The organism is Rhizobium sp. BK379 (assembly GCF_014193955.1).
In the GTDB taxonomy this organism is placed as follows: domain Bacteria; phylum Pseudomonadota; class Alphaproteobacteria; order Rhizobiales; family Rhizobiaceae; genus Rhizobium.
This window is the reverse complement of sequence record NZ_JACIAD010000002.1, coordinates 114,826-339,576: the sequence shown is the minus strand read 5'-3', so window position 1 is coordinate 339,576 and position 224,751 is coordinate 114,826. Positions and strand designations below refer to the sequence as shown.

Below are 224,751 nucleotides of genomic sequence, written 5' to 3'. Positions count from 1 at the left end.
GCGACCTTCGACGGCCTTTCCATCGCCTGGGCGGCTGTCGAGCATCTGCACGAAGCCAATCGCTGCCGCGGGCTTTTCGCCACGCATTTCCATGAACTGACAGTACTTTCAGAAAAGCTTGCCCGGCTATCGAATGCGACGATGCGCGTGAAGGAATGGGACGGCGATGTCATCTTCCTGCACGAGGTCGGTCCAGGTGCGGCCGACCGCTCCTATGGTATTCAGGTCGCGCGGCTCGCCGGTCTGCCCGCCTCTGTCGTGGCCCGCGCGCGCGATGTGCTGACCAGGCTTGAAGATGCCGATCGCAAGAACCCGGCGAGCCAGCTGATCGATGACCTACCGCTTTTCCAGGTCGCAGTGCGCCGCGAGGAAACATCGCGCGGGCCTTCCAAGGTGGAAGAAGCCCTCAAGGCAATGAGCCTCGACGACATGACGCCGCGCGAGGCGCTCGATGCGCTTTACGACCTTAAAAAGAAGATGAAATAGGAGCAGCACCCCGTGTTCATGGAAAAACTGCTTCAGGAAACCCAGCGACTCTCCGTCATCGTTTCGATGCTCGAAGTCATGAAGCAATCTGATGGTAATCTGGAGGCGCGCGGCTGGAACACGCCGATCGGCATGGCGAAGATCACCGGTTCCTGCCTGAAGATCGGCGAACTCAGCGGCGCGATCGTCGATGCCGGCTACCGCGAATGTGACAAGGCGACGCTTAACGGCATCATGAGCGAGACGCGGCAGGTTCTCGATACGCTGCTGACGCAGGCATCAGCCTGAGGGCTTGCGGCAAAGCGTCCGTCACCTGCGGCTTGCCAACACCATTTCGCCAAATTTAAAGGTTCATGGAATATGAAGACCCGTGTCAATCCGCGGGCAAAGAGGCTATAGCGCATGCAGATCAAACAAGAGGCGCGCCATGAGCAAGCGGCTCGGACCGAAGAGACAACCGCCCGGCCGATGGTGACGCACGACATCGATTTTTCCGAAATCCTCGATGTGGAACTGCTGCAGGGGCAATGTAACGCCATTGCCGAAGCCAACCGCAACCGTCCGGACGTGCTGCGGAACGATCTTCTTGCCGTTCTGAAGAAAGCCAGCGTCGAAGGGCGCAGGAAGGCGCGCGAACTGCTCGATGCCCAAGGTGGCGGACTTGATTGCGCCCACCGCATTTCCTGGCTGCAGGACCAGATCATCGCCGTTCTCTATAATTTCGCCACCGAGCATGTTTTCCCGAAGCAGAAGGACAAGTTTTCGGTGACCGCCGTCGGCGGCTATGGCCGTGACACGCTCGCGCCAGGCTCCGATATCGACCTGCTCTTCCTCTTCCTGCCGAAGCCGGCGGAAGAGACGCATAAAGCCGTCGAGTTCATGCTCTACATGCTCTGGGACATGGGCTTCAAGGTCGGGCACGCGACGCGTACCGTCGAGGAATGCATCGCGCTTTCCAAATCCGACATGACCATCCGCACCGCCATTCTCGAGATGCGCTACATTTGCGGCCTGAAGTCGCTGGAGGCGGATCTGGAAGGCCGCTTCGACAAGGAAATCGTCACCGGCACGGGGCCGGAATTCATCGCCGCCAAACTTGCCGAACGTGACGAACGCCACCGCAAGGCCGGCGATACGCGCTACCTCGTCGAACCCAACGTGAAGGAAGGCAAGGGCGGCCTTCGCGACCTGCATACGCTCTTCTGGATTTCGAAATATTACTACCACGTCCGCGACCCGGCCGATCTGGTGCCGCTCGGCGTGCTGTCGAAGCAGGAGTACCGGCTTCTCAAAAAGGCCGACGATTTTCTGTGGGCCGTGCGCTGCCACATGCATTTCCTGACAGGCAAAGCGGAGGAGCGTCTTTCCTTCGACATCCAGCGCGAGATCGCCGAGGCGCTCGGCTATCATTCCCGCCCCGGCCTCTCGGCCGTCGAGCGTTTCATGAAGCACTATTTCCTGGTCGCGAAAGATGTGGGCGATCTCACTCGCATCCTCTGCGCGGCACTCGAAGACCAGCAGGCGAAATCGATCCCGGGACTGACGGGGGTCATCAGCCGCTTTACCCACCGCAATCGCAAGATCCCCGGCAGCGTCGAGTTCGTGGAGGACCGCGGCCGCATCACACTCGCCAACCCCGATGTCTTCAAGCGCGATCCGGTCAGCATCATCCGTCTGTTCCATGTGGCCGATATCAACGGACTGGAATTTCATCCCGATGCGCTGAAGCGCGTCACCCGTTCGCTCGCCCTCATCAACAACGACCTGCGTGAGAATGACGAGGCGAACCGGCTTTTCCTGTCGATCCTGACGTCCAAGCGCGATCCGGCGCTGATCCTGCGGCGCATGAACGAGGCTGGCGTGCTCGGCCGCTTCATTCCCGAATTCGGCAAGATCGTCGCGATGATGCAGTTCAATATGTATCATCACTATACGGTCGACGAGCATCTGATCCGCGCGATCGATGTTCTCTCCGAGATCGACAAGGGCAAGGCGGAGGAATTGCATCCTCTCGCCAACAAGCTCATGCCGCATATCGAAGACCGCGAGGCTCTCTATGTCGCCGTGTTGCTGCACGATATCGCCAAGGGCCGGCAGGAAGACCATTCGATTGCCGGCGCACGCGTCGCCCGCAAGCTCTGCGCCCGCTTTGGCCTGTCACAGAAGCAGACCGAGATCGTCGTCTGGCTGATCGAGGAACATCTGACCATGTCGATGGTCGCGCAGACGCGCGATCTGACGGACCGCAAGACGATCACCGATTTCGCTGATCGCGTTCAGTCTCTCGACCGCCTGAAAATGCTGATCATCCTGACGATCTGCGACATCCGCGCTGTCGGACCAGGTGTCTGGAACGGCTGGAAAGGCCAGCTTCTGCGCACGCTCTATTACGAGACGGAACTGCTGCTTGCCGGCGGCTTCTCGGAAGTGTCGCGCAAAGAGCGCGCGCAGGCCGCGGCCGAAGCGCTCTACGCCGCGCTTTCCGACTGGAGCCAGAAGGACCGCCGCACCTATGCCAAGCTGCATTACCAGCCCTACCTGCTCTCCGTGCCGTTGGAAGACCAGATCCGCCATGCGCATTTTATCCGCCAGGCAGACAAGGCGGGGCAGGCCTTGGCGACGTCAGTGCGCACGGACAGTTTCCATGCCATCACTGAAATCACCGTTCTCTCCCCCGACCACCCTCGCCTGCTCGCCGTCATTGCCGGCGCTTGCGCTGCGGCCGGGGCCAATATCGTCGATGCGCAGATCTTCACCACCTCCGACGGACGGGCACTCGACACGATCCATGTCAGCCGGGAGTTTCCGAACGATGAGGACGAGCTTCGACGCGCTGGCACCATCGGCCGCATGATCGAGGACGTGCTTTCCGGCCGCAAACGCCTGCCCGAGGTGATCGCGACCCGCACGAAGAACCGGAAGAAGAGCAAGGCCTTCGTCATTCCACCGTCGGTGACCATCACCAACAGCCTGTCTAACAAGTTCACCGTCATCGAGGTGGAATGCCTCGACCGGCCGGGCCTGCTGTCGGAAATGACAGCCGTTCTCTCCGATCTGTCGCTTGACATCCAGTCGGCGCGCATCACCACCTTCGGTGAGAAGGTCATCGATACCTTCTACGTCACCGATCTCGTCGGCCAGAAGATCTCCGGCGACAGCAAGCGTTCCAATATCACTGCCCGCATGAAAGCGGTCATGGCCGAGGAGCAGGACGAACTGCGCGAACGCATGCCGTCAGGCATCATCGCCCCTGCCGCTACTGCCGCCGAAAAGAAAGCCGGTTCCCCCGTATGAGCCTCGTCAAGAAATTCGCCACGGTCGGCGGCGCCACGCTCGGAAGCCGCATCTTCGGTTTTGCCCGCGAAACGCTGATGGCAGCGGCGCTCGGCACCGGACCGATGGCCGACGTCTTCTATGCCGCCTTCCGTTTCCCGAACCTGTTCCGCCGGCTGTTTGCCGAGGGCGCGTTCAATGCGGCCTTCGTGCCGCTCTTTGCCAAGGAGATCGAGGCGAACGGCATCGATGGCGCAAAGCGCTTTTCGGAAGAAGTCTTCGGCGTTCTGTTCTCCGTGCTGCTGCTCATCACCATCGTGATGGAGCTTTGCATGCCATTGCTGGTGCGCTTCGTGATCGCACCGGGCTTTGCAGACGATCCGGAGAAGTTCGACATTACTATCCGCATGGCGGCGGTGATGTTCCCCTATCTCATGTGCATGTCGCTCACGGCGATGATGAGCGGCATGCTGAATTCGCTGCATCATTTCTTCGCGGCAGCGGTGGCGCCCGTCTTCCTCAACGTGGTGATGATCGGCGCGCTCTTTTACGCGCTCTATACCGGCGCCGAACCGCTCGCGACCGCCTGGTATCTGTCATGGGGCGTGCTGGCAGCGGGCGTCCTGCAACTCGCCGTCGTCTATCTCGGCGTGCTGCATGCCGGCATCAGCATCAGCTTCCGCTTTCCGAAGATGACGCCCAACGTCAAGCGGCTGCTGATCCTTGCCGTTCCGGCGGCCGTGACCGGCGGCATTACGCAGATCAACCAGCTGATCGGCCAGGCGATCGCCTCCTCGCGCGAGGGCGCCATCGCCGCCCTGCAATATGCCGACCGTATCTACCAGCTTCCGCTCGGCGTCGTCGGCGTCGCCGTCGGTGTGGTTCTGCTGCCCGAGCTTGCCCGCGCGCTGAAGGGCGGCGCGTTACGCGAGGCCGCCTTCCTGCAGAACAGATCGATCGAATTCGTGATGTTCCTGACGATCCCCGCCGGTTTCGCGCTGTGGATTCTGTCGGACGAAATCATCCGCGTGCTCTATGAGCGCGGCGCCTTCCATGAGCAAAACACCCTGATCGTCGGCTCGATCCTTGCGATCTACGGCATCGGGCTGCCGGCCTTCGTGCTCATCAAGGCGCTGCAGCCGGGCTTCTATGCCCGCGAGGATACCAAGACGCCGATGCGGTTTTCGGCAATCGCGGTCGCCACCAACTGTGCGACCGCGTTGACGCTCTTTCCCTATATGGGCGCACCCGGCATTGCAGTGGCGGAAGCGACAGCAGGCTGGATCAGCACCGTGCTGCTCTTCACCACGCTTCTGCGCCGCGGCCACTTGACATGGGAATGGGCGCTTGCCAAGCGCACCGCGCTGCTGATCGTCGCCTCTGCCGTGATGGGCGTTGCGATCATATATCTCAAACATTACTGGGCGCCTTCGCTCGCCTCGGGCGCGCCGCTTCTGACCAAGGTCAGCACGCTTGGCCTGCTGATTGCGATTTCGATAGTCATCTATTTCGCGACCGCCTTCCTGATCGGCGGCGCGGACCTCGGCATGATACGGCGCAATCTCAATCGCAAACCGGCACCCGCGAAGGACGTATAAGGCTCTCTTTACGCGATTACTGACGCAAGCTGCCGCGCGCCTTCGCTGGAATTGCTTCAGCAATCCACCCATCGTCGCTGCGGGCCGACATCGACATGGACGATGCCATTGCAATAGGTGCCGATCCCACCGATGCCGGGAGCGCTTTTCGCGGCGGCGATGATCGTTCGTTCCGGCACACCGGGGATCCGGATATCCGCCGCCAGGCATTTTCCATGCATGGACCCATGGCGACGGGGGTGCGGGCGAAAGCCCGAGGTTATCATCGGCCGTCGCCCGGTCTTTGCCGCGATATACGACAAGACCGCTCGCAATCGCTCAGGGAAACAGCTGGCACGAACGCTGACGGTCTGAACCGTATAGGCAACGCGCAGTTCGTGCTTTGGAAGATTGTTGGTCTGCCGTCGGCCATCTTGACCGACAGCGGTGGTTGCTGATTGTAGGGCAAAGAGGCCTGCCACAGCGAGCAAACTGGCGTTTTGCATAGTCCCTCCGATCGGTTACACAGACGGCTCAATGCGGCCGTCACGCCAGTCGAGGGATTTTCAGTTCAAAAAAAGCTTTTCTGTGAAATTTTATACTCAATTTTAGCTAAGTCTTCTGATCAATTTGGCGTAAAACAGGACGTTTAGCAGCACCAAAAGAGAACAAATTCCCAAAAATCGGAGATCTTATGGCCCAATCCCTGTTCCTCGTCACCCTCGTCATCGATGACTATGATCGCGCCAAAGCCTTCTATTGTGAGGCGCTTGGCTTTGAATGCCTGCAAGACGAAGTGCAGCCGGAAGGCAAGCGCTGGGTGGTCGTGAAGCCAAAAGGCGGAGATGGGGCGGCCTTTCTGCTCGCGCAAGCGGCCAGCGAAAGCCAGCGAGCCGCCATCGGCAACCAGACCGGCGGGCGCGTCGGCTTTTTCCTCAGGACCGACGATTTCGCACGAGATCATGCGGCGATGCGTGCCGGCGGCGTGCGCTTTCTGGAGGAGCCTCGCCATGAGGTTTACGGCACTGTGGCCGTCTTTTCGGATCCTTACGGCAACACCTTCGATCTCATTCAACATGCCGCGCCCGAGGCCTCTTGATTGCGACCGGGAGCCCGTGCATAAGCGCCCGCGTTAGCAACATGGGCCTTTGGCCCTGGGGCCCTCCACCAGCCTAATCGAGGACAGCATCATGGGTGAATTCAAGAAGCTCGTATTCTCCGGCGTTCAGCCGACGGGCAACCTGCATCTCGGCAATTATCTCGGCGCGATCCGCCGCTTCGTGCAGCTTCAGGACGGCAACGATTGCATTTATTGCGTCGTCGACCTGCATGCACTGACCGCGCAGCTCGTCCACGAGGACATGCTGTCGCAGACGCGCTCCATCGCAGCCGCCTTCATCGCTTCCGGCATCGACGCTGAAAAGCATATCGTCTTCAACCAGTCCGCCGTACCGCAGCACGCCGAGCTCGCCTGGATCTTCAATTGCGTCGCCCGCATCGGCTGGATGAACCGCATGACGCAGTTCAAGGACAAGGCCGGCAAGGACCGTGAGCAAGCCTCGCTCGGTCTCTACGCCTATCCGAGCCTGATGGCTGCCGACATTCTCGTCTACCGCGCCACGCATGTGCCTGTCGGCGAGGACCAGAAGCAGCACCTCGAGCTGACGCGCGACATCGCGATGAAGTTCAACCTCGATTACGCCTCGCATATCCGCAAGACGAACTACGGGATCGACATCGCCGTCGGCGACGAGCCGGTGCATGCCTATTTCCCGATGGTCGAACCGCTGATCGGCGGACCGGCGCCGCGCGTCATGTCGCTGCGGGACGGCACGAAGAAGATGTCGAAGTCCGATCCGTCGGATCTTTCGCGCATCAACCTGATGGACGACGAGGATGCGATCTCCAAGAAGATCCGCAAGGCCAAAACCGATCCGGATGGATTGCCGAGCGAAATCGCAGGTCTCGAAAATCGGCCCGAAGCTGAAAACCTCGTCTCGATCTATGCCGCACTCGCCGACAAGACGAGAGAACAGGTGCTCGCCGAATTTGGCGGCCAGCAGTTTTCCGTCTTCAAGCCAGCACTGATCGATCTCGCCGTTCAGGTCCTGTCGCCGATAACTGGCGAAATGCGCCGCCTGATGAACGATACGAGCCACATCGATGCGATCCTGCGCGACGGGAATGAGCGCGCAAGGGCGCGCGCCGACGTGACGATGCGCGAACTTCGGGAAATCATCGGCTTCCTCTACTAGTCGATCGCCATGCAGAGCCCCCGTGCAAAACGGGGGCTTGCAAATTTTCGGTCACAGGTGTCAGAGTTCGCGCCATGGTATCAAAGCGACTCTCACGGCTCGAAGGTCATCGCCGCAAGTTCATGGCGGTGATAGACGGGACACCCGAATGCCAACGCGCCGTCCATTATGCCGGGCGGCGCGCCAAGAATTCCAATGGCGGTCTCATTCTTCTTTATGTGATCCCGGAAGGCGATTTCCAGCAATGGCTTGGCGTCGAGGAGATCATGCGGGCGGAAGCTCGCGAGGAGGCGGAAGCCACAGTTGCCAAGGCTGCGCAGATCGTGCGCGAGACGATAGGCATCGAGCCTGAGATCGTCATCCGTGAAGGCAATTCGGCCGAGCAGATCAACGCCGTGATCGAGGAGGACCGGGACGTTGCCATCCTCGTGCTTGCGGCAAGCTCGGCCAAGGAAGGACCGGGGCCGCTGGTTTCTTCCGTTGCAGGACGCGGAGCGGCCTTTCCGATTCCAGTTACCGTGCTTCCCGACACGCTGACCAACGAGGAAATAGACGCCCTCTGCTAAGGCATTTCTTGAGTATCAGTCTCTTGAATCAGCCGGACAATAGGCTTATTTTCTTTTGAAGAATTCTAAAGACGGTAGAGGCTGAAGCCCGCCGCATGGAGAGCGAGATGTTCATTCAGACCGAAGCCACGCCGAACCCCGCCACGCAGAAGTTCCTTCCCGGCAAGGTCGTGATGGAAAACGGTACGGCCGAATTCCGCAATGCCGATGAAGCCCAGGCTTCGCCGCTCGCTGCCCGCCTCTTCGAGATTCCGGGCGTGACCGGCGTCTATTTCGGCTACGACTTCATTTCCGTTTCCAAAGACAATGCCGAATGGCAGCATCTGAAGCCAGCCATTCTCGGCTCGATCATGGAGCATTTCATGTCCGGCAAGCCGGTCATGGGTGACGCCTCGATCCTGTCGGAAGATGTCGATGCCGGCGATGAATTCTTCGATGAAGGCGACGAATCGATCGTGCTGACCATCAAGGAACTGCTGGAGACCCGCGTGCGTCCGGCCGTTGCCCAGGATGGCGGCGACATCACCTTCCGTGGGTTCAAGGACGGCAAGGTTTACCTGAACATGAAGGGTTCCTGCTCCGGTTGCCCGTCTTCGACGGCAACGCTGAAGCACGGCGTCCAGAACCTGTTGCGCCATTTCGTTCCGGAAGTGCAGGAAGTGATTGCCGCTTAAAAAAGCCGGATACGCCGGGCCGTTCATCCGAGGTTCGGCCCGACGGATTTATGGATAGGCGACAATAGTTTATTCGGATATTGATGGCATGATCGTTCTGGCGCTCGACACGGCAGGTGTGGATTGCGCTGCCGCTATTTATGACAGCGGCAGGAATACGATGCTGGGGGAGGCATCGGACATGATCGGCAAGGGGCATGCTGAACATCTGATGGGTATCGTCGACCGCGCGCTGGATCAGGCGGGCGTCGCACTTTCGGATATCGACCGCCTTGCCGTCACCATCGGCCCCGGCTCCTTTACCGGTATCCGTGTCGGCGTTGCAGCAGCCCGCGGCTTTGCGCTTTCCCTCGATATTCCCGCCGTCGGCATAACCACGCTCGAAGTCATGGCAGCCGCCCAGCGTGAAAAGACGCCTGGCCGCGCAGTGCTCGCTGCGATGGATGCCAAGAGGGAAGAAATCTATCTTCAGTCTTTTGCGGCCGACGGCGCCGCGCTCGACGAGGCACGCGCGGTCAGCATCGCCGAGGCTCAGGCTTTCGCTGCCGATTTCGACGGCGAGATCACCGGTTCGGCGACCCCGATCCTGAAACCGGATGCAACGGGCGAATACGCCAACTCCTTCCCGATCTCCATCGTGGCGCGTCTCGGTGCTGCCGCGAACCCGAATACCGGAAAGCCGAAGCCACTTTATCTGCGCGGACCCGATGCCAAACCGCAGGCCGGATACGCGATTGCAAGAGTATGACGATGCTGGAAGCCTATCTGACGCTGAAACCGGAATTCGAAATCGTCACCATGCAGCCGGAGGATTGCCTCGACGTTTCCGTCCTGCACGGCGAGCGCTTTGCCCGCCCCTGGGGTGACGGCGAATTCCACAGCCTCTTGTCACAGAACACTGTGTTCGGCTTCGTCGCCCGCCAGACCAATGCGATCCTGAAAAAGACCCTGCCGGGCTTCATCCTTGCGCGCCAGGTGGCGGGCGAGGCGGAAATCCTGACGGTTGCCGTACAGGCAAAGGTCGCGCGTTCCGGCCTCGGGTGGCGGCTGATGCAGGCCGCCATACGCGAAGCACGGCTCCGTGGCGGCGAAAGCATGTTCCTGGAAGTCGACAACGGCAATACCGCCGCCCTCGGCCTTTACCGCAAGCTTGGCTTCGAGCAGGCCGGTGAGCGCAAGGGCTATTATAAGGATGCCAACGGGGCTACCTCCACGGCGCTTGTCATGAAGCGCGTTCTTCGGTAGTTCCCTTCTCGGCAGGAATAGCGAGAAGGCAGCCATGACTGAGGTAGCCAAAACCCTTGAGGAGCTTTGCGCTGAACGCGGCATGCGCATGACCGAGCAGCGCCGGGTAATCGCGCGCATCCTCGAGGACTCAGAAGATCATCCGGATGTCGAGGAGCTCTACCGCCGCTCCGTGAAGGTCGACGCCAAGATTTCGATTTCGACGGTCTATCGTACGGTCAAGCTTTTTGAGGATGCGGGAATCATCGCCCGGCACGATTTCCGCGACGGCCGCTCGCGCTACGAGACGGTGCCCGAGGAACATCATGACCATCTGATCGACCTGAAGAGCGGCGTCGTCATCGAGTTCCGCTCGCCGGAAATCGAGGCGCTGCAGGAGCGGATCGCGCGCGAGCATGGCTTCAAGCTCGTCGATCACCGGCTGGAACTCTACGGCATCCCGCTGAAGAAAGACGAACTCTGACATCATGGCAGTCCGGGAGCGCCACATTTGATCGTCCGGCTGCGCATTTTCTTCGCGCTTACCACCATCATTGTCGTCAGCATCCTTCTCATGCCGCTGCAGATCCTGGCGCTGCATTTCGACTGGAAACTCCGGCGTACCCTGCCCCGCCGCTGGCACCGTATCGTCTGCTATTGTCTCGGCATCCGCATCCGCGTGCGCGGCGAACTCGAGGGCCGCCGGCCGCTGATGCTCTGCTCCAACCATTCCTCGTGGATGGATATCATGGTCATGTCGGCGGTAGCCGACGTTGCCTTCATCGCCAAGATCGAGGTTCGCGACTGGCCGATCTTCGGGATGCTCGCCAAGCTGCAGAAGAGTGTCTTCGTGGTGCGGGAAGAAAAACGCCGCACGGGCGATCAGGCGAGCGAGATCGCAGGCCGCATGGCCGACGGTGAAATCGTCGTGCTGTTTCCCGAGGGAACGACGTCGGACGGTAACCGCCTGCTGGAGGTCAAGTCGTCGCTCTTCGGTGCAGCCGCCATGGCCGTGCCCCATTCCCCGACCGGCGCGGTGATGGTCCAGCCGGTGGCGATTGCCTATACTCAAGTGCATGGCATCGCTATGGGCCGCTACCATCGTCCACTTGCAGCCTGGCCCGGCGATATAGAGCTTCTGCCGCATCTGAGCGACATCCTGAAATGCGGTGCGATCGATGTCGAAGTCTCGTTTGGCGAGGCGGTCGAATATGGCGAGAAGACCAATCGCAAGACAGTCAGCACCACGATCTCCGCCCGCATCCGCAACCTGCTGAACAGCAGCTTGCGCGGCCGTAATATCGACTGAACCGAGAGTCCCTTTTCTCGCGCGGTAAAAACCACTAAATAGCCGCCATGACCCAGGACAACGCCCTTCTTCAGGCCCCGGAGACTTCTCTTCGCGATGGCTCCAACAGCCGCAAGGTTTTCATCAAGACCTATGGCTGTCAGATGAACGTCTACGACTCGACCCGCATGAGCGATGCTCTTGCCCGCGACGGCTATGAGCCGACCGAGGACATGGAAGAGGCCGACCTCGTCCTGCTCAATACCTGCCATATCCGCGAGAAGGCGGCCGAGAAGGTCTATTCCGCGCTTGGGCGCCTTCGGGAGATGAAAAAGCGCAAGGCTGCCGACGGCCGCGAGATGATGATTGGTGTCGCCGGCTGCGTCGCGCAGGCCGAAGGCGAAGAGATCCTTCGGCGTGCGCCGGCGGTCGATGTCGTCATTGGCCCGCAGACCTATCATCGCCTGCCGGAAGCGCTCCGCCGCGCCAAGGAAGGCCACCGCGTCGTCGATACGGAATATGCGATCGAAGACAAGTTCGAGCATCTGCCGATCGCCGAGGCACCGAAAATCCGCGCCCGCGGCGTAACAGCCTTCCTGACGGTTCAGGAAGGCTGCGACAAGTTCTGCACCTTCTGCGTCGTGCCTTATACGCGCGGCTCGGAAGTGTCGCGGCCGGTGTCGCAGATCGTCGAGGAGGCGATGAAGCTTGTCGAAGCCGGCGTGCGCGAAATCACCCTGCTCGGCCAGAACGTCAATGCCTGGCACGGCGTCGGCCCCAAGGGCGAAGAGTGGAGCCTCGGCGACCTGCTCTATCGGCTTGCCGATATCCCCGGCCTTGCGCGGCTTCGCTACACAACGAGCCACCCGCGGGACATGGACGATCGGCTGATCGAGGCGCATCGCGACCTTCGGACGCTGATGCCCTATCTGCACCTTCCGGTTCAGGCCGGATCGGACCGAATTCTGAAAGCCATGAACCGTCGCCACACGGCAGCGGAATATCTTTCGCTCATCGAGCGCATCCGCAAGGCCCGCCCTGACATTGCGCTTTCAGGCGACTTCATAACCGGCTTTCCGGGGGAGACAGACCGGGAATTTGAGGATACACTAAAACTCGTTGAGGAGGTTCGTTATGCACAGGCCTTCTCGTTCAAATATTCGACGCGGCCGGGTACGCCCGGTGCGGAATTGAAGGACCAGGTGCCGGAAGATATCAAGGCAGAACGGCTGGAACGCCTGCAGGCGCTGCTTCTCAAGCAGACGCAGGAATTCAACGAATCCTGCATCGGCAAGGAAATCGATCTTCTCCTGGAAAAGCCGGGCCGCATGCCTGGTCAGCTTATCGGCAGATCGCCGTGGCTGCAGTCCGTGAATGTTGATGCAAAAGCATCGCAAATCGGTGACATTATTAAAGTGCGAATCACAGGAACCGGAACCAACAGCCTGTTTGCCGAACGCGCAGAGGCTGAGGTTTAACCCAGGGAGCTCGACCGCTTGAACGGACAGGAATTGGTTTCTTCTTCACCGCGCCACCCACGCATTGCGAGCGACGCCAATCACTTCGTCCTGACGTTCGAGAACAACCGGTTCGCCAGCGAACTCTTCGGACAGTTCGATCAGAACCTGAAGCTTCTGGAACAGCGGCTCAATATCGATGCGCGAGCGCGAGGCAACTCCGTCGTGATCACCGGCGATGTGCTGGCCACCAATCAGGCGCGACGCACACTCGATTACCTCTATGAAAAACTCCAGAAAGGCGGCAGTGTGGAGCGTTCAGACGTTGAAGGGGCAATTCGCATGGCGGTTGCCGCCGACGACCAGCTCACGCTGCCGACGATGGAGAAAAAAGCCAAATTGACGATGGCGCAGATTTCGACGCGCAAAAAGACGATCATCGCGCGCACGCCGACACAGGATGCCTATATGCGGGCGCTCGAGCGCTCGGAGATGGTGTTCGGCGTCGGCCCAGCCGGTACCGGCAAAACCTATCTCGCCGTCGCCCAGGCCGCCCAGCTTCTGGAACGCGGCGCGGTCGAAAAGATCATCCTTTCGAGACCGGCCGTCGAAGCCGGTGAACGTCTGGGCTTCCTGCCTGGCGATATGAAGGAAAAGGTCGATCCCTATCTGCGCCCGCTTTATGACGCACTCTACGACATGATCCCGGGTGACAAGGTCGAGCGGGCGATCACTGCCGGCGTCATCGAAATCGCGCCGCTCGCCTTCATGCGTGGCCGAACGCTTGCCAATGCCGCCATCATCCTCGACGAGGCACAGAATACCACCTCGATGCAGATGAAGATGTTCCTGACGCGTCTCGGCGAAAACTCCCGCATGATCATCACCGGCGACCCGAGCCAGATCGACCTGCCGCGCGGCGTCAAATCCGGCCTCGTGGAAGCCCTTCATCTGTTGAACGATGTCGAGGGTATCTCGATCACGCGGTTCAAGGATGTCGACGTCGTTCGCCATCCGCTCGTCGGTCGCATCGTCAAGGCCTATGACGCGACCTATACTGCGGCAAACGAAGAGGCCAGCCGGCAGGACTGATGGCCGAGCTCGACATACAGATCAGCATCGAGGACACGGGCTGGCCCGCCGAAGATGTATTGCATGCCCTTGCCGAACGCGTGTTGGGCGCGGCTGTCACTTATCTGAGGGAAGAGGAAAAACAACCCTTCCCGAAGATGCCGCCGGAAGTTTCGCTCGTCTTCACCGACGATGCCTCCATCCAGGACATCAATGCGGAATGGCGCGGCAAGGACAAGCCGACCAACGTGCTGTCGTTTCCGGCTTTCCCGGTCAAACCCGGCAAAATGCCGGGCCCGATGCTCGGCGATATCATCATCGCCCTGGAAACGGTGGAGCGCGAAGCGCAAGAGCTCGAAAAGAGCTTTGACGATCATCTGACCCACCTTATGGTGCATGGTTTCTTGCATCTGCTCGGCTACGACCATATGAATAATGACGAAGCCGAAATTATGGAGGGGCTGGAGACTCGCATTTTGGCAGTACTCGGCCTATCTGACCCCTACGAGGGTCAAGACCTTAAAATGGAACCATGAGCGACTTTTCAACGAAGCCGGCGTCAGACGCCAAGGACTCCGACCAATCCTCCTCTTCCGACGAGGGTGGAAGTAGTCGACACCGACCGCAATCCTTCTGGTCACGCGCCGCGCGCATCTTGAGACCACAACAGGGCTCGCGTCTGCGCGAAGATATTGCCGACGCGCTGATGACCGACCCGGCTGCAGCGGACGCGTTTTCGCCCGACGAACGGGCAATGCTCCACAATATCCTGCGCTTCCGTGAGGTGCGCGTTGCCGACGTCATGGTGCCGCGTGCCGATATCGAGGCGGTCGACCAGAACATCACGATCGGCGAACTGATGATCCTCTTCGAGGAAAGCGGCCGCTCGCGCATGCCGGTTTATGCCGAAACGCTCGATGACCCGCGCGGCATGGTGCATATCCGCGACCTTCTTTCCTATGTCGCCAAGCAGGCGCGTAACAAGCGCCGCGGCGGCACGAAGCCGGCGGCGGGCGCGCCGACGATCGAAGTCTCTCTGGAGAACCTCCAGAAGGTGGCGCGCTCGGCCAAGCCGAATTTCGATCTCGGACGCGTCGACCTGCAGAAGACGCTCGCCGAAACGGGCATTATCAGACAGATCCTTTTCGTGCCGCCTTCCATGCTGGCATCCGATCTCCTGCGTCGCATGCAGGTGAACCGCACACAGATGGCGCTGGTCATCGACGAATATGGCGGCACGGACGGCCTTGCCTCGCATGAAGACATCGTCGAGATGGTGATCGGCGATATCGATGACGAGCATGACGATGAAGAAGTCATGTTCAAACGTGTTTCGGAAGACATGTTCGTTGCCGATGCCCGCGTCGAGCTCGAGGAGATTGCCGAGGCCATCGGGCCGGATTTCGACATCAGCGAGCAGATTGATGAAGTCGATACGCTGGGCGGCCTGATCTTCTCCGCACTGGGGCGCATCCCCGTGCGTGGAGAAGTCGTCCAGGCCTTGCCGGATTTCGAATTCCACATCCTCGACGCGGATCCGCGGCGCATCAAGCGGGTGCGCATCACCCGCAAGCGCCAGGCAATCCGCCGTCGCGCCAAGGCAGATGGTGACGGACCGTCCATCGGCGAGGGCAACGACGACCGGCCTGCGGAATCGACTGCAAACTGACGTTTTCCAAGAGCGTAGCGTCAGGCCTTCCGAAAGCGGATTCCGATTTTCAGTCCGATCCTGCAAGACGACAAGCGCGCGCTTTTTTGAAAGACTGCGATTGGATTGATTCGCGGCTTTGATGGGAGTGCGCATGGAGCGGCTTGCGGACAGGATTATCCTCGTCTGGGGGTTCAAACGGTCATTGCTTGCGATCGCCGCCGGCGCCTTCGGTGTCCTGGCGCTGCCTCCGATCGGCTTCTTCGCCGCGATGTTCGTCTCCTTCACGCTGCTCGTCTGGCTGATCGACGGGGCGGCCGCCTCTCCCGAAAGCAGACTTGCCGGCAGGCTCTGGCCGGCATTCGCCACGGGCTGGCTGTTCGGCTTCGGCTATTTCGTTGCCGGGCTCTGGTGGCTCGGGCATGCCCTGCTGATCGATTCAGATGAATTTGCCTGGGCGTTGCCGCTCGCGATACTCGGGCTTCCGGCCTGTCTTGCCGTCTTCTACGGCTTGGCCGCGGCTCTTGCGCGTATCTTCTGGTCCGACGGCATGGGGCGGATTGCAGCACTTGCTGCCAGCTTCGGCTTGCTTGAGTGGGTGCGCAGCTTCATCTTCACAGGTTTTCCGTGGAACGCCATCGGATATGCCATGATGCCGATGCCTATCATGATGCAGTCGGCGCATGTGATCGGCACCATGGGGGTCACCGCTCTCTCGGTCTTCGTCTTTGCTGCCCCTGCCCTCATCGGAACCCGACAGGGAGCGAAACTCGGCGTCAGCCTCGCGGCGATCCTCTTTGCAGTGCATCTCGGTTATGGCGCCTACATTCTCTATCTCGCGCCGAAACCCGAAGCATTACCCGAGGACAAACGGCCCGTGGTGCGCCTCGTGCAGCCGGCAATCGACCAGACGGCCAAGATGGACAGCGATGCGGATCGCGAGGCTATCTTCGAGACCCATCTCAAGCTCTCAAGTGAGCCTCCCAAGGACGGTGGCAAGAAGCCCGACATCATCGTCTGGCCGGAAACTTCGATCCCCTTCATCCTCACGGACAACCAGGATGCATTGACCCGGATTGCCGACACGCTCGATGACGACCAGATCCTGATCGCGGGCGCTGTCCGCGCTGAAGAACTCGGCCCCGGCTATCCTACCCGCTACTATAATTCGATCTATGTGATCGACGGGCGGGGGCAGATCGTCGCCGCCTCCGACAAGGTGCATCTCGTTCCTTTCGGTGAATATCTTCCCTTCGAAGAGATGCTCAACGAACTCGGCATCCAGAATGTGGTGGAGATGCCGGGCGGCTTTTCGGCAGCCGCCAGCCGTCATCTGCTCGAACTTCCGAGCGGGCTGAAATTCTATCCGCTCGTCTGCTACGAGATCATCTTCCCGGACGAAATGACCGGCGACATCGGTCAAGCGAACGCTATTCTCAACATCACGAACGACAGCTGGTTCGGCTCGACGCCGGGTCCTTACCAGCATTTTCAGCAGGCACGCGTACGGGCGGTCGAGACCGGTCTGCCGCTGATTCGCGATGCGAATAGCGGAATTTCGGCGGTTGTAGACGCACGCGGCGAAATCGTTGCAGGTCTTAAATTGGACGAGATGGGCTTTATTGATGCAACTCTCGATGGATTGCAAAAAAACACTGGAAGCCCATATCCCCGCCAAACGTACTTCTGGTTGACTGAAACGTTACTGATGGCCATTGCGCTAATTTCACGCAGGGGTTTTATTTCCAGGTTGAATTGACCAAAAACCCCTAAAATTGCATAGTGGTCGCAATCGGCGTTAGTAACGTATGCTTCAAGGTGGGTTATCGCGACTTGCAACGTGGCGTTACGGAATGAGGTCAGGGCATGCCGGTTAGAACAGGGTTGAATTTTTCTTTGCTAGGGCACGACCATGATTGAAAATAAGAAGAAGCCGAATCCTATCGACATCCATGTCGGTAGCCGCATTCGACTTCGCCGTACCATGTTAGGCATGAGCCAGGAGAAGCTCGGCGAAAGCCTCGGCATCACCTTTCAGCAAATCCAGAAATACGAGAAGGGCACCAACCGCGTTGGCGCCAGCCGCCTGCAGAACATTTCGAGCATCCTCAACGTTCCGGTTTCCTTCTTCTTCGAAGACGCTCCCGGTGAACATTCCGGTGCCTTGACCGGTATGGCGGAAACCTCGAGCTCGAACTATGTCGTGGATTTCCTCTCCTCTTCGGAAGGACTCCAGCTCAACCGCGCATTTGTGAAGATCACCGATCCCAAGGTTCGTCGCAAAGTCGTCGAACTGGTGAAGGCACTTGCGGCGGAAGCCGATTCCGACTGAGCGTCTCCACGCTCGGAAAGCTTAAGGCGGCTCAAAAGGCCGCCTTTTTGCGTTTTTGGGGCAAAATTTGTCATTTCGCCGCAGATATAAAGATATATTTATGTCCTTCTGTGCTTGTCATCAGAGCACGAAGTGAGTACCTACTAGACCGCTTTTATTCTTTGAGGGGAATCCCGGAATGCGCGCGAACTATTTCTTTACCAGCGAATCTGTTGCCGAAGGTCACCCGGACAAGGTGTGTGACCGCATCTCCGACGAGATCGTCGATCTGGTCTACCGCGAAGCGGCAAAGACCGGCATCAATCCGTGGGGCGTGCGCATTGCCTGTGAAACTCTGGCGACCACCAACCGCGTCGTTATCGCCGGTGAAGTTCGCCTGCCGCCGAGCCTGATGAAGAAGGACAAGGACGGCAACGACGTCATCAATCCGTCGAAGTTCAAGGCTGCGGCCCGTCGCGCCATCAAGGACATCGGCTACGAGCAGGACGGCTTCCACTGGAAGAAGGCCAAGATCGACGTGCTCCTGCATTCGCAGTCGGCCGACATTGCCCAGGGCGTGGACAGCGCCGCCGACCAGCAGGGCGATGAAGGTGCCGGCGACCAGGGCATCATGTTCGGCTACGCCTGCAAGGAAACGCCTGACCTCATGCCGGCGCCGATCTACTATTCCCACAAGATCCTGCAGCTGCTTGCTGCCGCGCGCAAGAAGGGCGAAGGCGAAGTTGCCAAGCTCGGCCCCGATGCCAAGAGCCAGGTGACCGTGCGCTATGTCGACGGCAAGCCGGCAGAAGCCACTTCGATCGTTCTTTCCACCCAGCATCTCGATGACAGCTGGGACTCGCAGAAGGTTCGCAGCGTCGTCGAGCCCTATATCCGCGAAGCCCTCGGCGACCTGAAGATCGCCGACGATTGCAAGTGGTACATCAACCCCACCGGCAAGTTCGTCATCGGCGGCCCTGACGGTGACGCCGGCCTCACCGGCCGCAAGATCATCGTCGACACCTACGGCGGTGCGGCTCCCCACGGCGGTGGCGCATTCTCCGGCAAGGACACGACCAAGGTCGACCGTTCGGCTGCCTATGCAGCCCGCTATCTCGCCAAGAACGTCGTTGCCGCCGGTCTCGCCGACCGCTGCACGATACAGCTCTCCTACGCCATCGGCGTCGCGCAGCCGCTGTCGATCTATGTCGACCTGCATGGCACCGGCAAGGGCGTTTCCGAGGATCAGGTCGAAGCGGCGATCCGCCAGAACATGGACCTGTCGCCGTCGGGCATCCGCCGTCACCTTGACCTCAACAAGCCGATCTATGCGAAGACGTCGGCTTACGGTCACTTCGGCCGCAAGGCCGGTCGCGACGGCTCGTTCTCCTGGGAGCGCACGGACCTCGTGAAGGCGCTCAAGGAAGCCGTCAAGACCAAGGCTGCTGCATGACGGACATGGAACGCCGGGGTCGGGCGACCGAAGCCTTTTTCGGTCGCCGCAAGGGAAAGGCTCTGCGCGAGCAGCAGGCCGAAAGGCTCTCTACCCTGCTCCCGGCATTCATCGTCGATCTCTCGGCGGCTCCACCGGAGCCGCTGAAAGCGCTTTTCCCCGATGGGGTCGAAAGATTGCGGCTGGAGATCGGCTTCGGCGGTGGCGAACATTTGATCCACCGCGCGCTGGAAACGCCTTCGACGGGCTTTATCGGCGTCGAGCCCTTCATCAATTCCATGCAGAAGCTGCTTGCACGCGTCGATGAGACCGGTGCCCGCAACGTGCGCGTCTACAACGACGACGCCACACAGCTCCTCGACTGGCTTCCCGATCATTGCCTCGACCAGATCGACCTGCTCTATCCGGACCCCTGGCCGAAACGGAAACACTGGAAGCGGCGCTTCGTCTCCAAGACCAATCTCGACCGTTTTCATCGCGTGCTGAAGCCGGGCGGGCTGTTCTGCTTCGCGTCCGACATTGACACCTATGTGAACTGGACGCTCCTGAAATGCCGCGACCATGGCGGCTTCGAATGGATGGCGCAGAATGCGGCTGACTGGCTGACGCCCTATGAGGGCTGGCCGAGCACCCGCTATGAAGCCAAGGCCCGTCGTGAGGGCCGCTCTTCGGCCTATCTCACCTTCAAGCGCGTCTAACCCGACTAGACGGATCAATTTCGACGGCGTTGCCGCTGAGTGGAATTTTTCGAGAATAGGGAAATGCTGCAAAGCAGCTAGCGTGTGGGCAAGGGACTGACGTCAGTCCCTTGCATCGCCCATTACGATCTTCACACATGCATTCGTCGGCCAGCCGTGCTCGGCGGGCCGGTTTCGATCAATGCAGGCTGACCGTTTTCAGTTCGTCTTCAGCTGCCTTGAAGAAGGTGCTGGAGCGATTATCGGTCAGCAGGATCGGCGTACCATCGGCGCCAAACAATGCCCAGAGATCAACGCTCGGATCGATATCCGGAGCCTCGGGGAAGCATTTGGAGACCTCTTCATTGCGAATTTTGCGGATATAGGCGACCTCGCCATTGCCGATACCGGCAAGTTCAGACTTGGTCAGACGCGACGTGGCTTCTTTCATCAACATTCCTGTTCCTCCGAGAGAAGGGACCAACGGTTCAACAAACCGTTGTGCTACTGTGAAACCGAAATGTTAATTTTCTTGACCATACGCGCCGGTTCCGGGCGAATTAGATCAACCGAAAGCAGGCCGTTCTTAAGGATTGCGCCCAAGACCTGCATGCCATCGGCGAGAACGAAGGTGCGCTGGAACTGTCTGGCGGCAATGCCGCGATAGAGGTAATCGCGCTCGCCCTGATCGACCTGGCGGCCGCGGATCAGAAGCTGGTTTTCCTCAATTGACACATCAAGCTCTTCTTCGCTGAAACCGGCGACTGCAAGCGTGATGCGAAGCCGCTCGGGCGCGTCGTGACCGGCGGCGATGCGTTCGATATTATAGGGCGGATAACCGTCGCTGGCCTTGGAAATCCGCTCGAGCGTCTTTTCCATGGCATCGAAGCCCAAAAGCAGCGGGCTGGCGAAAGGGGTAATGCGGCTCATCTTCCAAAGTCCTTGATGCAAGCGACCTTCCCGGACCTCACATGCAGCATCCGGGTACCGCTAATATGGGGACGACGCTTGCCTGCTGCAAGGCATGATGGCCGCCGGCCGGGCCTCCCGCATTTTGATCGCTTCCTTGACAAAGGGCGCAGCGCCCCGCATCAAAACATGCCCCGGCGCGCTGTGTTGATTTGCGACGGGAGCGTAAAGACAATGAAAAGGTGCATGCCAGGCGTCGCGCACCAGAGGATGGAACGATTCGGATGGCAGAACCGAGAAAAATCATTATCGACACCGACCCCGGCCAGGACGATGCCGCCGCGATCATGCTGGCCTTCGGCAGCCGGGAAGAGCTTGAGGTGTTGGGCATCACCACCGTCGCCGGCAATGTGCCGTTGTCGTTCACCAGCCGCAATGCGCGTATCATCTGCGAATTGTGCGAGCGGACCGATATCAAGGTCTTTGCCGGCGCCGACCGACCGATCGCCCGCAAGCTCGTCACCGCCGAGCACGTGCATGGCAAGACAGGCCTCGATGGCCCGACGCTTCCAGAGCCCACGATGCCGCTGCAGGCGCAGCATTCGGTCGACTTCATCATCGAAACGCTGCGACGCGAGCCGGAAGGCACCGTCACGCTCTGTACGCTCGGTCCGCTGACCAATATCGGCCTGGCCTTCCAGAAGGCGCCGGATATCGTCCCGCGCATCCGCGAACTCGTCATGATGGGCGGCGGCTTCTTCGAAGGCGGCAACATCACGCCGGCTGCTGAATTCAACATCTATGTCGATCCGGAAGCCGCCGATATCGTGTTCCGCTCGGGCGTGCCGGTCGTCATGATGCCGCTCGATGTGACGCACCAGTTGCTGACCCGCAAGGACCGGGTGAAGCGCATGGCCGATATCGGCACCGCGCCTGCCAAGGCGATGGTCGAGATGCTGGAATTCTTCGAGCGCTTCGACATCGAAAAATACGGCTCGGACGGCGGTCCGCTGCATGATCCGACGACCGTCGCCTATCTGCTGAAACCGGACCTCTTCAAGGGCAGGGACTGCAATGTCGAGATCGAAGTCACATCCGAACTGACGGTCGGCATGACCGTCGTCGACTGGTGGCATGTGACCGACCGAAAGCGTAATGCAAAGGTCATGCGCTACGTGGATTCCGACGGTTTCTTCGATCTGCTGATCGAGCGTTTCGGGCGCATCTAGTTCGCAAGGGTGATACAAAAACCAAAAAGGCCGCTGACGCGGCCTTTTTCAATTGTCAGGCATTCTTGCTGTCTCAGGCGTCCTTCTCGTCCAGCACCGAGTTGGCCTCGGCTTCGACGAGTTTCGGACCACCCTTGGCGACGCCGACCATGGCCGGGCGCAAGACGCGTTCACCAATGCTGAAACCGGCCTGTACGACCTGTACCACCGTATTGTTCGGCACTTCGGTATTCGGCACTTCGAACATCGCCTGATGGAAGTTCGGGTCGAACTTCTGGCCGACCGGCTCCAGCTTGCGAACGCCGTGGCGCTCGAGAGCCGACAGCATGGAGCGCTCGGTCATCTCGACACCTTCGATCAATGTCATCAGGCCAGCGTCGGCGGCAGCCCTGGCTTCCGGCGGAATGGCATCGATCGCACGGCGCAGATTGTCCGAGACGGCCAGCATGTCGCGGGCGAAGCCTGCGACGGAATAGGACTTGGCGTCCTTAACCTCGCGCTCCGTGCGGCGGCGCAGATTATCCATTTCGGCAGCGAGCCGCAGGTAGCGGTCGCGCAGTTCCGTATTCTCGGCCTTCAGAAGCTCAAGCGCATCTGGTTCGCCTGCGGCTGCTTCCTTCACGGCTTCATTCTCGACGTTTGCGGCGGCGTCGGCTGTGGCTTCCGCCGCAGCCGCGTCAGGTCCGTTCTTCGTCGTTTCATCAGTCATGACGGTCTCCGGTTCGTGTATTCTCAGATGCGCCCGATATCGATGTTTGGCCGGAAAAAATCAAGTCTGCGTTACGAAGAAGCTAAAATTCCGCCTGTTTTGCGCAAGGGATCAGAGAGATCCGCGCGAAAGGCGCGACACGAGCTGCGCCGTATAGTCCACCATCGGCACGATGCGGGAATAATTGAGCCGCGTGGGACCGATCACTCCTACCGCGCCAACGATGCGGTCGTCGTCATCGCGATAGGGCGCCACAATGAGCGAGGAGCCGGAAAGTGAGAAAAGCTTGTTTTCCGAACCGATGAAGATGCGTACGCCCGGCCCGCTTTCGGCAAGGTTCAGGAGCTCGATCAAGCTGTCCTTCTTCTCCAGATCATCGAAGAGCAGGCGCAGCCGGTCGAGGTCTTCCGCGCCGCCTACGCCTTCCAGCAGGTTTGCTCGGCCGCGGATGATGAGCTGTGCCGGCTTGGTCTCGTCCGAGTTGCCGGCCCACACGGCGACGCCGCGCTCCACGAGGTCGCGCGACAGTGCGTCGAGCTCATGGCGAACTTCATCTTTCAGCCGGCTCAATTGCAAGCGCAATTCCGGCAGCGTCTGCCCGGTCATGTGTGCATTGAGGAAATTGGCAGCCTCGGTGAGCTGCGACGAGGTAACACCTGCGGGCAGTTCTATAATGCGGTTTTCGACCTGATCGTGATCACCGACAAGAACAGCCAGCGCCTTGGTAGGTTCCAGGCGGATGAACTCGACATGTTTCAGAACCGGGTCGCTCTTTGAGGTGATGACAAGGCCGGCGCCGCGCGAAATGCCCGAGAGCATGCGACTCGCCTCATTCATCATCGATTCCACCGGATTGTCGCGGCTTCCGGCCCGCACCTGGCGGTCGATGCTGGCACGTTCTTCTGCCGAGAGGTCACCGACCTGCATGAAGGCATCGACAAAGAAGCGCAGCCCGATCTGGGTCGGCAGGCGCCCGGCGCTGACATGCGGCGAATAGATCAGACCAAGCTCTTCCAGATCGCTCATGACATTGCGAACGGAGGCAGGCGACAGAGACATCGGCAGAAGACGCGAAAGATTGCGGGAGCCGAGCGGCTCGCCGTGCTCCAGATAGCCTTCGACGATGCGCCGGAAGATTTCCTTCGATCGTTCATCCAGCGCAGCCACGGCATCCGAAATTGATGTCGACCTGTAGCTCATGAACTTTTCGCACCCGCACTGAATGATATCAGGGAAATATAGCCAATCTGCCCCCCGTGGCAAAAGGGAATTTGCAAATGCACGCAGCCAATCGTAGAAGCGGGCGACGATACAATGCATGCACAGACATTGCCTGAAAGCGCTCACGTTTTCGGCATCATGTTTCAGGAGAAGAGAATGCGGCCTTCAGGCAGAAAAACCGACCAGATGCGCAAGGTCTCCTTCGAGCGCAATTTTTCCAAGCATGCGGAAGGCTCCTGCCTGGTGAAGTTCGGCGATACGCACGTACTCTGTACGGCGAGCCTGGAAGACAAGACGCCGCCGTGGCTGCGCAACACCGGCAAGGGCTGGGTCACAGCCGAGTATGGCATGCTGCCGCGCGCGACAGGCGAGCGAATGAAGCGCGAAGCCGCAGCCGGCAAACAGGGCGGCCGCACGCAGGAAATCCAGCGCCTGATCGGCCGCTCGCTGCGTGCCGTGGTCGATCTTACTGCCCTCGGCGAGCGGCAGATCACGCTCGACTGCGACGTCATCCAGGCCGACGGCGGCACGCGCACGGCCTCGATCACCGGCGGCTGGATTGCGCTTTACGATTGCCTGCGCTGGATGGAAACCCGCAACATGATCAAGGCCGACCGCGTGCTGAAGGACCATGTCGCGGCGATCTCCTGCGGCATCTTCGCCAACCAGCCGGTCATCGACCTAGACTATCTCGAGGATTCCTCGGCCGAGACCGACGCCAATTTCGTCATGACGGGCGCCGGCGGCATCGTCGAGATCCAAGGCACGGCGGAAGGCACGCCTTTCAGCGAAGAGGAGTTCTCCTCGCTGATGGGTCTCGCCAAGGCGGGCATTGCCGGGCTGGTGGACCTGCAGAAGCAAGCCATCGCCTGAGGCTATCATTCAAGCCTCGCCAGTGAATTTCCTCGTCCCTGCTTACGGGGGCAAGGCCTCAAAAGGGGCGGGCAATGGCACAACCCATCGAAGGCGTTCTTGAAACTGCGCTCTACGCAACCGATCTCGATGCGACAGAAGCCTTTTACGAGGATGTGCTGGGCCTTGAGAAGATCGCACGGTCTGGCAACCGTCATGTGTTCTTCCGCTGCGGACCGGGCGTGCTCCTGATCTTCAACCCGGAGGAAACGGTGAAGCCGCCTGCACCGGACAGCCTGCAGGTTCCGCCGCATGGCACTATCGGAAGGGGCCATGCCTGCTTCACGGTTTCGGGAGACAATCTCGATGCGATGGTGCAAAAGCTGAAAGCTGCCGGCATCGGCATCGAATCCGAGGTTCAATGGCCGCAGGGCGGCCGATCGATTTATTTCCGCGACCCTTCAGGCAATAGCCTGGAATGCGCGGAGGCCAAAATCTGGGGCATGGGGTAAGGATATTTTATGCGTAAGCTCGAAACCAAAACTATTGTCGTCGCCAGCCACAACCAGGGCAAGATCCGCGAGATCCAGGATCTGATCGGGCCGCTCGGCTTCACCGCCAAATCGGCCGCCGAACTCAATTTCATCGAACCCGAGGAAACCGGGACGACCTTCGAGGAAAATGCCACGATCAAGGCACTTGCCTCGGCTCAAGCCTCCGGAATGCCGGCGCTTTCCGACGATTCCGGCCTCGTCGTCGATGCGCTTGGCGGCGATCCCGGCGTCTACACCGCCGACTGGGCGGAGACCGGCAACGGCACCCGCGATTTCTTCATGGCCATGGAGAAGGTCGAGAAGGCATTGGAAAAGGCCGGCGCCACCAAGCCCGAGCAGCGCTCTGCCCGTTTTGTCAGCGTGCTCTGCCTTGCATGGCCGGATGGTCACACGGAGCTTTTCCGCGGCGAAGTGGAAGGCAAAGTCGTCTGGCCCCCGCGCGGGACGCAAGGTTTCGGCTATGATCCGATCTTCCAGCCCGAGGACTACGATGTGACCTTCGGCGAGATGAGCGCGGAAGAAAAACACGGCTGGAACATCGGCAAGCCGCAGGCTCTCTCGCATCGCGCCCGCGCCTTCAAGCTCTTCGTCGAAACCTGCCTGGAAGCATAGGCCGAGCCTTGAACATGATCGAACCGTCTGCGCTGACGCGCGATGCAAAGCTTCTGCCCGATACCGGCGAGCCCGGTTTCGGGGTCTATGTGCATTGGCCTTTCTGCGCGGCGAAGTGCCCCTATTGCGATTTCAACAGCCATGTCCGGCATCAGCCGGTCGATCAGGAGCGCTATGTCGCCGCTTTCCTGAAAGAGATCACCAATGCCCGCCTGATGAGCGGGCCGAAGACGGTAACCAGCATCTTCCTCGGAGGCGGCACGCCGTCGCTGATGAAGCCGGAAACAGTCGATGCGATCCTCGACGGCATTGCGCGGCACTGGAATGTGCCTGACGGTATCGAGATCACGATGGAGGCCAATCCTTCCAGCGTCGAAGCAGACCGTTTCCGTGGCTACCGCGCCGCCGGTGTGAACCGCGTCTCGCTCGGTGTACAGGCCCTGAATGATCGCGACCTCAAATTCCTTGGGCGGCTGCATGACGTCGCTGATGCGCTGAAGGCGATCAGGCTCGCGCGTGACATCTTCCCGCGCATGTCTTTCGACCTGATCTATGCGCGGCCGAACCAGACGGTCGAGGAGTGGGATCGCGAGCTCAAGGAAGCCATTTCCTATGCCGTGGACCATCTCTCGCTGTATCAGCTCACGATCGAGGAAGGCACGCCCTTCTACGGGCTGCATAAGGCTGGAAAGCTGATCGTGCCGGATGGGGACCAGTCCGCTGCTCTCTATGAAGCCACGCAGGAGATCACCGAGCGCGAAGGATTGCCGGCCTATGAAGTATCCAATCATGCCCGGCCGGGTGCGGAGAGCCGCCATAACCTCACCTACTGGCGCTATGGCGACTATGCCGGCATCGGCCCTGGCGCGCATGGTCGCCTGTCGCGGGGCGGAGAGAAGGTCGCAACCGCTACGGAGCGCAAGCCTGAAGCCTGGCTGGACCTCGTCGAACGCGACGGCCATGGTATCACCGAGCACGAGCGCCTCGGTTTCGATGAGCAGGCCGATGAATTGCTGCTGATGGGACTGCGCCTGAAGGAAGGTGTCGATCTTGCCCGCTGGCAGCAGCTTTCCGGCCGCGATCCCGATCCGAAACGGGAGGAATTTTTACTGGAACACGGCTTCATTGAGCGGATCGGCAATTCCCGCCTGCGCTGCACGCCGGCAGGCATGCTGATCCTTGATTCCGTCGTGGCGGACCTCGCCTGCTAGAGCATTCCCCTTGTTCTTCGAAACAAGGCTAAGCTCTATCTCCCTTGCTTCACTCAGTTCCGGGCGCAAACCTGCCGCTCACACTTTTTCCTGAACCGCTTCAGGTCCGCCTCAAGCAGCCCGTCTCCTTGCAAAATTGACGAGCCTTCCATCGATTGCGGCAAGGCCGAGCGCGATCAAAGCCATGCCCACCAGATGTTTGAGCTGCAACTGCTCACCGAGTGCTGCGGCGCCAAGCAGGATCGCGCTGACGGGGATCAGGAAGGTCACCAGCATCAGATTGGTGGCACCTGCCGTTGCCAGTATGCGGAAGAACAGCACATAGGCCACGGCCGTCGAGAGGATCGCAAGACCTGATAGCGCCAGCCAGGTCTCGACGGAGGGCATGGCGAGCGTCCAGGGCTGGTCCACAATCAGCGCGATCGGCAGCATCAGAACGGTGGATGCCGTCACCTGCCCGGCGGCCGGAATAAGCGGCGCAAGGCCCATCCGGCGGAATCGCCGTCCCCAGATGCCGGCCAGCGAATAGGAGAAGGCAGCACCGAGAACTGCGAGTTGGGCAAGCACGTTCGAGCCGAGATCCTTCAACGCGTCAAAGCCGATCATGTAAGCAACGCCTGCAAAGCCGACGATCACGCCGAACAGACGGTTTGCCGTCAGCTTTTCATCCGCCGTCAGGACATGAGCAACGAGTACGGCAAAGAGTGGTGTCGTGGCGTTGAGGATTGAGGCAAGACCGCTCGCAATATGTGTCTGGCCCCAGACGATGAGACAGAAGGGAATCATATTGTTGAGAAGCCCCATGCCGAAAAAGGCGATCCAGCTCTGCCTGTCACGCGGCATGGTATGACCCATGGCGCGCACGATCAGATTAAGCGCGATGGCGGCAAGCAGGACACGACCGGTCACGATTGTGAACGGCGGCAGCGCCTTGACGAGAATGCCGTTAAAGAAGAAGGAGCCACCCCAGAGAAGCGACAGCACGATCAGCATGGCCCATTCTGCGGCTCCCATGGTCTTCTGGATGGACATGACAATCTCCTCGCCGAGTTCTGCTAAAGTGTTTCCTCCGGCTCACCTGCGTGGATTTGCCAGATCTACCGGTTTTTATTAGTATTCCTTATCGCCTGACAAACGAGCATTTCTGCTCGCATGATTGAGCTGAGCTAAAGCATGACAGATCCTTTGCCGTCATTGTCGGCCCTGCGCGCCTTTGAGGCCACGGCGCGTCATCTGAGCATGACGCAGGCGGCGCGCGAGCTGCACGTCACGCCTGGCGCTGTCAGCCTGCAGGTCCGCGATCTCGAAGCCTCGCTTGGCGTATCGCTGTTCGAGCGGCGTACACGGCAGATTCTGTTGACGCCGGAAGGCCGGGACTATTTCGCGACATTGCGCACGGCCTTCCAGCTCGTGCGGGAAGCGACGGCATCACTGACGGCACGGCGGCGGGGCAATGCGCTGGCGCTGACCTGTACGGCAGGTTTTGCAACACATTGGCTTTTGCCGCGCCTGCAGCGCTTCGAGGACATGCATCCTGATATCGATGTCCGCATCAGTGCGTCCCATCGCATGTTCGATTTCGAGCGCGATGGGATCGATCTCGCCATCCGCCACGGGCTTGGCGGTTATGAGGGATTGATCAGCGAGCGGCTGGTGGATGACGAACTGGTGCCGGTCTGCACGCCGGCGATCGCTGCAATCCTCGGCGAAAATCCCTCGCCCGATCAGCTTTCGGCATACCAGCTCATCCACGACGTCTACCGCCGCGACTGGCAGCTCTGGCTGGCCGCGGCGGGCGCCACCAAGGTAGATGCCTCCCGCGGCCCGATCTTCAGCGACGGCAATGGCGCCTTCGATGCGATGAAATCAGGCTTCGGCGTGGCGCTGATGCGCCGCTCCTTCATTGAGAAGGAACTTGCCGAGGGAAGGCTCATCGCGCCGTTTCCACTGGGGCTGACAAGCAAACTTGCCTACCATCTCGTCTATCCAGGCACAGCGCTGGAACGGCCGGCGGTTGCGGCGTTCCGGCGCTGGTTGCTTTCAGAAGCGAAAACCTAATCGCGGCTGGTAGCACCTGCCTTGAAAAGGCTGCCGGTCGGCGTCTTCAGGAACATCTCGAGCGGAATATGCTCCTGATGCAGGAAGCCGCTCGCCGGCAGCAGACCGTCGCGGACCATTTCGATGACGGCAACCACCGAGGCCGACGTCGTCCAGGCGATCGCGGTACGCCGGGCTCCTGCAATCTCGATCGGATAATAGGCGCGGACAAATTCCTTCCGACGCAAGGAGCCGTTGATCGTGCCTTCGGCCGCGACATGGACGTAGACGACGTCGTCATCGACAGGCGGCTTGGCGTTGGTCAAGATTTCGCCGGCGAGCTGGCGCTTCTCACGCATCAGAAGCTCATGGAAGAAGAAGTTCATCAGCTCCATATGGCCGGGATAACGCATCGTCTTGTAATCGAGGTTATCGACCTTGCCGAGCATGGTATCGCACATGGTCCCGAGGCCGCCCGAGGTGGTGAAAGCCTCCAGCTTGACGCCGCCGACATAGATCGTTTCGTGCCATTCCATCGGCGAGACGAGCTTGCGCACCCCGCCCTCGATGACTTCGCAATCGTTCAGGTATTCATTGACCACGCCTTCCGGCGACCAGTTGAAGGCATAGCCCAGAAGTCCGATCGGGTGCTGCGGCAGGGCGCCGACACGCATGCGGATCGAGCGGCAGCGATCAAAGCCATCGGCAAGGCTTGAGCCGACGATACCGACGAAGCCCGGCGCCAGACCGCATTGCGGCGCCATCAGGCCGCGGGCGGTCTTGGATAGTTCGATAATGAAATTGGTGGTCGGCACATCCTCGGTCAGATCGAAGTAGTGGATGCCGGCGAGATGGGCCGCCCGTGCCAGCTCGATGTTCAGATGATACGGCAGGCAGGACAGCACCGCCTCGACGCTCGACAGCAGTTCTCCGATGACGGAGACGTCGGTGATATCGCCAGCCCGGCATTGGAAGGGCAATTCGCCCGTGGGCAGTTGTGCATCGACACCGACAACCTCAAAGCCACCCTCATGCAAAAGCGTTGCCGCCAGCCGCCCGACCTTGCCAAGGCCGATCACGGCAATCCGTTCAAAACTCATTGATGTCCTCCCGAATGCCGACGTTCGTCACCGGCGCATTTTTCTCACTTGCGGGTGTATAGAATAAAATGCTCATAAAAGAAAACAGCCGGGATTGCTCCCGGCTGTTGAAACGTGGTGGCTGTGCACCGCTTATTCGTTGATGAGACGCTTCAAAAGCTCGATCTCATGCGACAGCTTCGTATCTCCCGAGATCAGTTCCTCGATCTTGCGCACGGCGTGCAAAACCGTCGTGTGATCGCGTCCGCCGAAGCGGCGACCGATCTCCGGGAAAGAGCGTGGCGTCAGCGTCTTCGACAGATACATGGCGATCTGGCGCGGTTTGACGATGACACGCGTGCGGCGGTTCGAGACCAGTTCCTGGCGCGAGACGTTGTAGTGACGTGCGACGATGCGCTGGATATCCTCGATACGCACACGACGCGGCTCGCCGGAACCGACGAGATGGGCCAGCAGCTCATCCACGCGCTCGATCGACAGGTTCGGCTCGAAGGAGCGACGGAAGATCAACTGGTTGAAGGCGCCTTCCAGTTCGCGGCCGCTCGCTGTGATGTTGCGGGCAACGTGCTGCAACAGATCGGTCGGGATCTCCAGTGACGGATCCTCCAGACGGGCCGCCGCGAGACGACGATTCAGGATTTCGAGACGCATCTCGTAGTCGGGACCATCAAGTTCGATCGCAACGCCGCCCTGCAGTCGCGAACGGACGCGCGGATCGAGCGATTCCAGTTCCCACGGCGCTCGGTCGGCTGCGACGACGACCTGCTTGGCGCTGTCGAGCAGCATGTTCAGCAGGTGGCAGAACTCATGTTGGATCATCTTGCCCTGCAGGAACTGCATGTCGTCGATGATCAGAAGGTCGATGTTGCGCAGCGAATCCTTCAACGTCAGCGCGTCATTGTCACGGATCGCCGTCGCGAAACGCCACATGAAGTATTCGGCCGTCAGATAGACGACGCGCAGGCCACGTGGGTTCTGCACCGCAGCATTGGCGATCGCCTGCAGCAGATGGGTCTTGCCGAGACCGACGGTCGCATGGACGAAGAGCGGGTTGAAGCGCACAGCGCCCTGACCTGCTTCCGCAATGGTTTTCGCGGCGGCAAGCGCCACGCGGTTGGAGCTGCCCTCAACGAAGGTGTCGAAGGTGAAGCGAGAATCCAGCGGCGAGCCAAAGAGCGGCGAACCGACACTTGCCGGGCGCGCCGCAGCGGCGGCCGAAACGGCCTGCTGGACGATATGCCCCGCCGGCTGGGCAGATGCCGGACGACGAAGCTGGGTGGGCTGGGCAGCCGGCTCGATAGCGACCGCCTCGTCGACCGCCTTCACGCCGGTGCGCGTTGCCGTGCGCACAAGGATCTCGACCTTCAGGATTTCAGGATCTTCGGCCTGAAACAGCCCCACAATGAGATCGAGATACCGGTTGTTGATCCACGACTTCAGAAAGGTCGTGGGAACGGTGAGACGGACGACACTCTTGGAAACCGAATGAAGCTTGAGCCGTGCAAACCAGCTTGCATAGACGTCAGGACCAACTTGTGCCTTCAGACGCGCGCTGACGCGGTCGAAGAGAACGCCATGCTTCATCTCGCCCTTTTCTTCCGTTGCACTCAGGTGAATGGAACCGAAAGACTGCGGTGCAGCTTCCCCGTTATCCAGCGCACCCGTCGTCATCGAATTCATCTGCATAATGCCGCCTTTCATTTCCTCGGGCGGTCATTCGTTGACAGCCGCCCGATCATTCCCCGCTCTGGCAAAACCAGCGACATCCTCATGAGCCGCCTGCATGCCGGTTCACTCAAACACTGCCCCTTTCGGGACTGACACAGAGACCCTGCGGTGGTCGCGATCATGCGACAACCGTCTCAACGGCTCTGTGTCAGGCTGGCGGCCGATCCTCGTTTTTCGCCCGCAAGCCCGCACGCAATGTTACACTTTCCCCTGCCCTTTTCCGGGCCTCGCGCAAAGCGTGTGGCCGCGGAGCGCACAAAACGTCCCCGTCCCGTGACAGCCACGTCACGGTACAATGCCGTCGAGTGCGTGAGAAAACGGAAGCTGTCCGCTCCGTTGCAAGCGACACAGAGCCATCATCCTGCCGACGTGGCAGTTTGGACTGACTTCTGCAGGTGATGTCCGCGCCCTTTGCTGGACGCCATTTAGGCAGGATCAAATGGCAAGATCAACGATGAATTTTACGCAAAATTAAGATGCGGCCATTGACTCCCGCTGCCCTTTTAGGGCGTCACACCACCGTCAAAAAAGAATCGCTTTTGAATCAAGGAGATTCCCCGAGTGGGCTATTTTGGACACGCATAAAAAGAAAAAAGAAAAAATGTTCTTGACTCATTTGGTGCCCCGGGCTGGGTGACCAGAGTCGCAAGTCTTAAAAAGATCCTTGCGTAAGTTATTGTTTTAAAACAATTTTTCCTGTCATGCCTCTGACACGAAATCGTCGTTAGATTAACCATAGCCGGAGCGGGCGACGGAATCGAAAAAGCCCGGTAAAATTACCGGGCTAATCATAACGAGCAATTCGTTAATGAGATATTTACGCTGTCGCAGAAGCCGACAGGGCCTTCACACGAGCGGCAAGGCGCGAGACCTTGCGGGATGCTGTGTTGGCGTGCAGGACGCCCTTGCTTGCGGCACGCGCCAGCTCGGGTTCAGCTGCGATGAAGGCTTCCTTTGCCTTGGCGGCATCACCAGCGGCGAGTGCCTCTTCGACCTGGCGAACGTAAGTGCGAACGCGCGAACGGCGAGCCTTGTTGACTGCGGTACGGCGAGCGATCTTGCGGGTCGCCTTTTTCGCCGAAGTTGTATTGGCCATGGATGCCTCTCTCAAGAATTCGAACAAACTCCGCCATTGCCGCGCTGGCCCTGCGGCCACTCAATTCAGCAATACGGGAGCATTAGCGGAAAACCTGAGCGGCTTTCCGAACCGTGGGCGGGCATATAACGCTAAAGCTCACCCGCGTCAACGCGCATTTTCAAGGAAAAGCGCCTTTCCCGGCAGCATCCGCTCACCTGTTCTTGAAGGCAGGTTTGCGCTTTTCGATGAAGGCGGCCATGCCCTCTTTCTGATCCTCGGTCGCAAAGAGGCTCTGAAAGAGGCGGCGTTCGAAACGCAAGCCCTCCTCCAACGTCGTCTCGAAGGCGCGGCTGACCGCCTCCTTTGCCATCAGAACCGACGGCCGAGACAATGATGCGATCCTGGTTGCCGCCTCCAGCGCTTCATCCAGCAGCCTTTCCGGTGCCACCACACGCGAAACGAGTCCCGCGCGCTCGGCTTCGGCTGCGTCCATCATCCGGCCGGTCAGGATCAGATCCATCGCCTTGGCCTTTCCGACCGCGCGCGTCACGCGCTGCGAGCCGCCAATGCCCGGAATGACGCCCAGCGTGATCTCCGGCTGGCCGAACTTTGCCGTCTCCGAGGCGATGATGAAATCGCAAAGCATGGCAAGCTCGCATCCGCCGCCGAGCGCAAAGCCGCTGACGGCGGCGATGATCGGCTTACGGGCCTTGGCGATCTCGTCCCAGCCACTGATGAAATCGCTCTTGTAGACTTCGGCGAAATCGAGCGGCTGCATTTCCTTGATGTCGGCACCGGCGGCGAATGCGCGTTCCGAGCCGGTCAACACGATCGCGCCTATGGTCTCATCGGCATGAAAGGCCGCATAGGCTTGCTTCAGTTCCTTGAGCACGGTCGAATTCAGCGCGTTCAGCGCCTGCGGCCGGTTCAGCGTAATGAGGCCGACATTGCCGCGGGTTTCAACAAGAAGTGTTTCATAGACCATGGCGCTCTCCTATTTCTGGCAGGTGGCGCAATAGAAGGTGGACCGGCCAGCCTGCACGATGCGCGAGACCGTACCGCCACAGCCCGGCGTGCGGCAAGTTAGACCTTCGCGATCATAGACGGAAAAGGAATGCTGGAAGTAGCCGAGCGAGCCATCCGTCTGGATATGGTCGCGCAGCGACGATCCGCCCGCAGCGATCGCATCGGCGATGACATCGCGAATAGAGCTGACCAGCAGATTCAGCGCTTCCTTCGGCTTACCCGCCTTGGTCACCAGCGTGCCGGCTGCGCGCGTCGGCAACAGATGCGCCCGCCAGAGCGCCTCGCAGACATAGATATTGCCGAGCCCGGCGATGTTCTTCTGATCGAGCAACGCGCTCTTCAGCGGCTGTGCCTTGCGTTGGAAGCGTTCGGCCAGATAGGCGGCCGACAGCTCGTTGCCCGTCGGTTCCGGCCCCAGACCGAACAGAAAGGGGTTGGCGTCGAGTTCAGAGCGGTCCGCAATGTCCATGAAACCGAAGCGGCGCGGATCATTGTAGATGACGCGGCGCGGTCCGCCCTCGCCATCCAGATGAAAGATGGCGTGATCATGCTTCACATCCTTGGAACGCTCGTGATGGAAGTCGCCGGGGGTATCGCTGACGGCGCCCTGTTCGATCCGGAAGGAGCCGGACATGCCGAGATGGGAAATGATTGTCTTGCCGCTGTCGAGGTCGATCAGCAGGTACTTGGCCCGCCGTCCAAGGCCGATGATCTTGCGGCCGGACACCTGTTGCTCGAAGCCCTGAGGAAAGGGAAACCGCAGATCGCCGCGGCGCAATTCCAGTCTCTCGATGCGCCCGCCCTCCATTGCCGGCGTCAGACCGCGCTTCACCGTTTCGACTTCTGGCAATTCCGGCATCTTAACCCATCTATATCTAACGTGTTTCAACCGCCCGCGATGTGCGCTATAGCGCCAACGTGCCGCGGGCGGACCGTGGCCCACAGATAGCGCCGCTCCCTCGCTTTCGCTATGGTCGCCGCGCCGAATTCTTGATGTGAACGGAGTAGCTTGATGTCAGACAGCCGGACCTCCGCCGATGGCGGCATGGAAACGTCCTACGGCTTCCGTGAGGTGCCGACCGGTGAAAAGCAAGGCCTCGTCAACGAGGTCTTCCACAAGGTCGCCAAGCGCTACGACATCATGAACGACGTCATGTCGATGGGCATGCACAGGGCCTGGAAGGACGCGATGATCGCGGCGCTCAACCCGCGCAAGGAGCCGGGCTACAAGGTGCTCGATGTTGCCGGCGGCACGGGCGACATCGCCTTCCGCATCGTCGAAGCTTCCAACCGCCAGGCGCATGCGACCGTGCTCGACATCAACGGTTCGATGCTGGGCGTCGGCGCCGAGCGGGCGGAAAAGAAAAAGATTTCCGACAATCTGACCTTTGTCGAGGCCAATGCCGAAGACCTTCCCTTCGAGGCAAACAGCTTCGATGCCTATACCATCGCTTTCGGCATCCGCAACGTGCCGCGGATCGAGGTAGCACTCTCGGAAGCCTATCGCGTCCTGAAGCGCGGCGGGCGGCTGCTGGTGCTGGAATTTTCCGAAGTGGACTTGCCGCTGCTCGACAAGGTCTACGATGCCTGGTCCTTCAACGCCATTCCGAAATTCGGCAAGGCGATCACCGGTGATGCCGAGCCTTACCAGTATCTTGTTGAATCGATCCGCAAGTTCCCGAACCAGGAGAATTTCGCGGCGATGATCCGCACGGCCGGCTTCTCGCGCGTGACCTATACCAATTATACCGGCGGCATCGCAGCGCTGCATTCCGGCTGGAAGCTCTGATCCGCATGAGTGCTTTCGGGGCATATTTCAGGCTCGCAAGAGTCGGCTGGATTCTGGTGCGTGAGGGCGTCATCTCGGCGCTGCCTTCGGAAGGCCTGCCGCCATCGGTCAGCCTGGCGAAATCCTTTGTCGGCATGTTTGCGCGCAAGCGCAGCAAATATCAGAAGCGCAGCGACCGGCTGGCACAGGCTGTCGAGCGGCTAGGGCCATCCTATGTGAAGATCGGCCAGTTCCTTGCAACGCGTCCTGACGTCGTTGGCGTCGAGTTTGCCGACGATCTGTCCCAACTCCAGGACCGGATGGCCTTTTTCCCGGCGGCTGCCGCCAAGGCCAATATCGAGGGTTCGCTCGGGCGGCCGATCACGGATCTCTATGCAAGCTTCGGCGATCCGATTGCCGCAGCCTCCATCGCGCAGGTGCATGCGGCAGAGGTCGGCACACCTGATGGACCCAAGAAGGTTGCGGTCAAGGTCGTGCGGCCCGGCGTGAGAGCGCGGTTTGCCCATGATATCGAGGCGATGTATATCGTTGCCCATATGCAGGAACGCTTCATGCCGGCCAGCCGGCGCCTGCGGCCGGTCGAGGTGACGAAGACGCTGGAGCAGACCACCAAGGTGGAGATGGACCTGCGCCTCGAGGCGGCTGCGCTTTCCGAGATTGCCGAGAATACCGAAAGGGATCCGGGCTTCCGCGTGCCGAAGGTGGACTGGGAGCGCACCGGCCGCGACGTCATCACCATGGAGTGGATCGACGGCGTCAAGATGTCCGATGTGGAGGGGCTGCGGGCTGCCGGCCACGACCTCAACGTGCTTGCCGACACCCTGATCCAGTCATTCCTGCGCCATACGCTGCGCGACGGTTTCTTCCATGCCGACATGCACCCGGGCAACCTCTTTGTCGATTCCGATGGCATGATCGTTGCCGTCGACATGGGCATCGTCGGGCGTCTCGGGAAGAAGGAGCGTCGCTTCCTCGCCGAAATCCTCTACGGTTTCATCACACGCGATTATATCCGGGTGGCGGAAGTGCATTTCGAGGCGGGCTATGTACCCGGCCACCACAATGTCGAGAGTTTTGCCCAGGCGATCCGGGCGATCGGCGAGCCGATCCACGGACAGCCGGCCGAGACGATCTCGATGGGCAAGCTCTTGACGCTGCTTTTCGAAGTCACCGAACTTTTCGACATGCAGACGCGTCCCGAGCTCGTCATGCTGCAGAAGACGATGGTCGTCGTCGAAGGCGTCTCGCGCATGCTCAATCCGCGCTTCAACATGTGGAAGGCGTCCGAGCCTGTCGTCGGCGACTGGATCAAGAACAATCTCGGCCCCAAACGCATCGTCACCGATCTCAAGGACGGGCTGAAGGCCGCCGTGAAGCTTGCCGAAGCCGCGCCGGAGATCGCCGCCCAGACCGAGAAATTCCACCATCAGCTTCTGCATATGAGCGAACACGGATTGCGCTTCGACGAGCAGACAGCAGAAGCCATCGGCAAGGCGGAAGCCCGTCATCACCGTTCGGCAAAAGTGGCCCTCTGGATCATTGCGCTCACGCTTCTCTATATTGCCTGGATGGTGAGCTGATCGGAAAGCAACAAAAGCATGATGTGTTCGGCATTTGGGATATCCCGCCAGACGTGAGGCTCGCTTAGTCTCGCCTCCATGGAGATGAGCACATGAAGCATGAACGCCCCGGAATCGAACTGAGCGGCCAGCCCTTCAGCTTTGCCGAAATGGTGAGGATCGGCTCCGGCAGGGTTACGCTTTCGGCCTCGGAGATCGGTATGCAGCGCGTGAGGATCGCGCGTTCGATCGTCGAGGATGCCATCGAATCCGGCATGCCGGTTTATGGCGCGACCACGGGTGTAGGCGCCATGAAGGATGTCGAATGGTCGCCCGAAGATCTCGACGCCTTCAATCTCGGTCTGGTACGCGCCCACCATTTCGGCACCGGCACGCCTTTTTCCTGCAATGTCGTGCGCAATGCCATGGCGATGCGCGTCAACACGGCACTGACCGGCCAGGTCGGCTGTACGCCCGATCTCATCGACGCCTATATGCGCATGCTGAGGGCAGACCTCATTCCGGTCGTGCGCCGCACCGGCTCGATCGGTTGCGCTGATATCGGCCTGATGGGCCAGATCGGCGCGGTGCTGACCGGCGTTGGCGAAGCGATTTATCGCGGTGAGCGCATGCAGGCTGCCGACGCCTTCCAGGCGGCCGGCATGGAGCCGGTGAAGATGGCGCCGCGCGACAGCCTCGCCTCGCTCAGCGTCAATGCCGTCAGCTTTGCCGCCGCAGCCGAAACGACTCGCAATGCCGCCGCCTCGATCCGCGTGCTGTTGGCCACCGGCATGATGGCCTCAGGTGCGCTCGGCGGGTCGCGCGATCCCTGGCGGGCTGTGCGCCATGTCGGCACCGCACGGGAAGCGCTGATCGGCGCCTGGCTGTGCAATGCCTCCGACGAATGGGAATGGCCGGTCGCGACCCATGTGCAGGATGCGCTCAGCCTGCGCATGATCGCCCAGGTCTTTGGTGCCGTTATCGAAAACCTGCTTTCGACGGGCCACAAGATTCTCGCCGCCACCGGGCGTTCCGATGACAATCCCGTCGTCGTCGAGGGACGGGTGATGACATCGGGCGGCTCCCTGCCGCTCGACGTGACCATTCTGCTGGAATCGGCAGCGCTTTGCATGGCGCATGCAGCGCGCAACGCCTTCAACCGCTGTGTCCTGCTCGGCAACGGCCAGCGGCGCGGCCTGCCGGTCAATCTCGTGCCTCCCGGCCGCATCGCGACCGGTTTCGGCCCGATCATCAAGCTTGCAGGCGAAATCTTTTCGCGCGTACTCTCCATGTCGAACCCTGTTTCGGCGCAATCGCTCGTCGTAGCGGCGGGGCTTGAGGACGAGGCAGCCTTCCTGCCGCTCGTTATCGAGCGTTTCGACCGGCAGATGCGGGCGCTGAAGCGTCTCGCCGCACTGGAAGCCCTGCTTTCAGCACAGGCGATCGATATTATCGGCGACACGCCGAAGGGTGTTGCGGGTATGCTCTATGAGGTCGTGCGCAAACATGCGGCCTTCTACACGGTGGACCGGCCGCTTTCGGCCGAGGTCGAGGCAATCGAGGAGGAACTCGGCTCGGATGCATTCCTCTCCAGGCTGATCGAGCAGGTGCCGATCGCCTCCTTCGACGATTTCTTTGCACTCGGTTCGCTCGAGCGCATCGAGGAACGGCTGACGCGGGAACCGGCTATCATCTGAATTTCGACCTATCGAGGGAGACGCGGCATGGATTTCGATCTCGTTCTGCAGGGCACGGTGGTGCTGCCGGAGCGCATTGTCGAGGGCGGCTATGTCGCCGTTCACGATGGAAAGATCGCCGAAGTCGGTATCGGCGTGCCGCCGGCAGCCAAAGAACGGCATCTGCTTGGCAAGGCACTGATCCTGCCGGGTGCGATCGACGCGCAGGTCCATTCGCTTTCGCAGAAGGACCAGGAGGACTTCGTCTGGTCGACGCGCTCGGCGGCGGCCGGTGGTGTCACAACCATCGTCGACATGCCCTATGACGAAGGCAATCTCGTCTGCTCGGCGGCAGCCGTGAACAAGAAGGTCGATCATGCCGGTCCGCAGGCCCGCGTCGATTTTGCGCTCTATGGTACGGTCGATCCCGAGGAAGGCGCGACACGCATCGCGGAAATGGTGGAAGCAGGTGTTGCCGCCTTCAAATTCTCCACCTTCGGCACCGATCCCAAACGCTTCCCGCGCATTCCACCGGCCCTGCTCGACGCCTGTTTTGCCGCGATTGCGCCGACCGGGCTGACGGCCGGCGTGCACAACGAGGATGACGAGGCGGTCCGCACCTATATGGAACAGGTGAAGGCAAGCGGCATCACCGACTGGCGAGCGCATGGCCTGTCACGCCCGCCGATAACCGAACTGCTTGCCATGCACACGATCTTCGAAACCGGCGCCAATACCGGCTGTCCGTCGCATGTCGTGCATTGCTCGCTCGGTCGCGGTTACGACATCGCGCGGGCCTATCGCCGCGACGGTTTCGAGGCGACGGCGGAATGCTGCATTCACTACCTGACGCTCGACGAGGAAAACGATGTGAAGCGGCTCGGCGGCAAGGCGAAGATCAACCCGCCAGTGCGGCCGCGCGCCGAAGTCGAGACGCTGTGGCGTAAGGTTGCCGAAGGCAACGTCTGGCTGGTGTCGACGGACCATGTGAGCTGGTCCGAAAACCGCAAGACCAATCCCGACATGCTGGCGAATGCGTCGGGTGTTCCAGGTCTGGAAGTGATGGTGCCGCTTTTCGTCAAGGGCGCGCTGGAACGCGGCGTACCGCTGACCTGGGCGGCGAAGCTGATGGCCGAAAACCCGGCCCGGCATTTCCGCCTCGACCATATCAAGGGAGCGCTCACACCGGGCAAGGATGCCGATATCGTCGTGCTGGAGCCGAAGGAAATGGTCTACGACGCTTCGTCCAGCGGCAACAATGTCGTCGGCTGGAGCCCTTATAACGGCATCCGCCTGCCGTGGACGGTTTCAGCCGCATGGCTGCGCGGAGAGAAGATCACCGAGGGGTCGAAGGTTCTGGCCGAACCCGGTACCGGCCGCTTCGTGCGACCGCTTGCCAGACAGGTGCTGGCATGAGCCGCAACCTGCCCGTCAATCCTGGCCGGATATCCGCTGACATCGAAGCTCTCTCCAATATTACCGAGCCTGGGCATCCGTGGACACGGCGGGCTTTTTCGCCGCTTTTCCTTGAGGGCCGCGCCTATCTGGAGGCGCGGATGCAGGCGATCGGCCTGGATACCCGTATCGACGCGTCCGGCAATCTGATCGGCCGGCGTGAAGGCGCAAAACCCGGTTCAGGCATCATCATGCTGGGCTCGCATTCCGACACAGTACCCGATGGCGGGCGCTTCGACGGCATTGCCGGGGTTGCCGCAGCTCTGGAGGTTGCGCGGGCGTTGCGGGAACAGGAGATTCACCTCGATCATGATCTGGAGATTGTCGACTTCCTGGCCGAGGAGGTCAGCATTTTCGGCGTTTCCTGCATCGGCAGCCGCGGCATGACGGGGCAATTGCCGCAGGCATGGCTTTCCCGCGCGGTCGACGGCCGCGATCTTGGCGAAGCGATTGCCGAGGTCGGTGGATCGCCGGGGGTTCTGACCCACGAGAACAAGCCCGATATTGCCGGCTTTCTGGAACTGCATATCGAACAAGGCCCCATCCTTCAAAACGAGCGCAAGGATATCGGCATCGTCACCGCGATTTCAGGCATTACCCGCATCGAGATCACTGTCGAAGGCCGCGCCGACCATGCCGGGACCACGCCGATGGATCTGCGCTCCGATGCGCTGGTTGCCGCTTCGCAGCTGGTGCTCGATATTCGCAATGCCGCGAGCGAACTTGCCAAGACACCCGGTCATTTTGCGGCCACCGTCGGCGAATTCCGCATCGAGCCGAATGCCGCCAATGTCGTGCCGTCGCGGGTCGTGCTGCTGATCGATGGACGGGCCGAAATCCGGGCCGACATGGAAGCGTTCTGCCGCTGGCTGGATGGCCATGCTGAAAAGCTCGCTCTGGCATTCGGCGTGACGATTGCTTCTCCGAACCGCATTTCCGACAATTTCCCGACACCGAGCGACAAAGGCCTGCTCTCGACCCTGGAACGGGCCTGCGAGACAGTCGGCGCCAAACACCGCTTCATGGCGTCGGGCGCCGGCCACGATACGGCCTGGATTGCCCGCGTCGCGCCGGCTGCGATGATCTTCGTGCCTTGCAAGGAGGGCCGAAGCCATTCCCCGGATGAATGGGCCGAAAATGATGACATAGCGCTCGGCGCCGCCGTGCTTTTCGAGGCAGTGCGCGAGATGGACAGGACACTTACGACGGAGAAGGATAATGGGACGCATACTGGTTGAGAAGGACGTGGAAGCCGCCGTCAAGGGCGGTTCCGTCTATGCCGCCGGCGGCGGTGGCTGGGCCGATCATGGCCGCATGCTCGGTTATGCCGCCGTCAACGTCGGCAAGCCTGAACTCGTCTCCATCGAGGAACTCGGCGATAACGACTGGGTCGCGACGGCGGCGGCGATCGGGGCGCCTGCCTCCACCACGCCCTGGGAGATGCAGGGCATCGATTATGTGAAAGCCGTGCAGCTGCTGCAGGAGTCGCTCGGCGAAAAGCTCTCCGGTCTCATCATCGGCCAGAACGGCAAGTCCTCGACGCTGAACGGCTGGCTGCCTTCAGCGATCCTCGGCACCAAGGTCGTCGATGCCGTCGGCGATATACGCGCACATCCGACCGGCGACATGGGCTCGATCGGCATGGCAGGATCGCCGGAACAGATGATCCAGACGGCTGTCGGCGGCAACCGGGCCGAAAACCGCTATATCGAGCTGGTCGTGAAGGGTGCTACGGCGAAGATCTCGCCGGTGCTGCGGGTGGCCGCCGACCAGTCCGGTGGCTTCATCGCCAGCTGCCGCAACCCGCTGCGCGCCTCCTATGTCCGCAAGAATGCCGCGCTTGGCGGGATCTCGATGGCACTGAAGCTCGGCGAAGCCATAATCGAGGCGGAAAAACGCGGCGGATCGGCGATCATCGATGCGATCTGCAAGACGACGGGTGGCCATATCCTGGCCGAAGGTACGATTACCAGGAAGGACGTCGTCTATACGAAGGAAGCCTTCGACATCGGAACGATCACCGTCGGCGCCGGCGAAAAAGCCGTCACCCTGCATGTGATGAACGAATATATGGCAGTCGAAGATGCCGGCGGCACGCGCCTAGCGACCTTCCCGGCCGTCATCACCACGCTTTCCGAGGAGGGCGAGCCGCTTTCGGTCGGCCAGCTAAAGGGTGGCATGCATGTCTTCATCCTGCATGTACCGAAGGAGATCATACCGCTATCCGCCAGCGTGCTCGATCCAACCGTCTATCCGTTCGTCGAAAAGGCGATGGGCATCGAGATAGCACGCTATGCACTGGAGACGAGGGCCTGAGCCATGGCGCGCGATCCCGGCCTGGAAGAACTGATGCGCGAAGAACTCGGCGACCGGACGGGCCTGAGCGAAAAATCCATGTTCGGCGGCTGGGCCTTCATGCTCAATGGTAACCTGCTCTGCTGCGCACGCCATGACGGCATGTTGCTGCGCTTGGGCAAGGGCAATGATGGCTGGGCGCTGGCGCAGCCCGGCGTGATCCAGATGCTGTCAGGCGAGCGGATCATGTATGGCTGGGTGCGGGCCAATGCCGATGTCTATGGCGACGACACCATGCGCCGTCGCCTCATCGACGCCGCGCTTGCGTATGTGGAACCGCTGCCTGCCAAGTGAATGAACCGGTGCTGCATGTGCCGACGACGAAAGACGAGGAACCCAAGATGCCGAAGGCCAATCCACGCCATCCGAAATTTCCGATTCCCGGCGGACCGGAGCTACGTGCCAGGGGCTGGCGGCAAGAGGCGTTGCTGCGGCTTCTGGAAAACGTACTTTCGGTTGGCGAAGACCCTGATAATCTCGTTGTCTACGCTGCGCTCGGCAAAGCGGCGCGCAACTGGGCGGCGCACCGAGGCATCGTCAAGGCGCTGACCGAAATGGGCGAGGATCAGACGCTGCTCATCCAGTCCGGCAAGCCGATTGGTCTCGTGAAGACCCATGCCAAGGCGCCGCTCGTCATCATGGCAAATTGCAACATCGTCGGCCAGTGGGCGAAGGCCGAGGTCTTTTACGAGCTGCAGCGCAAGGGGCTGATCTGCTGGGGTGGGCTGACGGCCGGTGCCTGGCAATATATCGGCAGCCAGGGGGTCATTCAGGGCACCTACGAGATTTTCATGCGCATCGCCGAACGGCGCTTCGGCGGCGATCTCCATGGGCGCTTCGTGCTGACGGCGGGGCTTGGCGGCATGGGTGGGGCGCAGCCGCTGGCGGGCCGCATGGCCGGGGCTGCAATCCTCTGCGTCGACATCGATCCGGAACGCGCCCGCAAGCGCCAGCAGATCGGTTATCTGCAGGAGATCGCGCCCGATCTCGACAGCGCGCTGGCGATGATCGATGCCGCCGTCAAGGAAAAGCGGGCGCTCTCCGTCGGGCTCGTTGGCAACGCCGCTGAGATCTATCCGGAAATTGCCCGGCGCGGCATCGTGCCCGATGTCGTCACCGACCAGACCTCAGCGCATGACCTTGTCTATGGCTATGTGCCGAAGGGCATGAGCATCGATCAGGTGAAGGGCCTGCGCGACGATGGCCAGGGCCAGCTGATGGCTGCCAGCCGTGCCTCGATCGTCGAGCACGTCACCGCAATGCTGGAATTCCAGAAGCGCGGCGCTGAAGTCTTCGACAATGGCAATCTCATCCGCACGCAGGCCCGCGAGGGTGGCGTTGCCAATGCTTTCGATATCCCGATCTTTACCGAAGCCTATCTGCGCCCGCTCTTTGCCCGCGCCATCGGCCCGTTCCGTTGGATGGCACTATCAGGCGAGGAGAGCGATATCGCCCGCATCGACGATCTGCTGCTCGAGATGTTTCCCGACAACAAGATCATCACCAACTGGATCCGCCTAGCGCGCGAGCATATTCCCTTCGAGGGGCTGCCGGCGCGTATTGCCTGGCTCGGCCATGGCGAGCGCACGGCGCTGGCGCGCCGCGTCAACGAACTGGTCGCCAATGGCGAACTCAAGGGACCGGTCGCCTTCTCGCGCGACCATCTCGATGCCGGCGCCATGGCGCATCCGAACATCATGACGGAGCGCATGAAGGATGGCTCCGATGCCATTTCAGACTGGCCGCTCATCGATGCGATGATGCTCTGCTCCTCGATGGCCGATCTCGTCGTCATCCATTCCGGTGGCGGCGGTTATGCCGGTTACATGACGAGCTGCGGCGTCACCGTCGTTGCCGACGGCTCTGATGCCGCCGACGAACGGCTCGACCATGCGCTGACCAACGATACGGCACTCGGCGTCATGCGTTATGCCGACGCCGGTTATGAAGAGGCGCTCGACGAGGTAGCGAAGAAGGACGTGCCCTATATCCGGCTTGGATGACGGCCGCCGTCAAAGATGCCGCGTTTCGGCAGGTGCTGCGTCATAACGATCATGCATGCCGTCGAAATAGGCGATCGGGGCGGCGGCAAGCTCTTCAGCGCTGGCGTCGTCAAGGCAGCTGACGGCGACGGCGATGAAGGGGCCGATCGTCTCATTGTCATTGCGTGCAAAGGAAGCCACGCCGCAATTTTCGCAGAAGAGATGCTGGATCGAGCCGGAAGCGAACTGATATTTGCGCAGCCGGTCACCGCCCGAAACCAGCCGGAAGTCATCGGTCTGCACAACAGCCAGCCAGCTGCGCTTCTTGCGGCAGATCGAACAATTGCACTTGAAAGTGCCCGCTGAAAGATCGAGCCCGGCTTCATAGGCAACGGCGCCGCAATGGCAGCTTCCACGATAGATTTTCTTCAAGGTGGTCCTCCGACTTGTATTTAACCTTTCAGTTAAATTAATCGTCGCAGGCCAGATGTCAAGGGAGGAGACGGGCGAGACGGCGCGCGGTCAGCGCGGACAGAAACGCGAGCGCCATCATCGTCAGCGTGAAAATCACGATCGCAGACCATCCCTCCACCGCCCAGAACCATCCGCCGGCAGAGCCCATGACGCTCGAGCCGATGTAATAGGCGAGCATGTAGAGCGAGGAGGCATGACCCTTGGTGCCGGCAGCAAGTTTGCCCACCAGACCGCTTGCCACCGAATGCGTCATGAAGAAGCCGCTGGTCAGTACGATGATGCCGGTGATGATCAGCGGCAGCGAGGCCGAAAGCGTCAGAGCACAGCCTGCTGCAGTGATGACGATGCCCGCCAGGAGCACGGTAAAATGGCCGAGCCTGTCGCCGAGGATGCCGCCGACCGAGGACGCGCCGATACCGAAGAGGTAAACCGTGAAGATCAAGCCGAGTTCGGTCTGGTTGAGATCATAGGGAGGTGCCACGAGGCGGAAGCCGGCATAGTTGTAGATCGTTACGAAGGAACCCATCGCGAAAAAGGCGATCATGAAGATGAAGGGTAGCGCCGGGTTGCTGAGGTGTCCGGACCACGCCTTCAGATGAAATTGCGGATCGAAGCCGGCGCGGCGCACGAAATTGCGCGAGGGCGGCAGTAGCGCAATGAAGCCGATCGCGGCGGCCAGGCCGATGGCGCCGATCAGGAACAGGGCCGGTCGCCAGGAAAGATATTCGGCGAAGATACCCGTCAGCACCCGGCCCGACATGCCGCCGAAGGCCGTGCCGCCGACATAGAGACCCATGGTGGCGCCGAGACCGCGCGGGTCGATCTCCTCCGCGAGATAGGCCATGGCAACGGCCGGAACCCCGCCCAGAACGAAGCCCTGCAGCGCGCGGATAATCAGCATCAGATGCCAGTTCGGTGCAAAGGCGGTGGCGATTGTCAGCACGGCGGCGCCGACCAGCGAAATCGACATGAGGCTGCGCCTGCCGAGCCCTTCAGAGACGGCAGCGGCGCAGACGATGGCGATCGCCAGGAAGCCGGTGGAGAGGGACAGCGACAGCGAACTTTCAGCCGGGCTGACGGCAAATTCCTGCGAGAAGATCGGCAGGAGCGGCTGCACGCAGTAGAGCAGCGAGAAGGTGGCGAAACCCGAGAGGAAGAGTGCCAGGCTGGCGCGGCGATAAGCGCCGGTGCCACGCGTGAGATAGTGTTTCCGGTGGTTTTCTTCGGTCGTTTCAAGGCCGGCGACGTCTTGGATTGCAGAGTCGGACATTATCATTCCTTCCTGCCTCCCGATCTAGTCAGATCGCCTCCATTTGTCCAATATATGAGACAGGCGTTCTTGATAGCTTTTGGAGATAGCAATGGAGCTGCGGCATCTCAGGTATTTTCTGGCGGTGGCGGAAGAGGGCAATTTCACGAGGGCGGCTGCGCGCCTCGGCATCGGCCAGCCGCCGCTCAGCCAGCAGATCCGGGATCTTGAAACCGAAATCGGCGCCATGCTCTTCCATCGCGTGCCGCACGGGGCGGAATTGACCGCAGCCGGCGCCGCCTTTCTGCCGGAAGCGAAAGCGTCGCTCGCGGCAGCCGAGAAAGCACGGCTGGCGGCGCAAAGCGCCAATCGCGGCGAGACTGGCCGGTTGTCGCTCGGCTTCACCGCCTCCTCCGCCTTTAACCCCGTGGTCAGCACGACGATCCGCCGCTTTCAGGCCCGCTGGCCGGATGTGCAGTTGTCACTGACGGAAATGAACACGCTAGGCCTGATGCAGAAGCTGCAACATGGCGAACTGGATGCGACCTTCTTCCGCCCCGGCCGCGACGATCCCGATGGCATCAGGCTGAAGCGCCTGCCGGATGAACCAATGGTCGTCGCCCTGCCGGCAAGCCACGCGCTGGCAAAACGAAAGACGTTACCGCTCGCTCTGCTGGCGAAGGAGCCTTTTATTCTTTTCCCGCGTCTCGTTGGCCTCAGCCTATATGATGACGTGGTGCGGGCCTGCCGCGAGGCGGGATTTGAGTTGAAGGTCGCTCAGGAGGCGCCGCAAATTTCCTCGGTCGTCAACCTCGTTGCAGCCGATCTCGGTGTCTCGATCGTTCCAACATCGATTTCACAGATCAAACTTGCCGGTGTTGCGTACCGGCCGATCGAAGGCCCGCCCGCCGTAGCGCGGCTGGCGCTTGCGGTGCTGCGCAGCCAGCGTTCTCCCGTGACCGAAAACCTGATGAGCCTTCTGAACTAGCAATCCGGATCCCAATAGGGCGGATCACCAAACGTCTTTTTCAGATGATCGGCGATGGCGCGCAGCTTGGCGGAAGGATTTCGGCCCTCGGGATGGGCCATGTAGATGAATTCCGGTTCGGGCTTGGCGCCGACATCGATTTCCATGAGTCGTCCCTCGCGTATGGCGGGACCAGCGATGAAGGTCGGCAGCAGCGCGATACCTAGACCCTCGATCGCAGCATCATGCAGCATATCGCCATTGTTGATGCCGAGACCGAGCATCGCGCGGATGACGACGGTGCCCTCCTCTGTCTGGAAGCGCCAATCCGCAGCGCCGCGATTGGTATAGAAAATACCGCGATGGCCGTTGAGATCGGACAAGGAAGCCGGCGTTCCGTGGTGTTCGACATAGTCGGGTGAGGCGACAAGCAGCCGGCGGCTGCGGGCAAGCTTCCAGGCGACCAGTCGTGAATCGGCGATGGCACCGTGGCGGATGATGGCGTCATAACCGTCCGAGGCGGGATCGACGCGCCTGTCGTCCATATCGAGCGTCAGAGCGATCCGCGGATGCGCCTTCAAAAACGGGTAAAGCGCAGGACCGAGATGCAGGCGGCCGAAACTGACGGGCGCTGCGATGCGCAGCGGACCGGAGAGTGTGCCGCGGCGTTCGGCCATATCTGCCTCGGCATCCTCCATCTCGCGGACGATGCGCCCAGCGCGCTCCAGAAAGGCTGCCCCATCCTCGGTCACGGTGAGCTTGCGCGTGGTGCGGTGGACGAGCATGGCGCCCAGCGTCTTTTCCAGCTCGGCCAGCCGTTCGCTGACAACCGACTTCGACAGGCGCAGCCGCCGCGCGGCTTCGCTGACAGAACCTGCCTCCACTACGGCGACGAAAGCCGCTATCCCCTCAATCTTCATCATCGTTTGGCTCTATCATCGTTCGGCTTTTCCGAATTCGAACTCCGTGATCGGGAGACTAATCCGAACGAAAGAAGAATGCCATCTTCCAGTCATCGAAACGGGACGGCGTCGCCGATCCAACCCAGACTCAGGAGATGGAACTATGAATCGTCTGATCAACAAAGTGGCAATCGTTACCGGCGCAAGCTCGGGTATCGGTCGCGTGACCGCCAAGCTTTTTGCCGCCGAAGGCGCCAAGGTCGTCGTCGGTGCCCGCCGCCAGGCCGAGCTTGAAAGCCTGGTTGCAGAAATCAAGGCTGCCGGTGGTGACGCTGTTGCCGTGGCCGGCGACGTCCGCTCGGAAGACTATCACAAGGCGCTGGTCGCAGCCGCCGTCCAGAACTACGGCAAGCTCGATATCGCCTTCAACAATGCCGGCACGCTCGGCGAAGCAGGCCCGAGCACCGAAGTCTCCGAAGCGGGCTTCAGCGATGCGCTGGCGATCAACCTGACGGCTTCGTTCCTTGCTGCCAAGCACCAGATCGCCGAAATGGTCAAGCACGGTGGCGGCTCGGTCGTCTTCACTTCGACCTTCGTCGGCTACAGCTTCGCTTTTCCCGGCGTTGCGGCCTATGCCGCCAGCAAGTCCGGCCTCATCGGCCTCACACAGGCGCTCGCCGCCGAATACGGCCCGCAGAACATTCGCGTCAACGCGATCCTGCCGGGTGCCGTCGATACGGACATGTATCGCGAGATGAACGATACGTCGGACAAGCAGGCCTTCATCACCAACCTGCATGCGCTGAAACGCGTTGCAGCGCCGGAAGAGCTGGCCCGGTCGGTGCTGTATCTCGCATCCGACGATGCAAGTTTCGTCACCGGCACTGCGACGCTGGTCGATGGCGGCGCCTCGATCACCCGCACCTGACGGCTAGGGCGCGATTATCCGCTGCAGGTTAATGATTTCTGCCGAAAACAGCGGGTTATCGCGCCGGCCTTCCTCCCGCATGATCCCATCATCATCCCAGATATCCAGGGGAATAGGACAATGACTCGCCTTGCAAATAAAACAGCCCTGATAACCGGCGGCACCAGCGGTATCGGCCTTGAAACCGCCCGCCAGTTCATCGCCGAAGGCGCTCGCGTCGCCATCACCGGCAGCAGCGCCAAAAGCGTCGACGCCGCCCGCGCGGAATTCGGCGACAAGGTTCTCGTCATCCAGGCCGATGCCGGCAATGTCGGAGGTCAGGCTGGGGTTGCCGAAACGGTAAAGAACGCTTTCGGCACGCTCGATATCCTCTTCGTCAATGCCGGTATCGCGGAATTCGGCCCGGTCGAGAGCTGGAGCGAAGCGGCTTTCGACAAGTCCTTCGCGATCAATGTCAAAGGCCCCTACTTCCTGATCCAGGCTCTGCTGCCGATTTTCTCGAAGAAGGCCTCGATCGTGCTCAACACCTCGATCAACGCCCATATCGGCATGCCGAATTCGAGTGTCTACTCGCTGACAAAGGGTGCGCTGCTGACGCTGGCCAAGACGCTGTCAGGTGAATTGATCGGTCGCGGCATCCGCGTCAACGCCATCAGCCCCGGCCCGATCTCTACACCGCTCTATGACAAGCTCGGCATGTCGGAGGCCGATTCCAAGGCGATGGCTTCCCATATCCAGTCGCAGATCCCGGCCGGCCGCTTCGGCGATGTCAGCGAAGTCGCCAAGACCATCGTGTTCTTCGCCTCTGATGAGGCTGCCTATATCGTCGGCAGCGAACTCATCATCGACGGCGGCATGAGTAACCTCTGAGATTTCTCCTGCACATCAGAGGTATCGAGCAAAGGCCGCGGCGCTGTCGCCGCGGCCTTTGTATTCATGCACCGGTGACGAGACGGCGGATCGCCGTTTCGATCGTTGTCGTGCCCTTCAGCGATTTCTCGCGGCCGCCCTCGAAATCGATCCAGCCCTCGTTGAAACCATCGAGCATGCGCATCCGTGGCTCTGGGTTCTTCATGCCCTGGGTCCGGAACAGTTCCTCCCAGCTCTCACGCGGCACGATTTGCGCGGATACCGGTTTGCCAAGTGCCTTGGCAAAGGCAATTGCTATCATGGCCGGGCTGACACGCTCCCGGGCTTCCAGCTCTTCAACGCGTACGCCCTGCCAGTCTTCACGCAGCATCTTCGCACCGAGCGCGCCGATATCATCAACGGCAATCATCGGCACGGTGCGGTCGAGAGGCTGAAGGAAGCTCGGAATGATGCCGCTTTCGCGGGCTGGCGCCACATCCCAGGCAGCGTTTTCCATGAACCAGGCAGCGCGCAGGAAAGCGACCGGGATGGAGAGCGTCGAAAGCTCCTTCTCCACGATGCCCAGCTGGCTCAGCAGGTTCGGCTGCTTCGTCTGTGCGCCGACGGTCGACAAGCAGACAAGCTTTTCTGGCCGCGCCGCCTCGAGCGCGGTCTTCAAGGTTGCCAGCATGCCTTTCACCTCCGGAAAACCCGGTGTAGGATCGAAAAGCGGTGGGATGACGAGAAAGACGCCTTCGGCGCCTCTGAACGCCGATGTCAGAGATATCGCGTCATTCATGTCGGCGACAGCAATATCGCAGTCCCGTTCCTTCCAGCCGACCGCCTTTTCGGGGTTTCTTGCGACCGCGCGAACCTCGGCGCCATCTTTCATCAGATGATCGGCAACAGCGGCGCCGACCTGACCTGTCATTCCTGTTACAGCAAACATGGGGCAACTCCTTTACTCGGGTTGGCCCACTATGTCGATGCGCCATCTTTGACTGAAGTGCGCTTACGTCAAATGATTAGTGACACCAACGCAGCAATTGGCGATCTGCGTTCCGACTATCGTACGGATGTCGCAGACAGGCCTTGTTTCGACGCCCGATAGGGCATATCGGCTAGGAACATCCTTCCGCGTGACCGCTCCCTATCCCTTTCCTGTCGGAGCCTCGCCTCGTCTCTTCGGAGTTTTACATGCTGATCGGCATCCTGTGCGGTCTTGCCACCTGTGCGCTATGGGGGCTCAGCTTCGTTGCCCCGCGCGTCGTCGCACCCTATACGGCGATCGACCTGACGGTGGCGCGCTACGGGCTCTTTGCCGTCGTCAGCCTTATCCTGATGATCAATCCGCGCTTTCGCCCAGCGGGCTTGCGACGCTCGCTTGTTCTGACCGGCATCGCGCTCGGTAGCGTCGGCTATGTCGGTTACTTCATGAGTATTTCCTATGCCGTGCGTTACGCGGGCACTGCCATCCCACCGCTCGTCATCGGCACCATGCCCGTACTACTCGCCATCATCGCCAATCTCAGGGATCAGGTCATCGGCTGGAGAGCGCTGGCAATACCGCTGATCCTGATAGCGATCGGCATCGGCTGGGTGAATGTCTCGATCTTTGCCACGACATCTGCCGGCGATCAGACCGAAATCCTGTTCGGCATCGTCGCCGCTCTGATCGGACTGGCGCTCTGGGTCACCTATGGCATGATGAGCGCTGCCGTCATGCAGTCGCAGGATGCGCCAAGCGCCATGCATTGGACCGCTCTGCAGGGGATCGGCGCCGGCATCGGCTCAGTCGTCCTCCTGCCCTTCACCTCGCTCGGGGAGGCAATCAGCTTCACCGGCGCGCAGACCTTTCACTTCGTGCTCTGGGCGGCCGTCATGGGCATTGCCGGATCGTGGCTTGCCACGCTGTGCTGGATGATTGCCTCGCGTATTCTGCCGCTGGCACTCGCCGCCCAGCTTATCGTTGCGGAGACGGTCTTCGGCCTGTTCTATGGCTTCCTGTTCGAGCAGCGCATGCCGACAGTGCCCGAAGCCGGCGGCGCGATCCTCCAGCTGATCGGCGTCGGAATGGCGATTGCGATCTTTACCCCGAAGCGGCCCAAGCAGGCCTGAGCATCGGCGATTGCATGTTTTCCGCCAAAGGCTTAGGGTTTTTCCCAATCACAGAAGCGGCGGGAAAAAACCATGGCTCTCAGCGGCAAACGCATCCTTCTCATCATCTCGGGCGGCATCGCGGCCTACAAGAGCCTTGATCTCATCCGCCGCCTGCGGGAACGCGGTGCTTCCGTGCGTCCGATCATGACGAAGGGTGCGCAGGAGTTCGTGACCTCGCTTGCCGTCGGTGCGCTTGCGGCAGACCATGTCTTCACCGATCTCTTTTCCAGGCAGGATGAGCAGGATGTCGGGCATATCCGGCTGGCTCGCGATTGCGATCTAGTGCTGATCGCGCCCGCCACCGCCGACCTGATGGCCAAGATGGCGCATGGGCTTGCCGATGATCTCGCTTCCACGGTACTGCTCGCCACCGATAGGCCGGTGCTTGCCGCACCCGCGATGAACCCGAAAATGTGGACGCATCCGGCGACGAAACGCAATATCGAGACCCTGCGGCGCGACGGTATCCGCTTTATCGGCCCTGTCGCCGGCGAGATGGCGGAGAGCCGCGAGGCCGGCACAGGCCGGATGGCGGAGCCGCTGGAGATCGTTGCGGCTGTCGAAGCACTGCTCGACGACGGGCCGAAGCCGCTCGCCGGCAGGAAGGCGATCGTCACCTCAGGCCCGACGCATGAGCCAATCGATCCGGTGCGGTACATCGCCAACCGTTCCTCCGGTCGGCAGGGTCATGCCATTGCCGCAGCCCTGGCGCGACTCGGCGCGGATGTGACGCTGGTGTCCGGCCCGGTGACGATCCCCGATCCGGCCGGTGTCAGGATGGTGCATGTCGAGCGCGCTGAAGAGATGCGCGACGCCGTGCTTGCCGCCCTTCCCGCCGATGTCGCCGTCATGGTGGCAGCCGTCGCCGACTGGCGGGTGGCTTCGGCCGCCGACCAGAAGCTCAAGAAGCATCCCGGTGAATCCATTCCGACACTGGCGTTGACCGAGAACCCGGATATCCTCAAGACCGTCGGCCATCACACGACGCGACCGAAACTCGTGATCGGCTTTGCAGCAGAAACACAGGATGTCGAGGCCAATGCCAAGCTGAAACTGGATCGCAAGGGCGCGGATCTGATTGTCGCCAACGACGTCTCGCCATCCACCGGCATCATGGGGGGTACGCGCAACAGCGTGAAGCTCATCCGGCGCGACGGCATCGAGCAATGGCCGGATCTATCCAAGGACGAGGTGGCGGTACGGCTGGCCGCGCTGATCGCCGAACAGCTTATGCGGGGATAGAAAAAGGTTCCGGCCTCGCAGCCGCAGGCTTTTCCGGCCGGAAAGACGTGATCTCAAGACCCTCGGTGCTGACGATCACAGCACTCCCATCAGGGATTTCCCGCCAGGCATCACCGTCATCGTTCAGCGGCTCGGAAACGAGGCAGTACCCCTTGGCAAGCGGCGAGGCATAGAGGGTGGGTGCCTTGCGGTCAGTGGCATAGCGAACCGCGTAAAGAGACTTTCCATCCGAGAAGGCCGCGGTGAAGCGCAGCAGCACGGATCCCAGAATATTCTCCGCCAGGCCTTCGACGAACGCGATTGTCTGCGCCATCGCAGCGATCGGTGCATCCCGAAGACCGAACTGCAGAGCGAGCAGGAACAGGAGTTCGGAATCCGTCGTGCCGCTGCGGGCATTGAAGAGTTCGTCATCCAGCATGGTTTCCATCGGCCGACGCAGACGCTCGAAACCGGAGATCTGGCCGTTGTGCATGAAAGACCAGGTTTCATGCGTGAAGGGATGGCAGTTGTCGCGGCGCGTGCCGCCGCCGGTCGCGGCCCTGACATGGGCGAGGAACAGCGGCGAACGGATCTGCCGGGCCAGGCTCTTCAGATTGCAGTCGGACCATGCCGGCAGGATATCGCGGTAGCGGCCCGGCTCGGGCCGGTCACCATACCAGGCAATGCCGAAACCATCGCCATTCGTCGCCGTCTTGGCGCGGGTGGCGCAATGGGATTGCTCTATCAGGGAATGGGCGGGAGAGGATACCAGCTCCTCCAGATAGAGAGGGTCTCCGCGATAGGCTGCCCAGCGACACATGCTCTTGCTCCGGCCCGCCGCCTGCGCGGCAGGAATGCTGAAAACGTCTTCGATTGTCTGACGCTACGGCTAACAACAACTTAATGACTATCCGATTTGCCAGGCCAAGTTGACCAATTCTTGACGCTGATCGAGATCACTTTCCGCAAAAACAATAGGGATTTGCGTGATCGCAGCCATGGAAAATCAGACAGTTGCGCGACATAACCCAACGCCGGCTAAAAAACAGCCATGCGATTTTTTCTTGCATCTCCGGGGAATCGGCTTACGTTTAGATCATTATCAACGTAACGAAAGGAAGGTGATCCAATGTCTAATGAGTTTTCGGACCTCGTAATGGGCATGGAAGTGGTGATGGAAGCGAGGCAGCCCTCGCACTAAACCCCACCTTCCAGGGACCGCATAAGACGGTCCGGCCAATTACAGGCCAAACCTCATGGAAAGGGTCGCGAAAGCGGCCCTTTTTTATTGCCGCGGTGGCAATTGACGCTTGAACGAAAGCAACCTATTCATAAAGTCATCCGATGACTTTATGAATAGTGTCATGCAACCACTCAACAAAACAAACCTTGCCGATACGGCAACCGAAGCAATCCGCAGCGAGATATTCGCCAAGCGCTGGGCTGTCGGCGAGAAGCTGCCGAACGAGGCCACGCTTTCGGCCATGCTTTCGGTCAGCCGCGGCACGGTGCGCGAGGCTGTGCGCGTTCTCGTCTCGCAGGGTCTTCTGGAAACGCGGCAGGGCTCCGGCACTTATGTGCTTTCGACCACCGACAACAGCCGACCGCTCACAATGGCACGGCGCGCCAGCCTGCGCGACCAGTTCGAGGCGCGCTGTGCGCTTGATGTCGAGGGCGCACGGCTTGTCGCCATCCGCAAGACGCCTGATATCATCGCCGGGCTTCGCAGACTGCTTGCCGAGCGTGGCAACTATGAAGGCGGCGATCCCGCAGGCTTTATCGAACGCGATCTTGCCTTCCACAAGGCCGTCATCGCCGCTTCGGGAAACCGGGCGATGATTGAAATCTACGATTTCTTCTCCATCTCCATCGCGGAAACCATCGCCGCCACGCTCGACAGGACCATTCCTGAGCCTGACATGCAAGCGCATCAGGCGATCGTCGACGCCATTGAGACGGGCAGCCCCGACAAGGCCGATGCTGCCGTGCGCGCCTTCATGGCACCCATCCTTTCCGCTCTCGACCGGATGCTTCTTTCATGACCATGACCGTACAGAATGTCACATCCTCGTTTGACGCCGCCGACGAGACAATGATCGATGCCGAAATTGACAGCGTGCCTTCACCGCTGCCTCCGCAGAAGCAGAGCACAACAGCCCGCTTCCTCCTTGGCGCCAGCCTCGTGCTGATCGCGTTCAATCTGCGCCCGGTCTTTTCCAGCGCTTCCGCCCTGTTGCCGGAAATCCGTGGGGAACTCGGCCTGTCGCCACTCGGCGCCAGCCTGCTGACGACCTTGCCTGTCGTTTGCCTCGGCGCCTTTTCTCCGCTTGCTCCGCGGCTTGCCCAGCGCATCGGCTCGGAGCGGACGCTGCTCGGTGTGCTCCTGCTGCTGACGCTCGGTACGGCGCTGCGTGGCTTTTCCTCCGTGCCTCTGCTCTTTTTCGGTACCGCTCTTGCCGGTGCTGCGATCGCCGTCGGCAACGTGCTGCTGCCCGGACTGGTGAAACGCGATTTCGCCGCGAATACGGCTCTGATGACCGGCCTTTATACCATGGCGCTCTGCGCGGGCGCCGCCAGTGCCGCCGGCCTGACGCTACCGATCGAACATGCGCTCGGCGGTTCGCTGGACGGCGCGCTCTCCGTCTGGGCGCTGCCTGCGCTCGTGGTCGGGCTCATATGGCTGCCGCAGGTCTTTGCGAGCAGCCGACAGGCCCGGCGCAGCGGTTTTCGCGTCGAAGGTCTGTGGCGGGATAAGCTTGCCTGGCAGGTCACGCTCTTCATGGGCCTGCAGTCGGCGCTCGCCTATTGCGTCTTCGGCTGGCTGGTGCCGATCCTGCGTGAACGTGGTCTCGACGGCATTGTGGCCGGCGGCATCGTCTCGGTCTCCGTGATGGTGCAGGCCGCTGCCTGCCTCTTCGTGCCGCACATCGCCGTACGAGGCAGGGATCAGCGCCTCATCAACGTGACGCTCTGCGCTTTCGCCGTCGTCGCACTGCTCGGCCTGCTCTTTGCGCCGCTTTCCACCGTCTGGGTCTGGGCCGTGCTGCAGGGCATCGGTCAGGGCGGGCTGATCGCTGCGGCGATGACAGCCATCGTACTACGTTCGCGCGACCCGCATGTCGCTGCTCACCTTTCCGGCATGGCACAATGCGTAGGCTATCTGCTTGCCGCCGTCGGGCCGTTCATCGTCGGCCTGATCCGCGGCTGGACTGGAAGTTTCGCATGGTGCGCGGTGCTTTTCGTCGCGCTCGGCCTTGGCGCCGCCTTCAACGGGTGGCGGGCCGGCCGGGCGCTGCATGTGAATGCGCGCACGGTCGAGAAAGGCGAATGAGCCAGCTTCACCTTCGCATCACCATCTCTTGATCTCCATCGAAGGGGTTCGGCTGCTACCCTATCTCAGCCGCATTCCGACCCGCCGGAGGAAAAATCCTTGCACTTCCGATCCCTGCTTCTGTTCGCCGCGCTGACCGCTACGCTCGCACCCGCGTTCTCCTTTGCGCAAGAGGCCGGTGAACGACGGGCTGCGTCAGCTCAGGGTTCTTCTCGCGAAGGCGTGCTCAAGCTGCTGCCGGGAGATTCCGTAACCGAGCACGAGATGACAACGGCCGACGGACGCAACATCGCCTACACGGCCACGGCTGGTACGCTCGATCTTTTCGGCCAGGATGGCGCGCAGAACGCCGCGATCTTCTACACCGCTTATATCGCCAAGGATGCCGGGCCGAACCGGCCGCTGACCTTCGCCTTCAATGGAGGCCCGGGCGCGGCTTCCGCCTTCCTGCATCTTGGACTTGTCGGCCCGCGCATACTCGATTTCGGGCCCGATGGCCGTGACGGCGCAAACGCGAAGCTCGTCGACAATCCCCATAGCTGGCTCGATTTCACCGATCTCGTGCTGATCGATCCTATCGGCACCGGATGGAGCCGTACGGTAAAGGCGGACGACGCCTCAAACTATTACAATGTCGGCAGCGACGCGCAGACGATGGCGAAGGCAATCGCCCTCTATGTCGCGCACAATAATCGTGCCAATTCGCCGAAATATCTGCTCGGCGAGAGCTATGGCGGCTTCCGCGCCGCAAAGGTCGCCTCGGCGCTGCAGCAAAACCAGGGCATCATCATTGCCGGCACCGTCATGCTTTCGCCGCTGCTCGAGGGCCAGCTGATGTTCAATGCCGACCAGTTCGCTTTGGGGGCTGCGCTGGAATTCCCCTCATTGGCAGCCGCCGAAGCCGACCGGCGCAAGAGCTTCAACGAATCCGGCCAGCGCGATGCGGAGAAGTTTGCACTTGGCGACTACCTCACCACGCTCGCCGGCCCGGCACCGACAGGGGACGCGGCAGCAAGCTTCTATAGCAGGATCTCCAGCCTTACGGGCATCCCTCAGGATATCGTCACCCGCAATCGGGGCTTCCTCGGCAATGCCTACGCCAAGCATTCCGGCAAGCAGCCGGGCGAGGTGATGAGCCCATACGACGCGGCCTTCGCAACGCCCGACCCCTATCCGGAATCCGATTACGACCGAGGCGACGATGCGATCCTTGACGGCTTTACCAGAGCCTATGGCGGCGCCTTCGCCGACTACGCCCGCAACGAGCTCGGCTTCAAGACAGAGATGACCTACACGCTGCTCGAAAACGATATCAGCCAGCGCTGGGAGTGGGGCGGCGGCCGCGGCGGCGGTTCACGTTTCCAGGCGAGCGCAACTGATGATATCAGGCAGATGCTTGCCTCCAACCCGTCCTTCCACCTGCTGATAGCCCATGGCTACAGCGATCTCGTAACGCCCTACGGCGTCAGTCGCTATGTGGTCGATCACCTGCCGCCGTCCCTGGCGGGAAATCGCGTGTCGCTGAAACTCTATCGCGGCGGCCATATGTTCTATACGACAGCTGGCCAGCGCGCCGCATTCACGGCGGATGCAAAAGCCTTTTATGCCGAGCATCCGGCGAACCCGCCAGCGGATTGAACGAGATCGAGGGTTGCCGGAGGGCTGTGCTGACCTAGTTTCCCCGGCATGGCAAACAGCAATCAGCTATCAGAAGCTCCGCCGTCCGGCAGCGCTTCCCGGCAGGATGAAACCCTCTCCACACTCTCTTCCTATCTTCAAAACGGTGCATTTTTCCTCGATATAGACGGCACGCTCCTCGATCTCGCGCCGACGCCGGATGAGATATTCGTGCCGCCGTCGCTTCCCGCGCAGCTCGATACGCTCTCGCAGAGGTTCGGCGGGGCACTGGCTCTGGTGACCGGACGAGGCCTTACCTATGCCGACCGGCTCTTCGCTCCCTTCCAGTTTCCAATCGCCGGATTGCATGGAGCCGAGCGCCGCAGCCCTGACGGCAGCATCTTCAAAGTAGAGCCCACGGGCGAGTTCGAGAGACTGAAGATCGAGCTTCGGGCAGAAACGGCCAGCTGGACCGGCATCCTGATCGAGGACAAGGGCGCAGCCGTAGCCGCCCACTATCGCCTTGCGCCCGAGCGGTTGGCGGAACTTACCGTGCTGATCGAGCGTTTCGTGAACCGCGCAGGTCCGGACTGGACCCTCCAGCGCGGCAAGATGGTTCTGGAAATCCGGCCCGCCAGAGCCAACAAGGGCGATGCACTGGAGAGTTTTATCGCAACCCCGCCCTTCCTTGGCCGTCGTCCGATCGCCATTGGCGACGACATTACCGATGAGTCAATGTTCCGCGCCGCAAACAGGCTTGGCGGTTACTCCATCCGCGTCGGTGCACCTTCGCACGAGACAGACGCGCGCGGCATCCTGCCCTCCGCAGCGGTGGTCCGCGAGATCGTCGCGCGTTTTGCCGGCTGATTGCGTTTTGCAATTATTTCTAATGAAAGGAATTTGCCATGAGCCGCCTTGTCGTCGTTTCGAACCGCGTGCCCGTTCCGGAGAAGAAAGGGGCTGCCTCTGCCGGCGGGCTCGCAGTGGCACTGGAGGCCGCCCTTGAAAAACGGGGGGGCGTCTGGATGGGCTGGTCGGGCAAAATCAACGACGCGGGCGAACCCGGACCGCTTGCGATCGAGCAGCGCGGCAACATCACCTATGCTCTAACCGATCTGACATCCAAAGATGTCGACGAATATTACTTCGGCTTTGCCAATCGCATGCTCTGGCCAATCTGTCATTATCGGCTCGACCTCGCAGAATATGGGCGCACGGAAATGGCCGGCTATTTCCGTGTCAATCGCTTCTTCGCCCATCGGTTGGCGCCACTGATCAAGCCTGACGATATTATCTGGGTGCACGACTATCACCTGATCCCGCTCGCCGCCGAACTTCGACAGATGGGCATCAGGAACAAGATCGGCTTTTTCCTGCATATCCCCTGGCCGCCCGCCGACGTCCTCTTCGCCATGCCTGTCCATGACGAGATAATGCGGGGGCTCGCCGCCTACGATCTCGTCGGCTTCCAGACTGATCACGATCTGGAGAACTTCGCAGGCTGCCTGCGCCGGGAAGAGATGGGTGACATGATCAGCGAAGGGCTTTTCGTCGCCGGCGAGCGCAGGTTCCGCGGCGGAGCCTATCCGATTGCCATCGAGACGGCGGCCTTCGCGGAATTCGCGAGGAAAGCCGGCACTCACAGCATGGTCCTGAAGGCACAGCAGAGCATCGAAAACCGCAGCCTCATCATCGGCGTAGACCGGCTGGATTACTCCAAGGGCATCACCCAGCGCATCGACGCGTTTGAAAATTTCGTCACCAACAACCCGGCGCATCAGCGCAAGGTCACTTACTTGCAGATCACACCGAAATCCCGCTCCGAGGTGCCCGAATACGAGGCGATGCAGCGCATGGTCGCCGAACAGGCGGGCCGTGTGAACGGTGCACTCGGTACGGTCGATTGGGTGCCCATCCGCTACATCAACCGCTCCGTGAGCCGGCCGGTGCTTGCCGGCCTCTATCGGCTTGCCAAAGTCGGGCTTGTTACGCCGCTGCGCGACGGCATGAACCTCGTCGCCAAGGAATATGTTGCCGCCCAGAACCCCGATGATCCAGGCGTTCTGGTCCTCTCCCGGTTCGCCGGTGCGGCGCGCGAACTGAACGGCGCTCTGCTTGTGAACCCCTACGACATTGTCGGCACATCCAATGCGCTGGCGCGGGGGCTCAACATGCCGCTTCAGGAGCGCCAGGATCGCTGGAGACGGATGATGGACCATCTGCTGGAACGCGACGTCTCGCGCTGGTGCAATGACTTTCTCGGTGATCTTGCCGCCTGAACGGTTTGACGGGCGCATCTGCCAGAAGATAATCTCGCTGACAACAAGCGGAGGATTCCATGAAGATCAGCGCACGCAACCGCCTGAAGGGCAAGGTCGTGGATGTGGTGAAGGGTGCGACGACGGCACATGTCCGCATCGATATCGGCAATGGCACCATCGTCACGGCCTCGATTACCAATGAAGCCGTGGACGAACTCGATCTCAAGGTCGGCGCCGAAGCCTATGCGGTCGTCAAGGCCTCCGACGTGATGGTGGCTGTCGACTGAGCTTCATGCCTCGGACATATCGCCGGTCTGAAAGTCGCCCGGCTGCGGCGGCGCAATGGGCGTGAAGAGCGTCCGATCCGGCTTCAGATCGAGGAGCGGCGTGCCATCGAGGCAATCCATGCCGCGCACAAGCACCGTATTGCCTTCGACAGCTTCCAGCTTGACGATGGAGGTGCCGATCGGGTTCGGCCGCACGGGTGACCGCAGTGAGAAAGTACCATGCGTCTTGCCGTTGCGAGCCGGGCTCTGCAGCAAGAGGTCGCGCCGTGACTGGTGCAGCCAGTAAAGCACTTCGAGCCGCTCGAAACCCGCAACGCCCTGCAAAGCCGGCACCCAGGGGTCGAAGATCTCAATGCGGCAGAGCGGCCCGTCATGCCGGCCCTGACGCGGCGTCTCCATGCGCGAGGTCCACGGCGTGAAAATCCGACCGATGAAGACGAGGCCGGCGTCGGTTGCATCAGGCGGATTGTCCAGCACCAGCTCGTTTTCGCGGATCTCGTTTTCTCGAACCATCATATGCTCTCCTTGCAACAACGGCACTATGCATGACGATATGGTGGCTGGACTACACCGCATACCTTCAGGCCGGCAACGGATTTTCTGGCCAGTCCGCCGTCATATCCGCCTGAACGGGCCGCTCCATATAGGTGGAAAGTGCCACATAGCTTTTGGTAGAGGTCACGCCAGGGACGGAATGGACCTGGGACAGAAAAGCTTCCAGCGCGCGCGGGCTCTCGGTGCGCACCTTGAAGATGACGCTGGCGTCGCCGGCAACCGAATGCATTTCCTCCACTTCGGGAAAGCGGCAGAGCTGCATCAGCCTTTCACTTTTGCCCCAGCCTGCGGCCTCGACATGCACGAAGGCCAGCAATGGCTTACCGAGCGCGGCGCCATCAAGTGCAGCATGCGCACCTTTCATGACGCCGGACCGGCGCAGCCGCTTGACGCGCTCGTGCACTGCAGGCGGCGACAGGTTGACGGTTTTTCCCAGGGCCGCATAGCTCTGCAGGGCATCCTCCGCCAGGGCGCCTAATATCCTTCGGTCGAAGAGGTCCAGTTGTTCGGGCCTTTGTCTGCTGCTTCGAATACCATTCGTTTCTTTCGTCATTCGGAAAATCTGCCTTATCGCCGAAGAATATTCGGCAATAATAGCGCCAGGCTTTCAGATATTCGAGGAGATCTTGAAATGGAACTGGTGAAGCACAGTCTTAGCGCCGGCATCTATGCGGCAACATCGGATTATATTCACGCGATGGAGGTCAGGAACCCCACCCGCTTTCTCTTCGTGAGCGGCACAATGGGCCTCGACGCGGAGGGCGCGCCGGGCAAGGATCTATCGGTCCAGCTCGACCTTATCTGGTCGAACCTGCGGGCGATCCTTGCGGATGCCGGCATGGGGGTTAGCAATATCGTACGGTTGACTAGCTATCTCGGGGATGCTGGCCATGCCGAAGCAAACCAGAATGCACGGCTGGCCGCACTCGGTGATCATATCGTGCCGACCACCGCTATCGTTGTTCAAACGCTCCAGAAAGACTGGCTGGTGGAAATCGAAATCATCGCAGCCGCATGAGAGAATACCGCCCAGCATGGGAGAATGCCGCCCCGCGGGACAGGGCGGCAAAGGACGATCAGGCAGCCTGGCGGAGCAGGCCAAGGGCTTGGTCCAGGTCGATCTCTCCCATGAAGCTGCCGGTGCTTTCGGCCTTCTCCTGATGCTCGATCGCATGCGCGAAACGAACAGCGGGCTCTTGCAGCATGCGCTGATAGAGATCATTCACCGCCGGAAACCGTCCGATATCGACGGTCTTGTGGAAGTCGTTCCAGCGGGTGATGCCGGTGAAATAGGCGTCGGCGATGCCAGGCCGGTCGCCCAGCAACCATTTCCGGCCGGCAAGCAGGCGCTCCAGCGTCCGGTGAGCCTTCTCCACCTTGGCCCTGCCATAAGCAACGAGAATCTCCTTCTCTGCAGGCTCCAATTCATGCTCTACCGAGTGCCAGAGCGGGCTGAAAGCGTTGAAGAAGCTCGTGTTCAGATAGGCGAGCATCTGGTTCAGACGATCGAAACCCACGGTGCCCTGCGCAAAGCCCAGTCCTTTGTCGGTCGACTGCGCGCCTATATTGTTCAGGATTGCCATGCTTTCGCTGATCAGCCGGCCGTCCGGCAACAGCAGCGACGGCGTTTCGCCGACGGCATTGATATGCCGGTATTCGTCCCCGGAGACGACCTCGGGCATCTGGATGCGGCAGAGGCGATACGGCAGGCCAGACCATTCCAATGCAACGATGGAACCGAAGGAGCAGCCTTCCGGCACGCCATAAAACAGTATGAGGGACATTATCGGGTCCTTTCCATGAGGAATTATTGACCCGCGCAATATGATTTCGTGGACGATGAAGCGGCAGACGACGATAATGCATCTTAAAGTCCACAGACATGGAAGATGATATGGCGGCCTTCAATCTCAACGATCTCCAGCTCTTTGTGCAGGCGGTTGAAACGGCAGCTTTACAGCTGCAGGGCGCCATCTCGGCATTCCGAAATCAACGATCAGCAAACGCGTGGCGGAACTTGAAGAAAGGCTTGGCGTGCGGCTGATCCAGCGCACATCACGAAGCTTCGCACTAACGGATATTGGCGGGGAGTTCTTCGAGCACGCGCAGGCTTCGATCATCGAAGCAGAAATGGCCGAGGGCATCGTCCGCAGCCGCCTTGCGGAGCCGAGCGGCACTGTCAGACTGACGGCTGCCGTGCCGACCGCGCAGTTCATGCTCTCCAAACATCTGGCCGAGCTGACGGCGCGCTATCCAAAACTGAAATTATCGCTGCATGTGACGGACCGCTTCGTCGATATCGTTCAGGAGGGCTTCGATATTGCGCTGCGCAGCCACCGCTCGCCACTCGACGATTCCACGCTCGTACAGCGCCGGATCACCACCCACCCGTTCCTGCTCGTAGCCTCGCCCGATTATATAGCGAAATATGGAAAGCCCGAGCGACCCCAGGACATCGCCACCCACAAGGGGATCATGCCGAGCCTCTCCGGGGAGCAATGGCGACTTATTTCAGATGACGGCGCGGAAGTCGTGATAGGGCCCCAGCCTGTCATGGCCGCGGACGAACCGATGGTGCTGCTGAAAGCCGCTGCCGCCGGGATCGGCATAACCATCCTGCCTACCTCGGTCTGCGACGACGCGCTGCAAGATGGCCGGCTGATACGCCTGCTATCCGGCTGGACAGCAGGCAGCATCACGACGACAGCACTGATGCCACACAGGCGCGGGCAGTTGCCATCCGTGCGCGCGGTTGTCGAGTTCCTCGCCGAGCGGCTGGCAGGATGATCAGGCGGCTTTGGCCGCGTGATATTCCTTGATCGCCACCATCCTGATGGCCGGATAGCGCTCCGCCTCATAACGGAGCGAGAAACCGTCCTGCGCCAGGAAGACCGGGTCGCCGTCCAGGTCACGGGCGATATCGCCGCGCTTGACGGTCAGGAACTTGTCGAGTTCCGCGGCCTGCTCGGACGAAATCCAGCGGCAGACGGAGAAGCGCGACATTTCGAAGGAGACGGGCAGACCGTATTCGGCCATTAGCCGTTCCTTCAAGACATCGAGCTGCAGCGCGCCGACGACGCCGACAATGGCGGGCGAGCCGTCTTCCGGCTGGAAGAGCTGGACCACGCCTTCTTCCGCCATTTGCTGCAGGGCCTCCTTCAGCTTCTTGGCCTTCATGGCGTCTTCCAGGCGGACACGGCGGAGGATTTCAGGCGAGAAGTTCGGCACACCCTGGAATACCAGGCTTTCGCCCTCCGTCAGCGTGTCGCCGATGCGCAGCGTGCCGTGGTTCGGGATACCGACCACATCGCCGGCGAAGGCCGTATCGGCCAGCTGGCGCTGCGAGGCGAAGAAGAACTGCGGCGCCGTCAGGCCGAGCTGCTTTCCTGTACGTGCCAGGCGGGCTTTCATGCCGCGCTCCAGCTTCCCGGAGCAGATTCGGGCAAAGGCGATGCGGTCGCGATGGTTCGGGTCCATGTTTGCCTGAATCTTGAAGACGAAGGCCGTCATCTTGTCTTCGGCGGCATGCACGGTTCTGATATCGGCGACCTGGTCGCGCGGCGGCGGCGCAAAATCACCGAGCGCGTTGATGAGATCGCGGACACCGAAATTGCGCAGCGCCGAGCCAAAGAAAACCGGCGTCATGTGGCCTTCGAGGAAGGACTCCCGGTCGAAGGGACGGCAGGCTTCGATTGCGAGCCCCACTTCTTCGATAAAGGCATCGCGCTCGTTTTCCGGCAGCCGGTCGGCGACACTCTGCGGTCCGTTGACCGGCGTAACGGCGACTTCCGTATCGGAGCCGCGCACGGTGTTTTCCTTCAGGTGGTAAGAGCCGCAGAAGGTTTTGGAGCGACCGATCGGCCAGGTGATCGGGGCTGTGTCGAGCGCCAGCTTCTCTTCGACTTCATCGAGGATTTCGAAGGGATCGCGGCTTTCGCGGTCCATCTTGTTGATGAACGTGATGATCGGAATGTCGCGCATGCGGCAGACTTCGAACAGTTTCAGCGTACGCGGCTCGATACCCTTGGCGGCGTCGATGACCATCACCGCGGCATCCACTGCCGTCAGCGTGCGGTAGGTGTCGTCGGCGAAGTCTTCGTGACCGGGTGTGTCGAGAATGTTGAAGACATTGCCTTCATATTCGAAGGTCATGACTGAGGTCACGACGGAGATGCCGCGCTCGCGCTCGATCTTCATCCAGTCCGAGCGGGTCTGCATGCGGTCCTTCTTCGCCTTCACCTCACCGGCGAGCTGAATGGCGCCGCCGAACAGCAGCAGCTTTTCGGTGAGCGTCGTCTTACCCGCGTCCGGGTGCGCGATAATAGCGAATGTGCGGCGGCGGGAGACCGCCTCGGCGAGACTTTCGGCCATAGTGTGAATCCTGTGGAATTGCGGCGTATCTAGCGATTAAAGCGCGCCATTGCAATTGACCTTGCTGCTTGCGGCGCGAAGTAATGCCGCATGACCATTCACACAGACACCCGCCCCACCCTCAATCTGATCCGCCTGCCGAACGGCCAGGGCCTGGATCTGCCCGCCTATGAAACGCGTGGGGCAGCCGGCATGGACCTGCGCGCGGCCATTGACGAGGACAAGCCCCTGGTGCTGGCGCCTGGCAAACGCGCGCTCGTCCCGACGGGCTTCGTCTTTGAAATCCCCGAGGGTTTTGAGGGCCAGGTACGCCCGCGTTCCGGCCTCGCCGCCAAGAACGGCGTCACCTGCCTTAACGCGCCCGGCACGGTCGACTGCGATTATCGCGGCGAAGTGAAAGTCATTCTCGTCAACCATGGCGAAGAGGATTTCACCATCACGCGCGGCATGCGCATCGCGCAGATGGTAATTGCACCCTTCACCCAAACCTTCATCGCCGAAGTCTCGGAGACCACCGAAACCGCGCGCGGGGCCGGCGGCTTCGGCTCGACTGGCGTATGAGCGCCGCGAATACGACCGGTCTCAATTTCCGACAGGACTATTTCAGCGACCCGGCAGCCTGGGCCGCCATCGTCTCGCTTCTCAACGATACATTCGGCATCGATATCGATCCGTTGCGCGATCTCGGCGGTCCGGACCCGACAAGCATGCCCTTCGGCTGGTTTACCGATGAGGGTGTGCTTGCGGCCAATCTTTCCGCGTTCGCCATGCCCTTTGTCCTCAATGGCCGGCTCGTCAACGCGGCCGGGCTTCAATCCGGCGCGGTCCGTCCGCCGTGGCGCGGCCGAGGCCTCTATCGCGATGTGACGCAGAAGGCACTTGCCTGGTGCGAGGCACAAGGTTTCGAGGCAGTGATCCTCTATACGGACAAGCCTGCACTCTACGAGAAATATGGTTTCCGTTCGCTGCCGCTTCACAAATATGTCGGACAGGCGCCCATCGCCATGGATTATAGCGGATCACGGCCGCTTCAGCCTCGCGATACCGAGGATCTTGCCCTGCTCCAGGGTCTGCTTGCGACCCGCAAACCGGTATCCGAAACGCTTGCCGTCGCCAGCAGCCCGGCCATGTTTCTGATCAACACGCTTCTCGATCCCGACGTCCGGCTGAGTTATCTCGAAGAGTACAAGGCAGCCGTCGCGTGGAAAATGCCGGCGGATGGCCATTTCGCTCTTCTCGATGTGGTCGCGGCAGAAATCCCCTCATTTGCCGCCATCCTTGCCGGCCTCGGCATTCTGGCGACGACAGTCGAAACGCACTTCCGCCCGGACAGGCTTCGATGGCACGGCAAGGCGGTGCCTTACGAAAGCGGAACGCGGATGATGGTGCGCGGGCTGAAAGAGATAAGTCTCACCATCCCGCCATGCTCTCTCCACTGGCGGATTTCTAAGGCTATTTTTTCCGTATGAGGGGCGGCAGGCGACGCTTGACCGGCGAGGATTTGATCATCGACGTATTGGTCTCCGCCCGCTCGGCGACCTTGTCGAGAATGCTGTCCAGCTCTCCCATAGAGCGGACCACGAGCCGAGCGATAAAACAATCGTCTCCGGTCACCTTGTCGCACTCGATGAATTCGGGCGTGTCCTGGATAATACGCTCGACGATGTGAAGCTGGCCGGGCAGCGGACGCACCCGGACGATCGCCTGAAGCGGGTAGCCTATCGCCGCCGGATCGAGATCGATGGTGAAAAGCGTCACCACGCCGCGATCCTCAAGACGTCGCAGACGTTCCGCCGCACTCGGCGAAGAAAGTCCGACAGCCTGGGCGAGCTCTTTTAGGGAAATTCGCGAATTTCCGGCCAGTGCCTCTATCATTGCACGGTCAATATCGTCGACTGCCTGCATCTCGTTAGCCAACATGGCAAAACTCCTAACAAGATTAGGTTCATCCAGCCTTTCCCCTCTTTCAACTTATAGAAAATGCTGCGATGCCGCAATACAATTTCCCGCTAACGAACGGAGATGGCGATGCAGGATGAAGTCAGAAGGGGTACAGCGGAGATGACGGGGGCGATGCTGATCTCGGGAACGATCGGCTGGTTCGTCGTCATGTCGGGTCAGCCGGTTAGCGGCGTGGTCTTCTGGCGCTGCTTCTTCGGGGCGCTGACACTGCTCGTGATCTGCACCGCGCTTGGCCTGCTGAGGCCTGGTATCATCAGCCTGCGGTCGCTCGCTATTGCCGTCTTCGGCGGCGTCGCGATCGTCTCCAACTGGCTGCTGCTGTTCGCCTCCTATTCGCACGCGTCAATCTCGATTGCGACGACAGTCTACAATACTCAGCCTTTCATGCTGCTTGCGCTCGGCGCACTCTTTCTGGGTGAGAAGATCACAGGCACCAAGCTGTTCTGGCTCGGGCTTTCCTTTGCCGGCATGGCGGCAATTGTCGAGGCGAAGCCGCAGGCCGATGCCGCCTCCGGCAGTTATGGTCTCGGCATTCTGCTGGCGCTCGGCGCGGCCTTCTTCTATGCGCTGGCCGCGCTTGCCGCCAAATGGCTGCGAGGCACACCACCACATCTAATCGCGCTGATCCAGGTTTCGACCGGCATCGTCATGCTGGCACCCATGACCGATTTTACCAACCTGCCGGCCGATACGGGATCATGGCTGATCCTGATCACCGTCGGCGTTATCCACACCGGTCTCATGTATGTGCTGCTCTATGGTGCGATTCAGAAGCTGCCGACACATCTGACCGGCGCTCTCTCCTTCATCTATCCGGTCGCCGCGATCCTGGTCGACCGTTTGGCCTTCGGCCACGCATTGCAGCCGATGCAGATTGCCGGCGCGGTCGTCATTCTGCTTGCTGCCGCCGGCATGAACCTCGGCTGGTCGCCGGGCAGGCTTATCCGCCTGCCGGCGACCAGAAGCTGAGCTGCATCTTCAGCTTGTCTATTACTTCGCCTGACGCGTCGTTTCGAACAGAAACCAGGTGCGGCGTTCGCTCTGGTCGATCCAGTTCTCGATGAGGCTTGCGGTCGCCACGTCATTGTGCTCGTCGCAGACCTCATGCACTTCGCGCAGGATGGAGACGAGGTGTAGGTTGTCTTCGCGCAGTTCGGAGAGCATGTCCTCGGGGGTGACATAGTCTGCGTCATTATCCGGGATGCGCTGCTGGCGGGCGATCTGGCCGATCGAGCGCAGCGTCGTGCCGCCGATCTTGCGAGCGCGTTCGGCAACCTCGTCCGTCATGTCGAAGATCTGTTCCGCCTGCTCGTCGAGCAGCAGATGGTAATCGCGAAAATGCGGTCCGGACATATGCCAGTGAAAATTCTTGGTCTTCACATAGAGCGCGAAGACATCAGCGAGCAACGCGGTCAACGCGGCCGAAATATCGGTGATCGCATTGGTCGGAAGGTCGGAAGGGGTCTTGAGCGGCGAACGTCTGCGGGCTTCGGCTGAGGTAGGCGACATGCATTCTCTCCTTGGTGATGAAAACCTTCTGCGCCGACGACTGGGGAAAGCCTCGGCGGGCCGTGTCTGCGGCCGCTTGCAAGGGGAAAATAGCAAGGCGGATTTGGTTTCCAAGTAGATCATGGTTCAGCCGACCTATTCTTTATGGTTATGGACAGATCAGCGCCCGGCGATTGATGGAGCATGCCTCATGCGCCTATAGAAAGACGACGCAATCTCCTGGATCCAAAGATGAGCCTTACCGCCCTGATCGCCTATGCTGGCGCCTTGTTCATCGCCGCCGCCATTCCCGGCCCGGGGATCACGGCAATCGTGGCGCGCGCCCTTGGTTCGAACTTCCGCGAAACCTTCTTCATGGGTCTCGGTCTCGTGCTCGGCGATATGAGCTACCTGACCGCCGTTATCCTTGGCCTTGCCTTCGTGGCGCAGACCTTCACCGAGATTTTCCTCGTCATCAAGATCGCTGGCGCGCTCTATCTTGGCTATATCGCATGGAAGCTCTGGACCGCCGGCCTGCTGCCACAGGATATTGCCGCGAAAAAATCCAGCAGCGCCGGCATGTCGTTCCTGTCTGGTCTGCTGGTGACACTCGGCAATCCGAAGACCATGCTCTTCTATGTCGCGCTGGTGCCGACCCTCATCGATCTCAACAGTATCGGAATGCGCGATTATCTCATGCTGCTTGCCGTCACCTTCGTCGTACTGATGATCGTGCTCATTCCCTACATGCTGCTCGCATCGCGCGCCCGCACGATGCTGAAGCAGCCGCGCGCGTTGCAGGCCCTGAACCGCGTCGCAGCCAGCATCCTGGCGGGCACGGCAGCCTTCATCGCAACGCGTGCCGCCTGAAATAAACATTCGGCAACGAACGGTTTTCAAAGGATTTTTTCTCTGGCTTGCACGGCCGACGGGTGAAGCCACTCTGGTCTCACCGCCACTTTGACCCTATTCTCTCCGCAGATTTCAATATGGATTTCAAAGGGAGAGCACCATGTCGCACAAACCGGGCCGCGGCCGCATCTATTCCTCCATTACCGATACAATCGGCGACACGCCGATCGTTCGCCTCGACAAGATCGCCAAGGAAAAGGGCGTCGTGGCGAACATTCTGGCAAAGCTCGAGTTCTTCAATCCGATCGCCTCGGTGAAGGACCGTATTGGCGTCGCCATGATCGAGAGCCTGGAAACGCAGGGCAAGATCTCGCCCGGCAAGACCGTGCTGATCGAGCCGACTTCGGGCAATACCGGTATCGCGCTCGCTTTTGCTGCCGCTGCCAAGGGTTACCGGCTGATCCTGACCATGCCGGAAACCATGTCCGTCGAGCGCCGAAAGATGCTGGCGCTGCTCGGCGCGGAGCTGGTGCTGACCGAGGGGGCGAAGGGAATGAAGGGGGCGATCGCCAAGGCCGAGGAGCTCGCCGCCTCGCTGCCAGACGCTGTTATTCCGCAACAATTCGAAAACCCCGCCAACCCGGAAATCCATCGCAAGACGACGGCGGAGGAAATCTGGAACGACACCGACGGCAACGTCGATATCTTCGTGGCCGGTATCGGCACCGGTGGCACGATCACTGGCGTTGGCCAGGTGCTGAAGAGCCGCAAGCCGGATATTCGGGTCGTGGCCGTCGAGCCGACCGATTCACCGATCCTTTCAGGCGGCACGCCTGGCCCGCACAAGATCCAGGGCATCGGCGCGGGTTTCGCGCCCAAAATCCTCGACACCAGCATCTATGACGAGGTGGTTACCGTCAGCAATGACGACGCTTTCCAGCAGGCTCGGCTCGTCGCCAGGCTCGAAGGCGTGCCGGTCGGCATCTCCTCGGGTGCGGCATTGACGGCGGCGATCGAAGTGGGTCGTCGTCCGGAAAATGCCGGAAAGAACATTGTCGTGATCATTCCATCCTTCGCTGAGCGCTATCTTTCGACGGCGTTGTTCGAAGGTCTCGGAAGCTGATTGGATTTCGGCACTTCGTGTCACCGTTCGTGGGGCGCTTCGGCGCCCCTTTTATCATGCTGCCGGTGTCAGCCTGACATTACCGACGCGATGTGCGGTCGCGGATACATCCTCACGACACCCAGTCGATGATCAGTGGTGATCGCCGCAATGCCAGCTTCATATGCTGCACGGACGATCGCCTGGTGCAGCTTTTCAGGTTCGGCCTTTCCGGTAATGACGTCCAAACAGGTTTTCACCGCCACCAGGAATTCCTCTCCCTCCTCGGCCGGCCAGTCCCTCAGCAATACTTCGGCCGCCTCGCGAGCTGTGCGGACGACCCTGCGCTCTCTCCTTTCTGCAAAAACGAGAACTATCGGCTCTAATCTTTTTGACGTGTCCCACTTCATGCGTCTGAACTCCACAGGAGAGGCTATGATGATATCTGGCAATTCTACGTTCAATTCATAGGGTAAGAACGGCGCCTGCTTTAGCGCGTGGGTTCCGGGCGTGGTCCGGATCGAGAATGACCAAACATGATCATCAAACATCTGCCATGCCAATGAGGGAAACGGCATCCCCCGTTCGTTGCAAAGGGGTCTGCATTTCCGTCGACCAGTCCCTCGCACCTGTATTCAGACAATTATCCAGCTTAGACTGCCAGTTGCGGGCCGCCGCCTCAAGCAATTGCCTGAGGTCTTCTAGTTTCACGCCATCGGCATGCATCAGCACGGCAATAAGAGGATCACGAAGGCATTCGGATATCGTCAGATCAGTGCCCTTAATCAAAGCCAGCCCCTTTCATTGACAACCGCCTGTATTCCGCCGGTTCCTCGGTTGTCCGTTCCTTGCGGCTATCACCGCCCGCAGGCCTTCGAACTCTTCGCAAGCACCAGGGCGAAGCTGTTTCAGCGCGGACACCTCGGCCTTGGCTATATTATCCTGCCCCGACACAGAACTCGCCGAGATATTCGTCTGCTCGGATGCCCTCATAAATCGTCGCCGTGACCTCGATACATCTTTGTAGAAACCAGCCGTTGGTTCCCCGATTGTCCCAGCAAGTGCCGGGGCAACGAATTCAGGCTTCGGCGACAGGCTAAACGCGGCCACAGCAGCCGATCCCGGGACGACGCGAAGTGACATCGCATACCTCCCCTCGTTGAGGGCGTTTCGAGTGGCGAAAGCAGTAAATCATCCACGCTCTCGCTGACGAACTAGATCGCCGGCGAAGCACAGTTATTCCCAACTGGGCCAAGATTTTCGACAAGCGTTTGGAAACGCTTGCTTATTTCATACACCACAACCCCGCTGCGCTTGAGGCGGGAAGAAGCTGCGAGCCTATTCTTTCAGGCGATGCCAACTGTCTTGGCACTCCGTTTAACCTCGCCAACATCTTGAATTGCGTCGTTCGCTGCTACGGTTTTGGCCTGCCGCATCTCTGCTGTTCCCAAGACCCGATCACATCGTGCGGATGTTTCCGCCGCAAAACAGGTTGCGCCAGCAATGGCGAGATAGAGCCCTGGCCCTGCCTTGATCCACACCAGGATCTTGTCTCTCACCCAGCGGTCATTTTATGCAGCGGCAGTCAGCCTTGCGCCGGCGACGCGATAGGAAATCGCCTCTGCCAGATGGATACGGCCAACCGTATCCTTGCCGTCGAGATCTGCGAGCGTGCGGGCAACCTTCAGGACGCGATGATAACCCCGCGCCGAGAACTTCATCTTGTCCGCGGCATCGCGCAACAGCTGCAATCCGGCCGCATCCGGCTCAGCAAATTTCTCGATCATCGAAGTGGAGCAGCCGGCATTGGTCGAAATGCCCCTTGCGCCTGCTGATGCATACCGTTCGCGCTGGATGTCACGGGCGCGGGCCACGCGCCGGGCAACATCGGCGCTCGCTTCGGCTGCCGTCGGCCGGATAAGATCGGCGGCGGAGACCGCCGGCACGTCGATGCGGATATCGATACGGTCCATCAGCGGGCCGGAAATACGGGCCTGATAATCCGTCATGCAGCGCGGCCCGCGGGCACAGGTATGGCCGGGTTCACCTGCCATACCGCAGCGGCACGGATTCATGGCCGCGACGAGCTGGATCCGCGCGGGATAGGAGACCCGATGATTGGCCCGCGCGATGACGCATTCGCCGCTTTCCAGCGGCTGACGCAGGGCATCAAGCACCTGTGGTGCAAATTCGGGAAATTCATCGAGGAAAAGCACGCCGTGATGGGCAAGCGAGGCTTCGCCCGGCCGGGCGCGCAGGCCGCCGCCAATGAGGGCCGCCATCGTCGCCGAATGATGCGGCGTGCGAAATGGCCGCCGGTCGGAGAGCTTGCCACCGGAGAGCTGACCGGCGATGGAGTGGATCATCGAGACTTCCAGCAATTCGGCCGCCGAGAGCGGCGGCAGGATGGACGGTAGCCTGGACGCCAGCATCGACTTGCCGGAACCGGGCGGCCCGACCATGATGAGGTTATGGCCGCCGGCAGCCGCCACTTCCAGGGCCCGCTTGGCGCTTTCCTGGCCCTTGATCTCGGCGAGATCGAGCAGATTGGCGGCATTCGGACGAATGGATGGTTCCGGTCGCGACAGGATCTGCGTGCCGCGGAAATGATTGGCGAGTGCTATCAGGCTGCGCGGCGCCAGGATATCGACGTCCGAACCGGCCCAGGCGGCTTCCGCTCCGCTTTCGGCAGGGCAGATCAGCCCTTTGCCCGTCGCGTTGGCGCCGATAGCAGCCGGGAGAGCGCCGGCGATTGCGGCGATCGTACCGTCGAGATTGAGTTCTCCGACGACGACGTAATCGGACAAGGCATCCGCAGGAATTGCGCCGAGTGCAGCCATTAGTCCAAGTGCGATGGGGAGATCGAAATGGCTGCCCTCCTTGGGAAGGTCGGCAGGCGCAAGGTTGACCGTCACGCGCTTGGACGGCAGCGCCAGGCCGGAAGCGTGCAGGGCTGCCTGCACCCGCTCGCGGCTTTCCGCGACCGCCTTGTCAGGAAGCCCGACGATCTGGATCCCCATTTTCCCGGGAGCGACCATGACCTGGACCTCGACCGGAACACCTTCAATGCCCTGAAATGCAACCGTACTGACGCGCGCGACCATGCCCCTGCCCCGTGACCCCGATACCCAACCTATGAAGGCGGTCACAATCTGGCATGGAAGCCGGAATAAAACAAGAACGATAAGCGAACGAATTCAGCTATCCGCTGCAATCAAATTGCAGCGGGTTGCAATCTTGGAACGGAGGCGATCAAAGGCGGAACGACAAGAACACTTTTGGTAGTCCGGAAGTATTCCTGGCTTTGCTTTAGCCGCGCTTGCCCTCGATAGCATCCCACAAAAGGCTTGCGATATCGGCGCCGCCGAACTTCTTTACTTCGCGGATGCCAGTTGGCGAGGTCACGTTGATTTCGGTCATGTAATCGCCGATGACATCGATGCCGACGAGCAGGAAGCCGCGTTCGCGCAGGGCCGGGCCGATGCGATCGCAGATTTCCTTTTCGCGCGTCGTCAGTTCGGTTGGCTCAGCACGGCCGCCGACATGCATGTTGGAGCGGCTGTCATGCTCGGCGGGAACACGATTGATGGCGCCGGCAAATTCACCGTCGACGAGGATGATGCGCTTGTCGCCCTTACGCACGTCGGGCAGGTACTGCTGGGCGATGAAGGGCTCGCGGAAGAGCTGGCCGAACATTTCGAGCAGCGAGGACAGGTTGCGGTCATCCTTGGTGGAGTGGAAGACGCCTGCGCCGCCATTGCCGTAGAGCGGCTTCAGGATGATATCGCCCAACTCGTCGCGGAAGCGGCGGATCTCCGCGGGATCCTTGGTAATCAGCGTCTTCGGCATGAGGTCGGAAAATTCCGTGACGAAGATTTTTTCGGGCGAGTTACGCACCCAGGCCGGATCATTGACGACAAGCGTCTTCGGATGGATGCGCTCCAAAAGATGCGTCGAGGTGATGTAGGCCATGTCGAAAGGCGGATCCTGGCGCAGCAGGACGACATCCATGGTCGAGAGGTCGACGCGTTCGGGCGCACCAAGCTCATAATGGTCACCCTTGACGTCGCGCAACACCATCGGCTCGACGGAGGCATAAAGCTTGCCGTCGCGGAAGCTCAGGCGATCAGGCGTGTAATGAAAGAGCTTGTAGCCACGCGCCTGCGCCTCGATGCTCATGGCGAAGGTGGAATCGCCCGCGATGTTGATGCCGGAGACATGGTCCATCTGGACCGCTACGTTCTTGATCTTGGCCATTTCCGTCCCTTGAGCTGATGCCGCCCAGATGTAGGTCGGTCAGGTATCAAACGCAACGGCAATCAATGGCTTCGGGCGTTTCGGGATGCGCAATTTTCAGGCTGCGATACCGGAGCCACCGCTGTTGCGCAACAGGTTGCGCAGGCGGTAGGCGATGGCAAGCGGCTTCGGGAAGGGCTTGCGCAGGAAGGCGACCTTGCGGACGTAGTTATCGACCCTCCAGTTGGCCCAGGTGCCGCCGGCAAAGAAGGCGACGTCACCGGTCTTCAGCGTGCGTTCCGTTCCGTCTTCGGTGGTGACATGCACCTCGCCTTCGAGGATCATGACCGTTTCGTCCCAGCCGAAACGCCAGCGGAATTCACCCGATGTGCAATCCCAGATCGCCGTCAGCGACGCCTCGTCATGGCCGCGGGAATGTTCTGCCGTGCGTGCCTGCGGGTTTCCGCTGATGATCCAGTCCGGATTGATCGGCGTCGGTTTCAGAACCAAGCCATCGCTTGCGTGAGCGATGAATATTTTCCCCGATGGTTTCAGCGCCGCATAAGGCACGGATCGCGCCGCCATGGCGACGGCGGTTGCAAGCATCATCTTCCAGGCCATGCATAACCCCCAATTTGCTACCCCTAGCTCAACCGTGGATAACAAAAGAGTCGTAAAGGGCCGTTCAAGCAGGCGCTAAAATTTTAATGAAAACTTGCTCGCCGCCGACGACTTGCGGATACCGTCACTGCCGCCAGAATAAACTCGGCGAGAGATCAGAAGGCATCCGGGAAATGACGAGGCAGTTTCCCGGGCACTATCGCAACGATATCGTAGCGCTGCGATAGCCGCGCATAATCGCGCTGACGGGCAAGCCAGAGATCGCTTGCAGCCCGGATTCGATTTTGTGACGTGTAGGAGACGGCATCTATCGCACCTGTTTCGTCGGCGCGCGCCTTGACCTCGACGAAGACGGCCAGGTCCCTCTTTCGGGCAATGATGTCGATCTCGCCGAGCTTCGTTTTGTAGCGCATGGCAAGGATGCGATAGCCTTTCAGCATCAGGAAAACAGCGGCAATATATTCCGCGGCCGAGCCCCGGCGCAGCGCCTTTCTCCTGCGGAGCGTCGCTTCGCCGTCAGCCATTCGCCGCCTTCATATCGAGAAGCTTCTGGTAGAGCACCTTGCGTGGCAGGCCGGTCAAGCGGGCAGCCTCGGTCGCGGCCTTGGCCGTTTGTAGGGATTTCGCGAGATCGGTGAGAATCGCGTCGACATCGGCTTCGGTGGCGGGCTGCTCTTTCGGCGGGCCGATCACCAGCACGATCTCGCCCTTCACATTGTCATGCTCTTCATAGTGGACCGCAAGATCGGAAAGCGTACCGCGGCGGAACTCCTCGTAGGTCTTCGTCAGTTCGCGGCATACAGACGCCTGGCGCGCACCGCCAAGCACATCGGCCGCGGCAAGCAGCGTCGCACCGATGCGGTGGGGCGATTCAAAGAAGATCAGTGTCGCCGGTGCGTTTGCGAATTCCGCGAGACGGGCTCGGCGAGCCTTGTCCTTGGTCGGCAGGAAGCCCGCAAAGAGAAAGGCGTCGTTTGGCAGGCCTGAACCGACGAGGGCAGCAAGCGGCGCCGAAGCGCCGGGAATGGGGATAACGCGGTAACCTGCCTCGATCGCCTGCTGCGCTAGACGATAACCGGGATCAGATACAAGCGGCGTGCCGGCATCGGAAACAAGCGCCACCGACTTGCCCGCCTCGAGCGCCTGCAGGAGCCTCGGCCCTGCCTCATCGGCATTATGTTCATGATAAGCGAAAGGCCGGTTCTGGATGCCGTAGCGATCAAGCAGGACGCGGGTAACGCGTGTGTCCTCGCAGGCCAGGACGTCGGCACCGGCAAGCGTTTCCAGTGCCCGCAGCGTAATGTCGCCCAGATTGCCGATCGGCGTGGCAACGAGATAGAGGGCCGGTTCGAGCGGGCGTGCCGGCACCGCAATATTATGCAGGCGAAAGCCGCGCCGGGCGCCGGTTTCCGCTCTTACCTCTTCCGTCATGTCACTCGCTTTCGTCCCGCCAGCCTCTTGCCTTTATGGGCGAGCGGTGCTGCTTCGACAAGAGCCGCAATTTCTGTGAGCATTGCGCTGCAAAACGGCATTTGCGAGCCTGTGGACGGCCATGCCTCTTGCAATCGCTGGCAAAGTTCTGCCATTTTGCCCGTCCACTCCCCTCTCCCGAAGGGGAAACAGTGACGCGGCGCTTTTTGCGCCCGGGCAATAAAGGTCGAAAGCGGTAGCATCCCATGCGTATTACTATTGAGCGGTCAAACCTTTTGAAGTCGCTGAACCACGTCCACCGCGTGGTCGAACGCCGCAACACGATCCCGATCCTGTCCAACGTGCTGTTGAAAGCAGATGGTCAGAGCCTCGACATGAAGGCAACCGATCTCGATCTGGAAATTACCGAAGCCACACCTGCCAATGTCGAGCAGGCGGGTGCCACCACCGTTCCGGCCCATCTTCTTTACGACATCGTCCGCAAGCTTCCCGATGGCGCAGAAGTGCTGCTTGCCACCACCCAGGATGGCGGCTCGATGAACGTTCAGTCTGGCCGCTCGAAATTCTCGCTGCAGTGCCTGCCGGAATCCGACTTCCCCGACCTGACCGCCGGCACTTTCACGCATTCCTTCAAGCTGAAGGCAAGCGACCTGAAGATGCTGATCGACCGCACGCAGTTTGCGATCTCGACCGAAGAAACACGCTACTATCTGAACGGCATCTTTTTCCACACGATCGAGAGCGGCGGCGATCTGAAGCTGCGTGCTGTCGCCACCGACGGTCATCGCCTGGCGCGCGCCGATGTCGATGCGCCCTCGGGCTCTGAAGGCATGCCGGGCATCATCATTCCGCGCAAGACGGTCGGCGAACTGCAGAAGCTCGTCGACTCGCCTGATGCGGTCGTCACCGTGGAAGTTTCCGACGCCAAGATCCGCATCACTATCGGCGGCATCGTCATGACCTCGAAGCTCATCGACGGAACTTTCCCAGACTATCAGCGCGTTATTCCCACCAATAACGACAAGGAAATGCGCGTCGATTGCACGAGCTTCGCCCAGGCCGTCGATCGCGTTTCGACCATTTCCTCCGAGCGCGGGCGCGCCGTAAAGCTTGCCCTTTCCGACGGCCAGCTTCTGCTCACCGTCAACAATCCGGATTCCGGCAGTGCGACCGAAGAAGTCGCAGTCGGCTATGATACCGACCCGATGGAAATCGGCTTCAACGCCAAATATCTGCTCGATATCACCGCGCAGCTTTCCGGAGACGAGGCAATCTTCCTTCTGGCCGATGCGGGCTCGCCGACACTTGTGCGTGACACCGCAGGTGACGACGCTCTCTATGTGCTGATGCCGATGCGCGTTTAATCTCGCGTCGCTTTTGTCGTCGAAACTTTCCTGATCGCGACATCGCCTCTTGTTTTTGCTTCGTCCTCCTGCAATTAAGGGAGGGTTTAACGGCAGGCATGGGAGGACGGCATGGCACTGCGGCTCAAGGAACGGCTCGGCAGGAAGTTTGACGAGGAAATCCGCTTCTTCAAGGGCATGATGCAGGGGCCGAAAACTGTCGGCTCCATCGTTCCGACTTCCTCGATTACCGCCCGCAAGATGGCGAGTGTCGCAAATCCGCATTCGGACTTGCCAGTGCTCGAACTCGGGCCCGGCACGGGCGCCATCACCAAGGCGATCCTCGCGCATGGCATAAAGCCGGAAAAGCTTGTCGCCATCGAATATTCGACGGATTTCTACGAACATCTCGTACGCCTCTATCCAGGCGTGAACTTCATCAACGGCGATGCCTTCGATCTCGACCGGACGCTCGGCGTGTTCAAGGACCAGACGTTCGATTCTGTGATCTCAGGCATACCGCTTCTGAATTTTCCCATGCAGGCGCGCATCGCGCTCCTGGAAAGCCTGCTCGATCGCATGCCGGCGGGCCGGCCGGTAGTGCAGATCTCCTATGGCGCGGTCTCGCCGATCGTTGCCAATGCCGATCGCTACAGCATTCATCATTTTGATTTCATCGTGCGCAATATTCCTCCAGCTCAACTCTGGATCTATCGGCGCGGATAAATGTTTGGACTTTATATTACTCATCCCCAGGTCAAGATCGACCCTGAGGTTCCCGTTCCCAAGTGGGGGCTTTCCGACATTGGCGCAGAACGCGCCCGCAAGGCTGCTTCAAGCGACTGGGCGAAACGGCTGACCCGTATCGTCTCCAGCGACGAGACGAAAGCGATCGAGACGGCGGAAATCCTTGCAGCGGCGTCAGGCGTGAAAATCGAGATCGTGCATGGCATGCATGAGAACGACCGCTCCGCCACCGGTTTCCTGCCACCGGACAAGTTCGAAGAGGCCGCCAACTGGTTTTTCGCACACCCGGAAGAGAGCTTCAGGGGCTGGGAACGGGCCACTGATGCGCAGGCCCGCATCGTTTCTGCCGTCGAAACCATCCTATCCTCCCATGACCGGACAGCGCCGATCGCCTTCGTCGGCCATGGCGGCGTTGGAACGCTGCTCAAATGCCAACTGGCCGGAGCCCCCATTGCGCGTGATCGCGACCAGCCGGCCGGCGGCGGCAATCTCTATGCTTTCGGCCTTGCGGATCGGCGCTTATCATGCGACTGGACACCCATTGAAGACTGGCGGGGATGATTTGAGATGGACGCACGCGAGCGGTTGATCGTCGGACTGGATGTTCCAACGATTGGCGAAGCGGAAAGATTGGTTTCCACGCTCGGCGATGACGTTCTCTTCTACAAGATCGGCTACCAGCTCGTTTTTGCCGGCGGGCTGGAATTCGCCCGCGACCTTGCCGCTAGCGGCAAGAAGATCTTCCTCGACATGAAACTGCTGGACATCGACAATACGGTCGCATCCGGCGTCGAAAACATCGCCAAGATGGGCATGTCGATGCTGACGCTGCATGCCTATCCGAAAGCGATGAAGGCCGCAGTCGAGGCGGCAAGGGGCTCCGGTCTCTGCCTGCTCGGCGTGACCGTGCTGACTTCGATGGATGCCGAAGACCTCGTCGAGGCCGGGTATCAATATGATCCGCGGGCGCTGGTCGCGCGCCGCGCCGAACAGGCGCGTGCTGCGGGTATGGGCGGCATCGTCTGCTCCGCCGAAGAATCCGCTGCTGTCAGCGAGATCGTTGGACCTGATATGGCGATCGTTACGCCAGGCATTCGCCCAACAGGCGCCGAAAAGGGCGACCAGAAGCGGGTGATGACGCCTAGGGATGCACTGAAGGCCGGGTCCACGCATCTCGTCGTCGCGCGCCCGATCGTCAAGGCACCGGAGCCGCGGGAAGCTGCGCGTGCAATCCTCAATGAAATGGTCGCCGCGCTCTGGCCGGCGAACCGCTGAAACGGGAGACAGGAATGGCCAAGGGATACTGGATCGCCCGCGTCGATGTACGCGACCTCGAGCGCTACAAGGATTACGTCGCGACCGCAAAGCCGGCCTTCGAGAAATACGGCGCGAATTTCCTCGCCCGCGGCGGTGCAATTACCGAGCTTGAAGGCAAGGCGCGCGCCCGCAACGTGGTCATCGAATTTCCCACGATGCAACATGCCGTCGACTGCTATAATTCGCCCGAATACCAAGCTGCCGCAAAAATCCGCCATGAGGTGGCTGACGCGGAAATGGTCGTGGTCGAAGGCGTCTGAGCCAGTTTTGAACGGGTAAGAACTGTGGCGCGATGGCCCTTTTCGTCGCGTCGGTATTGGGCTAAGACGAAAACAATCACAGCATTCCAAAGCCTTTCGAGGAGCCTGCCATGACCCTTGCCAACCTTCCGCCGCTCGTCACCGTGTTCGGAGGGTCCGGCTTCATCGGCAGACATGTCGTGCGGGCGCTCGCCAAGCGCGGTTACCGCATACGCGTTGCGGTGCGCCGCCCCGATCTCGCAGGCTTCCTGCAGCCACTCGGTAATGTCGGTCAGATTTCTTTCGTCCAGGCCAACCTGCGCTACCGCAATTCGATCGACCGGGCCGTCGAAGGTGCCGACCATGTCATCAACTGCGTCGGCATCCTCCACGAGAGCGGCCGCAACACGTTCGATGCGGTGCAGGAATTCGGCGGTCGCGCCGTTGCCGAAGCTGCCCGCAACGCAGGTGCGACGCTCACCCACCTCTCGGCTATCGGTGCAAATTCCGGCTCCCAGTCCAGTTACGGCCGCACCAAGGGCCGCGCGGAAGCCGCCATCCTGTCGATCAAGCCGGACGCGGTGATCTTCCGCCCGTCTGTCGTCTTCGGTCCCGAGGACAGCTTCTTCAACAAGTTCGCCGACATGGCGCGCATGTTTCCTGTTCTGCCGCTCGTGGGCGGCGGCAAGACGAAATTCCAGCCCGTCTATGTTGAAGATGTTGCCGAGGCTGTTGCCCGCGCTGTCGACGGCAAGGTCGAAACTGGCAAGATTTATGAACTTGGCGGTCCTGAAGTGCTTACCTTCCGCGAATGTCTCGAGACCATGCTCAAGGTCACGGTCCGCAAGAACCCGCTCGTTTCCCTGCCGTTCGGCATCGCATCCATAATCGGCAGCATCGCCTCGCTGGTGCCTTTCATCGCGCCGCCGATCACGCCGGACCAGGTCAAGCTGCTGAAGCACGACAACGTCGTTTCAAAGGAAGCCGAAGCTGAAGGCCGCACGCTGAAGGGCCTTGGCATCAAGCCAACGATGGCGACTTCAGTGCTCGACTCCTATCTCGTGCATTACCGCCCGCACGGTCAATATACCGGCTCCGGCAAGGCTGCCTGATAATCGACAGACGGTCGTTCAAGCCGCTCGTGAACATTCACGGGCGGCGCTTTGTTTTTGTGCGATGCAAATCCGGCGCAAGCCTGACGCGTTATGAGGCGTTTCATAATGTGTGACGTTGCATAAAAGACGCATAGGAAATTTAGTGGAATTAACACCAAATTTAGCAGGAACATTTATTGCTATTTGCCATTCCACTGACTAAACACCCCCGCGCGTCTTCAGACAGACTCAAGCGCCTCGCAGGCGTGCGGCAATCACTGTGAAAGGCTATTTCTAATGGGTAAGTCAATCGCGCTTCTTTTTGCGTGTGCGGCACTGGTCATCCTCGCAGGCTCCTTCATTGCGCCGGGCTCCGTCGCAGCGGTGAAGGGCGGTTGCTCGCCGGCCTATGGCGTCGATCCCTGCTCGACGGCCTCCATCACCCACTAATAAAGAAGCCGGTCCTTTCGAACCGGCTTTTATTTTTGCCTTGATGCGAGCGACAAATGTTCGACCGCTCACTTTTTCAGCATATCAGCTGATCATGCCGGCCATCGCCATGCCGAGCAGGACGACACCCAAAATGATGCGATAGATCGCAAAGACCGTGAAGCGGTTGCTCCTGATATAGGCCAGCAACCATTTGACGGCGACGAAGGCGACGATCGTGGAGACGACGAAGGCGATGCCGAGCGCTGTCCAGTCTTCATTGGCCGCGCCGCCATCCTTGAAGGTCTTCAGCAGCGAGAAGGCGCTTGCGGCATACATGGTCGGAATGCCGACGAGAAACGCAAATTCGGTTGCCGCAGCGCGATTGGCCGTGCCGGCCAGCATGGCGACGAAGATCGTGGCGCCGGAGCGGGACGTGCCCGGGAAGACACCGGCGACGACCTGGGCGATACCGACCAGAATGGCAACAAGCCAGGTGATGTGGGAGCTCGGCGGGCGGCGGGCGGCGGCCCATTCGGCAAAGATCATCCAGATACCGCCGATGATCAGCGCCCAGGCAACCGGCGTTGCGGTCTCAGGCAGCTCGAAACCCATTTTCTTGACGAGAAGGCCGAGCACTGCCGTGATCAGAAAGGCGACAATCAGTTTAAAGGCATAATCGCGGTTTTGCGGATCGCGCCAGCCGAGCAGCAGATCAAGCAGACGACGCCAGTAGATAATCGTGACGGCGAGGATCGCTCCCGCCTGAATGACGATGTTGAATGTATCGCTGCGGGCACCAAGCCACTGTTCGGCAATGATCAGATGGCCGGTGCTCGAAATCGGCAGGAACTCTGTGATCCCTTCTATAATGCCCAGAATTATAGAGTTTATGTAGTCCATAAAGTGTCTCCGGTTTGGGGTTCGGTCGGACTGGAGTGGCGGTCAGGCTTATATTGCACTGCACAATCATCATTCGCCAGAGCGGGAGGCAAGAAAAGGCGAGCGGGGAGTTGCGATGATTCAGGCAGCCATGTTTTGTCCCTTGTCAGGCAGGTGAGCCCGATTCGCTTGTATTGGCGGGGGCAAGCTCCTATAGCTTCAACTAATGAGTCATGACTAGGGCGGTATAAGTGGCGAGCCCTTGAGCCCATGCACCACAATCAAAAGTCCGAGTATCGATGCCCACGCTTTATCATCATCCCATGTCGTCCGCATCCCGCTTCGTCAGGCTCATTCTGGCGGAATACGGCTATCAGGCGGAGCTGATCGAGGAACAGACCTGGGAGAAGCGCCGCGACTTCCTGGCGCTCAACCCGGCCGGCACGCTGCCTGTTTATGTCGACGACAGCATGCGGGCGCTCTGTGGCGCGACCGTCATTTCAGAATATCTCGACGAGACGCATGGCGTGCTGAAGCGCGACCGTCGGTTGCTCGCCGAAGATCCATTCCAGCGTGCGGAAATCCGCCGGCTGACGGAATGGTTCATGCAGAAGATGGAAAACGACGTCACCAAGCCGCTGGCGCGCGAGCGCGTCTATAAGCTTCAGATGACGGCCGACCAGGGCGGAGGCGCCCCGGATTCCAAGATATTGCGCACGGCGCGCGCAAATATCCGCCAGCACATGCGTTATCTCACCTGGCTTGCAGGCTCGCGCCAGTGGCTTGCCGGCGACCGGATGAGTTACGCCGATCTGGCCGCCGCAGCCTCGATTTCCATCCTCGATTATCTCGGGGAAATCGACTGGTCGGAATCGCCACTCGCCAAAGACTGGTACCAGCGGCTGAAATCGCGCCCCTCCTTCCGGCCGATGCTCACCGAGCGCGTGCGCGGACTGACGCCGGTTTCCCATTATGCCGATCTGGATTTCTGACGAGGGCTTTTGATGCCCGAAGCGAAAACCGACGATAACAGGGAGCAGAAGCGCCGCGACAATTTGACCGCCTTCCTGAAGGCGGAATCGGCTGCTCTTGGCTTCGATCTCTGCCGCATCACCCGTCCCGACGCGATCCCGGAGGCCAAGGAACGGCTTGGACAGTTCATCGATGCCAACAGGCATGGGACGATGGAATGGATAGCGGAAACGCGTGAGCGCCGCGGAGATCCGCGCACGCTCTGGAGCGATGTACGCTCGGTCGCCGTCTTCGGTCTGAATTATGGGCCTGACGAAGACCCGCGTGGCATCCTTGGCAAGGCGGAAAAGGCGGCAATTTCCGTTTATGCACGAAACCGCGACTATCACGATGTCATCAAGGGCCGGCTGAAAGAGATTGCGACCCGCTTCGCCGCCAGGGCAGGCGCGGATGTAAAAGTCTTCGTCGACACTGCACCCGTCATGGAAAAGCCGCTCGCGGCAGCCGCCGGTCTCGGCTGGCAGGGCAAACACACCAATCTCGTCAGCCGCGAACATGGCTCCTGGCTTTTCCTCGGTTCGATGTTCACGACGGCCGATCTCAATATGGATGCGCCAGAGACCGACCATTGCGGCTCCTGCCGTGCATGCCTCGACGCCTGCCCGACGGCTGCCTTTCCTGCCCCCTACCAGATCGACGCGCGCCGCTGCATCTCGTATCTGACGATCGAACATAAGGGGCCGATCGATCCCGAATTCCGGCCCCTGATCGGCAACCGCATCTATGGCTGCGACGATTGTCTTGCCGCGTGCCCCTGGAACAAGTTCGCAAACGAAGCGTCGGAAATGAAGCTGAAGGCAAGGGAGGATCTGAAGGAGCCTTCGATCGCCTTCCTCTTGTCGCTCGACGACCCAAGCTTCCGCACGTTCTTCAGCGGTTCGCCGGTCAAGCGCATCGGGCGTGACCGCTTCATTCGCAATTTGCTGATCGCCGCTGGCAATTCCGGCGAGCGGAGCCTGATCGAGCGATGTCGTGCGCTTGCCGCCGACACCTCGCCGGTCGTGCGTGGCATGGCGGTTTGGGCGCTGTCGCGGCTCATGGAGGCTGGCGAATTCAAAGCCTTTGCCGCACAAAAGGAAAATGAGTCGGACGATGACGTCCTCAACGAATGGCGATTGGCAGGGGTGAGCTGATGCATGTGATGATCTTTGGCTGCGGTTATTCTGGCACGGCTATCGCCAAGGCGTTCGGCGACAGCGGCATTCGCGTCTCCGGTACGACCCGTTCGGAAGAGAAAGCCGAAGAGTTGCGCAAGATCGGGATCGAAGCCTTTATCTTCAACGGAGAGGACTTGAGCGACGACCTGTGTGCGGCGATGGCCACCGTTACGCATCTCGTTCAGTCGATCGCTCCGCGCGATGCCGACCCGCTGCTTGCTTTACTTGGGAAGGACAGCACGGTGCTTCTGCCTGACCTGCAATGGATCGGCTATCTCTCCACGGTCGGCGTCTATGGTGACCACAAGGGTTCCTGGGTGACCGAGGAAACGCCGTGTATACCGGTCTCGGGCCGCTCCAAGGAACGTCTTGACGCCGAGGATGCCTGGCTTGCGCTCGGCCGTTCCCGCGAAACGCCGGCCGCCATATTGCGACTTTCCGGCATCTATGGACCGGGACGCAACGCCTTCGTCAATCTGGACCGCGGCACAGCGCGCCGCATCATCAAGAAGGACCAGGTGTTCAATCGTATCCGCGTGGAGGACATCGGCGCTTCCACACGGTTTCTGTCAGAACATGCGCTCGGCGGGATCTATAATGTCACCGACGACCAACCCGGTCCGCCGCAGGATGTCATAGTCGAGGCCGCCAGCCTGATGGGCGTCACGCCGCCGCCGGACCAGCCTTTCGAGACCGCCGAGATGACGCCGATGGCGCGTTCCTTCTATGGAGAGAACAAGCGCGTTTCCAATGCCAAGCTAAAGGCTGCAGGCTTCCGGTTTGCCTTCCCGAACTATCCGATGTCGCTCGCCCAGTTATGGCAAAATGACAGTTGGCGCGGCTGACGAACCCCTCTCATTCGGGTGATAGGGTTATAATCATAAAGAGTAGGAATTTCCTACTTTCTGATTTTTGCGAACTGAATTTCGCTCCGTATTATGGTTAACGGCCTCTAAATTTGCGCAAATGTGGCGACAAATATGGCACCCTGAGAAAAAATTTTTTGTGATTTCCAACGGCCATCAAATGTTTACCGTTTACGCGAAAAAATCGTTCGGATTTTAACTGATTTCATTAGGCTTTTTCCAAGAATTGCCAAAGCGGTGTCCTGCTACCGCAATGTTATCGGAATCACAAATATTACAGACTGTAATGTTCCGTGATCGTGTTCGGCACTTTTTCGCCACTTTTCCCCGGATTTAAGCCCCGCCGCCTGTGAAGGCGTAAGTTCAATAGTTGAGGGACAATCCGTTTTGAAGAAAATTTGCCGTTCTCTAATCACTACCGCAGCCATTGCAGCGTGCTCTTTCATCCTTCCGGCTGAAGGATTTGCTGCCAACGGATGTGGCGGTGCTTCGTGGTACGCACTTCGCTCCAAAACTGCTTCCGGGGAACGCATGAACCCGGCCGTCTACACTGCCGCACATCGCTCTCTGGCGTTCGGCACAAAGGTGAAGGTCACCAACCGCAATAACGGCCGCAGCGTCGTCGTTCGCATCAATGACCGTGGTCCGTTCATCCGCGGTCGCGTGCTCGATCTGTCGCGCGCTGCCGCACAGAATATCGGCATGGTCTCCTCGGGCACTGCGAAGGTCTGCTACGAAGTCATCAGCTGAGGCAAAGTCCTCCGCACAATCCCTGCGCCGGATGCGGCGCTTGCTCTTGCCGTCAATCGCGGGTACCACGCGGTTGAGACTTGTGAACAATCCGCCCAGCCGAACAGCTTCGCTGGGGGTTCTTTCTTGCGCGGATCGTTCACCAGCCAAGGCAACAGGAGAAGTTTGAATGCGTTTGGGCGGCCGCCTCGAAGGGGCGATCTCGGTTCTGGCTGATATCGATGCCCGTAAAAGGCCTGTCGCCGATGCGCTGAAGGATTGGGGCCTCGCTCACCGCTTTGCCGGCTCCGGCGACCGGGCGGCGATCGGCAACATTGTCTACGACGCGCTGCGCATGCGATTGTCCCATGCCTATCTGATGGACGATGACAGTGCCGTTGCCATTGCGCACGCCGTCATGTTCCGCCAGTGGGGTTTTACGTCGGAAACACTGGCTGCGGAACTTGCAGGCGACAAGTTCGCGCCGACGCCGCTTTCCGCAGAAGCGCTCGCAGCCTTTGCCAGCCGTTCTCTTTCCGATGCCTCCCCACATGTGCAGGGCGATATTCCGGAATGGGTACAGCCCTCCTTCGAACAGGCTTTCGGCGGCGCGTGGCTTTCCGAGGCGCAGGCACTTGCCGGGCGCCCGACCCTTGATCTGCGCGCCAATATCCTGAAGGCCACCCGTGAAAAGGCCTTCAAGGCGCTGGAACGCGCCGGCGCGAACGAGGCGAAGATCGCACGCTACGGCATCCGGATTCCCGCCGGCGAAGGCGCCTCACGTCTTCCTAACGTCACGGCCGAGCTTTCGTTCCAGAAGGGCTGGTTCGAGGTTCAGGACGAGGGATCGCAGATCGTCGCCGATCTCGTCCTGCCTGGGGATGGCGAGCAGGTGCTGGATTATTGCGCCGGCGGCGGCGGCAAGACGCTCGCCATGGCGGCCGCCATGCACAATAAGGGTCAGGTTCACGCCTATGACGCCGATCGCAAGCGGCTTGCGCCGATCATCGAGCGGCTGAAGCGCGCCGGCACGCGCAACGTCCAGGTCCATGACGATGCCAAAGGCTTGTCCAACCTGCGCAACCGCTGCGACAAGGTTCTGGTCGATGCCCCCTGCACCGGCACCGGCACATGGCGCCGCCGCCCGGACACGAAATGGCGGCTGACGGCAAAGAACCTCGACGAGCGCACCGCCCAGCAGCAGGACGCCCTGAAGCAGGCAAGCAGCTTCGTGCGCCCTGGTGGCGACCTCATCTACGTCACCTGTTCGGTGCTGCCGCAGGAGAACGAAGAGCAGGTGCGGCGCTTTGCTGCCGAGAATGGCGATTTCAAAATTGAAAGCGCGCTGCCGGCCTGGGACAGCCTGTTCGGCAAGGACAGCGCGCGCCCACGCTCTTCCGATGGCAAGACGATCACGCTGACGCCGGCGTCGACGGATACGGATGGCTTCTTCTTCTGCCGCCTGAGAAGGGACGGCTGAGAAGCGCTCTGCAGCGGAAATCGAAAACTCTGCGTGATCCGCGTTGATCACGAGACCCAGAGGTAGCAAGGCCGATCCGTCGTGCAGGTGATCCTAGAATTTGCGGTCAGATAGTCTTCAAACGACCAGTTAAATATAGTCATCCATCCTTAAAACCATTCCAAACTAGAGTGTTTGACACCAGTTTGCTTTTGCGCGAAGAGACGATTGCCGGATTCAGACGGAAATCCGTCACAGGAGAGGATTATGAAGCTCAACCGCACATTCCGCGCAGCCGCGCTGGCGATCGCCCCCGCCGCCCTGCTCGCCCTTCCCGCCTATGCGGCGCCCGATGCTGCTCAAGTCGTGAAACACTATGCCGAAGTCGCCCATGCCAAGTACGAGGACTCGCTGACGACTGCGAAGGCGCTCGACGCGGCCATCGATATATTCCTGAAGACGCCCAACGATGCGACGTTGAAGGCTGCCCGGGATGCCTGGATCAAGGCGCGCGTCCCCTATCAGCAGACGGAAGTCTACCGCTTCGGCAACCCTGTTGTCGATGACTGGGAAGGCAAGGTCAACGCATGGCCGCTGGATGAAGGCCTGATCGACTATGTCGATCCTTCTTACGGTACGGAAAGCGACGAGAACTCGCTCTATGTCGCTAATGTCATTGCCAACAAGACGATCAAGATCGATGGCAAGGATGTCGACGCCTCCAAGCTGACGCCGGAATTCCTCTCGGGCACGCTGGCCGAAGCCGGCGGTATCGAGGCCAATGTCGCGACCGGCTATCACGCCATCGAATTCCTGCTCTGGGGCCAGGATCTGCATGGAACGGGACCGGGTGCCGGCGAGCGCCCAGCAACCGACTATGACCTGAAGAATTGCACACATGGCAATTGCGACCGCCGCGCCGAGTACCTGAAGTCCGCCTCCACGCTGCTCGTTTCCGATCTGCAGGAAATGACCGACAACTGGGCGCCCGACGGTGAAGCCACCAAGCATGTCGAAGCTGATCCGAAGGCCGGTCTCGCCGCCATCCTGACAGGCATGGGTTCGCTCTCTTACGGTGAACTGGCCGGCGAGCGCATGAAGCTCGGCCTGCTGCTGCACGATCCGGAAGAAGAGCATGATTGCTTCTCCGACAATACTTACAACTCGCATCTGAACGACGCGATCGGCATCGCCGCCGCCTATACGGGCGAATATACCCGCGTCGACGGCACAAAGATGACCGGCCCTTCGCTGCACGACCTCGTTGCCGCCAAGGACAAGGCACTGGACGCCGAGATGACCGGCAAGCTCAATACGACGCTGGATGCCATGCACGCCATGGCCAAGCGCGGCGAGACAGTCGAGAAATACGACCAGATGATTGGCGAGGGCAACAAGGAAGGCAACGCCGTCGTCCAGGCTGCTATCGACGGTCTCATCGACCAGACGAAGTCGGTCCAGCGTGTTATTGCCGCACTTGACCTCGGCACCGTGGAGCTTGAAGGTTCCGACAGCCTGGATAATCCTAACGCTGTCTTCAAATAAGCAAAAAGGCGGGCCGTTCCGATAGCGGAACGGCCCGGACCCTTGAAATGTCGCATGACCCCGCCCGTCACCTTCTTGTCAGCGCAGCTTTCTGCGCCTTGCTTGCCGGGCTTCCCGTCGCCATCGCCGGCGCTTTCGATCTTCCCACCAGACGGATCGATCTTTCCGATGCAGACCTGAAGCGCGTCGCCGATATCACAAGGCCGACCAGCGATTTCAGCAAGGCGGAGCCTTACGAGGCCATGCAAGCGGGTGCGGCGACCTCCGTCGATCCGGTTACCGAAGACAGTTTCTCGCATATCTCGGCCAATATCCCCTTCGAGGAAGAGCAGAATTTCCGACTTGGCAATGCGCTCTTCCGTAAGCTTTGGGTTTCGGCGCCATCCTCGACGCAAGCTTCCGACGGACTCGGCCCGCTCTTCAACGCCCGTTCCTGTATGAGCTGCCACGCCAATGACGGTCGCGGCAAACCGCCGGAGGGTGGTCCAAGCGCTACCTCGATGGTCTTGCGTATTGCCCGTGCAGCGAAGACAGCGGAGGAAGAAAAAGCAATCGCCGGCGCCGATGTCGTCAACTTCCCCGATCCGGTTTATGGGCACCAGCTTCAGGACCTCGCGGTTCCGGGGCTTGCCGCCGAAGGCAAGGTTGCTGTCACCTATACCGAGGAGACTGTCACGCTTGCGGGCGGGGAGACGGTTAGCCTGCGCAAACCCGCCTATTCCGCCAAGGACCTCGCCTACGGCCCGCTCGATCCGGCAACAACGATCTCAGCGCGGGTCGCCCCGGCGATGATCGGCCTCGGCCTGATCCAGGCGATCCCCGAGGCGGATATTCTTGCCCATGCCGATCCTGATGATCTCGATCATGATGGTATCTCCGGCAAGGCGGCGATCGTACGCGACCACCGCAGCGGCAATATTGCACTGGGGCGCTTCGGCTGGAAGGCGCAGAATGCCAATATACGCGACCAGAGCGCTGACGCCTTTTCCACCGATATCGGCATTTCGACGCCGGACGCGCCAAATGCCTACGGCGACTGCACCGGCGCTGAGACAAAGTGCCTCGCCATGCCTGATGGCGTGCAGAAACGCCTCGGCGAGCAGGAAGCTCCTGGCCCGGTGCTCGACCTGGTGACCTTCTATTCCGAAAACCTCGCCGTGCCTGCCCGGCGCAAAGCAAGTTTCGCGGAAACCTTGCGCGGCAAGCAGCTGTTCTATGAATCGGGCTGCATTTCCTGCCACGTGCCGAAGTTCGTCACGCGCCGCGATACCGCCGAAAAGGCGCAATCCTTCCAGCTCATCTGGCCCTATTCCGATTTTCTGCTGCACGACATGGGCGACGGTCTTGCCGATGGGCAGCAGGTAGGACTTGCAAGCGGACGGGAATGGCGCACGCCACCGCTATGGGGTATAGGACTGACCCGGACTGTCAGCGGACACAGCTTCTTCCTGCATGACGGCCGCGCCAGAAATCTCACCGAAGCAATCCTCTGGCATGGCGGCGAAGCGGAAAAAGCCCGTAGCGCATTCTCCTCTCTATCAAAAGGCGATAGAGAGGCCCTGATTACATTCCTGGAGTCACTTTAATGCGCCCCTGGCACACCCTCCTCTGCCTCGCCGTGACCGGCCTTGCCACATCGGCTGCCGCCCAGAGCGCGGCGACGCCCGCTGCGGGACTGAACGAGGATGCCGTGCCGTCGGTCATGCAGCGCGCCGTCGATGAGGTCATCCGCCCAGGCTATCGTAACATGCAGCAATCGTCCGCGCGCCTGACGACCGCCATGAACGATCTCTGCGCCTCCGGTACACAGCAGACGCTCGACCGCGCCAAATCGGCATTCGACGATACGATCCGCTACTGGTCGACGATCGAGATCGTCCAGACCGGCCCTGTCATCCAGGACAATCTCTTCGAGCACATCCTCTTCTATCCCGACCGCAAGGGTGTCGGCCTGAAGCAGGTGCAGGCGCTGATCGCCAAGGCCGATCCGAAGGACGCGACAGTCGACGCCATCGCCGGCAAGAGTGTTGCTCTGCAGGGTCTGACCGCACTCGAATACGTGCTCTACGGCAACGGGTCCGAGGACCTGATCAAGCAGAAGGGCGGTTTCCGCTGCCTGTATGGCCAGGCGGTTGCCGGCAATATCCAGCGTGAAGCCGGCGAAGTGGTCGCCGCCTGGGAAAAGCCTGACGGTGTGCAGGCGGGCTGGAAACATCCTGGCCCGCAGAGCGACGATTTCATGGATAACAAGGAGGCCGTGACCGCCCTCCTCGGCATCCTCGTCCACGGCGCGGAGAATGTCCGCGACCAGCGACTGGAGCAATTCTACAAGGGCAAGGATACGCCCGCCCGTCCGCGCATGGCGATCTATTGGCGTTCCAAGAATACCTGGAAATCGATGGCCGCCAATCTTGAGGGCATTCGTACCCTCTGGCAGAAGGCCGGCATGGCCGACCTGCTGCCGCCCGAAAAGAAGGCGGTTGCCGATTCAATCGACACCAAGTTGAAGACGATCATCGACAACGTCTCGAAGCTGAACCCGGATATCGAAGTCGCGGTCAGCGATGCGGAGAGGGGCAAGCTCGATACGCTGCTTAGCGAAAGCCGCGATCTCATCACCACGATCAGCGATCAGTATGGAGCGGCAATCGGTCTTTCGGCCGGCTTCTCCTTCTCGGACGGAGACTGACCGATGTGGCGCAGCGCCGCCATCGACCGCCGTGGCTTCGTCCAGGCCGCCGGTATCAGCTTTCTGGCTGCGCTGAAACCTGAAGCGCTGCTGGCTCTCACGCGCGCCGATGCTGTCTACGCATCCGGTATCCGCGCTGCCAACGGCTCCTTTGCGGTCGCGACGGTCACCGAACGCGGGGAGATTGTCGATCAGGTGGCGCTGCCCGCCCGCGCCCATGGCTTGGCCCATAGCGTTGCCACCGGCCACACCGTCGCCTTCGCCCGCAGGCCGGGTACCTTCGCGATGATCTTCGCCCCCCGGAACAGGGACGAACCGATCGTCATCACCTCACCGGAGGGCCGCCATTTCTACGGCCACGGTGCGTTTTCGCCGGATGGGCGGTTGCTCTATGCCAGCGAGAACGACTTCGACAACAACAGGGGCATGATCGGCCTCTACGATGCGACGAACCGTTTCGCCCGTATCGGCGAATACGAAACCTATGGCGTCGGCCCGCATGACATGACGGTTTCGGATGACGGCCGCATGCTTGTTGTCGCCAATGGCGGTATCGAGACCCACCCGGATTTCGGCCGCACCAAGCTCAATCTCGGCAACATGCAGCCGTCGCTGGCGCTCATCGATGCGGCGACCGGCACGCTGATCGAAAAGCATACGCTACCGCCGCAATGGTCGTCGGTCTCGACACGCCATGTCGATCTCGAGGCCAACGGTCGCATCTGGTTCGCCTGCCAGTATGAGGGTCATAGGAAGGACCTGCCGCCACTCGTTGGACATTTCGCCAAGGGTGAGGATCTTGTTTTCATTGATTTGCCAGAGGAAACGACCCGGCGGCTTGCCAATTATGTCGGGGCGATCGCAGTCAATCGAAAGGAAGGTCTGGTCGGCGTCACCTCGCCGGTCGGCGGCGCATCTGTCACCATCGATGCGAAAACCGGCAATGTGTTGCGCGAGGACAGCGTTCGCGATGCCGCGGGAATCGCGCCTGCTCCCGGCGGTTTTGCCGTTTCCTCCTATGATGGCGATTTCCTGTCGGCTCATAGCGATGTCGCCTGGGATCAGCATATCGTGCGGATCACTCAGCCGGCACTCATGCGGTAGTCTTTCCATTCCTTTTCAGTGACTTCGGCGGCTGCCCGCGCCGCCTCATACAGCCAGTCCTCACCGCGGGAATGCAGGTCATTGCGAATAGCCGCAGCACTTGCCGCGTCATCCGAATGGCAGTTGGCGATCTCGAATCCCATCAGTTCCAGCATGGCGCCATCCAAGAGCGTCTTCGCATCGCTCTCGATCTCGATCTTGCGGCTGTTCGGCGAAAGCCGGCGGACAAGAATTCGGCCCGACACAGCGAAATGAGGATCTGGGCTGCGCATGCGCCCGGCGGCGATGACGCCTGTTCTGATGACGTGATCTCCCGATCTTGCCAGCGACCATGCCGAGGGCACGAGCGCCTTGGCTTCACGCAGCACAGGCCCACCACGCCATTCCTTCACATAGGCGACGAAACGTGGCCGCCCGAGGCTGCCCGTTCCCTTCTTCTTCACGGGTAAGGGCGTAGAACTTCCTGCGCCCCTCGGCAAAGCATTCCTCAGTGCATCAACAAAACGGCCGGGGGCTGGCTTTTCGCCGGGCTTGTGCTTGTCCCATTTCTTCCAGAATTCCTTCCGCTCATCCTCCGAAAGCAGCAGCTTGTCGCGCAGCCAGGGATGATCGCGCTCCAGCACGATCGGGCTCGCATGTTCAAGTCCGCGCACATATCCAGCGAGAATGAGCTCGGCGATCGCCCTGCCGGAAATCCCGGCATCCGGCTGAGCCAGAATGGCACTTGCGACCAGCCGGACAAGATCCAGACCATAGGGCATGATCGCCGCGTCGTCGAAATCATTGGCGCCCCAGACCAGCCGCCCCTCGATATCACGCCAGGTCCCGAAATTCTCGAGGTGCGTATCGCCGATCGACAACACTTGCGGCATGCCGGCAAGCTCCGGCCTCACGGCGTAGATAATTTCCGCCCAGCGCCAGTAGGTAGCGCGCAGGAAGGAGAATGCCTCTTCGCGCATCTTCCTGTGTTTCTCGTCGATACCCTCCTGTACGAGCTCGCCCTGCAGCTCGTGTGCCAGCCACGCCTCGTAATCACTCATAGATTGAGAAAATGTCTTCATCGGCTCGCCCTCAGGTTTGCATAATCATAAACCTGGGGCGCCTTATTCAGAAGCGGTTTTGAGGCAATCTAAGGCGGGCGCGACGAGACCAAAATCCAGACATCGCAAAGGCGGCTTGCGATGGCCGCCGCTGTTGCCCAGAGCGACGCCGTATCACGCTGTGATCAAGTCTGATGTGGCAGTGGCGAATGAAGTGCTGCAAGCCGTTGGCGAAACATCGGCGCGGCGACAGGACGGGAACGACCCATCTCGAATAGATTGTTCGAGATGGACGCATTTGGAGTGGCAGCGGAAGACAAAAACGCCGTGAGCCGGATTGCAACCTTGTCGAATCCGGCGGGCCATGCCACTTTCGCGGTCGCGAGAGGGCTGCGATGAACGATACCGACAGAGGCGATTTCCGGGAGCGGATCCGCCAGAGTTTTGCACGACAGGCCGCCATGCACACCATCGGCGCGGAGTTGACGCGTATCGAGCACGGCATGGTGGAAATCGAGCTTCCTTTCGACGTCAAACTGACACAGCAGCACGGCATTTTGCACGCAGGCGTCATTTCCGCAGCGCTCGATTCGGCCTGCGGTTTTGCAGCTTACAGCGTCATCGATGCCGAAGCCTCGATCCTCACGATCGAGTTCAAGGTCAACCTCATGTCGCCGGGGCGCGGCGAACGCTTCCTCTTCAGGGGCGAGATCACCAAGCCCGGCTCCAACATCATCGTCGCCGACGGGCGAGGTTATGCGATCAGCGATGGGCCGGCCAAGCTCATCGCGTCCATGACCGGGACGATGATGGTCATTCGCGGAAGAGAGGGAATTACGGGATGAAATTCGAACTGAAGTCGGTTGCAGGCAAGTCCATCCTGTTTGTCATGGCCGCGGAGGCCGAATATGGCCCGTTCCTGCGCTCGCGCATCGAACCGCTGATGACTGGCGTCGGGCCGGTCGAGGCAGCAATCGCGATCACCAAGTCACTCTCCCGTCTCGATGCTTCGGACGATCTGCCTGATCTGGTGGTTTCGCTCGGCTCGGCCGGTTCGGCGCGCCTGCAGCAGACCGAAGTCTATCAGGTGACCTCCGTTTCCTATCGCGACATGGATGCCTCGCCGCTCGGCTTCGAAAAGGGCAAGACCCCCTTCCTCGACCTGCCTGCGGACCTCGACCTGCCGCTGCGCATTCCCGGCATTCCCGAAGCCACGCTTTCGACCGGTGGCAACGTTGTTTCCGGTGCCGCCTATGCCAATATAGCTGCCGACATGGTCGACATGGAGACCTATGCGGTGCTGCGCGCCTGCCAGGGCTACAAGCTGCCGCTGATCGGCCTTCGCGGTATTTCCGACGGCGCGGTCGAGCTGCAGCATATTTCCGGCTGGACGGAATATCTGCATATCGTCGACCGCAAGCTTTCCTATGCCGTGGACAGCCTTTTCACTGCCCTGGAGGACGGCGTTTTCTGGTTCTAGAGCGTGTCGCGCAATAGTGTGCAGCGGCTTTGCGATAACAACATGCGAAGACAAAAGCTTGAGGAGCGGCAGCGAATATGAAAGATCGCGACACGCTTCAAGCGCTGAAAACAGGGACAATCGGGACAATAAAACCCTGACACGGCCGAATTCCCGCATTGCAAGAAGAGGCGCTTTTCATTAAAGGCTCGCCATGACCCAGACAGCACATCCCGACAGCGTTCTCATCGTCGATTTCGGCAGCCAGGTGACCCAGCTCATCGCACGTCGCGTGCGTGAAGCCGGCGTCTATTGCGAGATCGTTCCTTTCCAGTCCGCGGAGGAAGGCTTCAAGCGCCTCCAGCCGAAAGCCGTCATTCTGTCCGGCAGCCCGGCCTCGACGGTCGATGAGGGATCGCCGAGGGCGCCGCAGATCATATTTGACAGTGGTCTTCCGGTGTTCGGCATCTGCTACGGACAGCAGACGATGTGCATGCAGCTCGGTGGTTTGGTGGAAAGCGGCCATCACCGCGAATTCGGCCGTGCCTTCCTCGAAGTCGATGAGGACTGCGTGCTTTTCGAGGGCCTCTGGTCCAAGGGCTCGCGCCACCAGGTCTGGATGAGCCATGGCGACCGCGTCACCAAGCTGCCCGAGGGCTTTGAAGTCGTCGCGACGTCGTCCAACGCGCCCTATGCTTTCATCGCCGACGAAAAGCGCAAATATTACGGCGTGCAGTTCCATCCTGAGGTCGTGCATACGCCCGACGGCGCCAAGCTGATTGCGAATTTCATCCATAACATCGCCGGCATCAAGGGCGACTGGACCATGTCGGCCTATCGCCAGAAGGCGGTCGAGGACATTCGCAAGCAGGTGGGTGACAAGCGCGTCATCTGTGCGCTTTCCGGTGGTGTCGACTCCTCCGTCGCAGCGCTGCTGATCCACGAGGCCGTTGGTGATCAGCTGACCTGCATCCTCGTCGACCACGGCCTGATGCGCAAGGACGAGGCGGCTGGCGTCGTCGCCATGTTCCGCGAGCACTACAATCTGCACCTGATCCATGTCGACGCTTCCGATCGCTTCATCGGCGAGCTGGAAGGCGTTTCCGACCCGGAAACCAAGCGCAAGATCATCGGCCGCCTGTTCATCGAGACCTTCGAGGACGAGGCCAAGAAGCTCGGCGGCGCCGATTTCCTCGGCCAGGGCACGCTCTATCCCGATGTAATCGAGTCCGTCTCCTTCACCGGCGGCCCGTCGGTCACCATCAAGTCGCACCACAATGTCGGCGGCCTGCCGGAGCGCATGAAGATGCAGCTCGTCGAGCCGCTGCGCGAACTCTTCAAGGATGAGGTTCGCGCCCTCGGCAAGGAACTCGGCCTGCCCGACAGCTTTATCGGGCGACACCCCTTCCCCGGTCCGGGCCTCGCTATCCGCTGCCCCGGCGGCATTACCCGCGAAAAGCTCGACATCCTGCGGGAAGCCGATGCGATCTATCTCGACGAGATCCGCAAGGCCGGCCTCTATGACGCGATCTGGCAGGCTTTCGCCGTGCTGCTGCCCGTCCAGACTGTTGGGGTCATGGGCGACGGCCGCACCTATGAATTCGTCTGCGCGCTGCGCGCCGTCACCTCGGTCGACGGCATGACGGCGGATTTCTACCACTACGACATGGAATTCCTCGGCCGCGCAGCCACCCGCATCATCAACGAAGTCCGCGGCATCAACCGTGTCGTCTACGACGTGACCAGCAAGCCGCCTGGCACGATCGAGTGGGAATGAAGATCCCGGGAACCCGACACGGGTTCCCGTTTTGCCTCTGCTCCAGAGGAGCGTGAATGATAGGCAAAACAGCTGAACAGCGGGTGTTTCAGCATCTAGATCCTGCCAGAGCTAGAGTACTCAATTCTACTTATGAAAAACCGCTGCCGGTTTTATAGGGCTGCGTGCTGACCATCTCAGGCGTGGCTATCCTGAGGCCCCACCCTCATTGATTACCCCAAAAAAAATCAACCTCGGACAGCATGATGAGACAGCGCCACGCAAGGTTGCTGTTTGACCTTTTCGTCTCATCACTGTGAAAGCTGCTGTTCATAAAATCCGAGACGCACCTCTCCCAGGGATGATGCCGCCAACTCATCAACCCGAGGTATCGATGCCAATACTTACTTTTGCGAATACGAAAGGAGGCGCCGGCAAAACGACGGTCGCTCTCGTTCTCGCCACAGAACTGGCTCGCCGTGGCCATCGCGTTTCCGTTCTGGATGCCGATCCCCAGCAATGGGCCACACGCTGGCATCGCCTGACTGGTGACGCAGCGGAATTCGCTGTCGTCCCCGGTGTCACCGAAAATACGATCGAACAGCAGGTCAAGGACCTGAAAAAGCGTGGCGGCTACATCATCGTCGATCTGCCGGCCGGTCTGAGCCCGGCTATGGCGAAAGCCATCGGCTTTTCCGACCATGTGCTGGTTCCGGTCCAGGGATGCGCAATGGATGCCGTCGGCGGTGCGCAGGTGCTTGAGATCATGAAGCAGCTTGCTGCCCAGCATGATATCCGCATCCCGCATTCGGTCGTGCTGACGCGCATCAGCTCGATCATCACCACTCGCGCGCTGCTCGCGGTCAAGGGCCTACTCGCAAAGCAGCAGGTCAATATCGTCGACACGGCACTGATCGAGCGTGCCGCCTATCGCGACATGTTCGTTTCCGGTGGCAGCCTCTATACGATGGATCCTGCCCGCGTCAGCAATCTCGATAAGGCGCAAGACAATGCCCGTATGCTGGCAGACGATGTCCTTCGTCTCGCACCGCCGAAGGCAGCCCGCGCAAAGTCCGCCAGGAAGATGGCCGAGGTCGTCAAGAACGCTGCCTAATCCATGCCTCAAGGCTTGATTGATCCCAGCAGACGGCTGCCGCAAAGGTGGCCGTTTCTGTTTTGAGTATCCTCGCAGTAACGTATGTTCATGTTTTGTTCTTGACCGGAACGCCAATCCCAGTATGCTCCTCCTCGTAAAAACAAGGAGGCGGGCGATGTAGTCCGTAGTTCAAATGCCTCTTTCCACTCGATCCGAATAGCGCTGGCCCCCGGAAGAAATCCAATCTCGTCGGGAAATTTCACGACAGGATTTTCTTCGCACTTCGTCCAACTATCGAAGCGGCATCCGAGGCGCTGGATATCGCGCAAGTGTATCGCAATAGACATTCTCTGACCGTGCCCTCGCGGCCCAACGCACTGCTTCATGTCACGCTGAACGGCATCGGCGCCTACCGTCGGCTGCCGGATGATATCGTGTTCAGCGCTGAACAAGTCGCCGCGACAGTGCGCGTCCAACCGTTCGAAATTGTTCTCGACGAAGCCATGAGCTTCACGCATCCGGGCCAACCGCAAGCCTTCGTCATCTGCGGCAGGCAAGAAAACGAAGGCCTGCTGGATCTTCGCAACCAAATCCAGGAAGGTCTCTACGAGGCCGGACTACCCTATAATGTCGGCGGACATCTGACGCCGCACATGACGATGCTCTATGATCGCAAGACCGTTCTGCCCGAAAAGCTCGACCGACCCGTGCGCTGGATGGTACAGGAATTCCTGCTGATCCATAGCATCTACGGGAAGAGCGAGCATCGCGTCGTCAACCGATGGCCCCTGATCGGCTGAGCTGCGCTTGCACCGCGGGTGGGGATTCTTGTAAAACTCCCCACTCAATATGCACATGCGGAGCAAGACAGTGGACGTTTCAGAGATCATCCTCCCCGGCGATACACCAGGTATCGAATGGCGCTTGCCAGTCATGCGCTTCAATGGAAAGGATCCTGCAGCACCCAAGGTCTATATCCAGGCTGCCTTGCACGCCAACGAACTGCCGGGCACGGCGCTCGTGCATTTTCTCTGCGGCAAGCTGCGCCAGGCTGAAAGCGAGGGGCGGATCGCGGGCGACATTACGCTCGTGCCGCAGGCAAACCCCGTTGGAGCGGCACAATCGCATTTTGGTGAATTGCAGGGTCGCTTCGATCTGGGATCACGAACCAATTTCAATCGTGATTTTCCGCTGATCTCGATCCGTGATCGGGCAGAGCTGCTTGACGGATCCGATAATTACCCGGCTATAGATCGATTGAAACGAGAGCTGATATATATGGCGCTCGGGGCCGATCTGGTGCTCGACCTGCATTGCGATGATGAATCGCTGCAATATGCCTACATCGACGAAGCCTTCTGGCCGGAGGCTGCTGACCTTGCCGATGCGCTCCACATGGAAGCGGTGCTGCTTTCAGATGGCGAGAGTTCCGCCTTCGAAGAGGCGGTCGGTTTTGCGTGGAAGTATGAGGTGCCGGGCGAGCGTAAGGCCAAGCTTCCCGGCAAACTTTCGGTGACTGCGGAACTGCGCGGCCGCCGTGACGTCTATCCCGATATGGCCGAGAAAGACGCCGAGGGGCTGCTGCGCTTCCTGATCGGGCGCGGTGTGGTCAGCGGCAAAATTGCCGGAGACAAGACCTTCTCCGGACCAGCCGTGCCGCTAGACAATGTCGAGATCCTGCGTGCGCCGCAGGGTGGTACCGTGCTCTTCCACCGCAACGTCGGCGAGCATGTCTCGGAAGGAGAGCTTCTGGCGACGATCGTCACCCGGCCCGGCTTTGCCGAAGGGGATATCGATATCCGGGCGCCACAGGATGGGCTGTTTCTCACACGGACATCTGATCGCCTTGTGCGCCGGCGCGGCGACCTGATGAAGATCGCCGCCGACAAGCCAAGCAGGGCGACGCGAAAGGCCGGTACACTGGAAGACTGACCGGCGTTCTTTTCAACACGCGAATGTAAAGCTCGCGCAACTGTCACACAGGCTTCAAGAAAATCCGCCAAGCCGTTGCAGACATGTTGCGAAGGAGCTTTCATGCCGCATTACGACATTGCGATCGTCGGCGCGGGAATTGTCGGGCTGGCGCATGCGCTGGCGGCGGCAAAGCGCGGCAAACGGGTCGTCGTTGTTGACCGCGACGCCCAGGCAAATGGCGCCTCGGTGCGCAATTTCGGCTTTGTGACGGTGACCGGCCAGCAGGCAGGCGACTGCTGGAACAAGGCACGCCAGGCCCGCGATATCTGGGCCGAGATCGTCGATGACGCCGGCATCGACGTGCTGCAGCGCGGGCTGCTCCTTGCTGCTAGGCTCGACGAATCCGAAGCCGTCATCGATGCCTTCCTGCGCACTGAGATGGGCGAAGGCTGCGAAAGGCTGACGCTCGACGAAGGACGCCGGCTTGTGCCGGCGCTGCGACCGGAAGCGGGGCGCTTCACACTCTATAGCCCGCATGAACTTCGTGTCGAATCCCGCACAGCCATTCCGCTGCTCGCCCGCTATCTCGAAGTTAAATATGGCATCGAGTTCCGCCGCTCCACAGCAGTGAATGCCGTCGAACCGCCGCGGATAGAGACGTCAACCGGTCTGATCGAGGCGGAGACCGTGGTTGTTTGCCCAGGCGACGATTTCAAGAGCCTGTTTGCGGACCGCATTGCTGCCTATAACGTCACACGCTGCAAGCTGCAGATGATGCGTGTCGTGCCGGCCCAGCGGGTTTCGCTCAGCACTGCGGTCATGTCCGATCTTGGCCTCGGACGTTATCTCGGCTATGCCGAATTGCCTGAAGCGACGGCCCTGAAGGCGCGGCTTGACCGCGAATTCAAGCCAGAGCGGGAAAACGGCATCCACCTGATCGTCACGCAGTCGGAAGACGGATCGCTAATCGTCGGCGACAGCCATCATTACTCCGAAACGCCCGATCCCTTTGGACTGGAGCGGGTCGACCGGCTGACCCTCGACGAAATGGATGCCGTGCTCAACCTGCCGGGTCGCTTCATTACCGAGCGCTGGATCGGCACCTATGCCTCCGCTCCAGACCGCTGGCGGCTTACCGACAGGCCTTCCGATGCGCTGCGCATTGTCGTGGTTACGGCAGGCTGCGGTGCTTCGACCGCCTTCGGCATCGGCGAAGAAACCATCGACGATCTCTACGGGAGCGCAGCATGACACAATTCAAGGCAGTGGTCTTCGACTGGGCCGGCACGGTTATCGATTTCGGATCCTTCGCACCGATGGGCGCCTTCGTGGAAACCTTCGGCAAGTTCGGCGTCGAGGTGACGATCGCCGACGCGCGCAAGCCGATGGGGCTCCCGAAGCGCGCGCATATCGCCGCGATGCTGGCCGAGCCGCATATCGCCGCCCGCTGGCAGGCGGCCCAAGGCACGCTTCCGGACGAGGCGGCCATCGACCGTGTTTACGAACTCTTCGTGCCGCTGAATGAAGCTGTCGTGACCGATTATTGCGCGCTGGTGCCTGGCGCGATCAAGACGATCGAATATCTGCGCGAGCGGCAGATGAAGATCGGCTCGACCACAGGCTATACACGCTCGATCATGGAGCGCGTGCTGCCGCTTGCCGCCGAACAAGGTTATGCGCCCGACAATCTGATCTGTGCCGATGATCTGCCGCTTGGCCGGCCGACGCCGATCGGCATGTATAAATGCTTCCTCGACCTGATGGTCTATCCGGCCTCTGCCGTGCTGAAGGTCGATGATACCGAACCCGGCATTGCCGAGGGTGCTGCCGCAGGCTGCGTCACCGTTGGCGTGACGCTCTCGGGCAACGAGGCGGGGCTGACATCTGAAGAGCTGGATGCGCTTTCGCCAGAGGCGCGAGCCGTGTTGCACAAGCGGATCGGCGAGAAGCTGATTGCTGCCGGTGCCGACTACGTTATCGAAACGGTGGCGGACCTGCCTGCCCTTATCGAAGAGCTTGAGGGATAAAGGGCCGACGGCGTTTGCAGCGCTGATACAGCGTGGTATCTCCCTCCAAAAACAGGGAGATCGAACCGGCATGGCCGTCACCATCTACGGTATCAAGAACTGCGACACGATGAAGAAGGCCCGCAACTGGCTGGACGATCATAAGGTCGCCTACGACTTTCACGACTACAAAGCCGTCGGCATCGACCAAGCGCATCTGGAACGCTGGATCGATGAGGCGGGCTGGGAGACGGTGCTGAACCGCGCCGGTACGACATTCCGCAACCTGCCTGACGCCGCGCGCGAAAATCTCGACCGCGATAAAGCCATCGCGCTGATGCTCGACCAGCCGTCGATGATCAAGCGGCCAGTACTGGAAACTGGCGGCAAGCTGCTGATCGGCTTCAAGCCGGATATCTACGCGCAGGCGTTCAAGGGCTGAGCCATGTCCAAGACCACTCGCGCCACTCAGGTCCTCACACAAGCCGGCGTCGCCTTCACGGTTCACACCTATGACTATGATCCGAACGCCGAGCGCGTGGGGATGCAGGCAGCCGAAGCGCTCGGCGAGGAGCCGCATCGCGTGTTGAAGACGCTGATGGCGGAGGTGGACGGGAAGCCGGTCTGCGTGGTCGTGCCTTCCGACCGCGAGGTCAGCATGAAGAAGCTCGCGAGCGCCTTTCATGGCAAATCGGCCAACATGATGAAACCGGCCGATGCGGAGCGGCTAACGGGATACCATGTCGGCGGCATCAGCCCGTTCGGGCAGAAGAAGATCGTATCGACGGCGATCGAGGAAACCGCTCTTGCCGAACCGCTCGTCTATATCAATGGCGGGCAACGCGGGCTGCAGGTGCGGCTCGATCCGAAAGAGGCGTTGAAGGCACTGAAGGCCGCCGCCGCACCGCTGATCGCCTGATCAGAGAAAGCGGTCCAGCAGGCCGGCGATCGTCCTCGCCTCGCCTTCTGAAAGCTTGCCGCCGATATGAGTTTCGATTGCTTTGCCATAGACGGTCCACATGCGCTCCCGAAGCTGCCGGCCGGCATCAGTGATCACAACCCAGCGGCCGCGACCATCTTGTGCGAAGACCTCGCGACCGACGAGGCCCTCCTTTTCCAGCCGATCGATCAAACGGGAAAGATTGTACTGCGCCAGCAGTGTCCGCTCCTCGAGCTCATAGGGGCGCAGCCTGCCCGATTGCGAGCGCGCCAATTCCCAAAGCACGTCATACCAGGCAAGCGGTGGCATGCCGGCTGTCTTCAAATCGGCTTCGATCAAGCCCAGCAGCCGCTCGCGGGCGCGCATGAGGCGTGTCCAGGCAGAGACGACGGCTTCGTTCGGCTTCGGCATATTCTCAGACATGAATGCAAATACATCTATCTTGAAACTCAAGACAAGCGATATTAGATGCATCTGCATGCATATGAAGCCAACGATCCCTTGCAAACCTCCAGGAGACTTTCATGAGCAAGCTTACCCTCATCAGCCATCATCTTTGCCCCTATGTGCAACGCGCCGCGATCGCGCTCCTCGAAAAGGGCGTACCATTCGAGCGGATAAATATCGATCTTGCCGACAAACCGGATTGGTTCCTGAAAATCTCACCCCTCGGCAAGGTGCCCTTGCTCCGGATTCAAGAGGACGACGGTCGCGAAGAGGTGTTATTCGAAAGCAGCGTGATCTGCGAATATCTGGAGGAAACACAGACAGGTACGGCGCTGCATCCCGCCGATGCGCTGACCCGCGCCCGCCATCGCGGATGGATGGAGTTCGGCTCATCCGTGCTTTCCGATCTCTGGGGCTATGAGACGGCGCAGGATGGGGCGCAGCTGGAGGCCAAGCATAAGGCGCTTGTTACCAAATTCGTGACGATCGAGGGTACGCTGGCGGACGGACCCTATTTCGCCGGGACGAGCTTCAGCCTCGTCGACGCGGTCTTTGGGCCGATCTTTCGCTACTTCGACCTGTTCGATACGCTCGGCGACAGCCCCATCTTCGATGGTCTCGAGCGGGTCCAGCGCTGGCGCAAGGCGCTGGCCGAGCGGCCAAGCGTCAGGAACGCCGTCGGTGAAGACTATCAGCAGCGGCTGATGGAATTCCTCGAGAAGCACAATTCGGTCCTACTCCGGCTGCCCGCCGCCGCTTGACGCGTGCGCACCAGCGGCCGGACATGCTCCGGCCGCGCTCAAATTGGAGGTGGCACGCTTCATTTTCGCCGTAAAGGGGTCTAAGTCTTTCACCTCCCGTCGCAGATATCAGAAGGCAGGTTGACCCATGACGTTTATGCCCCAGAGCCACAGCTCCGTCGATCCCGGCAAACTCGAGAAACTTGCAGAAGTCGCCATCAAGGTGGGCCTGCAGCTTCAGCAGGGGCAGGATCTCGTCATTACCGCGCCGGTCGTGGCGCTACCGCTGGTGCGACTGATCACCAAGCACGCCTATCTCTCGGGCGCCGGCCTGGTTTCGACCTTCTATTCCGACGAGGAAACGACGCTGGCCCGCTACCAGTATGCCAGCGACGAAAGCTTCGACCGGGCTTCCGGCTGGCTTTATGACGGCATGGCGAGAGCCTACGAAAAGGGTGCTGCCCGCCTCGCGATTGCCGGCGACAACCCGATGTTGCTGGCGGAGCAGGATCCGAGCAAGGTCGGCCGCGCCAACCGCGCCAATTCCACGGCCTATAAGCCGGCGCTGGAGAAGATTTCCAACTTCGACATCAACTGGAACATCGTTTCCTACCCCAATCCTTCCTGGGCGAAGGTCGTCTTCCCGGACGATCCGGAAGCAATCGCCATTGCCAAACTCGCCAAGGCGATCTTTGCCGCATCGCGTGTCGATGTGCCCGATCCGGTCGCCGCCTGGGCCGAGCACAATGCCAATCTGCGCAAGCGTTCTTCCTGGCTGAACGGCGAGCGTTTCGCTTCACTGCATTTCACCGGGCCGGGCACGGACCTGACCGTCGGCCTCGCGGACGGCCATGAGTGGCACGGCGGCGCCTCCACGGCGAAGAACGGCATTACCTGCAATCCGAATATTCCAACCGAGGAAGTCTTCACCACGCCGCATGCGCTGCGCGTGGAAGGCCATGTATCCAGCACCAAGCCGCTCTCACATCAGGGCACATTGATCGACAATATCCGGGTTCACTTCGAAGGCGGCCGCATTGTCGAGGCCAAGGCTTCACGCGGGGAGGAAGTGCTGAACAAGGTGCTCGACACGGATGAAGGCGCTCGCCGGCTGGGCGAAGTGGCATTGGTGCCGCATTCCTCGCCGATTTCAGCGAGCGGCATCCTCTTCTACAACACGCTGTTCGACGAAAACGCTTCCTGCCATATCGCACTCGGCCAGTGCTATTCGAAATGTTTCCTCGACGGCGCATCGCTCAGCCAGGAGCAGATCAAGGCGCAGGGCGGCAATTCCAGCCTGATCCATATCGACTGGATGATCGGCTCCGACAAGGTCGATATTGACGGCATCAAGCCCGATGGCTCGCGGGTACCGGTGATGCGCCAGGGCGAGTGGGCATAGTACCGGCCTTCGGCATCAGGCCGCGCTGGCTGAGCCAGACGCTGACCAGCACCATGGCAAAGCCTGCAAGCTGGATCGGCGTCAGGCTCTGGCCGAGTGCCAGCCAACCGAGCAGGGTCGCGACAACCGGGCTCAGGAAGCCTAGCGACGCCGCGGCCGAAGGCTCTATGCGCGAGAGCCCTCGGAACCACAGCAGATAGGTGAAGGCAGCACCGACGAGGCCAAGCCAGGCAATGCCGAGGATATTGGCTGTCGTCGGCACGGGAAGCGCCGGCTCCAGGAAGAGTGCCACGGGGACGAGCAGAATGCCGCCTGCGGTCAATTGCCAGGAGGTAAAGGTGAGGCTGGAGACGGGCGGCTGCCAATGGCGGGTCAGCACCGTACCGAAAGCCATGGAGACCGCGCCAGCGAGACCTGCGACGACCCCAACGGGATCGAGGGCCGCATTCGGCGTCAGCACCAGAAGTGCGACACCTGCGATGCCGATCAGGCCGGCCATAACGGCAATGAAGCGGATCGGCTTGGCGAGAAAGATGCGCGAGAGCGCGATGACGATCAGCGGCTGTACGGCGCCGACCGTCGCGGCCACGCCGCCGGGCAGGCGATAGGCTGAAACGAAGAGCATCGCCCAGAAGAACGAGAAGTTCAGGGCGCCGAGAATGAAGACGCGGCTCCACCAGATGCCCGTCGGCAGGTTCCGGACAATCAGCAGCAGAAGCAGCCCTGCCGGCAGCGCCCGCAGCATTGCAACCGTCAGCGGGTAGCCATGCGGCAGGAAGGATGTGGTGACGAAATAGGTGCTGCCCCAGATGGCGGGGGCAATCGCGGTCATCAACACATCGGTCGCGTATCGAATGTTTGTCTTCATTTCAAGAATCTCTACTTCAAGATAAATTCAGAATAGCGTGTTTTATCTTGACGTCAAGATACCTGCTGATATCGATGCAGCATGGACAAGGAGAAATCAGATCACGTCGACAGGATCCTGGCGCAGTGGCGGCGCGAGCGGCCGGAGCTGGATGTCGAACCCATGGGGATCTTTGGCCGGCTGAAGCGGCTGACGACGCATATCGGCCGCGAAGTGGACGCGGTTCTGCTCAAGCACGGCCTTTCCTCTTCCTCCTTCGATGTGCTGGCCACGCTTCGCCGTTCCGGCGCACCCTACCGGCTTTCGCCCGGAGAGCTGCTCGGCATGACGATGGTCAGCTCCGGCACGATGACGAACCGGATCGACCAGTTGGAAAAAGCGGGCTTGGTGGAGCGCCTGTTCAATCCCGAAGACCGGCGCAGCGTGCTGATTGCGCTGACCGAGAAGGGTTTGGCAGCGGTGGAAGAGGCGGTCGGGGCGCATGTCGCCAACCAGCAGCGACTGACACGCAACCTGACGGCAGAAGACAAAGCCGAGCTCGACCGGTTGCTGAAAAAATTCCTGTCCGATTTCGAATAGTCAGACGGCAGCGAGCGCCTTTCGGACGCGCTCCAGATGCGTCTTACGCTTGGCGTCCGTCGCGCGGTCCATGTCGTGCAGGCTCAGCATCCGGAACTTCACTCGCTTGGCGCAGAAATTGGCGATGCCGCGCTTCAGCAGGCGTCGGACGGGATTGCCCATATAGAGATGCACCAGCCACCAGGGCGAACCAGTCGTCGTCAGCGCGTAGAGCAGCTTGATATTGGTGAGCTGCGGCACGATACGGCCGCCGGCGACATCATGGGTGAAGGCGACGCCCGGCGCAAAGACGCGATCGATGAAGCCCTTCAATATGGCCGGGAAGTTGAACCACCACTGCGGAAAAACCAGAATGAGACCGTCAGCCGCTTGCAGCCGTGCAACGATACCGGCGACGGCGGACGTATCGTAGGGCACATCAAAATAACCGCCCCGCTCGGCCCTGGACAGCCGTGGGTCGAAATCCTCCGCATAGAGATCCAGGAGATCGACAGTATGGCCGGAGGTTTCGAGGGCCTCGCGAGCAGTCCGCGCCACAGAAGCGGCGAAGCTTTCGGGCAGCGGATGGGCGAGCACCAGCAGAATGTGCATTGCTAGAACAGGCTTCCCTGCTTCGGTGGTTCGCCGGCCTTGATCGTGCGCTTCCTGCCCCCTGATGGCGCAGCGCCGCCTTCCGTCGTCATAGCGCCGACGCGGCCGTCGGCGAACTCAATGGCGATGCCCATGCCGGCGGAGAGTGCCGATGCCTGCGAGACCGGCCTGTTCTCCTCATCGCGAATGACGGCATAACCTCGCTTCAGCACGTTCTTGTAGGAGAGAGACTGAAGAACGCGGTCTTGCGCTGCCAGAGCTGCGCGGGCGCGAGCGAGCTGATGACCAATAGCGCTGTCGGCATGGCGGGAGAAATTGGCAAGGCGGTCCCGAGCACGACCCGTCTGTGTGGTCAATCTAGCCGGCACGGATGACAGAACGACACCGAAGCGTTCGACACGGGCTTTCAGATTGTCGATGCGGCGTTCGACGACACGCTCGGCCCGCGCCATGCGTTCGTTCAAAAGCTGCCGACGCTCGGTGATGCGGTTGGAGAGCACGTCCGGCCGCAGATGCGAGGCAACACGCTCGAAACCGCGGCGTTTGTTGATGGTGTTGAGCTCCAGGCCGCGACCGAGACCGGCAGCGGCCTCATCAAAGCGGCGTCGGGGCAGCGCCAGCAGCTGATCGAGCGACGGCAGGGCGCGCATCAAGGCGCGGACGGACTGGCGGCGCTGATCCATCTGGCGGCTCATGCAGCCCTGCAGACGGGCAGTGAGACCTGCGACCTGGGCCTCGAGCTCGGCCTTGACGGGCACGGCCATTTCAGCAGCACCGGTCGGTGTCGGGGCGCGGATATCGGCGGCGTAGTCGATCAACGTCCAGTCGGTCTCGTGGCCGACAGCGGAGATCAGCGGAATCCGGCTATCGGCTGCGGCCCGCACGACGATTTCGTCGTTGAAGCTCCAGAGATCTTCAAGGCTGCCGCCGCCGCGAGCGACGATCAGCACATCAGGGCGCGGGATCTCGCTGCCATGCTCCAGAGCGTTGAAGCCGTTGATGGCGTTTGCCACCTCCTCGCCGGAGCCCTCCCCCTGCACCTTGACCGGCCAAACGATGACATGGACGGGGAAACGATCGGAGATGCGATGCAGGATATCGCGGATGACGGCGCCCGTCGGCGAGGTCACGACACCGATCACCTTGGGCATGAAAGGCAGACGCCTCTTGCGCGAGGGATCGAACAGGCCTTCGGCACCGAGACGGCGCTTGCGCTCCTCGATCAGCGCCATCAACGCGCCGGCGCCGGCGGGCTCGAGCGTCTCGATGACGATCTGGTATTTGGAGGAACCGGGAAAGGTCGTTACCTTGCCGGTCGCGATCACCTCCATGCCCTCTTCCGGGCGGAATTTCAGTCGGGAAAACGTGCCCTTCCAGATGACCGCATCGATCCGCGCGCGATCGTCCTTCAGCGAGAAGTAAGCATGGCCCGAGGAATGCGGACCACGGTAACCCGAGATCTCGCCGCGCACACGCACCTGATCGAAGGCTGTCTCGACGGTCCGCTTGATGGATCCGGAGAGCTCAGAGACCGAATATTCCGCAAGATTGGTAGGCGAATCGCCGTCAAAGACATTGCTCATCCCCTCTTTCTATTTTGATCGCCCTTAAACTGAAAGGTCGGGGCCGGGGAAGGGCGAATTTTTATTCAAAAAACGGTGGGAGACCCAAGAAATAGGGATATCGCTACTCTAAAAAAAATCTTAGTATCATTCATGTTCGTAGGGAGTGGCGAACACCCGACCCGAAAATGAGCATGTTGGTGACAGTGAAAATTCCCCGTCGATGAGCGACGCGGGAACGGTCGCTTCTATCATCGTCGCCCTTGCTCAACCTTATAGGTTTCGGCTCGCCCTCTTTCCGAACAACTGGTCGATCAGGCGCGATCGAATTGACAGCGTAATGCTGCTTCGTGCGAACGCGGATGTTGCAGCCGGAGAGTTCCGTTTACGTAAATGGAAAAGTAACGGAACTTTTCAGCCTGTAACAGAGTTGAACTGTATCGAAACACATGCCCGGCGCGAGCCGGAGGAAATGCCGTCAGGTGAACGCATCCGTAACCATGGCTGCAAGTGCAGCTTTCATTAAGGGTGGCCAATAAACTTTTGTTAGCGGAGGACCCCTAGGTTCCTCGCAAACGACCTGAAGAAGAGGTGACAACATGATCATCCTGACAGCAACCACCCTGGGCCTCACCGCTGGCCTTATGCGCTCAGCCGGCGTCATTGCAATCGTCGCCATGCTGATCGCTGTAACCTTTGCCATCGCCGCGATTGTGTCTGGCGGTGCGGTTTCATTCCTGGCGCTTTTCTACACGATCATCGGTTACAATGCCGGCCTGTTGCTTTATCTCGGCGGCCTCTTTACCACCGATCGCCTGCGGGCTGTACTCGTCCACTCCTGAAAGACGGGACTCAGTCCGACGCCGGCCGATAACGGAAGAACTGGACGCCGCTGTCCGCAGCTTTTGGCAGCGGATCGAGATACCCAGGAATATTGCCGTTGCCAAGTTGTGCATAAAGCCCGTCGGGCTTCAATTTTGCGATTTCGCTTGTCTGCAGATCATCCGGGCAGAAGGCAACAACAGTAACGCCCGCTCCCTTCAGAAAGGCCTCTGCTTCCTGCGGCTCGGCCAGACCTATATGCATCTCGGTCAGCATGCCGCCTTGGTTGCGATGATAGGGCGCCGATAGAACACGGTTAGCGGTGTAGCGCAGGATCGGCACACCCATTTCCGACGGCGCCGAGACGAGACCCGCAGGCAGGCCGCCAAGCGGCGCGAGCGCCTGCCTGGAGGAACATGACGGTCTATCCGCCACCTCCGTATTCTTCGTCTTGTTGACCTGCATTCCGACAAGCGCACCGCCGACGGCCCATACCGCCGGCACGCTTGCCAGGACCGTCACGATATAGATGAGGGCAGCCGCGGCATTTTCGCTGTCGCCGTTCGACACGCGGCGCACGTCGATGATCAGCAAGGCAAGCGGCAGGATGGATAGCAGATTTGAAAAGACGGCTCCCCGGACCTGAACCAGTGCAACCGCCCAGCTGACGCTCAAGAGTGCCAGAAGGACGAGATGGACTTGCACGCGATCGCCCTGCACGGAGCGGAAAATACAGACGGCAATCGCGAGCAGGCCAGGCGCATAGAATGCGCCAAGGGAAAAGGGATCTGTCCTGCCAAGAGCGAGAATGGATTGCGCTTCCGAGACATTGCGCAGCCAGAGTTCGACCAGCATGGGATCGAGGTCGGCAAGCGGATTGCGCAGGCATTCCGGGGCAATGACCATGGCGGAGCCGAAAACACCGGCGCCGACAGCCGCAATCACGGCAAGACGCAAGCCGCGGCCGAGACGGCTCGCAAAGATCGCGGCGGCGAGCAGCAGACCACCGCCAATGGTTGCCAGGCTGTAGAAGCCGAGCGAAAGATTGTCGCAAGTCACCGCTGAATAGTGCTGTGGCGGTACCGTTACAAAGAAGAGGATGCTGATCGCAACAGCGAGGCTGAGGCCGAAAGCTTTGGTGGCGGCGGCGAACGGCTCGCCTTCCCAGACCCAAAGCAGCGCGACGACAAGGCAATAGATGGCAACGAAGGGCGTGGTTTCCGCGCCGATCGCGATCGCCAGGGCGGCTGACGCGCCAGCAACGACGTAGTTCCAGGCGCGCTGCTTTTCATCGAAGAGCATCGCCACCATGGTTGCGACGAGCGCGAGCTGAGCATTGTGGTGATCGATGGCGCCTGGCGCAAAGCGATTGCCGGTATAGACCGCCATGCCGGCAAAGCAGAAAGACAGGTGCATGCCGGCAAGGCCGCCGACACGCCGTCCGGCAAGACCCATGGCAAGCATGGCAGGAAAAACGAGCGACAGGGGCCAGACCACGAGTGCAGCAGCTTCCGCAGCATCATGGCCGAGCAAGAGGCCGAAGAAGCGGATCAGTGCAGCGATCGGCAAGTCGATCAGCCGCGACCAGTGCATGAGCGTGCCTTCGCCGAGGCCGAGCCGATACTGCATCAGATCGAACCAGCCCTGCCCGTTCAGAAAGTCCCTGACCTCCACGAGGCGCATGCCGTCATCATTGTCGGGGCCGACATAATCGACCGGACCCCCGGCGTATTTCATGACCACGATAATGCCGATCAGAACAAGGCTGTAGATGAGGGCGGATGGCAGGAGACGCGTCAGCAGCTGCCGAATATTGCCGATGATTCCAGTCCTGACTGATGTGGCTTGCGCCTTGGTGATCGGCTGCACTGCGTTCATCATGATAGCCAGGTCGTTACGTGATAGGCAAACCTTAGCCTTGGCTTATCAAGAAAGTGTAAACCACAGGACGCGACAGCTTTCGCTTCTTATAGGGGCTTGTTAACGCAGCATGGCGTAAATTCGCTGCGGTTTCTTTGTAACGAGTGTAACCCCATGGCGCGATCGCTCAGCGAAAGTCCTGACATTGCCGTTCTGCTTCCCTGCTACAACGAAGCGGCGACGATCGGGGCTGTCGTCAGGGGATTTCGGGCGGCATTGCCCGATGCGCATATCCATGTCTACGACAACAATTCCACTGACGGCACGGCGCTGCATGCCATGCTTGCCGGCGCGCATGTCGTGCGCGAGCGGCGTCAGGGCAAGGGCCATGTGGTGCGGCGCATGTTCGCCGACATTGATGCCGACATCTATATCATCGCCGACGGTGATGGGACCTATGCGCCTGAGGATGCCGAAGAGCTGGTGCGGACACTGCTGACGGAAAGGGCCGATATGGTGGTCGGCACGCGGCGCGGCGTCCATGATGATGCCGGCCGGCAGGGACATGCCCTCGGCAACCGGCTGTTCAACATCCTTTATCGCGCAATCTTCGGACCTGACTTTACCGACATCTTCTCCGGCTACCGGGCCTTCTCGCGCCGTTTCGTCAAGAGCTTCCCCGCGGTTTCCGGCGGTTTCGAGATCGAGACGGAGATGTCGGTGCATGCGTCGCGGCTGAAACTGCCTGTCAGTGAACTGGAATTGCATTACGGGCGGCGCCCGGAGGGCTCGCATTCGAAGCTCTCGACCTTCCGCGATGGTGGCAAGATCCTCTGGATGTTTGCGATGCTGATGAAGGAGACGCGGCCCTTCGCCTTCTTCGGCACGATCAGCGCGTTCTTCATGCTGGCAAGTCTCGGCTTCATGGGCCCGGTGCTGGCGGAATATTTTGCGACCGGCCTCGTCAGCCGCATGCCGACCTGGGTGCTTTCGACGGCACTGGCGATGATCTCCATCATGCTGTTTACTGCCGGCGTGATCCTCGATTCCGTTGCGCGGGCGCGGGCTGAGCAGCTGCGTATCCATTATATGAGCCTTGCAGCACCGGTTTCGGTAAAGGATAAAACCTCAGCCATAACGCTCGATGGCAAGAAGGCGGATGCCGCATGAAGAAGCTCATTCGTTTCGCGATCGCCGGTGGCCTTGGCTTCATCGTCGATGCATGCGTGCTTGCTGCCCTGCTACACCTGACGCCACTCGGCCCCTTCATTGGCCGGCTGATTGCCATTGCGCTCGCAATGGCGACGACATGGGCCTTCAACCGGACATTCACTTTCGACCGGTCAGGCCGATCGCTGGCAGCAGAAGGCTTCCGCTACGGCTCAGTCGGCGTGACAGCAGCCCTCGTCAATTATGGGCTTTATTCGGCGCTGCTTCTGTCATTACCGGCGCTGCAGCCGCTCGTCGCGATGGTGCTCGCGACCGCAGCGTCGATGTTCTTCAGCTTCTTCGGCTATTCCCGCTTCGTCTTCCGCGGCAAAGCCGAGAAAAACTAGACGGCTTCCCAACCATCCTTCTCGCTGGCGCGGTAGATGGCGTCGATAGCCTTCTGATTGAGCCTGGAATCTTCCAGCGTGACGATTTCGTCCTTTTCGCCTGCGGCAGCACGGGCAAATGCTTCCGCCTGGCACCTGTACTGGCGGCTATCCTGAAAGCGAATGATCCGGGATTCGCTGTGACCGCGATCGGTCACTTCGATCTCCTCCGGCCCCCAGCGATTGGCGTTGAACGGCGACTTGACCTCGATATAGCCGTCGGTGCCGTGGAAGACCATGATCTGGCGGCCGGCCATCTGGGTAGAGATATAGAAGCTCAGTTCGAAATCGCCGAAATCGGCCTTGACGCTGGAATAGATATCGGTGCCGAACTCGGCATCGCGCTCGGTGATTGCCTGGACCCAGGACGGCTCCTTGCCGGTGGAAAAGCGGGTACTGATAACAGGATAGACCCCGATATCAGGCAGGCCGCCGCCGCCAAGCTCGGGGATGTTGCGCATGTTGCCGGGGTCGCGGTTGTAATAGGTAAAGGCGCCCTGGACATGACGAAGCTCGCCGATCGCCCCCTCCTGCAGCAGCGAGCGAACCTTCCGCCAGACCGGCGAATAGGTGACCATGAAGGCCTCACTGATAATGACCTTGTTGCGGTCGCGCGCGGCGATGAGATCGTCGATCTCGGAGGCTTTCAATGCAATCGGCTTTTCGCAGAGCACATGCTTGCCGGCATTGGCGGCCTTGATCGACCATTCGACATGCTGTGAGGTCGGCAAAGGAATATAGACGGCATCGATCGTGTCCGACGCCAGCATTTCCTCATAGGAGCCGAAGGCATGCGGCACGGAGAAGCGGTCCGCCATTTCCCGGGCACGCGCAAAATCACGGCTGGCAATAGCGGTGATGACGCAGTTTTCCGCGTCCTGAATGGCTGGAACGACATTATCCCGGCCGATCTTGGCCGTTGAAAGTATACCGAAACGCAACATGAAAGGTCCTCCTGCAATCGATCGGGCGCACCTTATTCAGCCCTCTCATGCGGCGCAATGGCGCGACGGGCGATCACGGAAGTTTGGTTTCCCTCGAAGGCAGTCCGCGCTAGGTTAGTGACGAACGGCGTTCTGCCGTTTCCTCCGATTTCAATCACTTCAGCATTTTGGGAGAGCGCCATGGAAATGCGCCGGCTTGGAAAAACAGGTCTTTCGGTCTCGCCGATCGTCTTCGGCGGCAATGTGTTCGGCTGGACGGCCGATGAAAAAACATCCTTCGACATTCTGGACGGCTTTTTCGACGCCGGTCTCAACACGATCGATACGGCCGACGTCTACTCCGCCTGGGTGCCGGGCAACAAGGGCGGCGATTCCGAGGAGATCATCGGCAAATGGCTGAAGAAGGGAAAGGTTTCTCGCGACAAGGCGGTCATCATCACCAAGGTCGGCTCGGACATGGGCCAGGGCAAGACGCTGAAGGCCGGCTATATCCTGAAGGCAGTCGAGGATTCGCTGCGCCGGCTGCAGACCGACTATATCGATCTCTATCTGTCGCACTGGCCGGACACGGACACGCCGCATGAGGAATCGCTCGGCGCCTATGCGAAGCTTCTAGAACAAGGCAAGATTCGCTCCGTCGGCTGCTCGAATTATGATGCGAGCCTGCTGCAGGCTTCCTTCGATGCCGCCGATAAGGCCGGCCTGCCGCGCTATCAGGCGGTGCAGCCGGAATATAATCTCTATGAGCGTTCGAGCTTCGAAGGCCCGCTTGCCGATCTCTGTGTGAAGGAAGATATCGGCGTCATCACCTATTTCAGCCTCGCAGCCGGCTTTCTCTCCGGCAAATACCGCAGCAAGGCGGATACGGAGGGCCGCGCTCGCGAAGGCCGCGTTTCGCAATATCTCAACGACAAGGGCATGCGCATCCTTGCCGCACTCGACAAGGTCTCGGCTGAGACGGGCGCCAAGCCGGCGGAAATCTCGCTCGCCTGGCTTCTGCGCAAGAAGGGCGTGACGGCGCCGATCGCCAGTGCTACGAGCCTGTCTCAGCTTGAAAGCCTGGTGAAATCGGCAACGCTCGCGCTCTCCGACGAGGCGATGGCGCTGCTCGACGAGGCCGGCGCCTGAAACGAGGTGATGGCATGACCGTGACGATCCGCGATGCGAGACCCGAGGATGAGGCGCGCTGGCGTGCGCTCTGGGCGGACTATCTCGCTTTCTACGAGGTCGCCGTCGATGCCGATATCACCGATTCCACCTGGCGCCGGGTCTTCGATCCGGCGTCGGCAATCTTCATGCGGGTAGCGGAACTCGACGGCGAAGTCGTGGGCTTCACACTCTGCCTGACGCATGAAGGCACCTGGATCCGCGGCAAGGACTGCTATCTCGAAGACCTGTTCGTATCAGAGGATGTGCGCGGAAAGGGTGTCGGCCGGGCACTGATGGACGACCTCGTGGCCCTCTGCAAGAAGAACGGCTGGTCGCGGCTCTACTGGCATACGAGTGAGCAGAACAGGACGGCCCGTGCACTCTACGACACTTATGTCGAGAGTGATGGCCACATCCGCTACCGCATCAATTTCTGAGTTGCGGAAAGCCTTCATACCATTCGGAATGATCGCCCTCCCAATTGGCCATGCCCGGCTTGGTCAGGATGCCGCGCGGACGCACGTAGCTCTGGATCACCCGCTTCGGCCGCTCGTGCCACTGGATATTGAAAGCCCATAGCTTCGGGAAGAAGCAGAGCGAGGCATAGGGCAGGTGGTCGTGGATCCACCAGGCGAGCCTCTGCCAATCGCTTTCATCATTGTAACGATCGACCATCCAGGGCACGGCAATGCAGACGGCAGCGCCCATGCAGCCGTCGAAATCGCGCATGTCCCATATGTGGTGGGCGGCAGTCGTGGAATTGGTCGAGCAGTTGAGATTGTTTTCATTGCCGAAGCGGTTGACCTCGGGCGCCCGGTAGCCGGAGCGGATATGGAGGCGCCCGAAGGTTGCTTCCAGCGGCTCCAGAAGTTCTTCGCAAAGCCGCCTGCCTGTCTCGATGGCGAGATCAGGATTTTCGGGAATATTCGGAATACGGTAGAAATCGGCGATTTCGGAATGAAGGAAATCGCGGAAGAAGAAGTTCTTCGACAGCCGCACCCGCCCGAGATCCTCCAGCCCCTTCATCGATCCCGGTTTCTTCATGTTCCGCCCTCCCCGATCCCTCCTGATATCATTGCCAGGAGGACCAAACCGCGCCACCCGATTTCCACGGGAACAATTAGCATAGTGAATGCTTCTATGCAGTGTCGCCGCAAGGGCGGAAATCTCCCAATAAGGAACGGAACAATGGCCAAGGAAAAGACGCTGGAAGATCTGTTTTACGATACCCTCAAGGACATCTACTTCGCCGAACGCCAGATACTGCGAGCCCTGCCGAAAATGGCGCGCGCCGCCCAGTCGCAGGAATTGAAGGCGGGTTTTGAAAAGCATCGCGAAGAGACCGAAAGTCACGTCGAGCGACTGCAGCAGGTTTTCGAAATCATCGGCAAGCGCGCCCAGGGCAAGACCTGCGAAGCAATTCAGGGCATCATTGCCGAGGGCGAGGAAATCATGGAGGAGTTCAAGGGGACGGCAGCTGTCGATGCTGGCCTGATTTCCGCGGCCCAGGCCGTCGAACATTATGAGATCGCCCGCTACGGGACACTGAAAACCTGGGCGCAAACGCTGGGCTTCAAGGACGCTGTTACGCTTCTCGACCAGACACTGCAGGAAGAAGGCAAGACCGACCAGATCCTGACGAAGCTTGCGACATCTGCCGCAAACCAGAAGGCTTCACGCGCAGCTTAGCGCATGCAAGAAGAGCAGCCGTCACGCGCTGCTCTTCTCCCTCTGATCTTGTCTTCGCCCGCCATGCCCCTATCCTTTCCGCTGGGAATATGGGACGAGGTATCGATATGGCCGACAGGCAGGCAATCGAAGCAACGGTTCATCTCTATGTCGAGGGTATGGCCTTCGCCAATGAGGCGGCCTTGAAGAAGGCCTTTCACCCGAAAAGCTCTGTTATCGGGCACTATCAGAACGCAGTGGAATGGCTCTCACGCGACGAATTCATCGCCGCTATTCTCGAAGAAGGGGCCGCGCCGCCCGGCACCCAGCCTTACATGGATATAGACAGCATCGATATATCAGGTGACGCGGCAACCGTGAAAGTGACCGACGATTTTGCCGGCATGCGCTTCACCGACTATCTGTCGCTGCTGAAGATCGATGGTCGCTGGACGATCGTGAGCAAGCTCTACCATCTCCATCTATGAAAAGACCGGCAGCATGCGCCGCCGGCCCTATCACGACTTTGTTAGCCGGATCAGCTTCTAAGGACACCACCGGTGAACTTGGCTACGCTGGCCACGATCTTCTGCGTCAGCGCTTCGAAATCCTCGTCGGTAAGCGTGCGCTCGGCCGGCTGGATCTGCACTTCGATTGCAACGGACTTCTTGCCTTCGCCGACCGAAGCGCCTTCGAAAATGTCGAAGACATTGACGCCGGTTATCAGCTTGCGATCAACGCCGGTCGCCGCTTTGATAAGCGCGCCGGCCTCCACCGTCTTGTCGACGACAAAAGCGAAGTCGCGCTTGACGGCCTGGAAAGGCGAGAGGTCGAGCGCCGGCTTGGTGCGGGTCGCTTTCTTCTTCGGCTCGGCCATCGCGTCGACATAGACTTCAAAGCCGCAAAGGGCGCCGGAGACGTCAAGCTTTTCGAGCGTGGTCGGATGGAACTCGCCGAAGTAACCGAGAATGATCTTCGGACCCATCTTGATCGTGCCGGAACGGCCGGGATGATACCATTCGGGACCGCCCTGCTCGATCTGGATATTGCCCATCGGCAGGCCGCAGGCTTCGATCACGGCGAGCGCATCGGCCTTGGCGTCGAAGACATCGACCGGCTTGCCGCCGCCCTTTGCTGCGTTCGACCACATCCGGCCGGCGCCAGCCAGCGATGCCGTGCCACGGCGGATGCCACCGGCCACGCGACGCTGGCCTTCCGGCCTGTCGTTTTCGTACGTGCCTGACACTTCGAAGATCGCTACGTCGCCATAGCCCTTGTCGGCATTGCGCTGGGCTGCCGTCAGCAGACCCGGCAGCAGCGAAGGGCGCATGTCCGACATCTCAGCGGCGATCGGATTGGCAAGCTTGAGGGCTGCCGAACCACCCCCGAAGAGCCTTGCCTGATCTTCCGGAATGAACGACCAGGTGACGGCTTCCAGCATGCCGCGCGAGGCAAGTGCGCGCTTGGCGGCGCGGGTGCGGATTTGCAGCGTCGTCAGGATGCGGCCATTGACGGCTGCATGGCTTTCGAGCGGCGCCGGCTTGATATTGTCGACACCATGGATGCGCATGATCTCTTCAACGAGATCGGCCTTGCCATCGACATCGGGGCGCCAGGAGGGAACGGCGACCGAGACGCGCTCGCCCGAACCCGAAACCTTGAAGCCAAGGCGGGTCAGGATCGTATTGCTTTGTTCCGTAGAGATCTCGAGGCCGGTCAGGCGCTTGACCTCCGAATAAGGGAAGTCGACGATCTTCGGTTCGTAGCCCTTGTAGCCGACGATCTCGGACTTGGCCGGCTTGCCGCCGCAGAGTTCGAGAACGAGTTCCGTCGTGCGTTCGAGGCCGGGAACCATATATTCCGGATCGACACCGCGTTCGAAACGGTAGCGGGCATCGGTGATGATGCCGAGCGCGCGGCCGGACTTGGCGATGTTCATCGGATCCCAGAGAGCGGATTCGATCAACACGTCGACGGTGTTCTCGTCACAGCCGGAATGTTCGCCGCCCATGATGCCCCCGATCGATTCGACGCCGTTCTCATCGGCGATGACGACATTGTTCGGACCGAGCTTGTATTCGCGCTGATCGAGCGCCAATACCGTCTCGCCTTCCTTGGCGCGGCGGACCGTCAGGTTGCCCTTGACCTTGGCCGCGTCGAAGACGTGCATCGGCCGGCCCTGGTCGAAGGTCATGTAATTGGTGATATCGACCAAAGCATTGATGGGGCGCAGGCCGATAGCGAGAAGCCGTTGCTGCAGCCAACGGGGGCTCGGGCCATTCTTGACGCCGCGCACGAGCCGCAGGCCGAAGCCCGGGCAGAGCTTTGCATCATCAAGATCGAGCGTCAGCTTGACCGAAGTTTCGCCCTCCACCGTGAACGACGGTGCCGGACGCGCCTTCAGCGTGCCGAGACCTGAGGCTGCGAGATCGCGGGCAATGCCGTAGATCGAGGTGCAATCCGGACGGTTCGGCGTCAGGTTGATCTCGATGACCGGATCGTCGAGATGGGAATAGGCGGCGTAGCTCGTACCGACAGGCGCATCAGCAGGCAGGTCGATGATGCCATCGTGATTGTCGGAGATCTGCAGTTCCTTTTCCGAGCACATCATGCCGCGGCTTTCGACACCGCGAATGTTGCCGATGGACAGCGTCACGTCGATGCCGGGAACATAGGTGCCGGGAGCGGCAAAGGCGCCGACGAGGCCTGCACGCGCATTCGGCGCGCCGCAGACGACCTGAACCGGAGCGCCCTCACCGATATCGACCATCAGCACTTTCAGGCGATCGGCCTGCGGATGCTTTTCAGCCGAGAGAACCTTGGCGATGACGAAGGGCTTGAAGGCCGCCTTGTCATCGACATCTTCCACTTCCAGACCGATCTCGGTCAGGCGCGTGCAGATTTCATCGAGCGTGGCATCCGTTTCCAGATGATCCTTGAGCCAGGAAAGCGTGAATTTCATTGGTCCAATCCTCCCCTTAAACGCTGAGACCGCCGAACAGTGTCGGCATGTCGAGCGGGCGGAAGCCGTAGTGGTTCATCCAGCGGACATCGGCATTGAAGAAGTCGCGCAGGTCGGGCATGCCGTATTTCAGCATGGCGATGCGATCGAGGCCCATGCCCCAGGCAAAGCCCTGATATTCATCGGGATCGAGACCGCCGTAACGCAGCACGTTCGGGTGGACCATGCCGCAGCCGAGGATTTCCATCCAGTCCGTGCCTTCACCGAACTTGACGATGGGACCGGAGCGATCGCACTGGATATCGACCTCGAAGGAGGGCTCGGTGAAGGGGAAGAAGGACGGGCGGAAACGCATCGTCACGCTGTCGACCTCGAAGAAGGTCTTGCAGAACTCTTCGAGCACCCAGCGGATATTGGCGACATTGGCCTTCTTGTCGATGACGAGGCCTTCGACCTGATGGAACATCGGCGAATGCGTGGCATCCGAATCCTGGCGGTAGGTCTTGCCGGGAATGATGATGCGGATCGGCGGCTTCTGCGATTCCATCGTGCGGATCTGCACCGGCGAGGTATGCGTGCGCAGTACCTTGCGCTCGCCCTTCTCGTCCGGATTGAAGAAGAAGGTGTCGTGCATCTCGCGGGCCGGATGGCCCTCCGGGAAGTTCAGAGCCGTGAAATTATAATAGTCGGTCTCGATGTCGGGACCTTCTGCGATCGAGAAGCCCATATCGCCGAAGATCGCGGTGATTTCATCGACAATCTGGCTGATTGGATGGATGCGGCCGCGTTCGGCAGGCGAGGAGCGGACCGGCAGGCTGACATCGACCGTTTCGGCCTTGAGGCGAGCGTTGATCGCCGCTTCCTTCAACACCGATTTGCGGTCGGCAAGGGCGTCGGTCACTTCGTTCTTCAGGGCGTTGATCGCGGCGCCACGGGTCTGTCGCTCTTCCGGAGTCATGGCACCGAGCGTCTTCAGGAGCTCGGAAATCGAGCCCTTCTTGCCAAGCGCGGAAACACGGACGGCTTCGAGCGCAGGCTCATCATTGGCTGCGGCAATTTCGGCAAGCAGAGAGGATTTGAGCTGGTCGATATCTGACATTGTCTTCTTTCCGTCCGGATCAGGCGGCGTTCGAAAGGCGGGCTCGGCAAGGCCGCGCCAGCAGTATAGAGAAAGAAAAACCCGCGCTAGCCCAAACCAGCGCGGGTTTCCCAAAATTCAAAAAAGCGTCAAGCTTGGGAAGCGCTGGTTAACGAACCGCGCCTTCAAACTCGTTAGCCGTGCCGGTGTCCTTGAGGTACTCAAGGGCCTTCTTGGCGGCAGCAACCAGGGCGCCGAATGCTTCCGGCTCGTGGATTGCCATGTCGGAGAGAACCTTGCGGTCGACTTCGATGCCAGCCTTGTTCAGACCGTCGATGAAGCGGCCGTAGGTCAGGCCGAATTCGCGGACGGCAGCGTTGATACGCTGGATCCAGAGGGCGCGGAAGTTGCGCTTGTTAACCTTGCGGTCGCGGTATGCGTACTGCTTGGCGCGGTCAACGGCAGCCTTGGCGGTACGGATGGTGTTCTTGCGGCGGCCGTAGAAACCCTTGGCCTGCTTCAGAACCTTCTTGTGCTTGGCGTGGGCGGTGACGCCTCTTTTTACACGTGCCATTTCATGATCTCCTTAAATCTAACGCGTTACCGGAATAGTCTCAGAGACCGTTCGGCAGATAGTTCTTCACGACCTTGCGGCCATCGGGTTCTGCCAGAACCATCGTGCCACGTGCATCGCGAATGAACTTGTTCGTGCGCTTGATCATGCCATGGCGCTTGCCAGCGGCAGCCGCCTTGACCTTGCCGGTAGCGGTGATCTTGAACCGCTTCTTGGCAGAGGACTTCGTCTTCATCTTGGGCATTTTGCAACTCCGTTCTGAGAGCTCCTCACCCGCTTCGTTAAAGAAGCCCTTCTGCGAAAGCCCGGTTTACCGGTCTTCGCCAAAGGCGCGGGAGCGTTTGTTGTTGATCTGCGGGTCCAGTGACGAAACCTGCCCGCAAGCATTCGAAACTGCCACGGCATGCCCTGCCGGTCAGTTCGGACGCGCGCTTATAACCGCAGCGTCATGAAAGTGCAACGGGGCGGATGACGAATCTTCCGCCCCCGGAAAACACAAAAGCCGCCCTGTCGGACGGCTTTGAGCGAAAGAGTGCGGCACCGTCACTTCGGCGCCAGCACCATCATCATCTGGCGGCCTTCGAGCTTAGGCTCGGCTTCAACCTTGGCAATCTCGAGCGTGTCGGCCTTGACCTGTTGAAGAAGCTTCATGCCGAGTTCCTGGTGGGCCATTTCACGGCCGCGGAACTTCAGCGTCACCTTTACCTTGTCGCCTTCGTCGAAGAAGCGACCCATTGCCTTCATCTTCACCTCATAATCATGGGTGTCGATGTTCGGACGCATCTTGATTTCTTTGACTTCGACAATCTTCTGCTTCTTGCGCGCCTCGGCGGCCTTCTTCTGGTTGGCATATTTCAGCTTGCCCAGATCGAGGATCTTGCACACAGGCGGTTCGGCATTGGGTGAAATTTCGACGAGGTCGAGGCCGGCTTCTTCCGCCATTTTCAAGGCCTGGTCTGTGGGCACGATGCCCATATTCTGTCCGTCAGCAGCAATCAGCTGAACTTTCGGAATGCGGATCTCCCGGTTCGAGCGCGGTCCATCCTTTACGGGCGCGTCGGTTTTAAAGGGTCTGCGAATGGTCGTATTCTCCTCGCGTTGTTCGGAACGTTGCAGCTTCGTGTCCCAGTTCGAAAAGGGGGCACAAACGGGTCACGCCATCACTGCAACGGATTCAATAACACCCTATAGCGGAAAAATCACCTGCTGTCAGCCTGTCAAGAATCTGTTTTATAGACCGAAACAACAGGAGTTCCGCCCGATGTCCGTTCTTCAGCCTCAGTTCCTCACCGTTGGCGCAGGCGAGGCCGCGCGGCAGATCGCCATGCTGGTGCGACCGGCACGAGCGGACCGCGATCTTCCAGCTCTCGTTTGGCTATCCGGCTACCGATCTGACATGAGCGGCAGCAAGGCCGTCGAAATCGACAGGCTGGCGGAAGAACTGGGGACCGCCTGTATCCGTCTCGACTATTCCGGCCACGGACTTTCCAGCGGCGCCTTCACCGACGGCACGATTTCGCGCTGGCTGGAGGAGGCGCTCGCGGTGATCCGCGACGCCGCCCCCAAACGGATGATCCTCATCGGTTCTTCGATGGGCGGCTGGATCGCGCTCAGGGTGGCGCAGGAGCTTGCAAAGGCTGGTGGACCCAAGCTTGAAGGCATGGCGCTGATTGCGCCAGCACCGGACTTCACCTCCGATCTCATCGAACCAAACCTCAAGAAGAAGGAGCGCGTCTCGCTGGAAGAGCGCGGCTATTTCGAGGAACGCTCGCAATATAGCCCCGAGCCCAACATCTATACCCGCGCGCTGATCGAAGATGGCCGCCAGAACCGGGTGCTGACCGGTATTATCGAAACGGGCTGCCCGATCCATATCCTGCAGGGCATGAAAGACGCCGACGTGCCCTATCTGCATGCGATGAAGCTCGTGGAACATCTTCCTGCCGACGACGTGGTACTGACCTTCATTCGCGATGGCGACCATCGGCTGTCGCGCCCACAGGATATCGAGCGGCTGCGCGGCGCAGTCAAAGGCCTCATCCGATAGACTGAGACCAGTTGTTCGCCAAAGAATATGCAACCACCCTAATAGAGGGCCTTGGTTGAGTAACTCACGCCCGACTATCCCTAAGGTTATGTCGCATTTTAACCATGTCTACGAGTTGCAACGCCCTCCCAAGAAGTAACGATTGACTCCTTTCGGCCCTCTCCGTTAACTGTTTGTTAATAAATGAAGGGCGATGCAGGGAAGTAGGGCGTGCGGATCAAGGGTTTCCTCGTGGCCATGATGGCCGTGTTTGCAATGGCGCCGGCCGCTATTCCGGCTCCGAGCAAAAATGCCTCGATGGTGACCGGCAATGCGACATCGCAGCCGGTTGGTCATTACGATTTCTGTCAGACGCACCGCAGCGAATGCGGTGCCAACCGCAATAGCGGTCCGGTTGCCATGACCGGCGCCAAGTGGGCCACGGTCCGTTCGGTCAACGCGACCGTCAACCGCACGATCACGCCGATGACCGACAAGGAAATCTACGGCAAGGACGAGGTTTGGGCCTATCCGACCACGGCTGGCGACTGCGAGGATTTCGCGCTTCTGAAGCGTCGTATCCTCATCCAGCGCGGCTTCTCGCCCGCGGACCTGCTGATGACCGTCGTTCGCAAGCCTGATGGCGAAGGCCACGCCGTGCTGACGCTGCGCACTGCCGAAGGCGATTTCGTGCTCGACAACCTGGCTTCCGACGTCAAGCCCTGGTTTGCGACGCCCTATAGCTTCATCAAGCGCCAGTCGAGCTTCAACGCCGGCCGCTGGGTTACCATCGAGAATGGCCGCGACGTTCTGGTCGGCGCTCTCAAGTAAAAGGTTTCGTGGGGGACTGTGAAAAAGCCGGCGACAGCCGGCTTTTTCATTTTCGGTGCTTGGAATTTGTAGCAGCGACGACCGGGACTTTCGCTTCGGAGTGAGGCGTCGGTGCCGCAATCGATTCATTGGGCCGGTTGCTCGGGCTTTGCCCGACCGATTAATTACGCCGGGTGTGACGCTACCGGCGCCCGGCCCTTCGCTTTGGCTCAGGGCGTTCGTCGCTGCAATCGATTCACTGGATCGATTGCTCGGCTGTGCCGACCGCTCCTCACCCATTCCCAATCAGAATACCGGCTGCGAGGACGAGGCTGCCGCCGACGACGACCTGGAAGGCCGCGCGCAGGAACGGCGTCTCCATGTATTTGTTCTGGATGAAGGCAATCGCCCAGAGCTCGAAGAAGACGATGACGGCGGCGGTGATCGTCGCGGTCCAGAATTGCGGGATAAGATAGGGCAGCGCGTGGCCGAGGCCGCCAAGCGCCGTCATGATGCCGCAGGCAAGGCCACGCTTGATCGGCGAGCCGCGGCCGGAGATCTTGCCGTCGTCGTGAGCGGCCTCCGTGAAGCCCATCGAAATGCCGGCGCCGACCGAGGCCGAGAGACCGACGAGGAAGGTCTGCCAGGTATCCTGCGTGGCAAAAGCGGCGGCGAAGATCGGCGCCAGCGTGGAAACCGAGCCGTCCATCAGACCGGCGAGGCCCGGCTGCACATAGGTCAGTACGAACTGTCGGCGTGCCGTCTCGTCCTCTTCCTTCTTCACATCCTCGGGCGTGTGCTTGTCGCCGAGCATGCGGGCAATATCCTCGTGGCCTTGCTCGGCAAGTGCGAGATCACCGAGAAGTTGGCGAGTGGAGGCGTCAGAGGTCTGCTTGATCGCCTCGACGTAGAAGCGATAGGCCTGCTCCTCCATCGCTTCGGCTTCCTGCCTGATCGCATCGAGGGAAAGATTGGCGCGCAGCCAGTCGGGCTTGCGCTCGTAGAAGCCTTCGACATGCTCGCGGCGGATGAGGGGAATACGCTCGCCAAAGCGCTGGCGGTGCATTTCGATCAGGGACCGGCGATGCGTGTCCTCGACCTCGGCCATATCCTCGAACACCTTGGCGGATGCCGGAAACTCCTTTCGCAGGTGCTCAGCATAGGCGAGATAGATCCGCGCATCATCTTCTTCCGAGGCGATGGCAAGCGCCAGAATTTCCTGCTCGGAAAGGGATCGGAAGGAACGTTTCGGTGATCTGAAAAAACGCGCCAGCATGTGTATTCTCCAATAATTTAGAATTATTCTAAATTTAAAGAGGCGTGTGGCATGGGTCAAGATCGAAACCCCGCCAGATTGACAGATTGCCACGGTCCCCTCACCGCAGTTTTGCGAGAACGTGCGCGAACCTATATGAGAGCTGCCAGCTGGAACTAGCGCCGGGGTTTGAGATGGATAACGAGATACAAGGGCGGGCTGCGCATATTGCCGCGATCCGCGAAAAGGCCGAGGCCGAAATGGCAGCGATCGGCATCGATGACGCCTTCATTTCGAGGCTTGTTGAAACCTTCTATGGGCGAGTGCTGCAGCATGCCGAGCTCGGCCCGGTCTTCGACGCCAGGCTTTCCGGCCGCTGGCCGGAACATATGGCCAAAATGAAAAGCTTCTGGTCATCTGTCGCCTTCCGCAGCGGCGCCTATGGCGGCAAGCCGGTTCAGGCGCATCTCGGCGTTGCGAACATGACGCCGGAGCTCTTCCCGAAATGGCTTTCTCTGTTTTCGCAAACGCTTGACGATGTGGCGCCGACGCCGGAAGCCAAGGTTTGGTTCATGGCCACAGCGGAACGGATCGCAAAGAGCCTGACGCTGTCTCTCTTCTACAATCCGGCACTCGACGATCCCACGAAGAAGACGGAATGACGTCTCACTGCCTCGCCGAAAAGGTGGCGCCGGCGCTTGCGGCGACGACCAGGGCCGTTCCCGCCATCTGCAGAAAGGTCATGGGCTGCGCCAGTATGATAAAGCCGGCGAATGCTGCAATGGCAGGCTCCAGGCTCATAAGGATGCCGAAGGAAGCTGTCGGCATCCGGCGCAGCGCAATCAGTTCCAGCGTGTAGGGCAGCAACGGCACCAGAATGGCGAGGCCCGCCATCTCAATCAGGCCGTAGGCATCAAGCTTCGGCGCGGCGCCGGCAAAGCCGAAGGGCGTTGCGACCACGGCGGCAACCATGAGCGACATGGAAAGTCCTTCAAGACCCTTGAAGCTTGCACCGATCTTCTTCGTGAGCACGATATAGATCGCCCAGCCGGTTCCCGCGCCAAATGCAAAGAGAACACCGAGGGGATCTCCGACCCAGCCTTCTCCGTCATGGGCGAGGGCCAGAACGCCGAAAGCAGCAATGAGCGGCCAGATGAGGCGCCGGCTCAATCCGTAGCCGATGGTCGCGACGGAAAGTGGTCCGAGAAAATCGATCGCGACGGCGAGGCCGAGCGGAATGCGCTCGATCGACGAGAAAAAACTCATCGTCATCAGCGCCGTCGTCGTGCCGAGAACCAGGGCACTTGTCCATTGCGCGCGGCTGTAGCTGAAAATGCGCGGGCGCACGGCGATTGCCAGGATGATGGCGGCAAAAGCCAGGCGCAACCATGTGGCGCCGACTGGCCCATAGGTGGCGATGGCGGACGAGGACAATGCCGCACCGAACTGGATGGAAGACATCGACATGAGGCACATCAGGCCGCCGGCAGCCACGCCGCCGAATGCAGTCGATGCTTCAGCAGTCAGCGCATTCGCTCCTGCATTCGTTCTGTCTTCCATAGATGCCTCCGATTGTGCGCTCTTCATACGAAGCCGATCCGCAGGCGACAAATTCAAACTTCTGATCGTGCCAGCAAAAGCCTTGATGGCATCAGAGGCGGCCAGCGAAGATGATCTCCTCAGCATCTTCGAAGGTCATCTCGAAGACCTTTCTGCCGATTTCGAAGCCGAAACCGTTGCGGGCGAAGGCGGAAAGCTCCTTCGCCTTGCGTTTCTCATCCAGCTCGACACGGCGAAAGGGGCCAAAGGCGCGTTTGCGGGCGAATATCGCTGCGGCGTAGAGATCGTCGGTTTCCTCAAGCGCTACCTCCACCTTATCGGCTGAGACGCCTTTGACCGCAAGCTTCTGAGCGATCGCGCGCTTCGACTTGCCGCTGCGCACGGCCGATCGCGTGGCAATCTCGGCATAGGCGCCATCGTCGATCGCCTTGTTGTCATAGGCGAATTTGACGGCAAAATCAGCAACGGCCTTGAGTTGGGCTGCGCTGATGTCCTCGAACTTTTCTTTCGCCTTGCGGGTGATGGCGTCAAAGAGCTGCTTTTCGGTCATCATGCGCCGCTCGAGGCGATAGATGGTCGAGTTGCGCGCCCAGCTCAGCATGCGGGGCGTCGGAATATCGGATGGAGTGCTTTCGTCAGTCATCGGCAGCAGATCAGGCTTCCAGACCCTTGAGCACATTGGCGACATTGAGGCCGATCTCCGGCACACCGTAGCCGCCCTCCATGCAGGCGACGACCGGCAAGCCGGCGGCGGAGATCAACTCGCCCATGCGAATGAAGTCCTCCGACTTCAGCTTGAAGAAGGAGATCGGATCGCGCTCGAACGTATCGACGCCAAGAGCGACAACGACGGCTTCGGCACCGAAAGCCTTGATGCGGGAGAGCGCATCGGCAAGAGCTGATGACCAGACATCGAATGTGGTGCCATAAGCCAGCGGGTAGTTGCGATTGGCGCCTTCGCCCTGCCCTTCGCCGTCCTCGTCGGCATGGCCAAGAAAATAGGGAAAGGCGTGGATTGGATCGCCGTGCAGCGAGGCGGTGAAGACATCGCCGCGGCGATAGAAGAGATCCTGCGTGCCGTTGCCATGATGGAAATCGACGTCGAGCACGGCGACCCTCTTCGCGCCGTGATCGAGCAGCCGCTGGGCCGCCACACCGGAATTGTTGATGAAACAATAGCCACCGAAGAGATCCATGCCGGCATGGTGGCCGGGCGGGCGGCAGAGCGCGAAGGCGAAGCGGTTGCCGGCGTTCAGCCAATCCGCGCCCGTCATCGCACAGCGCATCGAGGCAACGGCTGCCTCGTAGGATCCTTTGGTGATGGACGTATCGGCAGCATTGGCATAATGGCCGATCGCGCCGACGATGTTTTCCGGTATGCGCTGGCTGCTGCGGCGGATGGGGAAGGAATTGGCGATCGCCTCGCCCTTATATCCAGCCGCCACCCAGCGATCCCACACCGTCGCCAGGAACTCCAGATAGGCGGGATCGTGTACCTTGCGCGCAGTTTCCAGGCCATGCGCCTGAGGCGCAACAACATCCGTGAAACCTGCATCCTTCACCGCGGCAAGAATCCATTCCGCCCGGAACGGTGCCTCGAAGGGCGTCACAAGCTGGCCATCATGCAGTTCTGTCTTGGCATCACGCAGCTTGTGGTCTTCGGAATAGATGACGCGCACGAGTGTCCTCCGCAAATCAGCTTGTCAAAATCAAGCCTTACACAGGCCCGCCCAAAGAAAAAAGCACCGAACACGGCTTGATCACCGCAAGAGGCGACGCCACGTTCTAGCCGATTTCAGAACACGTTCCTTTTCCTCAAGAGTTTAAGCCCATGAAAATCCTGATGGTCGATGTCGATGGGGTGCTGGTCCACGGACGGCCGACAGACGGCCTGCCGCTCTTTACCTATCTCGAGCGCGATCTCGGCCTGCCTGCGCCGTTGCTCCAACAGGAATTCTTCAAGCCTTTCTGGGTCGGAATCGTCACGGGCCAGGAGCCGATCGAACCCCGTCTGACGGAAGTACTTGGCCGGATTGCACCGCATCTCAACGCCCAGACCCTGCTCGACTATTGGTTCGAAAACGACTCCCGCCTTGACCGACAGTTGCTCGACGACCTCGCCCGCCTCAAGGACAAAGGCACGCTTCTTTACCTTGCCACCAACCAGGAGCATCAGCGCGCCGCTTACCTGCGCGACGTGCTGGGGCTCGGCGCGCTTTTCGACGGCATGTTCTACTCGGCCGCACTCGGCGCGCGAAAGCCTTTCAGCGATTTCTTCCGGCTTGCGACGCAGGAAGTCGGCGCCGGCCCTGATGACATCGGCTTCATTGACGATGTCGAGGAGAATATTGCGGCCGCCAAAGAGTTTGGCTGGAAGGCCCTGCATTGGACGCCGGCCTCAAGATTGGCTGACGCGATAGACGCCTTTACGCACGGCCATCAGGCCACGCGCTTGTAAAAGAAGGTTGTGGCGCACAGGCCACCTTCAGGCCAGAGCGCATAATCGGGAATGACACCGACACGCTCCCAGCCGAGACGCGGGTAGATGGCTTCAGCATCGCTGCCGGTTGCCGTGTCGAGGACGAGAATCGTCTTGCCGCGACGGGCCGCTTCGCGTTCGGCCATGTCCATCAGCAGACGCGCCAGGCCATGGCCGCGAGCGGAGCGGTGAACAAGCAGCTTTTTCAGATCGCCGCGATGCGGCTGGTTCGGCATCTGGGCAGCGCCGACCTGCACCGTGCCGACGATTTTGCCATCAACTTCAGCGCCGAAGAGCAGGGTGGCGCCATCGGCCACGGCTTCGGCGACACTACGCCAGTAGGGTTCGGCATCCCTAGGTGTATAGGGCTGCATGAAGCCGACCGAGGCGCCGCCATTGACGCAATCGGCAAGCACCTCGCAGAGGTCGGGAATAGCCGCGTGTGCCTCGGCGGCAGAGAGAAGACGGATAGTCGGCATGATGGTCCCCTGATAAGTGAGCGCGTGATTTAGTGATCGTCGCGGGCCAGCACGACGCAGTAGCGTGCCGGCGCATGACCCGGATTGTGAAAGACATGGCCGTCACCGACCGGCATGAAGAGACAGTCGCCGGGCTTGAGACGATGAACGATCTCGCCGACGGTCATTTCCAGCTCGCCATCGAAGAGCCAGACATGCTGGGTCATGCCGCGGCTGGCGGCATGCGGCGGGAAGCTGACGCGCGCACCGGCCGGAAATTCGACATCAACGATATCGACATCCGAGGATGTACCCGGCGGCGAGACGGCGCGGCGCATATAGCCGGTTTCGGGATCGCGCCAGACCTGTTGGTCCTGACGACGCGATAGCGGCGACGCTTCCTGCCCTTCATCGGCAAAGAACTCTGAAAGCGACAGGCCAAGCGCGGCACAGACCCTCGCCAACAGCGAAGCCGTGGGGCTCGCTTCCGCCCGCTCGATGCGGGAGATCATCGCGCGGCTCACGCCGGAAGCAGTAGCGAGATCATCCAGTGTCAGCCCTTTTTCCGTCCGCAGCGTGCGAATGCGAATGCCGATTGCCTGCTCGAGTTCCTGTTCCATTTTTCAATCCATGATTCTACTATAAGAGAAATACAGGATCCAATGATGGAATCAAGCCCTCGCAAGCAGCCTTGCTTTCACCACGGCGGCGTCGATATATGGCAGCGGCATTCAAGAGCGGAGAGCAAGATGGACGGTATTGCGCAAGGCACTGAGACGGCGGAAAGCTTCACGACGGCCGCCTGGGACCGGATCAAGCCGATCATGGCCGAGATCGAGCGATTGCCGCTGCTGGAGCGGCTTTCGGATGGTACGCTGCCGCCGGAGGTTTTCCGCCACTATATCCTGCAGGACGCGATCTACCTGAAGCATTATGCCCGCTGCCTTGCGATCGTCGCCGCCAAAGCGCCCGATAATGCGCAGGTGCTGCGCTTTCTTGGGTCGGCGCAGAAGGCGATCACTGTGGAGCAGGGCCTGCATGCCGGTTTCCTGACGCAGTTCGGCATTTCCAGCGCCGATGTGACGGCGGCCGAGCCCTCGCCCTCGTGCTTTGCCTATACGAATTTCCTGCTGGCGACGGCCTACCACTGCTCCTACGCGGTGGCGCTTTCGGCCATCCTGCCCTGCTTCTGGATCTACTGGCATGTCGGCGAAGGCATCAAGAGCCGGCCGGCGATCGAGGGCAATGTCTTCCAGGCCTGGATCAACACCTATGGCGATCCGCAATTTGCAGCCGGTGCGCGTGAAGTGATTGCCTTGACCGATATCGCCGCGCGGGCTGCCTCGCCGACAGAGCGCCAGCAGATGATGGACGCCTTCGTGCGCGCCTCCCAATATGAATGGATGTTCTGGGATTCGGCCTGGCGACTGGAGACCTGGCCGGTCTGAGCCGTACGTCACGGTCTGCAAAATAGGGTAAACCCCGGTATAATTACCGCTTTGCGGGCGGTGAGCGCGCTGCTATATGGCGCGCATGAGCACCAATTCGACGACTCCGCTATCCCATATCCGCAACTTCTCGATCGTGGCCCATATTGACCACGGCAAATCGACGCTTGCTGACCGCCTGATCCAGACGACCGGCGGCCTTGCCGAGCGCGAAATGTCCGAGCAGGTGCTCGACAATATGGATATCGAGCGCGAGCGCGGCATCACCATCAAGGCCCAGACCGTGCGCCTGCACTACAAGGCGAATAACGGCGAAACCTATGTGCTGAACCTCATCGATACGCCCGGCCACGTCGACTTCGCCTACGAAGTTTCGCGTTCGCTGTCGGCCTGCGAAGGTTCGCTGCTCGTCGTTGACGCGTCGCAGGGTGTGGAAGCCCAGACGCTCGCCAACGTCTATCAGGCGATCGACAACAATCACGAGATCGTCACCGTTCTCAACAAGATCGATCTGCCGGCGGCCGAACCCGACCGCATCAAGGAGCAGATCGAGGAAGTGATCGGCATCGACGCCTCCGAGGCCGTGCTGATCTCGGCCAAGACCGGTCTCGGCATTCCCGACGTGCTGGAAGCGATCGTCCACCAGCTGCCGGCGCCGAAGAGCCCGGGCGGCGAGAAAGCACCGTTGAAGGCGCTGCTCGTCGATAGCTGGTACGACACCTATCTCGGCGTCATGGTTCTGGTCCGCGTCATCGACGGCGTGCTCTCCAAGGGTCAGACTGTCCGCATGATGGGCACGGATGCCAAGTATCAGGTCGAGCGCGTCGGCGTGCTGACGCCGAAGATGGTCAATGTGGACAGCCTCGGCCCCGGCGAGATCGGCTTCATCACCGCCTCGATCAAGGAAGTGGCCGATACCCGCGTCGGCGATACGATCACCGAAGACAAGCGTCCGACCGCCGAGGCCCTGCCCGGCTTCAAGCCGGCACAGCCGGTCGTCTTCTGCGGCCTGTTCCCGGTCGATGCCGCCGATTTCGAAGATCTGCGCGCCGCGATGGGCAAACTTCGCCTCAACGACGCGTCCTTCTCCTTCGAAATGGAAAGCTCGGCCGCTCTCGGCTTCGGCTTCCGCTGCGGCTTCCTCGGCCTGCTGCATCTCGAAATCATCCAGGAACGTCTCGAACGCGAGTTCGATCTCGACCTGATCGCGACCGCACCATCAGTCGTCTATCAGCTGACGATGACCGACGGCAGCGAGCGTGAACTGCACAATCCGGCCGATATGCCCGATGTCGTCAAGATCGCCGAAATCCGCGAGCCGTGGATCAAGGCAACGATCATGACACCGGACGATTATCTCGGCGGGATCCTGAAGCTTTGCCAGGATCGTCGTGGCATCCAGACCGAGCTGACCTATGTCGGCACGCGCGCGATGGTGACCTATGATCTGCCGCTCAACGAAGTCGTCTTCGACTTCTACGATCGCCTCAAGTCGATCTCGAAGGGCTATGCGTCCTTTGACTATCACCTCGAAGGCTACCGCGAAGGCAATCTCGTGAAGATGTCGATCCTCGTCAACGGCGAGCCGGTCGACGCGCTCTCGATGCTGGTGCATCGCGCCGCCGCCGAAAAGCGCGGTCGCGACATGTGCGAGCGGCTGAAGGAGCTGATCCCGAAGCACATGTTCAAGATCCCGATCCAGGCGGCGATCGGCAGCAACGTCATTGCCCGCGAAACCATCTCGGCGCTGCGCAAGGACGTGACGGCCAAATGCTACGGCGGCGACGCTACGCGCAAGCGCAAACTTCTGGAAAAGCAGAAGGAAGGCAAGAAGCGCATGCGCCAGTTCGGCAAGGTGGAAATCCCGCAGGAAGCGTTTATCGCGGCGCTCAAGATGGGTGACGAGTAAACACCTCAGCTTTTTGACGGACGCGCATAATCGGGCACACGAAACCGGCGGCGATAGCTGCCGGGCGTCAGGCCCGTCATGCGCTTGAAGAGCCTGCGGAAAAAAGCCGGCTCTTCATAGCCGACCTGCCAGCTGATCTCATCGACCGGCGCATCCGTGCGCTCCAGCCGGCGCTTTGCATCCTCCACTCTCAAACGCTGAACATAGGCAATCGGGCTGATACCGGTTGCCTGGGTGAAGCGGCGCTTGAAGGTGCGCTCCGTCAGGCCAGCATGACGGAACATTTCCTCGATGGGATTGGCGACCGAAAAATGGCTGGAAAGCCATTCCTGCGCCGTCTGGATCGCTATATCGCCATGATCCCTGCGGCCCTCGAAAACGATATAGGGCGCCAACCCATCCTGATGCCATTGCAACGCGAAGAAACGGGCAATTGCCTGCGCGGCCGAAGCACCCGCATGACGGGCGATCAGGTACAGGACGAGATCATGCCAGGTCATGGAGGCACCGGAGGTGATCAGTTCTTCTCGCCCGCCACAAACGACGAGCACACGCTCGGGATGGACGGGTACCTTCGGAAAGCTTGTCCGGAAAGCCTCGGCATAGCCGAAATGCACTGTCGCATCCATGCCGTCGAATAGCCCGGTCTCTGCCAGCAGAAAGAGCCCCGAACAGGCCGAGCAAATCAGCGCGCCACGCGAATGCATGGCGCGAACCCATTCGACAAGTTCCGGATAACGCCCCTGCTGCCATCCACGCGATGGCAGCAGAACGGAGGGCACGATGACGATATCCGTGTGGTCGAGAGACGAGATGCTGCGCTGGACGGTAATCGGCAGACGGCTTGCAAGTTCCAGCGGCTCGGCGGATGTACCGACAATTTCCACCTTGAAGGGCGCTCGGCCGCCGAGGACATCGCTGGCTGCCAGCAGAACCGCAAAGGCATTCATGACATCGAAAATGCCGCTCAGGGTCGATACCACAGCCTCGGGAATGGCCACGAGGCTGACATGAAGCGGCCTGGAAACGACTTGATCGGTGCCGGATTGCATCTCATCCCCCGGAAGAAACAGGTCCGCTATTCGTTTCTTTTGCCTACACCGGCATGATGATTGGCGCAAATGGCCCGCTTATGGCCCATGCCGCTCTGCCGCAATACCCCGTCTGCTGTCATTCCATTTCCATTCCTAACATTTCGACAGGAGAAGGAAATGGACCAGATAAGAAGCAACACGATCGATGCGGCCAAGCTCGACCTCATCGTCTCACGAGCAATCGACGATCTCTCAGCCGGCTATGGCGGCGTGATGGTGAGCATCGGGCACCGGCTCGGCCTTTATAAGGCAATGGCGAAGGCGGGGCGGATCAGTTCGCACCAGCTTGCGGCAATCACGGGCTGCGCCGAGCGCTATATCCGCGAATGGCTGGGCTCACAGGTGGCAGGTGGCTATGTGATCTATGATGCGGCAAGCCACGGCTACGAATTGCCGCCAGAACATGCGCTGGTGCTGGCGCAGGACGACAGCCCGGTTTTCATGGCTGCGGCCTGGGCAATCCCCGCCTCGATGTGGGCTGACGAGGACAAGGCCCTGGATGCATTTCGCACCGGCGCCGGCATTCCCTGGGGCGATCACGATGGCAGGCTCTATTGCGGCGTGGCATCGCTCTACCGCAACGCCTACAAGGCAAGCCTTGTTGCAGAATGGCTGCCGGCGCTCGATGGCGTCATCGAGAAACTGAAGGCTGGCGCACTGGTGGCAGATGTCGGCTGCGGTCATGGTCATTCGACAGCGCTGATGGCCGAAGCCTTTCCGTCGTCGCGATTCCATGGCTTCGATTCGCATCCGGAATCGCTCGATGAGGCCCGGCAGGTTGTTGCTGCGGCGGGCGGAACAGAGAGAGTGACATTCGAAACCGCGAGAGCGGACGCCTATTCTGGTTCAGGCTACGACCTTATTTGCTTCTTCGACTGCCTGCATGACATGGGCGACCCGCTCGCTGTCGCAAGACACGCAGCCAGAACCATTGCCCATGAGGGAACGGTAATGCTGGTCGAGCCCTATGCGAAGGATGGGATGGAAGACAGTATCTCGCCGGTCGCGCGCATGTATTATGCCGCCTCGACGACGATCTGCTGCGCTCATGCGATCTCTGATGGCGGCCATATCGTGCTTGGCGCACAAGCCGGTGAGAAACGGCTGGCCGAGATCTTCCGGAAGGCCGGTTTCACGCGATTCCGTCGAGCGATGGCAACCCCGTTCAACCTCGTACTCGAGGCGCGACTCTGATCATTGCGGTCGAAGCCGAATGCCGCAGGGCTGATATCGTCAGTTCTGCGGCATCTTCTGTCCGGAGTGAAACTCCTACAGCCCCGCTACCCAGCGGTGCCATTCTTCTTCGCTGCCGCGGAAGGCATTGAGGTCGATTCGGCCTTCGACGCCATGAGAGAGGCCAGAGCCGGAATATTGCCAGAAGAGCCATTTGCGGTTCGGATAGACCTTCGAAGGATGTTCGGCGACCGCGCGTAGCCAGAAGTGATAGTTCTGGAAGGCGCCTTCGAGATTATCCGCGTAGAAATCCGGGGCCGTATAGATGATCGGTCGCTTGCCGTAGTGCTGCTCGATCTTCTCCATGAAGACCTGCATTTTTTCCAGCACGCGGGCGCGGGAGAGCTTCACTTTGCAGCTCGATTCGCCGTTCCATTCGACATCGATGACCGGCGGCAGGGCGTCCGGATCGCGCGGCACGTTGCGGATGAACCAGTCGGCCTGCTCACCGGCCGTGCGGCACCAGTAGAAGAAATGATAGGCGCCGCGCTTGATGCCGGCCTCTTTGGCGCGCCGCCAGTTTGTCTTGAACATCGGATCCAGATGATCGCCGCCATCCGTTGCCTTGATGAAGGCGAAGTTGGCGCCGCGGGTCCGGAGCGTTTCCCAGTCGATGTCGCCCTGCCAGCGCGAGACGTCGACGCCGTGGACGGCCAGTTTGCGCGGAGAGACCTTGCCGAAGTTGATCGGCTTGGCATCGCGGAACCCATAACCATAGACGCGCGAGCGGCCACGGGTCGGCGGTTCTATGGCAGGTGCCGCCGCCATGGCGAATTCGACGGGGCGTTCGCTCGGAATCGGCATACCCGGCTGCGATGTGGCTGAAGGCGTCACTGCCGAGAAGGCGCGGGACTCCGGCAGGGGCGCTTCCCAGGCGAGGCTTGCCTGCGGAGTGGCATCGGCTGCAGCAACTGTAGCCTGGGGCACAGGTGCCGGCGGCGGCGTGACAGAAGCCGTGATTTCCTTCGAAGGCTTCGGAGCAACACCAGCCGAAAGATTTTCCGGACCGGAAGCCGAAGAGCAGCCTGCCAGAGCAAGGCAGGCGACGAGGATAGCTGGGATAGCCGTGGAACGCATGGGCACCGTGACGCAAAACAAGAACCAGGGTGCCTCACCAGATCCGTGAAAACACCAATCCGGAATAGCTAATGGAAAATTATCAAAAAAGACTGAATCCGAACTTTCCGTCCGCAGATTCGGTGCCAGGCGCATTGCAACGTCTTTTGCGAGCTTCTAGATCCCTCGGATTAAAGGAGATTCCCATGACCGAGAAAACCCGTGTGACGATCCTCTACTGCACGCAGTGCAACTGGCTGCTGCGCGCCGCCTGGATGGCGCAGGAACTGCTGCAGACCTTTACCGACAGCCTCGGCGAAGTGGCGCTCATTCCCGGCACCGGCGGCAATTTCGAGATCCGTGTCAATGGCGAACTGATCTGGGAGCGCAAGCGCGACGGCGGCTTTCCCGGACCGAAGGAACTCAAGCAGCGGGTGCGCGACATCATCGAGCCTGACCGCGATCTCGGCCATACCGACCGCGCATCGCTGGAGAGCTAACGTTCAATTATAAGGCGAATTGCAGGTCTTGTAGATGCCTTCATAGGTCAGGAAGCGATCGGTGCGCGGATTGTAGGATCGATATTCGTTCCGGCACCATTGCTGATGGCGGACCTGATTATCCGCCGAAGGCTGCACGCGCGGTGCCGGCGGCGGACCGTAGGTCAGCCGTGGCGGCAATTGCCCGGGCGGCTGATAATAATTCGGCCCGGCTGCATTCGGTGGGAGATAGTTCGGCTGGACGTAGGCAGGGCGATGCCACTGCTGCGGACCGAAGCCGAAGCAGCCGCGATAGTCGCAGATCGTCGACTGCGTATTGAGAGGCCCAAGCGACGGCGAGGCGGCATTGGCTCCCATCAATGGCAATACGGCAAACAGACCAGCAAGAAGGATAGAGCGAAGGTCGAACATGGCGCGTTCCTTTCCAATACCCATTATATAGGGTTGAGAAATGAGCCATGCCATCCACTGATCCGTTGGGTTCGACCACAGCTTCGTGAAGCTTTTTCACAGACTGTCAGGAAAACTTCAAAAACCCTGTTGACAGTAACGAGCCACCCCCGTACATGGCTCTCCGTCGCCCAGATGGCGGAATTGGTAGACGCGCCAGCTTCAGGTGCTGGTACCCGAAAGGGTGTGGAGGTTCGAGTCCTCTTCTGGGCACCATTCCCATTGATCCTCAATGAGATCAAACAGATACGGGGTCTCCCTGTTATCTGTGCCCACCGTTGTGGTGTTCGTTCTCTGCGTCTTTATTCACCGATAATAATTGATCTCGAGCAATGCTTCGCACTGCCATATAAATGCCGATATGCCGCACTTTGATAGAACTATGCGCATCCAAGTTTACATCATCGCGTTTCTCCTCAGCGCCATCATGTGGGGCGTGACGTTCGATGCTGCGAGGAACGCGTATCGCGCCGCACATACGGCTGGGTTGATGCCGAATCTGCATATTCAGCATAAGATCGACCGGATTCTCTAGGCTATTCGATCCCGTGGAGGCCTCTCCGCCCGGATCGCCGCCATGTCCCTCCAACTCACTGGCAAAAGAGCCGAAGCAGCACGCAAACGCCTTTTTCCTGCGTCACCTTCGGCGACCATTCGAAGCGTTCGAGGAACAGACTAGCGCGTCATACCGCGGATTTTTCAGGGGAGCGGGCCAAACCACCCTCGAAGGGAAAAGCGTTCCCACTGGCGGGACCAACTCACCGAGATTTTAGGAATATTTAACCTTAAAGTGTTAGAAATATTTCCAGATAAGCAAGAGCGAAACCACCTGACATGTCATCCGTAAACGAGCAGATTGAACAGTTGAATGTGCAGAAAGAACTCCGCCGAAAGGCCTTTTCTGAGAGCATGAAACTGCGCCCGCAAACGCAGGTCAGGTTGAGCGAGGGGATCTTCAGCAAGGCCGAGAATACAGACCAGATCTCGTTGGTGAACCTCAAGGCCATCGAGCAGTTCGAGCCCGACACCATCTACATACTGAACAACAATGACATCGCTCAGATTGGGCAGAAGTATGTGGGCATGTTCGCCAACGAACCGCGTGCCCATGTCTGCATCTGGGATTTCGACAATCATCATGATGTCGCGATGTCCCTGAATTTTGCGATGCTGTCCGACTTTTACGTGCCGTGCCATCCGCACAATAATGAGACTTACGCGCAGGTGACCAAGGCGATGGGGCGCCCTGTAAGTGCAGCGGTCATCCAGTGGTCACGCGACTATCTGAGCGAACATCGCGATCGCCTCCTGGCCGCCACGCGTGATCCGGAACCCCTTGGACGACATATCCTCTATCCGCAATTCCCCGAGCGCAATGCGTTGCTCCAGACGCTGAACACGCATTTCAAACATGTCGGTCCGGCGGCGCGGACATATCATGACCGCACGGAGTTGGACCGGTTGGACGAATGGGCGGCGCATATGAGCCATTGGATCGTCCCGGTCCGTGGCGATCTGCCTATCCGTGTCTTTGATGCGCTGATCACCGGGGGCGTGCCGATCCTTCCAGCCAGCCTGAGGGATCTTCCCGCGCTGGCCGCTCTGCAGGAGCATCTGTTCTATTTCGAGCCGAGCGATGTGGCGGCCCCGCAGGCCATTGTCGAGGCGGCGAACGCACATTTCCGCAAGCAGGGCGAGGCCGGTGTGCTCGCGCGTCACGAACTGGCCATGGCGACCAGCCACCTGGACGCGCGCGTTCAGGAAATCCTCGCGCAGATTTACGGATACCTCAATCCGGCCAATTGATCGCGACCGGGGCGCCGTCTGCTGCTGCCGAACGTTCGATGGCATCCAGGCTGCGAAGGACTTCCTCTACCTCCTCAACCGGAGACGGGTTGTCGCGCACGCCACGGATCAACTCGACAAAGGCGCGCAGTTCGCGGGTTAGAGGCAGCTCTGGGTCATAGCTGAGGGCGACACTCTTTCCGTCGCGGATGAGCGTGACCTTCTGCGTGGCTTTGTCATCAAAGATGAGACGTCCCCTGGTGCCCGCGGCCGTGATCCGAAAGGCTGGATCTGGCGAAAGCCAGCTGGCCTCAAGGTCGAAAGGTCGCCCTTCGTAGGACAATTGTGCAGCCACGCGAAGCGGGCGCGCTCCGCCTTCAAGCGACCGGGCCGTCGCGCGCTCGGCCGGAGCGGCGAAGATCCGTGCTGCCAGTGAGAGCGGATGCGGCAACCAATCCCATATCACGGACGTATCGTCGCGGGGTTTGCCATTGGCGCAGAGCGCAGTTGCCGATTGGATCGGGCCGATCTCCGGCAGGGCCGCACAAAAGGCCTCTGCGGCCGGGTTGAACCGGTGCAGGTGCCCCGCAAAGACGTGGCCGGCAGCTGCACCAGCCGCCGCCTTGAGGCGCAGGAAATCCTCGAGGCATGTGGCCAGAGGTTTTTCAATAAAGCACGGCATCCCCGCCTCAACGAAAGGGAGCGCCGAGGACACGTGATCTTTGCTCCTGTTGGCGATGATGACGCCGTCAACAGAAGCGCCGGGGCCGTTCAGCGGCACCCAGCGCACTTCGGGCAGGCTGTCCAGAGTGGCGCCAATGATGCGCGCCCAGGCACCCCGCCCGATGAGGCCCAGTGTTACCACCTATCGTTATCCGGCCTTCTTGAGCGCCGCTTCGGGCTCGAAATCGATATAGTTCCGCTCATTGCGAGCCCAGTCGATGAAGCGCGCGAGACCATCTTCGACATCCACCTCGGAGGTATAACCAAAGGTTTCCCGCGCCTTGGTGATATCCGGGCAGCGACGGTTAGGTTCTCCCGCCGGATAGGTGTCCGGATAGTCGATGCGGGTGAAGGAGGCGCCCGGCAGCAGCTTGGGATACATCTCCGCCAGCTTGATCATCGAGATTTCGTTGTCCGGGTTGCCGATGTTGTAGGCCTCGCCGCACTTGCCCTCAAGCAGCGTCATCAGGAAGCCGTAGATGGCGTCGGTGATGTAGCAGAAGGTGCGCGTCTGCAGGCCGGTGCCGTGGACCGGGATCGTACGGCCATTGAGCGCCTGATAGGTGAACATCGGGATCACGCGGCGGTCGTTGTGACCCATGCCCGGACCAAAGACGTTGAACGGGCGCACGATCTTTGCCGGCACGCCGTGGTGCTCTTTGTAGATCGTGCAGAGCGTCTCACCCAGACGTTTGGATTCGTCGTAGCAGGCGCGCGGCCCAACGGTCGAAACGTTGCCGTGGTAATCTTCCTTGATCGGCACCGCGCGGGGGTCGGGATCGCCGTAGATCTCGGAGGAGCTGAAGAACAAGAAGCCCTCGAGGTTCTTGTTGCGTGAAGCCAGGTCCAAGAGGTTGCGGGTGCCATGCACCGCGCTCTCGATGGTCTCGAGCGGATAACGCATGTAGAAAACGGGTGATGCGATGCCCGCAGCCTGGATGATGAAGTCGATATCTTCGCGCACGGGCAGCGGATGGGTCACATCGGCCCAGACCTGCATGATGTTGGGATCGCGCACGATGCTTTCATCGAGGTTCTTGGTGCCGGTGATGTAGTTATCCACCGAGATGACCGAGCAGGGCTTGTCCAGCACGTCGTTATTCAGCTTCTGAAACACCTTGACGAAGTGCTTCCCAAGGAAACCCGCCCCCCCTGCCAGCAGGACAGTCTTCCCGGAAAACCGATGGGCATTAGCACCAAGCCGCTCGACAATACGTTGAATTTCTTTCGACATTTCTTTCCCCATTCCAGTGATCAGGAAGCTATGAGTTCAACAAGCGGAATTGGCATGTAGTAGTCATATGCATTGCTAGTCTTTTTCCGAATGTCGTCGATGTATTCGTAGGCGAAGACCACCAGCACTTCGGGCTGATAGGTCTCAAGTTCAGAGGCAGACACAACCGGGATATGCGCGCCGGGCGAGGTGCGTCCCTGTTTCAGCGGGCTGTCATCGATCGTGAAAGGCAGCAGATCTCTGTCGATGCCGCCAAAGTTTGTGATGGTCGAAAGCCGGGCAGGCGCGCCGTAGCCTGCCACCTTGACGCCCTCCTCCCGCCAGCGCTTCAAGCCAGCGACCAGCCTGTCGGTCAGATCGCGGCAGCGCTGGCCAAAATCTGTCAGTGCCGCAGTGTTCAGCACCTTCAACTCGGTCGCGATCAGCTCCGCCAACTCCGGGGCCTCGGTGCCGGCCGCCTCGCGCATCAATGTGAACCGAAGGGAGCCGCCATGCTGGGCCACAGGCTCAAGCCCGGTGATCACCATGCCGTGCTTGCCGAACAGCTGCTTCATCGACGAGATCGAGTAGTAGAAGATCCGGTCGAGGTAGAATCGCTCGAACTGCACCTGGCTGATCATGTTGAGGATATACTCGACCTCGATCACCAGCTTGCCGTCTTTCGCCATCAGGATGTCCGCTGCGCGGATGAACTGATCCGGTGCGTCAAGATGCGTGAAGACGCTGCTGGCGACGATCACGTCCGCCGGGCCGTGGCTGTCCAGCACCTGCCGCGCCGAGGTTTCCTCGAAGAAGGCGCAGAGCGTTTCCAGCCCCTCGTCATTGGCGAGCTTGGAGACATTGATCGAAGGTTCGACCCCCAGCGCCCGAACTCCGAGCCCTTTGAGCGGACGCAGCAACACGCCATCGTTGGAGCCCACGTCGACGACGAATTTCGCTTCCTTCAGTTCCTCGGCGAGCGCCTCGAAATGGCGGACGAGACCGCCATTGACCGAGCTCAGGTAATAATAATCCTCGAACATGAGGGATCGCGGGACCATCTCTCCAAGCTGAACATTCTTGCAGGTTTCGCAAAAGAACACTTCGAGCGGGAAGAATTTCTCCTCCTGAAAATCACTCGGCTTGGGATATTTGTTCGCGAGGGGCTGGCGCCCCAAATCCAGAAATTTGTTCAAGATCTGTCCGTCGCACAGAGAACAACATTTCGACATTGGGAATCCTTACCGTTCGCTGCGCCATCGTGGGGAGCATGCGCATCCCGCTGCGTTTCGGCTGCCGCGTTCGAGCTTATCGACGCCAGGCCAACACGCCTTCCGATAGCTAAGTTTCTAGAGATTTAAGCTTGTGGGAAGCTTTCGATCGCCCCATCCAACTCTCGCAATATTTGCGCCTCGCTCGGAACAAAGCGGGACAGGGATCCGCGCAGCCAGGAACGGTCATTGAGGTAGTTGGCCATGAAGCCCTGCTTGGTGATTGCGAAACTTGCCGGCGACAGAATGGCTTTCGCGGCAAGAAGGAAGCGATACAGGCCCATGAATACGTCCGTCCAATCCTTGGAGGTGCCGTCGGAGGTCGCATCCGCGGCGAAGTAATTCAAGGGATAGTCGAAGAACATCGCCCTGTTCTTCTCGAGTGCCAGCAGGAAAGGCACGGCATAGAGATGCAGCGTGTCTCGGAAGGCAGCAAGCTTCCCGAGGCTTTCGATGATCAAGTTGCTCCGGTAGAGAAGGCCGACATGTCGGGGAACGTGGCCGAGGAAGTGCCGGCGAAACGTTTCCGGCTCGTCCATCAGCTTGGGGTTGGTATAGAATGGCGGCGACAGCGTATATGTCAGCTCGGTCGCGAGCATGTCTGCCGATCTGTATTCGCAATGATTGAACAGAACGGCATCGTGCTCCTGCCTGGCAGCGAGTTCCAGCAGATCAAGCGGATTGACCTGACCGCAGCTGAAAACGTCGGCATCGCCTATGCTGAAGATGAAGTCGTAGTTCCGAGCATGATCGGCGTAAAAGTGAAACAGGTTGTCGTCGAAGCCTGACCCCTTGTTGGTTACATAGAGATCACAAAGCGGCTCGAGAATGTGTCTGGCGGCGTTGTCGGGATCGGAGTCGGCCACGACTGTCTCGAAGACGACGAGGCCGGTATATTTGCTTCGCAGATCGATGATCTGGGAAAGCAGACGCACCAGCTGGATATCGCGCCTGTACGTTGTTATCAGGAGGCATATTTTCATGATGTTAAAGCTTTCCCGAGTGTTGTCGCAGGCAACTCGACCGGTTCTTCTGGTCCAGGCGTGCATCAGTTCGCTGGTTCCGCGCCCTCAATTTTCGCGCCTATCCAGAAAACTTTGATAGGTTTGCTCGAGACCAGTCGTCAGCGGGCGGGCATTGTTCCAGCCGAGTTCGCGCAGACGGCGAAGATCGGCAAGCTTGCGCGGCGTCCCATCCGGCCTCGTGGTGTCGAAGGTGAGCGAACCATCGAAGCCAATCGTCTTGCTCACGAGGCGGGCAAGCTCGGCAATCGACAATTCCTCACCAGAACCGATATTGATCGGCACCGGGCCGGAGTAATTGCGCAGCAGGAAGATCACAGCATCGGCAAGGTCATCCACATGCAGGAATTCCCGCAACGGCGTACCGCTGCCCCAGATCGTCAGGGATTCAGCACCGTTCACCTTGGCTTCGTGAGCCTTACGGATGAGGGCCGGCAGAACGTGGCTTGTCTCGAGGTCATAATTGTCGCCCGGCCCATAAAGATTGGTCGGCTGGGCCGATATGAAATCGCGTCCCTGCTCCTGGCGATAGGCCTGGCAAAGCTTGATGCCGGCAATCTTGGCGATGGCGTACCACTCATTGGTCTTTTCAAGCGGACCGGTGAGCAAGGATTCCTCGCGGATCGGCTGTTCGGCGTCGCGTGGGTAAATGCAGGTGGAACCGAGGAGAAGAAGCTTGCTCACGTCAGCACGAGCAGCCGCTTCGATGATATTCGCCTCGATCATCAGATTGTCGTAGAGAAAGGCAACCGGCGAGGCGCTGTTGGCGGCAATGCCGCCCACACGCGCAGCGGCGACGATGACGGCATCCGGCTTGTTGTCCTGCAGCCAGCGTCGCGTCGCGGCCTGATCGGTGAGATCGACCTCACTGCGAGGTGTTGTCAGTACCTCGCAGTTCAGCTGCGAGAGCACCCGGACCAGGGCCGAACCGACCATACCGCGATGGCCGGCGACCCAGATCCGTTTTCCCTCTATCTGAAAAGCCGGGTTCATCCGTTAGTCCTTGTCTCGCTGATGAACCGAGTTTGCAGCATGTTCCTTGATATCGGAATTGACCATTTCCACGATCATTTCCTCCAGCGTCGTCGTGGCGCGCCATCCAAGTTCTCTTTCAGCCTTGGAGGGATCGCCTAGCAGAAGATCGACCTCCGTCGGACGGAAATAGCGCGGATCGACTTCGATCAGACAGCGATCAGTGCCGCGAACGTAGCCACGTTCGTCCACACCCTTGCCACGCCATTCTATGTCGATGCCTGCGACCCGGAAAGCCGTATCCACGAACTCACGGACACTGACGGTACGCCCGGTCGCCAGGACGTAATCATCCGGCTTGTCCTGCTGCAGCATCCGCCACATGCCCTCGACATAATCACGGGCATGGCCCCAGTCACGCATGGCGTCCAGATTGCCGAGATAGAGGCGATCCTGGTCGCCGGCGGCAATGGCCGCTGCGGCGCGGGTGATCTTTCGCGTCACGAAAGTTTCGCCGCGACGCGGGCTTTCATGGTTGAAGAGAATGCCGTTCGAGGCGTGCATTCCATAGGATTCGCGGTAATTGACCACGATCCAGTATGCGTAGAGCTTGGCCACGCCATAGGGTGAGCGCGGATAGAAGGGGGTCGTTTCCTTCTGCGGCGTCTCCACCACCTTGCCATAGAGTTCGGAGGTCGAAGCCTGATAGAAACGCGTCTTGTCCATGTGCAGGATGCGCAAGGCTTCCAGGATGCGTAGCGTGCCCATGCCGTCGGCGTTCGCCGTATATTCCGGCGTTTCGAAACTGACGTGAACGTGAGATTGCGCAGCCAGATTGTAGATTTCGTCCGGCTGCACTTCCTGAATCAGGCGGATCAGGTTGGTGGAATCGGTCATGTCGCCATAGTGCATCGTGAAGCGGCGATTGGTCTCATGAACGTCTTCATAGAGATGATCGACGCGCGCCGAGTTGAAACTCGATGACCTGCGCTTGATGCCGTGTACCTGGTAACCCTTGGAGAGCAGCAGCTCCGCAAGATAGGAGCCGTCCTGTCCGGTTACGCCTGTAATCAGAGCACGCTTTGGAGCCGTATTCGTCATTTGTCTTCGCTCTTAGCAGGGGCGGGCAACAGAGGCGAAGGCGTCGGCCACACGCGCAATGTCCGCTTCATTCAGGTTGTGATGATTCGGCAGATAGATGCCGTAATCGTGCACCTTATCGGCGTTCGGAAGGGCGAGCCGTGGATGGTCGCGGAGCCAGAAGGGATGGCGCGCGATGTTGCCGCAGATCAGCGGCCGGCATTCGATGTCGAGCGCGTTGATATGTTTGTAGGTTTCGAGCCGGTTCTCGATGAAGGTGCCGTAGGCGAAGGACGACAGAACCTCGGTATCTCCCGACTGGGAGAAGAAGTCCGGCAGCGCCTTGCGGTAAAGGTCGAAATTGATACGGCGGCGTTCGACGATCTGATCGAGCTTCCTGAGCTGCGACCGACCGAGGAATGCCTGGAGGTCCGTGGAGCGCAGGTTATAGCCGGCATGGTAGAAGGTGTAGAGGTTCTTGAACTCATCGACCCCGTTCTGCTCTGCCAGAGATTGGCGCAGTTCCGGCTTGAGATCGCGGCTCCAGCCGTGCGAGCGCAGGGAAAGCATAAGCTGGTGCAGATCGGGATCGTCGGTGACGACCATGCCGCCCTCGATCGTCGAGATATGATGGCCATAATAGAAGGAGAAGCTGCCTGCCGTGCCGATCGTGCCCAGCTTGCGGCCCTTGTAGGCCGAGCCGAGCGCCTCGCAGGAATCTTCCAGCAGGATGACGTCGTAACGCTCGCAGATGTCCCTGACAGCATCCATGTCACCGGCATGGCCGAGAACGTGGACCAGGATCAGCAGCGCCGGCGGATCCGTGCGGCAAAGGTCTTCCAGATGGTTGAGATCGATACCCAGCGACTTCGAATCGCAATCGCAGAGACGCACATCGAAACCAAGCTGGAGCAGCGGCGAAACGGTGGTGACCCAGCTGACGCCGGCGGCAATCGCCTTGTTATTGCGCAGGCGGCCCGCTTCCTTGAGCGCGGCGATCATCAGGAGGTTCGCCGACGAGCCGGAGTTGACATAAACTGCGTGACGGCAGTTCATCCAGACAGCGAATTCCTGCTCGAAGGCGAGTGTCTGCTCAGCCTTGGTCAGGCGGTTGCCGGCGAGTATCCATTCGGAGAGCGCCTCGAGCTCACCCTGGTCGATGGTTTCCTCTGCGAGGCGGATTGGACGATCTTGAGTAACTAAGCGGATTGGACGCCCTACGGTCATTACGATGCCTCCCTGATACGCACAGCGCGCATCACTTTCATTTCGAGATAGTGGCGGGTAACTTCTGCGTAAGCGGCGCGCAGTCGCGCGGTCTTCTCGCCGGACGCGAAGGCGTCGATGGTGATCGAACCCTCGTGGAAGCGGAAGAAGGCAAGCGGTTCACGCACGTAGCCGATCGCTGGATAGCGCAGCATTGAAAGCAGCGAGACGAAAGCATCCGGGCCGACGCCGCGATATTCGTTGATCTGAAGCGGCAATCGCCCCGGATAGAGCGCGTCGATCAGAATTTGCCGGCGATAGAGCGCTGCGCCAGGCGAGATCAGCGAGCCAAGAATCTGTCTCTCCAACGCGTCGACCGGATAGGTGCCAGTCGCGGGCAACCAGTCCGTAAACTGGCGAAGTTTGGTGGGCAGGCCTGGGCCATCCATAACGTCGGCGCCGGTAAAGGCGAAGCCGGTTTCCGGAGTGATGACGGCAAGGCACGCCTCGATGAAGGTCGGTGCGATCCAATCGTCGTCATATTGCAGGTGGACGAATTCTCCGGTGGCGTGGAGTGCGCCTTCAAGCCAGCAGAAATGCGGCCCGAAATCACGCTCACGGCGGATGTAGAGGATGCGGTCGCCATAAGCCTCGGCCACCTTCGGCGTATCGTCGGTGGACCCGTGATCGACGACGATAACCTCGCACGCCTTCGTTTGATTCAGGGCGCTGTCGATGGCGACAGGCAACATCCCTGCCCTGTTAAAGGTCGGAATGACGATGGAAACAGTCTCAGACATCAAAGTCTCCTAATAATTGTCTAAGCCGTGAGATATCGGCGACGAGAGTGTCCGAGCCGCCGGTCGCCCTGATATCGAGGGGCCGGGAGCTGAAACCCTGAACGAAATCGCGGATGGTTGTGCCACGGCCGGAGCCGACATTGACCGGCCCCGTTGCGGAGGAAAGGGCGAGGCGCACGACAAGCTCTGCCGCATCCTCAGCCGGCAGAAAATCCCTGACGCTGTCACCGCCCGGAAGCATGAAGGGTCGGCTCAGGTCCTCTTCTGCCAGCCGACGCTCGATGGACGGCCGAAGGAACGAACCGGTTTGCGCTGGATCGTGAATCGAGAAAACACGTGCCGCACAGAAAGCGCGGCCGGATGCCTCGCAAATGTCGGCCGCAACGCTCTCGCCGACCCATTTTGTCCTTCCGTAGAAGGAAGGTGGCGCCTTTTCGGCGTCCTCAGCTATCGGCAGGTCCGACGGCGCATAGATATGGCTCGATGAGCAGTAGAGGAACGTTGCCGGGTGCGCCTCGAGCGCCGAGAGAAGATTGATCGTACCGCCGACATTCACGGCATAGGCACGGGCAGGATCTGCCTTGACCGATGCCACCGGCACCAAAGCTGCCAGATGAACAACCTTATCGATCGGCTGAAGGGCAGAGATCGCCGCTCGCGTCGCCTCGATATCCGTGAGGTCCGCCTTGTTGGCGATCACATCGGCGCCTGGCGCAAATTGGGCGAAATGCCTGATAACATGCCTGCCCAGAATGCCGCCCGCCCCGGTTACCAGGACCCGCATGGACGCACCTCTCGATGAACTGCGCACCCTGCCGGGAGCCTTCGGCTGGCAGAGGTCAGGTCGCGCTTTTGCTGCATCCAATTTCCTTATTTCCCGCTGGGGCGCGTCCCTTCGCGACACAACGAACACGTTAAAAAGCCGACTTCAGATGACCGGGTGGCCGCCCCCAGGATTTCCAACCACGGCAATTGACGCGAATGCCCGGCTCATGCCATCTCCTTCATGGTTAACACCAATGCCGCCTCTGCCATGCGCGAACCTTGCGCGAAAGGAATTGCCTGAGATGCATTTTATTAAAGCAAGGACGCAGAGTGATCATGGGACCGCGCTGGTGACGGTGTTCTGCGCGGTGTGGCACCGCCAGAACAACAAGCTGGACCTGCTGAAGTCGCACTACATCAACCTGCGCCAGCAAAGTGTCGACGTGCGCATCATCTATATTTTCGACAATGGTGATATGCCGCCCGAATGGCTGGATGCGGACTGTTACGTCTTCTCTCAACCACTCTCGATCTATGAGGCCTGGTCTGCAGCGGTGGCATTGAGCAATTCATTGTTCGTGATGAACCTGAATATGGACGACCGCCTGGCCACAAATGCGGTCGAGCTCCTGGTCGGAGCGGCGTGCGCTTCTTCTGCCGGAATGGTTGGAGGCGAGTGGCTGGTCTGCTTTGACAATTCCCATCTGGATGAGCCTTTCAAAGCACCGATACTGACGGCATCCGAATTTGCGCCGGAGTGGCCTCCGAGGCCACGTGAACGCCTGAGGCTTGGATCGGGCACTGGCGAGCGCGGCACTTTTGGTCCGGCTACGCTGTGGAGCCCGAAGATGGTCGGGAAATACTATCCGAGCTATTTTGGCGACGGATCCCCGATCAGATCGGTCGGCGATGCGCTGTTCTGGCATGTATTCCAGCAAAAGAATCTTAAAACCATTCGCCTGCCGCTGCTGATCGGGAAATATTTCTCTTCACCGTCCGATCAGGCGGAATTCCGGGCAAATCAAGACAATGAGCTGTATCAACGATACGGTCTGTCCAGTCTGTCCTTCGCCGACCGCATCGTTGGTGGCGAGGTACCGCAATTGGCATTTCGGCCCGCTGGCTAAGGTGTAGTGCTGCAGGAAGATTGCTCGCAATCGCCGTCAAGTCGCTGAACGATTATGGCGCCGTCAGGATCTTCGGACACAATCGCAACGCAGAAATCGCCCGGCTTTCAGCGCACCGGCTGGTAATGGCCACGCAGCGGCACGCGGCTATCCATCGAAATCACGCCGTCGCGTTCGCAGACATACATCAGCGTCGGCATGCCGCCGGAGCGGAAGATCTCGTCGTAGCGGCGGCGAACCTGCACCGTTTCGGTGTGACAGTCGTAGGATTCTTCCACCTTCTTGTCTGGCTGCGCCTTCACGCCCGGAAGATCCTTGTAGGGATAGAGCGGCTGCACGGCCTGCTTGCCGGAATTCTGCCAGTCTATGGCAGACGCGGGCGCAGCAGACGCGCCGGCAACAAGCGACAGCAGGACAATCGCAGCGAACCGCATCACAACCTCTCTCATGGGCACACTTCTTGCGGTGCCCATGTTCTGGATGTAGGAAGATTGGAGGCTGCCATCAAGCGGACGCGCGGACGGGCTTGCGGAAATAGCTTCTGATGGTCGGATGAGAAAAGAGGCCGGCGAGGATCGCAAAACCGGCGCCGACAGCAAAGCCTGCAAGCAAGCCACCGATCATGCCAGCGACCATGATGACTTTCTTGCTCGGCCCATCCGCCTTCACGGGAACTTCTGCGGGGGAGACGACGCGGATATTGCTCTGGCTGAGGTTTTGTTCTTCGCTGGTCTCGCCGGAACGCTTCAGAACTGATTCGTAGAGTTCGCGGGCGGCCGTCGCCTTGCGCTGCAGCTCGTTCAACTGCACCTGCTTGTCCGAGGTCGTGGCCTGCAGGGCTTTCTGTACCGCCAGCTCCTTGGCGATATCGTCCTCGGCCTTCTTCGCCTGTTCGTATTCTGCCCTTGCCGAAGTCGCGACGCGCTGGAGTTCGTCTTTGATTTCCGCTCCGATGCTACCCAGCGAAGAGCGCGCAGCCTGAAGGCGCGGATGACGCGAACCCATCTGGCTCTGCAGGCTGCCGACGACTGCGGCCTGGGCGGCATATTGCTGCCGCAGGCTGACGAGCGGCGATGTGCCCGTGGCGCCGTCCGTCTGGCTGCCTGCGACGACATCTTCGACCCGCAGATTTGCAGCGGCATCGGCGCGGGCCTTGGCCTGAATGGTCTTTTCCTGGGCGGTAACGAGCAGCGCATTCAGGGATGAAAGGCGCTGATCGGAAATCAGATTGCCCTCGGTCGCCGCCATGTCGTTGTCGGCGCGGAAGGTTTCGACCGCCTGCTCCGCTTCCTGCACTTTCCGGCGCAGATCGTCGAGGCGACCGTCGAGTGCTGACGAGGTAGTTTCGTAAAGACCGGTCGATGCGCTGCTTTCCTCCTGCATGAAGGAGGTGACGACCTGATTGGCGAGCTTTGCGGACTTTTCCGGGTCCCGCGTCGTTGCGGCGAGCGAGACGACGTAAGTATTGTTCTCGCGCGTGATCAGCAGAGCCTTCTGAAGAGTGCCGATGATGGCAGCACCATCTGTCCTGCCACCGGTGAATTCCGGATCCTGATCGAGCTTCATAGCATCGGCTACGCGACGCAATACGTTGCCCGAGGTCAGCAGTTGAACCTGGCTGTCGATCAGCGTCGAAATCATTTCCGGCGACGGGGCCGCATTCTGTGAGCCGCTGTCGGCAAGACCGATCTGACGCGGATCGAAATAGAGGGCGGCAACGGCGGTGAATTTCTGCGGGATACGAGGCGCGATCACCGCACCGGCAGCGGCACCGACGAGGCAAAGACCGGCAATAATCAGGCGCCGGCTCCAGATGGCGGCAACCGCAGATCTGATATCCAGCAAGGGTCCGGCGACAACAGATGTCTGCTCGACCACGGGTTCCGGCGTTGAAACGGTTTCGGGCACGACAGGAATATCGCCGCGGAGCGGCCCGGCAGGACGGCTTTCCGACGCTGCCGGCCGAACCGGAGGCGGATCGGGCTCGGGAGGCGGTGGGGGCGGAACGAAATCTGTCGGCCGGATGATCGGGCTGCGCGCACGAGTGCCTTCAGGCGCAGGCTGAGACGACTCATAACTGCGCCAGGCAGGCAAGCGGCTCACCCTGTTCCCGTCATATTGTTTCATAACACCGCATCCACCCGGCGAGAAAGCATGGCCAAGCAGGAGCGACTTTAGAAATTCTTAGCTAACGGACCGTTAAGATGCAGGCATCGAAGCCGACGTGGCGACCTGCCGCGACCCCGCGAGGATAGCCATGAGACGGAAAAGACTGCTGCACGGGCTGCTGGTTGCCGCCGTTACGGCCGTTTCGTCCATCGCTCATGCCACCGAGGCACCGCTTTGCTATTACGGGGTCAATCTCTCCGGCGGCGAATATGGCGAACGCGGTGGCGTCTACGGCACGAACTACACCTACCCGACCGAAGAAACGATCAGCTATTTCGCGAAGAAGGGCATGACGATCATCCGCCTGCCCTTCCGCTGGGAGCGGCTTCAGCCGAAACTTGGTGCACGGCTCGACGATGATGAACTGCAGCGCTTGAAGGATGCGGTCGCGCTGGTTCGCAAGCACAAGATGAGTGTACTGCTCGATCCGCATAATTTCGGCTATTACGACAAGGATCAGATCGGCAAGCCGCCGGCGACGAATGCAGCCTTCGCCGATTTCTGGGCTCGGCTTTCCGTCGAATTTTCCAATCACGATGGCGTGCTCTTCGGGCTGATGAACGAGCCGCATGACATTCCCGCGGCCGATTGGCTGAAAGCCGCCAATGCTGCGATCCGCGGCATTCGGGCGGTAGGCGCACGCAATCTCATCCTCGTTCCCGGTACGGCCTGGAGCGGAGCTGCAAGCTGGGAAACCGATGTGATCGGCGGCGCAAACGGAACCGTCATGCTCGGCGTACGTGATCCGCTCGATTTCTACGCCTATGAATTTCATCAGTATCTCGACGCGGATTCTTCGGGCACGCACGAGACCTGCGAGGGCGCAAAGGCCGCGACCGATGCCATCACCAACGTGACCAGTTGGCTAAAGAAGAACGGCAAACGCGGCTTCCTCGGTGAATTCGGCGCGTCTGCCAATGCAGATTGCCTCGATGGCCTGAAGACGATGCTCACCACCATGTCCGACAATAGCGATGCGTGGATCGGTTTCTCCTACTGGGCGGCTGGAGAATGGTGGCCGGCCACCGAACCATTCAACGTACAGCCGCGTGACACGCCCGAGCGCCCGCAAATGCGTCTGCTTGAGCAGATGGTACCCAAACATGCGCCCGACTGCGCGGCGGTAAAGCCGGCGGGGAAGTGACGTGACAGCAATCGGAGAGACAAGCATTAGATTCGAAACGGTTGCTGGTGCGGCGAGCCCGGCTTCGCGTCTCGATTACCCTGTCCTGCTCCTCGGGCTGCTCTCGGTTCTCTACAATGGCATCCTGGCCTTCATAAACCACAACGTCATGCCACTTTCGATGACGCATGTGGCGGCCAGCGAAGGCCTGATCATGGCAAGCGCAATCATCTACATCCTGCACAAGGGGATTTATGAGGAAGACCTTCCAGCCTTCCTGTTCATGCTCTTCACGCTGATCGTGACGATCTATGTCAGCGCGATCAACCGAATGGCCTTTATCGATCATCTCCGCAACGTCCTGATCATCTTCTGCTTCACGGGGCTTGGCGGCTGGTGCAACGAGCGGACGCTGAAGCTGATCTTCCGGGTGGCCTGTTTCATGGTGCTGCTGTTCCTGATCTTCGAGATCATCAGCGTACCCTTCTATGTCAGCATCGTGCATCCCTCCGACTATTTCGCCAACACGCGCGGGCTGAAGCCGCTCAGCTTCAACACGACCGGTCTTTTCCAGAATGCGCTCGGTTTTCCCGGCCGATTCTCCTTCGGCATCATCGACCACCGCTCCTCGTCGATCTTCCTGGAACAGGTGTCGCTTGCCAATTTCTGCGGCGTGATCGCGGTCTACCTTATTTCGATGTGGGACCGGCTGACGCGGCTCGACCGGGCGCTCGCCATTGCGACAGCGCTGCTGATCCTGACGACCAACGATACCCGCACGATGCTCATCTTCTGCATTTGCTGTATCGGCGGTTACTTCGTCTTTCCGAAAATCCCCAAGGCCTTCAATCTGGCGCTGATGCCGCTCATCGTTTGCGCCGGCTTCCTCGTCTACATAAAGGACCCCAATGCGATCGGCGACAATTTCACCGGGCGCATCAATCTGACGATGAAGAAGCTGATGGATCTCGATCCGCTGGCGATCCTCGGGCTTTCGGTCGATAAAGTCGCCGAATTCGCCGACAGCGGCTACGTCTATCTCGTCTACGGCGCCACGGTCTTCGGAGTCATCACCTTCTGGCTGTTCGTCTGTCTGTTTCCCGCGGGCACCAGCCCGGCGCAGAAGCGCTGCGCCCATTCACTTTCTCTTTTCATTTTTCTGAATATGATGATCGGGGGAACGGCAATCTTCTCGATGAAGATCGCCGGCCTTCTCTGGCTTGTCATCGGGTTCATGCGTTTCCGCGACACGCCACGCATCCGGCAGGATCGTCCGGCAAATATATTGAGTTGACGAAGCGGCCTGCCGAGGGCCGATCCGCAAAGCCTGTGGGAGCAAGACATCAGATGCTTGTCCAGCTGCAATATCTGCGTGCCATCGCGGCGCTGATGGTCGTTTTTTTCCATGCCATTCTGCAGCTTGCCAAGGTCAATCCCGCCATCGACGCGACCTCGTTCATTTATGGCGAAACGGGTGTCGATATCTTCTTCGTGCTCAGCGGCTTCGTGATGTGGCTGACGACAAGCGGACGAAACATGACGCCGGCCGATTTCGCCCGCAAGCGTGCCAAGAGGATCGTGCCGCTCTACTGGCTGGCGACGCTCTTTTCGGCGGCTGTCGCGCTTATCGCACCGTCGCTTCTCAAGTCTACCGCTTTCGATCTGCCGCATCTCATGGCCTCGATGCTGTTCCTGCCGTGGATCAATCCGGTCGACCCGACGATGATCGCTCCCGTCATCGTGCCCGGCTGGACGCTGAATTATGAGATGTTCTTCTATTTCGTCTTCGCGCTGCTATTGCCGATCCGCGAGGACTATCGGCTGCCTGCTCTGTTCGGCGCCTTTGCAACCATCCTGATCGTCTGCCATTTACTGCCGGAAACGACCGCCACCAAATTCTACGGCCAACCCATCATCCTGGAATTCCTGGCCGGCGCGGCGCTCGGCTGGCTCTATGGCCAGAAGCTGCTGCTGCCGCAGCACTGGGCCTGGGTTTTGCTTGCTGTCGGCTTCGCCTTCCTCTTCATCAACGAGGATCTGGTGCGGCCCGAGGATCGTTATTATGCATGGGGCATACCGGCAGTCTTCATCGTCTATAGCGCTATTTCCATCGATTTTTCGAAACTTCCCTTTGTCCGCTGGCTCAACTATCTCGGCGACGCCTCCTACGAAATCTATATCACGCATGCCTTCACGCTGGCGTTTCTCCGGATCATCGCCAATCATTTCCCGATCGGCGTGCTTCAGCAGCCTGTCATCTTCGTGATCCTATGCCTCGTGCTCTCTTCCATCGTGGGAGCGATCATTCACGAAATCATCACCCCACGCAGAAAAGTCCGGATCGCCAGCCGGCCAGCCACCTGACCTCAAACTATCAGAAGGCGAGGACGGGATTTCGAACGGCGCAGGCAGAACGGAGTTCTGCGTGGCGTGTCATAAGCTTGCGGTCATGAAAGCAAATGCCGCAGGCATGAAGGTTCGGCTTGCAATTTATTGCAGAAATGAAAGCTTGCCGGCCTGTTCGAGGCTGCGGCTTTGATCTAAGCACGGCCGGCGGCTGGAGAGAGGGAAGAGGACATGACGGACTATGTATTGACGGTAACCTGCAAGTCGACGCGCGGCGTCGTGGCGGCGATTTCGACCTACCTCGCCGAAAAGGGTTGCAACATCATCGATAGTTCGCAGTTCGACGACCTCGATACCGGCAAGTTCTTCATGCGCGTCAGCTTCATTTCGGAAGAGGGTGTGTCGCTTGCCGAGATCCGCGAAGGCTTCAAGCCGATCTACGAGAAGTTCGGCATGGACGCGGAAGTACATGACGGGAGCGAGCGCCTGAAGGTGCTTCTGATGGTCTCCCGCTTCGGCCACTGTCTCAACGACCTGCTCTACCGCTGGAAGATCGGCGCGCTGCCGATCGATATCGTCGGCGTCGTCTCCAACCATTTCGAATACCAGAAGGTTGTGGTCAACCACGACATTCCCTTCCACCACATCAAGGTGACGAAGGAAAACAAGCCGCAGGCCGAAGCCCAGATCCTCGACATCGTCGAGCAGACGGGCACCGAACTCATCGTGCTTGCCCGCTACATGCAGGTTCTCTCCGATGCCATGTGCAAGAAGATGTCAGGCCGCATCATCAACATCCACCACTCCTTCTTGCCGAGCTTCAAGGGCGCCAACCCCTACAAGCAGGCCTATGAGCGCGGCGTAAAGCTGATCGGTGCCACGGCGCATTACGTGACGGCCGATCTCGACGAAGGCCCGATCATCGAGCAGGACACGGCTCGCATTACCCATGCACAAAGCGCCGAAGACTATGTCTCGATCGGCCGCGATGTCGAAAGCCAGGTACTGGCGCGCGCCATCCATGCGCATATCCACCGCCGCGTCTTCCTCAACGGCAACCGCACGATCGTCTTCCCCGCCAGCCCTGGAAGCTATGCCTCCGAACGCATGGGTTGAACCAAGGACCCACTCCTTCCAATCCTCGGCTGGCACAATCTTCCGTTGCTTGTCGGCAAGTGCTTGATTATCTGTTTCATTAGGTAATCGAATCATGCCGCGGAGGGGTGCCATGACCGACGAAGCGCTTCTTGACCGCATGGCGCTACCGCGCCCCGATGTTACCGCTTCCGAGGCCGCGGATATCCTCCTTACTCATTACGGGCTTTCCGGCACGCTTTCGGAGCTCGGCAGCCAGCAGGATCGCAATTACCGGCTCGACACGGAAGACGGCCGCTATGTGCTGAAGATCTGCCATGCCGCCTACGAGACCCAGGAGCTCGAAGCGCAGAATGCGGCGCTCCATCATCTGCGCGCCAAGGCGGATGCGCCACGTGTTCCAAACGTGATGGCTTCCACCGAGGGCCACGAGATCGTCCCTGTCAGTGTGCGAGAACAGGATTACCAGGTCCGGCTGCTCGAATTTCTCGAAGGAGATGGCCTGACGCACCGCGCCTATCTGGCGCCGGCCTCGGTCGCGGCCCTCGGCGCGCTCTGCGCGAGGTTGGCGGCAGCACTTGCCGATTTCACCCATCCGGGACTGGACCGCAGCCTGCAATGGGATTTGCGCCGCGCCGGACCCGTGGCCGTGCAGTTGTTGTCCTCCATTAGCGACAGCGCCGCTCGTGACAGGATCGCGAAGACGATGGTCATGGCCGTGCGCCGCATCCAGCCACTTGCACCGTCGCTGCGGCTTCAGGCGGTTCATCATGACGTGACGGATGACAATGTCGTCAGCCGTCCCGATGCGCATGGGCGGCCTGTTCCCGATGGTGTGATCGACTTCGGCGACATCATTCGCGGCTGGCTGGTCGGCGACCTTGCCGTGACCTGTGCCTCTCTGCTGCATCAGGCAGATGGCGATCCCTTTCACATCCTGCCGGCGGTGAAGGCCTATCACGAGATTTACCCGTTGATCGAGGAAGAGCTGAAGGCACTCTGGCCGCTCATCGTGGCCCGCGCCGTCATCCTCGTCGCCAGCAGCGAACAGCAGATCTCGATCGATCCCGACAATGATTATGTCAGAGGAAATCTGGAGGGCGAACGGCACATCTTCGATACGGCAATGTCCGTGCCGTTCGAACTAATGGAAGCGGCCATCCTGAAAACAGCCGGTCTTCATATTGCCGATGTCGATACGGCAGACTGGCAGTCGCTTCTGCCGGAGATCGATCCCGCGTCCATTGCCTATGTCGATCTCGGCGTGCAGAGCCCGCATTTTTCCGACGGCAACTGGCTGGCGGCGGACATGGACTGGCGTCTGCTTGCGCGCGCAGCCGCCGAATCGGGAATCGCGGCAACCCGCTACGGTGAATATCGCCTGTCCCGCGCCGGCCTGCACCATGCAAAAGCCCAGGCAACCTATGCGCTGCATATGGATGTCTGCCTCGCAGCCGGCAGCGTCGTTGCCGCACCCTTTGCCGGTCGGATCACCTGGTACGACCAGCATCTCGTCCTCACCGGCGGGGACATGAAACTACATCTCGACGGCATCGACCTTTCCGTCGAGGATGGAAGCGAGATCGCCGCTGGTCAAACACTCGGTACGGTCTCCGGCGAGACGTCTTCGCTCGGCGGATTGCGCCTGCAGCTTTGCAGCATCGCCGGCTTCGAACCGCCACTCTTTGCCACGCCGGAACAAGCCGAAGCGTGGTCCGCCCTCTGCCCCTCGCCTTCAGTGCTGATTGGTCCGGGCGCCGATGCGCCAAAACCTGAAACATCGGCTCTTCTCGAACTGCGGCGGGCGCATTTCGCAAGTCCGCAGAAGAATTATTATGCGCATCCGCCACGGATCGAGCGCGGCTGGAAGGAGCATCTCTTCGATATCGAGGGACGCGCCTATCTCGACATGGTCAACAATGTCACGATCCTCGGCCATGGTCATCCACGCATGGCGGAAGCGATCAGCCAGCAATGGCTGATGCTGAACACCAACTCACGCTTCCACTATGCCGCTGTCGCGGAATTCTCCGAGAGCCTCGCATCGCTGGCGCCCGACGGGATGGATGCCGTGTTCCTCGTCAATAGCGGTTCGGAAGCCAATGATCTGGCGCTGCGGCTTGCCCGGGCGCATAGCGGCCAACGCAACATGCTATGCCTGCTGGAAGGTTACCACGGCTGGTCGATGGCAAGCGACGCGGTCTCCACCTCCATCGCAGACAATCCGCAAGCGCTGACGACAAGGCCGGACTGGGTTCATGCCGTCGTGTCGCCCAATACCTATCGCGGCCAGTTCCGCGGGCCGGAGTCGACTGTGGATTATCTCGGCACCGTGACGCCGGTGCTGGAGGCCATCGATGCCAAGAGCGAGGGACTGGCCGGCTTCATTGCCGAATCCGTATACGGCAATGCCGGCGGCATACCCCTGCCCGATGGCTATCTGACGGAAATCTATCGGCAGGTGCGCGAGCGCGGCGGGCTCTGCATCGCCGACGAGGTGCAGGTGGGCTATGGACGGCTCGGCCATTATTTCTGGGGCTTCGAGCAGCAAGGCGTCGTGCCCGATATCATCACCATCGCCAAGGGCATGGGCGACGGCCATCCGCTCGGCGCGGTCATCACGACGAAGGAGATTGCCGCTTCGCTGGAAAAGGAAGGCTATTTCTTCTCTTCGTCCGGCGGAAGCCCGGTCAGTTGCGTTGCCGGCATGACCGTTCTCGACGTCATGGCCGAGGAGCGGTTGCAGGACAATGCCCGGGAGGTAGGCGACCATCTGAAGGCACGGCTGGCGGCACTGATCGACAGTTACCCGATCGTGGGCGCAGTGCATGGCATGGGCCTCTATCTCGGCCTCGAATTCGTGCGCGACAGAGTGACGCTGGAGCCGGCGACCGAGGAGACGGCCGCGATCTGCGACCGGCTTCTGGAACTCGGCGTCATCATGCAGCCGACGGGCGATCACCTGAATGTGTTGAAGATCAAGCCGCCGCTCTGCCTGACCGAAGGAAGCGCCGATTTCTTCGCAAACATGCTGGAAAAGGTGCTTGCAGAAGGCTGGTAGGCGGGACGTTCGGCCGTTAACCAATTCGGTCTTTTCGAGGCTTTCCGATTTTTAACCAGATGTCCCATTGCCGGAATCAGACAGACTTCCTATGTCTGCCTCGGCGATGACGAGAGACCCTCGAACCGTCACACGGGTTGCACGAAAGCGTGATAGAATTCTTTCTAGAAACCGGGATGTGATGGAATGAAATTTTTCGGATCGTCGATATTTTGACACGTTTCGGAATATGTTTCTTATAGGCTATCGGCTATTTTCTACTAAGTTTGTAGACTATAAAGATGGCTTCAACGGGTCCCGGGCTCTTCCGGGATCATGCAAGTACAACGCCAACATAAGGATCGAGACATGATTGATATCGAAATTCTCGCAAGAGTCCTTGGGCGATCTGTGCTTGGCAATGACCGTCCGGGCGCGCTCTCCCGCCCGAACTGTCGAATGTGACGATCGTCCCCCTTTCAACGGTACCAGACAAGTCAATTCGCCATAGCCTGCGCATCCGCGCGGCAGGAGTTCTATGTAATGAAAAAAGAAGTTATCGAATATGCAGGCATCCCTGTTGGGATCGTTATTCCGGATGAAGACCGGCTGAAATTCATCGCCGTCAAATTCCATGTCCATGACCTCGACGAGCAGCATTTCAGCTCGCCCGCCGAGGTGAAGCTGGCCATTCACGATCTGATGACCCGCCGCCACCCGAAGCCCCTTCATGCCTGACGCAGAACGCGGCTTTAATACTATCAGAGGATTTCCGACCGGCCCGGCAAAACGGGCCGGTCTTGTTTTTGCCCATCTTGTTTTTTGAGGGCATTTGACTTCCTATCGGCGCGCTTCCCTCAAGACAGGAGCCGCGCTTGTCCGATCTTCTCAATCTCCTCACCGATATCGAAGGCGTCTCCGTCGGTCACGCAACCGACCTGCCGCTTGGCTCCGGTGTCACGACTATCATTTTCGATGAGCCGGCAGTTGCCTCCGGCAGCGTGCTTGGCGGCGCACCAGGCGGACGCGATACGGCGCTGCTCGATCCCTCCATGGTCGTCGATGCCGTCGACGCCTTCGTGCTGTCGGGCGGATCGGCCTTCGGTCTCGATGCGGCGGGCGGCGTTCAGGCGGCATTGCGCGAGATGGGGCGCGGATTCCAGGTCGGCCAGGTTCGTATCCCGATCGTACCGCAGGCGATCCTGATGGATCTGCTGAATGGCGGCGACAAGGGCTGGGGCATACATTCGCCTTACCGCGAAATAGGCTATGAGGCCGCGAGGGCCGCACGCAAGGGTGCGTTTGATCTCGGCACGGTTGGAGCCGGCACGGGTGCAACGACTGCTACCTTCAAGGGCGGCCTTGGCTCGGCAAGTGCAGTCAGCAGCACCGGGCATCGCATCGCGGCGATCGTTGCCGTCAACGCTGTGGGCACGGCGACTATCGGCGAAGGCCCGCATTTCTGGGCGGCTCCATTCGAGCAGAATAATGAATTCGGCGGGCTCGGCATGCCCACGGAAATCGATCATCGATTGCGGCTCAAAAGCGTGAAAACGACAGCCACGACGATCGGCGCGGTTGTCACCGACGCGTCGCTCATCAAGGCGGAAGCGCACCGGCTTTCCATTGCCGCCCATGACGGACTGGCCCGCGCGGTCTTGCCAGCCCACCTGCCACTCGACGGCGACACGATTTTTGCAGCCTCCACCGGCAAACAGAAGCGCAACGACATGGCAAGCCTGATGGAATTGTGCCATCTGGCGGGGATCGTGATGGCGCGGGCGATTGCGCGCGGGGTCTACGAAGCAACCGCGCTTCCGGTGCCGAGCGCGCTGCCTGCATGGCGCGACCGCTATGCGGCCGGGCGCTGATTGCCTACACTACAAGAAGAGAGCCTGACGGCGGAGAACGGGTAAATGCAGATTCGGGCGCTGATGTATTTCGACGAGCTGGTGCGAACCAACTCCATGCGTCAGGCGGCCGAAAACCTGAATGTCGCGCCGACGGCGATCAGCCGGCAGATCGAGAACCTGGAATATCATTTCGGTGCGCCGCTGGTGGAACGCAGCGCGCGTGGCGTGAAGCTGACGGCGGCAGGCGAGCTGCTGGCCGCCCGTGCCGGTCGTACGCTGCGCGAGCTCGACCATGTGCAGCAGCTGATCGAAGACCTGAAGGGGCTGCAGCGCGGGCGCGTCAACATTTACGCGAACGGCGCGACCGTTGCCAATCTGCTTGCGCCGGCGCTGGCAGAATTCAGCCTGAAATATCCCAAGCTGCGTTTTGCCGTGACGATCACTAGCGCACGGGCCGCAGTCGAAGCGGTCAACAGCGCCGAGGCCGATATTGCGGTTACCCTGTTTGCGCCGCCAATGTCGGGCGCCAAGGTGCGGCTGCGTTCGGAGATTACCTACGATCTTATCACAGCGCCAAGCCACCCTGCAGCATCACGCCCGGATATTCCGCTCAAGGAGCTCGCCGACTACGCGCTGGCACTGCCCGATCAATCCTTCGGTTTCCGCCAGGCTTTCGACGCGCTCTTCGAGAAGGAAGGGCTGAGCCTCGATCCGGTGTTCGTGACGAGTTCGCTGGAGATGCTGAAGGAACTGGTTCTGAGCGGCGCAGCCGTGACGCTGCTGCCGGCACTGACCGTTCGCCGCGAGATCGAGGCCGGCCAGCTTTCAGCCATTCCGCTTGCCGGTAAGACCGGCATTCGCACTCATGTGGATCTCTGTGTGGCGCCTGACCGGCAGCTTTCCTTTGCTGCAACGAAACTTCTCGATTTCATCGAACGCTTCATGCGTGAGCGGTCGAACAGCAAGGCCGGCCATAAAGAGTAAGGCCCGCGGGCTTGCATCAGATCAGAAATTACTGTGTAGCTTTTTTGGCTACACCGAGCACACAAAATCGTCGTTGTGTGTGCACCCTCGTAGTGCCACTCTACTCACAAAAGGGATCTGCCAAGCAGCGGAGCCAGACAGGGGAACAGGATGATCAAGGTTTCGCTCGCGCCGTCAGCGCGTCTCATGCGGCGTCTTTCCATGGGTGCCGCGCTTTCAGCCGGCATCATGATGCTGGCGCTGACACCCGCCGAAGCCGCCAAAACAACGCTCAATCTCGGCATGAGCGTCGAGCCTGCTGGACTCGACCCGACGATTGCCGCGCCTGTCGCCATCGGCCAGGTGACCTGGCAAAACATCTTCGAAGGGCTGGTCAGCATCGACGAGACCGGCAAGGTGCAGCCGCAGCTCGCCAAGAGCTGGGACATTTCCCCCGATGGCCTGACCTATACGTTCAAGCTGCAGAGCGGTGTCAAATTCCACGACGGCGAGGCCTTCGATTCCACCGCCGCCAAATTCGCCCTCGACCGCGCCCGCGGCAAGGATTCGGTCAATCCGCAGAAGCGCTTCTTCGTCTCGATCGCCTCTATCGAAACGCCCGATGCCGAAACGCTGGTGCTGCATCTTTCCAGCCCGACCGGCAGCCTGATCTACTGGCTCGGCTGGCCGGCCTCGATCATGGTCGGTCCGAAGTCTGCGGCCGACGACAAGACCACGCCTGTCGGCACCGGGCCGTTCAAATTCTCCACCTGGGCCAAGGGCGACCACGTGGAACTCATCAAGAATGCCGACTACTGGAACAAGGATGGCGCGGCCAAGCTCGAGAAGGTGACCTTCCGCTTCATCAACGATCCTCAGGCACAGGCGGCGGCACTGAAATCCGGCGATCTCGACGCCTTTCCGGAATTTGCCGCACCGGAGCTGATGAGCTCCTTCGATGGCGACGCGCGTCTTGCGACCAAGGTCGGCAATACCGAGCTCAAGGTCGTTGCCGGCATGAACAATGCGCGCAAGCCGTTCGACGACAAGCGCGTACGCCAGGCGCTGATGATGGCGGTCGACCGCCAGACTGTCATCGATGGTGCCTGGTCCGGTCTCGGTACGGCGATCGGTAGTCATTATACGCCGAACGATCCGGGCTATCAGGATATGACCGGCGTACTGCCCTATAATGTCGAGAAGGCGAAGGCGCTGCTAACCGAGGCCGGCTATCCCAACGGCTTCACTTTCACGATCAAATCGCCGCAGATGGCCTACGCCCCGCGCAGCGCACAGGTCATGCAGGCGATGTTGGCCGAGATCGGTGTGACTGTTAATATCGAGCCCACCGAATTTCCGGCGAAATGGGTGAAGGATGTCATGACCAGCCGTGACTACGACATGACCATCGTCGCCCATGCCGAACCGATGGACATCGATATCTATTCGCGCGATCCCTATTACTTCAATTACAAGAATCCGGCCTTCAATGACCTGATGAAGAAGGTGCAGGAGACGGCCGATCCATCGGAACAGGCTAAGATCTATGGCGAAGCCCAGAAGATCCTCGCCGAGGACGTGCCGGCGCTCTATCTCTTCGTCATGCCCAAGCTCGGTGTCTGGGACAAGAAGCTGAAGGGCCTGTGGGAGAACGAGCCGATCCCCTCCAACGTTCTCAGCAATGTTTCCTGGGACGAATAAACTGCTGATGCGGGCGGCGGACAGGGTGTTGAAGACGATATGATCGCACTGCTTTCCCGCCGCCTCGCCGGTCTCGCCATTACTCTTCTCATCGTGTCCCTGGTGATCTTCGCCGTCATGGACCTGCTGCCCGGAGATCCCGCGTCGATCATGCTCGGCACGTCGGCCAGTCCCGAAACACTGGCGGCACTGCGCCACGAACTCGGACTCGACCAGCCACTGCTCATTCGCTATGGCCAATGGCTCACCGGCGTCTTCTCCGGCGATCTCGGGCAATCCTATACCTATGGCGTACCTGTCGCCGGACTGATCGTCGCGCGGCTGGCGGTGACGCTACCGCTTGCGATGATCGCCATCGTTCTCTCAGTGGTAATCGCATTGCCGCTCGGCGTGCTGGCGGCCGCACGACGCGGCGGGATCGTCGATGCGATCGCCACCGTCTTCTCGCAGATCAGCATCGCCGTGCCGGCCTTCTGGGTGGCGCTGCTGCTTATCATCCTGTTTTCCTCCACGCTCGGTCTGATGCCGGCAGGTGGTTTTCCCGGGTGGGATGCCGGACTTCTGCCGGCATTGCAGGCCTTGTTGATGCCCGCTGTCGCACTCGCCCTGCCGCAAGCCGGCGTGCTGACCCGCGTGGCGCGCTCCGCCGTGCTCGACACCATGCATGAGGATTTCGCGCGCACTGCGGTCGCCAAGGGGCTGTCGCGCAGGACGGTGCTGTGGCGGCATATCGTGCCGAATGCGCTGGTGCCGATCCTGACCATTCTCGGACTGCAATTCACCTTTCTCGTTGCCGGCGCGGTTCTGGTCGAAAACGTCTTCAATCTGCCGGGTCTCGGACGGCTTGCCTTTCAAGCCTTGTCGCAGCGCGACATCATCGTGATGCAGGATGTCGTGCTGTTCTTCGCGGGCCTCGTCATCGTCATGAACTTCATCGTCGATCTCTCCTACCTGGCGATCGACCCGCGCATGCGAAAGGCGGCATGATGGCTCCCATCGTCTCCTCCGCCGTCTTTCCACGGCGCCGAAGCTTCCGGCTTAGCCGGCGAAAGAACCTCATCACCGGAACCATCGTCATCGGGCTCCTGGCTGCCATTGCCCTGCTGTCGCTCTTCTGGACGCCGCTGCCGCCGGCCAAGATGCAGATCATTCACAAGCTGCAGCCGCCGCTTGCCTTCGGCCTGCTCGGCACGGACCAGTTCGGCCGTGACGTAGTTTCCATGCTGATGGTCGGGTGCTGGAATTCGCTGTCGATCGCCGTCAGCGCGGTCGCCATCGGCGGCACATTCGGTTCCATTGCGGGGATTTCCGCGGCTGCCATCCGCGGCCCCTACGAGGCGCTTTTGATGCGCGCCTGCGACGTTATCTTCGCACTGCCCCCGATCCTGTCCGCGATGCTCCTCGGTGCCTTCCTCGGGCCAGGGCGCTTTACGGCGATCACGGCCATTGCCGTCTTCATGGTGCCGGTCTTTGCGCGCGTAACGCTCGCGACCTCGCTGCAGGCCTGGAGCCGCGATTATGTGCTGGCGGCACAGGCGATCGGCAACAGCCGTTTCACGATCTCGGTGCGGCACGTGCTACCGAACATCATGAGCCAGATCATCGTGCATGCAGCGATCCAGCTCGGTCTCGCGATCCTGACGGAAGCCGGCCTCTCGTTCCTTGGTCTCGGCATGGCGCTGCCGGCTCCGACCTGGGGACGCATGCTGGCAGACGCCCAAACATTCCTTTCGCTTGCTCCGTGGCTGGCGATCCTGCCCGGTCTTGCCATCGCGCTCACCGTCTTCGGCTTCAACATGCTGGGTGATGGGTTGCGCGATCTGCTCGACCCGCGCGAAGCGAGCCGCTGATGTCCTCCTGAGACAAACCGCCCGAAAGACCAGACCATGCCAGATACCAATTTCACCATCCGCGAGCTCAGGCGGCGCTTCAGCGATAGAACCCTCTCGCCGCTCGAATACTGGCTTGCGCTCGAAAGGCATATCGATGCCTGGGAGCCGTCGATCGCAGCGCTTTATCTCTACGATCCGCAAGCGGCGCGCGAGCAGGCAAAGGCATCGGGCGAGCGCTGGATGAAAGGTGAAACGCTCGGCCCGCTCGACGGCATTCCGGTTACGCTCAAGGAATTGATCGCCACCAGGGGACAACCGGTGCCGCTCGGCACGAAGGCGGTCGAGCTGAAGCCAGCGGAAGCGGATGCGCCGGCGGCGGCGCGGCTGCGGGAGGACGGCGCTGTTATCTTTGCCAAGACCACCTGCCCCGACTATGGCATGCTTTCGTCGGGTCTTTCGAGCTTCCATCATCTGAGCCGAAACCCTTGGAATATCTCACAGAACCCCGGCGGCTCCAGCGCCGGCGCTTCCGCAGCGGCTGCTGCCGGCTACGGGCCATTGCATATCGGCACCGATATTGGCGGTTCGGTGCGGCTGCCGGCCGGTTGGACGGGCGTGTTCGGCTTCAAACCGAGCCATGGGCGCATTCCGGTCGATCCCTATTATGTCGGCCGCTGCGCGGGACCGATGACCCGGACGGTGGAGGATGCCGCCTATTCGATGGCGACGCTTTCGCGCCCCGACTGGCGCGACGGCACCAGCCTGCCGCCGAATGATTTCGACTGGATGGATCTTGCCATCGATCTCACCGGCATGCGGATCGGGCTGATGCTCGATGCCGGCTGCGGTCTTGCCGTCGATGACGATGTGAGGACATCGGTCGAAGAAGCGGCCAGGCTTTTCGAGAAAGCCGGGGCGACGATTGTTCCTGTCGGACCGGTGCTGACACGCGCCATGCTGGATGGGCTCGACACTTTCTGGCGCTCTCGTTTCTGGGGCGACATTGCCGGGCTCAGCGAAGAGCGCCGCGAGAGTATTCTCCCCTATATCCATGAATGGGCGAAGGGCGGTGCCGATGTCAGCGGTGTCGATGCCGTGAAGGGCTTCAACCAGACGATCGAGATGCGCAAGACCTGCGGGCGCCTGTTCACCGAGGTCGATGCGGTGCTCTCTCCCACCAATCCGATCGTCTCCTATCCGGCCGAATGGGCTTCGCCGACCAATGATCCGAAACAGCCCTTCGAGCATATCGCCTTCACCGTGCCGTGGAACATGTCGGAACAGCCGGCATCCTCGATCAATTGCGGCTTTTCTGCATCGGGCGTGCCGATCGGGCTGCAGATCATCGGGCCGCGCTTCGATGACATGCGGGTGCTGAAACTCTCGAAAGCATTCGAAGATTGGACGGGTGGCGTCAAGGACTGGCCGAAGCCGCCGGTGGCCTGAAGGCAATCTCAGAACGGGCGGCGATAGCCTGTCGGCTGCTCGTAGAGCCAGCCGATGCGCTTGACAGCCGCCTCGAAATTCTCGCGCGCAACAGTCATCGTGTGGCCGTTGGCATGAATGATGGTTTCGGGATCTTCGAAAACCGCAACATGCCCTTTCCAGAAGACCAGATCGCCGCGGCGCACTTCCGAGCGCTCGATCGGCTCGCCAAGGCCTGCCGCCTGCATGTCGGTATCGCGCGGCGCGCTTCTGCCGGCCATCTGTAGGGCAAGCTGGACGAGACCGGAGCAATCGATGCCAAGGCCGGAGCGTCCGCCCCAGAGATAGGGCGTTTCCAGGAAGCGGGCGGCGATATCGACATAGTCCTGGCCATCCAGCGTTCCAAGCGGCTGGAGATGCTTGGAGAAGATCGCGGTGCCATCGTCAAGCACCAGATAATAATTGCCGCGCGCTTCCGCTTGACCGGCAATGTGGACTCGGCTGCCCATCGACAGCACTGTCTTATACGGTTTGCGCAATTCCGGTTCCTGATAAAGGAAAGTGCGCTGCGGAACGACGATGTGAGTCGGGGCGTTGGCTGCCTCTGCAACTGCGCTTGCTGGCAGGTAACCGACATAGCCATCAGATGTAGCCTTGACCCAGCACCAGCCGTCAGCGCGATCGAATATCGTGACATCCTCGCCATAGAGCAGTTCCGTATCGATGCCGCGGGCAAGGTCCGGTTCGGGGCGCAGGGCGATGACCGGGACACAGACGTGGGCCGGCGTGCCGCTCACAAAGCGCGCCGCTTCGACCTTGCCCTCAAGGCCGGCTTCCGCAAGATCCGGGCGATAGGCATGGAGGCGGCGGTCGAGCATCGTCATGACATTCCTTTCAGGGTGGCCTTTTGAGCTGCCTTTCAGACCGGAAGCTTGCGGCCCTGCTCGCGCACGAGGTCGCCGAGCTTTTCGAGATAGAGCGCCCCGCCAACGGTGCGCTTGATGATGACGTTGCGCCGGTCGGCATCGTCGCGGACGCGATCGACAAGGCCCATGTCCCCCATCGTATCCAGCGCACGGGTGATGACCGGTTTCGTCACGTCCAGCGTCGCGGCCAGTCCGCGCACGGTATGTGGTGGCGGCACGAGATAGATATGCAGCAGGATCGCCATCTGACGCAACGTCAAATCTCTGTCGTCGTGACGGACCTGGTTGAGCGCCACGCCATGCCAGAGGCCAAGCGCCTGCGAGGCGGTCAGTTCAATCGGCACGGCCCCTCCGGAAATCGTTACGCTAACGTTTCATTTTCCGGCACTTACAGCGTGCAAGCAAGAGGCGGCACAGAATGCCGCCTCGCAAGGTGAATAAAATTTTAACGATCGGATCAGCGATGGCCTTGGCGGCTCAGCGCATGCTGCGACGGATATGATGATAGAGCGCGCGGATAGCCTGCGCCTCGCCGCCTCCAGGCGAGTGCGGGCGCTCGTTCGGCGCCCAGCCGTAGATATCGAAATGCGCCCAGCTCTTCGCCTTGCTGACAAAGCGCTTGAGGAAAAGCGCGGCGGTGATGGCGCCCGCCATGCCCCCCGCCGGAGCATTGGTGATATCGGCGAATTTGGTGCGGATATCCTTCTCGTAGCCGGCATAAAGCGGCAGCCGCCAGAGCGGATCGTCCGTCTCGAGGCTTGCTTCCATCAGGTCGTGGGCAAGATTCGCATCATCCGTGAAGAAGGGCGGCAGATCGGGGCCGAGAGCGACGCGGGCAGCGCCTGTCAGGGTCGCCATATCGATCAGCAGATCGGGTTCTTCCTCGTCGGCATAGGCGAGCGCATCGGCCAGGATCAGGCGACCTTCGGCATCGGTGTTGTCGATCTGGACCGTCAGCCCCTTGCGGCTCTTGTAGATGTCGCCGGGACGGAAGGCATTGGACGAGATGGAATTCTCGACGACCGGGATGATGACACGCAGGTCCACCTTCAGCTTGGCATCCATGATCATGAGCGCCAGGCCCATGACATTTGCCGCGCCGCCCATGTCCTTCTTCATCAGCAGCATGGAGGAAGCCGGCTTGATGTCGAGGCCACCCGTGTCGAAGCAGACGCCCTTGCCGACCAGCGTGACCTTGCGGTGTCCCTTCTTGCCCCAGCGCAGTTCCAAGAGGCGCGGCGCATCGGCACTGGCGCGACCGACCGTGTGCACGAGCGGGAAGTTTTCCTTGAGCAGATCGTCGCCAATGATAACCGACATCTCTGCCTTGTAGTGGGCAGCGAGATCGCGGAAAGCCGCTTCGAGCTGTTCCGGTCCCATGTCGTTGGTCGGCGTATTGATGAGGTCGCGAGCGAGGAAAACGCCGGCGAGCTGGCGCTTGATCTCATTGCCGTCGGCATCGCGCGGGATCATCAGCGTCGCCGCCGGGATTTTTTCAGACTTGTAGCGGTCGAAACGGTAGCTGCCGAGGCCGAAGCCGAGCGCCAGGCGATTGGCTGTCAGCGGAGCCGTTTCGATGTGCCAGTCGCCGGCCGGAAGTGCGCGGGCAAGCCTGCCCGTGATGTAAGGCTGCTCAGACGGATTGGTGCCAAGGCCGAAGAGCGCACCGCCGAGGTGACCGTCGGCTGTCGGGATCAGAAGCAGCGAACCGCTTTCCGCCTTGTAGCCGGCTTTGCGTGCCCAATCGAGGGCGATCGGATCGATTGTCGCGGTCTCGATATGAGCGGGCGTCACCGCAAAGATCGGTAGCGTCGACCCACCCTTGGTGTTGAAAGGCGTCGGTCTTTCGGTGAACTGGAAGGGGGCCATGTTTGTCCTTAGAGGCGGGGGGCAGAATCACTTCTTAACGGTCTGTTAGGGTTAACAGACTATTGCTGGAGCGAAGATTGCGTCAAAACCTTTCCCTGTTCCGTTTTGAGGTCCGGCGCCGATTTCATTCAGGAACGCGCAATGTCCGTCTCGGCCTCTACTCCTCTTAAAAAGCGTGTTTTTCAAGGAGCCGCCGCTGCTCTCGTCATGCTCGCGCTGGCCGGCTGCTCGACAACGGCAAAGGACCGGATGACGACCGGTTCCATCCCCAAACTCGACAAGCCGGTCGAGCAGATGGACACCAACGAATTGCGGGCCGCCACCAACCGCGTCGGCCAGGCCTATGAGAAGAACCCGCGCGATCCGGTCAATGGCGTAAACTATGCCAACCTGCTGCGGATGAGCGGACGCGACGCGCAAGCGCTCGCCGTCATGCAGCAGGTCGCGATCGCCAATCCCGGTGATCGCAACGTGCTGGCAGCCTATGGCAAGGCGCAGGCGGCCACAGGGCAGCTTCAGCAGGCGCTCGATACCATCGGCAGGGCACAGACGCCCGACCGTCCTGACTGGCGGCTGATCTCGGCGGAAGGCGCGATCCTCGATCAGATGGGCAAGCCGAACGACGCACGCCAGCGCTATCGTGATGCGCTCGACATCCAGCCGAACGAACCTTCGATCCTTTCCAATCTCGGCATGTCTTATCTTCTGACAGGCGATTTGCGCACGGCGGAAACCTATCTGCGCTCGGCTGCTGGCCAGCCCTCGGCCGATAGCCGCGTGCGCCAGAACCTCGCTCTCGTCGTAGGCCTGCAGGGCCGCTTTCCCGAGGCCGAGCAGATCGCGCGGCGCGAACTCTCGCCGCAGCAGGCCGATGCGAATGTCGCCTATCTGCGCGGCATGCTTTCCCAGCAGAATTCCTGGCAGAAGCTCGCGGCGAAGGACTCCACACCTGCCGCCAGCAATACCAACTAAGTCATCTGCTGCTCAATCCAGACAGGATAAGACGCAGGCCGAGACCCGCCATGACCGCGCCCGCGGCCCTGTCGATCCAGGCCTTGGCAGCAAGATAGATTTTGCGCGGCTGCTGGGCCGAAAAGGCGAGCGCAACGATCGCATACCATCCCGCTTCGACCAGGAAGACGCCAATCGGCAGTGCCAGCAAAAGCTCCACCGGCACCGTCTTGGGCAGCAGCGCCGCGAAGATACTGGCGTAGACCACGATCGTTTTGGGATTGCTCAACTGCGTCAGCATCGCTGCCGTGAAACTGCGCGCCGGCGTGCTTTTACCGGCAATGTCGCCTGAAAGCGCCAGCGGTTCGCTGGCGCCTTTCCAGATCGCGACAGCAATATAGATCAGATAGGCGCCGCCCGCGATCTTGAGAACGAGGTAGAGCCACTCGAATTGCGAGAGCAGCGCTGTCAAGCCGGCGAGGGCAAGGATGGCGAAGGTCACGCCGCCGATGCCCATGCCGAGTGCAGCGGCAAGCCCATCAAAGCGGGAACGCGAAATGGCGATGCGCGATACGACGACGAAACTCGGGCCGGGGCTCATGGCGCCGATCATCAAAGCGCTGATGATGCTGATAAAGATGCCCAGAGAGGACATGGCAAAACTCCATTCTCACACAGTTCCGGATGTGACACCGCCATGCAATTTTGCTGGAAATGCCCACGCGATCAAGGGCCGCTCGGAAAAACGGATGAGACGCTCCGCTTGCCGATGATCGCCGTTTGTTGTCTCTCTTGGGAAAAGCGGGGTTTCCGGATCTCTTAATCAGAACCGATCGGCGACCTGGATGCCGGCAGGGCCAAGGATGACGGCGATCAGCACCGGCAGGAAGAAGAGGATCATCGGAACGGTCAGCTTAGGCGGCAGGGCAGCAGCCTTCTTTTCCGCCTCGTTCATGCGTTCGTCGCGACCCTCCTGGGCAAGGACGCGCAGCGCTGTCGCAACGGGCGTGCCGTAACGGTCGGCCTGAATGAGCGCCTGGGTGACGGAGCGGACCAGATCGATCTGGGTGCGGGTCGCGAGATTCTCGAGGGCGACGCGGCGATCCGGCAGGAAGGAGAGCTCAGCAGTTGTCAGCACCATTTCTTCGGCGAGCGGCGGTGACTGTTCGCCGAGTTCTTCGGAGACCCGGCGCATGGCTGCCTCGATGGAAATACCCGATTCCACACAGATCAGCATCATGTCCAGCGCATCCGGCCAGGCGCGCTTGATGGATTGCTGACGCTTGCCCATACGGTTGGAGATATAGATGTTCGGCGCATAGAAGCCGATATAGGCGATGCCGATGACGATGAAGATCCGGATCGGCAGGCCCTTGTCGGCAAGATTGCCGAGACCGAACATCCAGAATGCGGCAACCGCCAGAAAAAGAAACGGCAGAAGAAAGCGCGCGACAAGGAAAGTGTTCAGCGCATTTTCCGAACGCAGACCAGCCGCGCGCAGCTTGTTCATCGTGTTGTCGTCGACAAGCGCTTTGCGCAGATTGAACCGCTCGACAATTTGACGGACGGATCGATTGTTCTGGTTTCTGAGCGTCGCCTTACTGCCAGTGTCGGCATTCATACGGGCGCGCTCGCGGGCGCGGATCTGCTCACGCTCGGTCGAGACGGCCTTCATGCGCTTGTTGAGATCGCCACGCTCGAAAAAGGGAACGGCAAGCGTGTAGAAGGTCGCGAAGACAGCGATGGCGACGAGAACCGCCACGATCATGGCGGGATCGGTCAACGTTGCGGCAAGTTCCTGCGACATGTGCCTTGCTCCCGCTAGATATCGAAATTGATCATGTTGCGCATCACGAAGATACCGATCGACATCCAGACCGCCGAAAAGCCCATGATGAAGTGGCCGCGCGGATCGGTGAACAAGAGCATCATGTATTGCGGCGACGTGAGGTAAACGAGCAGGGCAACGATAAAAGGCAGGGCGCCGATGATGCAGGCCGATGCCTTGGCTTCCATCGACAGCGCCTTGACCTTGGCCTTCATCTTCTTGCGGTCACGCAGCACCTTTGAAAGGTTGCCGATCGCTTCCGACAGGTTGCCGCCAGCCTGCGACTGGATCGCGATGACGATCGCGAAGAAATTGACTTCCTGCAACGGCATCTGATTGGTCATGCGGGCGCAGGCTTCGGGCACGCTGAGGCCGACCTGCTGCGATTCGACGATACGGCGGAATTCGCCCTTGACCGGCTCGACCCCATCGGTCGCAACGAGGCGGATCGCGTCGTTCAGCGGCAGGCCGGAGCGGATGGAGCGGACGATAACGTCGAGCGCATTCGGAAATTCATCAAGGAACTTGTTCTGGCGGCGCGAAATGAGGAAGCCCAGCACCCAGCGCGGCAAACCAAGCCCTGCGGCTACGGGGATACCGAGCATCACCGGTGTCGATGCGCCGGCAATGAAGAGCAAGGCCAGCAGCACAAAGGCGAAGAACGCGCTGAAGAGATAGAAACGGGTTGGCGTGATCGGCAATCCCGCCTGCACCAGGCGGGATTTCAGCGACAGCGTTTTCTTGGTCTTCTCGTGCTGCCGTTTTTCGAGATCCTTCAGGCTGTCCTGTACCGATTTGCGGCGTTTCGACAGTTCCTGCACCCGGTCGCGGGCAGCCTTGACCTTGGTGCGATCGACTTCGGCCGATTTGACGCGGTTGATGCGACTTGCCGATTTCTTGTCGCTCTCGATACGCGAGAACAATACGGCATAGCTGACCGCCGCTGCCGCAACGGCTGCAAGAACGATAATTGCCAGCACTGTCGGATCGATGCCGAACATCTCAATCCTTCGATTTCAGTTCCATCTCGTCGAGCGCGGCGGCGAGGCGTTTTTCTTCGTTGTAGTAGCGGGCGCGATCCCAGAAATGCGGCTTGCCGATACCAGTCGACATATGGCGGCCAATCAGACGGCCGCTCGCGTCCTCGCCTTCGATCTCGTAACGCATCAGATCCTGAGTGATGATGACGTCACCTTCCATACCGATCACCTCGGTGATCTGGGTGATGCGACGCGAGCCGTCACGAAGGCGCTGCGCCTGGATGATGACATCGATCGAGGAAGAAATGATTTCGCGCACGGTCTTTGCCGGCAGGGTGAAGCCACCCATGGCGATCATCGATTCCATACGGCTCAGGCATTCGCGCGGGTTGTTGGCGTGGATCGTGCCCATCGAGCCGTCATGGCCGGTGTTCATGGCCTGCAGGAGGTCGAAAACCTCGGGTCCGCGGACTTCGCCGACGATGATGCGTTCGGGACGCATACGCAGGCAGTTCTTGACGAGGTCGCGCATGGTAATCTCGCCCTCGCCTTCGATGTTCGGCGGGCGGGTTTCCAGACGCACCACATGCGGCTGCTGGAGCTGCAGTTCGGCCGTATCTTCGCAGGTAATGACACGCTCATCGCGGTCGATATAGTTCGTCAGGCAGTTCAGAAGCGTGGTTTTGCCCGAGCCCGTTCCACCCGAGATGATGACGTTGCAGCGGACGCGGCCGATGATCTGAAGCACTGTCGCGCCCTCAGGCGTGATGGCGCCAAAGCGCACCAGCTGATCGAGCGTCAGCTTGTCCTTCTTGAACTTACGGATAGTGAGTGCCGGGCCATCGATCGACAGCGGCGGCGCGATGACGTTGACGCGCGAGCCGTCGGGCAGGCGCGCGTCGCAGATCGGGCTCGATTCATCGACACGGCGGCCGACCTGGCTGACGATGCGCTGGCAGATCGAAAGAAGCTGCGAATTGTCGCGGAAGCGGATTTCGGATTCGATGGTCTTGCCGCCGACTTCGATGAAGGTCTGGCCGGCACCATTGACCATGATATCGGCAATGTCGTCGCGCGCCAGCAGCGGCTCGAGCGGACCGTAACCAAGCACGTCGTTGCAGATATCCTCGAGCAGTTCTTCCTGCTCGGAGATCGACATGGCGAAATTCTTGATGGTGATGATATCGTTGACAATATCGCGGATTTCCTCACGCGCGCTTTCGCCATCCAGTTTGGAGAGCTGCGAGAGGTCGATCGTATCGATCAGCGCGGAAAAGACCTGCGCCTTGGTATCGTAATATTCGTCCGTCCGGGCGGGCCGCTTGCGCTGCGGCGTCTGTATCGGCGGCGGCGCCACCTGCTGGCGGACAGGTTCGCGCGACGGCTCGACGAGCACCGCGGGACCGGATGGCGCTGCCGGGGCGGCAGCCGGCATCGGCGGCGGAGGAGCGGCGATACCGCCGGCACCGGCCTTTCCGAAACCTTCATTTCCGCGTTTTCCGAACATTGATCCGATCCAATTCTACTCGTTCACTTGCGCTTCAGAAGGCCGAGCAGGCCGCCCTTCCTGGATTTCTTGATCGCCACGCGACCCGTGACGATGTGCGAGATCTGCGAAAAGGTCTCTGATGTCGGCGACTTCGGGTCGACCTCGGAAATCATCCGGCCGCTGTTGGCGGCGTTACCGAAAAGACCGATATCGAAGGGAATGATGGCGATCGGTTCGACTTCCAGCGGCTCGCAGAAATCTGAAATCGAAATTTCCGGCCGCTTTGGCATGCCGACCTGATTGAGAATGAGATGCGGCACCTTGTCGTTCGGGCGCATCTTGCGGAGCGCATCAAGCATGTTCTTCGTGTTGCGAAGGTTGGCGAGGTCGGGAACGGCGCAAATGACGACCTCATCGGCGCTCGACAGGACCGAACGGGTCCAGTCCGACCAGGCATGAGGAACATCGAGCACCGTCACCGGCGCACTGCGCTGCAGCACATCCATGACCGGCTGGAAGGCCTGGCCATCGAAATCATAGGCGCGATCGAGAAGCGAAGGGGCAGCCAAAAGCGAGAGATGCTCCGAGCACTTGGTCAGCAGGCGGTCAAGGAAAACCTCGTCAAGCCGTTCCGGCGCAAAGACAGCCTCGGCAATGCCCTGGGCCGGATCCTGATCGAAATCGATGTTCGCCGTGCCATAAGGCAGGTCGAGATCGGCCAGGATCGTTTCGGTCGAGAACAGGTTCGAGATCCCGAAGGCGCAATTATGCGCAATGGTCGATGCGCCGACCCCGCCCTTCGCGCCAATAAAGGCGATGGAGCGGCCAAGCGGCTCGGCTTCCGGATCGACGAAGATCGTCGCCATTGCGGCCATGATATCCGGCATGGCGACAGGCTGGACCATATATTCGGAAATGCCGTTGCGGATCAGATCGCGGTAAAGACCGATATCGTTGTAGTAGCCGACGATGATGACCTTGGTGGAGGGATCGCAGACGGCGGCAAGTGGCGCGAGCTCGGCAAGCAGGCCCGCAGGATTCGCCCTGGTTTCAAGGATGATCAGGTTCGGGGTCGGTGCGCTGGAAAACATGTTCGCAGCCGCCGCCGTTCCGCCGCTGGTAATGCGCAGACTGACTTTCGACATGCGACGGTCATTGGCGCAACGCTCCATCACCCGCTGCAATCCCTCGCTTTCGCAGAAGGCGTGAACGGAGATGCGCGGCAGCGGCCGCATATTTTCCAGTTCGCCCATGCGCATAGCCTCTTCGGCATGTCGGAGCTCGCTGGTATTCTTGATTTCGTAGTCGACGGTGCTCATCGTTTCATCCCGCCTGATCAGAAACCGGTCTGGCCGGAATCGACATCATCGATCGTGGTCGTGGTCGTCCGGTATTCCTGGATCGCCTGATTGCGCCGCTCGGCATCGATCGGAGTCATGCCGCGCGGAGCGACAAAATCTTCCGGATTGGCGACCTGAGCGGCGAGGTTGTTCTGCGAGGCACAGCCGAAATTGTAGTAATTCTGGTTCGTGAAGTCTGCCGAGATATCCCTCGGCCACTGACCGCACTGGGTCGTTACCGCCGTCATACCGGTGAAGCTCAAGCGTATCGGCGCAGCGTCGCGGAGACCGGTTGCTGCATAGGACGTATTGATGATCTTGTTGCTGGCAATGCCACGCGAAGCAAGTTCGGCACGAACCTGGCTGCGCAGGGCGCGAGCCGCGCCTGCATTGGCTGATCCCTCCGGAGACAGGATATAGACCGGGCCGGAAGCGCGCGACGCGTAATTTTGCGCGAAGCCGCGAATCAACTCGCGCTGTGCAATCGTCAGGCGGCGATCGCTGGAGGCAACGGGAATATCGACCGTTTGTTCGGCTTCCGTTACGACGATCGGGTGGCGCTCCCGGTAATCATCAGGAATGCCTCCGGTCGTGAGCTGGTCACGCGGACCGGCGCAGCCGGAAAGAATTGCAACGGCGAGTGATGCAGCCACAAGCAGAGGCCTCGTCGTGCGGAAATGTATCGCGCTGCAATGGGCCATCGCCTGATCTCTATTCGTTTTCATCGGTTCAGACCCTGCCCCGCTCATTTGTAGATAAATCCGATGGAACCGTGGAACTGCGCATCGGCAACCGGCGCCTGGGAGCTGCCGTAAACTTTGTTGACGCGGTTCATGAAGAAGGCGGATGCGTCATCCGGCGGGCTGAAATTGTCATCCGGCCGATTGAGCTGATTGCGTGCCACCGGGCGCACCAGGTAGGGCGTCGCGATGATGACGAGTTCCGTTTCCTGACGTTCAACCCCCTTCTGGCGGAAGAGCGTGCCGAGAAGCGGGATCTTCGATGCGCCGGGAGTGCCGTTCATCGTCTGAGAGATGTTGTCGCGGATGAGGCCGGCTAGTGCGATCGAACCGCCCGAGGGGAGTTCGACCGAGGTCTCTGCCGAGCGGCGCTGATAGGTGGGCGCGGTCCCTGATACCGACGGCGCCGGCTCCGAGACATTGGTCTTGATCTGCAGGCTGATGCGGCCCGACGAGAGGACCACCGGTTTGAAAGCCAGATTGATACCGTAGTTATAGGGAACGACCGTGACGTTGCCCTGGTTGTCCGTCGTCGAATAAAGAACCTGACCGCCTGAATTGAAGGTCGCGGCCTGACCAGAGATCGCGGTCAAAGTGGGTTCGGCCAGCGTGCGGACGACCTTGCCCTGTTCCAGCGCGTTCAGATAGGTCGAAATATCGTACTTGCCGATCGAGTTCTTGAAGAGTGCCGCAAGGCCACCACCGACGACGGATGTGGCCGTATCCGCCGAGGGACTACCAAGCTGGGCGACCGTCATGCCCGAGGAGTTGGTAACGAGATTGTCGAAACCGAGTTGCTTCAGGATTTCGCGACGAACCTCGGCGATCGTGACCTTGAGCGTGACCTGGTCTTCACCCTGGATCTGCAAGAGGTTGACCACCTGTGAGACCTGGCGGTTTTCGGCAAAGAGTGCAACTGCACTGTCGCCGCCGGTACCTGACGCCGTTTCCGTGCGCGTCGTAGCTTCACCGCCCTTCAGGAACGCTTCAGCGAGCGATGCTGCCTGAGTTGCATCCTGTGGCGTGCGAACGGTACCCGTCAGCACGATATTGTCAGAAACGATCTCGACCTTGATGGCGGAGTCGGGAATGAAGCGGCGCAGATTGACCTCAAGCCCGGATACGTCGCGCTCGATCTCGATATCGAGGCTGACAACCTCCTCGCCGCTGGCGCCGAAAACGAAGATGTTGGTCTGCCCGACCTTCTTGCCGAATAGGTAGATGCGCCGCGACGTACGGGTTACGGCATCGGCCATGCTGGGATCGGAAACGAGAATGTCATGGGCGTCTTCCGGCAGGTCGACCACCAGCGCCTTGTTGAGGCCGAGCTTCAGACGGCGATGCGCGCCGGGACCGCCTTGGGAAATGCGGATGAGGCTTTCGGAACCGGCATTGGCCTGCTTCACTTCGAAAGGCGCATGAAAGGAAAACGGCATAACGCCCGTCGCCGCCATTGCCAGAGAAAGGCAGCCGGTCAGGAAAAGCCTGGTGCGCTGTTTTGAGTTGCCCATCTGCATTTCCCTTACTCCGGCTTCACTGAGCCGGTGGCATCCGTAACGATGGAGCCGGACTTGATGACCTGGACGATTGCGCTGCCGTTGTCGCCGCTCAGCAGGTAGTCTGCCGCGCTGGTGTCCTGCTCTTGCGCATCGGCAACGGAGCGCAGGGCGAGTGAAAGGCGATCGGCCATCTGCTGGGCGACGGCCAGAACCTTGGTCTGGTCGGGGGTGAGTTCCAGCGTTGCTGTCGTGCCAACCGCAGCCTTGGTGCCGTCTTCCTTTTCCTCGATCTGCTGGTCGATGGCGAGAACGCGGACGTTACTCAAAACGGTTTCGGTTATGTATTTGTCCGTGCCCTGCCCCTTACGCACCATGATCACGTCAACGCGGTCATTGGGGAGGATGAAGCCACCGGCACCGGTCGCCACGGAGATTTCGGTCGCTACGGCGCGCTTACCGGCAGGCAGCAGCGAGGACAGGATTCGGCTGTTGGAATCGGCTACCTTCTCGGGACGGATCGGTTCGCCCTCGAAGACGGGCAAGCGCACGACAGCGCCCTGCAGATCCTTGATAGCGTCCGGCCGATCGGTCTCGGTAATAAAGCCCTGGACAACCCCGTTCTGGGGCCAGGCTATCCAGTGGACGGCCTTCTCATCCAGTCGCGCGCCGACGGGGAGATTGGCGCTGGAAACCAGGACGTTGACGGTCGGCTCTTTCTCGATGACGGATTGAACCTTCGTGACGACGTTGCCACTACCGGCCATGTTCATCGCAAGAAGACCGGCAAGGCCGGCTGCCACCACGGCGACAGCTAGGATAATAAGGCGGGCCGGTTTCATTGATCATTCCTTAGGGCACGACGCGTTCGCCCCGCAGAATGCTCAGGAATTGGTATAATTATAGTTAATGGAACACTTACATTTTAAGTTAACGGCCGATTAATACGCCGTTATTTTAGGCTTTCCAGCGCTGCCAGAAACAGCGGCGAGGACGGAAAGGCGAGGAAGCCGCCAATCGCGATGGCAACACCATAGGGGATCTTCTTGGCGAGCAGGAGCGAATTGGGAATGGGCAGGCCGATCGCCAATATCATATTTGCCTGCGAGCGGATCAACAGGATTGCCAACGTCACCAAACCGCCGATGAAACTGACATAAACGAGAAAGGATAGCAGCGCGGGATCGTAACCGAACCAGATCGCAGCCGCGCTCAGAAGTTTCGCGTCTCCGCCGCCCATCACATTGAGCGCAAAGAGTGCAAAGCAAATGCAGAACACGATGGCGGCGCCAAGTGCGTGCATTCCGATTGCAGGAAGAGCCATGCCACTCAAAGGCGCCAGCACGGCGAACGAAATCATCAGGATCAACGACACCCTGTTCGGGATCGTCATCGTCAACAGATCGGATATGGCCGCAAAAACAAGGCAGAGCGGAAAAACCAGAAGGATTGCGGCTACGATCATCTTCTCACCTGCCCCAAGTTTTCATCTGCACCAAGACAAACAGGCTCACGGCGATTCGCTCGTGAGCCTGACCTTACTAAACCAGAGCTACGCCCCAGCAATTATTACTTCACAGCGTCGTCCAGCTTGTTGCCGAGTTCGACGAAGGTAGAATTGAGCTTGCCGCCAAGCGTGGTGGCGCCAGCAACGAGGGCTACGGAAATCAGAGCGGCGATCAGGCCGTATTCAATTGCGGTCGCGCCGGATTCATCTTTCAGAAAACGGCTAAAAAGCTTGGTCATGGTTACTCCTAACTCCAGTTGATGTTCAGCACGTCCGCCAACTGTTGCCGTTGATCGGATGGCTGCAACCTACCGAATGGCCGTTTCCATCGACTTAAAGAAATGCGTTAACAAGGTGTAAACGAGACAACCGGCCCAGTCAGGGTAAGTAATCTCTTACCGAATTGCTTGCATTTCTAAGGAGTTTCCGGAAGCAATGTGTAGCATTAGCTTCCAGGCATCCAGAAACGGCACACGTTTCTGCTATCTGTCGATTCCACGCCTCATCAGAGCGTGCCGATACGGTCCAATACGTTTCGCAACCGAACATGGCAGGAAAAGCTTAAGGCTTCGTTCACCATTTTTTTCCATTCTATCTGCAATCTGCATTGCGATCGTGAAAGAGGGCCAAATGCCATCGAACGGCAAGACCGTTTTCTTTGCCTGGGTGATTGCGGCTCTCACGGCATCCGCGGCCTCCGCCCAGGAGGACATGCTGCGCGTCTATATGGACCACGCGCGCGTCCTGAAGCTCGACCGTCCGGTCAGTAAGGTCATCGTCGGCAATTCCAAGGTTGCCGATGCAACGGTTGCCGACTCCAAGACAATCGTGTTGACGGGCCGCAGTTTCGGCACGACCAATATCGTGCTGCTCGATGGCGCCGGCAACGCCATTCTGGACGACCGCATCCTCGTCTCCATAGACGAGGGCAATACGGTGCGCGTCTATCGCCAGACCGAACGCTCGGTTCTTTCCTGCACGCCCAATTGCGAACAGCATTCGCAACAAGGTGAAGCCGCCGCCGCAACCAATTGATATACGCTCAGCTCACGCCTATTCGTTAAAATAGCTGCTCCGAGCTGAAACGGAAAATCAACGAACGCGGCTTAGTGTGGCGCCCGAAGAACATTTTCGGGGCCAGACTATGGCGATCAGTGAGCAGGAGACGGGCAACGTGTGTGCGTCCCTCCGTCTATCCAGACTTTGCGCCTTGGCACGATCGCGTGATGGTTCCGCCGCGATCGAATTCGCATTGCTAGCCATTCCCTATTTCATCATCATATTCGCCATCCTGGAAACCTTCATCGCCTTCGCTGCGGAAGAACTGGTTTCGAATGCCGTCGATACGATGAGCCGCGAGATGCGCACAGGGCAGATCACATTCGATTCTACCCGCCCTACCTACAAGACGCAGACACAGTTCCGGCAGGCCTTCTGCAACGAGATTTCGATCATCATCCGCTGCTCGCAGACCGAGGCGGCTACACCCAGCAAGCTCTATCTGGATGTACGGAGCTTCACGACCTTTGCCTCGATCCCAACGACGATCCCCCGAGCATCCTCGGATAAGTATTCCGATCTCAGGACTTCGGATTTCAAGTTCACGCCCGGCGGCCCCGGCTCGATCAACATGGTGCGCGCCTATTACCGCTGGTCCATCATTGTCGATCTCGTTCGTCCCTATGTCACAGGCCTTCGCCCTGTCGGCAGTTCCATGCCGAGCGAATATCTGATGGTCGCGACGGCTGCCTTCCAGAACGAGCAGTATCCATAATGGCGCGAAGCAGCCTTTTCATACGGTTGAGTTCAACGGCGCGGCGCTTTGCACGCGACCGCAAGGGTGTCGGCGCCATCGAGTTTGCAATCATCTTCCCGGTTCTCGTCATGCTCTATCTCGGCGCGTTCGAGATCACGATCGGGCTCAGCGTCAGCAAGCGCACGACACGTGCCGCGGGCTCGATCGCCGATATCATTACCCAGCAGCAGAGCGTGACAAAAAGCTCGCTAACGGATATCGCCAAAGCCGCCCCGGCAATCTTCGCGCCCTATGACAGTTCCGGTCTCTCGTTGAAGGTCACGGCGATCCAGATCGACGGCAGCGCCAATCCTACCGTTCTTTGGTCCTGGGCCCAGAGCGGTGCGGCGCCCTATGCCAAGAACAGCGCGGTTTCCGATGTGCCGACGGAAATGAAGAAGGCAAACAGCTTCCTCATCCGCACCGAGCTCAGCATACCCTACACGCTGCTCGTCTTTGCTCCCAGCTTCTTGCCGGCAGAGACACGCACCATCACGATCAGCCGCAGCTACTTCTATCGCCAGCGTCAAAACGACAACATTCCCTGCGGCGACTGCTAAAGCGTATCGTGATCGCTAGGACCCGCCGACACCCTTTAAGTCCCTGTTTGATAGATGTCGTTCTCGCAAAACCGCTTTAGGGCAAGATGCGCGGCGCTTTCACAGCCCAAATTTGCCAAGCGGTTCCCGTCAATATATGGCTTGGCGCCAGACAGATCGTTCCAGCCATACGCTGACGACAGCAGATAATACGGGTGAAAAATGGCGCGGGCCTTTCTCTTCGTTCTGGATTCCTTCGGTGTCGGCGGAGCGCCGGATGCCGCAGCCTATGGCGATGAAGGCGCCGATACGCTCGGCCATATCGCCGAATTCTGTGCGGCAGGTGCAGCCGACCGAGCCGGACTCCGTTCCGGTCCCCTTGCGCTGCCGAACATGTCGGCGCTCGGGCTGCTGCATATTGCCCGGGCGGCCTCCGGCCAGTTTCCGGCCGGCATGCCGCTGCCGGACAAGATCTACGGTATCTACGGCGCTGCCAACGAAACGTCGCGCGGAAAAGACACACCATCAGGTCATTGGGAAATCGCCGGCACGCCTGTTACCTTCGACTGGGGTTATTTTCCGAGCGAGGGCGATGCCTTTCCGCAGGAACTGATCGATGCGCTCTGCCGCGCGGCTGACGTTCCCGGCATTCTCGGCAATTGCCATGCTTCGGGAACCGAGATCATCGCCCGCTACGGTGAAGAGCATATGCGCAGCGGCAAGCCGATCTGCTATACCTCCTCGGATTCCGTGTTCCAGGTCGCAGCTCATGAGGTCTATTTCGGCCTCGACCGCCTCCTCACCTTTTGCCAGATCGCCCGCAGCCTGCTCGACCCCTACAATATCGGCCGCGTCATCGCGCGTCCCTTCATTGGCCAAAGTGCTGCGACCCTCCAGAGAACCGGCAACCGCCGTGACTTCTCGGTGCCGCCTCCGGAGCCGACGCTGCTCGACCGGCTCGTCCAACATGGCCGCAATGTGCATGCGGTCGGCAAGATCGGCGATATCTTCGCCCATCACGGCGTTTCGCGGGTCATCAAGGCAAATGGCAACGATGCCCTGATGGATGCTTCCCTTGCCGCAATCGACGAGGCGGAGGATGGCGATATCGTCTTCACCAATTTCGTCGATTTCGACATGGTATATGGCCATCGCCGCGACGTGGCGGGCTATGCGGCTGCCCTCGAAGCCTTCGACACGCGCCTTATTGAAGTTCATCAGAAGCTGCGGGCCGGCGACCTCGTGGTCCTGACCGCCGATCACGGCTGCGATCCGACTTGGCGCGGCACGGACCATACGCGCGAGCGCGTGCCTATCATCGCCTACGGTCCCGGCATCAGATCGCGCTCGGTCGGCATACGGCGGACCTATGCCGATATCGGCGAAAGCATTGCGCGGCATCTCGGCATTCCCGCGGGGCCGCATGGGAGGAGTTTTCTGTGACATCGCATTTGAAGAAGGTCGAGCTGCACTGCCATCTGGAGGGTGCGGCTCCGCCTGATCTGACCGAGGCACAGGCGCGCAAATATGGCATCGACATCAGCGCCTGCCTGCAGGACGGCGCCTATGTCTGGCATGATTTCGCGAGCTTTCTGGAATGCTACGACAAGGTTTCCGAGGTTTACAAGACCGAGGAAGACTATGCGCTGCTGACGGAAACCTATCTGCAAGAACTTGCCGGCATCGGTACGATCTACAGCGAGCTCATCGTTTCGCCAGACCACGGCAAGCGCATCGGGCTCGGCGCGGACGCCTATATATCAGGTGTGTGTGAAGGCATCCGCCGGGCAAAGGCGAAAAGCGGTATCGAGGCACGGCTTATCGTGACCGGGGAACGGCATTTCGGTCCGGATAGCGTCATCGGCGCTGCGGAATATGCGGCAAAGGCCAATAATCCCCTGATAACAGGCTTCAATCTCGCCGGCGAGGAGCGGATGGGTCGCGTCGCCGATTATGCGCGCGCCTTCGACATCGCCCGCGACGCAGGGCTCGGCCTCACCATACATGCCGGTGAAGTTTGCGGCGCCTTCAGCGTTTCGGACGCATTGGACGAGGTGCGTCCCTCGCGTATCGGCCATGGCGTACGGGCGATCGAGGACGCTGACCTCGTCAGGCGGCTTGCGGACCTCGGCACGGTACTGGAGGTCTGCCCCGGTTCAAACATCGCGCTCAAGGTCTTTCCAGATTTCGCATCGCATCCGTTGCGCAGACTGAGAGAAGCGGGCGTCAGGGTGACGATCAGTTCCGACGATCCACCCTTCTTCCACACATCGCTCAAGCGGGAATACGAACTTGCCTCGGAGGCCTTTGCCTTCAGCGATGCCGAAATCAATGCTATGACGCGAACGGCCATCGAGGCGGCCTTCGTCGACGAAGAGACACGCAAGGCGTTGCTTGCCCGCCTTTGACGGTGCGTGAGATTGTTAATGGTCCAGGCAAATCAGTCTCCGGACTTGCAGTGGAGACGATTTCCATGGAAGAAACAGCCGATAAGAACAAAGAATTGGAAGGTTTCCCTATGGACGGCGTCACAGTCATCGATCACCCGCTCGTGCAGCACAAACTCACCATCATGCGGCGTAAGGAAACCTCGACAGGCAGCTTCCGCCGGCTGTTGCGCGAAATCTCGACACTGCTCTGCTATGAGGTGACGCGCGATCTGGAACTGACGATGGAGACGATCGAAACGCCGATCCAGGAGATGCAGTCGCCGATCCTCGAAGGCAAGAAGCTGGTCTTTGCCTCCATCCTTCGCGCCGGCAACGGACTGCTGGAAGGCATGCTCGATCTGGTCCCTTCCGCCCGCGTTTCCCATATCGGCGTCTATCGCGACCATGAGACGCTGCAGCCGGTCGAATATTACTTCAAGGCGCCTGAAGATGTCGCCGAGCGTCTGATCATCGTCGTCGATCCGATGCTTGCGACCGGCAACTCCTCAATTGCCGCCATCGACAAGCTGAAGGAGCGCGGAGCGCACAATATCCGTTTCCTCTGCCTGCTGGCGGCTCCTGAAGGCATCAAGAACTTCCGCGCCGCGCATCCCGACGTTCCGGTCTTCACAGCAGCGATCGACAGCCATCTGAACGAGAAGGGCTATATCGTGCCCGGTCTCGGTGATGCCGGCGACCGGATGTACGGAACCAAATAGTTTCAATTTCCTTTACCAATTCCAAATCCTTCAGGCCCGGGCGGTTCGTCCCGGGCCTTTTTATGTCGCCGTTAGCAACTTTTCAGCACTTATGGCTTAGCTGATTGAAGTGTGAGGTCCCGCATGAGGCGGGGTTTATACAGGAAGGATTTCTGTTTCATGCTCATGCGTACCGTCATATTTGCCAGCATCGCGGCTGCGCTGGCGACACAAGTGCCTTCCCTGCTCACCCGCACGACGCAGCCCGGCAATACGATTTCCGCAAATTTCGTCTCGACTGAGGATAGCGCGCCCGATGCGCCGGCCACGATCGCCGATGGTGGCATGATCCGCCTGCAGGCCGATGCTCAGGGTCATTATACCGGCAATTTCAGGATGAACGGCAAGCCAGTGCAAGGGCTGATCGATACCGGTGCCACCTATGTCGCATTGAACGAAAGCCTTGCCCGCAGGCTCGGCTTCAGCGGCAACCAGCTCGATTTCCGCTATGCGGTCAATACCGCGAACGGCCAGACCAAGGCGGCGCATGTGATGCTCGATCGCATAGAGATCGGCGGCATTCGCGTTCGTAGCGTCGAAGCCTTCGTGCTGAAAGACGAGGCGCTGAGCGGCACGCTTGTCGGCATGAGCTTCCTACAGAAGCTTGCCTCCTATTCCGTGGCCGACGGCTCCCTCAGCCTGAAGCAGTAAATTCCATCAGATACGGCCGGCGATAACAGGTGGAAGCTCCGGCTTCTCGTCTGCAATACGATAGTTTGCAGCAAGAGCGGCGACGGCCCTTTCGGCCGAAGCCTCGTCTGCCGCGTGAACGAGCGCGATCGGATCGCCCTCATGCACATGCGTTCCAAGCGGCAGCAGGCCGGTGAAGCCGACGCTGTGGTCGATCCGGTCGGCTGGATGGCGTCGTCCGCCGCCGAGATCGATGACGCTCACGCCCACGTCGCGGGCGTCGCAGGCGGCGAGCCAGCCGGCGCGCGACGCCGGAACGGGCCGTTCGACGGGCGCCTTGCGCAGATAGGCATCCGGCCGTTCCAGAAGATCGGCCGGGCCGCCGAGCATATGCACCATACGCGCGAAGATTTCCGCAGCCTTGCCGGAAGAGAGGACCTCCTGCGCCTTTCTCTCCGCCTCGATGAGCGAGCCTGCAACACCCGACTGCACCAGCATTTCTGCGGCAAAGGCAAGCACGATCGTTTCGAGGCGCGTACCGCTCTTTCGCCCTGCCAGAAAATCGAGGCAGTTGCGCACTTCCACCGCATTGCCGGCGCTATCGGCAAGTGGCTGGTTCATGTCGGTGATCAGCGCAGATGTCTTCACGCCCGCGCCATTTGCGACTTCCACCAGCGAATGCGCCAGCACGATCGCCTGCCCCGGATCGGCCATGAAGGCGCCGTTGCCGGTCTTGACGTCGAGCACTAGGGTCTGCAGGCTGGCGGCAAGCTTCTTCGACAGGATCGAGGCTGTGATCAGCGGGATGGAATCGACGGTCGCCGTTACATCGCGCACGGCATAGAGCCTGCCGTCGGCCGGCGCCAAAGCACCGGTCGGGCCGATGATGGCGCAGCCAATCTCCTTCACCACCTTGCGGAAGAGAGCGGCATCCGGATTGATCGTATAGCCTGGAATGGATTCGAGCTTGTCCAGCGTGCCGCCGGTATGGCCAAGGCCGCGGCCTGATATCATCGGCACGGCCAGACCGCAGGCGGCGGCGATCGGGGCAAGCATCAGCGAGACGTTGTCGCCCACCCCGCCGGTCGAGTGCTTGTCTGCGACAGGCCGATCGATACCCTCCCAGGAGAGCATGTCGCCGGAGCGCGCCATGGCGAGCGTCAGTGCAACGGTCTCGGTGCGCGACATGCCCTTGAACCAGACGGCCATGGCGAATGCGCCGACCTGGCCTTCCGACAGATTGCCGGCAGCCAGCGCCGCGATAAAGGCGTCGATATCACCAGTCGGCAGTTCGGCGCCGTTGCGCTTCTGGCGGATGATCTCCTGCGGGATCATCTCAATAGCTCGAGGCTGCCGCCGGCTTCGGTTCCGTGCCGCTGAGAACGGAGAGGATATTGTCGAGCAGGCCGGACGCCCCGAAACGGAAGGTGGAGGGCATCGCCCAATCCGGCGTCATGATGGTTTCGGCAAGGCTCAGATAAAGGGCAGCATCCGCAACGGTCGATATGCCGCCAGCCGGCTTGAAACCCACCTTGCGACCGCTCTCCCTGATCGCGCGGATCATGATGTCGGCCGCTTCGAGCGTCGCATTGACGGCAACCTTGCCGGTGGAGGTCTTGATGAAATCGGCGCCGGCTTCGATCGCCAGTTCCGAGGCGCGGCGGATGAGAGCGGCATCCTTCAGCTCGCCGGCTTCGATAATGACCTTCAACAGGACAGGCGCAACACATTCGGCGCGCACGGCCGCGACCATGTCGGTGACGGCCTTCTCATTACCTGCCATCAGCTTGCGATAGGGGATGACGAGATCGATCTCATCGGCGCCATCGGCGATCGCCTCACGCGTTTCGGCGGCGACATCGGCGATTTCCATATCACCGGAGGGAAAATTGACAACGGTGGCGATACGGACCGGGTGGCCCTTGCCGAGCACGATGCGGGCATGGGCGACGAAACGAGGCCAGATGCAGATTGCCGCGCTGCTGCCATAGGGTGTCTGCGCGCGGGCGCAAAGCGTGTCGATCTGCTCCTGGGTGCAATCGTCCTTCAGGTTGGTGAGATCAAGAAGGGAAAGGGCGACGGCTGCCGTTTCCCGGCTGGAATGGCTGTTCATTTTCGCTTCCTCCACCGGCAATCAGTGTCCGGCAATCATTTCTTTGAGTATGGCGGCGAGACGGGCACCGCCAACCGGCGCCATATCCTTGGTTTCCTCGTGACTGAGCTCGTTTCCGGTCATGCCAGCCCCATAGTTGGTGATTACCGAGGCTGCCGCAACCCTCAGGCCCAGCATTCTTGCGATGATGACTTCAGGCACGGTCGACATGCCGACCGCATCGGCGCCGAGAATACGCGCCATGCGGATTTCGGCCGGCGTCTCGAAGCTCGGGCCTGAGAACCACATGTAGACGCCGCTTGCGAGCGGGATGCCGAGCGTCTTCGCTGCCTTTTGCATCGCCGCCGAAAGCTCGGCATCATAAGCATTGGTCATGCCGACGAAACGATGATCGCTCTCCTGTCCGATCAGCGGGTTCATGCCGGAATAATTGATGTGATCGGCAATCTGCATGACCGAACCGGGCGGTATGTCCTCTTTCAGGGAGCCCGCCGAATTGGTGAGGATCAGGGCCTCGACGCCGAGAGCCCGCAAGACCTCAATCGGCAGGCGCATGGCGTTGGCATCGCCCTTTTCATAGTAGTGGACACGGCCAGAGAGCATGATGACCGGCACCGAGCCGAGATGGCCGGCGACGACCTCTCCGGCATGGCCGGAGACGGCGCTGACGGGGAAACCCGGCAGGTCCTTGTAAGGAATGCACACAACATCGGTAAGCTCGCCGACGAGCGAACCGAGGCCGGAGCCAAGCACGATGCCGTAGCGCGGTTTGAGCCCGCCGAGCAGAGCCGCGAGCAGATCGATGGTTGCGATCATCCGAGTTCCGTCTCGAAGCTGAAGGGAAGAAGCTCTTCCATGGTCATCGTCTTCTTCACGCCGGCTTCGTCGCAAAGGTAGATCTTCGTCTCCTTCGAAGCGAATTCCGAGATCTTCTGCCGGCAGCCGCCGCAGGGCGGGCAGAGCGGCAGTTTTTCGGCGATGACGGCCACTTCGACAATCTTCTTTGCGCCACCCATGATCATGGCGCTGATCGCCGTCGGCTCCGCGCACCACCCTTGAGGGAAGGAGAGGTTCTCGATATTGGCGCCGGTGTAGACCTTGCCATCCTCGGCGCGGATCGCCGCGCCGACCGGGAACTTGGAATAAGGAGCGTGCGCGAAGGCCATGGCGCCGCGCGCGGCTTCGAACAGGTCGTGAGACATATCAACGCTCCTTCGTATAGGGCACGCCGCCGGCCTTCGGCGGAATTGCAACGCCGATGAAGCCGGCGAGCAGAACACAGGTCAGGATATAGGGCAGGGCCTGGAAAACCTGTACCGGTACCTCGCCGATCAGCGGCACCTGTTTGCCCTGCATGAAATTTGCCAGCGCATCGAGGAAACCGAAGAGCAGGCAGGCGAACATGACCGGCACCGGCCTCCACTTGGCGAAGACGAGAGCGGCAAGCGCGATATAGCCCTTGCCCGCCGACATGTCCTTGATGAAGGCCGCCGATTGGGCGATCGCCAGATAGGTGCCGGAGAAGCCGCAGAGGATGCCGGCGCACATGACGGCGCGGTAACGCAGCCAGGTTACCGAAATACCAGCCGTATCCACCGCACCCGGATTTTCGCCGACAGCACGAAGACGCAAGCCGAAACGCGTGCGGTAGAGGACCCACCAGGAGAAGGGTACGGCGAGGAAAGCGAGATAGGTCAGGATATTGTTGCCGGAGATCACGCCGGCATAGAGCGGGCCAATGAGTGGCACGTCCCTGATAGCATCGGCACCCGGCAGAATGATCGGTGCGAAGCGGGCGTCGGGCGCGAGCTGTGGCGTGCGGCCGCCCTGGCCGAACCAGGCCTGGCCGAGCACGATGGTGATACCGGCGATGAAGAAGTTGATGGCCACGCCCGAGATGATCTGGTTGCCGCGATTGGTGATCGAGGCAAAGCCATGCACGAGGCTGAGCGCCACCGAGCAGACCACACCGGCGCCCAAGCCTGCCCAGGCCGAGCCAGTGAGATAGGCCACACAGGCGGCGGCGAAGGCCGAGCCCAGCATCTTGCCTTCGAGGCCGATATCGAAGATGCCGGCGCGTTCGGAAAACAGGCCGGCGAGTGCGGTAAAGATCAGCGGAATGGAAAGCCGGATCGTCGAACTCAGAACGCTGATGAAAATTTCATAATATTCCATCGTCCGCTCCCTAGGCTCGCTTGAACTGCTGGTAGATGCGCACCATTGCCGGGCGGAACATGTATTCCAGCGCACCGGCAAACAGGATCACCAGACCCTGGATGACGAGGATCATCTCGCGGGTGATGTTGGGCATTTCGAAGGAGATCCAGTCGCCGCCCTGATAGAGCACGCCGAAAAGGATCGCTGCGAAGATGATGCCGAGCGGATGGTTTCGTCCCATCAGCGACACGGCGATGCCGACGAAGCCGGCGCCACCGACGAACTCCACCTGCAGACGGGCCGACGAGCCCATGACCGGATTGAGCGCCATCATGCCGGCGAGCGCGCCTGACAGCAGCATGGCGATGATGATGGTGCGCGCATGGGGCGTGCCGGCATAGGCGGCGGCTGTCGGGCTGACGCCCAGCGTGCGCATATCGAAGCCGAGCTTACTGCGCCAGACCAGCACCCAGACGAACCACGCGGCAAACAGCGCGATGATGAAGGAGACGTTGAACGGGGCCGCACCGAGCTTGGAACCGAACATGGTCATGACCCAGCCGAGCTTCGGAAGCTGCCCACCCTCGAGGAAGGTGCGGGTTTCCGGCGCCATCTTGCCCGGCACGATCAGCACATGCACCAGCAGATAGACCATAAGGGCTGCGGCGATATAGTTGAACATGATCGTCGTGATGACGATGTGGCTGCCGCGCTTGGCCTGCAGGAAGGCGGGAATGAAAGCCCAGGCTGCCCCGAAGAGACCGGCTCCGATAACGGCGATCGGCATCGTCACATACCAGGGTACATAATTGTCGAGCGCCAGCGCCACCAGCGCACAGCCAAGCCCGCCGACATAGGCCTGGCCTTCCGAGCCGATGTTGAAGAGGCCGGCATGAATGGCGACGGCAACGGAAAGGCCGGTGAAAATGAAACTGGTCGCGTAATAGAGCGTGAAGCCAATGCCTTCACCGCTGCCGAAGGCGCCTTCGATGAGCAGCGAGAGGGCAGCCAGGGGGCTTTCGCCGATCAGCCAGACGACGAAGCCGGAGATCAGGAAGGCAACGACCAGGTTCAAAAGAGGGATCAGACCGTAATTGATCCATCTCGGTAGTGTTACGGAAGCAGTGCTCATCGAGGCCTCACGCGGCAATGCCGGCCATCATCAGGCCGAGGGTCTGTTCACCGGCATCGGGCGTCTTCTCGCCGACGACGTGGCCGGCAAACATGACAAGGATACGGTCTGAAAGGGCGCGGATTTCGTCGAGCTCGACGGAGACGAGCAGAATGGCCTTGCCCGCATCGCGCATCTCGATGATCCGGCGATGGATGAATTCGATGGCGCCGATATCGACGCCACGGGTCGGCTGGCCGATAATCAGCATCTTCGGATCGCGCTCGATCTCGCGGGCGACGACAATCTTCTGCTGGTTGCCGCCGGAAAAATTCGCCGTCTTCAGGCGCGGGTTCGGCGGGCGGATGTCGTATTTCTCGATCTTTTCCATCGCATCCTTGCGGATGGCGTCGAGATCGAGCAGCGGGCCGCGGCTGTATTCGGGACGGTGGTGATAGCCGAGTACGGCATTTTCATATTCCTCGAATTTCAGCACCAGGCCCATGTGGTGGCGGTCTTCAGGAATATGCGCGAGGCCGAGTTCGCGAAGGCGGGCCGGATCGGCCTTGTCGATCGGCTGGCCGTCGAGCAGGATTTCGCCGGATGCCGGCTTGCGGATACCCGCGATCGCCTCCAGCAGTTCCGACTGACCATTGCCGGCGACACCGGCAATGCCGACGATCTCGCCGGCGCGGACATCGAAGGAGACGTTGTCGACCATCGTCACGCCCCTGTTGTCCTTGACCGTCAGGTTGCGGACGGACAGCAAGACATCAGCGGGCTTTGCCTCGCCCTTCTGGACCCGCAGCAGCACGCGGCGGCCGACCATGAGTTCGGCGAGCTCTTCGACCGTGGTCTCGCTGGTCTTGCGGGTGGCGACCATCTCGCCGCGGCGCATGACGGAGACGGTGTCGGTGATCGCCATGATCTCGCGCAGCTTGTGGGTGATGAGGACAACGGTCTTGCCCTCGTCGCGCAGCACGCCGAGAATGCGGAACAGGTGATCGGCCTCGGCTGGTGTCAGCACGCCCGTCGGCTCATCGAGGATCAGGATCTCGGCGCCGCGATACATGGCCTTGAGGATTTCCACACGCTGCTGCAGGCCGACCGGAAGCTGCTCGATCAGCGCGTCAGGGTTGACCTCCAGGCCGTATTCGGTCTCCAGCCGCTTGAGCTCGGCGCGCGCGGAAGCAACGCCCCTTGCCAGCAGCGCGCCGCCTTCGGCGCCGAGCATGATGTTTTCGAGCACGGTGAAATTGTCGACCAGCATGAAGTGCTGGTGCACCATGCCGATGCCGGCGGCGATCGCTGCCTGGCTATCCTTGATGGTGATGGGCTGGCCGTTGACGCGGATCTCGCCGCTATCGGCCTGGTAAAAACCGTAGATGATGGACATCAGGGTCGATTTGCCAGCGCCGTTTTCCCCGATAATGCCATGGATCGAGCCCTTGGCGACGGTCAGGTTGATGTCCTTGTTGGCGTGAACGGCGCCAAATTTCTTGTCGATGCCGACAAGTTCGATAGCAGGCTGGTCTGTCACAGCAGGCTCCAAATAAGAAAAGGGCGTATGGCGAAAATCCTTGTCCGCCATACGCCCGATCTCAGTTACGACTCACTTCGGGCAGGCATTGTCCGTGGTGTAATCGTGAACCTTGACGGTGCCAGCAATGATGTCGGCCTTGGCCTTGTCGACGGCAGCCTGCATCTCCGGCGTGATCAACGGCTTGTTGTTGTCGTCCATGGCGGCGGCAACGCCGTCTTCCTTGACGCCGAGAGACTGGACACCGGCCGTGAACTTGTCGTTCTTGGTGTCATTATAGGCGTTGTAGACGGCGAGGTCGACGCGCTTGACCATCGAGGTCAGAACGGAACCCGGATGCAGGTGGTTCTGGTTGGAATCGACGCCGATCGACAGTTTCTTGTTGTCGGCTGCCGTCTGCAGAACGCCGAGACCGGTGGCACCGGCTGCCGCGTAAACGACGTCAGCACCCTGGTCGATCTGGTTCTTGGTGAGCTCGCCGCCGCGAACCGGGTCGTTCCAGGCTGCACCGGTCGTGCCGGTCATGTTCTGGAAGACTTCGATGTCGGCCTTGGCGGCGCGTGCACCCTGCTCGTAGCCACATTCGAACTTGCGGATCAGCGGAATGTCCATGCCGCCGACGAAGCCGACCTTGCCGGTCTTGGACGCCATGCCAGCGAGAACGCCGACGAGATAGGAGCCTTCCTCTTCCTTGTAGAGGACGGAGCGGACGTTCGGCTTGTCGACGACGGAGTCGACGATGATGAACTTGGTGTCCGGGAATTCAGCGGCAACCTTCTCAACAGCCGAGGTCCAGGCGAAGGAAACGGCAACAACCGGGTTGAAGCCGCGGCTTGCGAAGTTGCGGATGGCCTGCTCGCCCTGAGTGTCGCCGGTCGGCTCGAAATCGCGGTAGGCGATGCCGGTTTCCTTCTTGAACTTTTCAGCACCGTTGAAAGCAGCTTCGTTGAAGGACTTATCGAACTTCCCGCCGGTGCCGTAAACGAGAGCCGGCTTGATGTCGGCGGCAAGCGCCGTCGTCGACATCGCTGCCACGGCAAGGAGGGTGAGAAGGGATTTTTTCATGAGTTTGCAGCCCTGTTGTTGCTATTTGTTTGGGGTCCTCCCGCAAGCCTTTTTCAGGCATGTCTGCGGAACCACCGACCTCCCCCCGGAGGCCTGGCTGCGTGCATCCTTGCATGGCTCCACAAAAAATTCACGAGAAATTTTTCGGTTGGTAAAGATTTGCCATTATTGCCGAAAATCAATCCACAGGTCCTGAATTCTGGGCAAATCGACCGCTAAAATGCGGATCTTCTAACCAGTGGCCTGGCGGCATCGGGCCCATCATCCCGCCATTTCGGGAACTGCCGATTGCACTTTTTCACACCCTCCAGCTCTTCAGCTATGCGGTAAAGCGGCCGGCCACCGGCGGCTTCTTGTAGCCAATCATCCACAGGATGAGCGACAGCACCAGAAACACGGCAAAGGCCGGCTGCAACATGAGCCACTGGAAGATGAAAGCGTAGAAACGCGGATGGACATAATAGGAAACGGAAGACTGGAGCGCGGTAAGCGTCGAGGGGCTGACATCCTGCCACGCATCCGACATCGGGGTCATGAGCACTTGCGAGGATGCAACGGACTGAATGGAATCGATGGTTCCGGCAATGACCGCAACTGCCAGCGCAAACAGGCTGGCAAGACGCAACAAGAAACGCATCAAATCCTCCGATGACGGGTGTGCCTTGATGTCCGGCGAGCCGCGCCAATCTCCACTCAAACCTAGAGATAGGCTCGGAGCAGACACAGCGCAATGGACGGCATGCGCGCAGTTTTATCGGAAGAAGTCAAAAAACTGTTAGATTTGGGTTGATCGGCAAAAATTCTTGGGTATATATCGCGCCGTTCCGACGATTTGCTCCTCTCCAAGGCGCGAACGCCCAAAAAGGACAGGTGGCCGAGTGGTTTAAGGCGCACGCCTGGAACGCGTGTGTACGTGAAAGCGTACCGTGGGTTCGAATCCCACCTTGTCCGCCATTTTTCATCTAAATACCTGTATTCCCTTATCCTTTTCTGATTCCCGGTTGTGGTGACCCCGGAATTGATCCCATCAACGCAATGGCTTCGCCTCGTCGCTTCAAACGCACAAACTCTGCAGCCGCGTTAACGCCAACATTTTTCCTGCAAACAAATCCTTGACGGTTCTTTAGCTTCGCCTAATGTGTTCTCTTTATGTTCCGTTGATTGGCCGCAACCGTGTCCGATCAGCGCAAAGCAGGGCCGAGCTCAGAGCGGAGGGAAAAGCATGTGCGGGAGAGTTTTCGTCAAATCCGATCTGGTCACGCTGATGCAGGCTTTTGCCTTTGCCGGCAGAGAAGGTGCGCTCGGCATGGCAAACCAGTTTCCGCGCTACAACGGCGCTCCGAGCCTGGATTACCCTATCATCATCATGGATGTTGACCGGAACAACAACATGGGCGCCAACTTCGCACCGGCGCAATGGGGGCTGAAGCCGGCCTGGTGGAAAGCCGGGATGCCTACGCCGGTCAACGCAAAATGCGAAGAAGTTGCCGACAAGCCAATGTTCCGGAATGCGTACCAGAGCAGCCGCTGCCTCGTGCCGATCGACGGGTATTTTGAATGGAAAAAACTCGAACCTTCGGGAAAGAAGAAGCAGGCCTATGCAATCGCGATGAAGAGCGGACAGCCTTTTGCTCTCGCCGGCCTCTGGGAGAGGTGGCGCGATCCAAAAACCGATTTGCAGGTTCGGACTTTTACCATCCTCACCTGCGCCGCCAACGAAATGATGTCGACTATCCACGACCGTATGCCTGTTATCCTGCATGAAAAGGACTATCAGCGCTGGCTATCCGACGTGCCGCCGCCGCATGATTTGATGACGCAGTTTCCAAGCGATCTGATGACCATGTGGCCGATCGGACCCAACGTCGGCAATCCAAGGAATGACCAGCCCGATATCATCGAGGAGATCGACCCTGATCCAGAGCCGTCTTTTCTATAGTCGGCGGCGAAACAAATCTCAGCATTGTTGAGGCGCGGCTTAATTGCGCGAGGTGTCGATGTCCGAACTTCTCCCTGCCCCATCAACGATGATATCCGCCTGCACATCCCGCCGGCCAAGTTCGGCGGCGCGACGAAATTCGTGGGCTTCTCCACAACTCGACTCTAACGCGATAGGTTGGTCCACATTCTCATTGCCAACGACACAGAGGGGAGACCAGCAATGGCGGATTTCAAGGCTGAAGACGAAGCGATCGGAACGATCATCCTGGTGGAGGAACTGTTTCAAACCATGGTCAAGTCCGGCATCCTGCCTGCATCCGTTATGGCGGATGTCGTGCGCGGCGCAGTTGCGAGGCTGGATACGACCGATCATTTCGGCGCGGGTGCGGCTGTCCGCCACTATTTCGAAAGCTGGCTGTCGAAGTAGATAATCTTATCTGCTGCATAGGGTGCCGCAGTTTTCAACTGCTCTATAGCGTATGTCAGATCAATGCCTGTCATGTCACAATCTGACATTTCCCACACCGCGCATGGGCAATCTTGTGCCAGTTATGCGTCCTATGCGCGGCGGTAGTTGAAAGCCCCAGCACCAGGATGCGATTGGCTGCCGCGGTGGACATCCATCCCGAAGAAGGCCTCCGTGCGACCTAGCGCGGTCGCCTTCGCAATGTCTTTGCTTGAAGACACCAAAAATGGACTGCGCGTTTAAATATTGGGCGCTTTGTGACCCGCGATCGGTAAGGCTTGGCAAAGCAAAAGCCGGTAACGATCCTATGTGGCGCGATCCGGAGCGAGAGGGGCGGCAAGGGCTGCTGCCCGCCGGGACGCGACCATGCGGGGACCTACCATGAAGAAGCTCATCATTGCCGCAGCCTTTGCGGCATTCCTGCCTGTGATTGCCCAGGCGGAAACGCTGGAATTTCCGAGCGACGATCCGGTCGCGACCGTGACCATTCCCGACAACTGGGGGCCGAAGGAGACGGAGACGGGCATCGATGCCCAGTCCGAGGATTCGGCGATCTATCTTTCAATCGACGTTGCCGATGAAAAGACCAGCGACAAGATCATCGACGAGGCCTTCGCCTTCCTGCAGAAGAACGGCGTCGCCATCGAGGAGAAGACCCAGAAGGAATCCGAAGCCGAAATCAACGGCATGAAGATGAAAACCTTCGACTGGGACGGCAGTGACAAGGAAGGCCCGGTCAATATCGGCGTCGCCGTCCTTTCGCCTTCTGAGGGCAAGCTGCTCCTGATCACCTATTGGGGCACCAAGGGCAAGCAGGACGCTCATGACGACGAGCTGATCGCCATCATCAGCTCGCTGAAGCCTGCCGGCTGATTTTGAGACGAGGCGCTGCCGGCAAGGCGGCGCCTTTCTTCATTCGGGAACAAGAGCGCACGGGCACAGTTCCCTTTGCATGACAAAAACAAGGGCAAAAACAGGCACGATCCGCATCGGCATATCGGGATGGACCTATGCGCCCTGGCGCGGTGTCTTCTATCCCAAGGGATTGGCTGGGAAGAGCGAGCTTGCCTATGCCTCGCGGCAATTTCCCTCCATCGAGATCAACGGCACATTTTACGGGCTGCAGAAGCCGGATGTTTTTGCCCGCTGGCGCGATGAAACACCCGATGGTTTCGTCTTTTCGGTCAAGGGCTCGCGCTACATCACCCATCTCAAACGCCTGCGCGACATCGAAACGCCGCTTGCCAATTTCCTCGCCTCCGGCCTCATGCGACTGGGCCCGAAACTCGGGCCGATCCTCTGGCAATTTCCGCCAGGCCTGACATTCGATGCCGATCTCTTCGCAAGTTTTCTGGCGTTACTGCCTGAGGATACGGATGCCGCGGCCGATATCGCGAAGCGGCATGACGAGCGGCTTGGCGGCCGCGCCTGGACAAAGAGCGAGACGAGGCAGCCGATGCGCCATGCGCTGGAAATCCGCCACGACAGTTTCCGCGCACCCGAATTCATCGAACTGCTGCGCAAGTACAAGGTCGGGCTGGTCGTGGCCGATACGGTGGAATGGCCGCTGCTGATGGATGTGACGGCGGATTTCATCTATTGCCGCCTGCACGGATCGGAGCAGCTTTACGTCAGCGGTTATAGCGGTGAGGCGCTTGATCGCTGGGCCCGGCGCATCGATGCGTGGACGCATGGAATGGAGCCAGATGATGCCGACCGCATCAAGCCGCCGCTGAAACGCTCGGCGAGCGGGCGCGATGTCTATGTCTATTTCGACAACGACGTGAAGGTACGCGCGCCGGCCGATGCCCGTTCACTCGCCGACAAGCTCGGCGTCGCCCGGCCGCCGGATGATGGTCTTGTCGTCAAGCCAGAACGCCGTAGCGGCAGGACGGTGGTCGAGGAGCCGCGCCGGCACTGGCCGGCGCTGCGGTCGACGATTTAGACCAGCACGGCCTGATCGGTGCGGTCCTCGGTGCCGAAGAACTTCAGATAGCGCTCGACTTCGGCAGGCTCGCCGGTCGCCTTCTGAGGATTGTCCGAAAGCTTGACGGCGGGGCGGCCATTGGCGTCGCTCACCTTGCAGACGATCGAAATCGGCAGGAAGTCGGAACTGTCGTTCGGTGCGCAGCCGGCGAAGTCATTCGTCAGGTTCGTGCCCCAGCCGAAGCTCATGCGCACGCGGCCTTCGAAATGCTTGTAGGTATCGATGATCGCATCAACATCAAGGCCATCGGAGAAGATCAGGAGCTTCTGGCGCGGGTCGCGGCCCATCTTCTTCCACCAGTCGATGATCTTTTCGCCGCCTTCGACCGGCGGAGCGCTATCCGGGCGGAAGCCGGTCCAGTCGGCCACCCATTCCGGCGCGTCGCGCAGGAAGGCGGCGGTTCCGAAGGCATCCGGCAGCACGATCAGCAGGTTGCCACCATAGAGCTTGTTCCAGTCGCGCAGTACCTTGTAGGGCGCGTTCTTGAGCTGCTCGTCGGTCTCGGCAAGGGCTGCGGCCACCATCGGCAGCTCGTGGGCATTGGTGCCGACGGCCTCGAGATCGGAATCCATAGCCAGCAATACATTGCTGGTGCCGGTAAAGGCCGGGCCGATGCCTTCCTTCAGCGCTTCGACGCACCAACGCTGCCAGAGGAAGCTGTGGCGGCGGCGGGTACCGAAATCGGAAATGCGCAGGCCCGGTAGTTCACGGAGCTTCTCCACCTTGGCCCACATCTTGGCTTTGGCGCGGGCATAGAGAACATCGAGCGTGAAGGGGCCCATCGCCTTCATGGCAGCGCGCGAGCGCATCTCGTTGATGATGGCAAGGGCCGGGATTTCCCACATGGTCGTTTCCTTCCACGACCCATGGAAATCCAGCACATATTGCCCGTCCCTCTTGGAGAGTTCGTATTCCGGCAGCTGGAAATTGGAGAGCCAGGCAAGGAATTCCGGCTCGAAGATCTGGGCGCGGCCATAGAAGCTATTACCGGCGAGCCAGATCATCTCCTTCTTGGCGAGCTTCAGCGTGCGCGCATGATCAAGCTGCTCGCGCAACTCACCCTCGTCGATCTGTTCGGCGAGACGTACGCGCTTGGTGCGGTTGATGAGGGTGAAGGAGGCGTTCACATCTGGATAGAGCTTCCAGATCATCTGCAGCATCAGAAGCTTGTAGAAGTCCGTATCGATCAGACTGCGGACGATCGGATCGAGTTTCCAGGTGTGATTGTAGACGCGTCTTGCGATATCGGTCCTGGCCATGAAGCTCCTGCCTGTCCGTCAATCCGGTCAGGCGCGACCGTCTCGCGGCCAACGCACGAAACCGGCTCGTGCGCCTTCTTATCGAAAAATCGATAAACAAAGTCCAGAAAAAACAACAGCGACACCCAGCAGCCATTGTTGCTGCGGGGCGTGGTTTAAACGTTTGATATCAGCTCGTTATTGTGCGGGTGCAGCGGGCTGGGCCGGCGCTGTGCCGGCATTCTGAGGCGGAGCCGCCGGAACCTGAGACTGCATCTGCTGACCTGGCTGCTGCGGGGCGACATCATCGGCCTCCTTCTGACCCCAGATCTCCACGGGAATCCAGACAAGGAAAGCCAGCACCAGTGCAGCGACCAGTACGGTCAGGATGCGATAGCCGGTGCGGCCCTGCTTGGCCTTGACAGGCGAAATCTGCTCTTCGGCATGAAGCTTTTGATCGGACTTTTCCCAACGCGTTTCCGTATGCGTCATGATCGTCTCCTTGCGGTAATCCGTAGACAAAGGCCTGCGGAGCTTCCGGAATGAAACGAGGAGCAGCGTAGTATGGTTCCGAGAAGGACTCTTTAGAGCATGTCGTTATCGCAAAACCGCGGCACACTTTTGTGCGACATGCTTAGTACCCAGATTTACGATCGACGACGAATTGCAGCGCCTCGCCACGTTCGAAACGGGCGATCTGGGTTTCGACATGGCGGAAAAGCGCGTTCTCTTCGGAGATCGCGGCGTCGTGCGGGGTGACGAAGACATTGTCCAGATGCCAGAGTGGATCGTCCGCCGGCAGCGGCTCGACCTCGAAGACGTCGAGCGAGGCACCGCCGAGCACACCGCCCTCAATCGCCGCTACGATATCGCCCTGGACCTGGCTCTTGCCGCGGCCCGCATTGATGAAGACCGGTTTGCCGAGCGCGCCGCCCTGGCGGAGCTTGGCGAAGAAGGCCTTGTTGTAGAGGCCTGATGTCTCAGGCGTCAGCGGCAGCAGGCCGACGACGATATCGGTCTTCGACAGGAAGGTATCGAACTGCGGGCCGTGGAAGGTTTCGATGCCTTCAACTTCCTTCTTCGAGCGTGACCAGCCGATGACATTGAAGCCCATGACCCTCAGCTTGGCGACCGCGTCCTGGCCGAGAATGCCGAGACCCATGACGCCGACGGTAATTTCGGCGGCTTCCGGCGGGACGAGCTTGCCCCAGACACGGTCGCGCTGGTCCCGGTCATGCGCGCGCTGCAGGCGCAGATGCATGAGGCACTGCATGACCACCCATTCGCTCATGCGGGTCGTCAGGCTGCGATCGGCGAAGCGGACGATCGGGATGTCGGGCAGATCGGGAATGGAGAGGATGCTATCGACCCCAGCGCCGCCGGAGAACAACACCTTCAGGTTCGGCGCCCGTATAAAGATATCGGCATCCGGCTTCCAGAGCAGCGCATAATCGACGCCGGTCAGGTCGAGTTCCTTGCTGGCCGGATCGGCTGAATTGATGCTGCCGCGATCGGCAAAGGCGGTCTTCAGGATGCGGGCAACGGTCTCAGGATCGAACTTGAGATCGACGAGGATGGGAGGTCTTGCTGACATGATCTTCTTTACTGCTGCCCGTCTTTTACTGCTGAACGGCTGATGTCGGCACCGCCTCGATATTAAAGGCGGCGGCCATCAATGCCTTGGTATAGTCATCCTTCGGCGCCTGGAAGATATCCGCTGACGGCCCCTGCTCCACCACCTTGCCGAACCGCATGACGATGACATCATTGGCAAGCGCTTTCACCACCTTCAGGTCGTGGCTGATGAAGAGATAGGCGAGATCATGCTTCTTCTGCAGGTCGCGCAAGAGGTCCACGACCTGTGCCTGCACGCTCATGTCGAGCGCCGAGGTCGGCTCGTCGAGCATGACGAAGCGTGGCTTCAGCACCATGGCGCGGGCAATGGCGATGCGCTGACGCTGGCCGCCGGAGAATTCATGCGGGAAGCGCCAGCGGGTGAGCGGATCGAGGCCGACTTCTTCGAGCGCCCAGCAGACGCGCTGGTCGCGCTCTTCTGATGACAGCGAACGCTCATGCACTTTCAGGCCTTCGGCAACGATATCGCCGACGGACATGCGCGGGCTCAGCGAACCATAGGGATCCTGGAAGACGACCTGAAGCTGGTTGCGCAGCGGCCGCATGTCCGTGAATGAATAGCTCGCTATATCTTTTCCGACAAAGGAAATGCGCCCCTTCGAGGAGATGAGACGCGTGAGCGCCAGGCCGAGCGTGGTCTTGCCGGAGCCGGATTCGCCGACGACGCCGAGCGTCTGCCCGGCCCGGAGCGTCAGGTCTATGCCATCGACGGCCTTCACGTGATCGACCACCTTGCGCATGAAGCCGGCCTTGATCGGGAACCAGACCTTGATGTCATTGCCTTCCATCACAACAGGCTTGGAGGCGTCGGTCAGCGGCGGTTCGCCGCGCGGTTCAGAGGCGAGCAGGTGGCGGGTGTATTCGTGCTGCGGATTGGTGAAGACCTCTTCCACCGGTCCCGTCTCGACGATCTTGCCCTTGGTCATGACGCAGACGCGGTCGGCAAATTTACGCACAATGCCGAGGTCATGGGTGATGAAGAGCATGGACATGCCGTGCTCGCCCTTCAGCTTGCGCAGGAGCTCGAGGATCTGCGCCTGGACCGTGACGTCGAGGGCGGTGGTCGGTTCGTCGGCGATCAGCAATTCCGGCCGATTGGCGAGCGCCATAGCGATCATCACACGCTGGCGCTGGCCGCCCGAGAGTTCATGCGGATAGGCTTTCAGGCGTTTTTCCGGCTCACGGATGCCGACCTGGTTCAAGAGTTCCAGCACGCGGGTGCGTGCTCCCTGCCCGGTCATGCCCTGATGCAGCGCTAGGATTTCGGCAATCTGCTTTTCGATCGTGTGGAGCGGATTGAGCGATGTCATCGGCTCCTGGAAGATCATGGTGATGTCGTTGCCGCGCACCTCGCGCATTTCGCGATCAGAGGCCTTCAAGAGGTCCTTGCCCTTGAAGAAGATCTCGCCGCCCGGATGGCTTGCCGAGGGATAGGGCAGAAGCCGCAGCACTGAATTGGCCGAGACCGACTTGCCGGAACCGGATTCACCGACCAGCGCGACAACCTCGCCCTTGCCGATATCGAAGGAGATGCGGTCGACGGCAAGCGAGGTTTCGCCGCCCTGATGGAAGGCGACAGAGAGATCGCGGACGGAGAGCAGCGCTTCACTCATTGGAACGTCTTTCTCGGATCGAAGGCATCGCGCACCGCTTCGCCGATGAAGATCAGCAGCGAGAGCATGATCGACATGGTGAAGAAGGCCGTCAGGCCGAGCCATGGCGCCTGGAGATTGGCCTTGCCCTGGGCGATCAGCTCGCCGAGCGAGGGAGAGCCCGGCGGCATGCCGAAGCCCAGGAAGTCAAGCGAGGTCAGCGTGGTGATCGAGCCGGACAAGATGAAGGGCAGGAAGGTCAGGGTAGCGACCATCGCATTCGGCAGCATATGCCGCCACATGATGGTGCGGTTGTTGACACCGAGCGCCCTTGCAGCCCGGACATACTCGAAATTGCGGGCGCGCAGGAACTCGGCGCGCACGACGCCGACGAAGCCCACCCAGGAGAAGAGCAGCATGATGCCGAGCAGCACGAAGAAGCCGGGCGGCAGGATGGCGGCGATGATCAGCAGGATGTAGAGCACCGGCATCGAGGACCAGATCTCGATGAAACGCTGGAAAAACAGGTCCGTCCAGCCGCCGAAATAGCCCTGGATGGCGCCGGCCGTCACACCGATGACGGCTGAGCAGATGGTGAGCACGAGGCCGAAGAGAACGGAAATGCGGAAACCGTAGATGACACGGGCCAGAACGTCGCGCGCCTGATCATCCGTGCCGAGCCAGTTGAGATTGCCGAGCCTGCAGCCGGGATCGTTGATGCCCTGCGGATAGGCCGAGCAGCGCTCCTCCTTCGACATCAACCAGAAGGGCGGGGTCGGGGCCGAATGCGGAATATTGGAATTGACCGACTGATAGGAATAGCGGATCGGCGGCCAGATCATCCAGCCATTGGCATCGATCTCATCCGAGATGACGGAGGAACGGTAGTCCGTCTCAGCCAGGAAGCCGCCGAACTTCTCCTCCGGATAATTGACGATGACGGGGAAAAGGATCTCGCCCTTGTAGGAGGCGATAATCGGCCTGTCATTGGCGATGAACTCGGCAAGCAAACTGAGCACGAAGAGGACGAGAAAAAGCCAGAGCGACCAGTAGCCGCGCTTGTTGGCCTTGAAGTTGTTCCAGCGCCTGATGTTGGTGGGCGAGAGCAGGCCTTTGCGGGGCGGGCGGACGGGCGCTGACGTCGTGGGGTTTGCGGCGACATCCATCAGACGTCCCTCCGCTCGAAATCGATGCGCGGATCGATCCAGGTATAGATCAGGTCCGAGATCAGGCCGACGAAGAGGCCGAGCAGCGAAAAGATATAGAGCGTCGCAAAGACGATCGGGTAATCGCGGTTGACGACCGAGAGATAACCGAGGCGACCAAGGCCATCGAGGGAGAAGATGTTCTCGATCAGGAGCGAGCCGGTGAAGAAGGCGGAGATGAAGGCACTCGGGAAGCTTGCGATGACGATCAGCATGGCATTGCGGAAAACATGGCCGTAAAGCACCTGCCGCTCGTTCAAGCCCTTGGCGCGCGCGGTGATGACATATTGCTTCTTGATCTCGTCGATGAAGGAATTCTTGGTCAGAAGCGTCGTGGTGGCGAAGGATGCCAGCGCCAGCGAGATCAGCGGCAGCGTGAGGTGCCAGAAATAATCGAGCGGCTTCTGCCACCAGGCAAGCTGGTCAAAATTATCGGATACCAGGCCGCGCAGCGGGAACCAGTCATAGAAGGAACCGCCGGCAAACAGCACGATCAGCAGGATGCCGAAGAGGAAACTCGGCACGGCATAACCGACGATGATGACGCCTGACGTCCAGACATCGAAGGAGGAGCCGTCCTTGACCGCCTTGCGAATGCCGAGCGGAATGGAGATGGCGTAGGAAAAGATCAGGATCCAGATGCCGAGCGAGATCGAGACCGGCAGCTTCTCCTTGATGAGATTGAGCACGGTCGTATTGCGGAAGAAGCTCTCGCCGAAATCGAAGCGGATGTAATTCCACATCATTTCGCCGAAGCGGGTCAGTGGCGGCTTGTCGAAACCGAACTGTTTTTCCAGCTTGGCGATGAGCTCTGGATCCAGCCCTTGAGCGCCGCGATATTTCGAGCCTTCGTCGCCGCCACCGCCGCCAAGGAGGTCGCCGCCGCCGGACAGGCGCTGGTCGGCGCTGTCGGCCTGGCCAGTCAACTGGGAGATCACTTGCTCGACCGGACCGCCGGGGGCGAACTGCACGACGATGAAGGAAATTGCCATGATGCCTACGATCGTCGGGATCATCAGGAGCAGGCGGCGAAGGATATAGCCCCCCATCAGTCTCGAGCCTCGGGGGATATCTTCGCCTGCACGCCATCCAGTCTATTGCCGTTCAATCTGCCAGCCTTCCCTTGCCGGCATGTGCCGGCCGTTTCATGATTCGCCGATGCCATTTGGAGCGCAGGCCTCTTCGCATTGCAAGTCTGCTCATTTCGCCGAAGTGGACCACCAGGCATCGGGGAAGCCGAGGCTGTATGCCGGAAACTCTGCCGGACGCGTCACCGTGTTCCAATAAGCAATCGAATAGGCGTCGCGGTAGAACAGCGGAATGACGTAGTGATTGGCGAGCAGCACGCGGTCCATGGCCTTGATGGCGGCAACCTGCTCATCTCGATTGGGAGCAAAAATAATCATGCGAACGAGCGCATCGATGGCCGGATTGGCGATGCCGGCATAGTTGCGCGAGCCCTGCTGATTGGCGGAACCCGATCCCCAGTAGTCGGCCTGCTCGTTGCCTGGGTTCACGGTCTGAGCCCAGACATTCCAGATCATATCGTAGTCGAAGCTGCGCGCGCGGTTGGTATATTGCGCGGCATCGACCGTGCGGACCCGCGCATCGATGCCGATCTTCTTCAGATTGGTGGCATAGGGCACCGCCCAGCGCTCAAGCACGGGACTCGACAACAATATCTCAAAACTCATCGGCTGGCCGCTCTTGGCATTGACCATGCGATTGCCCTTCAGCTCCCAGCCGGCTTCCTTCAGAAGAGAGATCGCCTTGCGAAGGTTGTCACGGCTCTTCTGCGGATCCCCGCCGACGGGATTGCTGTAGGGGGTCGTGAAGATGTCCGCGGGAACTTGATCCTTCAAGCCCTGAAGAATTTCAAGTTCCCTGCCCTGCGGAAGGCCGGATGAGGCAAGATCGGTATTCCAGAAGTAGCTGTCGATGCGCTTGTAGCTGTTGAAGGCGACGGTGCGGTTCAATTCCTCGAAATCGAAACCGTAGTTCAACGCCTCGCGCACCCGCTCGTCCTTGAAGATGTCTCGCCGCATATTCGGCACGAGCGCCTGCATGATGCCGGTGGAACGCAGGGGATTGGTGACTTCTTCCTTCTTGATGCGCCCTTCCTTTACGGCGGGGAAATCATACCCTGTTGCCCAGCGCGCAGCAAAAGTCTCCTGCCAGTAATCGCTGTTGCCCGCCCGAAACGCTTCGAACTCGACGTCCCGATCGCCATAATAGGTGTAGAGAATGTTGCGGAAATTGTTCTGACCGACATTCACATTGAGGTCTTTGCCCCAATAGTCATCCCGCAATTCGTAGCGGATCGTCGCACCAGCCGAGAAGGCGGCAATCTTGTACGGCCCCGAACCCATGACGGGCTCCAGCGTGGTCTTAGAAATGTCTCGCGGCTTGCCATCCGGTCCCGGTGCTTCCCACCAGTGTTTCGGCACGATCACCAGTTGGCCGAGAATGTTTGGAAGCTCGCGATTGTTCTTCTCGTCGAAGGTGAATGTAACGTCCCGCTCGCCCGTCTTCTCGGCCTTGACCACGTGATGGTAGTAGTTTCCGGCAAGCGGGTTCAGCTCCTTGGTCTTGTCGAAGCTGAAAACGACGTCTTCGGGCGTGACCGGCTGGCCATCAGACCATTTCGCTTCCTTGCGAAGGCGAAAGGTCGCGCTCGAGACGTCGGATGGATAGGAGAGGCCCTCAGCAAGCAGGCCATAGGAGACGAGGAGTTCATCATCGGCGGGCTTCAGCAGGGTATCGTAAACCAGCGACAAGCCTACCGCTGTCTGGCCTTTGGCCAGCAAAGGATTGAAGGTATCGAAAGTGCCGCTAGAAGACAGGCGCAGGTCGCCGCCTTTCGGGGCATCGGGATTGACATAGTCGAAACGAGTAAAGCCCGGCTTGTACTTCATTTCGCTGATGACCGAGCTGCCGATTTGGAACTGCTGGTCCTGAGCCGCTACAGTCACAGGCGCAAGCGCACCAACCAATGCTACCAGAACACCGATTTTCGACCACGAAGCCGCCATTCATTCTTCCCCTGTTATTAGCTTTCGCCGACAATACGAGAAATGCAGGCGAAAAACAGGAAAGAGTTTGTTTTTTACCAGGCTCGCGAAATTTTGACCTTATCATTGGAGATCAGGGCGTCACTTCTTCGAGACGCTTGCGAAGCATGCGTCGCAGCTCCCCGACGAGGCGCGGATCGCCCGAGCCGTCGGGGTCGTTGGCGGCGGCGACAACGATGCGCAAAAGCTCCAGGACGAGAGCGCCCAGTAGATCCACATCGCGCTCGACCGACGGTTCGGCATTCTTCAGGAGTGCGGTGATGCTGGTGCGAAGCTCCGCGCGCGATTTCGCCTTACGCTCCTTGGGAACGTCGCGCCGCGCGGCAAGAACCGGAAATTCCTGATAATCCTCGATGAAGCGGCCAAACCGCGTGAAGATGGCGTCACCGATATCGGCAGCACCCTTCCCCCGGGTCTTCTCAGCGAGGTCTGCGAGCCCGCTATTCAGACGCTGCAGGCGATCGATATGCAGCGCCTCGGCAAGCAGAAGTTTGGTCGGAAAGAACTGATAGAGCGAGCCGATCGACGAATTCGCTGCCGCTGCAATCTCCGTCATGGTCGCGGCGTCATAGCCCTTTTCGAGAAAGACCCTCGCTGCTGCCTCGAGCAGCACGGCGACGCGCTCATGCCCGCGCTGGCGCTTCGGCACACGGGTTTGTGGTTCCGGGCTTGATTTTTGTGAGGCTATTCTCGTATTTGTCATTGTGAGGATATCCTCATATTTCTTCACCACGGAGACTTCCCATGTCCCTCTACGATCCCAAGACCACCGCACTCATTTCCATCGACCTGCAAGGCTTTATCGTCAGCCGGCAACTCGCCCCTCATTCGGCCCGGCAGGTGATCGAGAATACCGCCGCCATCGCTACCAAGCTGAAGTCCGAAGGCGGAACGGTGATACTCGTCACTGTCGGATTCTCCCCGGACTATGCCGATGCTGTCAACCAGCCGGTGGACGAGCCGGCGGTTTTCCCCGAAGGTGGCCTTCCGGCGGCCGCGCTTGAAGCACCGGCGGAAATCGCTGCGCTCGCAGCCGACATCCATATCGTCAAGCATCAGTGGAGCGCCTTCTACGGCACGGAGCTGGATCTCCAGCTTCGCCGCCGCGGCATCGGGACTGTGATCCTGACGGGCATCGCCACGAATTTCGGCGTCGAGGCGACGATCCGCGATGCCTATGCCCATAATTACGCTGTCATCGCCGTCGAGGATGCGATGAGCACCTTCACCGCCGAGATGCATTCACTGTCCTGCGAGCGCATCTTGCCGCGCCTTTCGCGCGTGCGCAAAACGGCCGAGGTCTTGACCAATAACTGACGATGCGGCGATCCGTCCTCGTCCCGCCGGCCAAAACATCGATTCACCAAAATTGCTTTTCACGATAGATTCGATCGCAAATCACTTTGGTAAATGCGGCAAGGGAACGGCATGGCTTTCAAGGCCCAGACTTTCAGGACACTCGGCAAATTGGCCTTTGACTTCAGGACGTTTGGCAAGCTGACGCTTGCCGGCGCAATCGGCGCAAGCCTTGTCGCCGGCGATGTCGGCGCACAGCAGAAGACGCCAAGCCCCGGCAGCGCCAAGGCCATCTTCGGCGCGGTGAAATTGCCGACGCAGGGGCCGGCGCAGCCGATCGGTTTCTACGCCAAAGGCTGCATGACCGGTGCGGAGGCGCTGCCGGCCGACGGGCCGACCTGGCAGGCGATGCGCCTTTCGCGCAACCGGCGCTGGGGCAATCCCGCGATGATCTCACTTCTGGAAAAGTTCTCGCAGGATGCGCGGGCCAAGATCGGCTGGCCCGGTATCCTCGTCGGCGATATAGCTCAGCCGCGCGGCGGGCCGATGTTCAACGGTCACGCCTCGCACCAGATCGGCCTCGATGCCGATGTCTGGTTTACACCCATGCCCGCCCAACGCCTGACCTACGAACAGCGGGAAGACCTGCCCTTCACCACCATGCTGCAGAAAGACAAGTTCCTGACCGTCGACCCGAAAGTGTGGAGCGAGCAGCGGGCAGAACTTCTGATGCTGGCGGCAAGCTATCCGCAAGTCCAGCGCATCTTCGTCAACCCGGCGATCAAGAAGAAGATGTGCGACACCTGGACCGGCGACCGCACCAATCTCGGCAAGCTCAGGCCCGAATACGGGCACGATTCGCATTTCCACATCCGCATGAAATGCCCGCCGGGCGACAAGGGCTGTACGGGGCAGGCGCCGGTGGCGGCCGGGGATGGCTGCGACAAGTCGCTGGCCTGGTGGTTTACGAAAGAGCCGTGGGCGGCGCCGAAGCCGAGTGCAAAGCCGCCGAAGCCGCCGCGTGAGGTCATGGTCTCCGACCTGCCGAAGGCTTGCTCGGCCGTTGTCAATGCCCCGTCCATCGCCTCCACGGAAGCCGGGACCTATGGTGGTCCCTCCGCGGCGAGTGCACTGACGGCGGCCCCGGCGGCGGCACCACCTGTCGATACCGGCAGCGCGCTTCCTTCCGTCGGCCCGGTTCCGAACGACAAGCCGATGGTGCAATAGGCTGAACGGGCTGGCGGGCGGCTGTCTTTCAAATCACAAACGCCTGGTGTAGAAGCGGCCAAATCGATTGAATTCTCGCGCGGAGGGTCCGACCATGGCCGGCAGCAAGTGCCTAGCATTGATTGCGCATGACCAGAAGAAGGACGACATGGCGGAATTTGCCCGCCGAAACAGAGATCTCCTCGCCCAATGGAAAATCGTCGCTACCGGCACGACCGGCGGGCGTGTGCTCGATGCCGCACCCGACCTTCACGTGACCCGGCTGCAAAGCGGCCCGCTCGGCGGCGACCAGCAGATCGGTGCACTGATTTCCACCGGCGAGGTCAGCGCCCTGATCTTCTTCGTGGACCCGCTGACGCCGATGCCGCATGATGTCGATGTAAAGGCGCTGATGCGGCTTGCGATCGTGTACGACATTCCGATGGCGCTCAACGGGTCGACAGCCGAAAAGCTTCTCCCTACCCTCAACGCCTGATCCCTCGGGCTACAGCACGGAACCGGCCATGACTGCATCCTCTACTCCCTTGCCCTTTCCGATCCTGATCGGTGACATCGGTGGCACGAATGCCCGCTTCTCCATTCTGACGGATGCCTATGCGGAGCCGAAGCAGTTTCCCAATGTGCGCACCGCCGACTATCCGACGATCGACGAGGCGATCCAGAAGGGCGTGCTCGACAAGACCTCCGTGCAGCCGCGTGCAGCAATCCTCGCCGTTGCCGGCCCGATCAAGGCCGATGAAATCCCGCTGACCAACTGCCCCTGGGTGGTCCGCCCAAAGAGGATGATAGAGGGCCTCGGGCTCGTCGACGTGCTCGTCGTTAACGACTTTGAAGCGCAGGCCCTGGCGATCGCGGCACTCTCGGACGATAATCGCGAACGTATCGGCAATGCCTCTGGTGACATGGTCGCCTCCCGCGTCGTTCTCGGACCGGGCACGGGCCTCGGTGTCGGTGGCCTCGTCCATACCCAGTCGACGTGGATTCCGGTTCCGGGCGAAGGCGGGCATGTCGATCTCGGGCCGCGCAGCAAGCGCGACTATGAAATCTTCCCGCATGTCGAGACCATCGAAGGCCGCATTTCGGCCGAGCAGATCCTCTGCGGACGCGGCATCGTCAATCTTTACCGCGCCATCTGCGCGGCCGACGGTGTGGGGCCGACCATGAGCGACCCGGCGGACATCACGTCGCATGCGCTTGCCGGCAGCGACAAGGTCGCGGTCGAAACCGTCTCGCTGTTTGCCACCTATCTCGGCCGCGTGGCGGGCGACATGGCGCTGCTTTTCATGGCCCGCGGCGGTGTCTATCTCTCGGGCGGCATCTCGCAAAAGATCCTTCCGGCACTGAAAATGCCGGAATTCCGGGCCGCTTTCGAAGACAAGGCACCGCATTCGGCGCTGCTGCGGACGATCCCGACCTATGTCGTCACGCATCCGCTGGCTGCTCTTGCCGGGCTTTCTTCCTATGCGCGCATGCCAGGAAACTTCGGCCTTTCGACGGATGGGAGGCGCTGGCGGGCCTGACCCTGTCTAGCCAAAGCTTCTTCGACTCTTTATAGAGCCCGCGAATATGCGTGCCGCGCTCAAGGCATGCGATCCTGAGACAGGAAATCTTTTTTGGAAGCCGCCGACAGCAGACAACCACACGCCAACAGCGATACCGTGACCGGCATCCTGAAACGCATTATTGCGGAAAACGGCCGGGACCATCTCTGGGGCTATGTCTTCGCGATTGCCTGCCTGATCGTTGTGGCGCTTTCGACGGCTTTCACCGCCTGGATCATGCGGGCGATCATCGACGAGGCCTTCGCCAACAGGCGTGCGGACGTTGTCTGGATCATCTGTCTTTCCATTTTTATCGCCTTCATGCTGCGCGGTTTTGCGAGCTACGGGCAGGGTGTCGCGCTATCGCGGATCGGTAACGATATCGTCGCGCGCTACCAGCGGCGGATCTATTCGCATCTGATGACGCTCTCCGTCGGCTACTACAACGAGGCTCGTTCGGCGCATATCGCCGCCCAGGTGAGCCAGAACGTCACCGGCATCCGCGACGTTTTGAACCTGACCATAACCTCGACGGTCCGTGACCTCCTGACTTTCGTCGCCCTGATCGGCGTCATGGTCGTTCAGGACCCGTTGCTGAGCCTTGCCGTTTTCATTCTGGCACCGCCACTGCTTTATGCGCTGCGTTATGTTTCCAAGCGTCTTCGCTCGGCAACCCGCGAGGCAGTCAACCTCAACAGCCATGTTCTCGGCGCCATGCAGGAGACGATTCAAGGTATTTCCATCGTCAAGGCCTTCACGATGGAAGACGCACTTGAAAACAAGGTCAACAAGTTGATTTCGGCGGCCGAAGGCCGGGCAAACCGCATAGCGCGGCTTTCCGAACGCACCTCGCCGCTGACGGAGAGCTTTGCCGGATTCGCCGTCGCGAGCGTGCTTGCCTATGCGGCCTACCGCTCGATCTACCAGGGCGTACCGCCGGGTGCCTTCTTCTCCTTCGTCACGGCGCTGCTGCTCGCCTATGATCCGGCCCGTCGCCTTGCCCGCCTGCAGGTTCAGATGGAGCGCGCCGTCGTCAACGCCCGAATGATCTACGAACTGCTCGACATGGAACCGCGTCAGCGCGAATTACCGGATGCAAAGCCACTTGTCGTGACCGAAGCGAAGATCGAGCTGCGAAACGTCTCGTTTGCCTATGGCAATGAAAGCGTGCTGAACACGGTGACGCTGACGGCCGAGGGTGGAAAAACGACAGCACTTGTCGGCCCGTCGGGCGCCGGCAAGTCTACCGTCATCAGCCTCATTCCGCGCTTCTACGATCCGCAGGAAGGCCAGATCCTGATCGACGGGCAAGATATTGCGCACGTCACCAAGCAGTCGCTGCGCCAGCAGCTCGCCTATGTTTCGCAGCAGCCCTATCTCTTCGAAGGCACGATCCGCGATAACATTCGCTACGGTCGTCCGGAAGCGACGGATGAAGAGATCGAAAAGGCGGCGCGGCTTGCCTATGCGCATGACTTCATCGTTTCCCAGCCCCAGGGTTATGACACACCCGTGGGCGAAAACGGCGTGACACTGTCAGGCGGGCAGCGCCAGCGGCTTTCGATCGCCCGTGCCTTGGTGCGCAACGCGCCGATCCTGCTTCTCGACGAAGCGACCTCGGCGCTCGATACGGAATCGGAAGCAGCCGTGCAGAAGGCGCTCGACGAGGCCATGACCGGCCGCACGGTCGTCGTCATCGCGCACCGGCTTTCGACCGTGGTGCGCGCCGACAAGATCATCGTGATGCAGCAGGGACGCGTCGTGGAAGAAGGCAATCACGAGACGCTTGCGAAGGTCAGCGACGGTCTTTACGCTCGCCTCAACAATCTGCAGAGGCCTTCGGCTTCTGATTCATACTGATCAGGATGATGGACTGACATGAGCGACGCTGCGATGAAACTGGTTGTGGTCGGAGCGGCGGGGCGCATGGGGCAGACGCTCATCCGTCTCATCCATTCCATCGATGGTGTTACGCTGCATGCAGCGGTCGAGCGGCCAGGCTCTCCTTTCATCGGCAAGGATGCCGGGGAAATATCAGGGCTCGGTCCCAACGGCATCATCATCGGCGACGATCCGCTGGCAGCGTTCCTCCATGCCGAGGGTGTGCTGGACTTTACGTCACCTGCCGGCTCCATCGAATTTTCCGGTCTCGCCGCGCAGGCCCGCATCGTTCATGTCGTCGGGACGACCGGCTGCTCGCAAGAGGACGATGCGAAGATTGCGGCGGCTTCGCGCCATGCCCGCGTTGTCAAATCCGGCAATATGAGCCTCGGCGTCAACTTGCTTAGCGTTCTCGTGCAGCAGGCAGCACAGGCGCTCGATCCTGTCGACTGGGACATCGAAGTTCTCGAAATGCATCATAAGCGCAAGGTCGACGCACCCTCCGGCACGGCATTGCTGCTCGGCAAGGCGGCGGCGAAGGGCCGCAATATCGATCTTGCCGCGAAGTCCGTACGCGTGCGCGACGGCCATACCGGCGCGCGGGAAGCCGGTACGATCGGCTTTGCGACATTGCGCGGTGGCTCCGTCATCGGCGAGCATTCGGTGCTCTTTGCCGGCGAAGGCGAGACCGTCACCCTTTCGCACAGCGCAACCGACCGTTCGATTTTCGCGCGCGGCGCCATCAAGGCGGCGCTTTGGGCGCGCGACAAGAAACCGGGGCTCTATTCCATGCTCGACGTTCTCGGGCTTTCTTCCCATTGACCATTTCTCGGAGGCATTTTTCATGAGCGGTACCCTCGTCCTCGTTCGCCACGGCCAGAGCGACTGGAATCTCAAGAATCTCTTCACCGGCTGGAAGGACCCTGATCTGACCGAGCTCGGGATCCAGGAAGCCACGACCGGCGGCCAGGCGCTCGCCGATTACGGCATCAAGTTCGATATCGCCTTTACCTCCGCGCTGGTGCGCGCGCAGCACACGCTGAAGCTCGTCCTCGACAAGGTCGGCCAGCCTGATCTCGAGACGATCCGCGACCAGGCGCTGAACGAACGCGACTACGGCGACCTCTCCGGCCTCAACAAGGACGATGCCCGTGCCAAGTGGGGCGAAGAGCAGGTGCATGTCTGGCGCCGCTCCTATGACGTTCCGCCTCCGGGCGGTGAAAGCCTGCGCGACACCGGCGCCCGCGTCTGGCCTTACTATCTGACGGAAATCCTTCCGCGTGTCCTGCGCGGCGAAAAGGTGCTGGTTGCAGCACATGGCAATTCGCTGCGTTCGCTGGTCATGGTTCTCGACAAGCTCACCCGCGAGCAGGTTCTGTCGCTCAATCTCGCGACCGGCGTGCCGATGGTCTACAAGCTGAAGGCTGATTCCACCGTCGCTTCCAAGGAAGTGCTCGGCGACATGTCCGGCGCGCACTGAGCACGATCAGGCATCGATAAGGTTCAAGGCCGGGCTCGCGCCCGGCCTTTTCGTTTTCAGTCTTCGCCATATTCAGTTCTCGATGGTGAACTGGACGCGGTCGGCGGCAAAGCGGCTGATGGAATATTGCACCGGCACGCCTTCCAGATCGGTGTTCATCGCCTTGGTGATCAACAGGACGGCGCCCGGTGTCAGCTCGAGATCGGCGATATCGCCGGCGTCGGCGTGGGTGGCAGTGATCTCCGTGGTGGCGCGCACATAATCCGACAGGCCAAGTACCGCGAAAGCCTTGGTGATGGACTCGGTCTTCCTGTAGATCTCGCCGATGCCGGCAAAACGTGAGGCAGGGAACCAGCTCGTCCCGCGCGCGACGGGCCGTTTATCCGCATCACGCACCGTTTCCAGCCGGATGACCGGTGTACCCTCGGCCACGCGCAACCAGCGGGCCACTTCGGCATCGGCCACTTCTTCTGCATGGCCGAGCAGGAGCGCGTGTGTCTCGCGTGCCTGATCTCTGAGACCGTCGGTGAAACGGGTACGGCGGCTGATCGGAAAATTCAGGCGCTCCTTGCGCTCGATCAGCGTGCCGCGGCCCTGCACTGCGCGCACGATGCCTTCCTGGGCAAGCGCTGCGAGTGCGCTGCGGACGGTATGCCTGTTGACGCCGAACTGCAGCGCCAGAACAGTTTCCGGCGGCACCATGCCCGTTTCGTCGTAGGCGCCACAGCTGATCGCCTCGCGGATCCTGTCGGCGATCTGCCGCCACAGCGCCACCCCTGTCTGCCGCTGTACCTGCTTTATTCCTGCCATTGCACCCCTGCCAGCTTATTTTCCGCCCGAATTCATCTTCGGGCTCGGCCAATTTCGGTCGCGCAGTGTCACACGCTTGTCACCTCGCCGATTTAGGGATAGGTATAGCTTGTATGGTTGTCTATATCAATAGACATTTCAAGGAAAAGATGATGACGGCAGCGGAGAAGACGGTAGCTGCGGCGCGAACGGATGACGGGCGTAAACGCACCGTCGATCTGCTCGCCCGCGCCGAAACATGGGAATTGCTGGCGGCGTGGGATGCGCTTGCCGAAAAGCCGGTGGTGCAGCCGGTGCGTGGCCCGGAAACGGGTCTCGTCATGGTCCGCGGCCGCATCGGCGGCGGCGGCGCGCCCTTCAATCTCGGCGAAGTGACGGTGACACGCGCAACGGTGCGCCTCGCCTCCGGCTCCGTCGGACATGCCCAGGCGCTCGGTACCGACCGTGAGAAGGCGCGGCTTTCAGCCACCTTCGATGCGCTCTGGCAGGAAGAGGCGACCAAGAGCTTCGTCGAAGAAAACCTGCTTTCACCGATCGCTCGGCGGATCGGCGACGACGTCAACCGCAAGGCTGAGGAAACGGCTGCGACCCGCGTCGATTTCTTCACCATGGTCCGGGGAGAAGATTGATGAGTGCCAAGACCGATGTTCTGACCGGCGGCTTTGTCGAGCCGGTCTTCCAGGCCCAGAGCGTGTTCAAGATGCTGATGGACGGCATGGCCCGGCCCGGCACGATCCAGACCGTAACACCCGACATTGTGCCACCGGCACCACTCGGCATTGCCGCCGGCGCGATCGGCCTGACGCTCTGCGACCATGATACTCCGGTCTGGCTTTCCGCGGGGCTTGCCAAGTCGGCGGTTCCGCAATGGCTCGGCTTCCACGCCGGCGCACCTATGACCACCGAAAAGGCCGAAGCGCGCTTCGCCTTCGTCGAAGCCGGCATGGCTCTTTCCACGTTCGGCCTGTTTGCATCAGGCACGCAGGAATATCCTGATCGTTCCACGACTGTCGTGATCGAACTTGCCGATCTCGAAGGCGGCCGCCGGCTCGCCCTGATGGGACCGGGCATCCAGAGCGTGGCCGAGATCGCACCGGTCGGCCTCCCGGAAACCTTCCTACGCCTCTGGACGGAAAACCGCGCGCTCTTTCCGCGCGGCGTCGACATCGTGCTGACGGCGGGCAAGCGTTTCCTCTGCCTGCCGCGCACCACCAAGATCACAGCAACGGAGATCTGAGCTCATGTATGTTGCCGTCAAGGGTGGCGAGGCCGCCATCGCCAATGCCCACCGCCTGCTCGCCGATCGCCGGCGCGGCGACCGCTCCGTGCCCGCCATCGGCATCGAGCAGATCGTCGAACAGCTGGCGCTCGCCGTCGATCGCGTCATGGCGGAAGCCTCGCTCTACGACCGCACTCTTGCAGCACTTGCCGTGCGCCAGTCGCGCGGCGACATGATCGAGGCGATCTTCCTGCTGCGCGCCTATCGCACGACGCTGCCGCGCTTCGGCTATTCGAAGCCGCTCGATACCGCGAACATGCAGATCGAGCGCCGTATTTCAGCGACCTACAAGGATCTTCCGGGCGGGCAGCTGCTCGGCCCGACCTTCGACTACACGCACCGCCTGCTCGATCCCTCACTGCTTTCGGACGAGGCGGTGGAAGAGCCGGCGCAGCGCGAGGCGGAGAGCGGCCGCGTCATGCGCGTTTCCGAAATCCTCGGCCAGGAAGGGCTGATCGAGAACGACGGCGAACTGCCCGAGGACCACGAGACTGGCGACCTGACGCGCGAGCCGATGGAATTCCCGATGACCAGGGATCTTCGCCTGCAGGCGCTGGCCCGCGGCGACGAAGGCTTCCTTCTGGCGCTCGGCTATTCCACCCAGCGTGGCTACGGCCGCAACCACCCCTTCACCGGTGAAATCCGCATCGGCGAGGTCGAGGTGGAGTTCGACGTGCCGGAACTTGGCTTCGCCGTCTCTTTGGGACCTATCCAGCTCACCGAATGCCAGATGGTCAACCAGTTCAAGGGTTCGGCCAAGGCGCCGCCACAGTTCACCCGCGGCTACGGCCTGGTTTTCGGCCAGAGCGAGCGCAAGGCGATGGCCATGTCTCTCGTCGATCGCGCGCTGCGCGCCGAAGAGCTTGGCGAGGATATCACCGCGCCGGCGCAGGACGAGGAATTCGTCATTTCCCATTCCGACAACGTGCAGGCGACGGGTTTCGTCGAACACCTGAAGCTTCCGCATTATGTGGACTTCCAGGCCGAACTCGACCTCGTCCGCCGCATGCGCCGCGATTTCGAAGCCGCCCGCGACAGCGGCGAGACCCAAAAGGAGGCCGCCGAATGAGTGATCTCGCCACCTACAATTTCGCCTATCTCGACGAACAGACCAAGCGCATGATCCGCCGCGCCATCCTGAAGGCGATCGCCATTCCCGGCTACCAGGTTCCCTTTGCCAGCAGAGAAATGCCGATGCCCTACGGCTGGGGCACTGGCGGCGTGCAGGTGACGGCAGCCATCATCGGGCCTGATGACGTTCTCAAGGTCATCGACCAGGGCGCCGACGACACGACGAACGCCGTCTCCATTCGCGCCTTCTTCCAGAAGGTCGCCAATGTTGCGGTGACCACCCACACCAAGGACGCGACGATCATCCAGACGCGCCACCGCATCCCCGAGGAAAAGCTCGGGACCGGGCAGGTTCTCGTCTACCAGGTGCCGATCCCGGAGCCGCTGCGCTTCCTCGAACCGCGCGAAACCGAGACACGCAAGATGCATGCGCTGGAAGAATACGGCCTCATGCATGTGAAGCTCTACGAGGATATCGCCCGCAACGGCCGCATCGCCACGACCTATGCCTATCCGGTGAAGGTCAACGGCCGCTATGTCATGGATCCCTCGCCGACGCCGAAATTCGACAATCCGAAAATGCACAAGTCCGAGGCACTGCAGCTCTTCGGCGCCGGTCGCGAAAAGCGCATCTATGCGGTGCCGCCCTATACGGACGTCGTCAGCCTCGATTTCGAAGACCATCCCTTCGAGATCCAGCGCTTCGGCAAGCCATGCGCGCTCTGCGGCGCGGAGGAAGTCTATCTCGACGAAGTGATCCTCGACGACAAGGGCGGGCGCATGTTCGTCTGCTCCGACACCGACTATTGCGACGACCGCCGAGCACATGGACATGCCGGCGAATTGCTGGCCCGGGCAGAATGACCGAAACACCGCTTCTCAAAGTCAGCGACCTCTCGAAATTCTACGGCAACCGCATCGGCTGCAAGAATGTCTCCTTCGAGCTCTGGCCTGGCGAAGTGCTCGCCATCGTCGGCGAATCCGGCTCGGGCAAGACGACGCTGCTCAACTGCATTTCTACCCGGCTGATGCCGACGACCGGCAGCGTCGAATATCACATGCGCGACGGCAGCTACCGCGACCTTTACCACATGAACGAGGCCGAGCGCCGCTTTCTGATGCGCACCGACTGGGGCTTCGTGCACCAGAACCCGGCCGACGGACTGCGCATGACGGTCTCGGCCGGCGCCAATGTCGGCGAACGCCTGATGGCGATCGGCGATCGGCACTATGGCAAGATCCGCTCCACCGCAATCGACTGGCTGGAGCGCGTCGAAATCGACGCCGGCCGCATCGATGACCAGCCGCGCGCCTTTTCCGGCGGTATGCGCCAGCGCCTGCAGATCGCCCGCAACCTCGTCACCGGCCCGCGCCTCGTGTTCATGGATGAGCCAACCGGCGGTCTCGACGTTTCGGTGCAGGCACGCCTCCTCGATCTGGTGCGCGGCCTCGTCAACGATCTCGGTCTCTCGGCCATCATCGTCACGCACGATCTCGCCGTCGCCCGCCTCCTGTCGCACCGAATGATGGTGATGAAGGACGGCCACGTCATCGAGCAGGGTCTGACCGACCGTGTGCTGGACGACCCGCGCGAGCCGTATACCCAGCTCCTCGTTTCCTCGATCCTGCAGGTTTAAGAAAATGGCAACGCCTCTCGTCGTTTCAGAAGTCGCCAAAAGCTTCACCATGCACCTGCGCGACGGCCTCAAGCTGCCGGTCGTCTCGGATGTCTCCTTCTCGGTGGCATCGGCCGAATGCGTCGTGCTCGGTGGCCCATCGGGTATCGGCAAAAGCTCGCTGCTCAAGATGATCTACGGCAATTATGCCGTCGACAGCGGACAGATCCTCGTCAACCACAAGCGCAAGATCGTCGATCTGGCCGCCGGCGACCCGCGCACCGTCCTGGACGTGCGGCGCCACACGCTCGGTTACGTCAGCCAGTTCCTGCGCACTGTGCCGCGTGTTGCGGCCCTCGACGTCGTCGCCGAGCCGCTGCTTGCACGCGGCGAAGCGGCCGACAGCGCCCGCGAAAAAGCAGCAAGCCTGCTCGAAAAGCTCAACCTGCCGGAAGCCCTCTGGCAGCTGCCGCCCTCCACCTTCTCGGGCGGCGAACAGCAGCGCGTCAACATCGCCCGCGGCTTCATCACCGATCACACGATCCTGCTGCTCGACGAGCCGACCGCCTCGCTCGACGCTAAGAACCGTGCCGTCGTCGTCGGCATGATCGAGGAAAAGAAGAAGGCGGGCGTCGCTTTGCTCGGCATCTTCCACGATGAGGAAGTGCGTGAAGCCGTTGCCGACCGCATTCTCGACGTCCAGCAATTCTCTCCGCGAAAGGCGATCGCAGCATGAGCCGCAAGCTGGGTGTCGAGCCCTATTTCCATGAAACAGCCTCCGTCTCCAACTCGACCTTCGGCCGCTACACGGAAGTTTCCGAGCGCTGCCGCATCAGCGAAGCGGAGTTCGGCGACTATTCCTACATCATGCAGGACGGCTCGATCTGGTGCGCGACAATCGGCAAGTTCGTCAACATCGCCGCCGCGGTGCGTATCAACGCCACCAACCATCCGACCTGGCGCGCGACGCTGCACCACTTCACCTACCGCGCCGTCGATTACTGGCCGGATGCCGACATGGAGAGCGAATTCTTCGAATGGCGCCGCTCCAACCGGGTCGTCATCGGCAATGATGTCTGGATCGGTCATGGCGCCACGATCCTGCCTGGCGTGACCGTTGGCAACGGGGCCGTCATCGGGGCGGGGGCAGTCGTCTCGAAGGATGTCGCTCCCTACACGATCGTTGGCGGCGTGCCGGCCAAGCTCATCCGAGAGCGCTTTCCGAGGGAGATCGGCGAGCGCATGGACAAGCTTGCCTGGTGGGACTGGGAACACGACCGGCTGCGCGGCGCACTGCCTGATTTCCGGGCGCTTGGCGCCGAAGACTTCCTTTCGCGCTACGGCGGCTGAGCCGAATGTTGCGGGGCAGAGTTTTGTGACAGGACTTACACAAAACTGACACGCGAGGTTCATGAAGCGGGACTAATGCGATCCCAGAAGCAAGCCTGAAATGCGAGGGAAGAGCATGATGTTCGAACTGAAGAATGTCACACGCCGGTTCGGAAAGAAGCTCGCTGTCGACTCCGTAACGCTGAACATTCCTCAGGGCCAGATGGTCGGCATCATCGGCCGGTCGGGCGCCGGCAAGTCTACGCTCCTGCGTATGATCAACCGCCTGCAGGAACCTTCCTCCGGCACCATCCATTTCGGCGGTGTCGAGGTTTCCGGCCTTCGCGGTCAGGCGTTGCGCAACTGGCAGCGCGACTGCGCAATGATCTTCCAGCAGTTCAACCTCGTCCCGCGCCTCGATGTGCTGACCAACGTCATGCTCGGCCGTCTCAACCATCGCTCGACGGTCCTTAGCCTGCTCAACGTCTTCAGCCGCGAAGAGCGCATCCAGGCCATCGCGGCACTCGAGCGCCTCGGCATCGAGCAGACGGCGCTGCAGGCAGCGGGCACGCTTTCGGGCGGCCAGCAGCAGCGTGTGGCGATCGCCCGCGCGCTGATGCAGAACCCGAAGATGGTTCTGGCCGACGAGCCGATCGCCTCGCTCGACCCACTGAACGCCAAGATCGTCATGGATGCCCTACGCGACATCAACGAGCGTGAGGGCATCACCGTCATCACCAACCTGCACACGCTCGATACGGCCCGCAGCTACTGCGAACGCATCGTCGGCATGGCAGGCGGCCGCGTCGTTTTCGACGGAAAACCTTCCGAACTCACCACCGAGGCCGTGAAGGAAATCTATGGCACGGACAAGGACGGTGCGGGCATCGACGAAACGATGACCTCGACCGCAATCAATATCGCTCCGGAAGGAGCCGAAAACCAATCCGCCGGCACCCAACCGCTGGCGCTGGCCGGTCTGTGAGAGGGGCGGCCGCGATCGAATGCCCGCGTCAAGGGCAGATTTCTTCGTACCAAAACGACCGGTCCCCCGGTCATTCAGGAGAGAACCCATGTTGAAGAAAGCACTTTTTGCGGCTACGGCGATCCTGTCGCTCGCAGCCGGCGCTGCCAATGCCGCTGACCTCAAGGAATTCCGCGTCGGCATCCTCGGCGGCGAAAACGAAACCGACCGCCTGCGCAACTATGCCTGCCTTGCAGACCACCTGAAGCAGGAATTCGGCTTCGAGAAGGTTTCGCTCTTCCCGGCCGCCGACTACGACGGCGTTATCCAGGGCCTCCTCGGCGGCACGCTCGACTTCGCTGAACTCGGCGCTTCCGGCTACGCATCCGTTTACATCAAGGACCCGAAGGCTGTTACGCCGATCCTGACGACGCAGCAGAAGGACGGCTCCACGGGTTACTACTCGATCGGTCTCGCCCT

General features: G+C 60.3%; 230 protein-coding genes, 2 tRNA genes and 2 pseudogenes (2 of these 234 cut by a window edge). 140 read left to right on the top strand and 94 right to left on the bottom strand.

Features of this window, described 5'->3' with window-relative positions:
- The 4 genes from mutS to murJ all read left to right on the top strand — a co-directional run.
- On the top strand, positions 1-486 hold the 3' end of the coding sequence (mutS, locus tag FHT93_RS12690) for a DNA mismatch repair protein MutS (RefSeq protein WP_112541808.1). 2,241 nt of this gene lie to the left of the window's left edge; 486 of the gene's 2,727 nt are visible here — the last part of the coding sequence; the start codon falls outside the window, past its left edge; its stop codon occupies positions 484-486.
- Between the two features lie 12 nt (positions 487-498).
- The gene (locus FHT93_RS12685) at positions 499-774 is read left to right on the top strand and encodes a hypothetical protein (protein ID WP_112970001.1); all 276 of its coding nucleotides are present in this window, start codon (positions 499-501) and stop codon (positions 772-774) included.
- 114 nt (positions 775-888) lie between these two features.
- Positions 889-3,780: a [protein-PII] uridylyltransferase gene (locus FHT93_RS12680; protein WP_112541810.1), complete on the top strand. Its 2,892-nt coding sequence runs from the start codon at positions 889-891 to the stop codon at positions 3,778-3,780.
- On the top strand, positions 3,777-5,357 hold the full coding sequence (gene murJ, locus FHT93_RS12675; protein ID WP_183847848.1) for a murein biosynthesis integral membrane protein MurJ: 1,581 nt from the start codon (positions 3,777-3,779) through the stop codon (positions 5,355-5,357). The genes FHT93_RS12680 and murJ overlap by 4 nt, the downstream gene beginning before the upstream one ends.
- 56 nt (positions 5,358-5,413) lie before the next feature.
- Here murJ and FHT93_RS12670 read toward each other — a convergent pair whose 3' ends face one another.
- A complete protein-coding gene (locus FHT93_RS12670) occupies positions 5,414-5,842 on the bottom strand; it encodes a DUF882 domain-containing protein (protein WP_112541812.1) in 429 nt (142 codons plus the stop codon).
- 188 nt (positions 5,843-6,030) lie between these two features.
- Here FHT93_RS12670 and FHT93_RS12665 point away from each other — a divergent pair, with 188 nt between their 5' ends.
- The 16 genes from FHT93_RS12665 to FHT93_RS12590 all read left to right on the top strand — a co-directional run bounded on the left by FHT93_RS12665 (position 6,031) and on the right by FHT93_RS12590 (position 19,981).
- Positions 6,031-6,435 (top strand): VOC family protein, encoded by a 405-nt coding sequence (locus tag FHT93_RS12665; protein WP_112541813.1) that lies wholly within the window; start codon positions 6,031-6,033, stop codon positions 6,433-6,435.
- 91 nt (positions 6,436-6,526) lie between these two features.
- Positions 6,527-7,591: a tryptophan--tRNA ligase gene (gene trpS, locus FHT93_RS12660; protein WP_112970003.1), complete on the top strand. Its 1,065-nt coding sequence runs from the start codon at positions 6,527-6,529 to the stop codon at positions 7,589-7,591.
- A gap of 74 nt (positions 7,592-7,665) precedes the next feature.
- Positions 7,666-8,157 (top strand): universal stress protein, encoded by a 492-nt coding sequence (locus tag FHT93_RS12655; protein ID WP_112541815.1) that lies wholly within the window; start codon positions 7,666-7,668, stop codon positions 8,155-8,157.
- A 107-nt stretch (positions 8,158-8,264) separates the two neighbouring features.
- Positions 8,265-8,831, top strand: coding sequence for a NifU family protein (locus FHT93_RS12650; protein ID WP_112541816.1), 567 nt, complete (start codon positions 8,265-8,267; stop codon positions 8,829-8,831).
- 88 nt (positions 8,832-8,919) lie between these two features.
- A complete protein-coding gene (gene tsaB / locus FHT93_RS12645) occupies positions 8,920-9,579 on the top strand; it encodes a tRNA (adenosine(37)-N6)-threonylcarbamoyltransferase complex dimerization subunit type 1 TsaB (protein ID WP_113203409.1) in 660 nt (219 codons plus the stop codon).
- Positions 9,576-10,076: an N-acetyltransferase gene (locus FHT93_RS12640; protein WP_183847846.1), complete on the top strand. Its 501-nt coding sequence runs from the start codon at positions 9,576-9,578 to the stop codon at positions 10,074-10,076. The genes tsaB and FHT93_RS12640 overlap by 4 nt, the downstream gene beginning before the upstream one ends.
- 34 nt (positions 10,077-10,110) lie before the next feature.
- Positions 10,111-10,539, top strand: coding sequence for a Fur family transcriptional regulator (locus tag FHT93_RS12635; RefSeq protein WP_112541818.1), 429 nt, complete (start codon positions 10,111-10,113; stop codon positions 10,537-10,539).
- A 90-nt stretch (positions 10,540-10,629) separates the two neighbouring features.
- A complete protein-coding gene (locus FHT93_RS12630) occupies positions 10,630-11,364 on the top strand; it encodes a lysophospholipid acyltransferase family protein (RefSeq protein ID WP_246781615.1) in 735 nt (244 codons plus the stop codon).
- Positions 11,365-11,411: 47 nt separating this feature from the next.
- Positions 11,412-12,821, top strand: coding sequence for a tRNA (N6-isopentenyl adenosine(37)-C2)-methylthiotransferase MiaB (gene miaB / locus FHT93_RS12625; RefSeq protein ID WP_112541820.1), 1,410 nt, complete (start codon positions 11,412-11,414; stop codon positions 12,819-12,821).
- A gap of 18 nt (positions 12,822-12,839) precedes the next feature.
- Complete coding sequence (locus FHT93_RS12620; RefSeq protein ID WP_112541821.1) at positions 12,840-13,892, top strand: PhoH family protein; 1,053 nt, start codon at positions 12,840-12,842, stop codon at positions 13,890-13,892.
- Entirely contained in the window at positions 13,892-14,407 is a 516-nt protein-coding gene (gene ybeY / locus FHT93_RS12615; protein WP_112541822.1) for an rRNA maturation RNase YbeY, read from the top strand. The genes FHT93_RS12620 and ybeY overlap by 1 nt, the downstream gene beginning before the upstream one ends.
- Positions 14,404-15,540, top strand: coding sequence for a hemolysin family protein (locus tag FHT93_RS12610; protein WP_113146877.1), 1,137 nt, complete (start codon positions 14,404-14,406; stop codon positions 15,538-15,540). Before ybeY ends, FHT93_RS12610 begins: the two co-directional genes overlap by 4 nt.
- A gap of 133 nt (positions 15,541-15,673) precedes the next feature.
- Positions 15,674-17,278 (top strand): apolipoprotein N-acyltransferase, encoded by a 1,605-nt coding sequence (gene lnt / locus FHT93_RS12605; protein ID WP_113114721.1) that lies wholly within the window; start codon positions 15,674-15,676, stop codon positions 17,276-17,278.
- Positions 17,279-17,431: 153 nt separating this feature from the next.
- Positions 17,432-17,851: a helix-turn-helix domain-containing protein gene (locus tag FHT93_RS12600; protein ID WP_112541825.1), complete on the top strand. Its 420-nt coding sequence runs from the start codon at positions 17,432-17,434 to the stop codon at positions 17,849-17,851.
- Between the two features lie 178 nt (positions 17,852-18,029).
- Positions 18,030-19,283, top strand: coding sequence for a methionine adenosyltransferase (metK, locus tag FHT93_RS12595; RefSeq protein WP_113013098.1), 1,254 nt, complete (start codon positions 18,030-18,032; stop codon positions 19,281-19,283).
- Positions 19,280-19,981 (top strand): tRNA (guanosine(46)-N(7))-methyltransferase TrmB, encoded by a 702-nt coding sequence (locus FHT93_RS12590; RefSeq protein ID WP_112970009.1) that lies wholly within the window; start codon positions 19,280-19,282, stop codon positions 19,979-19,981. The genes metK and FHT93_RS12590 overlap by 4 nt, the downstream gene beginning before the upstream one ends.
- A 178-nt stretch (positions 19,982-20,159) precedes the next feature.
- Here FHT93_RS12590 and FHT93_RS12585 read toward each other — a convergent pair whose 3' ends face one another.
- On the bottom strand, positions 20,160-20,417 hold the full coding sequence (locus FHT93_RS12585) for a DUF1150 family protein (protein ID WP_112541828.1): 258 nt from the start codon (positions 20,415-20,417) through the stop codon (positions 20,160-20,162).
- A 47-nt stretch (positions 20,418-20,464) separates the two neighbouring features.
- On the bottom strand, positions 20,465-20,890 hold the full coding sequence (locus FHT93_RS12580; protein ID WP_112541829.1) for an Hsp20 family protein: 426 nt from the start codon (positions 20,888-20,890) through the stop codon (positions 20,465-20,467).
- 263 nt (positions 20,891-21,153) lie between these two features.
- Between FHT93_RS12580 and FHT93_RS12575 the strand changes: the two genes are divergently transcribed.
- Entirely contained in the window at positions 21,154-22,098 is a 945-nt protein-coding gene (locus tag FHT93_RS12575; RefSeq protein WP_113013099.1) for a nucleoside hydrolase, read from the top strand.
- 73 nt (positions 22,099-22,171) lie between these two features.
- On the opposite strand, the gene grpE is transcribed toward FHT93_RS12575, so the two are convergent.
- Both grpE and hrcA read right to left on the bottom strand, forming a co-directional pair.
- A complete protein-coding gene (gene grpE, locus FHT93_RS12570; protein WP_112541831.1) occupies positions 22,172-22,807 on the bottom strand; it encodes a nucleotide exchange factor GrpE in 636 nt (211 codons plus the stop codon).
- A gap of 111 nt (positions 22,808-22,918) precedes the next feature.
- Positions 22,919-24,007, bottom strand: a complete 1,089-nt coding sequence (gene hrcA, locus FHT93_RS12565) for a heat-inducible transcriptional repressor HrcA (protein ID WP_112970011.1) — start codon at positions 24,005-24,007, stop codon at positions 22,919-22,921.
- A 177-nt stretch (positions 24,008-24,184) separates the two neighbouring features.
- On the opposite strand from hrcA, the gene rph reads away from it, so the two are divergent.
- From rph to hemW, 4 genes are all read left to right on the top strand, one after another.
- A complete protein-coding gene (gene rph / locus FHT93_RS12560) occupies positions 24,185-24,901 on the top strand; it encodes a ribonuclease PH (protein WP_112541833.1) in 717 nt (238 codons plus the stop codon).
- 74 nt (positions 24,902-24,975) lie between these two features.
- Positions 24,976-25,392: a VOC family protein gene (locus tag FHT93_RS12555; protein ID WP_183847844.1), complete on the top strand. Its 417-nt coding sequence runs from the start codon at positions 24,976-24,978 to the stop codon at positions 25,390-25,392.
- A gap of 9 nt (positions 25,393-25,401) precedes the next feature.
- Positions 25,402-26,046, top strand: a complete 645-nt coding sequence (gene rdgB / locus FHT93_RS12550) for an RdgB/HAM1 family non-canonical purine NTP pyrophosphatase (protein WP_112970013.1) — start codon at positions 25,402-25,404, stop codon at positions 26,044-26,046.
- Between the two features lie 14 nt (positions 26,047-26,060).
- Positions 26,061-27,257, top strand: coding sequence for a radical SAM family heme chaperone HemW (gene hemW / locus FHT93_RS12545; protein ID WP_183847842.1), 1,197 nt, complete (start codon positions 26,061-26,063; stop codon positions 27,255-27,257).
- 111 nt (positions 27,258-27,368) lie between these two features.
- Here the strand turns inward: hemW and FHT93_RS12540 are convergent, their stop codons facing one another.
- Positions 27,369-28,289 carry a DMT family transporter gene (locus FHT93_RS12540; RefSeq protein ID WP_183847840.1) on the bottom strand — a complete coding sequence of 307 codons (921 nt, stop codon included), beginning with the start codon at positions 28,287-28,289 and terminating at the stop codon, positions 27,369-27,371.
- 141 nt (positions 28,290-28,430) lie between these two features.
- Between FHT93_RS12540 and gcvA the strand changes: the two genes are divergently transcribed.
- A complete protein-coding gene (gcvA, locus tag FHT93_RS12535) occupies positions 28,431-29,315 on the top strand; it encodes a transcriptional regulator GcvA (RefSeq protein ID WP_183847838.1) in 885 nt (294 codons plus the stop codon).
- On the opposite strand, the gene FHT93_RS12530 is transcribed toward gcvA, so the two are convergent.
- The 5 genes from FHT93_RS12530 to mutM all read right to left on the bottom strand — a co-directional run bounded on the left by FHT93_RS12530 (position 29,312) and on the right by mutM (position 35,085).
- Positions 29,312-30,394: a saccharopine dehydrogenase C-terminal domain-containing protein gene (locus FHT93_RS12530; protein WP_183847836.1), complete on the bottom strand. Its 1,083-nt coding sequence runs from the start codon at positions 30,392-30,394 to the stop codon at positions 29,312-29,314. The two genes, gcvA and FHT93_RS12530, sit on opposite strands and share 4 nt — an antisense overlap.
- A 132-nt stretch (positions 30,395-30,526) precedes the next feature.
- Positions 30,527-32,080 carry a chromosomal replication initiator protein DnaA gene (dnaA, locus tag FHT93_RS12525; RefSeq protein ID WP_112542001.1) on the bottom strand — a complete coding sequence of 518 codons (1,554 nt, stop codon included), beginning with the start codon at positions 32,078-32,080 and terminating at the stop codon, positions 30,527-30,529.
- 859 nt (positions 32,081-32,939) lie between these two features.
- The gene (rpsT, locus tag FHT93_RS12520) at positions 32,940-33,218 is read right to left on the bottom strand and encodes a 30S ribosomal protein S20 (protein ID WP_112541840.1); all 279 of its coding nucleotides are present in this window, start codon (positions 33,216-33,218) and stop codon (positions 32,940-32,942) included.
- Positions 33,219-33,411: 193 nt separating this feature from the next.
- A complete protein-coding gene (locus FHT93_RS12515; protein ID WP_183847834.1) occupies positions 33,412-34,185 on the bottom strand; it encodes an enoyl-CoA hydratase in 774 nt (257 codons plus the stop codon).
- Between the two features lie 9 nt (positions 34,186-34,194).
- Complete coding sequence (gene mutM, locus FHT93_RS12510) at positions 34,195-35,085, bottom strand: bifunctional DNA-formamidopyrimidine glycosylase/DNA-(apurinic or apyrimidinic site) lyase (protein ID WP_183847832.1); 891 nt, start codon at positions 35,083-35,085, stop codon at positions 34,195-34,197.
- 153 nt (positions 35,086-35,238) lie between these two features.
- On the opposite strand from mutM, the gene ubiE reads away from it, so the two are divergent.
- From ubiE to FHT93_RS12470, 8 genes are all read left to right on the top strand, one after another.
- Positions 35,239-36,015, top strand: a complete 777-nt coding sequence (ubiE, locus tag FHT93_RS12505) for a bifunctional demethylmenaquinone methyltransferase/2-methoxy-6-polyprenyl-1,4-benzoquinol methylase UbiE (protein ID WP_183847830.1) — start codon at positions 35,239-35,241, stop codon at positions 36,013-36,015.
- A 5-nt stretch (positions 36,016-36,020) separates the two neighbouring features.
- A complete protein-coding gene (ubiB, locus tag FHT93_RS12500; RefSeq protein ID WP_183847828.1) occupies positions 36,021-37,595 on the top strand; it encodes a 2-polyprenylphenol 6-hydroxylase in 1,575 nt (524 codons plus the stop codon).
- A gap of 92 nt (positions 37,596-37,687) precedes the next feature.
- Positions 37,688-39,271 carry an aromatic amino acid lyase gene (locus FHT93_RS12495; protein WP_113211283.1) on the top strand — a complete coding sequence of 528 codons (1,584 nt, stop codon included), beginning with the start codon at positions 37,688-37,690 and terminating at the stop codon, positions 39,269-39,271.
- A 27-nt stretch (positions 39,272-39,298) separates the two neighbouring features.
- Positions 39,299-40,666: an amidohydrolase family protein gene (locus tag FHT93_RS12490; protein WP_183847826.1), complete on the top strand. Its 1,368-nt coding sequence runs from the start codon at positions 39,299-39,301 to the stop codon at positions 40,664-40,666.
- Complete coding sequence (locus tag FHT93_RS12485) at positions 40,663-41,943, top strand: Zn-dependent hydrolase (RefSeq protein ID WP_112970023.1); 1,281 nt, start codon at positions 40,663-40,665, stop codon at positions 41,941-41,943. Before FHT93_RS12490 ends, FHT93_RS12485 begins: the two co-directional genes overlap by 4 nt.
- Positions 41,924-43,021 carry a DUF917 family protein gene (locus tag FHT93_RS12480; protein ID WP_183847824.1) on the top strand — a complete coding sequence of 366 codons (1,098 nt, stop codon included), beginning with the start codon at positions 41,924-41,926 and terminating at the stop codon, positions 43,019-43,021. Before FHT93_RS12485 ends, FHT93_RS12480 begins: the two co-directional genes overlap by 20 nt.
- A 3-nt stretch (positions 43,022-43,024) precedes the next feature.
- Positions 43,025-43,354, top strand: a complete 330-nt coding sequence (locus tag FHT93_RS12475; protein WP_113114732.1) for a TfoX/Sxy family protein — start codon at positions 43,025-43,027, stop codon at positions 43,352-43,354.
- Between the two features lie 47 nt (positions 43,355-43,401).
- Positions 43,402-45,063 (top strand): urocanate hydratase, encoded by a 1,662-nt coding sequence (locus tag FHT93_RS12470; RefSeq protein WP_183847822.1) that lies wholly within the window; start codon positions 43,402-43,404, stop codon positions 45,061-45,063.
- Positions 45,064-45,072: 9 nt separating this feature from the next.
- Here the strand turns inward: FHT93_RS12470 and FHT93_RS12465 are convergent, their stop codons facing one another.
- Both FHT93_RS12465 and FHT93_RS12460 read right to left on the bottom strand, forming a co-directional pair.
- A complete protein-coding gene (locus FHT93_RS12465) occupies positions 45,073-45,474 on the bottom strand; it encodes a GFA family protein (RefSeq protein ID WP_112970026.1) in 402 nt (133 codons plus the stop codon).
- A gap of 58 nt (positions 45,475-45,532) precedes the next feature.
- Entirely contained in the window at positions 45,533-46,786 is a 1,254-nt protein-coding gene (locus FHT93_RS12460; RefSeq protein ID WP_183847820.1) for an MFS transporter, read from the bottom strand.
- 91 nt (positions 46,787-46,877) lie between these two features.
- Between FHT93_RS12460 and FHT93_RS12455 the strand changes: the two genes are divergently transcribed.
- Entirely contained in the window at positions 46,878-47,753 is an 876-nt protein-coding gene (locus FHT93_RS12455; RefSeq protein ID WP_183847818.1) for a LysR family transcriptional regulator, read from the top strand.
- Here the strand turns inward: FHT93_RS12455 and FHT93_RS12450 are convergent.
- On the bottom strand, positions 47,750-48,655 hold the full coding sequence (locus FHT93_RS12450) for a LysR family transcriptional regulator (protein ID WP_112541853.1): 906 nt from the start codon (positions 48,653-48,655) through the stop codon (positions 47,750-47,752). The two genes, FHT93_RS12455 and FHT93_RS12450, sit on opposite strands and share 4 nt — an antisense overlap.
- Before the next feature lie 142 nt (positions 48,656-48,797).
- On the opposite strand from FHT93_RS12450, the gene FHT93_RS12445 reads away from it, so the two are divergent.
- Positions 48,798-49,562: an SDR family oxidoreductase gene (locus FHT93_RS12445; protein ID WP_112541854.1), complete on the top strand. Its 765-nt coding sequence runs from the start codon at positions 48,798-48,800 to the stop codon at positions 49,560-49,562.
- A gap of 120 nt (positions 49,563-49,682) precedes the next feature.
- The gene (locus FHT93_RS12440; RefSeq protein ID WP_112970030.1) at positions 49,683-50,432 is read left to right on the top strand and encodes an SDR family oxidoreductase; all 750 of its coding nucleotides are present in this window, start codon (positions 49,683-49,685) and stop codon (positions 50,430-50,432) included.
- Between the two features lie 64 nt (positions 50,433-50,496).
- Here the strand turns inward: FHT93_RS12440 and FHT93_RS12435 are convergent, their stop codons facing one another.
- Positions 50,497-51,360 (bottom strand): NmrA family NAD(P)-binding protein, encoded by an 864-nt coding sequence (locus FHT93_RS12435; RefSeq protein WP_183847816.1) that lies wholly within the window; start codon positions 51,358-51,360, stop codon positions 50,497-50,499.
- Between the two features lie 248 nt (positions 51,361-51,608).
- Here FHT93_RS12435 and FHT93_RS12430 point away from each other — a divergent pair, with 248 nt between their 5' ends.
- Together FHT93_RS12430 and coaBC are read left to right on the top strand one after the other, a co-directional pair.
- The gene (locus tag FHT93_RS12430; RefSeq protein ID WP_183847814.1) at positions 51,609-52,529 is read left to right on the top strand and encodes a DMT family transporter; all 921 of its coding nucleotides are present in this window, start codon (positions 51,609-51,611) and stop codon (positions 52,527-52,529) included.
- Between the two features lie 72 nt (positions 52,530-52,601).
- Complete coding sequence (gene coaBC, locus FHT93_RS12425; RefSeq protein WP_183847812.1) at positions 52,602-53,813, top strand: bifunctional phosphopantothenoylcysteine decarboxylase/phosphopantothenate--cysteine ligase CoaBC; 1,212 nt, start codon at positions 52,602-52,604, stop codon at positions 53,811-53,813.
- Here coaBC and FHT93_RS12420 read toward each other — a convergent pair.
- Positions 53,800-54,612 (bottom strand): class II glutamine amidotransferase, encoded by an 813-nt coding sequence (locus tag FHT93_RS12420; RefSeq protein WP_112541859.1) that lies wholly within the window; start codon positions 54,610-54,612, stop codon positions 53,800-53,802. The two genes, coaBC and FHT93_RS12420, sit on opposite strands and share 14 nt — an antisense overlap.
- Positions 54,613-55,156: 544 nt before the next feature.
- Here FHT93_RS12420 and FHT93_RS12415 point away from each other — a divergent pair.
- The 6 genes from FHT93_RS12415 (at position 55,157) to FHT93_RS12390 (ending at position 61,288) form a co-directional block, all read left to right on the top strand.
- On the top strand, positions 55,157-55,834 hold the full coding sequence (locus FHT93_RS12415; protein WP_112541860.1) for a FadR/GntR family transcriptional regulator: 678 nt from the start codon (positions 55,157-55,159) through the stop codon (positions 55,832-55,834).
- The gene (locus FHT93_RS12410) at positions 55,831-57,123 is read left to right on the top strand and encodes an MFS transporter (protein ID WP_183847810.1); all 1,293 of its coding nucleotides are present in this window, start codon (positions 55,831-55,833) and stop codon (positions 57,121-57,123) included. Before FHT93_RS12415 ends, FHT93_RS12410 begins: the two co-directional genes overlap by 4 nt.
- 99 nt (positions 57,124-57,222) lie before the next feature.
- Entirely contained in the window at positions 57,223-58,761 is a 1,539-nt protein-coding gene (locus tag FHT93_RS12405) for a carboxypeptidase (protein WP_183847808.1), read from the top strand.
- A gap of 48 nt (positions 58,762-58,809) precedes the next feature.
- Entirely contained in the window at positions 58,810-59,607 is a 798-nt protein-coding gene (gene otsB, locus FHT93_RS12400; protein ID WP_113013122.1) for a trehalose-phosphatase, read from the top strand.
- A gap of 38 nt (positions 59,608-59,645) precedes the next feature.
- On the top strand, positions 59,646-61,019 hold the full coding sequence (otsA, locus tag FHT93_RS12395) for an alpha,alpha-trehalose-phosphate synthase (UDP-forming) (protein ID WP_112541864.1): 1,374 nt from the start codon (positions 59,646-59,648) through the stop codon (positions 61,017-61,019).
- 59 nt (positions 61,020-61,078) lie between these two features.
- Positions 61,079-61,288 carry a molybdopterin-binding protein gene (locus tag FHT93_RS12390; RefSeq protein ID WP_112541865.1) on the top strand — a complete coding sequence of 70 codons (210 nt, stop codon included), beginning with the start codon at positions 61,079-61,081 and terminating at the stop codon, positions 61,286-61,288.
- A 3-nt stretch (positions 61,289-61,291) separates the two neighbouring features.
- On the opposite strand, the gene tsaA is transcribed toward FHT93_RS12390, so the two are convergent.
- Both tsaA and FHT93_RS12380 read right to left on the bottom strand, forming a co-directional pair.
- Complete coding sequence (gene tsaA / locus FHT93_RS12385) at positions 61,292-61,801, bottom strand: tRNA (N6-threonylcarbamoyladenosine(37)-N6)-methyltransferase TrmO (RefSeq protein ID WP_112542003.1); 510 nt, start codon at positions 61,799-61,801, stop codon at positions 61,292-61,294.
- Positions 61,802-61,868: 67 nt separating this feature from the next.
- A complete protein-coding gene (locus FHT93_RS12380; RefSeq protein ID WP_112541866.1) occupies positions 61,869-62,396 on the bottom strand; it encodes an Lrp/AsnC family transcriptional regulator in 528 nt (175 codons plus the stop codon).
- Between the two features lie 78 nt (positions 62,397-62,474).
- Here FHT93_RS12380 and FHT93_RS12375 point away from each other — a divergent pair, with 78 nt between their 5' ends.
- Complete coding sequence (locus FHT93_RS12375) at positions 62,475-62,861, top strand: RidA family protein (protein WP_183847806.1); 387 nt, start codon at positions 62,475-62,477, stop codon at positions 62,859-62,861.
- 58 nt (positions 62,862-62,919) lie between these two features.
- Here FHT93_RS12375 and FHT93_RS12370 read toward each other — a convergent pair whose 3' ends face one another.
- Positions 62,920-63,627 carry a glutathione binding-like protein gene (locus FHT93_RS12370; protein WP_183847804.1) on the bottom strand — a complete coding sequence of 236 codons (708 nt, stop codon included), beginning with the start codon at positions 63,625-63,627 and terminating at the stop codon, positions 62,920-62,922.
- A gap of 110 nt (positions 63,628-63,737) precedes the next feature.
- On the opposite strand from FHT93_RS12370, the pseudogene FHT93_RS12365 reads away from it, so the two are divergent.
- Positions 63,738-64,630, top strand: a pseudogene (locus tag FHT93_RS12365) (LysR substrate-binding domain-containing protein).
- Here FHT93_RS12365 and FHT93_RS12360 read toward each other — a convergent pair.
- A complete protein-coding gene (locus tag FHT93_RS12360; RefSeq protein ID WP_112541870.1) occupies positions 64,631-66,214 on the bottom strand; it encodes a peptide chain release factor 3 in 1,584 nt (527 codons plus the stop codon). It lies immediately after the preceding pseudogene.
- 90 nt (positions 66,215-66,304) lie between these two features.
- Between FHT93_RS12360 and dut the strand changes: the two genes are divergently transcribed.
- Positions 66,305-66,775: a dUTP diphosphatase gene (gene dut, locus FHT93_RS12355; RefSeq protein ID WP_183847803.1), complete on the top strand. Its 471-nt coding sequence runs from the start codon at positions 66,305-66,307 to the stop codon at positions 66,773-66,775.
- A pseudogene (locus tag FHT93_RS12350) lies at positions 66,772-67,664 on the top strand (GNAT family N-acetyltransferase). The gene dut and the pseudogene FHT93_RS12350 overlap by 4 nt, the downstream one beginning before the upstream one ends.
- A gap of 2 nt (positions 67,665-67,666) precedes the next feature.
- On the opposite strand, the gene FHT93_RS12345 reads toward FHT93_RS12350, so the two are convergent.
- Positions 67,667-68,131 (bottom strand): Lrp/AsnC family transcriptional regulator, encoded by a 465-nt coding sequence (locus FHT93_RS12345; RefSeq protein WP_037101412.1) that lies wholly within the window; start codon positions 68,129-68,131, stop codon positions 67,667-67,669.
- A 111-nt stretch (positions 68,132-68,242) separates the two neighbouring features.
- Between FHT93_RS12345 and FHT93_RS12340 the strand changes: the two genes are divergently transcribed.
- The gene (locus FHT93_RS12340; protein ID WP_183847801.1) at positions 68,243-69,145 is read left to right on the top strand and encodes a DMT family transporter; all 903 of its coding nucleotides are present in this window, start codon (positions 68,243-68,245) and stop codon (positions 69,143-69,145) included.
- Positions 69,146-69,166: 21 nt separating this feature from the next.
- On the opposite strand, the gene FHT93_RS12335 is transcribed toward FHT93_RS12340, so the two are convergent.
- Complete coding sequence (locus FHT93_RS12335) at positions 69,167-69,685, bottom strand: DNA starvation/stationary phase protection protein (protein WP_112970044.1); 519 nt, start codon at positions 69,683-69,685, stop codon at positions 69,167-69,169.
- A 231-nt stretch (positions 69,686-69,916) separates the two neighbouring features.
- On the opposite strand from FHT93_RS12335, the gene FHT93_RS12330 reads away from it, so the two are divergent.
- Together FHT93_RS12330 and cysK are read left to right on the top strand one after the other, a co-directional pair.
- Positions 69,917-70,534: a LysE family translocator gene (locus tag FHT93_RS12330; protein ID WP_113114752.1), complete on the top strand. Its 618-nt coding sequence runs from the start codon at positions 69,917-69,919 to the stop codon at positions 70,532-70,534.
- A 142-nt stretch (positions 70,535-70,676) separates the two neighbouring features.
- Positions 70,677-71,639 carry a cysteine synthase A gene (gene cysK, locus FHT93_RS12325; protein ID WP_112970046.1) on the top strand — a complete coding sequence of 321 codons (963 nt, stop codon included), beginning with the start codon at positions 70,677-70,679 and terminating at the stop codon, positions 71,637-71,639.
- 68 nt (positions 71,640-71,707) lie between these two features.
- On the opposite strand, the gene FHT93_RS12320 is transcribed toward cysK, so the two are convergent.
- The 7 genes from FHT93_RS12320 to rsmI form a co-directional block, all read right to left on the bottom strand.
- Positions 71,708-72,028, bottom strand: coding sequence for a DUF982 domain-containing protein (locus FHT93_RS12320; protein ID WP_113013207.1), 321 nt, complete (start codon positions 72,026-72,028; stop codon positions 71,708-71,710).
- A 133-nt stretch (positions 72,029-72,161) separates the two neighbouring features.
- Positions 72,162-72,404 (bottom strand): hypothetical protein, encoded by a 243-nt coding sequence (locus FHT93_RS12315; RefSeq protein ID WP_348649773.1) that lies wholly within the window; start codon positions 72,402-72,404, stop codon positions 72,162-72,164.
- A gap of 785 nt (positions 72,405-73,189) precedes the next feature.
- The gene (locus FHT93_RS12310) at positions 73,190-74,722 is read right to left on the bottom strand and encodes a YifB family Mg chelatase-like AAA ATPase (RefSeq protein WP_183847799.1); all 1,533 of its coding nucleotides are present in this window, start codon (positions 74,720-74,722) and stop codon (positions 73,190-73,192) included.
- Positions 74,723-74,927: 205 nt separating this feature from the next.
- The gene (gene gshB, locus FHT93_RS12305; protein WP_113013136.1) at positions 74,928-75,875 is read right to left on the bottom strand and encodes a glutathione synthase; all 948 of its coding nucleotides are present in this window, start codon (positions 75,873-75,875) and stop codon (positions 74,928-74,930) included.
- A 96-nt stretch (positions 75,876-75,971) separates the two neighbouring features.
- The gene (locus FHT93_RS12300) at positions 75,972-76,475 is read right to left on the bottom strand and encodes a cupin domain-containing protein (protein ID WP_113013137.1); all 504 of its coding nucleotides are present in this window, start codon (positions 76,473-76,475) and stop codon (positions 75,972-75,974) included.
- Positions 76,476-76,630: 155 nt separating this feature from the next.
- A complete protein-coding gene (locus FHT93_RS12295) occupies positions 76,631-76,999 on the bottom strand; it encodes a YraN family protein (protein WP_112541883.1) in 369 nt (122 codons plus the stop codon).
- Entirely contained in the window at positions 76,992-77,906 is a 915-nt protein-coding gene (gene rsmI, locus FHT93_RS12290; protein WP_183847797.1) for a 16S rRNA (cytidine(1402)-2'-O)-methyltransferase, read from the bottom strand. Before rsmI ends, FHT93_RS12295 begins: the two co-directional genes overlap by 8 nt.
- 245 nt (positions 77,907-78,151) lie before the next feature.
- Here rsmI and dnaN point away from each other — a divergent pair, with 245 nt between their 5' ends.
- The 7 genes from dnaN to FHT93_RS12255 all read left to right on the top strand — a co-directional run bounded on the left by dnaN (position 78,152) and on the right by FHT93_RS12255 (position 83,096).
- Entirely contained in the window at positions 78,152-79,270 is a 1,119-nt protein-coding gene (dnaN, locus tag FHT93_RS12285) for a DNA polymerase III subunit beta (RefSeq protein ID WP_112541886.1), read from the top strand.
- Positions 79,271-79,381: 111 nt separating this feature from the next.
- A complete protein-coding gene (pmtA, locus tag FHT93_RS12280) occupies positions 79,382-79,975 on the top strand; it encodes a phospholipid N-methyltransferase PmtA (RefSeq protein ID WP_112970053.1) in 594 nt (197 codons plus the stop codon).
- Positions 79,976-80,557 (top strand): histidine phosphatase family protein, encoded by a 582-nt coding sequence (locus tag FHT93_RS12275; protein ID WP_112970054.1) that lies wholly within the window; start codon positions 79,976-79,978, stop codon positions 80,555-80,557. It begins immediately after the preceding gene.
- A gap of 6 nt (positions 80,558-80,563) precedes the next feature.
- The gene (pyrF, locus tag FHT93_RS12270) at positions 80,564-81,271 is read left to right on the top strand and encodes an orotidine-5'-phosphate decarboxylase (protein WP_113203439.1); all 708 of its coding nucleotides are present in this window, start codon (positions 80,564-80,566) and stop codon (positions 81,269-81,271) included.
- Between the two features lie 14 nt (positions 81,272-81,285).
- Entirely contained in the window at positions 81,286-81,573 is a 288-nt protein-coding gene (locus tag FHT93_RS12265) for a DUF1330 domain-containing protein (protein ID WP_112970056.1), read from the top strand.
- 110 nt (positions 81,574-81,683) lie between these two features.
- Positions 81,684-82,664 (top strand): complex I NDUFA9 subunit family protein, encoded by a 981-nt coding sequence (locus FHT93_RS12260; protein WP_183847795.1) that lies wholly within the window; start codon positions 81,684-81,686, stop codon positions 82,662-82,664.
- Between the two features lie 279 nt (positions 82,665-82,943).
- Positions 82,944-83,096 (top strand): hypothetical protein, encoded by a 153-nt coding sequence (locus FHT93_RS12255; protein WP_165911864.1) that lies wholly within the window; start codon positions 82,944-82,946, stop codon positions 83,094-83,096.
- Positions 83,097-83,180: 84 nt separating this feature from the next.
- Here the strand turns inward: FHT93_RS12255 and FHT93_RS12250 are convergent, their stop codons facing one another.
- Positions 83,181-83,978, bottom strand: coding sequence for an undecaprenyl-diphosphate phosphatase (locus FHT93_RS12250; RefSeq protein ID WP_113146836.1), 798 nt, complete (start codon positions 83,976-83,978; stop codon positions 83,181-83,183).
- Between the two features lie 278 nt (positions 83,979-84,256).
- Between FHT93_RS12250 and FHT93_RS12245 the strand changes: the two genes are divergently transcribed.
- From FHT93_RS12245 to FHT93_RS12205, 9 genes are all read left to right on the top strand, one after another.
- Entirely contained in the window at positions 84,257-84,949 is a 693-nt protein-coding gene (locus tag FHT93_RS12245) for a glutathione S-transferase family protein (RefSeq protein ID WP_112541893.1), read from the top strand.
- Between the two features lie 12 nt (positions 84,950-84,961).
- Complete coding sequence (queG, locus tag FHT93_RS12240; protein WP_183847793.1) at positions 84,962-86,122, top strand: tRNA epoxyqueuosine(34) reductase QueG; 1,161 nt, start codon at positions 84,962-84,964, stop codon at positions 86,120-86,122.
- A complete protein-coding gene (locus FHT93_RS12235) occupies positions 86,122-86,991 on the top strand; it encodes an SDR family oxidoreductase (protein ID WP_183847791.1) in 870 nt (289 codons plus the stop codon). Before queG ends, FHT93_RS12235 begins: the two co-directional genes overlap by 1 nt.
- 408 nt (positions 86,992-87,399) lie before the next feature.
- Positions 87,400-87,762 carry a septal ring lytic transglycosylase RlpA family protein gene (locus tag FHT93_RS12230; protein ID WP_029868853.1) on the top strand — a complete coding sequence of 121 codons (363 nt, stop codon included), beginning with the start codon at positions 87,400-87,402 and terminating at the stop codon, positions 87,760-87,762.
- A gap of 169 nt (positions 87,763-87,931) precedes the next feature.
- A complete protein-coding gene (locus tag FHT93_RS12225) occupies positions 87,932-89,221 on the top strand; it encodes an RsmB/NOP family class I SAM-dependent RNA methyltransferase (RefSeq protein WP_183847789.1) in 1,290 nt (429 codons plus the stop codon).
- Positions 89,222-89,467: 246 nt separating this feature from the next.
- The gene (locus FHT93_RS12220) at positions 89,468-90,745 is read left to right on the top strand and encodes an imelysin family protein (RefSeq protein WP_183847787.1); all 1,278 of its coding nucleotides are present in this window, start codon (positions 89,468-89,470) and stop codon (positions 90,743-90,745) included.
- Positions 90,746-90,792: 47 nt separating this feature from the next.
- A complete protein-coding gene (locus FHT93_RS12215; protein WP_183847784.1) occupies positions 90,793-92,331 on the top strand; it encodes a di-heme oxidoredictase family protein in 1,539 nt (512 codons plus the stop codon).
- A complete protein-coding gene (locus FHT93_RS12210) occupies positions 92,331-93,434 on the top strand; it encodes an imelysin family protein (protein ID WP_183847782.1) in 1,104 nt (367 codons plus the stop codon). The genes FHT93_RS12215 and FHT93_RS12210 overlap by 1 nt, the downstream gene beginning before the upstream one ends.
- A gap of 3 nt (positions 93,435-93,437) precedes the next feature.
- Positions 93,438-94,538, top strand: a complete 1,101-nt coding sequence (locus FHT93_RS12205) for a DUF1513 domain-containing protein (RefSeq protein ID WP_183847780.1) — start codon at positions 93,438-93,440, stop codon at positions 94,536-94,538.
- Here the strand turns inward: FHT93_RS12205 and FHT93_RS12200 are convergent.
- Positions 94,517-95,599 (bottom strand): DUF2252 family protein, encoded by a 1,083-nt coding sequence (locus tag FHT93_RS12200; RefSeq protein WP_113114766.1) that lies wholly within the window; start codon positions 95,597-95,599, stop codon positions 94,517-94,519. The two genes, FHT93_RS12205 and FHT93_RS12200, sit on opposite strands and share 22 nt — an antisense overlap.
- Positions 95,600-95,973: 374 nt before the next feature.
- Between FHT93_RS12200 and FHT93_RS12195 the strand changes: the two genes are divergently transcribed.
- The 10 genes from FHT93_RS12195 (at position 95,974) to ybaK (ending at position 104,728) form a co-directional block, all read left to right on the top strand.
- Positions 95,974-96,423 (top strand): PaaI family thioesterase, encoded by a 450-nt coding sequence (locus FHT93_RS12195; protein ID WP_029869127.1) that lies wholly within the window; start codon positions 95,974-95,976, stop codon positions 96,421-96,423.
- Positions 96,420-97,058, top strand: coding sequence for a 5'-methylthioadenosine/S-adenosylhomocysteine nucleosidase (locus FHT93_RS12190; RefSeq protein WP_007813385.1), 639 nt, complete (start codon positions 96,420-96,422; stop codon positions 97,056-97,058). The genes FHT93_RS12195 and FHT93_RS12190 overlap by 4 nt, the downstream gene beginning before the upstream one ends.
- Before the next feature lie 193 nt (positions 97,059-97,251).
- On the top strand, positions 97,252-98,814 hold the full coding sequence (guaA, locus tag FHT93_RS12185) for a glutamine-hydrolyzing GMP synthase (RefSeq protein ID WP_113013151.1): 1,563 nt from the start codon (positions 97,252-97,254) through the stop codon (positions 98,812-98,814).
- Positions 98,815-99,187: 373 nt separating this feature from the next.
- On the top strand, positions 99,188-99,907 hold the full coding sequence (locus FHT93_RS12180) for a ParA family protein (RefSeq protein ID WP_183847778.1): 720 nt from the start codon (positions 99,188-99,190) through the stop codon (positions 99,905-99,907).
- 311 nt (positions 99,908-100,218) lie between these two features.
- Positions 100,219-100,689 carry a 2'-5' RNA ligase family protein gene (locus tag FHT93_RS12175; RefSeq protein WP_162709968.1) on the top strand — a complete coding sequence of 157 codons (471 nt, stop codon included), beginning with the start codon at positions 100,219-100,221 and terminating at the stop codon, positions 100,687-100,689.
- A gap of 70 nt (positions 100,690-100,759) precedes the next feature.
- Entirely contained in the window at positions 100,760-101,821 is a 1,062-nt protein-coding gene (locus FHT93_RS12170; RefSeq protein WP_183847776.1) for a succinylglutamate desuccinylase/aspartoacylase family protein, read from the top strand.
- 102 nt (positions 101,822-101,923) lie between these two features.
- Complete coding sequence (locus FHT93_RS12165) at positions 101,924-103,054, top strand: TIGR03364 family FAD-dependent oxidoreductase (RefSeq protein ID WP_183847774.1); 1,131 nt, start codon at positions 101,924-101,926, stop codon at positions 103,052-103,054.
- Entirely contained in the window at positions 103,051-103,830 is a 780-nt protein-coding gene (gene phnX / locus FHT93_RS12160) for a phosphonoacetaldehyde hydrolase (RefSeq protein ID WP_183847772.1), read from the top strand. Before FHT93_RS12165 ends, phnX begins: the two co-directional genes overlap by 4 nt.
- Positions 103,831-103,900: 70 nt before the next feature.
- A complete protein-coding gene (locus FHT93_RS12155) occupies positions 103,901-104,251 on the top strand; it encodes an ArsC family reductase (protein ID WP_183847770.1) in 351 nt (116 codons plus the stop codon).
- 3 nt (positions 104,252-104,254) lie between these two features.
- Positions 104,255-104,728: a Cys-tRNA(Pro) deacylase gene (gene ybaK, locus FHT93_RS12150; RefSeq protein ID WP_183847768.1), complete on the top strand. Its 474-nt coding sequence runs from the start codon at positions 104,255-104,257 to the stop codon at positions 104,726-104,728.
- Here ybaK and FHT93_RS12145 read toward each other — a convergent pair whose 3' ends face one another.
- Complete coding sequence (locus FHT93_RS12145) at positions 104,729-105,172, bottom strand: MarR family transcriptional regulator (protein WP_183847766.1); 444 nt, start codon at positions 105,170-105,172, stop codon at positions 104,729-104,731.
- Between the two features lie 101 nt (positions 105,173-105,273).
- Between FHT93_RS12145 and FHT93_RS12140 the strand changes: the two genes are divergently transcribed.
- Complete coding sequence (locus FHT93_RS12140) at positions 105,274-105,957, top strand: glutathione S-transferase family protein (protein ID WP_183847765.1); 684 nt, start codon at positions 105,274-105,276, stop codon at positions 105,955-105,957.
- Between the two features lie 127 nt (positions 105,958-106,084).
- Positions 106,085-107,338 (top strand): aminopeptidase, encoded by a 1,254-nt coding sequence (locus FHT93_RS12135; protein ID WP_112541912.1) that lies wholly within the window; start codon positions 106,085-106,087, stop codon positions 107,336-107,338.
- On the opposite strand, the gene FHT93_RS12130 is transcribed toward FHT93_RS12135, so the two are convergent.
- The gene (locus tag FHT93_RS12130; protein WP_183847763.1) at positions 107,286-108,206 is read right to left on the bottom strand and encodes an EamA family transporter; all 921 of its coding nucleotides are present in this window, start codon (positions 108,204-108,206) and stop codon (positions 107,286-107,288) included. The genes FHT93_RS12135 and FHT93_RS12130 overlap by 53 nt on opposite strands.
- Before the next feature lie 81 nt (positions 108,207-108,287).
- Here FHT93_RS12130 and FHT93_RS12125 point away from each other — a divergent pair, with 81 nt between their 5' ends.
- On the top strand, positions 108,288-108,785 hold the full coding sequence (locus FHT93_RS12125; protein WP_113013161.1) for a MarR family transcriptional regulator: 498 nt from the start codon (positions 108,288-108,290) through the stop codon (positions 108,783-108,785).
- Here the strand turns inward: FHT93_RS12125 and FHT93_RS12120 are convergent, their stop codons facing one another.
- Both FHT93_RS12120 and xseA read right to left on the bottom strand, forming a co-directional pair.
- Positions 108,786-109,376, bottom strand: coding sequence for an NAD(P)H-dependent oxidoreductase (locus tag FHT93_RS12120; protein ID WP_113013162.1), 591 nt, complete (start codon positions 109,374-109,376; stop codon positions 108,786-108,788).
- A gap of 2 nt (positions 109,377-109,378) precedes the next feature.
- Complete coding sequence (gene xseA / locus FHT93_RS12115) at positions 109,379-110,959, bottom strand: exodeoxyribonuclease VII large subunit (protein WP_113013163.1); 1,581 nt, start codon at positions 110,957-110,959, stop codon at positions 109,379-109,381.
- Positions 110,960-111,537: 578 nt separating this feature from the next.
- Here xseA and FHT93_RS12110 point away from each other — a divergent pair.
- Positions 111,538-111,780 (top strand): hypothetical protein, encoded by a 243-nt coding sequence (locus FHT93_RS12110; protein WP_112541918.1) that lies wholly within the window; start codon positions 111,538-111,540, stop codon positions 111,778-111,780.
- A gap of 10 nt (positions 111,781-111,790) precedes the next feature.
- On the opposite strand, the gene FHT93_RS12105 is transcribed toward FHT93_RS12110, so the two are convergent.
- Positions 111,791-113,638: a hypothetical protein gene (locus FHT93_RS12105; RefSeq protein ID WP_183848385.1), complete on the bottom strand. Its 1,848-nt coding sequence runs from the start codon at positions 113,636-113,638 to the stop codon at positions 111,791-111,793.
- A 156-nt stretch (positions 113,639-113,794) separates the two neighbouring features.
- On the opposite strand from FHT93_RS12105, the gene FHT93_RS12100 reads away from it, so the two are divergent.
- Together FHT93_RS12100 and FHT93_RS12095 are read left to right on the top strand one after the other, a co-directional pair.
- Complete coding sequence (locus FHT93_RS12100; RefSeq protein ID WP_112541919.1) at positions 113,795-114,790, top strand: glycosyltransferase; 996 nt, start codon at positions 113,795-113,797, stop codon at positions 114,788-114,790.
- Positions 114,787-115,176 (top strand): GtrA family protein, encoded by a 390-nt coding sequence (locus FHT93_RS12095; protein WP_112970091.1) that lies wholly within the window; start codon positions 114,787-114,789, stop codon positions 115,174-115,176. Before FHT93_RS12100 ends, FHT93_RS12095 begins: the two co-directional genes overlap by 4 nt.
- Here the strand turns inward: FHT93_RS12095 and FHT93_RS12090 are convergent.
- A complete protein-coding gene (locus tag FHT93_RS12090; protein WP_112970092.1) occupies positions 115,173-116,159 on the bottom strand; it encodes a Gfo/Idh/MocA family oxidoreductase in 987 nt (328 codons plus the stop codon). The genes FHT93_RS12095 and FHT93_RS12090 overlap by 4 nt on opposite strands.
- Positions 116,160-116,339: 180 nt before the next feature.
- Between FHT93_RS12090 and FHT93_RS12085 the strand changes: the two genes are divergently transcribed.
- Both FHT93_RS12085 and FHT93_RS12080 read left to right on the top strand, forming a co-directional pair.
- Positions 116,340-117,287 carry an aldo/keto reductase gene (locus FHT93_RS12085; RefSeq protein ID WP_183847761.1) on the top strand — a complete coding sequence of 316 codons (948 nt, stop codon included), beginning with the start codon at positions 116,340-116,342 and terminating at the stop codon, positions 117,285-117,287.
- Positions 117,288-117,301: 14 nt separating this feature from the next.
- Positions 117,302-117,745: a GNAT family N-acetyltransferase gene (locus FHT93_RS12080; protein WP_183847759.1), complete on the top strand. Its 444-nt coding sequence runs from the start codon at positions 117,302-117,304 to the stop codon at positions 117,743-117,745.
- On the opposite strand, the gene FHT93_RS12075 is transcribed toward FHT93_RS12080, so the two are convergent.
- On the bottom strand, positions 117,735-118,352 hold the full coding sequence (locus FHT93_RS12075; RefSeq protein ID WP_183847757.1) for a hypothetical protein: 618 nt from the start codon (positions 118,350-118,352) through the stop codon (positions 117,735-117,737). The two genes, FHT93_RS12080 and FHT93_RS12075, sit on opposite strands and share 11 nt — an antisense overlap.
- 144 nt (positions 118,353-118,496) lie before the next feature.
- Between FHT93_RS12075 and FHT93_RS12070 the strand changes: the two genes are divergently transcribed.
- Both FHT93_RS12070 and FHT93_RS12065 read left to right on the top strand, forming a co-directional pair.
- On the top strand, positions 118,497-118,997 hold the full coding sequence (locus tag FHT93_RS12070) for a ferritin-like domain-containing protein (RefSeq protein ID WP_183847755.1): 501 nt from the start codon (positions 118,497-118,499) through the stop codon (positions 118,995-118,997).
- A gap of 107 nt (positions 118,998-119,104) precedes the next feature.
- A complete protein-coding gene (locus FHT93_RS12065) occupies positions 119,105-119,464 on the top strand; it encodes a nuclear transport factor 2 family protein (RefSeq protein WP_113114779.1) in 360 nt (119 codons plus the stop codon).
- Between the two features lie 50 nt (positions 119,465-119,514).
- Here FHT93_RS12065 and pheT read toward each other — a convergent pair whose 3' ends face one another.
- The 5 genes from pheT to infC all read right to left on the bottom strand — a co-directional run bounded on the left by pheT (position 119,515) and on the right by infC (position 124,670).
- The gene (gene pheT, locus FHT93_RS12060; protein ID WP_183847753.1) at positions 119,515-121,938 is read right to left on the bottom strand and encodes a phenylalanine--tRNA ligase subunit beta; all 2,424 of its coding nucleotides are present in this window, start codon (positions 121,936-121,938) and stop codon (positions 119,515-119,517) included.
- A 16-nt stretch (positions 121,939-121,954) separates the two neighbouring features.
- Positions 121,955-123,037: a phenylalanine--tRNA ligase subunit alpha gene (gene pheS, locus FHT93_RS12055; RefSeq protein ID WP_112541928.1), complete on the bottom strand. Its 1,083-nt coding sequence runs from the start codon at positions 123,035-123,037 to the stop codon at positions 121,955-121,957.
- Positions 123,038-123,185: 148 nt separating this feature from the next.
- The gene (gene rplT / locus FHT93_RS12050; RefSeq protein WP_112541929.1) at positions 123,186-123,590 is read right to left on the bottom strand and encodes a 50S ribosomal protein L20; all 405 of its coding nucleotides are present in this window, start codon (positions 123,588-123,590) and stop codon (positions 123,186-123,188) included.
- A 40-nt stretch (positions 123,591-123,630) separates the two neighbouring features.
- Positions 123,631-123,834 carry a 50S ribosomal protein L35 gene (rpmI, locus tag FHT93_RS12045; protein WP_004108077.1) on the bottom strand — a complete coding sequence of 68 codons (204 nt, stop codon included), beginning with the start codon at positions 123,832-123,834 and terminating at the stop codon, positions 123,631-123,633.
- A 299-nt stretch (positions 123,835-124,133) separates the two neighbouring features.
- Entirely contained in the window at positions 124,134-124,670 is a 537-nt protein-coding gene (infC, locus tag FHT93_RS12040; protein WP_112541930.1) for a translation initiation factor IF-3, read from the bottom strand.
- 181 nt (positions 124,671-124,851) lie between these two features.
- Here infC and FHT93_RS12035 point away from each other — a divergent pair, with 181 nt between their 5' ends.
- A complete protein-coding gene (locus tag FHT93_RS12035; RefSeq protein WP_113013170.1) occupies positions 124,852-125,637 on the top strand; it encodes an alpha/beta hydrolase in 786 nt (261 codons plus the stop codon).
- 210 nt (positions 125,638-125,847) lie between these two features.
- Positions 125,848-126,447 carry a transglutaminase-like cysteine peptidase gene (locus FHT93_RS12030; RefSeq protein WP_112541932.1) on the top strand — a complete coding sequence of 200 codons (600 nt, stop codon included), beginning with the start codon at positions 125,848-125,850 and terminating at the stop codon, positions 126,445-126,447.
- Positions 126,448-126,718: 271 nt separating this feature from the next.
- On the opposite strand, the gene mbfA is transcribed toward FHT93_RS12030, so the two are convergent.
- Positions 126,719-127,702: an iron exporter MbfA gene (gene mbfA, locus FHT93_RS12025; RefSeq protein WP_112541933.1), complete on the bottom strand. Its 984-nt coding sequence runs from the start codon at positions 127,700-127,702 to the stop codon at positions 126,719-126,721.
- Between the two features lie 173 nt (positions 127,703-127,875).
- On the opposite strand from mbfA, the gene FHT93_RS12020 reads away from it, so the two are divergent.
- On the top strand, positions 127,876-128,343 hold the full coding sequence (locus FHT93_RS12020) for a truncated hemoglobin (RefSeq protein WP_183847751.1): 468 nt from the start codon (positions 127,876-127,878) through the stop codon (positions 128,341-128,343).
- A 4-nt stretch (positions 128,344-128,347) separates the two neighbouring features.
- On the opposite strand, the gene FHT93_RS12015 is transcribed toward FHT93_RS12020, so the two are convergent.
- From FHT93_RS12015 to FHT93_RS12005, 3 genes are all read right to left on the bottom strand, one after another.
- A complete protein-coding gene (locus tag FHT93_RS12015) occupies positions 128,348-129,241 on the bottom strand; it encodes an EamA family transporter (protein WP_113013172.1) in 894 nt (297 codons plus the stop codon).
- 91 nt (positions 129,242-129,332) lie between these two features.
- Complete coding sequence (gene recX / locus FHT93_RS12010; RefSeq protein ID WP_112542005.1) at positions 129,333-129,884, bottom strand: recombination regulator RecX; 552 nt, start codon at positions 129,882-129,884, stop codon at positions 129,333-129,335.
- A gap of 10 nt (positions 129,885-129,894) precedes the next feature.
- The gene (locus tag FHT93_RS12005) at positions 129,895-130,920 is read right to left on the bottom strand and encodes a histone deacetylase family protein (RefSeq protein ID WP_183847749.1); all 1,026 of its coding nucleotides are present in this window, start codon (positions 130,918-130,920) and stop codon (positions 129,895-129,897) included.
- 152 nt (positions 130,921-131,072) lie between these two features.
- Between FHT93_RS12005 and FHT93_RS12000 the strand changes: the two genes are divergently transcribed.
- Complete coding sequence (locus FHT93_RS12000) at positions 131,073-131,699, top strand: HAD-IA family hydrolase (protein WP_183847747.1); 627 nt, start codon at positions 131,073-131,075, stop codon at positions 131,697-131,699.
- On the opposite strand, the gene FHT93_RS11995 is transcribed toward FHT93_RS12000, so the two are convergent.
- Together FHT93_RS11995 and FHT93_RS11990 are read right to left on the bottom strand one after the other, a co-directional pair.
- Positions 131,681-132,199, bottom strand: a complete 519-nt coding sequence (locus tag FHT93_RS11995; RefSeq protein WP_183847746.1) for a GNAT family N-acetyltransferase — start codon at positions 132,197-132,199, stop codon at positions 131,681-131,683. The genes FHT93_RS12000 and FHT93_RS11995 overlap by 19 nt on opposite strands.
- Before the next feature lie 29 nt (positions 132,200-132,228).
- A complete protein-coding gene (locus FHT93_RS11990) occupies positions 132,229-132,798 on the bottom strand; it encodes an XRE family transcriptional regulator (RefSeq protein WP_113013176.1) in 570 nt (189 codons plus the stop codon).
- 129 nt (positions 132,799-132,927) lie between these two features.
- On the opposite strand from FHT93_RS11990, the gene tenA reads away from it, so the two are divergent.
- On the top strand, positions 132,928-133,626 hold the full coding sequence (gene tenA, locus FHT93_RS11985) for a thiaminase II (protein ID WP_113013177.1): 699 nt from the start codon (positions 132,928-132,930) through the stop codon (positions 133,624-133,626).
- Positions 133,627-133,702: 76 nt separating this feature from the next.
- Positions 133,703-135,535, top strand: coding sequence for a translation elongation factor 4 (lepA, locus tag FHT93_RS11980; protein WP_113013178.1), 1,833 nt, complete (start codon positions 133,703-133,705; stop codon positions 135,533-135,535).
- Between the two features lie 5 nt (positions 135,536-135,540).
- Here lepA and FHT93_RS11975 read toward each other — a convergent pair whose 3' ends face one another.
- Positions 135,541-136,587 (bottom strand): helix-turn-helix domain-containing protein, encoded by a 1,047-nt coding sequence (locus tag FHT93_RS11975; protein ID WP_183847744.1) that lies wholly within the window; start codon positions 136,585-136,587, stop codon positions 135,541-135,543.
- A 159-nt stretch (positions 136,588-136,746) separates the two neighbouring features.
- Between FHT93_RS11975 and FHT93_RS11970 the strand changes: the two genes are divergently transcribed.
- Complete coding sequence (locus FHT93_RS11970; protein WP_113013180.1) at positions 136,747-137,823, top strand: class I SAM-dependent methyltransferase; 1,077 nt, start codon at positions 136,747-136,749, stop codon at positions 137,821-137,823.
- Between the two features lie 75 nt (positions 137,824-137,898).
- On the opposite strand, the gene FHT93_RS11965 is transcribed toward FHT93_RS11970, so the two are convergent.
- Positions 137,899-138,939, bottom strand: coding sequence for a GH25 family lysozyme (locus tag FHT93_RS11965; RefSeq protein ID WP_113013181.1), 1,041 nt, complete (start codon positions 138,937-138,939; stop codon positions 137,899-137,901).
- A gap of 185 nt (positions 138,940-139,124) precedes the next feature.
- Between FHT93_RS11965 and FHT93_RS11960 the strand changes: the two genes are divergently transcribed.
- Positions 139,125-139,418, top strand: a complete 294-nt coding sequence (locus tag FHT93_RS11960; RefSeq protein ID WP_183847742.1) for a SelT/SelW/SelH family protein — start codon at positions 139,125-139,127, stop codon at positions 139,416-139,418.
- Positions 139,419-139,421: 3 nt separating this feature from the next.
- Here the strand turns inward: FHT93_RS11960 and FHT93_RS11955 are convergent, their stop codons facing one another.
- Positions 139,422-139,829 carry a BA14K family protein gene (locus tag FHT93_RS11955; protein ID WP_112541945.1) on the bottom strand — a complete coding sequence of 136 codons (408 nt, stop codon included), beginning with the start codon at positions 139,827-139,829 and terminating at the stop codon, positions 139,422-139,424.
- Between the two features lie 168 nt (positions 139,830-139,997).
- Here FHT93_RS11955 and FHT93_RS11950 point away from each other — a divergent pair.
- Both FHT93_RS11950 and FHT93_RS11945 read left to right on the top strand, forming a co-directional pair.
- A tRNA-Leu gene (locus tag FHT93_RS11950) sits at positions 139,998-140,084 on the top strand.
- Between the two features lie 693 nt (positions 140,085-140,777).
- Entirely contained in the window at positions 140,778-141,674 is an 897-nt protein-coding gene (locus tag FHT93_RS11945) for a hypothetical protein (protein ID WP_246781599.1), read from the top strand.
- On the opposite strand, the gene FHT93_RS11940 is transcribed toward FHT93_RS11945, so the two are convergent.
- From FHT93_RS11940 to FHT93_RS11900, 9 genes are all read right to left on the bottom strand, one after another.
- Entirely contained in the window at positions 141,658-142,518 is an 861-nt protein-coding gene (locus tag FHT93_RS11940; RefSeq protein ID WP_183847738.1) for a Gfo/Idh/MocA family oxidoreductase, read from the bottom strand. The two genes, FHT93_RS11945 and FHT93_RS11940, sit on opposite strands and share 17 nt — an antisense overlap.
- A gap of 6 nt (positions 142,519-142,524) precedes the next feature.
- The gene (locus FHT93_RS11935; protein ID WP_112541948.1) at positions 142,525-143,622 is read right to left on the bottom strand and encodes an NAD-dependent epimerase/dehydratase family protein; all 1,098 of its coding nucleotides are present in this window, start codon (positions 143,620-143,622) and stop codon (positions 142,525-142,527) included.
- An 8-nt stretch (positions 143,623-143,630) separates the two neighbouring features.
- Positions 143,631-144,821 carry a class I SAM-dependent methyltransferase gene (locus FHT93_RS11930; protein ID WP_183847736.1) on the bottom strand — a complete coding sequence of 397 codons (1,191 nt, stop codon included), beginning with the start codon at positions 144,819-144,821 and terminating at the stop codon, positions 143,631-143,633.
- Positions 144,822-144,946: 125 nt separating this feature from the next.
- Positions 144,947-145,843, bottom strand: coding sequence for a hypothetical protein (locus FHT93_RS11925; RefSeq protein ID WP_183847734.1), 897 nt, complete (start codon positions 145,841-145,843; stop codon positions 144,947-144,949).
- Between the two features lie 87 nt (positions 145,844-145,930).
- Positions 145,931-146,875 (bottom strand): GDP-L-fucose synthase, encoded by a 945-nt coding sequence (locus tag FHT93_RS11920; RefSeq protein ID WP_210299277.1) that lies wholly within the window; start codon positions 146,873-146,875, stop codon positions 145,931-145,933.
- 3 nt (positions 146,876-146,878) lie between these two features.
- Positions 146,879-147,955 carry a GDP-mannose 4,6-dehydratase gene (gene gmd / locus FHT93_RS11915; RefSeq protein WP_112541952.1) on the bottom strand — a complete coding sequence of 359 codons (1,077 nt, stop codon included), beginning with the start codon at positions 147,953-147,955 and terminating at the stop codon, positions 146,879-146,881.
- A gap of 12 nt (positions 147,956-147,967) precedes the next feature.
- Complete coding sequence (locus FHT93_RS11910) at positions 147,968-149,161, bottom strand: DegT/DnrJ/EryC1/StrS family aminotransferase (protein ID WP_183847732.1); 1,194 nt, start codon at positions 149,159-149,161, stop codon at positions 147,968-147,970.
- Complete coding sequence (locus tag FHT93_RS11905) at positions 149,161-149,940, bottom strand: glycosyltransferase family 2 protein (protein WP_113013189.1); 780 nt, start codon at positions 149,938-149,940, stop codon at positions 149,161-149,163. Before FHT93_RS11905 ends, FHT93_RS11910 begins: the two co-directional genes overlap by 1 nt.
- A complete protein-coding gene (locus FHT93_RS11900) occupies positions 149,933-150,724 on the bottom strand; it encodes an NAD(P)-dependent oxidoreductase (RefSeq protein ID WP_183847729.1) in 792 nt (263 codons plus the stop codon). Before FHT93_RS11900 ends, FHT93_RS11905 begins: the two co-directional genes overlap by 8 nt.
- Here FHT93_RS11900 and FHT93_RS11895 point away from each other — a divergent pair.
- Positions 150,723-151,832, top strand: coding sequence for a glycosyltransferase family 2 protein (locus FHT93_RS11895; RefSeq protein ID WP_246781597.1), 1,110 nt, complete (start codon positions 150,723-150,725; stop codon positions 151,830-151,832). The genes FHT93_RS11900 and FHT93_RS11895 overlap by 2 nt on opposite strands.
- A gap of 107 nt (positions 151,833-151,939) precedes the next feature.
- Here the strand turns inward: FHT93_RS11895 and FHT93_RS11890 are convergent, their stop codons facing one another.
- Both FHT93_RS11890 and FHT93_RS11885 read right to left on the bottom strand, forming a co-directional pair.
- On the bottom strand, positions 151,940-152,266 hold the full coding sequence (locus tag FHT93_RS11890; protein WP_112970122.1) for a hypothetical protein: 327 nt from the start codon (positions 152,264-152,266) through the stop codon (positions 151,940-151,942).
- A 70-nt stretch (positions 152,267-152,336) separates the two neighbouring features.
- A complete protein-coding gene (locus FHT93_RS11885; protein WP_183847727.1) occupies positions 152,337-153,959 on the bottom strand; it encodes a GumC family protein in 1,623 nt (540 codons plus the stop codon).
- Positions 153,960-154,089: 130 nt separating this feature from the next.
- Between FHT93_RS11885 and FHT93_RS11880 the strand changes: the two genes are divergently transcribed.
- From FHT93_RS11880 to FHT93_RS11825, 12 genes are all read left to right on the top strand, one after another.
- Positions 154,090-155,145, top strand: coding sequence for a glycoside hydrolase family 5 protein (locus tag FHT93_RS11880; RefSeq protein ID WP_183847726.1), 1,056 nt, complete (start codon positions 154,090-154,092; stop codon positions 155,143-155,145).
- Between the two features lies 1 nt (position 155,146).
- Complete coding sequence (locus tag FHT93_RS11875) at positions 155,147-156,418, top strand: hypothetical protein (RefSeq protein WP_183847724.1); 1,272 nt, start codon at positions 155,147-155,149, stop codon at positions 156,416-156,418.
- Positions 156,419-156,471: 53 nt separating this feature from the next.
- Entirely contained in the window at positions 156,472-157,488 is a 1,017-nt protein-coding gene (locus FHT93_RS11870; protein ID WP_183847722.1) for an acyltransferase, read from the top strand.
- 213 nt (positions 157,489-157,701) lie between these two features.
- Positions 157,702-158,586 carry a formyltetrahydrofolate deformylase gene (gene purU / locus FHT93_RS11865; RefSeq protein WP_112542755.1) on the top strand — a complete coding sequence of 295 codons (885 nt, stop codon included), beginning with the start codon at positions 157,702-157,704 and terminating at the stop codon, positions 158,584-158,586.
- Positions 158,587-158,698: 112 nt separating this feature from the next.
- Complete coding sequence (locus tag FHT93_RS11860; protein ID WP_183847720.1) at positions 158,699-161,626, top strand: aminotransferase; 2,928 nt, start codon at positions 158,699-158,701, stop codon at positions 161,624-161,626.
- A gap of 522 nt (positions 161,627-162,148) precedes the next feature.
- A complete protein-coding gene (locus tag FHT93_RS11855; RefSeq protein ID WP_007813230.1) occupies positions 162,149-162,343 on the top strand; it encodes a hypothetical protein in 195 nt (64 codons plus the stop codon).
- A gap of 137 nt (positions 162,344-162,480) precedes the next feature.
- Positions 162,481-163,476 (top strand): P1 family peptidase, encoded by a 996-nt coding sequence (locus tag FHT93_RS11850; RefSeq protein WP_183847718.1) that lies wholly within the window; start codon positions 162,481-162,483, stop codon positions 163,474-163,476.
- A 45-nt stretch (positions 163,477-163,521) separates the two neighbouring features.
- A complete protein-coding gene (locus tag FHT93_RS11845; RefSeq protein WP_183847716.1) occupies positions 163,522-164,442 on the top strand; it encodes a LysR family transcriptional regulator in 921 nt (306 codons plus the stop codon).
- Between the two features lie 150 nt (positions 164,443-164,592).
- The gene (locus FHT93_RS11840) at positions 164,593-166,122 is read left to right on the top strand and encodes an ABC transporter substrate-binding protein (protein ID WP_183847714.1); all 1,530 of its coding nucleotides are present in this window, start codon (positions 164,593-164,595) and stop codon (positions 166,120-166,122) included.
- Positions 166,123-166,161: 39 nt separating this feature from the next.
- Entirely contained in the window at positions 166,162-167,109 is a 948-nt protein-coding gene (locus FHT93_RS11835) for an ABC transporter permease (RefSeq protein ID WP_183847712.1), read from the top strand.
- On the top strand, positions 167,109-167,972 hold the full coding sequence (locus tag FHT93_RS11830; protein WP_183848382.1) for an ABC transporter permease: 864 nt from the start codon (positions 167,109-167,111) through the stop codon (positions 167,970-167,972). Before FHT93_RS11835 ends, FHT93_RS11830 begins: the two co-directional genes overlap by 1 nt.
- A gap of 36 nt (positions 167,973-168,008) precedes the next feature.
- Positions 168,009-169,400: an amidase gene (locus FHT93_RS11825; RefSeq protein WP_183847710.1), complete on the top strand. Its 1,392-nt coding sequence runs from the start codon at positions 168,009-168,011 to the stop codon at positions 169,398-169,400.
- Positions 169,401-169,408: 8 nt separating this feature from the next.
- Here FHT93_RS11825 and FHT93_RS11820 read toward each other — a convergent pair whose 3' ends face one another.
- From FHT93_RS11820 to FHT93_RS11810, 3 genes are all read right to left on the bottom strand, one after another.
- Positions 169,409-170,263, bottom strand: a complete 855-nt coding sequence (locus tag FHT93_RS11820; protein ID WP_113016243.1) for an NlpC/P60 family protein — start codon at positions 170,261-170,263, stop codon at positions 169,409-169,411.
- Positions 170,264-170,298: 35 nt separating this feature from the next.
- Positions 170,299-170,649, bottom strand: coding sequence for a MarR family winged helix-turn-helix transcriptional regulator (locus FHT93_RS11815; RefSeq protein ID WP_112542763.1), 351 nt, complete (start codon positions 170,647-170,649; stop codon positions 170,299-170,301).
- A gap of 133 nt (positions 170,650-170,782) precedes the next feature.
- Positions 170,783-172,174: a M17 family metallopeptidase gene (locus FHT93_RS11810; RefSeq protein ID WP_183847708.1), complete on the bottom strand. Its 1,392-nt coding sequence runs from the start codon at positions 172,172-172,174 to the stop codon at positions 170,783-170,785.
- 141 nt (positions 172,175-172,315) lie between these two features.
- Here FHT93_RS11810 and FHT93_RS11805 point away from each other — a divergent pair, with 141 nt between their 5' ends.
- Entirely contained in the window at positions 172,316-173,146 is an 831-nt protein-coding gene (locus tag FHT93_RS11805; RefSeq protein ID WP_113016259.1) for a tetratricopeptide repeat protein, read from the top strand.
- Position 173,147: 1 nt separating this feature from the next.
- Here FHT93_RS11805 and FHT93_RS11800 read toward each other — a convergent pair whose 3' ends face one another.
- From FHT93_RS11800 to FHT93_RS11755, 10 genes are all read right to left on the bottom strand, one after another.
- Positions 173,148-173,780: a LysE family translocator gene (locus tag FHT93_RS11800; protein ID WP_183847706.1), complete on the bottom strand. Its 633-nt coding sequence runs from the start codon at positions 173,778-173,780 to the stop codon at positions 173,148-173,150.
- Positions 173,781-173,948: 168 nt separating this feature from the next.
- A complete protein-coding gene (locus FHT93_RS11795; RefSeq protein WP_112542767.1) occupies positions 173,949-174,932 on the bottom strand; it encodes a type II secretion system F family protein in 984 nt (327 codons plus the stop codon).
- Between the two features lie 14 nt (positions 174,933-174,946).
- The gene (locus FHT93_RS11790; RefSeq protein WP_113016241.1) at positions 174,947-175,954 is read right to left on the bottom strand and encodes a type II secretion system F family protein; all 1,008 of its coding nucleotides are present in this window, start codon (positions 175,952-175,954) and stop codon (positions 174,947-174,949) included.
- A gap of 1 nt (position 175,955) precedes the next feature.
- Entirely contained in the window at positions 175,956-177,440 is a 1,485-nt protein-coding gene (locus FHT93_RS11785) for a CpaF family protein (protein ID WP_112542769.1), read from the bottom strand.
- 23 nt (positions 177,441-177,463) lie between these two features.
- Positions 177,464-178,741 carry a CpaE family protein gene (locus tag FHT93_RS11780; protein ID WP_018114937.1) on the bottom strand — a complete coding sequence of 426 codons (1,278 nt, stop codon included), beginning with the start codon at positions 178,739-178,741 and terminating at the stop codon, positions 177,464-177,466.
- A 17-nt stretch (positions 178,742-178,758) separates the two neighbouring features.
- Positions 178,759-179,511, bottom strand: a complete 753-nt coding sequence (locus FHT93_RS11775; protein WP_112970138.1) for a CpaD family pilus assembly protein — start codon at positions 179,509-179,511, stop codon at positions 178,759-178,761.
- Positions 179,508-181,013, bottom strand: coding sequence for a type II and III secretion system protein family protein (locus FHT93_RS11770; RefSeq protein ID WP_113016240.1), 1,506 nt, complete (start codon positions 181,011-181,013; stop codon positions 179,508-179,510). Before FHT93_RS11770 ends, FHT93_RS11775 begins: the two co-directional genes overlap by 4 nt.
- Positions 181,014-181,024: 11 nt before the next feature.
- Positions 181,025-181,840 (bottom strand): Flp pilus assembly protein CpaB, encoded by an 816-nt coding sequence (gene cpaB, locus FHT93_RS11765; RefSeq protein ID WP_018114940.1) that lies wholly within the window; start codon positions 181,838-181,840, stop codon positions 181,025-181,027.
- 110 nt (positions 181,841-181,950) lie between these two features.
- Complete coding sequence (locus FHT93_RS11760; protein ID WP_113016239.1) at positions 181,951-182,463, bottom strand: prepilin peptidase; 513 nt, start codon at positions 182,461-182,463, stop codon at positions 181,951-181,953.
- Positions 182,464-182,567: 104 nt separating this feature from the next.
- Positions 182,568-182,744 (bottom strand): Flp family type IVb pilin, encoded by a 177-nt coding sequence (locus FHT93_RS11755; protein ID WP_113016238.1) that lies wholly within the window; start codon positions 182,742-182,744, stop codon positions 182,568-182,570.
- A gap of 391 nt (positions 182,745-183,135) precedes the next feature.
- Here FHT93_RS11755 and FHT93_RS11750 point away from each other — a divergent pair, with 391 nt between their 5' ends.
- The 7 genes from FHT93_RS11750 (at position 183,136) to FHT93_RS11720 (ending at position 188,677) form a co-directional block, all read left to right on the top strand.
- Positions 183,136-183,540: a pilus assembly protein N-terminal domain-containing protein gene (locus FHT93_RS11750; RefSeq protein WP_113016237.1), complete on the top strand. Its 405-nt coding sequence runs from the start codon at positions 183,136-183,138 to the stop codon at positions 183,538-183,540.
- 109 nt (positions 183,541-183,649) lie between these two features.
- Positions 183,650-184,279, top strand: a complete 630-nt coding sequence (locus FHT93_RS11745; RefSeq protein WP_113016236.1) for a TadE/TadG family type IV pilus assembly protein — start codon at positions 183,650-183,652, stop codon at positions 184,277-184,279.
- Positions 184,279-184,860, top strand: a complete 582-nt coding sequence (locus FHT93_RS11740; protein ID WP_112970141.1) for a TadE/TadG family type IV pilus assembly protein — start codon at positions 184,279-184,281, stop codon at positions 184,858-184,860. The genes FHT93_RS11745 and FHT93_RS11740 overlap by 1 nt, the downstream gene beginning before the upstream one ends.
- A gap of 201 nt (positions 184,861-185,061) precedes the next feature.
- The gene (locus FHT93_RS11735) at positions 185,062-186,282 is read left to right on the top strand and encodes a phosphopentomutase (protein WP_183847704.1); all 1,221 of its coding nucleotides are present in this window, start codon (positions 185,062-185,064) and stop codon (positions 186,280-186,282) included.
- Positions 186,279-187,247 (top strand): adenosine deaminase, encoded by a 969-nt coding sequence (locus tag FHT93_RS11730; protein ID WP_113016234.1) that lies wholly within the window; start codon positions 186,279-186,281, stop codon positions 187,245-187,247. The genes FHT93_RS11735 and FHT93_RS11730 overlap by 4 nt, the downstream gene beginning before the upstream one ends.
- A gap of 110 nt (positions 187,248-187,357) precedes the next feature.
- Positions 187,358-187,987: a uracil phosphoribosyltransferase gene (upp, locus tag FHT93_RS11725; RefSeq protein WP_037100564.1), complete on the top strand. Its 630-nt coding sequence runs from the start codon at positions 187,358-187,360 to the stop codon at positions 187,985-187,987.
- 123 nt (positions 187,988-188,110) lie between these two features.
- Positions 188,111-188,677: a TIGR02281 family clan AA aspartic protease gene (locus FHT93_RS11720; RefSeq protein WP_113016233.1), complete on the top strand. Its 567-nt coding sequence runs from the start codon at positions 188,111-188,113 to the stop codon at positions 188,675-188,677.
- Positions 188,678-188,683: 6 nt separating this feature from the next.
- Here FHT93_RS11720 and deoA read toward each other — a convergent pair whose 3' ends face one another.
- From deoA to FHT93_RS11675, 9 genes are all read right to left on the bottom strand, one after another.
- Positions 188,684-189,991, bottom strand: a complete 1,308-nt coding sequence (gene deoA, locus FHT93_RS11715; RefSeq protein WP_113016232.1) for a thymidine phosphorylase — start codon at positions 189,989-189,991, stop codon at positions 188,684-188,686.
- Position 189,992: 1 nt separating this feature from the next.
- Positions 189,993-190,769, bottom strand: a complete 777-nt coding sequence (gene deoC, locus FHT93_RS11710; RefSeq protein ID WP_113016231.1) for a deoxyribose-phosphate aldolase — start codon at positions 190,767-190,769, stop codon at positions 189,993-189,995.
- Between the two features lie 21 nt (positions 190,770-190,790).
- Positions 190,791-191,585, bottom strand: coding sequence for a purine-nucleoside phosphorylase (locus tag FHT93_RS11705; RefSeq protein ID WP_113016230.1), 795 nt, complete (start codon positions 191,583-191,585; stop codon positions 190,791-190,793).
- Positions 191,582-191,971: a cytidine deaminase gene (locus tag FHT93_RS11700; RefSeq protein WP_113016229.1), complete on the bottom strand. Its 390-nt coding sequence runs from the start codon at positions 191,969-191,971 to the stop codon at positions 191,582-191,584. Before FHT93_RS11700 ends, FHT93_RS11705 begins: the two co-directional genes overlap by 4 nt.
- A 1-nt stretch (position 191,972) precedes the next feature.
- Positions 191,973-192,944, bottom strand: coding sequence for an ABC transporter permease (locus tag FHT93_RS11695; RefSeq protein ID WP_018114955.1), 972 nt, complete (start codon positions 192,942-192,944; stop codon positions 191,973-191,975).
- A gap of 10 nt (positions 192,945-192,954) precedes the next feature.
- Complete coding sequence (locus FHT93_RS11690; protein ID WP_112542781.1) at positions 192,955-194,058, bottom strand: ABC transporter permease; 1,104 nt, start codon at positions 194,056-194,058, stop codon at positions 192,955-192,957.
- 7 nt (positions 194,059-194,065) lie between these two features.
- On the bottom strand, positions 194,066-195,577 hold the full coding sequence (locus FHT93_RS11685) for an ABC transporter ATP-binding protein (protein WP_113016258.1): 1,512 nt from the start codon (positions 195,575-195,577) through the stop codon (positions 194,066-194,068).
- A gap of 72 nt (positions 195,578-195,649) precedes the next feature.
- The gene (locus tag FHT93_RS11680; protein WP_018114958.1) at positions 195,650-196,642 is read right to left on the bottom strand and encodes a BMP family ABC transporter substrate-binding protein; all 993 of its coding nucleotides are present in this window, start codon (positions 196,640-196,642) and stop codon (positions 195,650-195,652) included.
- Between the two features lie 319 nt (positions 196,643-196,961).
- Entirely contained in the window at positions 196,962-197,279 is a 318-nt protein-coding gene (locus tag FHT93_RS11675; protein ID WP_112542782.1) for a hypothetical protein, read from the bottom strand.
- A 227-nt stretch (positions 197,280-197,506) separates the two neighbouring features.
- On the opposite strand from FHT93_RS11675, the gene FHT93_RS11670 reads away from it, so the two are divergent.
- From FHT93_RS11670 to FHT93_RS11650, 5 genes are all read left to right on the top strand, one after another.
- Positions 197,507-197,596, top strand: a tRNA-Ser gene (locus FHT93_RS11670).
- A gap of 268 nt (positions 197,597-197,864) precedes the next feature.
- Positions 197,865-198,581 carry an SOS response-associated peptidase gene (locus FHT93_RS11665; protein WP_183848380.1) on the top strand — a complete coding sequence of 239 codons (717 nt, stop codon included), beginning with the start codon at positions 197,865-197,867 and terminating at the stop codon, positions 198,579-198,581.
- Between the two features lie 222 nt (positions 198,582-198,803).
- A complete protein-coding gene (locus tag FHT93_RS11660; protein ID WP_183847702.1) occupies positions 198,804-199,010 on the top strand; it encodes a hypothetical protein in 207 nt (68 codons plus the stop codon).
- A 420-nt stretch (positions 199,011-199,430) separates the two neighbouring features.
- Positions 199,431-199,922, top strand: coding sequence for a hypothetical protein (locus FHT93_RS11655; RefSeq protein ID WP_018114962.1), 492 nt, complete (start codon positions 199,431-199,433; stop codon positions 199,920-199,922).
- A gap of 79 nt (positions 199,923-200,001) precedes the next feature.
- Positions 200,002-200,994 carry a DUF72 domain-containing protein gene (locus tag FHT93_RS11650; RefSeq protein ID WP_183847700.1) on the top strand — a complete coding sequence of 331 codons (993 nt, stop codon included), beginning with the start codon at positions 200,002-200,004 and terminating at the stop codon, positions 200,992-200,994.
- Here FHT93_RS11650 and pncB read toward each other — a convergent pair.
- The 8 genes from pncB to FHT93_RS11610 form a co-directional block, all read right to left on the bottom strand.
- Positions 200,991-202,295 (bottom strand): nicotinate phosphoribosyltransferase, encoded by a 1,305-nt coding sequence (gene pncB, locus FHT93_RS11645; RefSeq protein WP_112970153.1) that lies wholly within the window; start codon positions 202,293-202,295, stop codon positions 200,991-200,993. The genes FHT93_RS11650 and pncB overlap by 4 nt on opposite strands.
- A gap of 177 nt (positions 202,296-202,472) precedes the next feature.
- On the bottom strand, positions 202,473-202,766 hold the full coding sequence (locus tag FHT93_RS11640; RefSeq protein ID WP_018114965.1) for a hypothetical protein: 294 nt from the start codon (positions 202,764-202,766) through the stop codon (positions 202,473-202,475).
- Between the two features lie 142 nt (positions 202,767-202,908).
- Positions 202,909-203,868, bottom strand: coding sequence for a glyoxylate/hydroxypyruvate reductase A (locus tag FHT93_RS11635; protein WP_183847698.1), 960 nt, complete (start codon positions 203,866-203,868; stop codon positions 202,909-202,911).
- 25 nt (positions 203,869-203,893) lie between these two features.
- Entirely contained in the window at positions 203,894-205,522 is a 1,629-nt protein-coding gene (locus FHT93_RS11630) for an ABC transporter ATP-binding protein (protein WP_018114967.1), read from the bottom strand.
- Positions 205,519-206,667 (bottom strand): ABC transporter permease, encoded by a 1,149-nt coding sequence (locus tag FHT93_RS11625; protein WP_183847696.1) that lies wholly within the window; start codon positions 206,665-206,667, stop codon positions 205,519-205,521. Before FHT93_RS11625 ends, FHT93_RS11630 begins: the two co-directional genes overlap by 4 nt.
- Complete coding sequence (locus tag FHT93_RS11620; protein ID WP_183847694.1) at positions 206,667-207,755, bottom strand: microcin C ABC transporter permease YejB; 1,089 nt, start codon at positions 207,753-207,755, stop codon at positions 206,667-206,669. Before FHT93_RS11620 ends, FHT93_RS11625 begins: the two co-directional genes overlap by 1 nt.
- Positions 207,756-207,905: 150 nt before the next feature.
- Positions 207,906-209,738: an extracellular solute-binding protein gene (locus FHT93_RS11615; RefSeq protein ID WP_183847692.1), complete on the bottom strand. Its 1,833-nt coding sequence runs from the start codon at positions 209,736-209,738 to the stop codon at positions 207,906-207,908.
- Between the two features lie 112 nt (positions 209,739-209,850).
- Entirely contained in the window at positions 209,851-210,480 is a 630-nt protein-coding gene (locus FHT93_RS11610; protein WP_183847690.1) for a TetR/AcrR family transcriptional regulator, read from the bottom strand.
- 41 nt (positions 210,481-210,521) lie between these two features.
- On the opposite strand from FHT93_RS11610, the gene FHT93_RS11605 reads away from it, so the two are divergent.
- The 7 genes from FHT93_RS11605 to FHT93_RS11575 all read left to right on the top strand — a co-directional run bounded on the left by FHT93_RS11605 (position 210,522) and on the right by FHT93_RS11575 (position 217,202).
- Positions 210,522-211,094, top strand: coding sequence for a hydrolase (locus FHT93_RS11605; RefSeq protein ID WP_113211194.1), 573 nt, complete (start codon positions 210,522-210,524; stop codon positions 211,092-211,094).
- Positions 211,095-211,205: 111 nt separating this feature from the next.
- Positions 211,206-212,300, top strand: a complete 1,095-nt coding sequence (mepA, locus tag FHT93_RS11600; protein WP_183847688.1) for a penicillin-insensitive murein endopeptidase — start codon at positions 211,206-211,208, stop codon at positions 212,298-212,300.
- 94 nt (positions 212,301-212,394) lie between these two features.
- Positions 212,395-212,775 (top strand): methylglyoxal synthase, encoded by a 381-nt coding sequence (locus tag FHT93_RS11595; protein WP_018114974.1) that lies wholly within the window; start codon positions 212,395-212,397, stop codon positions 212,773-212,775.
- Between the two features lie 28 nt (positions 212,776-212,803).
- Positions 212,804-213,820 (top strand): glucokinase, encoded by a 1,017-nt coding sequence (locus FHT93_RS11590; protein WP_112542807.1) that lies wholly within the window; start codon positions 212,804-212,806, stop codon positions 213,818-213,820.
- Between the two features lie 93 nt (positions 213,821-213,913).
- Entirely contained in the window at positions 213,914-215,701 is a 1,788-nt protein-coding gene (locus tag FHT93_RS11585) for an ABC transporter ATP-binding protein (protein ID WP_018114976.1), read from the top strand.
- 18 nt (positions 215,702-215,719) lie between these two features.
- On the top strand, positions 215,720-216,544 hold the full coding sequence (gene dapB / locus FHT93_RS11580; protein WP_183847686.1) for a 4-hydroxy-tetrahydrodipicolinate reductase: 825 nt from the start codon (positions 215,720-215,722) through the stop codon (positions 216,542-216,544).
- Between the two features lie 22 nt (positions 216,545-216,566).
- A complete protein-coding gene (locus FHT93_RS11575; protein ID WP_112542810.1) occupies positions 216,567-217,202 on the top strand; it encodes a 2,3-bisphosphoglycerate-dependent phosphoglycerate mutase in 636 nt (211 codons plus the stop codon).
- A gap of 72 nt (positions 217,203-217,274) precedes the next feature.
- On the opposite strand, the gene phnF is transcribed toward FHT93_RS11575, so the two are convergent.
- Complete coding sequence (phnF, locus tag FHT93_RS11570) at positions 217,275-218,012, bottom strand: phosphonate metabolism transcriptional regulator PhnF (RefSeq protein ID WP_183847685.1); 738 nt, start codon at positions 218,010-218,012, stop codon at positions 217,275-217,277.
- Positions 218,013-218,164: 152 nt separating this feature from the next.
- On the opposite strand from phnF, the gene phnG reads away from it, so the two are divergent.
- The 9 genes from phnG to phnD all read left to right on the top strand — a co-directional run.
- Positions 218,165-218,641 (top strand): phosphonate C-P lyase system protein PhnG, encoded by a 477-nt coding sequence (phnG, locus tag FHT93_RS11565; RefSeq protein ID WP_183847683.1) that lies wholly within the window; start codon positions 218,165-218,167, stop codon positions 218,639-218,641.
- Entirely contained in the window at positions 218,641-219,249 is a 609-nt protein-coding gene (gene phnH, locus FHT93_RS11560) for a phosphonate C-P lyase system protein PhnH (RefSeq protein ID WP_183847681.1), read from the top strand. Before phnG ends, phnH begins: the two co-directional genes overlap by 1 nt.
- Before the next feature lie 4 nt (positions 219,250-219,253).
- On the top strand, positions 219,254-220,360 hold the full coding sequence (locus tag FHT93_RS11555; RefSeq protein WP_113016211.1) for a carbon-phosphorus lyase complex subunit PhnI: 1,107 nt from the start codon (positions 219,254-219,256) through the stop codon (positions 220,358-220,360).
- Positions 220,357-221,226 carry an alpha-D-ribose 1-methylphosphonate 5-phosphate C-P-lyase PhnJ gene (locus FHT93_RS11550; RefSeq protein WP_183847679.1) on the top strand — a complete coding sequence of 290 codons (870 nt, stop codon included), beginning with the start codon at positions 220,357-220,359 and terminating at the stop codon, positions 221,224-221,226. Before FHT93_RS11555 ends, FHT93_RS11550 begins: the two co-directional genes overlap by 4 nt.
- Positions 221,223-221,999, top strand: a complete 777-nt coding sequence (phnK, locus tag FHT93_RS11545) for a phosphonate C-P lyase system protein PhnK (RefSeq protein WP_018114984.1) — start codon at positions 221,223-221,225, stop codon at positions 221,997-221,999. The genes FHT93_RS11550 and phnK overlap by 4 nt, the downstream gene beginning before the upstream one ends.
- A 4-nt stretch (positions 222,000-222,003) precedes the next feature.
- Entirely contained in the window at positions 222,004-222,714 is a 711-nt protein-coding gene (gene phnL / locus FHT93_RS11540) for a phosphonate C-P lyase system protein PhnL (protein ID WP_183847677.1), read from the top strand.
- Positions 222,711-223,328, top strand: coding sequence for a DapH/DapD/GlmU-related protein (locus tag FHT93_RS11535; RefSeq protein WP_183847675.1), 618 nt, complete (start codon positions 222,711-222,713; stop codon positions 223,326-223,328). Before phnL ends, FHT93_RS11535 begins: the two co-directional genes overlap by 4 nt.
- 118 nt (positions 223,329-223,446) lie before the next feature.
- Complete coding sequence (phnC, locus tag FHT93_RS11530) at positions 223,447-224,292, top strand: phosphonate ABC transporter ATP-binding protein (RefSeq protein WP_183848378.1); 846 nt, start codon at positions 223,447-223,449, stop codon at positions 224,290-224,292.
- A gap of 88 nt (positions 224,293-224,380) precedes the next feature.
- Positions 224,381-224,751, top strand: the 5' portion of a protein-coding gene (phnD, locus tag FHT93_RS11525; RefSeq protein ID WP_007813929.1) for a phosphonate ABC transporter substrate-binding protein. It continues 538 nt past the right edge of the window; 371 of the gene's 909 nt are visible here — the first part of the coding sequence; the start codon lies at positions 224,381-224,383; its stop codon lies off the right edge, out of view.

Excerpts from the sequence above, each read along its gene's own strand:
- FHT93_RS12680 (WP_112541810.1), top strand. The coding sequence starts at position 889 with ATGCAGATCAAACAAGAGGCGCGCCATGAGCAAGCGGCTCGGACCGAA.
- murJ (WP_183847848.1), top strand. The coding sequence starts at position 3,777 with ATGAGCCTCGTCAAGAAATTCGCCACGGTCGGCGGCGCCACGCTCGGA.
- FHT93_RS12670 (WP_112541812.1), bottom strand. The coding sequence starts at position 5,842 with ATGCAAAACGCCAGTTTGCTCGCTGTGGCAGGCCTCTTTGCCCTACAA.
- FHT93_RS12665 (WP_112541813.1), top strand. The coding sequence starts at position 6,031 with ATGGCCCAATCCCTGTTCCTCGTCACCCTCGTCATCGATGACTATGAT.
- trpS (WP_112970003.1), top strand. The coding sequence starts at position 6,527 with ATGGGTGAATTCAAGAAGCTCGTATTCTCCGGCGTTCAGCCGACGGGC.
- FHT93_RS12655 (WP_112541815.1), top strand. The coding sequence starts at position 7,666 with ATGGTATCAAAGCGACTCTCACGGCTCGAAGGTCATCGCCGCAAGTTC.
- FHT93_RS12650 (WP_112541816.1), top strand. The coding sequence starts at position 8,265 with ATGTTCATTCAGACCGAAGCCACGCCGAACCCCGCCACGCAGAAGTTC.
- tsaB (WP_113203409.1), top strand. The coding sequence starts at position 8,920 with ATGATCGTTCTGGCGCTCGACACGGCAGGTGTGGATTGCGCTGCCGCT.
- FHT93_RS12640 (WP_183847846.1), top strand. The coding sequence starts at position 9,576 with ATGACGATGCTGGAAGCCTATCTGACGCTGAAACCGGAATTCGAAATC.
- FHT93_RS12635 (WP_112541818.1), top strand. The coding sequence starts at position 10,111 with ATGACTGAGGTAGCCAAAACCCTTGAGGAGCTTTGCGCTGAACGCGGC.
- FHT93_RS12630 (WP_246781615.1), top strand. The coding sequence starts at position 10,630 with ATGCCGCTGCAGATCCTGGCGCTGCATTTCGACTGGAAACTCCGGCGT.
- miaB (WP_112541820.1), top strand. The coding sequence starts at position 11,412 with ATGACCCAGGACAACGCCCTTCTTCAGGCCCCGGAGACTTCTCTTCGC.
- ybeY (WP_112541822.1), top strand. The coding sequence starts at position 13,892 with ATGGCCGAGCTCGACATACAGATCAGCATCGAGGACACGGGCTGGCCC.
- FHT93_RS12610 (WP_113146877.1), top strand. The coding sequence starts at position 14,404 with ATGAGCGACTTTTCAACGAAGCCGGCGTCAGACGCCAAGGACTCCGAC.
- lnt (WP_113114721.1), top strand. The coding sequence starts at position 15,674 with ATGGAGCGGCTTGCGGACAGGATTATCCTCGTCTGGGGGTTCAAACGG.
- FHT93_RS12600 (WP_112541825.1), top strand. The coding sequence starts at position 17,432 with ATGATTGAAAATAAGAAGAAGCCGAATCCTATCGACATCCATGTCGGT.
- metK (WP_113013098.1), top strand. The coding sequence starts at position 18,030 with ATGCGCGCGAACTATTTCTTTACCAGCGAATCTGTTGCCGAAGGTCAC.
- FHT93_RS12590 (WP_112970009.1), top strand. The coding sequence starts at position 19,280 with ATGACGGACATGGAACGCCGGGGTCGGGCGACCGAAGCCTTTTTCGGT.
- FHT93_RS12585 (WP_112541828.1), bottom strand. The coding sequence starts at position 20,417 with ATGTTGATGAAAGAAGCCACGTCGCGTCTGACCAAGTCTGAACTTGCC.
- FHT93_RS12580 (WP_112541829.1), bottom strand. The coding sequence starts at position 20,890 with ATGAGCCGCATTACCCCTTTCGCCAGCCCGCTGCTTTTGGGCTTCGAT.
- FHT93_RS12575 (WP_113013099.1), top strand. The coding sequence starts at position 21,154 with ATGGCAGAACCGAGAAAAATCATTATCGACACCGACCCCGGCCAGGAC.
- grpE (WP_112541831.1), bottom strand. The coding sequence starts at position 22,807 with ATGACTGATGAAACGACGAAGAACGGACCTGACGCGGCTGCGGCGGAA.
- hrcA (WP_112970011.1), bottom strand. The coding sequence starts at position 24,007 with ATGAGCTACAGGTCGACATCAATTTCGGATGCCGTGGCTGCGCTGGAT.
- rph (WP_112541833.1), top strand. The coding sequence starts at position 24,185 with ATGCGGCCTTCAGGCAGAAAAACCGACCAGATGCGCAAGGTCTCCTTC.
- FHT93_RS12555 (WP_183847844.1), top strand. The coding sequence starts at position 24,976 with ATGGCACAACCCATCGAAGGCGTTCTTGAAACTGCGCTCTACGCAACC.
- rdgB (WP_112970013.1), top strand. The coding sequence starts at position 25,402 with ATGCGTAAGCTCGAAACCAAAACTATTGTCGTCGCCAGCCACAACCAG.
- hemW (WP_183847842.1), top strand. The coding sequence starts at position 26,061 with ATGATCGAACCGTCTGCGCTGACGCGCGATGCAAAGCTTCTGCCCGAT.
- FHT93_RS12540 (WP_183847840.1), bottom strand. The coding sequence starts at position 28,289 with ATGTCCATCCAGAAGACCATGGGAGCCGCAGAATGGGCCATGCTGATC.
- gcvA (WP_183847838.1), top strand. The coding sequence starts at position 28,431 with ATGACAGATCCTTTGCCGTCATTGTCGGCCCTGCGCGCCTTTGAGGCC.
- FHT93_RS12530 (WP_183847836.1), bottom strand. The coding sequence starts at position 30,394 with ATGAGTTTTGAACGGATTGCCGTGATCGGCCTTGGCAAGGTCGGGCGG.
- dnaA (WP_112542001.1), bottom strand. The coding sequence starts at position 32,080 with ATGCAGATGAATTCGATGACGACGGGTGCGCTGGATAACGGGGAAGCT.
- rpsT (WP_112541840.1), bottom strand. The coding sequence starts at position 33,218 with ATGGCCAATACAACTTCGGCGAAAAAGGCGACCCGCAAGATCGCTCGC.
- FHT93_RS12515 (WP_183847834.1), bottom strand. The coding sequence starts at position 34,185 with ATGGTCTATGAAACACTTCTTGTTGAAACCCGCGGCAATGTCGGCCTC.
- mutM (WP_183847832.1), bottom strand. The coding sequence starts at position 35,085 with ATGCCGGAATTGCCAGAAGTCGAAACGGTGAAGCGCGGTCTGACGCCG.
- ubiE (WP_183847830.1), top strand. The coding sequence starts at position 35,239 with ATGTCAGACAGCCGGACCTCCGCCGATGGCGGCATGGAAACGTCCTAC.
- ubiB (WP_183847828.1), top strand. The coding sequence starts at position 36,021 with ATGAGTGCTTTCGGGGCATATTTCAGGCTCGCAAGAGTCGGCTGGATT.
- FHT93_RS12495 (WP_113211283.1), top strand. The coding sequence starts at position 37,688 with ATGAAGCATGAACGCCCCGGAATCGAACTGAGCGGCCAGCCCTTCAGC.
- FHT93_RS12490 (WP_183847826.1), top strand. The coding sequence starts at position 39,299 with ATGGATTTCGATCTCGTTCTGCAGGGCACGGTGGTGCTGCCGGAGCGC.
- FHT93_RS12485 (WP_112970023.1), top strand. The coding sequence starts at position 40,663 with ATGAGCCGCAACCTGCCCGTCAATCCTGGCCGGATATCCGCTGACATC.
- FHT93_RS12480 (WP_183847824.1), top strand. The coding sequence starts at position 41,924 with ATGGGACGCATACTGGTTGAGAAGGACGTGGAAGCCGCCGTCAAGGGC.
- FHT93_RS12475 (WP_113114732.1), top strand. The coding sequence starts at position 43,025 with ATGGCGCGCGATCCCGGCCTGGAAGAACTGATGCGCGAAGAACTCGGC.
- FHT93_RS12470 (WP_183847822.1), top strand. The coding sequence starts at position 43,402 with ATGCCGAAGGCCAATCCACGCCATCCGAAATTTCCGATTCCCGGCGGA.
- FHT93_RS12460 (WP_183847820.1), bottom strand. The coding sequence starts at position 46,786 with ATGTCCGACTCTGCAATCCAAGACGTCGCCGGCCTTGAAACGACCGAA.
- FHT93_RS12455 (WP_183847818.1), top strand. The coding sequence starts at position 46,878 with ATGGAGCTGCGGCATCTCAGGTATTTTCTGGCGGTGGCGGAAGAGGGC.
- FHT93_RS12450 (WP_112541853.1), bottom strand. The coding sequence starts at position 48,655 with ATGATGAAGATTGAGGGGATAGCGGCTTTCGTCGCCGTAGTGGAGGCA.
- FHT93_RS12445 (WP_112541854.1), top strand. The coding sequence starts at position 48,798 with ATGAATCGTCTGATCAACAAAGTGGCAATCGTTACCGGCGCAAGCTCG.
- FHT93_RS12440 (WP_112970030.1), top strand. The coding sequence starts at position 49,683 with ATGACTCGCCTTGCAAATAAAACAGCCCTGATAACCGGCGGCACCAGC.
- FHT93_RS12435 (WP_183847816.1), bottom strand. The coding sequence starts at position 51,360 with ATGTTTGCTGTAACAGGAATGACAGGTCAGGTCGGCGCCGCTGTTGCC.
- FHT93_RS12430 (WP_183847814.1), top strand. The coding sequence starts at position 51,609 with ATGCTGATCGGCATCCTGTGCGGTCTTGCCACCTGTGCGCTATGGGGG.
- coaBC (WP_183847812.1), top strand. The coding sequence starts at position 52,602 with ATGGCTCTCAGCGGCAAACGCATCCTTCTCATCATCTCGGGCGGCATC.
- FHT93_RS12420 (WP_112541859.1), bottom strand. The coding sequence starts at position 54,612 with ATGTGTCGCTGGGCAGCCTATCGCGGAGACCCTCTCTATCTGGAGGAG.
- FHT93_RS12415 (WP_112541860.1), top strand. The coding sequence starts at position 55,157 with ATGCAACCACTCAACAAAACAAACCTTGCCGATACGGCAACCGAAGCA.
- FHT93_RS12410 (WP_183847810.1), top strand. The coding sequence starts at position 55,831 with ATGACCATGACCGTACAGAATGTCACATCCTCGTTTGACGCCGCCGAC.
- otsB (WP_113013122.1), top strand. The coding sequence starts at position 58,810 with ATGGCAAACAGCAATCAGCTATCAGAAGCTCCGCCGTCCGGCAGCGCT.
- otsA (WP_112541864.1), top strand. The coding sequence starts at position 59,646 with ATGAGCCGCCTTGTCGTCGTTTCGAACCGCGTGCCCGTTCCGGAGAAG.
- FHT93_RS12390 (WP_112541865.1), top strand. The coding sequence starts at position 61,079 with ATGAAGATCAGCGCACGCAACCGCCTGAAGGGCAAGGTCGTGGATGTG.
- tsaA (WP_112542003.1), bottom strand. The coding sequence starts at position 61,801 with ATGGTTCGAGAAAACGAGATCCGCGAAAACGAGCTGGTGCTGGACAAT.
- FHT93_RS12380 (WP_112541866.1), bottom strand. The coding sequence starts at position 62,396 with ATGACGAAAGAAACGAATGGTATTCGAAGCAGCAGACAAAGGCCCGAA.
- FHT93_RS12375 (WP_183847806.1), top strand. The coding sequence starts at position 62,475 with ATGGAACTGGTGAAGCACAGTCTTAGCGCCGGCATCTATGCGGCAACA.
- FHT93_RS12370 (WP_183847804.1), bottom strand. The coding sequence starts at position 63,627 with ATGTCCCTCATACTGTTTTATGGCGTGCCGGAAGGCTGCTCCTTCGGT.
- FHT93_RS12360 (WP_112541870.1), bottom strand. The coding sequence starts at position 66,214 with ATGGCCGAAAGTCTCGCCGAGGCGGTCTCCCGCCGCCGCACATTCGCT.
- dut (WP_183847803.1), top strand. The coding sequence starts at position 66,305 with ATGACCATTCACACAGACACCCGCCCCACCCTCAATCTGATCCGCCTG.
- FHT93_RS12340 (WP_183847801.1), top strand. The coding sequence starts at position 68,243 with ATGCAGGATGAAGTCAGAAGGGGTACAGCGGAGATGACGGGGGCGATG.
- FHT93_RS12335 (WP_112970044.1), bottom strand. The coding sequence starts at position 69,685 with ATGTCGCCTACCTCAGCCGAAGCCCGCAGACGTTCGCCGCTCAAGACC.
- FHT93_RS12330 (WP_113114752.1), top strand. The coding sequence starts at position 69,917 with ATGAGCCTTACCGCCCTGATCGCCTATGCTGGCGCCTTGTTCATCGCC.
- cysK (WP_112970046.1), top strand. The coding sequence starts at position 70,677 with ATGTCGCACAAACCGGGCCGCGGCCGCATCTATTCCTCCATTACCGAT.
- FHT93_RS12320 (WP_113013207.1), bottom strand. The coding sequence starts at position 72,028 with ATGAAGTGGGACACGTCAAAAAGATTAGAGCCGATAGTTCTCGTTTTT.
- FHT93_RS12310 (WP_183847799.1), bottom strand. The coding sequence starts at position 74,722 with ATGGTCGCGCGCGTCAGTACGGTTGCATTTCAGGGCATTGAAGGTGTT.
- gshB (WP_113013136.1), bottom strand. The coding sequence starts at position 75,875 with ATGGCCAAGATCAAGAACGTAGCGGTCCAGATGGACCATGTCTCCGGC.
- FHT93_RS12300 (WP_113013137.1), bottom strand. The coding sequence starts at position 76,475 with ATGGCCTGGAAGATGATGCTTGCAACCGCCGTCGCCATGGCGGCGCGA.
- FHT93_RS12295 (WP_112541883.1), bottom strand. The coding sequence starts at position 76,999 with ATGGCTGACGGCGAAGCGACGCTCCGCAGGAGAAAGGCGCTGCGCCGG.
- rsmI (WP_183847797.1), bottom strand. The coding sequence starts at position 77,906 with ATGACGGAAGAGGTAAGAGCGGAAACCGGCGCCCGGCGCGGCTTTCGC.
- dnaN (WP_112541886.1), top strand. The coding sequence starts at position 78,152 with ATGCGTATTACTATTGAGCGGTCAAACCTTTTGAAGTCGCTGAACCAC.
- pmtA (WP_112970053.1), top strand. The coding sequence starts at position 79,382 with ATGGCACTGCGGCTCAAGGAACGGCTCGGCAGGAAGTTTGACGAGGAA.
- FHT93_RS12275 (WP_112970054.1), top strand. The coding sequence starts at position 79,976 with ATGTTTGGACTTTATATTACTCATCCCCAGGTCAAGATCGACCCTGAG.
- pyrF (WP_113203439.1), top strand. The coding sequence starts at position 80,564 with ATGGACGCACGCGAGCGGTTGATCGTCGGACTGGATGTTCCAACGATT.
- FHT93_RS12265 (WP_112970056.1), top strand. The coding sequence starts at position 81,286 with ATGGCCAAGGGATACTGGATCGCCCGCGTCGATGTACGCGACCTCGAG.
- FHT93_RS12260 (WP_183847795.1), top strand. The coding sequence starts at position 81,684 with ATGACCCTTGCCAACCTTCCGCCGCTCGTCACCGTGTTCGGAGGGTCC.
- FHT93_RS12255 (WP_165911864.1), top strand. The coding sequence starts at position 82,944 with ATGGGTAAGTCAATCGCGCTTCTTTTTGCGTGTGCGGCACTGGTCATC.
- FHT93_RS12250 (WP_113146836.1), bottom strand. The coding sequence starts at position 83,978 with ATGGACTACATAAACTCTATAATTCTGGGCATTATAGAAGGGATCACA.
- FHT93_RS12245 (WP_112541893.1), top strand. The coding sequence starts at position 84,257 with ATGCCCACGCTTTATCATCATCCCATGTCGTCCGCATCCCGCTTCGTC.
- queG (WP_183847793.1), top strand. The coding sequence starts at position 84,962 with ATGCCCGAAGCGAAAACCGACGATAACAGGGAGCAGAAGCGCCGCGAC.
- FHT93_RS12235 (WP_183847791.1), top strand. The coding sequence starts at position 86,122 with ATGCATGTGATGATCTTTGGCTGCGGTTATTCTGGCACGGCTATCGCC.
- FHT93_RS12225 (WP_183847789.1), top strand. The coding sequence starts at position 87,932 with ATGCGTTTGGGCGGCCGCCTCGAAGGGGCGATCTCGGTTCTGGCTGAT.
- FHT93_RS12220 (WP_183847787.1), top strand. The coding sequence starts at position 89,468 with ATGAAGCTCAACCGCACATTCCGCGCAGCCGCGCTGGCGATCGCCCCC.
- FHT93_RS12215 (WP_183847784.1), top strand. The coding sequence starts at position 90,793 with ATGTCGCATGACCCCGCCCGTCACCTTCTTGTCAGCGCAGCTTTCTGC.
- FHT93_RS12210 (WP_183847782.1), top strand. The coding sequence starts at position 92,331 with ATGCGCCCCTGGCACACCCTCCTCTGCCTCGCCGTGACCGGCCTTGCC.
- FHT93_RS12205 (WP_183847780.1), top strand. The coding sequence starts at position 93,438 with ATGTGGCGCAGCGCCGCCATCGACCGCCGTGGCTTCGTCCAGGCCGCC.
- FHT93_RS12200 (WP_113114766.1), bottom strand. The coding sequence starts at position 95,599 with ATGAAGACATTTTCTCAATCTATGAGTGATTACGAGGCGTGGCTGGCA.
- FHT93_RS12195 (WP_029869127.1), top strand. The coding sequence starts at position 95,974 with ATGAACGATACCGACAGAGGCGATTTCCGGGAGCGGATCCGCCAGAGT.
- FHT93_RS12190 (WP_007813385.1), top strand. The coding sequence starts at position 96,420 with ATGAAATTCGAACTGAAGTCGGTTGCAGGCAAGTCCATCCTGTTTGTC.
- guaA (WP_113013151.1), top strand. The coding sequence starts at position 97,252 with ATGACCCAGACAGCACATCCCGACAGCGTTCTCATCGTCGATTTCGGC.
- FHT93_RS12180 (WP_183847778.1), top strand. The coding sequence starts at position 99,188 with ATGCCAATACTTACTTTTGCGAATACGAAAGGAGGCGCCGGCAAAACG.
- FHT93_RS12165 (WP_183847774.1), top strand. The coding sequence starts at position 101,924 with ATGCCGCATTACGACATTGCGATCGTCGGCGCGGGAATTGTCGGGCTG.
- phnX (WP_183847772.1), top strand. The coding sequence starts at position 103,051 with ATGACACAATTCAAGGCAGTGGTCTTCGACTGGGCCGGCACGGTTATC.
- FHT93_RS12155 (WP_183847770.1), top strand. The coding sequence starts at position 103,901 with ATGGCCGTCACCATCTACGGTATCAAGAACTGCGACACGATGAAGAAG.
- ybaK (WP_183847768.1), top strand. The coding sequence starts at position 104,255 with ATGTCCAAGACCACTCGCGCCACTCAGGTCCTCACACAAGCCGGCGTC.
- FHT93_RS12145 (WP_183847766.1), bottom strand. The coding sequence starts at position 105,172 with ATGTCTGAGAATATGCCGAAGCCGAACGAAGCCGTCGTCTCTGCCTGG.
- FHT93_RS12140 (WP_183847765.1), top strand. The coding sequence starts at position 105,274 with ATGAGCAAGCTTACCCTCATCAGCCATCATCTTTGCCCCTATGTGCAA.
- FHT93_RS12135 (WP_112541912.1), top strand. The coding sequence starts at position 106,085 with ATGACGTTTATGCCCCAGAGCCACAGCTCCGTCGATCCCGGCAAACTC.
- FHT93_RS12130 (WP_183847763.1), bottom strand. The coding sequence starts at position 108,206 with ATGAAGACAAACATTCGATACGCGACCGATGTGTTGATGACCGCGATT.
- FHT93_RS12125 (WP_113013161.1), top strand. The coding sequence starts at position 108,288 with ATGGACAAGGAGAAATCAGATCACGTCGACAGGATCCTGGCGCAGTGG.
- FHT93_RS12120 (WP_113013162.1), bottom strand. The coding sequence starts at position 109,376 with ATGCACATTCTGCTGGTGCTCGCCCATCCGCTGCCCGAAAGCTTCGCC.
- xseA (WP_113013163.1), bottom strand. The coding sequence starts at position 110,959 with ATGAGCAATGTCTTTGACGGCGATTCGCCTACCAATCTTGCGGAATAT.
- FHT93_RS12110 (WP_112541918.1), top strand. The coding sequence starts at position 111,538 with ATGATCATCCTGACAGCAACCACCCTGGGCCTCACCGCTGGCCTTATG.
- FHT93_RS12105 (WP_183848385.1), bottom strand. The coding sequence starts at position 113,638 with ATGAACGCAGTGCAGCCGATCACCAAGGCGCAAGCCACATCAGTCAGG.
- FHT93_RS12100 (WP_112541919.1), top strand. The coding sequence starts at position 113,795 with ATGGCGCGATCGCTCAGCGAAAGTCCTGACATTGCCGTTCTGCTTCCC.
- FHT93_RS12095 (WP_112970091.1), top strand. The coding sequence starts at position 114,787 with ATGAAGAAGCTCATTCGTTTCGCGATCGCCGGTGGCCTTGGCTTCATC.
- FHT93_RS12090 (WP_112970092.1), bottom strand. The coding sequence starts at position 116,159 with ATGTTGCGTTTCGGTATACTTTCAACGGCCAAGATCGGCCGGGATAAT.
- FHT93_RS12085 (WP_183847761.1), top strand. The coding sequence starts at position 116,340 with ATGGAAATGCGCCGGCTTGGAAAAACAGGTCTTTCGGTCTCGCCGATC.
- FHT93_RS12080 (WP_183847759.1), top strand. The coding sequence starts at position 117,302 with ATGACCGTGACGATCCGCGATGCGAGACCCGAGGATGAGGCGCGCTGG.
- FHT93_RS12075 (WP_183847757.1), bottom strand. The coding sequence starts at position 118,352 with ATGAAGAAACCGGGATCGATGAAGGGGCTGGAGGATCTCGGGCGGGTG.
- FHT93_RS12070 (WP_183847755.1), top strand. The coding sequence starts at position 118,497 with ATGGCCAAGGAAAAGACGCTGGAAGATCTGTTTTACGATACCCTCAAG.
- FHT93_RS12065 (WP_113114779.1), top strand. The coding sequence starts at position 119,105 with ATGGCCGACAGGCAGGCAATCGAAGCAACGGTTCATCTCTATGTCGAG.
- pheT (WP_183847753.1), bottom strand. The coding sequence starts at position 121,938 with ATGAAATTCACGCTTTCCTGGCTCAAGGATCATCTGGAAACGGATGCC.
- pheS (WP_112541928.1), bottom strand. The coding sequence starts at position 123,037 with ATGTCAGATATCGACCAGCTCAAATCCTCTCTGCTTGCCGAAATTGCC.
- rplT (WP_112541929.1), bottom strand. The coding sequence starts at position 123,590 with ATGGCACGTGTAAAAAGAGGCGTCACCGCCCACGCCAAGCACAAGAAG.
- rpmI (WP_004108077.1), bottom strand. The coding sequence starts at position 123,834 with ATGCCCAAGATGAAGACGAAGTCCTCTGCCAAGAAGCGGTTCAAGATC.
- FHT93_RS12035 (WP_113013170.1), top strand. The coding sequence starts at position 124,852 with ATGTCCGTTCTTCAGCCTCAGTTCCTCACCGTTGGCGCAGGCGAGGCC.
- mbfA (WP_112541933.1), bottom strand. The coding sequence starts at position 127,702 with ATGCTGGCGCGTTTTTTCAGATCACCGAAACGTTCCTTCCGATCCCTT.
- FHT93_RS12020 (WP_183847751.1), top strand. The coding sequence starts at position 127,876 with ATGGATAACGAGATACAAGGGCGGGCTGCGCATATTGCCGCGATCCGC.
- FHT93_RS12015 (WP_113013172.1), bottom strand. The coding sequence starts at position 129,241 with ATGGAAGACAGAACGAATGCAGGAGCGAATGCGCTGACTGCTGAAGCA.
- recX (WP_112542005.1), bottom strand. The coding sequence starts at position 129,884 with ATGACTGACGAAAGCACTCCATCCGATATTCCGACGCCCCGCATGCTG.
- FHT93_RS12000 (WP_183847747.1), top strand. The coding sequence starts at position 131,073 with ATGAAAATCCTGATGGTCGATGTCGATGGGGTGCTGGTCCACGGACGG.
- FHT93_RS11995 (WP_183847746.1), bottom strand. The coding sequence starts at position 132,199 with ATGCCGACTATCCGTCTTCTCTCTGCCGCCGAGGCACACGCGGCTATT.
- FHT93_RS11990 (WP_113013176.1), bottom strand. The coding sequence starts at position 132,798 with ATGGAACAGGAACTCGAGCAGGCAATCGGCATTCGCATTCGCACGCTG.
- tenA (WP_113013177.1), top strand. The coding sequence starts at position 132,928 with ATGGACGGTATTGCGCAAGGCACTGAGACGGCGGAAAGCTTCACGACG.
- lepA (WP_113013178.1), top strand. The coding sequence starts at position 133,703 with ATGGCGCGCATGAGCACCAATTCGACGACTCCGCTATCCCATATCCGC.
- FHT93_RS11975 (WP_183847744.1), bottom strand. The coding sequence starts at position 136,587 with ATGCAATCCGGCACCGATCAAGTCGTTTCCAGGCCGCTTCATGTCAGC.
- FHT93_RS11970 (WP_113013180.1), top strand. The coding sequence starts at position 136,747 with ATGGACCAGATAAGAAGCAACACGATCGATGCGGCCAAGCTCGACCTC.
- FHT93_RS11965 (WP_113013181.1), bottom strand. The coding sequence starts at position 138,939 with ATGCGTTCCACGGCTATCCCAGCTATCCTCGTCGCCTGCCTTGCTCTG.
- FHT93_RS11960 (WP_183847742.1), top strand. The coding sequence starts at position 139,125 with ATGACCGAGAAAACCCGTGTGACGATCCTCTACTGCACGCAGTGCAAC.
- FHT93_RS11955 (WP_112541945.1), bottom strand. The coding sequence starts at position 139,829 with ATGTTCGACCTTCGCTCTATCCTTCTTGCTGGTCTGTTTGCCGTATTG.
- FHT93_RS11945 (WP_246781599.1), top strand. The coding sequence starts at position 140,778 with ATGAAACTGCGCCCGCAAACGCAGGTCAGGTTGAGCGAGGGGATCTTC.
- FHT93_RS11935 (WP_112541948.1), bottom strand. The coding sequence starts at position 143,622 with ATGGGGAAAGAAATGTCGAAAGAAATTCAACGTATTGTCGAGCGGCTT.
- FHT93_RS11930 (WP_183847736.1), bottom strand. The coding sequence starts at position 144,821 with ATGTCGAAATGTTGTTCTCTGTGCGACGGACAGATCTTGAACAAATTT.
- FHT93_RS11925 (WP_183847734.1), bottom strand. The coding sequence starts at position 145,843 with ATGAAAATATGCCTCCTGATAACAACGTACAGGCGCGATATCCAGCTG.
- FHT93_RS11920 (WP_210299277.1), bottom strand. The coding sequence starts at position 146,875 with ATGAACCCGGCTTTTCAGATAGAGGGAAAACGGATCTGGGTCGCCGGC.
- gmd (WP_112541952.1), bottom strand. The coding sequence starts at position 147,955 with ATGACGAATACGGCTCCAAAGCGTGCTCTGATTACAGGCGTAACCGGA.
- FHT93_RS11910 (WP_183847732.1), bottom strand. The coding sequence starts at position 149,161 with ATGACCGTAGGGCGTCCAATCCGCTTAGTTACTCAAGATCGTCCAATC.
- FHT93_RS11905 (WP_113013189.1), bottom strand. The coding sequence starts at position 149,940 with ATGTCTGAGACTGTTTCCATCGTCATTCCGACCTTTAACAGGGCAGGG.
- FHT93_RS11895 (WP_246781597.1), top strand. The coding sequence starts at position 150,723 with ATGGACGCACCTCTCGATGAACTGCGCACCCTGCCGGGAGCCTTCGGC.
- FHT93_RS11900 (WP_183847729.1), bottom strand. The coding sequence starts at position 150,724 with ATGCGGGTCCTGGTAACCGGGGCGGGCGGCATTCTGGGCAGGCATGTT.
- FHT93_RS11890 (WP_112970122.1), bottom strand. The coding sequence starts at position 152,266 with ATGCGGTTCGCTGCGATTGTCCTGCTGTCGCTTGTTGCCGGCGCGTCT.
- FHT93_RS11885 (WP_183847727.1), bottom strand. The coding sequence starts at position 153,959 with ATGAAACAATATGACGGGAACAGGGTGAGCCGCTTGCCTGCCTGGCGC.
- FHT93_RS11880 (WP_183847726.1), top strand. The coding sequence starts at position 154,090 with ATGAGACGGAAAAGACTGCTGCACGGGCTGCTGGTTGCCGCCGTTACG.
- FHT93_RS11870 (WP_183847722.1), top strand. The coding sequence starts at position 156,472 with ATGCTTGTCCAGCTGCAATATCTGCGTGCCATCGCGGCGCTGATGGTC.
- purU (WP_112542755.1), top strand. The coding sequence starts at position 157,702 with ATGACGGACTATGTATTGACGGTAACCTGCAAGTCGACGCGCGGCGTC.
- FHT93_RS11860 (WP_183847720.1), top strand. The coding sequence starts at position 158,699 with ATGACCGACGAAGCGCTTCTTGACCGCATGGCGCTACCGCGCCCCGAT.
- FHT93_RS11855 (WP_007813230.1), top strand. The coding sequence starts at position 162,149 with ATGAAAAAAGAAGTTATCGAATATGCAGGCATCCCTGTTGGGATCGTT.
- FHT93_RS11845 (WP_183847716.1), top strand. The coding sequence starts at position 163,522 with ATGCAGATTCGGGCGCTGATGTATTTCGACGAGCTGGTGCGAACCAAC.
- FHT93_RS11840 (WP_183847714.1), top strand. The coding sequence starts at position 164,593 with ATGATCAAGGTTTCGCTCGCGCCGTCAGCGCGTCTCATGCGGCGTCTT.
- FHT93_RS11835 (WP_183847712.1), top strand. The coding sequence starts at position 166,162 with ATGATCGCACTGCTTTCCCGCCGCCTCGCCGGTCTCGCCATTACTCTT.
- FHT93_RS11830 (WP_183848382.1), top strand. The coding sequence starts at position 167,109 with ATGGCTCCCATCGTCTCCTCCGCCGTCTTTCCACGGCGCCGAAGCTTC.
- FHT93_RS11825 (WP_183847710.1), top strand. The coding sequence starts at position 168,009 with ATGCCAGATACCAATTTCACCATCCGCGAGCTCAGGCGGCGCTTCAGC.
- FHT93_RS11820 (WP_113016243.1), bottom strand. The coding sequence starts at position 170,263 with ATGACGATGCTCGACCGCCGCCTCCATGCCTATCGCCCGGATCTTGCG.
- FHT93_RS11810 (WP_183847708.1), bottom strand. The coding sequence starts at position 172,174 with ATGGCCCCCTTCCAGTTCACCGAAAGACCGACGCCTTTCAACACCAAG.
- FHT93_RS11805 (WP_113016259.1), top strand. The coding sequence starts at position 172,316 with ATGTCCGTCTCGGCCTCTACTCCTCTTAAAAAGCGTGTTTTTCAAGGA.
- FHT93_RS11800 (WP_183847706.1), bottom strand. The coding sequence starts at position 173,780 with ATGTCCTCTCTGGGCATCTTTATCAGCATCATCAGCGCTTTGATGATC.
- FHT93_RS11795 (WP_112542767.1), bottom strand. The coding sequence starts at position 174,932 with ATGTCGCAGGAACTTGCCGCAACGTTGACCGATCCCGCCATGATCGTG.
- FHT93_RS11790 (WP_113016241.1), bottom strand. The coding sequence starts at position 175,954 with ATGTTCGGCATCGATCCGACAGTGCTGGCAATTATCGTTCTTGCAGCC.
- FHT93_RS11785 (WP_112542769.1), bottom strand. The coding sequence starts at position 177,440 with ATGTTCGGAAAACGCGGAAATGAAGGTTTCGGAAAGGCCGGTGCCGGC.
- FHT93_RS11780 (WP_018114937.1), bottom strand. The coding sequence starts at position 178,741 with ATGAGCACCGTCGACTACGAAATCAAGAATACCAGCGAGCTCCGACAT.
- FHT93_RS11775 (WP_112970138.1), bottom strand. The coding sequence starts at position 179,511 with ATGAGCGGGGCAGGGTCTGAACCGATGAAAACGAATAGAGATCAGGCG.
- FHT93_RS11770 (WP_113016240.1), bottom strand. The coding sequence starts at position 181,013 with ATGGGCAACTCAAAACAGCGCACCAGGCTTTTCCTGACCGGCTGCCTT.
- cpaB (WP_018114940.1), bottom strand. The coding sequence starts at position 181,840 with ATGAAACCGGCCCGCCTTATTATCCTAGCTGTCGCCGTGGTGGCAGCC.
- FHT93_RS11760 (WP_113016239.1), bottom strand. The coding sequence starts at position 182,463 with ATGATCGTAGCCGCAATCCTTCTGGTTTTTCCGCTCTGCCTTGTTTTT.
- FHT93_RS11755 (WP_113016238.1), bottom strand. The coding sequence starts at position 182,744 with ATGACCAAGCTTTTTAGCCGTTTTCTGAAAGATGAATCCGGCGCGACC.
- FHT93_RS11750 (WP_113016237.1), top strand. The coding sequence starts at position 183,136 with ATGCCATCGAACGGCAAGACCGTTTTCTTTGCCTGGGTGATTGCGGCT.
- FHT93_RS11745 (WP_113016236.1), top strand. The coding sequence starts at position 183,650 with ATGGCGATCAGTGAGCAGGAGACGGGCAACGTGTGTGCGTCCCTCCGT.
- FHT93_RS11740 (WP_112970141.1), top strand. The coding sequence starts at position 184,279 with ATGGCGCGAAGCAGCCTTTTCATACGGTTGAGTTCAACGGCGCGGCGC.
- FHT93_RS11735 (WP_183847704.1), top strand. The coding sequence starts at position 185,062 with ATGGCGCGGGCCTTTCTCTTCGTTCTGGATTCCTTCGGTGTCGGCGGA.
- upp (WP_037100564.1), top strand. The coding sequence starts at position 187,358 with ATGGACGGCGTCACAGTCATCGATCACCCGCTCGTGCAGCACAAACTC.
- FHT93_RS11720 (WP_113016233.1), top strand. The coding sequence starts at position 188,111 with ATGAGGCGGGGTTTATACAGGAAGGATTTCTGTTTCATGCTCATGCGT.
- deoA (WP_113016232.1), bottom strand. The coding sequence starts at position 189,991 with ATGATCCCGCAGGAGATCATCCGCCAGAAGCGCAACGGCGCCGAACTG.
- deoC (WP_113016231.1), bottom strand. The coding sequence starts at position 190,769 with ATGAACAGCCATTCCAGCCGGGAAACGGCAGCCGTCGCCCTTTCCCTT.
- FHT93_RS11705 (WP_113016230.1), bottom strand. The coding sequence starts at position 191,585 with ATGATCGCAACCATCGATCTGCTCGCGGCTCTGCTCGGCGGGCTCAAA.
- FHT93_RS11700 (WP_113016229.1), bottom strand. The coding sequence starts at position 191,971 with ATGTCTCACGACCTGTTCGAAGCCGCGCGCGGCGCCATGGCCTTCGCG.
- FHT93_RS11695 (WP_018114955.1), bottom strand. The coding sequence starts at position 192,944 with ATGGAATATTATGAAATTTTCATCAGCGTTCTGAGTTCGACGATCCGG.
- FHT93_RS11690 (WP_112542781.1), bottom strand. The coding sequence starts at position 194,058 with ATGAGCACTGCTTCCGTAACACTACCGAGATGGATCAATTACGGTCTG.
- FHT93_RS11680 (WP_018114958.1), bottom strand. The coding sequence starts at position 196,642 with ATGAAAAAATCCCTTCTCACCCTCCTTGCCGTGGCAGCGATGTCGACG.
- FHT93_RS11675 (WP_112542782.1), bottom strand. The coding sequence starts at position 197,279 with ATGCGTTTCTTGTTGCGTCTTGCCAGCCTGTTTGCGCTGGCAGTTGCG.
- FHT93_RS11665 (WP_183848380.1), top strand. The coding sequence starts at position 197,865 with ATGTGCGGGAGAGTTTTCGTCAAATCCGATCTGGTCACGCTGATGCAG.
- FHT93_RS11660 (WP_183847702.1), top strand. The coding sequence starts at position 198,804 with ATGGCGGATTTCAAGGCTGAAGACGAAGCGATCGGAACGATCATCCTG.
- FHT93_RS11655 (WP_018114962.1), top strand. The coding sequence starts at position 199,431 with ATGAAGAAGCTCATCATTGCCGCAGCCTTTGCGGCATTCCTGCCTGTG.
- FHT93_RS11650 (WP_183847700.1), top strand. The coding sequence starts at position 200,002 with ATGACAAAAACAAGGGCAAAAACAGGCACGATCCGCATCGGCATATCG.
- pncB (WP_112970153.1), bottom strand. The coding sequence starts at position 202,295 with ATGGCCAGGACCGATATCGCAAGACGCGTCTACAATCACACCTGGAAA.
- FHT93_RS11640 (WP_018114965.1), bottom strand. The coding sequence starts at position 202,766 with ATGACGCATACGGAAACGCGTTGGGAAAAGTCCGATCAAAAGCTTCAT.
- FHT93_RS11635 (WP_183847698.1), bottom strand. The coding sequence starts at position 203,868 with ATGTCAGCAAGACCTCCCATCCTCGTCGATCTCAAGTTCGATCCTGAG.
- FHT93_RS11630 (WP_018114967.1), bottom strand. The coding sequence starts at position 205,522 with ATGAGTGAAGCGCTGCTCTCCGTCCGCGATCTCTCTGTCGCCTTCCAT.
- FHT93_RS11625 (WP_183847696.1), bottom strand. The coding sequence starts at position 206,667 with ATGGATGTCGCCGCAAACCCCACGACGTCAGCGCCCGTCCGCCCGCCC.
- FHT93_RS11620 (WP_183847694.1), bottom strand. The coding sequence starts at position 207,755 with ATGGGGGGCTATATCCTTCGCCGCCTGCTCCTGATGATCCCGACGATC.
- FHT93_RS11615 (WP_183847692.1), bottom strand. The coding sequence starts at position 209,738 with ATGGCGGCTTCGTGGTCGAAAATCGGTGTTCTGGTAGCATTGGTTGGT.
- FHT93_RS11610 (WP_183847690.1), bottom strand. The coding sequence starts at position 210,480 with ATGACAAATACGAGAATAGCCTCACAAAAATCAAGCCCGGAACCACAA.
- FHT93_RS11605 (WP_113211194.1), top strand. The coding sequence starts at position 210,522 with ATGTCCCTCTACGATCCCAAGACCACCGCACTCATTTCCATCGACCTG.
- mepA (WP_183847688.1), top strand. The coding sequence starts at position 211,206 with ATGGCTTTCAAGGCCCAGACTTTCAGGACACTCGGCAAATTGGCCTTT.
- FHT93_RS11595 (WP_018114974.1), top strand. The coding sequence starts at position 212,395 with ATGGCCGGCAGCAAGTGCCTAGCATTGATTGCGCATGACCAGAAGAAG.
- FHT93_RS11590 (WP_112542807.1), top strand. The coding sequence starts at position 212,804 with ATGACTGCATCCTCTACTCCCTTGCCCTTTCCGATCCTGATCGGTGAC.
- dapB (WP_183847686.1), top strand. The coding sequence starts at position 215,720 with ATGAGCGACGCTGCGATGAAACTGGTTGTGGTCGGAGCGGCGGGGCGC.
- FHT93_RS11575 (WP_112542810.1), top strand. The coding sequence starts at position 216,567 with ATGAGCGGTACCCTCGTCCTCGTTCGCCACGGCCAGAGCGACTGGAAT.
- phnF (WP_183847685.1), bottom strand. The coding sequence starts at position 218,012 with ATGGCAGGAATAAAGCAGGTACAGCGGCAGACAGGGGTGGCGCTGTGG.
- phnG (WP_183847683.1), top strand. The coding sequence starts at position 218,165 with ATGACGGCAGCGGAGAAGACGGTAGCTGCGGCGCGAACGGATGACGGG.
- phnH (WP_183847681.1), top strand. The coding sequence starts at position 218,641 with ATGAGTGCCAAGACCGATGTTCTGACCGGCGGCTTTGTCGAGCCGGTC.
- FHT93_RS11555 (WP_113016211.1), top strand. The coding sequence starts at position 219,254 with ATGTATGTTGCCGTCAAGGGTGGCGAGGCCGCCATCGCCAATGCCCAC.
- FHT93_RS11550 (WP_183847679.1), top strand. The coding sequence starts at position 220,357 with ATGAGTGATCTCGCCACCTACAATTTCGCCTATCTCGACGAACAGACC.
- phnK (WP_018114984.1), top strand. The coding sequence starts at position 221,223 with ATGACCGAAACACCGCTTCTCAAAGTCAGCGACCTCTCGAAATTCTAC.
- phnL (WP_183847677.1), top strand. The coding sequence starts at position 222,004 with ATGGCAACGCCTCTCGTCGTTTCAGAAGTCGCCAAAAGCTTCACCATG.
- FHT93_RS11535 (WP_183847675.1), top strand. The coding sequence starts at position 222,711 with ATGAGCCGCAAGCTGGGTGTCGAGCCCTATTTCCATGAAACAGCCTCC.
- phnC (WP_183848378.1), top strand. The coding sequence starts at position 223,447 with ATGTTCGAACTGAAGAATGTCACACGCCGGTTCGGAAAGAAGCTCGCT.